A 192,019-nucleotide genomic window follows, 5' to 3' on the forward strand; every position below is an offset into this window, starting at 1 on the left:
TGCCCCACCTGCCACCGCGACATACCCACACCGATACGGACCTGACCAAGCCCTACTAGCCTTGGGCTCGGAAATTCCGTGTCCGCAGCGCCGACGACGAGTCCCCGGGGAGGACGGATCGCCTCAGTCCGGACGGCAGGTCCACGGGGGGTCGCACCGCGCCGGCGGCCGCCGGCGCCCGGGGCGGGACAGCGGATCCGGGTCCCCTTCGCTCAACGGAGAGGCTTCACCATGAGTCCAACAGCCATGCGTCCAAGAGTGCTCGTCGTCGGGGCGGGCCTGGCCGGCACCGCCACCGCGATCCGGTTGCTCCGCTTCGCCCGCGCCCCGCTGGAGGTGGTGCTGCTGGAGCAGCGCTCCGACTACCGGTCGGCCGGCGTCGCCTACCACCGGGACGGCAATCCCTGGGACCACGTGTTCAACATCCAGGCGGGCCGGATGTCGGCCTTCCGCGAGGACGTGCACGACTTCGTCCGCTGGGCCAACCGTGAGGCGGACCGCCAGGACTGGCCGGCGCCGTGGGACCGGTTCGAGTTCGTCGAGCAGGGCCCGGCGCCCCGCCGGCTCTTCCAGGACTACCTGACCGACCGGCTGGCCGAGGCCCGGCGGGAGGCCTGTCCGGGGGTCGTCCTGGTCGAGGCGGACGGAGAGGCGGTCGACCTGGAAGTACGCGCCGACGGTGTGGATGTGACGGTGCATCAGTTATCGGGGGAAGCCCCGGCCCCGGTGGCGGACGTGCTCTTCGCCGATCACGTGGTGCTCGCGACCGGTCTGGAGCTGCGCGATCCGCCCTTCGCCGCCGAAGTGGCCGGGCACGCGTCCTTCGTGCGGAACCCGTACTCCGCGGCCGGTGTCCGCAAGCTGGCGGGCCTCCCGCCGGAGGCGAGCGTCGCGATCGTCGGGTCCGTGCTGAGCGCGTACGACTCGGCGGGCCTGCTGCTGCGCCAGGGGCACACCGGGCGGATCAGCCTGATCTCCAGGACCGGGACGATCTTCCGGACCTATCCCGGCGGTCACGAGCACGGGGTGGTGCGGCTGCCCTGCCCGGTGTCGCTGCTGGAGCCCTACCGCGGCCGTGAGGAGTTCCTGGCCCGGGTCCGCGGGGAGTGGGAGGCCGCCTGTGCGGCGGTCGTCCGGGATCACCCGGGAATCGATCCGGGGGTGGTCCCCGAGCGGGTGGCCAAGGCCTGGGAGCCGCATCTCCCCAAGGCGCTCGAGCAGATCCCCTCCCCGGACCTGCGGCGCCTGCTGGACGAGTTCGGCACCGCGATCGCCGCGATACGGGTCGGCGCGGTGGAGTACACGATGGCGGTCATCGAGCGCGCGCTGCACTCGGCGGACGGGTCGGTGGAGGTGGTCGTCGGCAACGTGGAGCGGATCACGCCGGCGGAGTCCGGACGGCTGGTCGTCCAGGTCGCGGCCCCGGACGAGAAGCACACCGTGGAGGTGGACCTGGTGGTGTCCAACTTCGGCCGGGAGTCGGACTACAGCCGGGTCGGCGGGCGGCTCTGGCGGAACCTCCTCGGGCGGGGGATCGCGGTGCCCCACGCGCGGACCGGGCGCGGGCTGGAGGTCGACGAGCGGGGCGTCCTGCTGGGCCGTGACGGGGGCCCGGCCGGCCCGATCTCGGCGCTCGGCGTGCTGCGCGAGGGCGACGAGATCGTGCGGAACGGCCGGACCGGCGCATTCACCTTCAATCTCGCCGCCATCAAGAACCAGTCGATCGCCGTCGCGGCGAGTGCGATCGAGCAACTGGAACTGCGGGAAGGCGGTTCAAACCATCGCCTGGCCCAATTCCGTGGTCATGTCAGCAATATGGAGGAAGCGGCCCGCGGTGGATTCGAGGAGGCTGTAGGCCTGGAGGTGAGAAGGTTGGCCACACGTACTCGAAGTGAACGGGAAGTGCTCGATTCCCGATTGGACGAGCGCATCAGGTTCGTTGGCGAACTTTCCTCATCGTCAATGGATGCTTCCCTGCGTGACCGCTTGACGAGGGTGCTTGTCAACCGGGCCGCCGTCGAACGGCTCACCGACGTCTCCGTGACCCCACGGCAGTTGCGTCGGCAGTTGGGGATAGCGAACGCCGAGGATCTGGAGGATTAGTTGAACGGGCGACGAGTTCAGGGATTCCTGCTGACTGGTGGTACGGAGAGTGTCTTGCGAGGCACTTGTAACCGCACGAGAAGTCCACTTGAGGGGTCCATCCTCGTCGCCCCCTCGCTGGAGGCGGGTTTGTACGAAGCGATCGTGGCGGCGCGGGCCGTGGTCTGCGGTGCGGGCGGGCTGACCGGCCACATGCAGTCCATCTGCCGGGGCCGGGGCATACCCGTGCTCCGCGTCGACCAGGCCGATCTCGACGACCTGGTCGGCGAGGTGACCCTGTACCTGGAGAGCCAGTCGATCGTGATCGGCTCCGAAAGCGGTGCCGGGGCGCCCGACCCCGGCACCGGCGGCCAGCTGCTGGACAGGCTCGGCGCGGCCTGCGCCGTCATCGCGGACCTCCAGGACATCGAGACGATCAACGCCTGCGGGCCCGACGCGCAGCGGGTCGACACCTTCTTCATCCGGGAGGAGTTCCTCTGCCTGGCCGCGGGCCTGCGCCCGCTCGACGCGCTGGACGGCGGCCACGCCGCCATCGAGCTCTACGGCCGGGCCGTCGCCGGCCGGCTCTGCACCTTCGTGGAAGCACTGCTGCCCGGCCAGCGGCTGGTCCTGAGGCTGCTCGACCTCCGCTCGGACCATGCCGCCGGAGTGACCGAACTGGCCCCCGTCGCGGTCGAACCCAACCCCGAACTGGGCCTGCACGGCGCACGCTGGCTGCTCGGGTCGGCCGCCTACCGGGAGGCCCTGCACGCCGTGCTGCGGTCGCTGCGGGAGCGGCTCGGCGAGGAGGCCGGCCGGGTGCACCTCTCCGTCCCGTTCGTCAACGACGCGGAGGAGTTCGCCCAGCTCCGGGAGCACCTGCGGCTGCCGGCCGACGTGCCGCTGTCCGCCTTCGTCGAGACGCCCGCGGCGGTGCACGCCACCGCGGCGATCTGCGCCGCCGGGGCCAGCGAGCTGTTCGTCGGCACCAAGGACCTGGTGCAGTTCTACCTGGCCGCCGACCGGAGCAACCACCTGGTGGCCGAGTCCTACCAGACCCGGCACCCGGCCGTGATGGACGGGCTGCGCAGGGTGGTGGAGTCCGCGCGCGGGGCGGGCACCCCGGTGCGGGTGTTCTCGCTGGGGTCGGACCTCGACCACTACCTGGAGCGGCTGCCGACCCCGAACGGCTACATGATGTGCACCGCCGAACTCCAGCAGGTGCTGCTCCAGGCGTAGTTCCGACCCGGGCCGGCCGGCGCGGGACCGCCGGGCGGGCCGCGCCGGCCGATGGCGCGGCCCGCCCGGTCAGCGGACGGTGTCGCCGAGCCGCCGGTGGCGCAGCCGGCGCCCGGCCGCCCGGTCCGCCGCGGGGACGCCGGCCAGCTCGGCCAGCGCGGCCCCGACCGCCAGGCCGACCCGGGCGCAGAACGCCTCCGGTTCGGCCGCCGCGTCCGGGAGTTCGGGAATCACCTGGTCGACAAGGCCGACCGCCGCCAGGTCGTACGCGCCGATGCCCTGGGCGCGGGCCAGCTCGGCGGCGTGCTCGCCGTCCCGGTGCACGATCGCCGAGGCGCCCTCCGGCGGGAGCGGGGCCAGCCAGGCGTGCCGGGCCGCGATCACCCGGTCGGCGGGCAGCAGGGCCAGCGCCCCGCCGCCCGACCCCTGGCCGAGCAGCACCGCGAGCACCGGGGTGCGCAGGGCGAGCAGGGTGGTCAGGCAGTGCGCGATCTCCACCGCCACACCGTCGAGTTCGGCCTGCGCGGAGAGCTCCGCCCCGGCCGTGTCCACCACCGTCACCAGCGGCAGGCCGAGTTGCTCCGCCTGCTGGGCCGTCCGTCGTACGGCCCGCAGGTCGGCCGCGGTGAAGGGCACCTCCTGCGGGCCGGTCCGGCGCTGCTGTCCGACCACCATGGCCGGCCGTCCGCCGAACTCGGCCAGGGCCCGGACCAGCGCGCGCTCCGGGCCGTGCGGCCCGGCCGGCGACTCCAGCAGCACCGGCCGCCCGGCCGCGAACCGCAGCACCTCGCGGGCGCCCGGCCGGAGCGGGTCCCGGCTGCGCCGCACGGCGTCCCAGGCGTCGGGCGCGGGGGCGTCATGTGCGGGGGCGTCGGCTGCCGGCGCGTCCGGCGAGGTGCCGTTGGGTGCGGTGCCGTCGGGTGCGGGCGTGTCCGGTGCGGGCGTTCCCGGTACGGAGCCCGGGCGGACCCGGGCGGCCCGAGGGCCCTGCGCGGGCGGGCCGGCGGGCCGGTCGCAGAGCAGGGACAGCAGCCGGCGCAGCACGTCCCGCAGCTCGCTCGGCGCGACCACGGCGTCCACCAGTCCGCGGCCGGCCAGGGTCTCCGCGGACTGCACGCCGTCCGGCAGCGGGACGCCGCGCAGTTCCTCGTACACGCGCGGGCCGAGGAACCCCAGCCGGGCGCCCGGCTCGGCCAGCACCAGGTGGCCCAGGGTGCCCCAGGAGGCGAAGACGCCGCCCATCGTGGGGTTCCGCAGGTAGGTGAGGTACGGGAGGCCGGCGGCCTGGTGGGCCTGGACGGCGGCGGTGACCCGGAGCATGCAGAGGAACGCCGCCGAGCCCTCCTGCATCCGGGTGCCGCCCGACACCGGCAGCGCGATCAGGGGCAGGCCCTCGGCGGTGGCCCGCTCCACGGCCCGGGTGATCCGTTCGGCCGTGGTCACCCCGATCGAGCCGCCCAGGAAGCCGAACTCGGAGGCCACCAGCGCCACCGGCCGCCCGGCCAGCAGGACCCGGCCGGTGGTCACGGCCTCGTCCAGGCCGGTCCGCTCCCGCGCCCGGGCCAGCGACTCCCGGTAGGCCGGGTCGGCCGCCGGGTGGGCGACCGGCTCGTCCCAGCCGTCGAAGCTGCCCGGATCGGCCAGCAGGCCGACGAACTGACGTGCCGTCAGGCCGGATCGGCCGGTCATCGGCGCGCTCCCCGGAGGGCTGCGGCGACGGCGTCGCGGACGGCACCCCGCAGGGGACCGCGAGCGGTCCCGCGGCCGGCGGCGACGCCACCGCGTACGGCCGCCGGGGCGGCAGGTGCCCGCTGTGCCGTAGGGGCCGCCGGGGGGCGTCCGGTGAGGGGTCGGGTCGGTCGGTCCAGCTCCCAGGAATCCACCCGATCACCCTACGCACCGGCCCGTGGACGGAGGGGAGTGTCGGGCGGACTGTGAGCAGTCCCACCGCCGGGGCCCGCCGGGTCCGTCCGGCCTGCCCGGCGCCCGCCGGGTCCGTCCGGCGCCTTGTCCCGTTCTGCCCGGCGCCCGTCCCGTTCTGCCGGGCGCCCGGCCGGGGCGAGCGGCGTCGGCACCCGGCCCCGCCGGCACCCTACGGTCTGTCGCGCGGGCGGCCCCGGAGCTGGCAGCCTGACGGTTGCCCGGGCGTAGGGTCGTGATTAGCGTGCCTGGCATGTCCGGCGTCCCCCCGCCGGCCCGTCCGGAAAGCAGGCTCCCGTGGGCACCTCCGCCACACCCGCCACCGCCGCCGAGTCCGCCCCCGCGAACGGGTCGGTCTCCTTCTGGTACGCCGAGACCGGACTCCCCGAACCGCGGCCACGGCTGGACGGCCCGGCCGAGGCGGACGTCTGCGTCGTCGGCGGCGGCTTCACCGGCCTCTGGACCGCCTACTACCTGAAGAAGGCCGACCCGTCCCTGCGGGTCACCGTGCTGGAGCGCCGGTTCTGCGGCTACGGCGCCTCCGGGCGCAACGGCGGCTGGCTCTACAGCGGGTTCGCCGGCCGCGGGGTCTTCGCCCGCCGGTACGGCCGGGAGGCGGCGACCGGCATGCAGCGGGCGATGAACGAGGCGGTCGACGAGGTGATCCGGGTCGCCGCCGCCGAGGGCATCGAGGCCGACATCGTCAAGGGCGGCGTCCTGGAGGTGGCCCGCAACCCCGCCCAGCTGGCGCGGCTGAAGGCCTTCGTCGCGGAGGAGCACGCCTACGGCCAGCAGGAGCAGGTGCTGCTGGGGGCGGCGGAGTCGGCGGCCAGGATCGGTGTGGCGGGCACCCTGGGCGGCAGCTGGGGGCCGCACGGCGCGCGGATCCAGCCGGTGAAGCTGCTGCGCGGACTGGCCAGGGTCTGCGAGGAGCTGGGCGTGACCGTCCACGAGGCCACGCCGGTCACCGAGATCCGGCCCGGCGGCGGCAGCGCCCCGGCGCGCGCGCTCACCCCGTACGGCACCGTCTCGGCCCGGTTCGTGCTGCGGGCCACCGAGGGCTTCACGGCCGGGCTCCGCGGGGAGCGGCGGACCTGGCTGCCGATGAACTCCTCGATGATCGTCACCGACCCGCTGCCGTCCGAGTTCTGGGCCTGCGCGGGCTGGGAGGGCCGCGAGACCCTCGGCGACATGGCGCACGCGTACATGTACGCGCAGCGCACCGCCGACGACCGGATCGCGCTCGGCGGCCGCGGGGTGCCCTACCGCTTCGGCTCACGGGTCGACCACGACGGCGCCACCCAGCGGCGGACCGTCGAGCAGCTGCGGGACATCCTGCTGCGCTTCTTCCCCTCGGCCGGCGCGTACGTCGGCCCGCACACCGGCGTGGCGCACGCCTGGTCCGGCGTGCTCGGCGTGCCGCGCGACTGGTGCTCCACCGTGGAGCTGGACCCCGCCTCCGGCCTCGGCTGGGCCGGCGGGTACGTCGGCAGCGGCGTCACCACCACCAACCTGGCCGCCCGTACCCTGCGCGACCTGGTGCTGCGCGAGTACGCGGGCCCCGGCGCCGCGGCGGACACCGCCCTCACCGCGCTGCCCTGGGTCGGGCACGCGGTGCGCCGCTGGGAGCCCGAGCCGCTTCGCTGGCTCGGGGTGCACGGCATGTACGCCGCCTACCACGCCGCCGACCGGCAGGAGAGCGGCGGCCGGGCCGGCACCTCACCGATCGCCCGGATCGCGGACGTGGTCTCCGGGCGCCACTGACCGCCCGGGTCTCCCGGCCGCCAAGGGCCGGTGCGCCGGGCGGCCCGGGAGCCCGGCCGACCGGGCCGTCGGGGTCGGGTGCCCCGATCGTCGGGCCCGACCGGGCCCGGCGAGCGAGAATCGGAGCGACACCGAGTCCCCCGCGCGGTGGTGGCTCCCGGACGCTTCCGGGCGGCCCCCGCCCGCCCGGAAGCGAAGGACCAGACATGGCAGAGGCACTCGCCGGCAAGGTCGCCCTGGTGGCGGGCGCGACCCGGGGCGCCGGGCGGGCGATCGCCGTCCAGCTCGGCGCCGCCGGCGCGACCGTCTACGTCACCGGCCGCAGCACCGCGGGCCGGCCCTCGGAGTACCACCGGCCGGAGACCGTGGAGGAGACCGCCGCCCTGGTCACGGCCGCGGGCGGGCAGGGCGTCGCGGTGGTCACCGACCACCTGGTGCCGGCCCAGGTCGAGGCCCTGGTCCGGCGGATCGAGGCGGAGCAGGGCCGGCTGGACGTCCTGGTGAACGACATCTGGGGCGGCGAACTGCTCTTCGAGTGGGACAGCACGGTCTGGGAGCACGACCTCGACAACGGACTGCGGCTGCTGCGGCTCGCCGTCGAGACGCACGCCATCACCAGCCACTACGCACTGCCGCTGCTGCTGCGCAACCCCGGCGGACTGGTGGTCGAGATGACCGACGGCACCGCCGAGTACAACCGGACCAGGTACCGGGTGTCCTTCTTCTACGACATCGCCAAGTCCGCCGTGCTGCGGATGGCGTTCGCGCTCGGCCATGAACTCGGCCCGCGCGGCGCGACCGCCGTCGCGCTCACGCCCGGCTGGCTGCGCTCGGAGATGATGCTCGACCACTTCGGCGTCACCGAGGACAACTGGCGCGACGCACTGGAGAAGGTCCCGCACTTCTGCATCTCCGAGACCCCCTCGTACGTCGGCCGTGCGGTGGTCGCGCTGGCCGCCGATCCGCAGCGGGCCCGCTGGAACGGCGGGTCGCTCTCCAGCGGGCAGCTCGCCCGCGAGTACGGCTTCACCGATCTGGACGGCAGCCGCCCGGACGCCTGGCGCTACATGGTCGAGGTCCAGGACCCGGACCGGCCGGCCGACGCCACCGGCTACCGATGACCGGCTCCGCCGGTCGGTCCGGCGGCGCGGACGGAGGTCATGGTCCGCGCCGCCCGGGTGCCCGCTGCCCGTCGGCGGGCGGCGGCGAAGGTCCGGGTCCGTGCTGTTTCGCGGGAGTGCGTCCGCTCCGCGCCCGAGGTGTGGTTTCGTGGGCCCATGAGGGATGGGACGACGGTTCCGGCCGTCGGGGACAGGTTCCGGATGGAACGCCCGCTGGGAGCCGGCGGGCAGGGGGTGGCGTGGCTGGCCTACGACGAACGCCTCCAGCGCCGTGTGGTGGTGAAGCGGATCGGCGTTGCTGAGGCGTCGTCGGCCGGTGCCGGCGATGTCCGGGTGGCGCGGGCGGAGCGGGAGGCCCGGGCGGCCGCGGCGCTCCGGCATCCGGGGATCGTCACCGTGTTCGACCAGTTCCCCGGCGACGACGGCCTGCCCTGGACCGTGATGGAGTACGTGGAGGGGCCCTCCCTCCTTGAGGCGCTCGAATCGGGGCCGCTCCCGGTGGAGCAGGTGGCGCGGATCGGTGCGCAGATCGCGTCGGCCCTGGTCGCCGCGCACGCGGCGGAGGTGATCCACCGGGACATCAAGCCGGCGAACATCCTGCTGGCGGGAGAGCGGACGGTCGTCGTGGACTTCGGGATCGCCTCGATGCCCGGCGAGGTCACGCTCACGGCGACGGGCGCACCGATCGGCACGCCGCAGTTCATGGCCCCGGAGCGGCTCGACGCCGGGCAGGCCTCCACGGCCTCGGACATGTGGTCGCTCGGCGCGACCCTGTACCGCGCGGTGGAGGGGCGTTCCCCGTTCCCCGGCAGCACCCTCCAGGAGGTGTACCTGGCCGTCGCCCGCGGGATCCCGGAGCCGATGCGCACGGCCGGCGTCCTGCAGCCGGTGATCGGCCAGTTGATGCGGCTGCTGCCGGAGGAACGCCCCTCGGCGGCGGTGACGGCCGCCTCGCTGCGGGAGATCGTGGAGGGCCTGGAGGTCAAGGAGCAGGGGGCGGCCGCGATCGACCGGTTGCTCGGCCAGGCGACGGAGGAGCGCGAGAACGGCGCGTTGGACCGGGCCGAGGACACCTACTGGACCGCCCTCGACCTGGCGATCCAGCGCAACGCCCCACGGCAGCAGGGGTGGGCCTGGGACGGTCTCGGGTCGTGCCGCTGGCGGGCCGGCGACCCGGAGACGGCCATGCGGTTCTTCACCCGGGCCGCCCGGACGGCCGAGCTGACGGACGACGCGCTCATGGGGGCCTGGAGCCTGCACAACTTCGGCACCTACTGGCGCGGACGCGGTGAACCTGCCAGGGCCACGGACTTCTTCCGGCAGGCCCTGACCCTGGCGAACGCTCATCAGTGCGCCGCGGCGGCGGGCTGGACCCACCACCAGCTGGCCGAACTCGCGGCCGAGGACGGGGACACCCGCCAGGAGAGGAATAACTACGCGGCTGCCGCGCGGATCGGGTCGGACGCGGGCGACGACGTCCTGGCGGGCTGGAGCCTGTTCAACACGGCCCGGTGCGAGGAGCGCACCAAGGATCTTCAGCAGGCCCGCGAGCACTACGCGCAGGCCAGGGAGATCGGCCTGCGGATCTCCAACCGTTGGATGGCGGAGCAGTCCGAGGAGCGGCTCCAGCGGCTCGCGCCTCCCGGCTGAGACGCCGGCGGTGGCCGCCGGCGTACCGGCCACAAGCCCTGCTCCGCCGGGCCCCGGTCGTCGGCACGGTGCCACTCCCCGGACACCGGTGCCCGCGAGCCGCCGAAATCGGATGGCCGGCAGGGCCCGGCCCCGGTCATCCTGGCCCGATGGGAGACAGAGCCAACGTCGTCGTGGTCCGCGGGAACGGCACGCACGAGCTGTACCGGACCGGCTGGGCGGTCGGGATCGACCTCGACCTGGTGGACGGGCCGGCCGCGCTGCTCGCCATGCTCCCGGAACTCCGCCAGGACGGCTGGTGGCTGGACGACAGGACGGCCCAGGGCGGGTTGCTGCTGGACCTCGGCCGGAAGGTGCTGCTGTTCTTCGCCTGGGAGGGGCCGAGCGCCGAACTCCGCCACCGGGCCGCCATGTTCGAGCTGATCCGGGCGGCCTGGCCGGGCTGGGAGACGCGCTGGCTGTACGACGGCGCGGCCGAACTGCGCGCGTACGTCGGACTGGACCCGGCGGACGCCCGCTGCCCGGACTCGGACCTCTACCCGGCCCCCTTCCTCGCCCCGGGCGAGGAGGAGCTGGCCGGGCCCGACCCGGGCGGTGTGGTGGTCACGGTCGGCACCGACCGCTGCCATGTCGCCTCCGACGCCTTCGACCACCCCGTCCGCGAGGGCCTCCCCCTGCTCGGCCGCCTGGCCGGCGCCCCCGGGCACGGCGTCTGCCGCCTGCATGCCGGCTCCGGCATCCACCTCGACCCGGAGCACCGCCGCCTGGGCTGGTGGTCGCTCTCCTCCGTCCCGCAGGCCCACCAGGTGGCGGAGTCGTGGCCGGGCTGGACGGTGGAGTTCTGGCAGGACGACTGGGAACGGCACACCCGGGCCTGCTCCCGCTTCGCGCCGGAGCCGTTCGACGCCGGGACGGAGGCCAGGGCCGCGGTGCTCGCCGAGGCCGCGGAGCGCCGGGCCGCGCGGGCCGCCCACCGCGCCCTGGTCGCCCGCCTCAAGGACGCACCGGCTCGCCCCCGCGCGGGCCGGCCGGCAACGGGCTGACGGCCGACGCCGCGCCCGCCGGGCCGGCAGCACGGTCGGACCGAGGGGCGTCGGTGTGTCGGTGGGGGCTGGGAGACTGCGGTCCGTGCTGATCAAGGGATATGACCTGGGACCGCTGGTCGCGGGGGAGTGGCTGCTTGAGCGCGCCGGGTTCTGGGCCGGCCACCTTCTGGCCGTGTGCCGGTTCACCCCGGGGGAGGCCCGGCCGGTGCCCGAGTGGTTCGGTGACGACGGCGCCGACACCGACGCCCTGTCCGAAGTCCGGCTGGACGACCAGGCCTGGCCGGCGATTCGCCTTCCCTGCGAGGGCGGTCACAGCGCCGTCGTCGTCCACCGGAACCTGATCGGTGACCACGGGATCGACTACCTGCTGACCCGGCCGGACCGGTCCCGGCCGCAGGACCTGTCCAGCTTCGACGGCGACTGGTCCGGTCCGGGCCTGTCCTGGCGCGACCTCGTGCACATCGCCGGGACGCCCGACCCCAGCGCCCCTGGTGTGCACGACGTCGCGGCCCGGCTGCTGCTCCTGCTGCCCGTGCTCGCCGACGACGCGCTGCCGCCGGAGGCGCCGGCACGGGTGCACGCCGCACTCACGGCCGTCGGAGCGCCCGGCGAGTCCGCTCGGCAGACGGCTGACCATCTCCTCCGGAACAGGCGGCCGGCCGGCGGCGGCCACGGTTGCGCGGACTCCCCGCTGAGCGGCGGCCTGTGCCGGCACACCGAGGCGGACCCGGACGAACCGCCGCTGTCGTCGGTGCTCACCCTCACCCGGGTCCGGAGCGACGAGCCCGCCGCTGCCCTGGGAGGCGGGCCTTCGCCGGGGGTGTGAGACCCGGCCGCACCGCACGCCGGCTGCCTGTCACCGGGTGACGCACCTTCAGGATCGGCGGTCCGGTCCGCACCCGGTCCTGCGGCCTTTCGGTTGGCCGAATCGTAATCTGACGATACTTCCGAAATATTCATTTCTGTGGTATTATGTCGAAAATGAGCGAGTAGTGTCTCGCGCCATGGTGAACAACGAACAGCCGAGCCGGACGGCTCTCATGTCGGCCGCCGCGCGCGCGGCCCATCTCCTCGTCGACGCCGCCCCTCCGATCTTCGCCGACACGCTGGCGCGGCGCTTGCTGGGCGAGCAGGCCGATGAACTCCTCGGCTACCACCAGGCCTACGGTGACCACCCCGTCCTGAGCGGTGCGCGGACGGCGGCCGTCACCCGCAGTCGCTACACCGAGGACCGGCTGGCCGAGCTGGCCGGGCAGGGCGTCGACCAGTACGTGATCCTCGGCGCGGGGCTGGACTCCTTCGCCTTCCGGTCCGAACCGACCGGGAGCGTCCGGGTGTTCGAGGTCGACCGGCCGGCGACGCAGCACTGGAAGCAGGCCGTGCTGGCCCGGGCCGGGGTGGCGGTGCCGCCGTCCGTGGGCTTCGTCGCGGTGGACTTCGAGCAGTTGTCCGCCCGGACCTTGGCGGACGGGCTCGCGCGGGCGGGGTTCGAGCCGGGCCGGCCCGCGCTGGTCAGCTGGCTGGGGGTCACCATGTACCTGAGCCGGGAGGCGATCGGGCGGACCCTGGCCGCCGTCGGCGGCCTCGCGCCCGGCACCGAACTCGTCGTGGAGCACCTCCTCCCGGCCGGGCAGCGGGACGAGGCGGGCCAGGCGTACGCGGACGTGGTGATGGCGGCGGCGGCCGAGCAGGGCGAGCCCTGGCGGACCTTCCTCACCGCCGAGGAGATGGCCGGCCTGCTGCGCGAGTCCGGGCTCCGGCCGGCCGGGAGCGTCGGGCAGCGGGAGGCCCTCCCGGCCGCGGAATGGGAGCGGGCGGACTCGCTCCGGCCGTTCGAGCTGTCCGTGCTGACCCGGGCGAGCGTCCCCGCGCGCTGATCGTCGCGCGCTGACCAACCGCGCGCGCTGATCGTCCTGCGGGCGCTGCAGGCTGCCCGGCGGCGGTCGCCGGCACCCCTCCGTGTCGGCACCCCGCTCCGGCACCGGGGGTGCCGGCGCCGGGGGTGTGCGGTTCGGGCACCCGTGCTGACCTGGTACTGTTCTTCCTGTCGAGAGAGTGATCTTTCGTCAGGCGTCGGTGGTGCTGGTGGAGCACGTCCTACTTTCAGTAGGAAGAGTCCGTTCGAATCGGGCCCGGCGCTCCATTCTTTTCCGGCGGCCTTCTGCCGGTCCCTTCCCGGCCTACGGCCCGGCCTGCGGACCGCGGCCTCCCCGTCGCCGTTGCGGCGGCGTCCTGTGAGTCGTCCGTCCCGTGGTCCGGTCCGGCGGGCATCCCGTCCGGCGCGCCGGCGGCAGGGACGGACCTCGCCGTCGACCTGACCCGCGGGTCTCCCCGTGGGACTGTCCGGCAGCACCTCGGCCGGGTGGCCCGCCTCGTGCGCCTCGACGCCGCGGAGCAGCGCGTCGTGGGTGGCGTCGTCCAAGGCGTACGCCCCGCCCGCGCGGTGGGCCGCCCTGGCGGCCGCGGCCGTCCGCACGGCGCGGGTGCAGGCCGCGGAGCCGGCGAGCACGGCGATGGGCGCGGTGGAGGTCTTGCCTCTCGGCATGACGGTGACCTCTGACAACGCCGCCCGGCCAGCCCGTCGGCCCAGCGTGCCCGTCGGCCCGTCCGGCCCGGCCGTCCGGCGCGTCCGGCCCGGCCGGGTGGCCGGTGACGTCGTGGCGCGGTGTCCGGTCGGTGGACAGGGCGGCGGGCGAGCTGGGCGGGCTTCGGGCGGTTTGCTCCCCTTTGCGACGGTCGGAGGGCCGTGGGACTGTGCTGATCGTGTGGGTTCGGACGCGTAGTTGACCCAACATCGGCATAATCGCGGCCATGACGATCGCGCGTGCGAACATGAGCACGATTGCTGAAGACCTGTACGTATGGCTTCCGCCGAAGCGGGGCTGGGGCCTGGCCAACTGCGGCCTGCTGACCTCGTCGCGCACCGCGGCCTGGATCGACACCCCCTACGACCCCACCCTGGCGGGGGAGTTCCTGGCCGAGAGCCGCAAGCGGCTGGCCGCCGGGGTGTCGGTGGACCGCGTGATCGTCACCCACGCGAACGGGGACCACCTCTGGGGCGCGGGCGTGCTGCCGGACGCCGAGGTGATCGCCACCAAGGAAGCCCTGGAACACATCCACTACGAGCCCACCCCGCAGCAGCAGCACGCGCTGGTCAAGGGCGCCGACCCGGCCTCGCCGCTGGGCTGGTACCTGGGCGAGCACTTCGGGCAGTTCGACTGGTCGAGCACCGAGCCGGTGCACCCGACCCTGATGTTCCAGGGCGAACTCGAACTGCGCGTCGGTGACCACCCCGTGCACGTGATCGGGCTGCCGCCGGCGCACACCGACGGTGACCTGATCGTGCACCTGCCCCGGCAGCGGGCGGTCTTCTCCGGCGACATCATCTTCGCCTCGACCGAGGAGTTCCCCGGCGACCACCCGGTGCACTGGGCCGGGCCGCTGCAGAACGTGATCGACGCCTGCGGGCGGGTGCTGGACACCGGGGCCGAGATCGTCATACCCGGCCACGGCCCGGTGCTCGACCGGGCCGGCGTCCGGCGGCACATCGCCCACCTGGAGTACGTCCAGGAGCGTGCGCACGCCCTGCACGCGGCCGGCATCCCGGCGCTGGACGCCGCCCGGCGGGTGATCGCCGAGGGGCGTCACCCCGAACTCGGCCTGCCCGAACGCCTGGTGGTCACCATCGGCTCCGAGTACCGGCACCTGGACGGCTCCGAGCAGCCGGCCATCCTGGACGTGATGAGCCAGGTCGCCACCGTGGCCCGGGAGCTGGAGCCGGCCAGGATCCCCGGCCGGCGGTCCGCCGACGGCCGCCCGGTGCTGCCCGCCTGATCCCGGCCGCGGGCCGCCACCCAGGCCCGGACCGCAAGCCCCGGCCCCGGACGGACGAGCCCGGCCCGGACCCCACCCCGGACGGTGCGGCCCGCTGCCGGCACCGCCGACAGCACCTGCCGTACCGGCCCGCCCGTCCCGCCGCCCGCGTCCCCACCCGTGGTGGACCGGCCGGATCCCGCCGGATCCCCCCATTCGACCGAGGACTTCGATGACGCAGATCGCGCTGCTCGCCCTGGCGGCCCTCAGTACCGCCGCCCTGGTGGCAACCGGCGTGCTGGCCCGCGCCCGCAGGCGCGTCACGGCCCGGGCCCGGGCCGCCGAGGGACAGCTGTCCCGTACCGAGGACCGTGCCCGGGAGGCCGAGGCCAGGCTCGCCCGCAGCGAGGAGCAGGCCCGTACCGCCGAGGCCAGGCTGGCCCAGAGCGAGCAGCGCGGCCGGACCGCCGAGGACCGGCTGGCGAGGAGCGAGGAGCGGCTGCGGGCCGCCGAGGACGGCACCCGCGCCCTGCTCGCCGAGATCGTCCACCTGGCCGAGGAACGGCTGCCGGCCACCGCGCTCGCCCTGGCCCACCCCATCGCGCCCGTCCCCGGCCCGAAGGCCCCCGGGGTCTCCGGCGAGCAGGCCGAGCGCGCCCTGCAGGCCGTCCTGGACGCCTGCGCCGCCGCCGTCACCGGCGAGCGCGACCGGGTCGACGGCGCGGCCCGGGCCACCATGCGCGGAGCCACCTCCAAGATCCAGACCCTGCTGTACCAGATCCAGAGCCTGGTCCAGCAGTTGCAGCACGACAACGACGACCCCCGCCTGCTCGAAGTGGACTTCCGCAACGAGGTCGCGCTGCGCCGGATCCAGACCGTGGCCGTCCTCTGCGAGGCCTGGCCCGGGCTGGCCCGGACCGACTCCCCGCTGGCCGAGGTGGTGCTGGGCGCGCTGTCCCGGGTGCCCGGCTACGCCCGGATCAAGGTCGCCAACCACCTGCGGGAGGAGCGGCTGGCCGTGGTCGCCCGCGCCGCCGAACCGCTCGCCGTCGCGATCGCCGAGCTGCTCGCCAACGCCACCGCCTACTCGCACCCGGAGACCGAGGTCCCGGTGACGGTCCAGCAGGGCGGGCGCGGGGCGCTGGTGGTCATCGACGACAGCGGGATCGGCATGGAGGACGACCAGCTGGGACGCGCCAAGCGGCTGCTCACCGGCCCGTCCGAGGTGCTGCTCACCGAGCTGGGCAACCCGCCGAAGGCCGGCTTCGCGGTCGTCGGCAAGCTGGCCCGCCAGTACGGCTTCAGCTGCCACATCGAGCCGTCGCCCTACGGCGGGATGCGGACCATCGTGCGGATCCCCGGCGCGCTGCTGACCGTCGTCGACGCCGGGCAGCCGCTCTCCGTGCTGACGCCGCTGCCGGTGGCCGCACCGCTGCCGTCCGTGAGCCGGCCGGCGCCCGCCGGGCCGGCGCCCGCCGGGCCGGCGCCCACCCCGGCGGCGCCGGCCGTCGAGCCCGGGCCCGCCGGCACGTCCGACCTCGAAACGGCACCCGCCGCACCCGCCGCACCCGCCCTGCCCGCCGCCCTGCCCCCACTCCCGGCCGGCGACGGCAGCGAGCTGCCCAGCCGTCGCCGGCGGGCACCGCTGCCGCAAGCCACCGCCGCGGACCGGGCCACCCCCGAACGGGCCCCCGAACCAGCCCCCGAACGCACCCCCGAGCAGGCCGCCGCCCGCTGGCAGGCCTTGCAGGACGGCACCGGCTCCGGGCGGGCCGCCGTCGCCTCGTCCGAACCCAGCCCCACGTCCGAGACCCCCCAAGGAGCCGACCAGTGAGCACGTCCCGACCTCCCGTCACCGACGAGATCTCCTGGGTACTGACCCCGCTGCTGGAGCTGCCCGGGGTGCTGCACGCCGTCATCGCCACCGGTGACGGACTCGTGGAGGGCGCCTCGAAGGACCTCAGCCGGGCCTCCGCCGAGCGGGTCGCCGCCATGACGGCCACCGTGCACGCCGCCGCCCGCGCGTTCACCACCGCGTTCACCGACGTGGAGCAGCCGAAGCTGGCCCAGACCGTGGTGGAGTCCGACCTCGGGTTCGCCGTGGTCGTCCCGGCCGGGGAGAACACCTCGCTGGCGGTCTTCGCCGCGCCGGACGCCCAGCTCGGCAACGTCGCCTACCAGATGCAGGTCCAGGTCGCGGCCCTCTCCCGGGCGATGGCCAGCCCGGCCCGGCAACAGGATGCCGTCGCGCGAACATGACCGCCGTCCCCCCGCGCCGCCGCATGGTGCCCGCCTACCTGGCCACCGGCGGCCGCAGCCGGCCCAGCCGGACCGCCTTCGACCGGCTGACCCTCCTGCACTCCGCCAGTCCGGACCCGCCGCAGGGCCTGGAGGCCGAACACCGGCGCCTGTGGGAGTTGTTGCGCCCCGGCGCGCTGACCCTGGTGGAGGCGGCGGCGCACCTGCGCCTGCCGGTCAGCGCCACCAACTTCCTCGCGGCCGATCTGGTCGACGCGGGTGGCCTGCAGGCCCGCAGCCCGATCCCGCGCGCCCAGCAGATCGACCGCACCCTCGTCGAGAGGCTCCTCGATGGACTCCGCAGTCTCAGGTAGCCGGATCGGCTACCTGCCCGACCGGGACCAGGTCCTGATGAAGATGCTGGTCGCCGGCCCGTTCGGGGTCGGCAAGACCACCCTCATCCGGACCTTGTCCGAGATCCCCACCCTGCACACCGAGGAGGTGATGACCGAGACCGGCGCCCCGGTGGACGACGTGGCCGGCCTGCCCGACAAGACCACCACCACCGTCGCGGTCGACTTCGGGCGCCTCACCCTGCCCGGCGAAGTGGTGCTGTACCTCTTCGGCACCCCCGGCCAGCGCCGGTTCTTCCCGCTCTGGCAGGACATCGCCCGCGGTGCCCTCGGCGCGCTCGTGCTGGCCGACACCCGCCGGCTGGCCGAGTCCTTCGAGATCATGGACATGGTCGAGGAGCAGGGCCTGCCCTACGCGGTCGCCGTCAACTGCTTCCCCGACGCCCCCGCGCACTCCGCCGAGGTGCTGCGCGGGCACCTCGACCTGCATCCCGACACCCCGTTGGTGCTCTGCGACGCCCGCGACCGCGCCACCAGCGTCGAGGCGCTGATCGCCTTGGCCGAACACGTCCTGCACAGCCTGCCCAGCCTGCCCCAGGAGCAGCGGTGACCCAGCCCGGCCCCCGACCCACCGCCCTCTACGGCCCGGCCTTCGCCGCGGACCCGCACGGCCACTACGACCGGCTGCGCGCCCACGGCGCCACCGCGCCGGTCGAGATCGCGCCCGGCGTGGAGGCGCTGCTGGTCACCGACTACCAGGCCGCGCTCGACGTGCTGCGCGACACCGACACCTTCTCCAAGGACCCGCGCGCCTGGCAGCGCGAGCAGCCGCCGCAGTCGCCGGTCCTGCCGGTGCTCGGCTGGCGGCCCACCGCGCTGTTCAGCGACGGGGAGGTGCACGCGCGCTACCGCCAGGTGATCACCGACGGCCTGGCGCTGATCGAACCGCACGTGCTGCAGGCCCGGGTGGCCCAGGTCGCCCACGAGCTCGTCCGGCGCTTCGACGGCTCCGGCACCGCCGACCTGATCGCCCAGTACGCCCGGCAGCTCCCGCTGTTCGTCTTCAACACCTGGTTCGGTGTGCCCGAGGAGCACAGCAACCGGCTGGTGGCCGGCATGTCCGGCATGATGGAGTCCACCGAGAAGGCGGCCGCGGCCTACGCCGACTTCGTCGAGGTGGTCGCCGGGATGGTCGCGGACCGGCGGGTCCGCGGCCGGCAGGACCTGACCTCCTGGTTCCTCAACCACCCGGCGGGGCTGGAGAACGACGAGGTGGTCCGGCAGATCACCCTGACCATGAGCGCCGGGCACGAGCCCACCACCAACCTGATCGGCAACGCCCTGCTGCGGATCCTCACCGACGACCGCTACGCGGGCTCGCTGTTCGGCGGTGCGATGACCGCCCACCAGGCGATCGACGAAGTGCTCTGGCACGAGCCGCCGTTGGCCAACCTCTCGGCGCACTACCCGCGCTACGACCTGACCTTCCACGGCCGCCGGATCACCGCCGGCCAACTGTTGCTGGTCTCCTACGCGGCGGCCAACTCGCAGGCGGCGCCCACCCCGGAGAGCCTGCACGTGCGCAGCGGCGAGAGCGCGCACCTGGCCTGGGCGGCCGGCCCGCACTCCTGCCCGGCCCGCGAGCCGGCGCTGCTGATCGCGATCACCGCGATCGAGCAGCTCACCAGCCGGCTGGGGGACTTGGAACTGTCCGTCCCGCAGTCCGAACTCCTCTGGCGCCCGGGCCCGTTCCACCGCGCGCTGGTCCACCTGCCGGTCCGCTTCACGCCGGTGGCGGGCGAGCCGGACCGGTCCGCGCGGCAGGTGGCGGCGCACTACTGACCGACGTGCTCGCAGGCGGCCCCGGCACCCCCGGCCGGCGTCCGGTAGGTGCCGCGGTAGTGCCCGGCCCGTAGGACGGCGTCGATCCGGGCGTTGGCCGAGGCCGCGCACCGCCCGGCCGCCAGCAGGTCGCGCAGGGCGTTCAGCAGGCCGGCGCTGTCGTGCGCGTCAAGGGCCTGCGCGCAGCCCCGGCTGCCCCGGTCCGCCCGGACGATCATGGCGTGCCAGTCGGCCTGGACGATCTGGTCGGGCACCCGGAACCAGGCCAGTTCGAAGGTGCCGGCGTCCCGCCAGCGGGTGCAGGCCGCCCGGAACCGTCCGTCCAGCGCGTCCCAGGACTCGGGGCCGGACGAGCCCTTCCCGGCGGCGGTCAGCCCGTCGGAGTACGAGGCGGCCAGCTCGATGAACCGGTACCCGCCCAGGTGGTACCAGGCGTGCACCTGGTTCTGCCGGGTCGGCTCGGACACCGGTGCGTAGGGCAGGCCGAACCGCTGGACGTAGTCGCGCTGGTTGGCGGTCACGTCGGTCACGAGGCCGGCCTGGTACATCTGGTGGCCGGCGGTGGCCGACGCCCCGCCGACGGCCACCACGCAGAGCAGGGCGACGGCGAGGCGCCCGCGGCGGCCGGTCCGGCCGTCGTCGCTGTCGCTGTCGCTGCTGGTGCCGGTGCCGGTGCCGGTGCCGGTGTCGGTGCCGGACCCGCCCGCGGGCCGGCGCCGCACCCGGCGCGTTGCCCGGACGGCCCGTGCGGCGGCGGCGGTGCTCACGGCCAGGGCGGCCAGGACGGCGGCCGCCGCGGCCAGTGTCAGCGTGTTGTTCAGCACGAACAGGTACGGGAACAGCGGCCGCCGCCAGACCGGACGCCAGGCGCAGTCGTCCGACAGGACGTTCAGCGGGGCCACGCAACCGTCCGCCGAGACCAGCACGGCCGCCGCGACCAGCCCCAGCAGGGCCGCCACCTGTGCCGCGACCAGGCTGCCCAGCAGCCGCAGCCGCCCGGCGCGGGCACCCGCCGCGGCGCCGGCCAGCGCCGCGGGCACGACCACCACGGCCGGCAGCAGGAGCGCGTACCGCAGGGCGTACAGGCCCCCGCGGGCGTCCGGCCCCGGCTGCCCGGTGTGGAGGCAGGCCTGGAGGCCGGCGACCGCGAGGCAGGCCAGCACCCCGCCGAGCAGTCCCGGCAGCAGCACGGCCCGCAACGGCGCCACCCGTGGCGGCGGCGGTCCGCCGGGTCCGCCGCTTTCCTCCGCCGGGGCCGGGAACGCGGCCGAGAACCAGCGCGGGGCGCCCCCGGCCGGGCCGGCCGCCCAGCCGAGCAGTGGGACCACCCACAGCGCGGTGACCGTCAGGGCGATCAGCGGCGTGCCGGTCACGGTCTCCAGCAGCGGCAGCACGGTCGTCAGGCCCGGCAGCCGGCCCAGGTCCCCGCTCGGCGCCGCCGAGGGGAACCACCGCTGCACGGTGCGGACCATCGCGTCGGCCCGCACCGTGAACCCGCCGGCGTAGGCCACCCCCATCAGCAGCCACCAGGTCAGCCAGGACACCATGGCCAGGCAGCCGGCGGACAGCGAGACCAGCAGTGCGGGGCGCAGCGTCCTGCCCCGCCAGGTGCCCGCCCACAGCAGGGCGCACTGCGTGATCCACCATCCGAAGGCGGCCCCCGCCAGTACCGGTACGAGCAGCACGGCCGGCCGCTGCGGCAGCCAGGCCCAGCCCACGCCGTCACCGTTCAGGATGCTGCCCGCGGCCATGCCGGCGCCCAGCCACGCTCCGGCCCACCAGCCCGAGGGCACCCGGCCGCCGGTCAGCACGGCGTACGCCACCGCCCGCCACAGCGCGACCCCGGCGACGCCGGTCACCAGGACGGCGGGCACCAGCACGATGGCCACCAGGACGTTGGTGCTGGAGTCGACGCGGTACGGCGCAAGCTGCCGGAGCAGGTGGGTGGGCGTCACGACGGGGACGGTTCCGAGGAGCAGGAGCGGCAGGACCGAGACCCGGAACAGCGGGGCGGGATCGGTCAGCGCCCCCTGGCGCAGGCCCGAGCGGGGGTGGGTGCGCCACAGTTCCAGGAAGGGCCCGAGCGCCCGGCGGAGCGGCCCGCCGGGCGGCGCCGCAGGAGCGGCCCAGCCGCGCGGGTCGGCGCCCCAGCGCAGCGCCGTCACGTCGGCCCAGACCTCGCGGCTGCGCAGGGTGTCCGCCCTGGCCAGGTGCACCAGGAGGACCAGGACGGCGGCGAGCAGCATAGCCCGGTCCGGCCGGGGTACGGCGCCGTCCGCCAGTACGCCCTGCACCACGTGGCCCTCCCAGAGCAGGTAGGGCAGCAGGATCAGGACGAGGAACACCCGCCACAGGGCGACGGTGAGGTAGGTCAGGGTGACGTCGCGGTTGGCGATGTGGGCGAACTCGTGCAGCAGTACCGCCCGGAAGCGCTCGGGGTCGGTGCGCCGGGTGGCCAGCAGGCCGCCGTCCAGGCAGACCACCGGGCGACCGGTGCGGCCGAACACCACGGCGTTCACGGAGGCGGTGGCGGGGTCGACGACGATCCGCGGCATCGGTGCGAGGCCGGTCACGGCGGCCAACTCGTCGATCAGGGAGCGAAGTTCGCCCTCCGGGTCGGCCGACTCCAGCGGGACGACCCGGCCGCGCCGGGCCTTCCGGAGCGGCAGCAGCAGGAAGAGCAGGGCCGCCGCGACGGTCAGCAGGACGGGCCAGCCGACCACCTGCCACCAGGGCGGGGCGGGTGCCCAGATGGAGGTGCAGAGGCGGTAGGCGAAGGTCTGGCCGCTGACGGCGACGATCGGCGCCCAGTAGCCGCCGTCGTCCGGGTCCACTCCCGCGGCGAGGTTGCAGCCCTCCTGGTCGCCGTGGGCGAGGCCGCGGAGCACGGTCAGCATCATCGACCCGCAGGCCGTCAGCAGCAGGAACAGCAGGGTGACGAACCGGACGCTCGTCCCCGCGCCCAGCACCCGCTCGTCGATCCGCCGCGGCGGACCTGGCGGAGGCACCGGCACCCGCCTGGGCCCTGCCTGACTAGTTCGCACCACTGTTCGGGCCCGGGGCGTCGGGGCCGGGCGGGTCGGCCGGTGCGGGCGCGGCCTGGGGATCGGCGGGAGAGCCGGGGCCGACGGGGCCCGCCGGGTCGGCAGGGGCGGACGGGCCGGGCGCGCCCCGCGGCGCCGACGGGTCCGGGGCGGGGGACAGCGCCAGCCGGCCCACCACGGCGTCCGCGATCTCCGCGGCCCGCTCCGGCGGGAAGTCGCGCTGCCCGGCCGCGGCGAGGACGAGCGCCCGTACCTCGGCCAGCTGCTCACGCGTCAGCGGCGGGACCTGCGCCGCGGGGGCCGGGCGCCGGAGGAGCCGCCGCAGCGCGCCCGCCGCCCCCTGGGCGGCTCGGTCCACCGTCGCGCTCACCATCCGCTGGGCCACGCCGTCGAGCACCAGCCACACCACCGGCGTGACCAGGGCCGCCACCTCGCCGATCCCGAACCCCAGCGGCTCGCGGCGCCGGCTCCGGCCGTTCAGGCGCCGGACGACGGTCGCGTCGTCGAAGCGCCGCAGCCCGTCCACCAGCGGCAGTTCCTCCGGCGCCAGCGCGGCGATCACGGACCGCACCACGTCCCGTACCGGTTCGCCCGCCCGTGCCTCCTCGGGCAGGACAGTCCCAGAAGCCATGCGTCCCCCTAACGCCGTAGCCGCTCCCGCGTCGAGCGGCTCGGCGCGGGAATCTCCACTCTGGCACGGAAGCTGACGGTCCGGCAGGGGAACCCCGCGGTTGCCGGAGGCCGGCCCCGGGGGCCATGGAGGGGTGGCCGGGAGGGGCGGCCGGGCCGGGCGGGCCGGGCGAGCAGGGACGGGCCGGAGGGGCGGGACAGCATGGACGGGACGGCACGGACGGGCGAGCGGTGGCGGACGGTGCGCCCGCCCGCACCCGTTCACGCCTTGGGCGGGCGCCCGGTGCTCTCGGCGGGCTGGCGGTCCGAGCCGAGTTCGCGGGAGATCCGCAGCCCGACCTGGGCGACCACCGGGCCGAGGTTGCGCACCCGGGCGGCGGTCATCCGGGAGATCAGGCCGGAGACCGACAGGGCCGCCGTGACCTCGCCGGTGTGGTCGAAGATGGGCGCCGCCACGCAGCGGACCTCCGGCTCGTTCTCCCGGTCGTCTATCGAGTAGCCGCGGGCGCGGATCCGGCCGAGGTCGGCGCGCAGCCGCTCGGCGTCGGAGATGGTCCACGCGGTGACCGGCCGCAGCCCGGCGTCGACCACCGCCTCGACCTCGGTGTCGGGCAGCCAGGCCAGGATCGCCTTGCCGGTCGCCGTGCAGTAGGCGGGGGCCCGGCTGCCGACCCGGGAGGCCATCCGGACGTTGGTCTCGTCCTCGACCTTGTCGACGTACACGATGCCGGGGCTCTCCCAGACCGTCAGGTGGACGGTCTCGCCGGCCTCGCGCTGCAGCCGGCGCAGGTGTTCGGCGGCGACGCTGCGCAGGTCGAGGGTGGAGAGGTAGGCCTGGCCGAGCCGCAGGGCGCCGTGGCCGAGCCGGAACCAGCCGGTCTCCCGGTCGCGGTCGAGCAGGTGCTCGTCGAGCAGCGGGCCGGTGAGCCGCAGCACCGTGCTCTTGTTGAGGCCGAGTTCCTCCGCGAGCTGGCCGAGCGGTACGCCGCGCCCGCCGTTGGCGTGGTCCCGGACGTGGCCGAGGACGGCGAGCGCGCGGCGCAGCGAGGAGGACTGGTTCCGGTCGCCCGGCACCGCCGGCGCGGCCTTGCGCCCGGCCGGTGCCGCCGGGGCCGGCCCGTCGTCGGTGGCTTTCTCCGTCATCGCTGCGTTCCTCTCTGGTGCGCGCGCCACGGGCGCGGGCCGCGTCGGCCGCCGGCGGGCGGGCCGTCCGCCGGGTGGTGCCTGTCCTGCGGCGCGCGGGCGGGACGCCCGTGCTGTCGCGCGCGGGCCGGTGGCGGGGGAGCCGGGTGCTGACCTGCGCCGAGTCGTCCGGGCGTGCCGGGGACGCGCCCCGCGTCCGGTTCAGACGGTACCGTCCCGGGCCGCGGTTGCCGATTCTTCGGCATGGTGTTGTGCAATGCAAAACTTCGGCAAGGGTCTCTTGTTGGCCGCGCGAGCCCCCGCTTAACGTCACGGCATCGAGCGGAACCCCGGCACGGTATGCCGGGCGGCTCCGCCCCTACCCCCGCTTCTCTTCACCATTGGCCCCGGTCAGGGCCTGCTCCGGCGTGTCCGCCCCCCACGGAACCGCGCCGCCGCAGCCGCTGTCGGGCGGGAGGTCTCCACCCATGCGACTCATCAGATGGACCGCCACGGCCGCCGCGCTGACGGTGGGCTGCATCGCACTGTCGGCCTGTTCGCCCGGCACCGCCCTGCCCGCCGGCGACAAGGCCGCGGACGACCGGACCGGCACCCTCCAGGTCTGGCTGTACAACGAGGCCGGCAACGCGCCCAAGGAGGCGGTGGTCGCCAAGGCGGTCACCGAGTTCCAGGCGTCCCACCAGGGCGTCACCGTCAACGTGAGTTACATCGACACCGACGCGGCGGCCCGCGCGGCCAAGATGAAGGGCGCCTTCAACGACCCGTCCAGCGCCCCCGACCTGGTCGAGTTCGGCAACACCGACCTCCCGGGCTACGTGGCGGCCGGCGGCCTGGCCGAGATCGGCGCGGAGCTGGACGGCTGGTCCTCGAAGGGCGACCTCGACCCGGCCATCGCCAAGACCGCCGTGCTGGACGGCAAGACCTACGGCCTGCCCTGGTGGGTCGGCGTCCGGGCGCTGTACTACCGCACCGACCTGTTCACCGAGGCCGGGCTGGCCGCCCCCGCCTCGTACGACGAGCTGGTCGCCGCGACCAAGGCCGTGCACGCCCAGCACCCCGACACCTTCGGCATCGCGGTCGGCGGCAAGTACACCTTCGGCGCCCTGCCCTTCGTCTGGGACGCGGGCGGCGACATCGCCACCAAGTCGGGCGACAAGTACACCGCGGCCATCGCCTCGGCCGAGTCGCAGGCCGGCGTGAAGCGCTACACCGACCTGTTCGGCGCCGACGGCTGCCCGGCCCAGCAGTGCGCCGACCTCACCGGCGGCAAGACCGTCGACCTGTTCGCGGCCGGCAAGGCCGCGATGGCGATCCTGCCCAACTCCAGCCGCAGCAAGGTCGACGCGGGCCCGGCCAAGGGCAAGTACGCGGTCGTCCCGCTGCCCGGCAGCAAGGCCGGCTCGATCGCCCCCGCCTTCGCCGGCGGCAACAACCTCGGCGTGATGAAGGCGGCCAAGCACCGCACCCTGGCCGTCGAGTTCGCCGAGCTGCTCGCCGGCCCCGCGAACCAGCAGGCCATGTACGACGCGATGGGCAACCTGCCGACCCTGAAGTCGGTCAACACCGCGGTCGCCGCCAAGGACGCGTTCCTCAAGCCCTTCACCGACACCATCGCGGCCGGCACCCGGTTCGTCCCGATGGACCAGGGCTGGGCGCAGATCGACGCGCAGGCGGTCGTCCCGACCCTGCTCCAGCAGGTCGTCACCGGCAAGGCCGACGTGGCCAAGGCGTCCGGCGACGCGGCGCAGCAGATCAACACCGCCTTCGCGGCGCACTGAGAGCAGGTCCCGCCCGTGTCCGCACCCACCACGACCGCCCCGGCGGCGTCCGCTCCCCCCGCGGGGCGCCGCCGGGGCGCCGGCCCGGCCGCGCCCCCGCGCGGCCGGCGCCGCACCCCGCTGCTGCTGCTCCTGCCGGCCGCCGTCGTCCTGATCCCGCTGGTCGCGTACCCGATCTACCAGCTCGGCCTGCTCTCGGTGCTCGACTTCGGCCAGGCCCAGGCGTCCGGCGGCGTGCCCACCCGCTTCGTCGGCTTCGACAACTACCGCGGCATCCTGACGGACCAGCAGTTCTGGACGGTGCTGGCCCAGACCGTCGGCTTCGCGGCGTTCTGCGTGGTCGCGACGCTGGTGGTGGGCGCGGCCCTGGCCGTCCTGCTGACCAGGATCGGCCGGACCGCCCGGCTGGTGCTGACCACCGCCTCGATGGCGGCCTGGGCGGCGCCGGCGATGACCGGCTCCACGGTGTGGAGCTTCCTGTTCGACACCAACCTGGGCCTGGTCAACGACGTCCTGGTGAAGCTGGGCCTGTCGGGCTTCCACGAGTACAACTGGTTCTACGACAAGTGGACGGCGTTCCTGATCGTCGGCGCGGTGGTGGTCTGGCACTCCTACCCGTTCGTGATGGTCACGCTGTACGCGGGCATCAACGCGATCCCGGCCGAGATCCTGGAGGCCGCGTCGCTGGACGGCGCCAACACCTGGACGACGTTCCGCCGGGTCACCGCCCCGATGCTGCGCCCGATCCTGACCATCGTGGTGATCCAGTCGGTGATCTGGGACTTCAAGGTCTTCACCCAGATCTACGTGATGACCACCGGCGGCGGCATCGCCGGGCAGAACCTGGTGCTGAACGTGTACGCGTACCAGAAGGCCTTCGCCTCCTCGCAGTACGGGCTCGGCGCCGCCATCGGCGTGATCATGCTGCTGATCCTGGTCATCCCGACGGCCCTCTACATCCGCACCCTGCGACGTACGGGGAACGAACTGTGAACACCCGCAGCCGTCGGCGCCTGGCCGCCGACACCACCGCCTACCTGGTGGCCGTGGTCGCCGCCTTCCCGATCTTCTGGATGGTGCTGTCCGCGTTCAAGCCCAAGGGCGAGGTGCAGTCGCTGCACCCGAAGCCCTGGACGACGCACCCCACCCTGGAGAGCTTCCGGCAGGTCCTCAGCGTGGACGGCTTCGGCCGGTACTTCCTCAACAGCGTGGTGATCGCGCTGGCGGTGGTGGTGCTGTCCGGGGTGGTGGTCTTCCTGGCGGCGGTGGCGGTGACCCGGTTCAGGTTCCGGTTCCGGACCACCGTGATGGTGATGTTCCTGATCGCCCAGATGATCCCGGTCGAGGCGCTGACCATCCCGCTGTTCTTCATGTTCCGTGACGCCGGCCGGTTCGCCCCCGGCATCGGGCTGAACACGCTGGCCTCGCTGATCCTGGTGCAGCTGGCCTTCTCGCTGCCGTTCGGGATCTGGATGATGCGGGGCTTCGTCGCGGCCGTGCCGGTCTCCATCGAGGAGGCCGCCCAGATCGACGGCGCGAGCCGCACCCGCATCCTGTGGCGGATCCTGCTGCCGCTGGTGGCGCCGGGCCTCGCCGCGACCAGCGTGTTCTCCTTCATCGCGGCCTGGAACGACTTCGTGTTCGCCAAGACCTTCATCATCAGCGCCACCCAGAACCAGACCCTCCCGTCCGCCCTGCTGGTCTTCTTCAAGCCGGACGAGAACGACTGGGGCGGGATCATGGCCGCGTCGACCCTGATGACCCTGCCGGTGCTGGTCTTCTTCGTGGCCGTCCAGCGCAAGCTGGTCTCCGGGCTGGCGGGCGCGGTCAAGGACTGACCGCCCGGGAGCTGACCGCCGACGAGGGCGCGCGGTCGAGGACCGACCGGTGTGGGCCGGTCGGGAGAACGACGGCGGGTGGCCGGGACGCTGTGGGGCGGCCGGGCCACCCGCCGTCGGCGTGCCGGGACGGCGCGGCCCCGGCGAAGGGCGGGGACCGGTGCCCGCGGCGTGGGGCGCGGCGCCGGTGGTGGCCGGCCGCCGCTCCCCACGTTCCGGCTGCGGACGGTCAGTGGCCGAAGGCGAACCAGTTGAGGTTGACGAAGTCGGCCGGCTGACCGCTGGTGAACGTCAGGTAGACGTCGTGGGTGCCGGTGACGGCGGCGATGTTGGCGGGCACGGACCGCCAGCTCTGCGAGCCGCCGGTGTTGGCGACGGCGAACGAGCCGACCGGTGCGTTGGTCCGGCTGTCGAGACGGACCTCGACCAAGCCGCTGACTCCGCCGGCGGCGCCGCTCGCCACCCGGGCGTTGAACTGGCGAGCCGTACCGGTACCGAAGTTGACGCCCTTGTAGAGCGCCCAGTCACCGTTGGCGAGCGTGCCCAGGTCCTGGCCGCCCTCGCTGCAGGCCTCCAGGACGGTGCCGGCCTGTCCGTCGTAGGACTCGGCCTCGATCGTGGTGTAGGCGTCCCGGTTGCCGGGCACCGGCGTGCCGGTGGGCGTGGCGGTCGGGGTTCCCGTCGGGGTGGCCGTGGGCGTGCCGGTGGGCGTGGCGGTCGGGGTGGGTGTCGCGGTGGGTGTCGGGGTCCCGCCGCCGGGGCCCGCCTGCCAGACGCCGACGTAGTCGACGGTCAGCGGCACCCCCGAGGCGGTGCCCGCGTCGGGGCCGCCGCCGAAGGCGGCCGGGAACTCGCCGCCCATGGCCACGTTGAGGATCAGGAAGTAGCCGTGGTTGGTCGCGGCCGCCCAGGTCCCGGCGTCCATCTGGTTGGCGCTCACCGAGTGGAACTGCACTCCGTCGAGGTAGAACCGCACCTGCTCGGGGCTGGTGCTGCGGTCCCACTCCATGCCGTAGGTGTGGAAGCCGCTCTGGCAGGTGCCGGGGCTGCACACCTTCTGGCCGCCGATGCCGCTCTTCTCGTTGCAGGGGCCGCCGGGGCTGGTGCCGCAGTGCATCGTGGCCCACTCGTTGTTGATGCCCTGGACGTTCTCCATGATGTCGATCTCGCCGACGCCCGGCCAGTTCCACCAGTTGCCCCGGTAGGGCGTGCCGAGCATCCAGAACGCGGGCCAGTAGCCCTTGGCCGCCGCGCCGGTGATGTTCGGGAGCTGCATCCGGGCCTCGACCCGGAGCTTGCCGCCGACCGGTGGCTGGAAGTCCTCGCGGTTGGTCTCGATCCGTCCGGAGGTCCAGTTGCCGGCACCGTCGCGGACCGGGGTGATCCGCAGGTTCCCGGCGCCGTCGAGGGACACGTTGCCGGTGCTGGAGGTCATCGTCTCGACCTCGCCGGTGCCGAAGCCGCCGGGGCCGCCGGGGTAGCCGGTGCCGGTGGTGTAGCGCCAGTTGGTGGTGTTGACGCCGGTGCCGGCCGGTCCGGTGAAGTCGTCGGAGAAGATCTGCGTCCATCCGGCCGGCGCCGGGACGACCGCGTTGGCGTCGTTCATCGCGCCGGCCAGTCCGACGGCCAGCAGGGCGGCCGCGGAGAAGGTGGCGAGCAGGGCTCTGACGCGGCGCGGCCGGAGCCGTGCGCCCGTTGGTGCGGTCATGACTGCCTCTCGGGTGGGGGACTGTCGATGAGAGCGCTCTCGGGGTTGTTGGTACCGAGCGGGCGACGGAGTGTCAATGCATCGAGCGAAAGAGGCGCGCCTTTCCTTGAAGAATTGAAGACCAATGAGCGATTTGCCCTGCTTCGCGGCTGAGCTTCCGTCAGAACTCTTGACAGTCAACGGGCTCCTCGCCACTCTCCTGCTGAGAGCGCTCTCAGATGGCGGGGTTCCGAGACGGGCGTTCCCCGTTCCCCCGTTCCCCCGCCGCCCTGCTCGCCGGGCTCCGGACCCCTGGCACGAGCCCCATGTCCCCGAGCCCCATGTCCCGAGCCCCACGTCCCCGTAGTCCCCACCCCACGAGGGAAGCCATGACCCCGTCCCTTCGTTCCACCCCGGGCCTGCTCCTGGCCGCGTTGCTGCTGCTCTGCGCGGCCTTCGCGGGAGCCACGCCCGCCGGCGCCGCCGTCGACTACACCCAGGGCGTCACCGCGGCCGGCACCGGCCAGGCCCAGTTCTGGTTCAAACCCACCACCCCCGCCGCCCTGGTCGACGTCCACTACCTGGTCAACGGATCGGGCCAGCAGAACTTCCGGATGGACAACGCCGCCGGCACCTGGACCAGGACGGTCACGGGCCTGCCGTCCGGCGCCGCCGTCGACTACTGGTTCACCTACGAGAAGGGCGGGCCGCTCTTCGACACCCCGCACTTCGCCTGGACGGCCGGCACCGGCGGCAGCACCCCGCCGCCCGGTGGCGGCACGCCCCCGCCCGGCGGCACCGGCACCTTCCCCGTGGTGTTCCAGAACAACACCCGCGGCACCTGGCCGGACAGTCAGGTCTACGTGCTCGTCCTCGGCATGGCCACCCCGGGCCAGTGGTCCTACCTGCGGCCGAACGGCACCCTGGCGCACATCGACCACCTGGAGGAGAACGCCCCGGGCCACCTCACCAAGAACGGCCGCAACTACGCCGCGATGTCCTTCTCCCTCGCCCAGGCCGCCACCGTCACCATGCCCAGCGGGCTGGAGGGTGCCCGGATGTACCTCTCGGTCGGCTCGCCGATGTACATCCCGATCTCGCCGGACGACGCCGGCTGGGGCGGCCCCGACCTGCTGAACCCCGCCGACCCCAACGCCGACGTGTACTTCGACTGGTACGAGTTCACCTACCGGTACGGTGTGATCCCGTTCGGCGGCAACACCACCCAGGTCGACATGTTCGGGTTCCCGGTCACCGCCCGGCTGGAGCAGGCCGCCACCGGCTACGACCAGACCGTCGGCATCACGCTCACCCGGGACCAGGTCCGGGCGCAGTACACCGCCGCGGTCGGCCCGGCCTTCCGGCCGCTCGCCTCGCCCTACCGGATCACCGCGCCGCGCAGCGCCGCGTCCTTCCGTCCCGGCGGCGCCCAGGCCGGCTACCTGCAGCCGGTGATCGACCAGGCCTGGTCGTACTACACCGCGAACCAGTTCACCCTGACCCGGCTCAACCAGACCTTCACCGGCCGGGTGGTCAACGGGCGCCTGCAGTTCACCAAGGACGGCGCCGGGCCGTACTTCCTGGGCAAGCCGACCACCGCCGACGTGACGGCCTGCGCCGGAGCGCTCGCCTCGGCCGGGATGAACACCACCGAACTGGAGCTCGGCGCCGAGTTCTGCGCCGCCTTCAACCGGGGCGTCGCGCTCGACACCACCAAGTGGTACGTCCCGGGCGCCTACTACCCGGCCGCCACCGCCAAGAACGACTACGCCGGGTTCTTCCACTCCGTCGGCCTCGGCCACCGGGCCTACGGGTTCGCCTACGACGACATCAACGACCAGAGCTCGGTGCGGATCCTGCCGGACGCCGACCCGCCGAGCCGGCTCACCATCGGGATCGGCTGGTGACCGGGCCCGCCGGGGGCGGTACGTGGTGCTGCGCCCGGCGGGCCGTCCGGGATCAGCCGCGGGCGGCCGAGGCGACCCGGAACCCGATGTTCCCGATGGAGCTGTCGGGGGTGTTGGAGCTGCGGGCGGCCACCCGGTAGCGGTTGCAGTAGGAGTCGTGGCACATGTGCGAGCCGCCGCGCATCACCCGCGCGGTGCCGGTCGGCGGCCCGGCCGGGTCGGTCCGCGGCCCGGTGCGGTGGAAGTCGGGGCTGAACAGGTCGGCGCACCACTCCCAGACGTTGCCGACCGTGTTGTAGAGGCCGAAGGCGTTCGGGCGGTAGGAGCGGACGGGGGCGGTGCCGCGGTGCCTTCCGGTGTTCGAGGTCGGGAAGACGCCCTGCCAGATGTTCAGCATCTCCCGCCCGCCCGGGGCCAGTTCGTCACCCCACGGGTAGCGGCGCTGGGCCAGGCCGCCGCGCGCGGCGTACTCCCACTCGGCCTCGGTGGGCAGCCGGGTGCCGGACCACGCGCAGTAGGCCTGGGCGTCGTTCCAGGAGACGTGCACCACCGGGTGGTTCTGCCGGGCGGCGAAGCCGGACCCGGGCCCCTCGGGGTGCCGCCAGTCCGCGCCCTCCACCGCGTGCCACCAGGGGGTGCCGGCCACCGTGCTGGAGGCGGACCGCAGTTGCTCGGACAGGAAGCCGCCGAAGACGAAGGAGAAGCCGAAGCGTTCGGCGTCGGTGGTGTGGCCGGTCTCCTTGACGAAGGACGCGAACTCGGCGTTGGTGACCGTGGCCGGGGCGATCCGGAACGCGCCGACCTCGACCTCGCGGACCGGCCCCTCGCCGTCGGCGGGGAAGCCGGCCGGGTCGTCCGTGCCCATCAGGAAGTGCCCGCCGGGCAGGTCGAGCAGGCCCCGGGCGGCCCGCAGCGCGGCGGGGGACGGCGGCGCGGCGGGGGCCGGTGGGCCGGCCGGCGGCCGGGCGGCCGGGAGCGCGAGGGTGAGCAGCGCCGGGCCGGCGGATTCCTCGCCGGGGGAGGGGTTCTGGCCGGAGGAGGGGTTCTGCGGGGCGCAGCAGGCGGGCATCGGTACGTCCAGGGGTGGTCGGGGTGGCGGGGACGGCCGTCGGGCGGGCCGGAGCGCGCTGCTCCGGCCCGCCCGGCCGGGGTCCGGTGGGGGACGGACCCGGCGGCACGGATCCGGCGGGTCAGGCCGAGCGGTCGGCGGCCAGGGCGGCGGCCAGTGCCGGGATCCCGAGCTGCTGCTCGTCCTGCGGTGTGGCCTGGTAGAGCTTGTTGGTCAGCTGGTGCGGGTCGTTGACGAGATCGTAGTACTCGCGGAACAGCACCGATCCGGTGCCGGCGGGCTTGCCGGCCGCGTCGGTGTGGATCTGGTAGTACTCCGTGTACTGCTCGGTGCCGCTCACGTAGGAGGACCAGGTGTGCGGGCCGCCCGCCGCCGTGCCGTGCTTCCACCACTCGACGAGCAGGTGGTCACGGCTGTAGCCGGTCAGCAGGGAGTGGCCGTCCTGCGGGGTGTCGGGCGTGATGCCGGCCGCGTCCAGGATGGTCGGGGCGATGTCGATGTTGGCCACGATCCGGTTGTCGACGGTGCCGGAGCCGAGTCCGCCGGCCGGCCAGGAGACGTAGAACGGCACCTCGATGGAGGGCCGGTAGGGCACCGACTTCTTCAGCCAGCCGTGGTCGGCCCAGGTGTAGCCGTTGTCGCCGAGGTAGAAGACCAGGGTGTTCTCCAGCTGGCCGAGCGCGGCGAGCTTGTCGTGGAAGGCCTGCACGGCGTCGTCGACCGAGAGCAAGGTGCGGAGCTGGCGCCGGCGCAGTGCCTGCGCGTCCGCCAGTGTGCCGGTGGCGTTCTGGATGAAGTCCGGCTTGTCGCTGCGGTCCGGCTCGGTGACGCCGGGCCGGCCGTTCCAGGCCGGGACGGGCGTGTCGGCGTACTTCGCCTCGGGGGTGTTGGGCTCGTGCGAGGCCTTGGGCGCGACGAACGCGAACCACGGCCGCGGGTCGGTGGCGGCCTTGTCGAGGAAGGCGAGCGTACGGTTCTTGATCACCGTGGTGCTGTAGCCGGGGATGGCGTGCACGGTGCCGTTGTCGTTCCACGTCCCGTCGTTGTAGACGACCGGGCTCTCCAGCAGCCACTCCTCGAAGTGCGGCGGGTTGTCGGCGGCGTGCCACGCGTTCAGGTACTTGCCGAACAGCCCGGTGCGGTAGCCGGCCTGCTTCAGGTAGCGCTGCACGGTGGTGTGCTGGTCGAGGTTGTACGGCGAGGAGTTGTCGAGGACGCCGTGGTTGTGGGCCTGGCGGCCGGAGAAGATCGACGAGCGGGACGGCGCGCAGAGCGGGGTGGCGACGTGGCCGGCGGTGAAGCGGACGCCCTGGTCGGCGAGCCAGGCGACGGTCTTGGGGGTGGCCCATTCGGTCTGCTTGGGCTGGTCGTCGGTGAGGATGACCAGGATGTTGGGGCGCGCGGCGGAAGCGGCGGGGGTGGCCGCCGCCGGGGCGGCGGCGGCCAGGGCGCCCAGGGAGGGTGCGGCGGCGACGGCGGCTGCTCCGGCGAGGAATCCCCGCCGTCCGACGAGGTTCCGGTCGTTCCGGCTCATCAGGCTGTCCCTTTCGTGGACGGGTGGGCGGCCGTCCGCTCCCGCCGGGCACGGCCGGGCCCGCCCGGTGGCGTGCTGCCCCGGGCCGGTCGGTCGTGCCGGTGCGTGACGGTGCGGCCGCCGGTGGGCGGGTGGGACGGTGGGCGAGGGGACGGTGACCGGGTACGGCCCGGCCCACGCCGGGCCGGGGAGCGGTCTCCGGTGACCCCGGGAGCGACCGTAGGGTCCGCCGGAAGCCGCCCGCAATGCGGTCCGGACGTTCAACATGTGCATTTCACATCGCTGTTGCAGGGCGTCATGCCGCGTCCGCCGACGTACCGTCAGCGGACGCGGAACTCCGCCCGCCGGTGCCCCCGGTGCCGGCCGGGCAGGCCGGACCGGGCGTCCGGGCCGGTGCCGACCTGCCCCCGCCGCCGCCGGCGGGGGCAGGTCCGGACGCGGGCCGGCCCGGCGGAAGCGGAACCGGCCCCGTGCACGCGGAACCGGTCCGGTCACGACCGGCGCCGGGCCGCCACCGCTCGGCTAGGGTCGGTGGGTCCGGCGTCCGCCGGCGGGTGCGGCGCGGACACACACCTGGACGGAGCCATGCCATGCCCCTGCCCGTCGCGGCGCTCTCCTTCGACGGGGACGACACCCTCTGGGACTTCGGATCCGGCTTCGCGCCGGCGATCGAGCACGCCGCCCGGCTGCTGTCCGAGGCCTGCGGCGGCCGCGCCGTCACCGTCGGTCAGCTGCACGAGGTCCGCGAGGAGGTCGCGCGGCGGATGCCCGGGGCCGGTTTCGGCGCGATCCGCCGGGCCGCCCTCGCGGAGTCCGCCCGGCGGCTCGGCTGCGAGCGCCCCGGTCTCGCCGAGGAGGTGTACCGGTCCTTCGTCGCCGTGCGGGCCGAGCGCACCCTGCTCCACCCGGAGGCCGGGGAGGTGCTGCGCCGGCTGGCCGCCGTGCTGCCGCTCGCGCTCACCACCAACGGCACCACCGACCTCGGCCCGCTGGGCCTGGACGGCGTCTTCACCGTGGTCGTCAGGGCGGCCGAGTGCGGCGTCCACAAGCCGGACCCCGGCATCTACCGGGTGACCGCCGAGCGGCTGGGCGTCCCGCCCGGGCAGGTCCTGCACGTCGGCGACCATCCGGTGGAGGACGTGGCGGCCGCCCGGGCGGCCGGCATGGCGGCCGTCCTGCTGGACCGGAGCGGCCGCACCCCCGGCGCGCTCCGCTCGCTGGACGGGCTGCCGGCCCTGCTCACCGGTCCCGGCCCCGGCTCGGAGCTTAGGGCGGGTCAGGCGGGTCAGGCGGGTCCGGCCGGACCGACGGCCAGGTAACCCAGGGGCCGGAGGCGAGGCCCGGGGGTGGTGGCGCGCCCCGGCGCGCGCGTGCGCTGCCGCTCCTGGCCGGGGCCCGCCCGGGGCCCGGCCCCGGGCTCCGGTCCGCCGGCGCCCGACCGGCAGAATGAGCCGATGGACGGCGAACCCCTGCAGATTCCGCTCGGTCAGCTTCGGCACGCCTTCGAGCTGGCGCTGCGACACGTCGAAGCGTCAGCCGGCGGCGCGGTGGCGCTCGAACACGACTACTTCTGGTCCGTTCCCGCGGACGCGCTCCACGACGTCACCACCGAACCCGGAACGCTGACGATCGGGCAGCTCTCCGAGTCCTGGCAGCACCTTCAGGACCTCACCGCCGACCCGGACCGGGCCGTGGCCCACCAACTCGTCTGGCTCGCCGACATCCTCCGGGCGATCGGGCGGCAGACCGCTTGCTGAGCGCCCCGCGCGGGGCCTGACGTGGAACGACGAAGGCGCACCGGAGGACTAGGAACGGTTCGCGTGGCGCAGCAGTGCCTCGACGGTCTCCGGCCAGTCGATCCGCAGGTGCTCCTCGCCGGCCGGCAGCGACTCCTCGGCCTCGGCCAGGAAGGCGGCCAGTCCGGCGGTGTCGGTGTGCACGAGGGCGACGCCGCCGTCCCCGTAGAACTCCAGCCGGGTCAGGCCCGCGCCGGCCGGGCGCAGCCGCAGGTCGCCCAGGCCGGCGGGCTCGTGCACGCCCTCGGCGAGCAGTTCCCGGGCGACGGTCCAGACGATGCCGTCCTCGGCCCGGCCGCCGTCCTCGACCTCCAGGCCGTCCGCCAGCACGGCGGGCGCCGGAAAGCTCAGCGAGACCTCGTAGGGCGCCCCGGGGTCGTACCGGAGCACCATCCGCAGGGTCCGGGGGACGGGGCCGGCCAGGTGCGCCGGGAGCGACCGCTCGACCGGGGCACCCCGCCGGGGGTGGCCGGCGGCGGGTCCGGTGCCGGGGCCGGCGGCCGCGGGGGTGGCCGGGCCCGGTACCGGTGTCGCGCCCGGCCCGGTGGAACGGCCGGTGAACGCGGTGCCGGCCGGGTCGGCGGGCGGTTCGGCGGGCGGGTTCGTGTGGGGGTTCATATGCGCGGCAGCCTCCGGCGGAGTCGTCAGGTGTCCATCGCCTGCCCCTCTTCGCGCCCAGCACTCCTTCGCCGACGGAGAAACTGCCGGCGGGTCAGGAATTGCCGCCGGGACGGCCGCCGGCCCCGCGGCCCGGGCGGGGCGGCGGGGCCGGGCGGCAGGGGTCCGGTCAGCTTCGGCGACGGCCCCAGGCCGGGCTGATGACGGTGATCAGCGCGGCGGCCACGCCGATCTGGAGCAGATGCCGGATCCAGTCGATCCCGCCGGTGTCGCGCACCCCCAGGCCACTGGCGAGGGCGTTCCCGGCCACGGCGCCGATCACGCCGAGCAGGATGGTCAGCCAGATCGGAATCGGTTGCCGGCCCGGCAGCAGCAGCCTCGCGAGCAGGCCGATGATCAGACCGGCGATGATCGCCCACAGAAACGACATGAGGTCTCCCTCGTCTCGGAGCTCCCCGGAGCGTCCAGGGCCACGGCACCCGTCTGCCCCGGCCGGGCCGCCTCATGTCATCGATCTGCCGCCCGGTGCGGCCCGGCCCCGGAGGCCCCCGGGGGGAGGCGCGCCGGCCGGCCGCGCACCCGGCCGGCCGGCGGTCCCCGCGGCCGGTCCACCCGGCTGGACGAGCCGGGTTCGGCCGTTCGGCCGACACTGGACGGGCGGCGCACGCGCGTTCGGGCTGCGCCGCCTCCTGCGCCGGACGGAGGAACCATGGCCAACCGGGATCGCCGAGCGCCGGGACCTGCCCACCGCGAGCCGCGGGCGGCAGCGGGCCGGCCGGCATGAGCGCCGGGCTCCACGGCGGGGCCGGTCAGGCCGGCCGGGCCGGGGGACGGGACCACCGCTGGCAGGCTCTGGCGGTCTGCCTGGTCGCGGGGTTCATGACGCTGCTCGACGTCAGCATCGTCAACGTCGCGCTGCCCTCGGTCCGGGCCGGGCTCGGCCTGTCGGAGAGCGGCCTGCAATGGGTGCTCTCGGGGTACGCGCTGACCTTCGGCCTCGCCCTCGTCCCGGCGGGCCGGCTCGGCGACGCGCGCAGCCGGCGGGCCGTCTTCATCAGCGGCCTGGCACTCTTCACCCTCACCAGCGCGCTGGCCGGCGCCGCCCAGAACGAGGGCTGGCTGATCGCGGCCCGGCTCGTCCAGGGCGTCGCCGGCGGCATCCTCGTCCCCCAGGTCTCCGGATTCATCCAGGAGCTGTTCCAGGGCGCCGAGCGGGGCCGGGCCTTCGGTCTGCTGGGTGCCACCATCGGCGTCTCCACCGCCGTCGGCCCGCTGCTCGGCGGGCTGCTGATCCAGGTCTTCGGCACGGCGGACGGCTGGCGCTGGGTGTTCTACGTCAACCTGCCGATCGGGCTGGTGGCGCTGCCGCTGGCCTACCGGCTGCTCCCGCCGCCGTCGGCCCGCCCGGCCCGGGCCGGCAGGGCCACGGGCCGCGACTTCGACCCGGTGGGCGTCCTGCTGCTGGGCGCGGGGACGGTCCTGCTCCTGCTGCCCCTGGTCGAGCAGCAGCAGTGGCCGGGCCCGGCCAAGTGGCTGCTGCTGCCGGTGGCCCTCCTGCTGCTGGCCGGCTTCGCCGGCTGGGAGCGCCGGTACGGGCGCCGGCACGAGCCGCTGGTCAGCATGAACCTCTTCCGGGCGCGGTCGTACGCCCTGGGCACGGTGCTGTCGCTGGCGTACTTCGCCGGGTTCACGGCGATCTTCTTCATCTTCACGCTGTACCTGCAGAACGGGCTGGGCTACAGCGCGCTGGCGGCGGGGCTGTCGATCACGCCGTTCGCCCTCGGCTCCGGTGCCGGGGCCGCCGTCGGGGGCCGGGTGGTGCACCGCTTCGGCCGGCCGCTGGTGACGGCCGGCCTGCTCCTGGTGGCGGTCGGGCTGGCGGTGTCCGGCGGGGTGGTGCACCTGTGGTCGGGCCCGCAGGTCGGCTGGCTGACCGCGCCGCCGCTGCTGCTGGCCGGGATCGGCAGCGGGCTGGTGATCTCGCCCAACCAGGTGCTCACCCTGGCCGAGGTGCCGGTGGCCCGGGCCGGCAGCGCGGGCGGCGTGCTGCAGACCGCCCAGCGGATCGGGTCCGCCGCCGGCATCGCCGCCGTCGGCGCGGTCTTCTTCACCCGGCTCGACGGCCACCCGCAGGACTGGGCCGGCGCCTTCCAGCTGGGGCTGGTCGTCGCGATCGGCTTCGTTCTGCTGGCCCTGGCCACCGCGCTCGCGGACGTGCTGGCGGGCGGCACGGGCCGGCCCGCCCCGGCCCGCCCGCCGGGGCCGGGCCCGCGGCTGCCCGGACCGCAGGCGCCCCAGCACGGGCCGCCGGGACCGCAGGCACCCGCCCCGAAACCGTGAACGGGTCGCCGCGGAAGCGGGCCGCGCGGGGCGGCCATGCCCCGGCCGAATCCGGGTAGGCGCGCCCTCGGCGGGCGGCCGGCCGGGCGGCCGGCCCGGCCGGACGCCCGCTGCCACCGGCACCCCGGCCGGGCCGCCCGCGTGCCGTCCCCGGACCCCAGCCACCGCGCACGATCACCGGAACCGACCTGACTGCGGAGGAGCCGCCGATGACCCGCCCGCCCGACCCCGTGCCCCCCAACCCCACGCCCGCCCCCGGCCCCGGCGGGCCCGGGCCCGGGCCGCTCCCCGGCCCGCTGCCGGTGCCCGGCGGTCCCGATCCGGTGCCCCCCGCACCGCCCGCGCCGGGCCCGGGGCCGTGGCCGGACGGGCCTGGTCCCGCCCCGGAGCCCGCCCCCGGTCCCTTCCCGGTGCCCGGGCCGGGCCCCGCCCCGGAGCCGGTGACGTGAACCGGTGACGTCAACCGCTGACATGGGCCGGTGACGAAAACCCGTGACATGAGGGCGGGCGGGCCGGATTGACCGGGGCCCGGCGGGGTAGCCGGGCGCCATGCTGACCTTCGGAATCGAGGAAGAGTACCTGCTCATCGACGAGGTGAGCGGTGTACCGGTGCCCCGGGCGGCCGAGGTCCTGGCCGCCGCGGACCTGCTGCCGGCCCTCGGGCCGGAGGAGGCCCAGCACGAGCTGCTGCAGGTGCAGGTCGAGGTGGCGACGCCCGTCTGCGAGGACCTCGCGGAGGCCGCGGAGCACCTGGTGCGCCTGCGCGAGGCGGTCGGCACCGCGGCGCAGAAGGCGGGCTGCCGGATCGGCCCGGTCGGCGCGGCGCCGTTCCAGGGGCTCACCCCCGTCCCGGTCACCGACCGCGCCCGGTACCTGTCCGCGCGGGCCGACGCCCCGCAGCTGGTGGACGACCTCATGCTCAACGGCATGCACGTGCACGTCGGCGTCCCCGGCCGGGAGAGCGGGGTCGCCGTCCTCAACCGGATCCGGCCCTGGCTCCCGGTCCTGGTCGCGATGGCGGCGAACTCCCCCTTCTGGCAGGGGAAGGAGACCGGCTTCGCGAGTTGGCGGACGATCCACTTCGACCGCTGGCCGGCCAGCGGCCAGCCCCCGGCGTTCCGCGACGCGGCCGACTACGAACGGCGGGTGCAGGCCTTGCAGGACACCGGACTGATCCGGGACCGCGGCGCCCTGTACTGGCACGCGCGGCTGTCCGAGCGGTTCCCCACCATCGAGGTCCGCGCCGCCGACGTCCAGCTGCTGCCGCAGGACGCCGAACTGTTCGCCGCCCTGGTCCGGGCCCTGGTGGCGGCGGCCCTGGCGGAGGAGCGCGCCGGTGTGCCGCCGCTGCGGCCTGAGGAGGAGATGCTGCGGGCCGCCACCTGGCAGGCCGCCCACAACGGGCTCGACAGCCGGCTGGCCTCGCCCGGTCTCCCGTTCGCCCGCCCGGCGGCCGCCGTCGTCGAGGAGCTGATGGCGTACGCGGCGCCCGGGCTCGCCGAGACGGGGGACACCGGACGGGCCGAGGCCCTGCTGGGCGACTTCCTGGCGGCCGGGACGGGCGCGCAGCGCCAGCGCCGGGCCTGGCGCGAGGGCGGCCGCGCCGGGCTGCTGGACCTCATCGTCCGGTAGCCCGGCGCTCCGCCGTCCGCCGGCCGCCGTCCGCCGTCCGCCGGCCGCCGTCCGCCGTCCGCCGTCCGCCGTCCGCCGTCCGCCGGCCCGGCGGTCCGTCCGGCCCGGTGCCTGCCCGCCCCGCTGCTCGTCCGGTGCCTGCTCGTCCGGTGCCGGCCCGCCGGGGGCCGCCCGGCCGCGGCCGGGTCAGCGCAGGTCGAAGACCAGGCGGGCGGTCACCCGGCCGGAGAGGATGTCGGCGAAGGAGCTGTTGACCTCGTCCAGGCGGCGCGACTCGCGGATCACCCTGGTCCGGCCCAGCGCGTGCAGCCGGAACACCTCCGCCAGGTCCTCGCGGGTGCCGACGATGGAGCCGATCACGCTGGTGCCGTTCAGCACCGTGTCGAAGACGGGCAGCTCAAGCCGGCCCTCCGCGGGCAGCGCGACCAGCACCAGGGTGCCGCTCCGCCGGAGCGCGCCGTAGGCGGCCTGGAAGGAGGCGTTGTTGACCGCCAGGGCGATCGCCGCGTGCGCGCCGCCGAGCTTCTGGACCTCGGCGGCGACGTCCGCCGTCCGGGCGTCGATCACGTGGTCGGCGCCCAGGTCACGGGCCAGCCGCAGCTTGTCGTCGGTGATGTCCACCGCGATGGTCTCGGCGCCGCTGATCCGGGCGTACTGCAGCGCCAGGTGGCCGAGCCCGCCGATGCCCGAGACCAGCACCCGGGTGCCCGGCCGGGCCCCCGAGTCCTTGACCGCCTTGTACGTGGTGACGCCGGCGCAGGACAGCGGCGCCGCGTCCAGCGGGTCCAGCCCCTCGGGCACCGGCACGACGTAGTCGCCGTGCGCCACCGCGTACTCGGCGTAGGCGCCGTCCACCGAGTAGCCGCTGTTGTGCTGCTGGAGGCAGAGCGTCTCCCAGCCGGAGACGCACTGGTCGCAGCGGCCGCAGGCGTCCGCGAGCCAGGCGATGGCGACCCGTTCGCCGACCGCCACGTGCCGGACCAGCTCCCCGGCGGCCTCGACGATGCCGACCCCCTCGTGGCCCGGGACGAAGGGCGGTGACGGCTTCACCGGCCAGTCGCCGTGCGCGGCGTGGATGTCGGTGTGGCACAGCCCGGAGGCCTCGATCCGGACCAGGACCTGGTGCGGGGCCGGCTCCGGCACCGGACGGTCCTCGATCTCCAGCGGGGCGGTGAAGTCGTTGACGACGGCGGCCTTCATGAATGCGACTCCGTTCGGCAGGGGTGTCCGGGCCGGCGGGTCCGTCCGGGCCGGGTCCTCGCGCCCGGCGGCCGGGCGCCGTCCGGGCGCGGCGGCGGGCGTGGCTCCCCTGCAGCCTCACCCGTGCGGCGTAGCGGCGCAGGGCGGGCGGGCCGAACGGGTGAGCGCGCGTGGCGGGCGGCGGGCCGGGGCCCGCGCCCGGCCCGCCGCCCGCCCGGGGTTCCCCGGCCGGCCCGGCGGCCTCAGGCCGGCCGGTCGGCGGCGTCGGCCCCGGTGGTCCCCAGCCGGGCGTACACCTCCGGGCGGCGCGCCCGCAGCCGCAGGGCGAGGAACACCCCGGTCAGGAAGACCACCGGGACGATCGCGATCAGCGGCCGGTTGACCTCGGGCCCGGCGCCGGTGAACAGGTCGAGCTTCCAGCAGACCAGCACCGTCGCGCCGCACAGCAGCACGGTCGAGGCCAGCGGGGCCACCACCGTCCGCAGCCGGCCGGCCGAGGCCGGCCCGGGGTTCTTGCGGAAGAACGCGAACACCGCGAGCCCGGCGACCGCCTGGAGCAGGAGTATGCCGACCACGCCGGGCGAGTTCACCCGGAGGAAGAACTGGTTGTAGGGGTCGGCGCCGACCGCCCGGGCCACCAGGACGGCGGCGGCCGCCAGGACGGACTGCGCGATGCCGCCGATCCACGGCGAGCCGTGCCGGGGGTGCACCCGCCCGAGCGCGGCCGGGGCGGCGCCCTCGGAGGCGAGCGCGTAGCCGTAGCGGGTGATGGTGTTGTGGAAGGCCAGCAGCGCCGCCAGCAGGCTGGTGACGATCAGCACCCGCTGGAGGTCGGTGGCCCAGCCGCCCACGTAGTGGGTCATCGCGGTGAAGAACATCCCCGAGGGGTCCGCGGTGGCGGCCTGCACGGCCTCGCCGTCGCCGAAGGCCTGGATGATCATCCAGGTGATGAAGGTGTAGAAGAGGCCCAGGAAGGCGATCGCCAGGTACGTCGCCCTGGGCACCGTGCGCTGCGGGTCACGGGCCTCCTCGCGGTAGATCGCGGTGGCCTCGAAGCCGACGAAGGCGGCGAAGGACAGGCCGAGCACACCGCCCATCCCGCCCTGGAGGACGTTGCCCGGCGCCAGCCCGGCCAGGCTCAGCCCGTGCGCCCCGCCCCGGGCCAGCACCGCGCAGGCCAGCACCAGCAGGATCCCGGTCTCCGCGATCAGCAGCGCGCCGAGCACCTTGGCGCCCAGGTTGATGCTGCGGTAGCCGAGCAGCCAGACCACCGCGACGCCCACCAGTGCCCAGACCGGCCAGGGCAGGTCCACCCCGAGCAGGTCGTTCGCGGTGGTCCGGGCGAAGTACCCGAAGGCGCCGAACATGCCGATCTGGATGGCGTTGTAGGAGAAGACCGCGAGCAGGGCCGCACCGAGGCCGGCCGGGCGGCCGAGGCCGAGGGTGACGTAGGCGTAGAAGGCGCCGGCGTTCTTGACGTGCGCGGTCATCGCGGTGAAGCCGACCGCGAAGAGCGCCAGCACCAGGCCGGTGGCCAGGTAGGCGACCGGGGCGCCGATGCCGCCGAAGGCGATGGCGAACGGGGCCACGCCGGCCATCACGGTCAGCGGGGCGGCGGCGGCCACGACGAAGAAGACGATGTCGCCCACGCCGAGGATGCCGCCGTCCAGCTTCCGGCCGCCGGTGGCACCGGAGCCGTGCGGGCGGTCAGAGCCGTGCGGGTGGGCGGAGCCCTGCGGGCGGTCAGAGCTGTGCGGGCCGTCGGGGCGTCCGGTCGGTGCGGCGGGGGCCGCTGCGTCGGAGGGCAGATGCATGGGGGAGCTCTCCTTGTCGTACGAACGAAGGGTGGGCGAGCCGCCGGCCGGACGCGGGGAGGTCGGGCCGGGGGCGGGTGCCGGGTGGTGCCGGGTGGTGCCGGGTGGTGGGGGTGGTGCGGGGTGCCGGGGGAGGGGGAACGCCGGAGCGGCGGGGGAGGCCCGGGCGGGCCGGCCGTCAACCGACGGCCGTCAACCGCCGGCCGGCGCGAGCGCCGTCCGGTGGGTGGGGCGCCCGCCGAGCCAGGTGCCGAGCACGGGTACGCCGGGCAGCTCGCCGGGCGGGACGGTGTGGGGGTCGGCGGCCAGCTGCACCAGGTCGGCCCGCAGGCCCGGGCGCAGGACGCCCCAGAGCTCGTCCTCGAAGGCCTGGTGGGCGACGCCGGCCGAGTAGGCGGTCAGCGCCTGCGTCAGGGAGATCCGCTCCTCGGGCAGCCAGCCGCCGGCGGGCACGCCCTGCGGGGTCTGCCGGGTGACGGCGGTGGCGATGCCGGCCAGCGGCTCGTACCGGGTGACCGGCCAGTCGCTGCCGAAGGAGACCCGGGCGCCGCTGGCGAGCAGCGCGGCGATCCGGTACTGCCGGGCGCCGCGCGCGGGGCCGAGCCGGGGGAGGGTCAGCTCGGTCATCAGCGGGTCGGTCTGGGCCCAGAGCGGCTCGAAGTTGGCGATCACCCCGAGTTCGGCGAAGCGCGGCAGGTCGGCCGGGTCGACCAGCTGGACGTGCGCGATCACCGGGCGGCGGTCGCGCGGGCCGTTGCGGCGGGCGGCGGCCTCGATCGCGTCCAGCGCGAGCTTGACGCCGCGGTCGCCGATGGCGTGGATGTGCGGCTGGAAGCCGAGCGCGTCGACGGCGGTGACCGCGTCGGCCAGGTCGGCGGGCCGCCAGTTGGCGCTGCCGTGCGAGTGCGGGCAGTCGGCGTAGGGCTCCAGCAGGGCGGCCGTACCGGACTCGACGACGCCGTCGGCGAAGAACTTCACGCTGTGCGCGGTCAGCTGCCCGGCCCCTTCGGCCGCCACCCGGGCCCGGTCGGCGGCCAGCCCGGGCAGCCGCTCGCGCCAGCCGTCCGGCTGCAGCAGCAGGCCGAGGCCGGCCCGGACGGAGAGGGCGCCGGCCCGGGCGGCGGCGATCCAGACGCCGACCTGGGCCGGCTCGACCCAGGCGTCCTGCACCCAGGTGATCCCGGCGGCGGCCAGCGCGGCGGTGGTGTCCCGCAGGGCGGCGAGCTGCTCCTCGGGGCCCGGTTCGGGGACGAGCCGCAGCAGCGGGTCGAGGGCGCCGAACTCGCGCAGGGTGCCGAGCGGCTCGCCGTCCGGGCGGCGGACCACCTCGCCGTTCTCCGGCTGCGGGGAGCCGGCGGTGAAGCCGCCCCGGCGCAGCGCCTCGGTGTTGGCCCAGCCGGTGTGGTGGTCCATGGTGCGCAGCAGGACGGGCCGGTCGGGGACGACGGCGTCGAGCAGGCGGGCGTCGAAGAGGCCGCCCTCGGCGAGCCACGGGTCGAAGGCGTCGCCGCGGATCCATTCGGCGTCGGGGTTCTCCCCGGCCCAGCGGCGGACGGCCTCGACCACCTCGTCCAGGCTGGTGCAGTCGCGGACGGGGACGCCGCGCAGGCCGATGCCGCCGAGCAGCGGGTGCACGTGCCCGTCGCCCCAGGAGGGCAGCAGCGACCCGCCGGCCAGGTCGACGACCTCGGTGCCGGGCCCGCGCAGGGCGAGGGCCGCGTCGCCCAGGGCACTGACCCGGCCGGAGCTGACGGCCAGGGCGTGGGTGACGGGGTCGCCGGGGTCGCCGGTGTGGATCCGGCCGCCGGTGAAGAGCGTGTCTGCACGCATGGGCGCTGCGTCCTCCCTGTGGAACTGAATGAGGTTCGGTTAACGTAGGCGGAGCATCCGAGGGTGCGGAAGAGTTTTATTGAAAGTCATTCAGTAACATTTGGGTGACGGAGATCGTCGGCCACGGTCGACCGGACGAAGGGAAACCGGCATGGGCAGGCCGCGCACACCACTGCTGGACCGCGCCCGGATCGTGGACGCCGCGTTCCGGCTGGTGGACCGGTCCGGCGACCTCACCATCCCGGCGCTCGCCAAGGAACTGCAGGTCAGCCCCTCGGCGCTGTACCACCACGTCGCCGGCCGGGCCGAGATCGTGGCGATGATGCGCGCCGAACTGGTCCGCACCATCGGCGGCCGCACGGTCTGGGACCTGCCCTGGGACGAGGCGCTCGCCGTCTGGGCCCGCTCCTACCGGGACGCCTTCGCCGAGCACCCCGGCATCGTCCGGGTGCTGGCCACCGCCCCGCTCTCCGAGCCCTTCATGCACGCCATGTACGAACTCGCCGTGGTCGCCCTGGAGGACGCCGGCTTCGCCGCCGCCGACGTGATGGGCGTGATCACCGCCCTGGAGAGCTTCGTCCTCGGCTCGGCCCTCGACCTGGTCGCCCCGCCGGTGATGGTCGACGCGGTGGCCCGCGACGCGGCCCCCCGGCTGGCCGCCGCCCTGGACGCCGTCCCGGCCGGCCGCGAGCGCGCGGACCAGGCCTTCGAGACCGGCCTGCGCGCCATCCTGGCCGGCTACCGGGCGATGCGCACCGCGCCGGCGTCGGCCGGCGGCGCCTGAGCCGGCCGGCTTCCCGGCCGACGGGCCGTCAGCAGGCCTCCGCCGCACCGCCCCCGCACCGCCCCCGCACCGCCCCCGCACCGCCCCCGCACCGCCCCCGTGGCGGCCGGGGGGCGCGTCGCGGCGGACGGGCCGCGCGCTCCGGCGATCGGCTGACCTCGCGCTCCCGTCGGCCTGTCGCACCCGGCAGCCGGACGGCCCGGGGCCAGGATGCGGCCATGATCCGCACACGCCGAGCCGCCGCCGCGGCCCTCGCGACCGGCACCGCCCTGCTCCTCTCCCTGGTCCCCGCCTCCGCCTCCGCCGACGCCCGGCCGGGCGGGGCCCCGGAGGACCGCGTCACCCGGTACCTGCACAGCATCCGGGACCGGCCCGCCGAGCTCCGCGCCTTCTTCGAAGCCCTGCCCAAGGGCGGCGACCTGCACAACCACCTGGCCGGCGCCGCCTCCACCGAACTGCTGCTGCAGATCGCCGTCGACGAGGGCCTGTGCATCGACCGGGCCACCTCCACGGCCGCCTTCGCGCCCTGCGCCGAGGGCAGCCGGCCGGCCGCCGACACCCTGACCGACGAGGACTTCCGGCTGCAGGTGATCAGGGCCTGGTCGATGCAGGACTTCGTCCCCGGCGCCGAGTCCGGCCACGACCACTTCTTCGCCACCTTCGGCAAGTTCGGGCCGGCCTCCTGGACCCACCCGGGCCGGCTGCTGGCCGAGGTCGCCGACTCGGCCGCCGGCCAGCACCAGTCCTACCTGGAGACCATGCTCACCCCGGCCTCGGACGCGGCCGCCGCGCTCGCCGCCAAGGTCGGCTTCGACAGCGACTTCGAGGCCCTGCGGCAGAAGCTGCTCGCCGACGACGGGCTCGGCCAGGTGGTCAGGACGGCGATCGCCGAGGCGGACGCCACCGAGGCGGAGTACCGGGCGACCTCGCACTGCGACGGGCCGGGCGCCGCGCCGGGCTGCGCGCTGACCGTCCGGTTCATCTCCCAGGCCTCCCGGGCCTCCACCCCGGCACGGGTGTTCACCCAGCTGCTGGTCGGCATGGAACTGGCCCGGCAGGACCCGCGGTTCGTGGCGGTCAACCTGGTCCAGCCCGAGGACGCGCCCGCCGCGCTGGAGAACTACCGGCTCCAGATGCAGATGCTGGACTACCTGCACGGCGTCTACCCCGAGGCGCACATCACCCTGCACGCGGGGGAGCTGGTGCCCGGCCTGGTCAAGCCCGAGGACCTGCGCTTCCACATCCGGGAGGCGGTCGTCACCGGCCACGCGGAGCGGATCGGCCACGGCGTCGACCTGGCGTACGAGGACGACCCGCAGGAGCTGCTGCGGCTGCTGGCCGACCGTCACGTGGCCATCGAGGTCCCGCTCACCAGCAACGCGCAGATCCTCGGCGTCAGCGGGCCCGAGCACCCCTTCCCCCGCTACCGGGCGGCGCACGTCCCGGTGGCCCTGGCCACCGACGACCCCGGGGTCTCCCGCGGCGACATCACCATGGAGTACCAGCGGGCCGCGCTGACGTACGACCTCGACTACCCGGCGCTGCGCGACCTGGCCAGGGCGTCCCTGGAGTACGCCTTCCTGCCCGGGCGCAGCCTGTGGGCCGACCGGGACGGCTACCGCCCGGCCGCCGAGTGCGCGGGCGACGAGCCGGGCACCGACCACCCGGGCGCCGCCTGCGCGGCGCTGCTGGCCGGCAGCCCGAAGGCCGAGCTGGAGTGGCAGCAGGAGTGCGGCTTCCGCACCTTCGAGGCCGGGATCCCGCGCCGCCGGCCGTGACCGGGCGCCGGAGCCCCGGGCGGCTGCGAAGGCCCGCCCGGGGCTCCGGCCTGCCGGGGGTGCCGGGCCCGTTCCGGGGGCCGGCCTTGACGGCTCGCCCCCCGGGCGCCCGGCGGGAATTGTCAGACACGACCTAGAGCGGCGTGGCGGCCTTGAGCACCAGCAGCAGGGCCACCGCCGCGTTCACCGCGGACAGCGCCGAGGCCGCCGTGCCCGCCGCCGCGACCATCGCCGCCAGACCGGCCGGACTGTGCGCGGGCGGCCAGCCGCCGGCCGCCGGGACGGGCCCCAGCAGGGCGGCGACCCGGCGCGGCACGGGGCCGGGCGCGGCAAAGGCGGCCAGGCCGGGCGGGGTGTGCGGGCCGCCGGCCCGGTGCGTCAGCAGGGCGGCGTTGGCCACCGCGCGCGCGGTCAGCCGCCGGTCGCCGACCGCCTCGGCGGCCTCCTCGTCGGCCCAGCGCTCGGCGCCGAAGGCGACGGCGGCCTGCAGCGGGCGCAGGAACGGGTTGACCCGGCTCGCCAGCCGGGTGGCCAGCAGGATCCGGTGGTGGCGGTGGGTCAGGTGGGCCCGCTCGTGCGCGAGCAGGGCCCGGTACTCGTCCGGCGCCAGGCCGGCGGCCATCGCGGTGGAGGCCACCACCCGCCCGGGCCGGCCGGGCAGCGCGTAGGCGTACGGCGTGCGGTCCGGCAGGACGGCGACGTCCCGCTCGTGCGGGACGGCGGCCAGCGCGTGCCGCAGCCGGCGCCGGACCCGCAGGTGGCGTACCAGGGTGGCGCCGCAGGCCACCGCGACGGCGCAGAGCAGCGCGATGCTGCCGAACCCGACCGCCTCGTGGAACGGCACCACGTCCCGGACCTCCGGGGCCGACCAGCTGTCCGGCAGCGGGTTGCCCGGGATCTGGGCGGTGCCGATCACGCCGAGCAGGCCCAGGCAGAGCGTGCTGCAGACGCCCATCACCACGCTGAGCGCGGTCAGCAGCCGGGCGGCCGTCCGGGGGTGCAGGTGCAGTCCGGCCAGCCTGGCGATCGGCAGCGCGGTCAGCGGCAGCACGAGCGGGAGGAAGACGAAGACGCCCACGGGGGTCAGCTTCCGTCGTCGACGGCACTGTCCAGCAGGGCCCGCAGCAGGTTCTCGTCGTCGGGGAGCAGGGTGCTCACGAAGCTGGCCAGCACGGCGTCCCGGTCGGCCTCGTTGTCCAGCACCCGGCGCATCCGCAGGGCGGCCAGCCCGGCGGTGTCGGAGGCGGCCCGCCAGACGTACGAGCGGCCCGAACGGCTGCGGGAGACGGCCTTCTTGGCGTGCAGCCGGGACAGGATGGTCATCACCGTGGTGTAGGCCAGCCCGTCGCCGAGGTGCTGCTGCACCCAGACCGCGGTGGCCGGGCCGGGCGCCGCCTGGAGGGCCGCCAGGACCTGCGCCTCCAGTTCACCCTGCCCGCGCCTGCGCACCCGCGGGTGCTCGGCGGGCGCTTGCTGTTCGGTGCCCATGCCGGGCTCTCCCTCCGGTCTCGCCGCCCGGTCCTGCTCGGGCGCGCTGTCCATCCTACTGACCGGTCCGGCCTGGATCTTTGCCGGGCCTTTGCCCGGCTTTTGCCGGTGTCGCGCCGGGCGCCGCCATCGCCGGTACCGGTCGGGCCCGATGACGGCCGGACAGATTCTCCTGTTCTCTACAGTGTTGTAGATTTATGATCCCCGAACCACAGAGAGCCGGGCGTTCCGGGCCCGGCACGGGGAATCCCCAGGAGGGCAACATGGGAGTCTCGCTGGCCAAGGGCGGCAACGTCTCGCTGACCAAGGAGGCCCCGGGGCTGACCGCGGTCATCGTGGGCCTCGGCTGGGACGTCCGCTCCACCACCGGGGCCGACTTCGACCTCGACGCCAGCGCCCTGCTGTGCAACGACGCCGGACGGGTCGTCTCCGACCAGCACTTCGTCTTCTTCAACAACCTGCGCAGCCCGGAGGGTTCGGTCGAGCACAGCGGCGACAACCTCACCGGCGGCGGGGACGGCGACGACGAGCAGATCAAGGTCGACCTGGCGAGCGTCCCGGCCAACGTCACCAAGGTGGTCTTCCCGGTGTCGATCTACGACGCCGACGCCCGGCTGCAGAACTTCGGCCAGGTCCGCAACGCCTTCATCCGGATCGTCAACCAGGCCAACGGCAGCGAGGTGGCCCGCTACGACCTCAGCGAGGACGCCTCCTCCGAGACCGCGATGGTCTTCGGCGAGCTCTACCGCTACGGCGCCGAGTGGAAGTTCCGGGCGATCGGCCAGGGTTACGCCTCCGGTCTGCGGGGCATCGCCTCCGACTACGGGGTCAACGTCTGACCGGTACCGCGGGCCCCGGCCAGGGCCCGCCGCCGGCCGCCCGGCGCACCGGTGGCCCGAGCCGGTGCACAAGCGCATCGTCCGACCGTCGGCCGACAAAAGGAGAGCAGGACTCATGACCGTCAACCTCGGCAAGGGACAGCGGATCAGCCTGGAGAAGGCCGGCGGAGGGGCGCTCAGCGTGGTGCGGATGGGCCTCGGCTGGAAGGCCTCGCCGCGCAAGGGGTTCCTGGCCAAGCTGCTCCCGAGGGAGATCGACCTGGACGCCTCGGCCGTGCTGTTCGCGGGCAGCAAGCCGGTCGAGGTGGTCTACTTCCAGAAGCTGACCAGCTCGGACGGCTCGGTGCGGCACAGCGGCGACAACCTGACCGGCGGGGCCGGCCAGGGCGCCGACGACGAGTCCATCGTGGTGGACCTGCAGAAGGTGCCCGCGCAGGTCGAGCAGATCGTCTTCACCGTCAACTCGTTCACCGGGCAGACCTTCCAGGAGGTGCAGAACGCCTTCTGCCGTCTGGTGGACGAGAGCAACGGCACGGAGCTGGCCCGCTACACCCTCACCGGCGGCGGCCCGTACACCGCCCAGATCATGGCCAAGGTCCACCGGGCGGGCACCGGCTGGCAGCTGACCGCGATCGGGGAACCGGCCGCCGGCCGCACCTTCAAGGAGCTGCTGCCCGAGATCGCCAAGCACCTGTGACGGCGGGCGGCGGGCCCGCCCGGTGAAGGGCGGCTGAACTCCGTCCGGCCGCCGGGCCGCTGACGCCCGGCCGGCCGGGGCCGGGCCGCCGCCCCGCCGGTACGGGAGGACCGCCACGACCTGGTAATGTTCTCGGTGTCGGAAGAGAGATCTTCCTGGCAGGCGTCGGAGGTGCTGGTGGAGCACGCCCTACTTTCAGTAGGGAGAGTCCGTTCAAATCGGGCCCGGCGCTCCAGTTCTTCCGGGCCCGGCCCGGACCACCGCAGGGTGGTCCGGGCCGGGCCCTTCTCATGTCCCCCCGCGGCCCGGCCGTCGCCCGGACCCTCCCCGCCCCCGGACCCGCCCCTCCCGGCCGCCCGCGTACGGGCCCCGGCGTCCCGGCACCGCACGCGGCCGGGCCCCGGCCGGGAGGATCCGGCCGGGGCCCGTACGTCCGGGAGGCCCGGTCAGTCCAGGTAGTCGCGCAGCACCTGGGAGCGCGACGGGTGGCGCAGCTTCGACATGGTCTTGGACTCGATCTGGCGGATCCGCTCACGGGTGACCCCGTAGACCTTGCCGATCTCGTCCAGCGTCTTCGGCTGGCCGTCGGTGAGGCCGAAGCGCATCGAGACCACGCCGGCCTCGCGCTCGGCCAGCGTCTCCAGCACCGCCCGGAGCTGCTCCTGGAGCAGGGTGAAGCTGACCGCGTCGGCGGGCTTGACGGCCTCGGTGTCCTCGATCAGGTCACCGAACTCGCTGTCGCCCTCGTCGCCGAGCGGGGTGTGCAGGGAGATCGGCTCACGCCCGTACCGCTGCACCTCGATCACCCGCTCCGGGGTGAGGTCGAGCTCCTTGCCCAGCTCCTCCGGGGTGGGTTCGCGGCCGAGCGACTGGAGCATCTGGCGCTGCAGGCGGGCCAGCTTGTTGATGACCTCGACCATGTGCACCGGGATGCGGATGGTGCGGGACTGGTCGGCCATCGCGCGGGTGATCGCCTGGCGGATCCACCACGTGGCGTAGGTGGAGAACTTGAAACCCTTGGTGTAGTCGAACTTCTCGACCGCGCGGACCAGGCCGAGGTTGCCCTCCTGGATCAGGTCCAGGAAGAGCATGCCGCGCCCGGTGTAGCGCTTGGCCACCGAGACCACCAGGCGGAGGTTGGCCTCCAGCAGGTGGTCCTTGGCGCGCCGGCCGTCCTCGGCGATCAGCTCCAGCTCGCGCCGGAACACCGGGGTGAGCTCCTCGCCGGAGGCGAGCTTCTCCATCGCGAACAGGCCGGCCTCGATGCGCTTGGCCAGCGACACCTCCTGCTCGGCGTTGAGCAGCGAGACCTTGCCGATCTGCTTCAGGTAGTCCTTCACCGCGTCGGCGCTGGCGCCGGGCGTGGTGACCTGCACCTTGGGGGCGTCGTCCTCGTCGTCGTCCGACAGGACGAAGCTGCCGATGCCGGGGGTCTCCGGCTCCTGGCCGGCTTCGCCGGCCGTGGCCTCGTCGAAGAGGTCGTCCTCGGCGGCGGGCTCGGCCGCGGAGGTGTCCTCCGGGCCGGCCTTCGCCGCGGTCTTCTTGGCGGCGGCCGGGGTGGTCTTCTTCGCGGCCGTCTTCTTCACCGCGGCGGCCTTCTTCGCGGGGGCCGCCTTCTTGGCCGCGGCCGCCTTTTTCACCGGCGAGGCGGCCTCGGCGGGCGCCCCGGAGGCCTCGTCGGAGGCCTCCACGGGGGCCGCTGTGATCTTCTTGACAGGGGTAGCGCGCGTGGCTACGGTTTTCTTGACAGAGCGCCGGTTCGGGTCTCCAGCAGCTGGTTTGGGCTCCTGTGCAGGTCGGACCGCCAGGACTACCCCGTCCTCGTCGAGCACCTGGTTCAGGCTCCGGAGGACGACCTTCCACTGCGTGGTCGGAATGTTGTCGGCCTCGAAAGCCTGGCGCACCTCATCGCCGGTGATGTGTCCTGTGGTCCTGCCGCGCTCGATGAGTGCCATCAAGGACGCGGATTCAGCGATCCGATGCGGAAGCGTGCGGGACGGGCTGGGCGACACGAGTGGCCTCTCGGTGCAGTGGGCATGAAACGGCTCCGCCGCGCACGGAGTGTGTGACGGATCAGGGATCCTCCACGCGGCAAGCACCGTTCGACTAATCGTTCCCGGAGTCCGAGGCGTTACGCATCGATGGAGTGACCCGGGTCACTCCGCTGCCGTAGTGGCCCCGGCGGCCCGCCGGGCGCCGCCCCGCCGGGCCCGGATCCCGGTCCACCCGGTCAGCCCAGGAACCCGCGCAGCAGGGCCGCGGTGGCCTCCAGGTGCTCCTCGGTGCAGCGCCTGGCGCCCTCGGCGTCGCCGGCCAGGATGGTGTCCACCATCGTGCGGTGCTGCTCCGAGGCGTGGTCGATGTTGCGCTCCAGCATCGGTATCGCGTTGAGCAGGTCGTTCAGCCGCATCCGGCTCTCGGCGATGCCGGCCGCCAGCGAGTGCGAGCCGGTGAGCTCGGCGATCGCGAGGTGGAAGCGGGAGTCCAGCTGGCGGTACTCCTCGGGGGCGGCGTTCTCCAGGTCGGCGAGACGTTCCCGCAGGTAGGCGCGCTGCTCCTCGGTGAGCGGGCGTCTCGCGGCCTGCTCGGCGGCGCCGGTCTCCAGCACCATCCGGTAGGTGAGCGCGTCCTCCAGCCCGGCGCCCATGTCCTGCACGGCCCGGCGCAGGTCGCCGGGGTCGGGCGGCGGCAGCCGGTAGGTGACGAAGGTGCCGCCGTAGCGGCCGCGCCGGGACTCGACGCAGCCGGCGAGCTGCAGCGAGCGGATCGCCTCGCGCAGGGTCTCCCGGCTCACGTTCAGCCGGCCGGCCAGCTCACGCTCCGGCGGCAGCCGGTCACCGTACGCGAGGACGCCCAGCTTGATCGCCTCCAGGAGCCGCTCGACCGTCTCCTCGAAGGTGTTGCCGGTCCGGACGGGGCGGAAGATCGCGCCGCCCCGCCAGTCCATCCGCGCGTCGCGCGCGCCCGCCAGGTCCACTCCGGAATCCTACCGAGGGAGGGCCGGCGAGCCAGGTCGGCAGGTCCCCTTGACGGGGTGGAGCCGCAGGGTGAAGCATGCGCATACGTCAATGGTCCGGTTTCAGTCCATTGACCACCACAGTGCTGTGGCGCACGTTTCGGATCCCCCACCGAACCCCCAAGAAGGGGTGCGCATGTCTCCCGAACCCTCCCCCGCCGACCACCCTGGCATGCCGGTGTTTCCGGCCGACGCCGCCGGGATCACCACCGGCACCGCACCCGCCCTCTCCCCGGACGAGCAACGGCTGCGCGAACTCGGCTACACCCAGGAGCTGGCCCGCTCGATGTCGGGCTTCTCCAACTTCGCCGTCTCCTTCTCGATCGTCTCGATCCTCTCCGGCTGCCTCACCCTCTACGGCTTCGGCCTGAACACCGGCGGCCCGGCGATGATCACCTGGGGCTGGCCGGTGGTCGGCCTGATGACCCTCTGCGTCGCCCTCGCCATGGCCGAGATCTGCTCCTCGTACCCCACCGCCGGCGGCCTCTACTACTGGGCGGCCAAACTCGCCCCCTCCCGCGGCCCCGCCTGGGCCTGGTTCACCGGCTGGTTCAACTTCCTCGGCCAGGTCGCGGTCACCGCCGGCGTCGACTACGGCGCGGCCACCTTCGCCAACGCCCTGCTGGAGATGCAGTTCGGCTTCGCGGCCACCCCGGGGCACACCGTCACGGTCTTCGCGGTGATCCTGCTCGTCCACGGCCTGCTCAACACCCGCGGCGTCCGGCTGGTCGCCCTGTTCAACAACGTCAGCGTCTGGTGGCACCTGGCCGGTGTCACGGTCATCGTCGGCGCCCTCGTCCTGGTGCCCTCCCACCACGCCTCCGCGTCCTTCGCCCTCACGAAGTTCGTCAACAACACCGGCTTCCACAGCTCCTTCTACGTCGCCATGCTCGGCCTGCTGCTCGCGCAGTACACCCTCACCGGCTACGACGCCTCCGCCCACATGACCGAGGAGACCCAGGACGCCGCCCGCTCCGGCCCGCGCGGCATCGTGAACTCCGTCCTCGTCTCGCTGGTCGCCGGCTGGATCCTGCTGCTCGGCCTCACCTTCGCCATCCAGGACTACGACGGCGCGCTCACCAGCTCCACCGGCGTACCGCCCGCCCAGATCTTCATCGACGCCATCGGGGACACCGGCGCCAAGCTCCTGCTGCTGATCGTCATCGGCGCCCAGTTCTTCTGCGGCATGGCCTCGGTCACCGCCAACTCCCGGATGATCTACGCCTTCTCGCGGGACGGCGCACTGCCCGGCTCCCGGCTATGGCACCGGATCAACCCCCGCACCCAGACCCCCACCAGCGCGGTCTGGCTCGCCGCCGGCGGCGCCTTCCTGCTCGGCCTGCCGGCCCTGTGGAACAGCACCGCCTACGCCGCCGTCACCTCCGTCTCGGTGATCGGCCTCTACATCGCCTACGTCATCCCGGTGTTCCTGCGGCTGCGGCAGGGCGACGCCTTCGCCCGCGGCCCCTGGCACCTCGGCCGGTGGAGCCGGCCGGTCGGCCTGGTGGCCGTCGGCTGGACGGCGCTGATCGCGGTGCTCTTCATGCTCCCCACCGTCAGCCCGGTCACCGCCGTCAGCTTCAACTACACGCCCGTCGCGGTGGCGGTCGTCCTCGGCTTCGCCGGCGTCTGGTGGCTGGTCTCGGCCAGGCACTGGTTCACCGGCCCCAAGGTGCACGGCACACCCGAGGAACTCGCCGCCGCCGAAGCCGAACTGGAGATCCGATGAGTCCCCGCCTGACCCTGGAGCACCTGCGCGCCGGCGTCGCCCGGGGGGCGATCGACACCGTCGTCCTCGCCATGACCGACATGCAGGGCCGGCTGCAGGGAAAACGGATCGCGGCCGAGTACTTCCTCTCCGACGTCGTCCCCAACTCCGCCGAGGGCTGCGGCTACCTGCTCGCCGTCGACATCGACATGAACACCGTGGACGGCTACGAGATCTCCTCCTGGGAGAGCGGCTACGGCGACCTCGTCCTCACCCCCGACCTCGACACCCTGCGCGCGGTGCCCTGGCACCCCGCCACCGCCATGGTCCAGTGCGACGTCGCCCACCACGACGGGCGGCCGGTCACCGTGTCGCCCCGGCAGATCCTGCGCCGGCAGCTGGAGCGCCTCGCCGGCCACGGCTGGCACGCCTACGCCGGCACCGAGCTGGAGTTCATCGTCTTCAAGGACACCTACGAACAGGCCTGGGAGAAGGACTACCACCGGCTCACCCCGGTCAACCAGTACAACGTCGACTACTCCATCCTCGGCACCTCCCGGGTGGAGCCGCTGCTGCGCCGGCTGCGCAACGAGATGGCCGGCGCCGGGCTCACCGTCGAGTCGGCCAAGGGCGAGTGCAACCTCGGCCAGCACGAGATCGCCTTCAAGTACGGCGAGGCGCTGCGGACCTGCGACGACCACGCGGTCTACAAGACCGGCGCCAAGGAGATCGCCGCCCAGGAAGGCGTCAGCCTCACCTTCATGGCCAAGTACGACCAGCGCGAGGGCAATTCCTGTCACATCCACCTCAGCCTGCGCGACGAGCAGGGCCGGCCCGTGATGGCGGGGGACGGCCCGCACGGCTTCTCCCCGGTGATGGAGCACTTCCTGGCCGGGCAGCTCGCCTGCCTGGCGGACTTCGCGCTGCTGCTCGCCCCCACCGTCAACTCCTACAAGCGGTACGTGCCGGGCAGCTTCGCGCCGACCGCGATCGCCTGGGGCCGGGACAACCGCACCTGCGCGCTGCGGGTGGTCGGCCACGGCGCCTCGCTGCGCTTCGAGAACCGGGTGCCCGGCGGGGACGTCAACCCGTACCTCGCGGTGGCCGCCCTGATCGCCGCCGGACTGCACGGCATCGAGCAGCAGCTGCCGCTGGAGCCCGAGTTCAGCGGCAACGCCTACGGCTCCGACGCCCCCAGGGTGCCCGCCACCCTGCGCGACGCCGTCGACGCCTTCGAGCACAGCGAAGCGGCCGCGCTGGCCTTCGGGAAGGACGTGGTACGGCACTACAGCCATGCCGGCCGGGTCGAACTCGCCGCCTACGACGCGGCGGTGACCGACTGGGAGCGCCGGCGCGGATTCGAGCGGCTGTGACGGGCGGACCGCTGGTGGGGATCACCAGCTATCTCGACCGGGCGGCCTGGGGCGTCTGGGAGCAGAGCGCGGCCCTGCTGCCGCAGAGCTACGTCGAGGCCCTCGCCCGGGCCGGCGCCACACCCGTCCTGCTGCCCCCGCAGGCCGGCGCCACCGGCCGGCTGCTGGACCGGCTGGACGGCCTGCTGCTCTCCGGAGGGCCCGACATCGACCCCGCCAGGTACGGCGAGGCGCCGCACCCGCGCACGGGAGAGCCCCACCCGCTGCGCGACAGCTGGGAGTTCGGGCTGCTGGACGCCGCCCTGGAGCGGGACCTCCCGGTGCTCGGCATCTGCCGGGGCATGCAACTGATGAACGTCGCCTTCGGCGGCAGCCTGGTGCAGCACCTGCCCGACCGGGTCGGCGACCAGGTCCACCAGCCCGCCCCCGCCACCTTCGGCACCCAGGCCGTGATGGTCCGCCCCGCCACCCGGCTCGCCGGGATTCTCGGCCGCACCGCCAAGGTGGCCTGCTACCACCACCAGGCGGTCGACCGCCTCGGCGACGGGCTGCTGCCCTCGGCCTGGAGCGCCGACGAGACCGTCGAGGCCGTCGAACTGCCCGGCCACCGCTTCGCCCTCGGCGTCCAGTGGCACCCCGAGACCGACCCCTCCGACCCCCGCCTCTTCGAGGCGTTCGTCACCGCTGCCACGGCCACCACCCCCTAGGAGACAGCACCGTGAGTTCGGACCAGGACCTCTTCGAGGTGGTCAACCCCGCCACCGAGGAGGTGATCCAGACGGTGGCCATGGCGGGCCTCGCCGAGACCGACGCCGCCGTCGCCCGGGCCAAGGCCGCCTTCGCGAGCTGGCGCAAGGTCGCGCCGGCCGACCGCGCCCGGCTGCTGCGGGCCTTCGCCGCCGCGGTCGACGCGGACCGCGAGCACCTCGCCGCACTGGAAGTCGCGGGCGCCGGCCACACGGTGGGCAACGCCCGCTGGGAGGCCGGCAACGCCCGCGACGTGATCGAGTACTACGCCGCCGCGCCGGAACGCCTGTTCGGGCGGCAGATCCCGGTGGCCGGCGGCCTGGACGTGACCTTCCAGGAACCGCTCGGCGTGGTCGGCGTCATCGTGCCCTGGAACTTCCCGATGCCGATCGCCGCCTGGGGCCTGGCGCCGGCCCTCGCGGCCGGCAACACGGTGGTGCTCAAGCCCGCCGAACTCACCCCGCTGACCGCCCTGCGGCTGGCCGAACTCGCCCTGCGGGCCGGGATTCCCGAGGGGGTCCTCCAGGTGCTGCCGGGCCGCGGCCCGGTCGTCGGCCACCGCTTCGTCACCCACCCGGACGTGGCCAAGGTCGTCTTCACCGGCTCCACCGCCGTCGGCCGGGCGATCGCCGCCGGCTGCGCGGAGCAGGTCAAGCCGGTCACCCTCGAACTCGGCGGCAAGAGCGCCAACATCGTCTTCGCCGACGCCGACCTCGCCAAGGCCGCCGCCACCGCGCCGTACGCCGTCTTCGACAACGCCGGCCAGGACTGCTGCGCGCGCTCCCGGATCCTCGTCGAGGCGGGCGTGTTCGAGGAGTTCATGGCCCTGCTGGAGCCGGCCGTCCGAGGGGTGCGGGTGGGTGACCCCAACGACGAGAAGACCGAGATGGGGCCGTTGATCTCGGCCGCCCACCGGGCCCGGGTCGCCTCGTACGTCACCGCGGACACCCCGGTCGCCTTCACCGGCACCGCCCCGGACGGGCCCGGCTTCTGGTACCCGCCGACCGTGCTCTCGCCGCTCCGGCAGGACTCCCCGGCCTTCACCGAGGAGATCTTCGGCCCGGTGGTCGCCGTCGTCCCGTTCCGCGACGAGGCGGACGCGGTGCGGATCGCCAACAGCACCGACTACGGCCTGTCCGGCTCGATCTGGACCCGCGACGTGGGCCGGGCGCTGCGGGTGGCCCGCGGGGTGGAGGCGGGCAACCTGTCGGTCAACTCGCACTCCTCGGTGCGGTACTCGACCCCCTTCGGCGGGTTCAAGCAGTCCGGCCTCGGCCGGGAACTGGGCCCCGACGCCCTCCACGCCTTCACCGAAACCAAGAACGTCTTCATCTCCACGGAGGAATAACGCCATGACCGAGCGACTCGACGGCCGGGTGGCCGTCATCACCGGCGCGGGCAGCGGGATCGGCCTCGCGACCGCCCGGCGGTTCGCCGCCGAAGGGGCCAGGGTGGTCTGCGTGGACATCGACGCGGCGGCCGGCAAGGCCGCCGCGGAGGAGGTCGGCGGCCTGTTCGTGCAGGCCGACGTGACCGACGAGGACGCCGTGCGCGAGATGTACGAGCGGGCCGTCGCCGAGTACGGCCGCCTCGACATCGCCTTCAACAACGCCGGCATCTCGCCGCCCGACGACGACTCCATCCTCACCACCGGCCTGGAGGCCTGGAAGCGGGTCCAGGACGTCAACCTGACCAGCGTCTACCTCTGCTGCAAGTACGCGATCCCGCACATGCAGCGGCAGGGCAAGGGCTCGATCATCAACACCGCCTCCTTCGTCGCGGTGATGGGCGCGGCCACCTCGCAGATCTCCTACAGCGCCTCCAAGGGCGGGGTGCTGGCGATGTCCCGCGAGCTGGGCGTGCAGTTCGCCCGGGAGGGGATCCGGGTCAACGCGCTCTGCCCCGGCCCGGTCAACACCCCGCTGCTGCAGGAGCTGTTCGCCAAGGACCCGGAGCGGGCCGCCCGCCGGCTGGTGCACATCCCGCTCGGCCGGTTCGCCGAGCCGGACGAGATCGCCGCCGCCGTCGCCTTCCTGGCCAGCGACGACTCCTCCTTCATGACCGCCAACACCTTCCTGGTGGACGGCGGCATCTCCGGGGCGTACGTGACGCCGCAGTAGCCCCGGCCGCCCGGCGCCCGGACCCGACGGACGGGTCCGGGCGCCGTGCTGTCCCGGGCGCGTCCGTGCTCATCCGGCGGTGCTGCCGCCGTCCCGTGCCCGTCCGCGCTCACCCGGCGGTGCCCCGGGGCCGCTCCAGGCGTGCCGCGGCCGCCTCCAGCAGCAGCTCCAGCGCCGCCGGGTACCCGGAGACGCGCATCTCGGCCACCAGCAGCGGCGCGGTGGCGGCGATGTGCGGGTGGCTCTCCGCGGGCAGCCGGGCGTACGTCCGGTGCCACACGTCCTCGTCGGCCTGCCGGGCCGCGGACGGGAGGGCGCTCGCCGCCGCGTCGAGGGCCGCGAAGGCCAGCGCCTGGTCGACGAAGGCGTGGTAGATCCGCACCGCCTCGGCGTCGGGGAAGCCGCCGCGTCGCAGCACGCCGAGGATCACCTCGACGGCCCGGATCTCGTGCGCCCGCCCGGTGGTGCGGTAGGCGGCGAGTATGGCCGTCCGGGGATGCCGCTGGTAGGCGTGGTGGATCCGCCGTCCGATCTCCCGCAGGTCGGCCTGCCAGTCCCCGGTCGCCCGCCAGCCCTGCTGGGCACGGGAGATCAGCTCGTCGGCGATGGCGAGCAGCAGGTCGTCGGTGTTGCGGAAGTAGCGGTAGATCGAGCTCGGGTCGGACCCGAGGGCGGCGCCCAGCCGGCGGACGGTCAGGGCCTCGGAGCCGTGCTGCCCGATCAGCCGCAGCGCCGTCGCGACGATCGCCTCGGCGGAGAGCACGGTGCCCTGTTTGGTGGGGCGCCTGCGCCGGCGGTCCGGCTCCGGGACCACGCGTTCACCCATCGGCTCTCCTTCCAACGCCTCGGCCCGGCCGACCGGCCCGCGGGCCGTCGCCCGTTCCGCCCCGCTCATGGTGCCGACACCTTATGACAACGCCATTGACGTGTGAAGTGCGCAGGACGTTTCATTCCTGTCCACGGAGCCGACGGCGGCTTCGGCCGATCAAGGTGGTGGTCCGTTGGCATCCATGGCGAACGACGGGGCGAGAGCCCCGCAGGACGACGGAAGGTCCGCGCAGCCGGGTCTGCGCAAGTCGCTCGGGGTCGTGGACGGCGTGGTGATCGCCGCCTCCAGCATCGCGGCCACCTCCAGCGTCGGGATCGGCCTCGGGCTGACCGCCGGCGTCGTCGGCCTGCACCTGCCGGCCGTCGCCCTGCTGGCCTTCCTGCCGGTGCTCGGCATCGCGAGCGGCTACGCCCGGCTGAACCGGGTGGAGCCCAACGCCGGCAACGCCTACACCTGGGTCGGCGGCATCCTGAACCCCTGGCTCGGGTTCCTCACCGGCTGGGTGAACCTGGTCGGCGGCATCGTCTTCATGGCCTACACCACCACGGTCACCGGCTCGGCGCTGCTCCAACTCCTCGGCGAGGCGGGCCTGCACGGCCTGGCAGGCCTCACCCTGGACCCCGACTCCACCGCGCAGACCACCCTGGTCGGCCTGCTGGTCCTGCTGGCCGCCACCCTGGTCGCCGTCCGGGGCGTGGGCCTGGCCGCCCGGCTGCAGAAGTACCTGCTCGTCTTCGAGTACCTGGTGCTGCTCGGCTTCTGCGGGTACGGGCTGTTCGCCGGCGACCAGCCGTTCTCGCTGTCCTGGTACGACCCGTTCGCCATCCCCTCGCTCTCCGCGCTCGCCCAGGGCATGGTGCTGATGGTGTTCTGCTACTGGGGGTTCGAGACGGTCTTCAGCGTGGGGGAGGAGGTCCGCCACCCGCGGGACGCGTCCCGGGCCGGCACCCTCGCGCTGGTCAGCGTGCTGGCGGTGTTCCTGCTGGCCGGTACCGCGTTCCAACGCGTGCTGCCGATGGACGAGTTGGTGGACAACGGGGCCCAGGGGCTGACCTGGTTCGGCCACCGGCTGGCCCAGCAGCCGCTGGCCGCACTGCCGTTGATCGCGCTGACCTTCTCGGCCGTGGCCTCGCTGCAGGCCGCCGTCATCCCCGCCGCGCGCGGCAACTTCGCGATGGGCCGCGACCGCACGCTCGGCCCGGTCTGGACCAGACTGCACCCCCGGTACGGGACGCCGGCGGCCGGGACCGTGCTGGTCGCCGGCATCGCCGCCGCGGTGGCCCTGCTGTGCCTGGCCATCCCCACCGTGACGGACCTGATCGGCGCCGCGGTCAACTCGATCGGCATCGTCGTCGCCCTCTACTACGCCCTCACCGGCGTCGCGGCGGCCGTGCGCTTCCGCCACCTGCTGCGCGAGGCCCCGGCGCAGGCCCTACGGGCGGTGGTGGCGCCCCTGGCCGGCGCGGTCGTCCTGCTCACGCTCGGCGGCTACCTCGCCTGGACCTTCTGGTCCTCGGCCGACCACTTCGAACTCAGCGCCGACAACGGCTGGTTCCAGCTGCTCGGGCCGGTGCTGATGATCGGCACCGGGCTCCTCGCGGCCGGCTGGGCGCGCTGGGTCCGCAAGTCCCCCTACTTCACCACCGGCCGCGGCACGGACGCCGACGCCGCCGACCTGACCCCCGCCCCCGCGGCGTGACCCCGCGGTACGGGCCGGCCGAACGCCGGCCCGTACCTCCGCACCGAGAGACGGACCGACACCCATGAGCACTGCCGACCACGCCGACCTGGTCCTCACCGGCGGCCCCGTCCACACCGGCGACCCGGCCCGCACCCGGGCGACCGGCCTGGCCGTCACCGGCGAGCGGATCACCGCCGTCGGGCACGACGAGGTGAAGGAGCTGATCGGCCCCAGGACCGAGGTCGTCGACCTGCGGGGGAGGATGCTGATCCCGGGATTCCAGGACGCGCATGTCCACGCCGTCTACGGCGGGGTGGAGTTGGGGCAGTGCGACCTCACCGGCACCACCGGCCCGGAGGAGTACCGGAGCCGGATCGCCGAGTACGCCCGCACCCACCCGGGAGCGGCCTGGATCACCGGCGGCGGCTGGTCCCTGGAGAGCTTCGCGGGCGGCCTGCCCACCCGTCAGCAACTGGACGAGGTGGTCGCCGACCGGCCCGTCTACCTGCTCAACCGGGACCACCACGGGGCCTGGGCCAACACCCGCGCCCTGGAACTGGCCGGGGTCACCCGCGACACCCCCGACCCCGCCGACGGCCGGATCGAGCGCGAACCGGACGGCACCCCCAGCGGCGTGCTCCAGGAGGGCGCCACCGCCCTGGTCGCCCGGATCGTCCCGCCGACCGGGGCCGCCGAGCGGCTGGCCGGCCTGCTGCGGGCCCAGCGCCTGCTGCACTCGCTGGGTGTCACCGGGTGGCAGGACGCCCTGCTCGGCGTGTTCAACGGCCAGCCGGACCCGTCGGACGCCTACCTGGCGGCCGCCCGTGACGGCAGCCTGACCGCCCGGGTGACCGGCGCGCTCTGGTGGGACCGCGGCCGCGGCGCCGAGCAGATCCCCGAACTGGTCCAGCGACGGGCGGAGTTGGAGCAGGGGCGGTTCCGGGCCCGGTCGGTGAAGATCATGCAGGACGGGATCGCCGAGAACTTCACCGCCGCGATGACCAGCCCCTACCTGGACGGCTGCGGCTGCGCGACCGCCAACAGCGGCCTGAGCTTCGTCGACCCGGCCGCCCTGTGCGAGCACGTGGTCGCACTGGACGCGCTCGGCTTCCAGGTGCACTTCCACGCGCTGGGCGACCGCGCCGTCCGCGAGGCCCTCGACGCCGTCGAGGCCGCCCGCCGGGCCAACGGCCACCGCGGCACCCGCCACCACCTGGCCCACCTCCAGGTCGTCCACCCGGCCGACGTCCCGCGCTTCGCCCGGCTCGGCGCCATCGCCAACATCCAGCCGCTCTGGGCGGCCCACGAACCGCAGATGGACGAGCTGACCATTCCCTTCCTGGGCCCGGAGCGCGCCGCCCGGCAGTACCCGTTCGGGGACCTGCTGCGCTCGGGCGCGACCCTGGCGGCCGGCAGCGACTGGCCGGTCAGCAGCCCCGACCCGCTCGCCGGGATCCACGTGGCCGTCAACCGCACCCTGCCGGGCGGCGACGACGATCGGGTGTTCCTGCCCGAACAGCGGCTCGACCTCGCGACCGCCCTCGCCGCCTACACCGCCGGGTCCGCCCATGTGAACGGCCTGGACGACGCCGGCAGCCTGCGGCCGGGCAACCTCGCCGACCTGGTGGTGCTGGACCGGGACGTCTTCCTGGCCCCGCAGGCCGTCGCCGAGGCGCGGGTCGAACGCACATATGTCGGCGGCCGGTTGGTGCACGAGGCCTCCTGACACCCGCGCCGGCCGGCCCGGTGGGCCGGGCGACGGTTCCCCGTCGCCCGGCCCCGCCCGGCCCCGACCGGATCAGGCCGAGGCGCCGCCGTCGATCACCAGGTCGGCGCCGACCACGGAGCCGGCGTCCGCCGAGGCCAGGTACAGCACGGCTGCGGCGACCTCGCCGGTGGCGGCGACCCGGCCGAGCGGCGACTCGCCGCGCATCCGGACGGCCCGCCGGTCCGGCGTCTCGCCGGGCAGCAGCGACATCGTGGTGTCCGAGGCGCCGGGGCTGACCGCGTTGATCCGGATGCCGTCCCGGACGTGGTCCAGGGCCGCGCCACGGGTGAGCGCGCTGACGGCCGCCTTGGAGGCGAGGTATCCGCCCAGGCCCGGACGCCGCTGGTGGGCACCGAGGTTGGACGAGATGTTGACGATCGTCCCGCCGCCGTTGGCCCGCATGTGGGCGATCTCGGCCTGCATCGACAGCAGCACGCCCGTCACGTTCACGTCGAGCAGCGTCTGCCAGTCCGCCTCGGGCAGGTCGGCGATCGGCTGCCCGCCACGGAAGACGCCGGCGTTGTTGACGGCCACCTCCAGGCCGCCGAACAGTTCCACGGTCCGCCGGACCAGCGCGCGCACCTCGGCCGAGCGGCTGACGTCGGCGGTGAAGGCCGCGGCCGTGCCGCCCTCCTTCTCGATCAGGGCGACGGTCTCGGCCAGCGGGGCGGCGCCCCGGCCGGCGACGGCCACCCGGGCGCCCTCGGCCGCGAAGGCGAGGGCGATGGCGCGGCCGAGCCCGGAACCGGCCCCGGTGACCAGGACGGTGCGGTCTTCGAATCGAGCGGTCATGGCAGGAACTCCCTTTGCTTGGTGGGTCATCGCTGAGTCATGGCTGAGGCATGGGCGGGTCGTCGGTGCGTCTTCGGCGCGTTGTCGGTGAGTGGTCGGGGAGCGGTCGGGGACTGTCCGGGACCGCCGGGTGGTCAGGGCCCGGCGTGGTGGCGGAGGCCGGTGCGGGCGGGGGGCTCGGTGCCCGGCCGGCGCCCCGGGCGGGTCGTCGCGGCGGCCGCCGTCGCGGTGGCGGCGAGCGCCGCCGCGGCCAGGGCCAGCGAGCCGCTGTCGCTGCCGATGGTGAGCAGGACGGCCAGGACGATGGTCGGCCCCAGCTCCATGGCGGTGTTCAGCACACCGCCGGCCAGCCCGGCCAGGTGCCGGGGGACGTCCTCCACGGCGAGGACCACGGCCCCGGCGAACGAGGCCGCGGCCCCGGCGGGCAGGACGACCAGCCCGGGCAGCAGGGCCACGGGGTAGGGGAGCCGGGGGTCGAAGCCGGTGGCGGCGAGCAGCAGCAGCCCGGCGGCGGCCGCGGCGAGCCCGGCCGCGGTGACCCGCCGGGGCCCGAACCGCCCGATCAGCGGCCCGGTCGCCCGGCTCGATCCGAGCAGGGCGGCGGCGAAGGGCAGGAAGGCACCGGAGGTCGCGGGCGGTGACCACCCGCGCTGCTGCTGCAGGTGGAGCGAGAGGAGCACGAAGGTCGTCGAGGTGGCGGCCGCGGTGAGCCCGACCGCGGTGAGTGCCAGGGCCCGTCGCCGGTGGAGCAGGAAGCCGGGCGGGAGCAGAGGGTCCCGGACGCGGCGTTCCACCAGCAGCAGCGCACCGAGCAGGGCGGCGGCGCCGACCAGGGCGCCGAGCACGGCGGGGGAGGACCAGGGCCGTGCCTCGCCGAGGACGAGGCCGCAGCCGGCGAGGGTGATCCCGGTGGTGGCGAGGACGGCTCCGGGAAGGTCGAGCGCGGGGCGGCCGGCCGGGGGAGGTCGGTGCCGGCCGCCGTCCCGGGCGGGGCCGGCCGGCCGCAGCAGCCGGGGCGCGAGGGCGAGGGCGGCGGCGGTGACCGCGAGCGGCACGGCGAAGGTCCAGCGCCAGGAGGCCGCCGCCGCGATCACGCCGGACAGCAGGTTGCCGGCCGTCGCCCCCAGCACGGACAGGCCTCCCCAGCCGGCCAGGGCCCGGGCGTGGGCGGCGGGGTCGGTGTGGAGCGTCCGCAGCACGGCCATCGCGGCGGGGGCGACCAGGGCCGCGCCGGCGCCCTGCGCGAAGCGGGCGGCGAGCAGCGCCGGGTAGCCGGGGGCGAGTGCGGAGGCCAGCGAGGCGGCGCCGAACAGCAGCAGGCCGGTGGTGAACGTGCGCCGGCCGCCCGAGCGGTCCGCCAGCCGGCCGCCGAGCAGCAGCAGCCCGGCGAAGGAGAGCCCGTACGCGGCGTTGAGCAGGACGAGGCCGGACCGCCCGAGCCCGAACTCGCGGCCGATCTGCGGCAGCGGGACGGCGATGGCCGTGAGGGTGAAGATCAGGGCGGCCTGGACGGTGCCGAGCAGGGCGAAGCCTTGGGCTCCGCGGCGCGCGGTGGGATTCATGGGTCCTCAATAATGGATCGGACGTTCCAGTATGTGGCCGTGCGAGGGCGCGGCTCCGCGCGCCGGGCCGCCGGGGTGCGGCGGGCGGTCCGTGCGGGGAGCCGGGGGCGGGTGTGCGGAGCGGTGGGCGGAGCAGGGTCGGGCCCACGTGCGGAGGGGCGCGGGCCAGGGGGAGGGGTGCGGGACGGGTGCGGGGGAGCGGCGGGCGGCGCTCAGTCGAGCAGGGTCAGCGCCTGCTCGGCCGCGTCGTGCACCCGGAGCGGGTCCGAGGCGGCCTTGCCGACCACCCGGACCCCTTGCAGCAGGACGACCAGCATCCGGGCCAGCGCCCGGGGGTCGCGCCCGGGCGACAGCTCCCCCCGGGCTGCCGCCCGGACCAGCGCCGAGTGCAGCAGGGTCTCGAGGTGGTCCCAGCTGGCCTCGACCCGGCGGGCCGCGTCCCGGTCGTGGGGGGCCAGTTCGGCCGCCGTGTTGGTGACGAAGCAGCCGGCGGCCCGCTGTTCCGAGGCGGCCTCGGCGGCGAACCGGCGGACCAGTGCCCGGACGGCCGGCAGGACCGGGCCGGGCTGGGACAGCTCGTCGAGCAGCCGGGGGTCGGTCAGCTCGGCGTACCGGTCGAGGGCTTTCAGGTACAGCTCGTGCTTGCTGCCGAAGGTGGCGTAGAGGCTGGCGCGGCCGATCCCGAGGTGCTCCACCAGGTCGTTCATCGAGGTCGCCTCGTAGCCGCGCCGCCAGAACAGCTCCAGGGCTGCCTGCAGTGCTGCGTCCGGGTCGAATTCCTTGGTTCTGGCCACGAGAAGGACCCTAGCCCTATCTGGAACGTATGGTCAAGAAAGATCTGAGAGGGAGTGAGTCGGGGCTCGGTACGATCGCCCTGTTCCCGCGCGACCGGGCGGGGCGGGTCAGGGGAGTGCCGATGAAGCTGGACGCGTTCGACGCCGCGCTGGTCCGTGAACTGCAGCAGGACGGCCGGGTCAGCTACCAGCGGCTGGCCGAGTCGTTGGGCGTCTCCCGGGAGGCGGCCCGGGCCCGGGTGCACCGGCTGCTGGAGTCCGGCACCGTGCGGGTGGTCGGGATCGTCCGGCCCTGGGTGGTCGGCATCGGCGCCGTGGCCCACGTCTCGCTGGACGTCGAGGGGCCGGGCCGCCCGGCCGCCGAGGTGGCCGCGGCCAGGCCGGCCAGCAGCTTCGTCTCCTGCACCGCGGGCGCCCGGGCCGTGGTGGCCGAGCTGCGGGTGGCGGACGAGGCCGCCCTGGAGCGCGAGTTCGCCGTGCTGCGGTCGGCGCCCGGGGTGCGGGGGATCGAGGTCTTCCGCTGCACCCGGCTGGTCCGCGACGCCTACTCGCCCGCCACCGATCCGGCCGGCGCCCGGGAGGCCGGCGCCGAGGCCGCCCCCGCCGCCCCCGATGCCGCTGCCGTCCCCGCTGTCACCGGCGTCACCGGCGTCCCCGCCGCCGCGCCGCCCGTCGAGCGGCCGCCGGCCGTGGACGAGGTGGACCGTACGCTGCTGGGCCTGCTCCAGGCCGACGGCCGGGCCTCCTTCGCGGCGCTCGCGGAGCGGGTCGGGCTCTCCCAGCCCGCCACCCGGGCGAGGGTGCTGCGGCTGCTGCAGTCCGGTGCCGTCCATGTGACCGGGCTGGTCGACTCCCGGGCCGTCGGCGTCCGCGAGGCGGTCGGGGTGGGCCTGACCGTGCGGGGCGGCGCCTCGGCGGCCGCCGCCGCGGCCGCCCGGCTGCCCGGGATCAACTACGTGGCGGCGGGCTACGGCCGGTTCGACGTGGTGTGCGGGGTGGACGCGAGCGACCGGCCGACGCTGCTCGCCACCCTGGACGCGCTGCGCGCCTCGGCGGGCGTGGTCCGGCTGGAGTCCTGGTACCACCTGGAGATCGTCAAGGAGTCCTACACCTACGATCTGCCGCTGTGATCGGCAATTCATTCGCATGACGGGGCTTCGGCCTATGAAAGAGAGAAATAGGCCCCCTCTGAGGGTGAAACGTTAACCAGGAAGCCTTGACGCGATCTTTTTGCCACGCGTTGAATGACGGGCACCCCCACCGTCTTCTACCGAGTCCGGGTGCCTGATGAACGAATCCCCCAAGCCGGATCTCACCGCGCTGCCGCGCTCCCTGGGCGTCTTCGGCGGCGTGCTGCTCACCCTCTCCTGCGTGACACCCGCCTCCTCGCTGTTCATCGTCGTGCCGCCACTGCTGCAGAGCCAGGGCAGCGGCGCCGTGCTCACCCTGCTGATCGCCGCGGCGCTCTCGCTCGGCGTCGGCTTCTGCTACGCCGAACTCGGCACGCTCGTCCCCAGCGCCGGCGGCGAGTACTCGATCGTCGGGCAGTTGCTCGGACGGCTCGCGGGCTGGCTGGTCTTCGTGATCTCGGTGGTGTCGCTGCTGGTGATCCCGCCGATCATCGCCCTCGGCGCGGCCGGCTACCTCTCCTCCGTCGTCTCGCTGGACCCGGCCGTGGCCGGCGCGCTGGTGATGGCCCTCGCCGTCGCCGTCGGCGTGCTCGACATCAAGTCCAACGCCCTGATCACCGGCATCTTCCTCGGCATCGAGGTGCTCGCCGCGGCCCTGGTCAGCGTGCTCGGCTTCCTGCACGTCCGCCAGCCGGTCTCCACCCTGCTGCACGCCGTGGTGCCCGACGGCCAGGGCGGCACCAGCCCGTTCACCACCGGTCTGCTGATCTCCGGCCTCGCCGTCGCGCTGTTCACCTACAACGGGTTCGGCACCGCCGTGTACCTCTCCGAGGACCTACGCGACCCGCGCCGCACCGTCGCCCGCACCGTGCTCTGGTCGCTGCTGGCCGGCGTGGTGCTGATCACCGTCCCGGTGGCGGCGATCTGCCTGGGCGTCGACTCGGCCGACCAGCTGGCCGCCGGCGACCTGGTCGCGGTGGTGGACTCCTGGGCCGGCAGCACCGTCGGCACCTTCGTCTCCCTCTGCATCGCCGCGGCCATCCTCAACGCCGTCATCGTGATGGTGCTGCAGAACGGCCGGGTGCTCTACGCCTCCGCCCGCGACCGGACCTGGCCCGACCCGGTCAACCGGGTGCTCGGCAGCCTGCACCCGCGCTGGGGCTCGCCCTGGGCCGCCACCCTGGCCATCGGGGTGCCCGGCGTGGTGCTCGCGCTCGCCGTCCCGATCGACGCCCTGCTCGGCTTCACGGGTGTCGTGGTCGCGGTGATCTACCTGCTGCTCGGCTGCGCCGCGCTCACCGCCCGGCGGGCCCGTCACCGCGCCACCCCGGCCTGGCGGATGCCGCTCTGGCCGGTCGTCCCGCTGGTCACCATCGGCGTCCTGGCGTACTCGCTCACCCGGCAGAGCCCCCGTGACCTGCTGATCACCGGCGCGGTGCTGCTGGTCGGCATCGCCTACTGGTTCGGCTACCTGCGTCCGCGCAGCGCCACCCACTGGGTCCTGACCCTGCCCGCCGACCTGGCCGCCGCCCCCGCCGCCCCTGGTACCGCCCCCGCAACGCTCCCGGAGAACGTGTGAACCGCCCCGCCGACCTCGTCCTGCACAACGCCCACGTCCACACGGTTGACGACGCCCGGCCGCGCGCCGAGGCGATCGCCGTCCGGGACGGCCGGATCGCCTGGGTGGGCGACGGGGACGGCTGGCGCGTGCTGGCCGGCCCCGGCACCGAGGTGGTGGACGCCCGCGGCCGGCTGGTGCTGCCCGGCTTCGTGGACAGCCACAACCACGTCCGGCTCGGCTCCGACGCCGACTGCGTCCAGCTCGCCGGCGCCGCGAGCCTGGCCGAGATCGGCGCCCGGATCGCCGAGCGGCTGCGCAGCCACCCCGACGCCGAGTGGATCGAGGGCGAGGCCTTCGACTACTCCGCGATCCCCGGCGGCCGGATGCCCACCGCCGCCGACCTGGACCCGTACACCGTCGGCCGGCCCGCCTTCGTGCTCAGCTACGACGTGCACACCGCCTGGCTGAACACCGCCGCCCTGCGGCGCCTCGGCATCACCCGGGACACCACCGAACTGCCCTACGGCACCGTCCGCAAGGACCCGGCCACCGGCGAGCCCACCGGCTTCCTCACCGACTTCGCGGTCAAGGGCCTTTCCCGGGCGGGCCACCGGGCGCTGCGCGCCGCGGGCGTGCCGTGGGCGGCCCCGGACCGCCAGTACGGGCGACTGCTCAGCAGCCTGGACATGGCCGCCCGGTACGGCATCACCACCGTGGTCGAGCCGCAGAACTCGCTGGACGACCTGGCCCTGTTCGAACGCGCCATGGCCGAGGGCAGGCTCCGCTCGCGCCTGGTCGCGGCCCTCTTCCACCCGCGCGGCACCACCGCGGCCGAACTCGCCGAGTTCGCCGAGGTGAGCCGCCGGTACACCTCCGACCGGCTGCGGGTCGGCCCGCTGAAGCTCTACATCGACGACGTGGTGGAGCCGCACACCGCCGCCCTGCTGGAGCCCTACGCCGGGCACCACAGCCACCGCGGCGAGACCTTCTACCCGCCGGAGGAGTTCGCCGAGGTGCTGGCCGGCCTGGACGCGGCCGGCTTCCAGGCCTTCGTGCACGCCACCGGGGACCGCGGCATCCGCACCGTCCTGGACGCCGTGGAGCACGCCCGCCGGGTGAACGGCCCGCGCGACGCCCGGCACCAGGTGGTGCACGTGGAGTGCCTGGACCCGGCGGACGTCCCGCGGTTCGCCGAACTCGGCGTGGTGGCCTGCATGCAGCCCCGGCACTGCTCGCCCGACATCGCCGGCCCCGGCCGGGACTGGGCGGAGGCCGTCGGCGAGCAGCGCTGGACCAAGGCCTGGCCGATGCGCAGCCTCCAGCGGGCGGGTGCCACCCTGGCCCTCTCCAGCGACTGGAACGTGGCCGAGATGGACCCGCTGATCGGCCTGTACACCGCCGTCACCCGGCGCGGCCTGGCCGGCGGTGACGCCTGGATGCCGCAGGAGACGCTGGACCTCGCCACCGCCGTCCGCGGCTACACGCTGGGCAGTGCGTACGCAAACTTCCTGGACGCCGAACTCGGTTCGCTCGCCCCCGGGAAGCTGGCCGACCTGGTGCTGCTCTCGGACGACCTGTTCGCGCTGGAGCCGAAGGCCATCCTGGACGCCCGGGTGGAGCTGTCCGTGGTGGGCGGCGAGGTCGTCCACCGGGCGGGCTGAAGCCCGGCGGGCCGGCCGGGCCCGGTCTCCCCGCCACTTCCCGGGCGGGGGCCGGGCCCGGCGCTCCGGACCGTCAGCCGGCCGGCCCGGCACGATGATCGGAAGACCTCGATGAGCTGCTAGTATTCATGTCGCCGAGGGATTGATCTTCGGCCATGCGTCGGTGGTGCTGGTGGAGCACGTCCTACTTTCAGTAGGAAGAGTCCGTTCGAATCGGGCCCGGCGCTCCAATCTTTTCCGGGCCCGGGCCCGGCCCGAGGGTGCTTCAGTTCACCCCGCTCGGGCGGAACTGGATGCTGATCCGCGGCCCGACCGGCCGGACCGTCTTCGGGACGGCGTGCTCCCAGGTCCGCTGGCAGGATCCGCCCATGACCAGCAGGTCCCCGTGGCCCAGCAGGTGCCGGACGCTCGCGCCCCCGCCGAACCGCGGCCGCAGCAGCAGTGCGCGCGGCTCGCCGACCGACATGATCGCGACCATGGTGTCCTCCCGGTCGCCGCGTCCGATCCGGTCCCCGTGCCAGGCGACACTGTCCCGGCCGTCCCGGTAGTAGCAGAGCCCGGCGCTGACGAACGGCTCCCCGAGCTCGCCGGCGTAGTGCGCGCTCAGCGCCGACCGGGCCTGCGCCAGCACCGGGTGCGGCAGCTCGCGCCCCTCCCGGTAGTAGGCCAGCAGGCGCGGGACCGAGACCACCCGCTCGTACATCTGCCGCTGCTCGGCCTGCCAGGGCACCTCCGCGACCAGCCGTTCGAACAGCTCGTCGGCGCCGGTCAGCCAGCCCGGCAGCACGTCGACCCAGGCCCCGGCGCCGAGCACGGTGCGGCGGACGGCCGTCAGCGGGCGGAGCCCGATCTCGTCCGTCCCGTCCAGGAGGCTGCCCTGCAGCTGGATGGTCATGGCTCCACCCTACGCCCGTAATCGAACATATGCACGAAAGAGAGGGCGTGCCGCCCGCGATGTCCGACCGGGGGAGTAGCTTCCCGTACCGACCGCCCCTCGGGCGGCAGCGACGGACGGAGGTACGGCGATGGCCCGGCGGGACTTGGTCACCGGCGCCACCACCGAGGTGACGGTGACGGTGGACCTGCCGCCGGAGCGGGTCTGGGACCTCGCCGTCGACGTCACCCGGATCGGCGAGTGGAGCCCGGAGTGCGTCCGCGCCGGATGGACCTCGCGGGCGGGCGCGGTGCCCCGCGCGGGTGATCGGTTCCGGGCCCGCAACCGGTACCCGGACGGGTTCGTCGCGACGGTCGAGTGCGTGGTGACCGAAGCGGTCCGCCCGGCCGTGTTCGCCTGGGTGGTGCTCGACGACGCGAGGGACGCGGCCCGGCCCGGTTCGCTGTGGCGCTACGACCTGCGGGCGGCGGGCAAGGGCACCGTGGTCACGCAGACCTTCACCCACGGGCCGGGGCTGACCGGACTGCGGGAGGGCGCGGAGAGCGGCCTCGGCCCGGAGGTGGTCGCGGGGCGGCTCGCCCAGCTGCGCCGGAACATGACGGTCACCCTGCGCGCGATGGCCGGGGCCGCCGGGCGCTGACGCCTGCCCGCGCCGCCCGGGTCACCCGGGTGCCGGGGGCGGCGGACACCCGCCCCCGGCCGGGGCGGGGTGGGTGCAGCACAATGGCGTCCCATGAACGAGACCGATCCGCCGGCCGCCGGCGCGGCCCTGGTCGGCCGGGCCGGCGCGGTACGCCGCGCCACCGCCGCCGACGCACCCGCGCTGGTCCGCCTGCGCGGGCTGATGCTGGAGGCGATGGACGTCCCGACCGGCCCGGAGCAGGCGCCGTGGCGGGCGGACGCCCTCGCCTGGTTCACCGAACGCCTCGGCCGGCCCGAGGAGTTCGCGGCCTTCCTGGTGGAGGACCGCGAACTCGGCGTGGTCAGCTGCGCGGTGGGCAGCTGCGAGCGGCACGCCCCCGGGCCGGCCAACCGCAGCGGCCTGCAGGGGCACGTCTTCAACGTCAGCACCGACCCGCGCCGGCAGGGCCGCGGCCACGCCCGCGCCTGCCTGGACGCCCTGCTGGCCTGGTTCGCCGCGGACACCGGGGCCAGGGTGGTCAATCTCAACGCCACCGCGGACGGCGCGGGGCTGTACCGCTCGCTCGGCTTCGCGGCCCCGCGCTTCCCCGCCCTCCAGCTGAGGATCGGCACCGGGGCCTGAGCGGTACCTCGGCCCGGCCCCGGGCCGACCGCAACCACGGACGGCAGCGCCGCGGTGGGACAGCCGTGCCCCACCCGCGCGCCCTCCGCGCGGGCCCCGGCAACCCGGGCGGGCGGCTGCCGTTCCCCGCAGGGGCCTCAGGCGGGCATCATGCCCATCTGGCGCATCATCGCCACGGCGTCCCAGCTCCACCAGCCTTCCTTCACCTTGCCGTCCTCGAACCGGAAGATCGTCATTCCGGCGCACTCGATGGTCTTGTTGGTGGGAGCCATGCCCATGTACTCGCCGATGTGCGTGCCGCGCCACATCCAACGGGTGGCCACCTGGTCGCGGTCGGCGATCTGGCTCTGGATGTCGAAGGTGAAGTCGAAGGCCGTGCGGTAGCCCTCGATCATCCGCTTGACGGCGGCCGGGCCGACCGTGTCGCCGTCCATCGTCGGGTCGTGGTCGCAGTAGTCCTGCGCGAGGAGTTCGTCCAGGACGGACATGTCACCCGTCGACGGGTCCATCAGGAGGCGGCGGGCCGCTTCCTTGTGGAACTGGTCGTCCCGGACCAGGTCGAGGTTGGTGAAGGTGGGCGGCTCCTGGCAGAGCGCCACCATCTCGCGGAAGATCCGGTCCGTCTCCGGCAGACCGGAGTTGCGCATCGCCGCCTCGTACGAGGGGAATTCGATGATCTCCACGACGTGCTGGGCGTCGTCCCGGTCCTTACCCACCATGCTGTGGGTGGCGGTGCGCCTGCCCTGGGTCTGCTCGATCCAGGTGTCCATCAGCCGGTTCAGTTCATCCGGCTGCTCCGTACGACACTCGACGATCTGTACAAAGGTCATCGCGGGCCTCCCGATCCGACCCCCCGGCTGCCTCCGTCCGCCGACCGCGCTCCTTCCACTCTCCTCCTCCCGCCCGCCGGGCACCACACGGCACCCGCTCCCGGGGACGGGAGCCCCCGGCGGGGGAGCGGGCGCCGTTCCGCCGTCAGGCCGGGTGGCCGCCGGCGGGCCTGGGCGGCCACCCGCCGGGGCCCCGGTTCGCCGTGCCGATCCAGCGGGTCAGGGCGTCGAGCACGGGCTGCTCCAGTTTGGCCAGGTGGCGCAGCGCGTCGACGTCGCCGACGGCGAGCGGGACCAGCGCCTCGTCCAGGGCGTTGGTGAGCTGCGCCCAACGGTCGGCGTTGGCGATCACCTGGAGGGTGTCCTGGGCGCTGCTGAGACGGACGGTGTCGTCGGCCCCCACGAGCGGGTGCCGGCCCGGCGCGGGGCCGGCAGTCGTCCGTCCGGGGCCGAAGCGGTCAGCGGGGTGGCCGACGGGGTGGCCGACGGGGTGGCCGGCGGGCGGGCCGTCCGGCGGACGGGCGCCGAGGGGGAGCATGGGCGACCAGGCCTGGCGTCGTCCGGGCTGGACCTGGTGCTCTCCGGGGCTGCTGCTCACGCCCGCCTCAACGCGGAACCCCGGGCCGGGGCTACGCCCCTGGCGTGAGGTTCACCCGCTTGCGCCGTCCGCCGCCGGTCCGCCGTCCGTCCGTCCGCCGTCCGTCCGTCAGCCGTCCGGGGCCTGCGGGCCGGGCCGCCCGGTCAGTGCGGGGTGGTGCAGGTGGTCGACTGCAACGCCGGTCGCAGGGCCGGGCCGCCGGTCGCGCAGACGACGACCGGGCCGAGGGCGTCGATCTGCGGGGTGCTGACCCGGACGGTTCCGTACTGCAGCCGGGTCGAGGAGGCGACGGTCTCCCACGGACTGCCCCAGGCCCGCTGGACCTTGACGTCGACGCGGACCAGCGTCAGCTGCCCGGGGTGCTCGGCGGTGACCAGGGCGCTGCCGAGGACGCCCGACCCGTTCCGCTCCTGCCAGGCGCAGGGCCGGTTCACCAGGGCCGGACAGCCGGCGCCGGGTGCCGCCGCGGCCGTGGCCGAGGTCGAGGGGCCCGCCGCCGAGACGGCCGACGGGGTCGGGGCGGCCCAGGAGGGGCCGGCCATGGCCAGGGTCAGTCCTGCCGAAACGACCGTCAGAGCTGCGATCCGAGCGCGCATTTCATCAACTCCCTTGTAAATGAAGGCACTGGATGTGCTTCGGCGAGTATTGCACACCGTGTACATGTCATAACTGTGTGCTGCGTCACACGTGAAGTGATGAACCGACTACCGTGCGTGCCCACTGGTGCCGACCGCGACGGGAGGGGGCTCCGGGTGCATCGGGGCCGGATGACGCCAAAGGGTTCCAGGTTCGGATAAACCGGGCATATCGGGCGTACGGTGGCGATGTCCGGCGAGACCCCTGCGAGGAGGTCTGCGATGCCCGACCCGAAGGGCTTTCTCACCACCGGGCGCCAGACCCGCAGACGACGCCCGGTCTCCGAGCGGGCCCAGGACTGGGGAGAGGTCTACGAGGGGCACCCGCTGCTGCCCGTCGTCTCCCTGCAGGCCGGACGCTGCATGGACTGCGGGCTCCCGTTCTGCCACAACGCCTGCCCGCTCGGGAACCTCATACCCGAATGGAACGACCTGGTCTTCCACCAGGACTGGGAGGCGGCCGCCGAACGGCTGCACGCCACCAACAACTTCCCCGAGTTCACCGGACGGCTCTGCCCCGCGCCCTGCGAGAGCTCCTGCGTCCTGGCCATCAACGCGGACCCGGTCACCATCAAGGAGGTGGAGGTCGCGATCGCCGACCGGGCGTGGTCCCGGGGGGAGGTCCGCCCGGAGCCGGCGCCGAGGGCGACCGGGCGTTCCGTCGCGGTGGTCGGCTCGGGCCCGGCCGGCCTGGCCGGTGCCCAGCAGCTCACCCGGGCCGGGCATACGGTGACCGTCTACGAGCGGGCCGACCGGGTCGGCGGCCTGCTCCGCTACGGGATCCCCGACTTCCGGATGGCCAAGCGGTATCTCGACCGCCGGATCGCCCAGATGCGGGCCGAGGGCACCCGGTTCGTCACCGGCACGGCCGTGGGCACCGCCGTCGACGCCGCCGATCTGCGGGCCCGGCACGACGCCCTGCTGCTCGCCGTCGGCGCCACCGCCTGGCGCGAACTGGCCCTGCCGGGACGTGAGCTGGCGGGGATCCACCAGGCCATGGAGTACCTGCCGATCGCCAACCGGGTCTGCGCGGGCGACCTCGACGCCCCGACCATCAGCGCCGAGGGCAAGGACGTGGTCATCGTCGGCGGCGGCGACACGGCGGCCGACTGCCTGGGTACGGCCCTGCGCCAGCACGCCCGGAGGGTCACCCAGTTGGACATCCACCCGCAGCCGCCGGACACCCGCTCGCCGGACCAGCCCTGGCCGATCCATCCGAAGGTCCACCGGCTGACCGCTTCGCACGAGGAGGCCGGCCACCTCTACCGGGAGCAGTACGGCTACCCGGCAGGGAGGCCGGGCGTGGGCCCGGGCGGGGACGAGGCCGGGGACGGGACCGGGGGTGCGGACCGGGGCGGAGTCCCGGGCGGGGGCGGGAGCGCGGGTCGCGACCTCCGCGTGGCCGCGGGCGGCTGCTCCCAGGGCCCGGACGGCCCGGACATCCGGACCTACGCGGCCCGGACGGTTCGTTTCGACGGTACGGACGGCCGGGTCAGCGGGGTCACCTTCGTGGCCTCGGCCGGGCCCGCCGCCGGCCCGCCGGCAGCGGCGGCCGAACAGGCCGTCCCGGCCCAACTGGTGCTGCTCGCCCTGGGGTTCGCCGGCCCCGAGCGGGACAGTCCGCTGGCCGGCCAGCTCGGGCTGGAGCTCGCCCCGCAGGGCACCTTCGCGCGCGACGCGGACTTCGCCACCGGCCGTGACGGCGTTTTCGTCGCCGGTGACGCGGGACGTGGCCAGTCGCTGATCGTCTGGGCGATCGCCGAGGGCCGCTCGGCCGCGGCGGCCGTCGACCGCTACCTCGCCGGGTCGACCGCACTGCCCGCCCCGATCCGGGCCACCCACCGGCCGCTCGTCCTCTGACCGCTCGTCCGCCGGTCCGCTCGTCCGTCGGCCGGCCGTCCTCCGGCCGCGCCGGGCGCACCGCGCCGGGCGGGCTATCCGGCCTGGGCGGCCAGGGCGCCGCGGTACCAGGCGAGGGTGGCGTCGAGCGCCTCCGTGAGCGGGGTGGGCCGGAGGCCGAACTCGCGCTCGAAGGCGGAGGAGTCGAGGATCTGCGGCTCGGTGTGCTGGTAGAACATCTCGGCGTACTCGGCCATGAAGGTCTCGTCGAAGGGGCCGACGGGCCGGGGCTCGTCCAGGACGAGGGTCCGCAGCGGCCGGCCGACTCGCTCCGCGATCATCCGGTGGATCTGCCGGGTGGTGACGGCCGGCGCGGTCGGCAGGTGCCAGATCCGGCCGTCGGCCTCGGGGTGGGCGGCCAGCGTGGCCAGGCCGGCGGCGACGTCGCCGATGTAGGTGTAGCTGTGCGGCAGGTCGATGTCGCCCAGGCCGAGCACCTCCCCGCCGGTCAGCGCGGCGGGGAAGACCGCGCCGCCCAGGCTGGAGTTGATCACCGCGGGGCCGAGGAAGTCGGCCGACCGGCCGAGCGTCACCCGGGCCCGGCCCGAGCGGTGGGCGTCGAGGTAGACCTCGTCGAGCCGGGCCCGCATCCGGCCCTTGCGGCTGGTCGCGCGCCAGGGGGTGGACTCGGTCATGACCTCGCCGCCGGTCTCGCCGTAGGGGTACAGCGTGTCCAGGACGACCAGTCGCGCGCCGGTGGCCCCGACCGCGCCGAGCAACGCCTGCTGGACCCGCGGCAGCACCTCGGTCTGCAGGTGGTAGGCGACATTGACGCAGTGGTGGACGACCGCGGCGCCCTCGACGGCGCGCCGGACGTCCTCGGGCCTGGTCACGTCGGCCGCGTACCGCTCGACCGGGGCGGCGACGGCTCCGGCCGGGCCGGCCGGGGTGGAGGCGGCGACGGCGGGGCCGGCGCCCGAGCGGTTGACCAGCCGGACGCGGTGGCCCCGGCCGGCCAGTTCGGCGGCGAGGGTGCTGCCGGCCGGGCCGGAACCGAGGACGACGTGCAGCTGGGGCTGGGTGGAGGTCATGACATTTCCCGTTCTGTTGGCGGTGCTTGCAACAGTTAGAGACTATAACGCTTGCTAGAGGTGCACGCAACGCCCGGCCGCGGAGCTGCCCCGGCGCGCGGCGGTCGGGCGTCGCTGCCGGGCGTCGCGGTCGGATGTCGCGGCCGGGTGGCCGGTGTCGTTGTCGCCGTCAGGGCCGCCGCCCATGAAGCAGCCGGGCGTGCCGGCCGGGGCCCCGGCGGCGGCCGCGCGCGTCCTCGCCGGCGCCTTCGGCCTGCTCCGCGCGGTGCCCGGGTGTCCCGGGGCGCGGCCGGCGTGGCGCGGGCCCGGGGCGCCCGGCGGGCGGCGGTGAAACAGGATGGACCGGAATGCGGACGTCTGCGATGCTGCGGCGGTGGACCGCCCGGCCGGCAGGGTGGCGGACGCGGCGGTGCGGGCGTGGCGGACGGCGGGTGCGCGCCGCCGGGCGCCGGGCGCCCGGTGCCCGGCCGGCTCCCCGACCGTCTGAGGACCCATGCCCTCCCTGTATCCGCTGCTCTCCGCCTTCGTCCCGATCTGGGTGCTCACCGCCGTCGGCTACCTGCTCGCCCGGACGGGGCTGCTGGGGGAGCACGCCGAGGACGTCCTCGGCCGGTTCGTCTTCCACGTGGCCATGCCCGCGGCCCTGTTCGGCATGCTGGCGCGGACGCCGCTCGGCTCCTTCGTCAACGCCTCGATGCTGGCCTTCGCGGCCGGCACGGTGCTGGCCTCGCTGCTGGGTGTCGCGGTCAGCCGCTGGGTCTTCGGCCGCCGGCCGGCCGACCAGGCGATCAGCGCGATGGCCGCCGGATACGTGAACTCCGCCAACCTGGGCATCCCGGTGGCGGTCCAGGTGCTGGGCGACGCCACCTTCATCGCCCCGGTGCTGCTCTTCCAGGTCCTGCTGGTCACGCCGGTCGTCCTGGCCACCCTGGAGGCGGGCGGCGCCGGACCGGAGCGTCCCGGCGGGCCGGGCGCGGAGGCCGCCTCCGGCGGGCACGGACCGGCGTCCCGCCCCGCGGCGGACCGGCTCCGCCGGGTGCTGCTGCTCCCGTTGCGCAATCCGGTGATCCTGGCCTCGGGGCTCGGCTGCGCCGTCTCGGCGTCCGGCCGGCACCTGCCGCAGGCCCTGGCGCACTCCTGCGAGCTGCTCGGCGGCGCGGGCGTGCCGACCGCCCTGGTCGTCCTCGGCATGTCGCTGCACGGCCGCCCGGCCGTGTCCGGGGCCGGCCTGCCGGCCGAGGTCGGCGCGTCCGTGCTGATCAAGACGCTGGTGCAGCCGCTGGTGGCCTTCGCGGTGGGCAGTCTCGTCCTGCGGCTGCCCCCGCACCAGCTGCTCGCCGTGGTGGTCTGCTCCGCGCTGCCGACCGCGCAGAACGTGTTCGTCTACGCCCGCCAGTACGAGTTGAGCACCGTGCTGGCCCGCGACTCCGTGCTGTACTCCACCCTGCTCTCGATGGTCACCCTGTCGGGCGCCGCCTGGGTCCTGGGCTCGGCCCCGCACTGACGCGGGCCGGCGAAGGCCGGACGGTGACCCCGGGCAGGTCGCCGCGCCGGCGTCCGGTCCCGTGCGGGAGCCCGTGCTGGAGCCCGCGGCGCAGTCCGCGCCCCTGCCTGCGCCTGCGCCCACGCCCGTGCCGAGCGCCGGCCGGGTGCCGCGCCGGTGGTCGAACCCACGTCCGGGAGAAGGTCTTTCCTACCCCATCCGACCGATGGGGACTCGCCAAAACCTCGACGCGGGTGGCGGAATCGGCCAAGGTCCCCACCTGGGACGGAAGGTGACGGTACGTCTACCGAGGGTAGGCCTACCTGCCGGTTCCGGATCCTGGTGGGGCGGACGGCTCGCGCCAAGGTGGCCGAAAAGATTCGTCCCACAATCGAATATGCCAATGGAATGTTCGTCATACGGAAACCCTGAGTAGCCTTCCGTGTCGGAACAGCGACTCGACATGGCCGTCCAGGTTGCGCCTGCTCAGCGGCGACCTGCTGCCGAAAAACCCTCAGAAGGAGCCCGTGTGCCGGGTATCGACGAATGCCTGTCCCAGGCGATGGAGATAGCGGGAGCGCGCGGCGCGAGCCTGATCGACTGGAGCAGCGGGCTTGCCCTCGGCGCCGCGGGGGACAGTCCCAACGGGGACCACGAGGCGGTGGCGGCGGAGGCAACTGACCTGCTGCGCGCGGCTGCTGACAGTCCGACATTCGCCGACGAGAACGACGTCAGGATCCCCCTTCAGGACATCATCGTCACGGGTGGCCGAAGCTATCACCTGTTCTGCTTCGTGAGCACCGTGTTCGACAGCAGGCTCGCCCTGCACCTCTGGCTGGACCGCGCCGACGGCAACCTGGCCGGCGCGCGCTACCGCCTGCAGGCGCTCGCCGAGGAGCTGGTGCTGGCATGACTCCCGCCGAAGAACCGGCCGGACGCGAGGCCGCCGGCCCGTCCCGTACCGCTCCGGGCGCAGCCCGCCCGGCCGAATCCGACACCTTTCGGCCACCGCCCCCGGCCCGGGCCGCCCACCCCATGACGGCCCGGCCGGTCGCCGCCCGGCGCGGTTCCGTCCGTCGTACCGCCCTCCGTCACCCCCTCGCCCGCCGGCGGCCGGCATGAGCAGGCCACCGGTGCGCTACTGGCAGCCGCCCGGTGAGACGGTCGAGCGGCTGGCCGAGAGCCGGGCGACCGGTGCGCTGCACGGGGAGGCCGGCACCGTCCACCTGGCCGACGGCTGGGTGGTGCACGTCGAGAGTGACAAGGCCCTCGGGCTGGCCGGTCTGCTGACGGCCAGCGGGAGGGTCCCGGCCGAGGTCTGGCAGGAGACGGTCCGCACCTCGGGCCCGGACTGCCGGGTCGGCCGGGCACTGCTCGAACAGGGCCGGCTGACCCGCGGCGAGCTGGAGATCTGCCACCTGGGCGCGCTGTACGACGCCGCGTTCTTCGTCCTCTGCGCGCGCTCCACGATGACCTGGTTCGAGCCCGGGGCGCGGCACTGGCTCGGGCCGGTGCGCCGGGTGAGCGCCCGTACCCTGCGCCGGGAGAGCGTGCGGCGGCGGGATGTGCTGGAGCGGATCTGGCCCTGGCCGCAGCTCGACAGCTCGCCGGTGGTGCCGGTGCCGGCCGGACATCGCCTCAGCGGTCCGCGCACCCGGGTTCCGGCCCCGAACCGGCGCCAGCGCGAGCTGCTGGCGCACGCCGACGGCCGGCGCACCCCGGGGGACCTCGCCCGGCTGCTGGGCCGCTCGGCCTTCAGTACCACCGTCGACGTCCGGCGGCTCGCCGCGGCCGGCCTGGTGGCGACCCCGTTCGGGACGGCCCCGGCGCCCGGCCTGGCCGCCGCGCCCCACGGGCCCGGGCCGGGGCCGGGGCCGGATGGCGCGGCCGAACCGGCCGGTCCGCCGCCGGCGTCCCCGCTGGACGCCGACACGGTGGAGATCACCCTGGCCGGCCTGGAGCGCCGGGTCCCGGGGGCGGCCCTGGCGGCCGTCCCCGGCGGACTGGCCGCCGCCCGCCGCCGGGCCGAGCCCCGGCCGTCCCGCCGCCCCACGCACGCAGCGGCCCAGCCGCTGTCCGTCAACGACCCGGACATCGCCCTGCTGCACCGGGTCCGAACCGCCCTGGAGGCCCGACTGTGACCCCCGCTCAGCCCGTCACCCGCCACCCGTGTCCATGAGGCGAGCGCTCAAGCAGCGCGCCGGAAGGAGACAACTGATCGCCTTGGAGACGGACCTGTTGGCCGAGCTCCGTGCCCTGAGACACCGGGTGCCGCACCTGGCGGGCGGCCTGGTGGCCAGCGTGGACGGTCTGCTGATCGCCCACGACACGCACGGGACCGAGCCGACCGGCCTGGCCGCCCTCACCGCGGCCGCGCTCGGCCTGGCCCAGCGCCTGGCCGACAACACCGGGCAGGGCGACTTCCGGGAGTCGCTGGTCCGCGGCGAGCACGGCTACGTGGCGACGTACGCGGCGGGTTCCGCCTGCGTGCTCACCGTGCTGGCCCACCCGGACGTCAACGTGGGGCGCCTGCACCTGGAGGCACGGCGCTCCGCGGAACGCATCGGCGTCCTCCTGGAGGACTCCCTCGGCCCGAAAGAGGTGGGGTGACGACGACCGGCCCGACCCTCCCGACCGCGAACTTCCCCTGTACCGCAAGACGCACGAGCACTGACATCACGAATCGGAGTACGACATGACTGACGTAGACGGCACCCTCAAGGCGGCCATGACCACGATCGAAGGGGCCATCGGGGCCGCACTGGTCGACTACAACAGCGGTATGGCCCTCGGCATCCTGGACGGCGCCGGCGGGCTCGACCTGAACGTGGCCGCGGCCGGCAACACCGACGTGGTGCGGGCCAAGATGCGCACGATGGACATGCTGGGCCTCAAGGACGGCATCGAGGACATCCTCATCACGCTGTCCACCCAGTACCACATGATCCGGCCGCTGGGCGGGCGGACCGGCAAGGGCCTCTTCCTCTACCTGGCGCTGGACCGCGGCCGTGCCAACCTGGCGATGGCCCGCCACCAGCTCACCAAGATCGAGGCCGATCTGGAGATCTGACCCAGGCGGTGCCAGCGGCCGCACCGCCCCCCCCCGGGGGCGGGCGGCGGCACGGCGGGGAGTGGTCCTGGCGCGCGGCCGGAGCCACCGTACGGGCTTCCGCCCGCCCGCCGGCCTGCCCGACCGCGACTCCCAGGACGTGTGCGACGAGCCGTCCGGGAGGGGCGGTCCCGCACGCACCGGCCTCGACCGCACCCGGGAAGGGGCGGTGGAGCAGCCACCGGGGGCGGGCCTTCGCGGCCCGCCCCCGGGCGTTCCAGCCGTCGGCCGGGCGTTCCAGTCGGCGTTGCACCGATCCGGCACTGCTCCCTTCCGGCACTGCTCCCGCCCCGCACGGCTCCCGTCCGGCACCGCACCCGACGCGGGTCCGCCCGTCGGCCGGCCCGCCCGAAGGCCGCTCTGCGGCCCGCCTCGCGGACCGGGGCAGGCGCGGACGTTGTGCCCGGCCGCCCCCCGCTACGCTTCGGCGCCCCCGCCCGGTGAGACCGGCGCCAGGTCCCTCCCGTCCGCTGTACGCCCGCTGTACGTCCGCTCCACACCCGCGGCGCGTCCCGGCGTCCCGGCCCGGCGGGGCCAAACCGGCCTGCGGGCGGGTTCGCTCGTTCGTGTGGAGCACGTGGTGGTGCCGCCCGGATCCGGGGATCGGTCGGGCACGATGTGTCGCGTCCGCCCGATCCGGCTCACCCCTCACGGGAGGGTCCCGACATGCCCGTCACCAGCGCACCCGCCGCGACCGTCGGTACCGGCACCGGCACCGACGCGGCCCGGCCCGCCCGCCCCCGGTACGGGGAGCCGAGGAGCGGCCGCCCGCCGAGGCCGGCCGGCGGGGCCGCCCCATGCAGCTGACGATCGGTCGCGACGACCCCGACCTCGGCCGGGTGGAGGAGGAGATCGGCGCCCTGCTGGCCACCCTGCCGCTCGCCGCCGACGCCCACCACCAGGTCATCACGGCCGTCCTGGAGGCGGTGTCCAACGCCGTCCGGCACGGCCGGCGGTCCGGCGGGCTCGGATCGGTGCTGCTGGAGGCCGGGGTGGCGGACGGCCACGTGGTGGTGACGGTGACCGACGACGGCCCCGGCTTCGACCCCGCCGCCTGCCCGGACCCGCGCACCCCCGAGCGCCTCCTGCTGCCCGGCGGCCGGGGCGTGTTCCTGATGCACCACCTCATGGACGGCGTCGACTTCGCCTTCCCGCCCGGCGGCGGGACCCGGGTCACGCTGCGCAAGTCCATCATCGCCACCCCCGGCAGCGATGGCGGGCCCCCGGAAGGAGAACCACGGATGAACGTCTCGACCCGGACGTCCGGTGACGTCACCGTTCTCGGCTTCAAGGGCAGGATCACCATCGGGGTCGGTGACGTGGCGCTGCGCAGGGCCGTCCACGAGGCCCTCGACAGCGGCGCCACCAAGATCCTGTTCAACCTCGCCGACGTGACCGCGATCGACTCCTCGGGGGTCGGCGAGCTGGTCGGCAGCTACACCACCGCGAGCGACCGGGGCGCGAAGCTCGCGCTGTCCGACCTTCCCCCCAAGGTCCAGGACATCCTGCAGATCACCCAGCTCGTCTCGGTCTTCAACGTCTACGACACCGAGGCGGAGGCGCTGGCGGGCCTCTGAGCCGCTCCGGCGGGCCGTCAGGTCAGCAGGCGCAGCCGTTCGGCCGCGACGCCCACCCGGACGGTCTGGCCCCAGCTCAGCTGGAGCGCGTCCGACTCCACACCGTCGCCGAAGGCGACCAGCCGGTCGGACTCGACCGTCAGGGCGAGGTGCTGGCCGCCGGTCAGCAGCCCCTGCCCGAGCCGGGTGCCGGTGGTGGGCGAAGGCCAGGCCTCCCGGACGAACCAGGCGAGGGCCGGCGCGGTCGGGCCGGGCAGCGGGAGGCTGCTCCGCCGCTCCAGCCAGGCGGACCGGCACCAGCCGGTGGCACCGGTGCCGGTGCCGATCAGCACCCCCGAGGACGCCTGTGTCTCGGCCTCCGGCGCTCCCGGGCCCCGGCCGGCACCGGCGCCTGTGCCCGCCACGGCACCGGCGCCTGTGCCCGCCCCGGCACCCCCGCCTGCCCCTGCACCCGCGTCGGCCTCGTAGCCCGCCCCGGCCGCGGAGCCCGCGCCGAGGGCCGGTCCGGGCTCGCTGCCGGGCGGTGCCGAGATCCGGTAGCGGGCCGTCTGGTGGGTGCTCCGGCCGAGGTAGATCTCGTTCAGGGCGAGCAGCCGCTGGGTGTCGTCGGCGACCGCCTCGACCATGGTGCGTCCCTCCAGCCGGGCGTCCGCCCCCGGTCCGACGGCGGCCCGCAGCAGCCGGGCGGCGTCCGCGGCCTGATGGCGCACCAGCACACCGGGGTTGCGCCCGGGGTCGGTGTCGATGCCGATGACGGGCTGGCCGCCGAGGTACTTCGCGGCGTTGGCCACCAGGCCGTCCTGCCCGACCACCACCACGACGTCGTCCGGTGCGAACAGGAAGCGGTCCAGATCCGCCCGCTCGACCCGGGTGCGCCGCCAGTCCAGCGGGACGGCGGCGGCGACCTCGGCCAGCGCGGCGAGCGTGCGCCGGTGCGGCCGCTCGGTGTCGTCGAGCGAGCGGCCGCGGGTGGAGAGGAAGAACGCGGCCTGCCCGGCCGATCCGTGCCGGGCGAGCAGCTCCTCGTACTCGGAGCGGCGGTGCACGATCACCACCCGCGGGGCGAGCGTCACCGGGCACCGCCCGCGCCATCGGTGCCGGCCGTGCCCCCGGCGCCCCCGGTGCCGCCGTCCGCCCCGCCGCCGGCCGGCGACAGGCCGAGCCGGGCCAGCAGGCCGGTGAGGACGTCGGGCGTCAGGGTGAGGCTGCCGATGCTGGGCAGGTGCTCGGCGAGCCGCATCAGCGCCAGGGCGTGCAGGACGTCCGGGCCGGCCTGCTGGTGGGCCGCCAGCCAGGCCTGTTCGGCGGCGGCCTTCGCCTCGCCGAGCGCCCGCTGGGCATCCGCCTGGGCCCCGGCGAGGACCCTGGCGGCCCCGGCCTCCGCCTCGGCGAGCCTGGTCCGGCGGGCGGCCTCCGCCTCGGCCCGGACGCCGTCGGCCGCGGCGGCCTGCTCGGCCTCGCGGTGCGCGTTGGCGCCCTGCTGCTCGACCAGTTCCTTCTCCCGGCGGGCGAGTTCGATCCGGCTGGCGAGTTCGTTCTCGGAGATGGCCCGCTCCCGCTCGACCGCCACCGCGCGCCGCTCGTAGGTGGCCCGGTCGGCCTCCTGCTGGACCAGTTCGCGGGCGGGCGTGCGCAGGGCCCGCTCCAGCTCGGCCTCGGGCCGCAGCGCGATGACCCGTACCGCGATCACGGCGAGTCCGGTCTCGGTCAGCCGGCTCTCGTCGGCGAGGCCCTCGGTGACGCGCCGGCGGACGGCGCCGACGCCGTCCGCCAGCGCCTCGGCCAGCGGGGTGCGGGCGATCAGGTCGAGCGCGTGCTGCTGGGCGGTCTCGGTGAGCAGGGCGCCGAGCTGGTCCAGCGGCGCGCTGCGCCAGGTGCCGGTGCCGGCGTCGATGCCGAAGTCGATCCGGGTCGCGGCCAGCGCCGGGTCGGTGATCCGGTAGGTGACCGTGGCCTGCACGGTGAGGTCCTGGTAGTCGGCGGTGCGGGCGTGGAAGAGCATGCCCAGTTCGCGGTCGTCGACCGGCACTTCGGAGAGGGCCGCGGTGAGCGGCCGGAACCAGAAGGCGAGGCCGGTGCCGTCGTGGGCGAGGGTGCCGCTGCGCAGGTGGCGGATGTGCGAGGTCGGTGCCGCGCGGAGGTGGCGCAGCCCGAACCGCCTGGTGATGTCGGCCATCGGAGGCCCCCCTTTCTCGTCTCTCTGACGATAACGGGCGGCGCCTCTTATCGTCAAGGCGACGAAAAAGAGGGGGTCGGCTGTTACAGATCCGCCCGGAGGCTGTTACACATCCGGCGGAGGTCCGTGCGGAGCGCTTCCTAGCGTGAGCGGTGTCAGCCCCCGGCCAATAGGGCCGGGGGCGGCCGAACCTGGAGGTATTCCCATGTCAGGACGCCTGACCGGCCGCGCCCTCGGCCGTCCCGCCGGTCTGTCCCGCCGCGCGGTCCGGCTTGCCCTGGTCACCGCCGGAGCAGCCGTCGCCCTGGCCGGCCCCGCCACCGCGGCGTTCGCCGACGGCACCCCGACCCCCTCGGTGTCCGTCCCCGCGAGCCCCTCCGCCGGTGCCGGATCGGGCGCGGCCCCGGCGCCCGCCGCCCCGGCGTCGCCGCGGGTGGCCGGCGGCACGGGCGCCACCGCGTCCCCCGCCCCCGTTCCCGCCCCGGCCACCGGGGACCGCGGCGCCGGTGCGCCGCAGGTCACCACCGTCCCCAAGGGCGGTGCCCAGACCGGTGAGGCCGAGACCGGCCGCTCGACCGTCACCGTGCTGGCCGGCTCCGGCCTGGCCGTCGCGGGTGTGGCGGGGATCGGCTTCGCCGTCGCCCGCCGCCGTGCCGGCGCACAGGGCTGACCGCAGCCGTCGTGGCCGGCGCCCCTCGTGGGCGCCGGCCGCGGCGGGCGGCAGCCTCTCCCTGGTGCTCGCCGCGCTGGTGCTCGTCCCGGCGCCGCGGCACGACCCGGTGCGGATCGAGTTCGCCGGCGGCGCCCCGGGGGCGTCCGCGACCGCCGGTCCGGCGCCCGGCACCGCCCCGCCGCCGGGCGCGCCCGTCCCGTCCGGCACCCCGGGGGCGGACCTCGCGCCCGCCGCCCCGGCCGGCGGGGCGGTGTCCCCGCCCGCCCGCCTGCTGATTCCCCGGATCGGCGTGGACGCCCCGGTCGAGAGCGGCGGCCTCAACCCGGACGGCACCGTGGAGGTGCCGCCGGCCGACCGGCCGGGGCAGGTCGACTGGTACCGCGAGGGGCCCGTCCCCGGCCGGCCCGGGCCGGCCGTCATCCTCGGCCACTACGACACCCGCAAGGGGCCGGCGGTCTTCCACCGCCTCCCGCAGCTGCGGCCGGGCGACCGGATCGACGTCCGCGGCCGGAACGGCGGCACCGTCAACTTCAAGGTCCGGGAACTGCAGCAGTTCCCCAAGAGCGGGTTCCCGACCGCGACGGTCTACGGCGACACCGCCGGCCCCGAGCTGCGCTTGATCACCTGCGGCGGCCGGGTCGGGGCCGACGGCCACTACTCCGACAACATCATCGTGCTGGCGGACTACGTCGGCACGACCCCGCCGACCGGCTGACCGGCCCGGCCGGCCCGTACCTCCCACGGGCCGGCGCCGCCCCGACCCGGCCTTCCCCCCAGGGCTCGCCCTCCGCCCGCCCTCCGCCCTCCGCCTGTCCACCGTCCGCCGGCGAAAGGCGCTGCTCAGGACGGCTGCCGGAGCCGGGCCGCCGGGCCCCCGCGCCCGCCCCGGTGCAACCGGCGCACGCCGTCGCGCGTAATGCAGGGTGGACGATCCGACCGGCGCTCCACCCGCCGGCCCCGACCCGAAAGGCACCCCCACGTGAGGACTGTGCGGACATGGCTCGGCCGCCTGGCACCCGGGGCGGGCGTGCTCCTCGCGGCCCTCGCCGTCGCGGCCTCGGCCGGCTGCAGCTCGGCGGGGCAGCTCCACGACGCGGGAAGGACCCGCCCGGTCACCGTCCGGCCGAGCCCCCAGCAGCTCTGGCCCGCCGCGGACGTCTCGCCGCTGCCCTCCGCGTCGCCCACCGGCCAGCCGTCGCCCGTGCCGGTGCCGGGAGTCGTCGCGGACGGGGAGGACATCCGGACCGTGGACGTCCGGGTGCTGCTGGACAAGGACCCGGGCGTCCTGGCCGAGGAGCGGACCGCGGCGGCCGGCTGCCCGGGCTGCGCCGTCCGGCCGGCCCAGTACCGGGACCTCACCGGCGACGGCCGCGAGGAGCTCCTCACCGCCGTGGTCACCGGCGCGCAGCGGGCCTACCTGCACGTCTACGCCCTGCACGAGCGGCAGGTGCTGCCGGTGCTCGCCCTCCAGGTGCTGACCGGCTTCAGCGCGGACACCGTGGGCCCGGACCTCCTGGTGCACGAGCCGACCAGCGAGGTCACCGAGACCAACAGCACGTACCGCTGGAACGGCGTCCGGCTGGCCTTCGACAACCGGCAGATCCGGGCGACCGGGCCGGCCGCCGACGTCCCGGGCTGCCTGCCCACCGGCCTGTCCGCCGACCCCAGGGACCCGGGGCGCAGCGCGCAGCCCGCCGTCCCGCCCAGTGGCGGCAGCGGGTCCGGCGCCGGTGACTCCGGCCCGGCCGCCTCCCGGCCGTCGGTCGCTCCCGGCGCCCGGCCCGCCGCCTCGCCCAGCCCCGTGCCGCAGGCCCCGACGCCCGCCCCGACGAGGCGCTCATGACCGGCCTGCTGCCGACGACCGCCCCCGGCGCGCCCGCCGCGCCGCGGATCCTGCTGGTCGAGGACGACGAGGTGATCCGCGAGGCGACCCGGATGGCGCTGGAGCGCTACGGGTTCCCCGTCGACACGGCCGGCGACGGCCTGGAGGGCCTGGAACGCTTCCGCGCCCAGCCGCCGGACCTGCTGCTGCTCGACGTCATGCTGCCGCTGCTCGACGGCGTGGGCCTGTGCCGGCGGATCCGCGAGGAGAGCCTGCTGCCGATCCTGATGATGTCGGCCCGCACCGAGCCGATCGACGTCATCTCCGGCCTGGAGGCGGGCGCCGACGACTACATCGTGAAGCCCTTCGAGACGGCCGTCCTGGTCGCCCGGATCCGCACCGTGCTGCGCCGCACCGGCCTGGGCACCCGGCCGCTGGCGCCGCCCGGCCCGGCCCAGGCGTTCCACCCGGCCCAGGCGTTCCACCCCGCCGCCGGGCCGCACCCCGGCCCGCCGGCGTCCGGGCCGGCCGGCTCCCTGCGGGAGATCGACGGCCTGGAGGTCGACACCGGCGCGATGGAGGTACGGGTGGGCGGACGCCCGGTGCCGCTCACCCCGACCGAACTGCGGCTGCTGCTGGAGTTCACCGCCGCCCCCGGCGTGGTGCTGGAGCGCCAGACCCTGCTCGAACGCGTCTGGGACTACTCCTGGGGCGCCGACACCCGCGTGGTGGACGTCCACGTCCAGCGCCTGCGGGCGAAGATCGGCGCCGAGCGGATCGAGACCATCCGCGGCTTCGGCTACAAGCTGCGGCGCCTGCGGTGAACCTCCGCCGGCAGATCGCCGTCACCGTCGCCGTGGTGTCCTTCCTGGTCGCGCTCACCCTCGGGCTGCTGGTCCATCAGGCCTCCGTGCGCCAGCACACCGAGCAGGCCCGCAGGTCCGCCGAGGCGGCCCTGGAGTCGCTGCTCGCCGCCTACTCCGGCACGGGGATGGTGGTGGGGCAGACCGCCGCCGTCGAGGAGGCCGCGGCCGGGGCCCCGGCCGCGGCTGGCCTGCCCGAGGAGCTGCGCCGGCTGGCCGTGCAGGGCCACGAGGGTTCGATGTTCGGTCCCGGGCCGCACGGCACCGCGATGTGGGCGGCCGCCGGCAGCGGCGGCAAGGTGTTCTCCGTCCGCGTGGACTACCGGGAGGACGAACGGGCCGTCGCCGAACTGGACCGGACGATCCTGCTCTCCGCCACTCTGGCGGTCGCCGTCACGGTGCTCGCCGGCGTGTTCGCCGCGGACCGGATCAGCAGCCGGCTGCGTACGGCGGCCCGGACCGCCAGGACGATCGCCCGGGGCGACCTGGCGGCCCGGATCGGCCCGCTCGGCGGCCCCCGCGACGAGGTCGCCGACCTGGCGGCCGCCGTCGACTCGATGTCGGCGGTGCTCCGCAGCCGGCTGGCCGGCGAGCAGCGCTTCACCGCCGACGTGGCGCACGAGCTGCGCACCCCGCTGACCGGACTGCTGACCGCCGCCGAACTGCTGCCCCCGGGCCGTCCCACCGAACTGGTCCGGGACCGGGTCCGCTTCCTGTGCGGGCTCACCGAGGACCTGCTGGAGGTCTCCCGGCTGGACGCCAGGGCCGAACCGGCCGACCTGTCCGTCCTGCCGCTCGGGCCGCTGCTCACCGGGATCACCTCGGCCGGCCCCCCGGTGCGGCTGCGGATCGACGCCGACGGCCTGGTCACCACCGACCCCCGGCGGCTCGACCGGATCGTCTCCAACCTGCTGGCCAACGCGCACCGGCACGGCCTCCCGCCGGTCGACGTCCGGGTGGAGGGCACGACCGTCAGCATCCGCGACCACGGCCCCGGCTACCCCGACGACGTCCTGCGGGACGGCCCGCAGCGCTTCCGTACGGGCGCGAGGGAGCGCGGCAACGGCCACGGCCTGGGCCTCACCATCGCGCAGGGCCACGCCGAGGCGATCGGCGTGGAGCTGCTGCTGGACAACCACCCGGACGGCGGGGCGGTGGCCGAACTGCGGCTGCCGGCCGGGGTGCGCCCGGGCGTCGAGCCCCCGGCGGGGCAGCGGGTGACGGGGGAGCAGCCGACGCGGGTGCCGCCGGCGGCGCACCGCTGAGGGCCCGCCCCCGCGCATCCGGGGGCATCCGGCGGCCGGCCCGCGCCCCGGCGGTGCGCCCCGGCGGTGCGCGGTCCGCGGTCTGCTATCTCTGGTGGACCCGGCACGCACCGAGAGGACCCAGATGAGCGTCACGGGCCCGGCCGGTCCCGCCCTCCTCGGGCGCTCCCGGCCCGTCCCGGCCGTGCCGGCGTGGCGCCACCCGGTGACCGCCGCCACCGCACTCGCCCTCGTGCTGCACGCGGTCTGGGCGCTCTTCCTGGCGAACGACGCCGGTGACCTGGCGGCCCAGTACGCCTGGACGGACTTCGCCCGGCAGCATCCCGCCGCGGCGTACAACCTCTCCTGGTACGGCGGGATGCACACCGCCTCGTACAGCATGCTCTCGCCGTACCTGATGGGCTGGCTGGGCGTCCGCACGGCGGGCGTGCTCGCCGGCACGGCGTCGGCGGCGATCACCGCCCGGCTGCTGATCCGTCCGCAGGTGGCCAGGCCGCTGCTCCCGGCGCTCTGGGCGGCGGTGGCGCTCTGGTGCAACATCGCGTCCGGCCGGGTCACCTTCGCGATCGGGCTGGCCTTCGCGCTGGCGGCCCTGGCGCTGCTCTTCCCCGTCCAGGACCGTGCGGCTCCGCCGGCGGCGCGCTCCGGGCCGGTCGCCGGGCCGGTCACCGGCCGTCCGGCGCTCCGGGCCGGGGCCGTCCTCACGCTCGCGACGGCCGCCACCGCAGGGAGCCCGCTGGCCGGCCTGTTCCTCGGAGTGGTCGCCGCCGCGCTGCTGCTCACCGGCCGCCGCGGGGACGCCTGCCTGCTCGCCGTCGGCCCGGCCGCGGTGCTCGCGGCGAGCGCCCTGCTCTTCCCCTTCGAGGGTGAGCAGCCCTTCGACTGGTACGTCGCGGTGGTGCTGGTCGCCTCGGCGGCGGCGGTGCGGCTGTGCGCGCCGCCGCAGTGGCGGACCGTCCGTGCGGGCGCGCTGGTCTACGCGGCGGGGGTGGTGCTCACCTGGGTGGTGCCCTCGCCGGTCGGCAGCAACGTGGAGCGGCTGACACTGCTCTTCGCCGGGACCTTGCTGCTGGCCGCCGCGCTGGGGAGCCCGCCGGTGCGCGGCGCCGGGCCGGTCCCGGCCGGTGCCGCCCGCCGGTCCCTCGCCGCGGGGGCCGCCTTCCTCGCGGTGGCGGCCTGGCAGCTGGCCAAGCCGGCCGGTGACCTCGTGACCTCGGTGCCGGTGTCGGCGACGGCCCAGGACACCGCGCCGCTGATCGCCGAACTGCGGCGAATCGGGGCCGACCGCGGCAGGGTGGAGGTGGTCCCGCTCCGCACCCACCTGGAGGCCTCGGGCTTCGCGCCGTACGTCAACCTCGCCCGGGGCTGGAACCGGCAGGCGGACGTCGCCCGCAACCCGCTCTTCTACACCGGCACGCTGACCGCGGACGCCTATCGCGACTGGCTCCGGCACTGGGGCGTCGGCTACGTGGTGCTGCCGGTCGACCCGCCGGACGACGCGGCGGTGGACGAGGCCCGGATCGTGGCGGCCGGGCACCCGTGGCTCAGCCCGGTCTGGCAGGACGACCGGTGGCGGCTGTTCCGGGTGGCGGGCAGCCTGCCGCTGGCCGATCCGCCGGGGACGGTCCGGGAGGCCGGGCCCGCCGCCCTCACGGTGGACGTCGCCGTCGCCGGCCCGGTGCTGCTGCGCGTCCCCTGGTCGCCCTGGCTGGGCGTGGTGGGCCCGGACGGCGCCGGCCGCGGCTGCCTGGCCCAGGCCGGCGAGTGGACGGTGCTGCACGCGCCGGGCCCGGGCACCTACCGGGTGGCCGGCCGGTACGGGCTGCCGCGCGGCAACCGTTGCCCGGCCGTCTGAGCGCCCGCCTGCCCCGCCCCCTCCTGCCCCGCCCGCCCGAGGCCCGCCCGCCCGAGGCCCTCCCGGCGTGCCCTAGAGGTAGTCCTCCAGCCGGCCCAGCGCGTAGCCCTGGGCGGTCACCGTGTTGAGCACCTGGCGGAGCATGTCGGGCATGGTGCCCTTCCAGAGGGTGGGGCCGCGGAAGTGGGTCAGGATGATGTCGCCCGGGTGCAGCCGCTGGTCGGCGTAGCGCCACTCCATGTGGTCGGCGAACGCCTCCTCGTTCCACAGCGCGGCGGCCTCGATGCCGCAGGAGGCGGCGGCCTTGAGGGTGTCCTCGTTGTACTCGCCGTACGGCGGCCGGAAGAGCCTGGGGCGGGCGCCGATCTCGCGCTCGATCTCGTCCTGCTGCCCGCAGATCTCCTGGCGCTGCTGGTCGTACGTCAGTTTCCGCAGGTCACGGTGGTTGTTCGTGTGGTTCTGGATGGTGTCGCCCTGCTCCGCCAGGCCGCGGAAGTAGCCGTAGTCCGGCCTGGCCAGGTACCCGCTGACGAAGGCGGTGAAGGGGATGCCGAGCTCGCGCGTCATCCGGGCGAACTCCGGGTCCTTCTCGGCGCCGTCGTCCACCGTCAGGAAGACGACCTTCTCGTCGGTCGGGACGCGGGCCACCACCGGGGGCAGTCCGGGGCGGAGGGTCACGCCCTGGACGGCCCGCAGTTCGGGGGCGTGCGCGGGTGGTTCCGGGGCGGGGATCGGTAGGGCGTCGAGCCCCCAGGCGCGGACGGTCGCCAGGGCCTGCCGGGCGGTGGCCTCGCGCAGGGCCGCCGCGTCGGCGCTGTTGCGCTCCTGGTCGCGGGCGGAACCGGGGATCGCGGCCGGTGCGGCGGGCGGCAGGGCGACCCGGTCGGCGGTGCCGGGCGAGTGCGGCCCGGCGGGGGAGCGCGGGGCGGCCGCCCGCGGGGGAGTGAGCTGGCCCGTGCACCCCGCTATGACGGTCGAGAGGCAGAGCAGCACGGCCGTGCGGGACGAGGATCTGACGCTCTGACGGGACCGATAATATGAAGAATGCCGCATGGGTCCACTGATCCCCCACGCAGCGGTACGGCGAATCCGGCCGTCACCCGGCCGGCCGTCGGCCGAACAGGGCACCCCGTTCCGAACAGGGCACCCCGTTCGGGCGCCCCGGCCCCGGCCCCGCCGTCAGGCCGTCGGACCGGCCGCCGCCCAGACCACCTCGCCGCCCTCCAGCGCGGTGCACACCGCACCGTGCGGCGTGAACACGCTCCAGGGCGCCCGCCGGGCGTCCGGCGGGACGGACAGCGTGTGCCCCGAGTCGAAGGCCAGCTCCAGGCCCCCCGCCATGGTCACCCGCGCCGCTCCGACGCTGCGCCCGACCAGCTCCAGCAGGGCCTCGGAGGGCTCGAAGGTCAGGTCCGGGTAGAAGTGCTCCACCTCGGAGGGCCCGGCGAGGCGGAATTCGTTCTCCACCCGTACGGTCACCGGCCCGTCGAGCGTGATGTCCAGTTGGAACCCGCCCTTGACCGATTCCACCCGGTGGCCGGCCAGGACGTCCGTGATCAAGTTCTGCATGACCCCAGTGTGGACCAGCCGCGCCCCCGCGCCCCGCCCGGCGGGCGCAGACCGGCCAACCCCGAACCCCGCGCCCGGCGGCCCGGGCCGGCACCGCCGGCCGCGGCCCGCCGGCCGCCCCGCGCCGGAGCTCCGCGACCGGCCCACCCGCCCGTCCGTCACGGCAGCCCCGCCAGGGCCGCCGAGGCCGCCCCGGCCATCTGTTCGTCCAGCCGCGTCGTCGCGCCGCGCAGCCGCCCCCGGGCCTCGGCCACGGCCAGCGCGACCAGTCCGGGGAGCAGGTCGGTGCTGCGCTCGGCGACCCAGCTGGTGCCCCGGGTGGCCATCCACCAGAGGTCCGCCGCCCGGCCCGGCCCCGCCCCGGCGGGCGCGGCGGCCGGTGCCGGGCCCAGCCGGTGGCCCGCCTCGGCGAGCCGGGCGTGGAAACCGACGGCGATCAGGTGGTGGCCGGTCGCGCTCGGATGCAGGCGGTCCACGCTCAGCAGGCCGCGTTCGGCCGTCCAGGGCAGTTCGGCGAGGTGCAGGTGGACGGTCCGGTGGCGGGCCGACAGCGCGTGCACCACGGTGTTCACCGCCCGCATCCGCCGGGCCAGCGGGCGGGCCAGCGGGCCCGGCAGCCGCAGCAGCGACCCCGGATCGGGCAGGCAGGCGGTCAGCAGCAGGGTGCCCTCCGCGGCCAGCGCGCTCAGCGCGGTGTCCAGCTCCCGGGCGGTGCGCCGGATGTCGAAGCCCGTCCGCAGGGTGTCGTTCCCGCCGACCACGACGGCGGCCAGCTGCGGGCGCAGCGCCAGCGCGGCCGGCAGCTGCGCCCCCGTCAGGTCGTGGCTCAGCGCGCCGCTGCGGGCCAGGTTGTGGAACTCGACCCCGGCCGGGTGCTCGGCGAGCCCGCCCGCCAGCAGCGCGGCCCAGCCCCGCCAGCCGCCCGGGGCCGGGTCCCCCACGCCCTCGGTGAGCGAGTCCCCGAGGGCCGCGAACCGCAGCGGCGCCGACCCGGGCGCCGCGGCCGGACCCGTGCCGCGCGGCACCGCCACCGGGCCCGGACGGTGCGGTGCCGGCTCCCGGACGGCGGCCCTCCGGCCGGGGTTCATCGCGGCCCCCCGGCCGCCCCGAGCGCGGTCCCGGCCGCCGTCCCGGTGCCGGGACGCCCGGTCCCGCCGCCGTCGCCGGCCGCCGTCCCGGCCGCTTCCCCGACCGCGCCGGTCCCGTGCGCCGCGAGGAACCCGGCGACGGCGGCCGGCCAGCCGTACTCCTCGGCCCGGGCCCGGGCGACGGCCCGCCGCTCGTGCACCGGCCGGTCGAGCAACTCCCGGACGGCCTCCGCGAAGGCCGCGCCGGTGTCGTCGGCGACGGCGCCCGCCGGGCCGACGATCGAGGGCAGCGCCGAGTGCCGGCTCACCGCGACCGGCGTCCCGCAGGCCAGCGCCTCCAGCGCGGCCAGCCCGAAGGTCTCCACCGGGCCCGGGGCGAGCACCACGTCGGCGCAGGCCAGCAGCTCCGCGACGGCCTCCCGCCCGCTCAGGTGCCCGAGGAAGCGGACCGGCAGCCGCTGCCTGCGGGCCCGCGCGGCCAGCCGCGGCAGCAGCGGCCCGGTGCCGGCCACCGTCAGCACGGCGGGCGTGCCGCGCCGCCGCAGCTCCGCGAGCGCGTCCAGCGCGCGCTCCGGCCGCTTCTCCGCCGACAGCCGGGAGCAGAGCACCAGCAGCACCTGCCCACGACCGGCGTACCGGGCCCTGGTCTGCTCCCGGGAGTGGGCGAAGCGGTCCGGGTCGAGCCGGGCCAGGTCCACCCCGAGCGGGGCCCGCACCACCCGGGCGGCGCCGATCCGGCGGAACTCGCCGGCCGCCCAGTCGGTGGTGCAGATCACCGTGTCGTAGGCCTGCGCCGTACGGGAGTTGAGCCGGTCGGCGAGAGTCCGCGCGACCGGCGCCGGGAGGCCCCAGGCCCCCAGCAGGCCGGTCGCGCTCTCGTGCGAGACCATCGCCGCCCGGACTCCGGTGCGCCGGGCCCAGGCGCCGGTCCAGCGCAGCGTGGTGCGGTCCGACACCTCCAGCCGGTCCGGTGCCAGCGAGGCCAGGGCCCGGGTGACGGCCCGCCGGTCGGTCAGCACCCGGTACCCGCCGCTGCCCGGGACCACCGGGCCCGGCAGGGTGATCACCAGGCCCTGCTCCGTGTGCTCCTCCCGCCGCCGCGGGCCGGGAACGATCAGCACCGGCTCGTGGCCCGCGGCCAGGTAGCCGGCGCCGAGGTGGCGCAGCGCGGTGCGCAGGCCGCCGGAGACCGGCGTGACGAAGTTGGCCAGCCGGACGATCCGCAGAGGGGTGTTCATGCCGGCTGCCCCTCGACGATCACGGGCGCCGGTGCGGCCGTGCCCCCGCCCACCGTCGCGGCGGGCAGGCCGGCGGGTCCGGCCGGGTCCGGCGACCCGGTGGGCGGGGCCGGCACGTCCTCGACGCCGGCCGGGCCCGGGCCCGTACCGGGGCCGTCGCACGGGCCCGCCAGGCCGACGGCCGGGCCCGTGCCCGCCCGGCTGCCCACGCCCACGCCCAGGCCCCCGTCCACGCCCTCGCCGCGGTGCTCGGCGAGCACCTCCGCGTAGTGCTGGAGCAGCAGGTCCCCGACCGACTCCCAGCTGCGCGCCGTCACGTCGGCCCGCCCGGCCCGCCCGTACGCGGCCCGCAGTTCCGGGTCGGCGGCCAGCGCGGCGACCGCCGCCGTCACCGCCCGGCCGTCCCGCGGCGGGACGAGCAGCCCGGTGCGGTGGTGTCCGACCAGGTCCAGCGGGCCGCCGGCCGCCGGGCCGACCACCGGGAGGCCGCTGGCCATCGCCTCCTGGATGGTCTGGCAGAAGGTCTCCAGCGGCCCGGTGTGCACGAACAGGTCCAGGCTGGCGAAGCAACGGGCCAGCTCGGCCCCGGTCTTGCGGCCCAGGAACACCGCGCCGGGCATGGCGGCGCGCAGCGCCGGGCCGGACGGGCCGTCGCCGATGACGACCACCCGGACGCCGGGCAGCGCGGACGCCCCGGCGAGCAGGTCCACCCGCTTCTCGGGCGCGAGCCGCCCGACGTACCCGACCAGCACCTCCCCGCCGGGGGCCAGCGCCCGGTGCAGGGCCTCGTCCCGGTGCCCGGGGTGGAAGCGCGCCGAGTCGACGCCGCGCGGCCAGAGCCGCACCCGGGGCACGCCGTGCGCGGTGAGGTCCTGGGCGGCGGGGGTGGACGGCGCCAGGGTGCGGGCGGCGGCGCGGTGCACCGTCCTGATCCGGTGCCAGGCGGCCGCCTCGCCGAGCCCCCGGCCGGCCCGGTAGGCGTGCGCGTACCCGGCGAGGTCGGTCTGGTAGACGGCGACGGCCGGCACGCCGAGCGAGCGGGCCACCTCCATGCCGCGCGCCCCGAGGACGAAGGGGCCGGCCAGGTGGACGAGGTCGGGCCGATGCCCGGAGATCGCGGCGGCGAGCTGCCGGCTGGGCAGCGCGATCCGCACCTGCGGGTATCCGGGCAGCGGGAGGGAGGGGATCCGGACGACGGGCACGGTGCCGGCGTCCGGGCCGAAGGAGTGCGGCGGGCAGTGCGCGCCGCGGGCCGGGGCGGGAGTGACGACCAGGGGTTGGTGGCCGCGCCGGACGAGGTGTTCGGCCGTCCGCAGCACGCTGTGGGCAACGCCGTTGACCTCGGGCGGGAAGGATTCGGTGACGATGGCGACACGCATGCCATCGTTCTCTCCGCGCCCGGCGTGCGGGCGGCCAAAGGGATATGTCGAACAGACGAACGCATGTCGGCGAACGTGAAACACCCGGGCCGGCCACCGCGTGCGGTGGCCGGCCCGGGTGCGCGCGGGGTCAGGCCGGGGTGGCGGCGCCTTCCTTGAGCTCCGCGTACGGCGCGAGCTTCCGGATCGACTCGATGCTCTTGATGCAGTCGTCCCGCGTCTCGTACGCCTCACCCGTCACGACGACCGATCCGTTGCTCGCCTTGAGCCGGAACCGGTGCATGCCGCTCTCGTCGGTGTAGACCTCGAACTTTCCTGCCATGGGAGTGCTCACCTCTCGTCGTTGGCCCCCCAGCGCAACCTAGGCCGGGCACCGGCGCGCCGCATCCCGGGTTCGGTCGGACGGGTGCCCGGGCGCGGGCGCCGCCGGCGAGGGTGCCCCGCCGCTCAGCCGGCGCTGAGCGGGTAGTGGTCGGAGAGGTCGGTGTAGGTGTAGCTGGTGCCCCAGCTGCTGACCGTCCAGGGCGAGCTGTGGGTGTGCAGGACTTCGTTGTGCCAGACGGTGGGCCGGGCGTGGTCGGCGCGGTAGAGGACGTAGTCCAGGTCCTCCTTCGGCTCGCCGGGGTAGCGGTAGGCGGCGATCGAGTTGTCGACGGTGTCGAAGGAGTTGGCCCAGCCGGTCCGGCTGTCGGCGGGCGCCACACCGGCGTTGCCGAGCAGCGAGGGGTACTCGCTGCCGTGGGAGTCGATGTTGAGGTCGCCGGCGATCAGCACCGGCTCGGCCGCCGGGATGTTCTTCCCGTCGACGAAGGAGCGCATCGCGCGCAGCTGGGCGGCCCGGACGGCGGCCGGCTGGCCGTTGGAGCAGCCGGTGTCGGTGGACTGCAGGTGGGTGCCGATCACGTGGGTGCGCAGGCCGTTGACGTCGAGCACGGCGTAGACGAAGCCCTTGTTCGACCACCAGTCCGCCCCGCAGGCGTCCTTGAACACGTACTGCTCCTTGTGCAGGATCGGCCACTTGCTGAGCAGGGTGACCCCGCCGTCCTCGGGGGTGGTGGAGCTGTAGCTGCCGCCGGTGGCGTCCCAGCCGGAGGTCGAACGGCCGACCACGGGCGTGTGGTACGGGTAGGCGGCCGAGGCCTGGGCGGTCAGCGCGTCGGAGGCGGCGTTGTCGAAGGCCTCCTGCAGCACCACCACGTCGTGGCCCTGGAAGAAGTCGGCCGAGGCGATGGCCTTGGCCCGGTGGTCCTGGCCCCAGTTCGGGTAGAGGCTCTTGCTCATCAGGAAGACGTTGTACGTCAGCACCTTGAGCGCCGGCACCGGCGCGGGCGCCGCGGCCTGCGCCGGGGCGGCGGTCAGCGGGGCGATCAGGGCGGCGGCCACCGCACAGGCGGCGGCGAGGCGCGGGGTACGACGGAGGGTGGGGAACGGCATCAGTGCTCCGCGAAGAAGTGTCCTGAACCCGTCAATCGGCGGGCTGTCGGGCAGTCTTCGCCCCGAGGGTCACGCGCGGCAAGACATCGGACGATCACTGCGTGAACTCGTCCGAAACTTGTCTGGCCAACCTGCCGGCGGTAGGCGGCCGGCGGTCACCCTCAGACCACCTTCGACCGCTGATGGTCCGTCAGTTCCCGGCGCGGCCGGGCGAGCAGGCTGGGCCACCACATGTGCCGGTCGATGTCCATGGTGAGCGCCGTGACCAGCACCGACCGGACCACCAGGGTGTCCAGCAGCACGCCGAGCGCCACCGCGAAGCCGATCTCGGCGAACCCCACCACCGGCAGGGTGCCCAGCACGGCGAAGGTGCTGGCCAGGATCAGGCCGGCCGAGGTGATCACGCCACCGGTCGCGGCCAGCCCGGCGACCGCCCCCGCCCGGGTGCCGCGATGGACGGCCTCCTCCCGGACCCGGGTCATCAGGAAGATGTTGTAGTCGATGCCGAGCGCCACCAGGAAGACGAACACGAACAGCGGGAAGGCGTTGTCCTGGCCCTCGAAGTGGAAGACGTGCGTGAAGAAGAACGCACTGATCCCCATCGCCGCCGCGTAGCTCAGCACCACCGTGGCGATCAGCACCAGCGGCGCCGTCACCGCCCGGAGCAGCAGGGCGAGGATCACCAGCACCACGCCGAGCACCAGCGGGATGATCGTCCGGTTGTCGGCGGTGGCGGCCCGCCCGGCGTCCAGGATCACGGCGGTGCTGCCGCCCACCTTGGCGTCGGCGCCCGGCACCGCGTGGACGGAGTCCCGGACCCGGTCCACGGTGTCCTTGGCGGCCTGGCTGTCCGGCGGGTCGGTCAGGGTGGCCTGGAACACCGCCACGTCCCCGTGCGTCACCGGCGGCGTGGTCGAGGCGACGCCGGGGGTGGCCGCGGCCGCCGCCTGGACGGTGCCGGCCTCCCCGGCCGAGCTGATCACGGTGAGCGGCGCGCCGGTGCCGCCGGGGAAGTGCTCCACCAGCACCTGCTGGCCCACCACCGAGTCGGGTGTGCCGGTGAACGTCCCGGCGGTGCTCAGGCCGTTGGCGTTCAGCGACACCAGGCCCACGCAGCAGGCCGCCAGCGCCAGCGCGGTGCCCACCCAGACCTTCCGCGGCCGCTGCCCGATCCAGCCGCCGACGTGCGCCCAGTTGCCGGTCCTCGTCGGCTCCGCCGTCCCGTAGGCCGGGCGCACCGGCCAGAACACCCAGCGGCCGCAGATCACCAGCAGCGCCGGCAGCAGCGTCAGCATCGCCAGCAGCGCGACCGCCACGCCGATCGCGCAGACCGGGCCGAGTCCCCGGGTGGAGTTCATCTCGGCGACCAGCAGGCACAGCATCGAGGCGATCACGGTGGCCGAGCTGGCCAGGATCGCCGGCCCGGCCCGGTGCAGGGCGAACGCCATCGCCTCGTGCCGGTCCTCGTGACGCCGCAGCTCCTCCCGGTAACGGGCGGTGATCAGCAGGGCGTAGTCCGTTCCCGCGCCCAGGACCAGGACGATCAGGATGCCCGCGCTCTGCGCGTTGACGGTCAGCCCGGCGTGCTCGGCGAGCAGGTAGATCAGGGCCTGCGAGGCGATCAGCGACACGCCCGCCGAGAGCAGCGGCAGCAGCCACAGCACCGGACTGCGGTAGGTCAGCAGCAGCAGGATGATCACCACGGACACGGTGGCGTACAGCAGGGTGCCGTCGATCCCGGCGAAGGCCTCCGCCTGGTCGGCCCCGATCCCGGCCGGGCCGGTGACGTGGGTGGCCATCCCGTCGGCGCCGGCGGCCGCGGTGGCCCGCATGCTGTCGACGGCCGGTTTGAGGTCGTTCCAGCCGTTGGTGCCGATGTCGACCGGCACCACGGTCTGCATCGCCTGCCCGTCCTTGGACAGCTGCGGCCCGGTCACTGGGCCGAGCACGTGCGGCGCGGTGGCGAAGGCCTGGGCGTCCTGGGCGGCCTTGGCCCGGTCGGCCTCGGTGATGCCGCTCGGCCGCTCGTAGACCACCACGGCCTGGGCGGTGTCCACCGGCTGGAAGGCCCGCTGCTCCACCAGGACCTGGGTCGACTCGGCGTTGCCCGGCAGCCAGCTGGACGCCTCGTTGTCCTCGGCGCCCATCAGCTTCCCGGCGAGCGGCCCCGCGGCCGCGACCAGGACGATCCAGAGCACCAGGACGACCCATTTGCTGCGTCGTCCACAGGGCAGCGCGGCCAGTCTGCGGGTCGGACTCATCGGTGCCCCCTCGCGGGTGCGGCAGTCGCGGGCAGAAAATCCCCCGTACCACCCTGCCACCGCACGTCGGGGGCGGCAGCTCGGGCCGCGGGGGAGGGGCCGCGGGCCGGACGCCCCCGAGTCAGCCGGCGGCCGCCGCCGTCCGCAGCTCCTTCAGCCGGGCGATGTCCGCCGCGTGCCCGGTGCCGTCGCCGCCGTGCTTGCGGTCCGGCGTCTCGATCACCAGCGGCACGCCCAGCGTCGCGGGGTGCTCGAACAACGCCCGGAACGGCGCCGCGCCGATCCGGCCGGCCCCGATGTTGGCGTGCCGGTCCTTGCGGGCGCCGACCTCGTCCTCGGAGTCGTTGGCGTGGATCAGCCGCAGCCGGCCGGGCCCGGCCGCGGCGACCAGCGCGTCCAGCGTCGCGCCGACCCCGCCCTCGGCGGCCAGGTCGTGCCCGGCGGCGAAGGCGTGGCAGGTGTCCAGGCAGACGCCGACCCGCGGGTGCCCGTCCAGCGCGTCCAGGTACTCCGCGAGGTCCTCCATCCGGGAGCAGAGCGAGCGGCCCTGGCCGGCGGTCGGCTCCAGCAGCAGCCAGGGGGCGTCCTCGCCGAGCCCGTCCAGCTCGTCGAGCAGCGGCCGCAGGTCCGCGCGGACCTGGGCCATCGCCTCGGCCCGCCGCGAGCCGCCGTCCGGCGCGGTGCCGACCGCCGAACCGGTGTGCAGGACGACGCCGAGCGCCCCGATCGCGTGCCCGCGCAGCAGCGAGTGCCGCAGCGACTCGGCCGAGTGCTCCCGGGTCGCCGCGGTGTCCGAGCCGAAGTTGATCAGGTAGGGCGCGTGCACGTAGGCGGCGATGCCCTCCTCCGCGCAGGCCGTCCGGAAGGCCTCGTCCTGCGCCGGGTTGCCCGGGGGAGTGGCCCACCCGCGCGGGTTGGCCACGAACACCTGGACGGCCTCGGCGCCCACCCGCCGGGCGAACGCCAGTCCCGTCCCGGCCAGGCCCTTCGCGGCGACCGGTACGTGGGCCCCGATCGGGTTGCGGGCGGCGGGCGGCAGTGGTGCGGCGTTCATGCCGAGAGCCTGTCACGCGGCCCGTCGCCGCCGGTCACCGGCCCCGGAACGGACCTCGGCCCCGGCCCCGGAACGGACCCCGGCCGCCCGGCGCCCGGGGCAGGCCGTCCGGCACCCGCCCGGGCCGTCCGGCACCCGGCCCCGGAGCGAGGGCCCCTTCCCGGCGGGCCCGCCCCCGGCGCGTCGGCCGGGCGCGTCCGCCGGGCACCGCGGACCGGCCCGGGCCCGTCGCCGCCCGGCCGCGTCCCGCTCGTCTGACGCCCCGTTACGACAACCGGCCGACGCCCCGTCAGCCCGGCGGACGCACCCGGTGGCGGGCCCGCCGCATCGCCCATAGCGTCGAACCGGCGGACACGCATGCCGCCCGCGCGCCCCGGCGGAGCAGCGCCCGCGGACGTCGGTCCGACCGGCTGTCACCACCGCACCGCGCCTCAGAGACCGTGCAAGGAAAGCAGGTTCCGAATCATGCCCACGCGACGGGTCCCCCAGCTCGCGGCGGCCACCGCCACCGCCTCGGCCCTGATCACCCTGGGCGCCGCACCCCCGGCGCACGCCTCCGCCCTCCACCTCGTCCAGCCCGGCGAGTCGATCCAGCAGGCGGTGGACGCGGCCGCCCCCGGCGACACCGTCCAGCTGCTGCCCGGCACCTACCGGGGGAGCGTGCGGATCACCAGCTCCGGCCTCACCCTGCGCGGGGCGGGCCCGAACACCGTGATCACGCAGGACCCGGCCGACACCGGCGCCTGCGCCACCGCCGGCCACGGCATCTGCGTCGCCGGGGCCGAGGGCGCCCGGCTGACCGGCGTGCGGGTCGAGCTGCTCACCGTCTCCGGCTTCCGCAAGAACGGCCTCAACGCCAGCGAGACCGACGGGATGACCGTCCGGGGCGTCCGCGCGCTGGGCAACGGCCAGCAGGGCATCAGCCAGGAGAAGTCCGTCCGGGGCAGCTTCACCGGCAATGAGGCGGCCGACAACGGCCAGTCCGGCATCTTCCTCGCCAACACCGTGGACAACGAGGGCGGCGCCATCGACACCGAGGGCGCGGTGATCAGCCGGAACATGCTGAGCGGCAACCGGATCGGCGTGACCATCCGGCGCGCCCGCAACCTCAGCATCGACCGCAACATCGTGCACGGGAACTGCGGCGGGGTGTTCGTGGTCGGCGACGAGGGCGTGCCGCGGGCCGGCGCGCTGACCGTCAGCCGCAACACCGTCACCGAGAACAACAAGTACTGCCCGCCGAACCCCCGGCTGGACGCGATCCAGGGCACCGGCATCCTCCTCACCGGCGCCGAGGACACCCTGGTGACCGGCAACACCGTCCGGGACAACGTCGGCGCCTCGTCGATGTCCGGCGGCATCGTGCTGTTCCGCAGCGTCGTCGGCGTCCCCAACACGCGGATCACCGTCAGCGACAACCACGTGGACGGCAACAGCCCCGCCGACCTCGCCGACCGCGACACCGGCACGGCCAACGTCTTCTCCCGCAACCACTGCGCGGTCTCCGAACCGGCCGGCCACTGCTGATCCGCCCCCCGGCCCCCCGCCCGACGCCGTTGCTCCCCTCCGACCATCAGAAGGACGGCCCCATGACCACCGCACCGACCACCGACCCGCAGGCCGCCATGCGCCTGCGCGAACTCGTCTTCGGCGCCGCCTGCGCCGCCGCCGTCCGGGCGGCCGCCCGGCTGGGCGTCGCCGACGCGCTGGGCGAGCAGCCGACCACCGTGGACGACCTCGCGTCGGCCCTGGACACCGAGCCCAAGCCGCTGCGCCGGCTGCTCCGCGCGCTCTCCTGCTACGGCATCTTCGCCGAGACGGACGGGGACCGCTTCGTCCACACCGAGATGTCCCGCCTGCTGCGCGAGGACGCCCCGAACAGCCTGCGCTACATCTCGCTGTGGTGCACCGAGCCGTGGACCTGGGAGGCCTGGCCGCGGCTGGACGAGGCCGTCCGCTCCGGCAAGAACGTCTTCCCCGAGGTGTTCGGCAAGGAGTTCTTCGACTACCTGCACAGCGACGGGCGCGAGTCGGCCAAGGTCTTCGACAAGGCCATGACGACCTCCAGCCGCCAGTCCGCCGCGGACTTCGCCGAGTACCTGGACCTCACCGGCGTCAACTCGGTCGTCGACATCGGCGGCGGGCAGGGCCACGTGCTGGCCAGCCTGCTGGAGAAGCACCCGGGCCTGCACGGCACCCTGCTGGACCTCCCCAAGGTGGTCGCCAACGCCGACCCCCGGCTGCGCGACGGCGGCGCGCTGGCCTCCCGGGCCCGGCTGGTGCCCGGGGACTGCCGGGAGGACATCCCGGTCAAGGCCGACCTCTACATCATCAAGAACATCCTGGAGTGGGACGACGAGAGCACCCGCCGCACGCTGGCGAACGTGGTCGCGGCGGCCGCCCCCGGCGCCCGGGTCGTGGTGGTGGAGAACCTGGTCGACGACAGCCCCTCGATGCGGTTCACCACGGCGATGGACCTGCTGCTGCTGCTCAACGTCGGCGGCGCCAAGCACTCCAAGCAGAGCATGGTCACCCTGATGTCCGCGGCCGGCCTGGCGGTGGGCGAGGTCCACCCGGTCAACCCGTACCTGCACGCCTTCGAGAGCACCGTCCCGGCCTGACCCCCAGGACGTACGGGAGAGCCGGCACCCGGTGGGTGCCGGCTCTCCCGTACGTCCTGCCCCGGTGTGCGGGCGGGCCCGCCCCGGTGCCGCCGCGGGCCCGGTCAGGCCTTGTGCCAGGACTCCAGGTGCGCGAAGACCACCACGTTGTCCAGGTAGTCCTTGCGCTTCTTGTCGTAGGTGCCGCCGCAGGTGATCAGGCGGAGCTCGGCGTTGCCGGTGCTGCCGTACACCTTGGCGTCGGGGAAGGAGTCCTTGGGGAAGGTCTGGACGGAGTCGACCGAGAAGACCGCCACCTGGCCGTCCGCGCGGGTCACCTCGACCTTGTTGCCGGGCAGCAGCATCCGCAGCAGCAGGAAGACCGCCGGGCCGGTCCTGGTGTCCACGTGGCCCGCCACGACCGCGCTGCCGCGCTCGCCGGGGGAGGGGCCGCCGTTGTACCAGCCGGCCAGGTTCTTGTTGTCCGGGGCCGGCGCGTTGAGCATGCCGGAGGCGTCCAGGGTCAGCTCGGTGAACGGCGCGTTCACGGCGATCTGAGGGATCTTCAGCCTGGTGGGCGCCGAGCGTGCCATCGCGGGGGAGGGCTTGGCCTCCTCCTCGGGGGCGGCGGGCTGCGCCGGTGCCGGCGCCGCGGCCGCGGCGGTGACCACCGGGGGTGCGGGCGGCGCCGGGGCCTGGACGGGCGACGCGTCCACCGAGTTGTAGATGAGCAGCGCGCCGATGGCGGCGGCCGCCATGCCCACGCGCAGCAGGGTGGGGACGCCGCTCTTTCCCGCGGCCTGATCACTCATCGGAGGGACCTCGCATTCCGAGCCGGTCGTGCAGTCGGTGCCATGGGAGCGTCCGGGGCCTGCCGAGCCCTCAGGAGCCGTAGCCGTAGCGGTGGCTTCGGCCGGACGGTCCCGGGTGGGGCGGGCGCTCCTGGCGCCCGCGCCCGCGGGCGGTGCCGCCCCGGCCGTCCGCCGGCGGGCGGGGGCGGTGCGGCCGCTCCCCGTGCCCGTTCCGGCCGGGCCGGGGGCCCTCGTACGCCCTGCCGTGGCCGACGCTGGGCGCGGCCACGGCAGGGAGACGTACGGGTCGGTGCTACGGGTCAGATCGCCGCACCGGAGGGCTTGCGGCGGCGCAGCGCGTACGCGCCGATGCCGAGCCCGCCGAGCAGCAGGGCCGCGCCCGAGGCCACGCCGTTGCCGGAGACGGCCATGCCGCCACCGCCGGTGTGCACGCCGCCGTGCGGGGCCTTCTCCTCGGAGGAGGCCTCGGGCTTGCCCGTGGCCTGCTTCTCCTCCCAGGTCTTCTGGCCCTCCGGGCTCGCTGCCTTGGCCTGCTTCTCCTCCCAGGTCAGCGTCGTGCCCGCGTCGGGAGAGTCGGCGGCGAAGGCGGCAGCGACGGGGCCGCCGAGGGTGAGGGTGGCGGCGATGGCCGCTCCGGTCAGCAGGGTGCGTGCAGAACGCATGGGGGTGGTCCTTCCGGCGCGAGGTGCGACCGCCGACGGGTCGTCGGGCGAGGGAATCGCACGGGGCGTCGTTTTCACGGTCAGTCAGATCCGGGCCGGCTGCCAGCGCTGAATGTCACGACACGGTTACGGCCTGGGCCCTTCGGGTGGAGTATCGCGATTCTTCACCCGCCTGCCACGCCGTACGGTCTGAATAAGCGTCAGCTCTTCGGCCTAACGCCGGGGCCCGCCCGGTGGACGGCCGCCGGCGGCCCTCGGACCGCCCCGGCCGGCCGTCCCGAACCGTGCTGCCCGTCCGAGCCGCGCTGCCCGCCCGCGCCGGCCGCCCGGGCCCGTGACGGCCGGCCCGGGAGCGGACATGCCGAGGGCGCCGGCCGGGTCTCGGGTGAGACCGGACGGCGCCCTCGGCGGTTCGGACGGGTGGTTCGGACGGGCGGTTCGGACGGGTGGGGCTGGCCGGACGGCAGGGCGGTCCGGGCGGCGCGGCAGGGGCCCGCGGGCTCAGTTCGCCGAGCCGCGCTCCCAGCGGTAGAACTCCCGCGCCATGGCGTCCTGGGGCCCGCGCCAGGTCTGCGGGTCGTACGCCTGGACGTACGGCAGCAGCTTCTCGCTGACGTCCCGGAAGGCCGGGTGCTTGGTGTACTGGGCGACCGCCGGGCCGGGCGGCCGGTCCGCCTCCACCAGGTGGATGTAGACGTCGCCGAACTGGAACAGGCTGCGGCCGGTCACCCCGATCAGGTCGGGCAGCTCACCGGCGTCGGACCGGGCGAAGACGTCGGCGATGCCGTCGGCGCCGTCGGGCTTCATCCGGGCCACGATCAGGGTGCGGTAGGTCTGGTTCACAGGTCGGCCGCCTGCTTCTCGACCTTCTCGCGGATCAGCTGCATCTGGACGCGCGAGTTGCGGTTGATGTGGTTGGTCATCCCGTTGTCGTCGACCGGCGCGGTCGGCTTCATCGCGAAGTCCTGGATCCAGCGCATCCGGGTGCCGCCCGGTGCCTCGGCGTACTCCCAGCGGATGTCCATGAACTCGAACGGCCCGGGCTCGACCCGGCGGGCCTTCACCGCGAGCGAGGGCCGGTCGGTGGTGCGCTCGGAGACCCAGCTCCAGATCTGGCCGTTCTCGTCGGGGTGCATGGTGAGGCGGAAGGTCGTGCTGTCGCCCTCGCGGTTCAGCACCTCGACCGAGGCGTACTCGCTGAACAGCTGCGGCCAGTTCTCCAGGTCGTTGGTGATCTCCCAGACCAGGTCGACGGGGGCGGCGATGACGATCTCGTTGTCCGTGTGTCCGGGCATCTCAGGCACCAGCCTTCGCGGCGAGGGAGGAGTTGACGACGTCGATGAACTCGGCGGGTGTGCGGGACATCTCGGCCCCCGCGGTGATCCGGGTGGCGTGGCGGTTCTCCAGCTCACCGACGATGCCGAGCAGGCCGAGGGAGTCGATGCCGAACTCCTCGAAAGTCGCTTCGGGGCGGCTCTCCATCTCCTGCGGGTCGACGGTGATGCCGGCCCGGTTCTTGATCAGTGAGGCGAGTTCGGTGTGGGTGAGGGCATTGCTCATGAGTCGGTTCTCCTGCTCACAATCGGTGTAGGGCAGTTGGTGCCGGGCCGGCGCCGCCGGGCTGCGGGCGGGGCCGGCCGGTCGGGCGGCCGGGTCAGCGCAGCTCGCCGCTGCCGCGGCGCAGCACCAGGGCGGCGTTGGAGCCCATCAGCCCGCGGCTCAGCACGAGCGCGGTGCGCAACTCGGCCGGGCGGGCGTGGCCGGTCACCAGGGCGAGGTCGTGGCAGACGTCGGTGACGTTGGGCGTGGGCGGCAGGATGCCGTCCTCCATGGCGAGCACGGCGGCCGCCACGTCCAGCGGCGGCGCGCCGCAGTAGGCGCGGCCGATGCCGGCCTTGGGGGCCGTCACGGGGACCCGTTCGGCGTAGGTGCCGAGGGCGTCGGCCAGGGCGAGGGCCTCGGCGCGGTCGGCCGCCGGGACGCCCAGGGCGTCGGCGAAGACCACGTCGATCTCCTCGGGCGAGCAGCGCGCCTCGTCGAGGGCGGTGCGGATCGCCCGCACCAGCCCCTCGCGGGACTCCTCCCAGCGGGAGGCGCCGGTGAAGGTGGCGCCGTGGCCGGCCAGCACGGCCCGGACCTTGGCCCCGCGGCGCAGGGCCGCGGACTCGTCCTCCACCATCAGCATCGCCCCGCCCTCGGCGGGGACGAAGCCGCCGGCCCGGGCCGAGAACGGCAGATAGGCCCGCTCCGGGTCCTCGCCGAGGCTCAGCTCGGGGTAGCCGAGCTGGCAGACCATCGAGTAGGGGGCGAGCGGTGCCTCGGCGGCGCCGACCACCACCGCCTCCGTGCCCCGCCGTACGGCGCGGGCCGCGTGGGCGAGCGCGTCGAGCCCGCCGGCCTCGTCGCTGGCGACGACGCCGCAGGGCCCGCGGAACCCGCCGCGGATCGAGATCTGGCCGGTGCTGGCGGCGTAGAACCAGGCGATCGACTGGTAGGGGCCGACGAACCTCGGCCCCTCGCCCCAGAGTTGCTGCAGTTCGCGCTGGCCGAACTCGCCGCCGCCGGAGCCGGCCGCGGTGACCACGCCCACGCCGAACGGCGCGTTCTCGTCGGGGACGAACCCGGCGTCGGCCACCGCGAGGTCGGCCGCGGCCATCGCGTAGTGGGTGAAGCGGTCGGTCTGGACGAGGAAGCGGCCGTCGATCGCGATGTTCGCGTCGAAGTCGCGGACCTCGCCGGCGACCCGGAGCGGAAGGTGCCCGCAGCCCTCGCGGGAGATCCGGTCCAGGACGCTGACGCCCTGCCGGGTGGCCTTCCAGAAGGCGTCCGCGCCGACGCCGTTGGGGGCCACCACGCCGAGGCCGGTGACCACGGCCCGGCGCTCCTGCTGACGTGTCGTCATGTTCTCACCCCGTTCTGCTGAGCACTACGGCGGACTGGAAGCCGCCGAACCCGCTGCCGACCGACAGGATGTTGCGCAGCGGCAGCTCCCGCGCGGTGCGCGGGACGTAGTCGAGGTCGCACTCCGGGTCCGGCGTCTCGTAGTTGGCGGTCGGCGGCACCACGCCGTGGGCCAGCGCGAGGGTGCAGGCGACGACCTCGATCGCCCCGATCGCGCCGAGCGAGTGCCCGACCATCGACTTGATCGAACTCATCGGCGTGCGGTAGGCGTGGTCGCCGAGCGAGCGCTTCACCGCCGCCGTCTCGTGCCGGTCGTTCTGCTTGGTGCCCGAGCCGTGCGCGTTGACGTAGTCGACGTCGGTGCGCTCGACCCTCGCGTGGGCCAGTGCCTCGTCGATCGCGTGCGACATCTCCAGGCCCTCCTGGGTGAGCCCGGTCATGTGGTACGCGTTGCCGAAGGTCGCGAAGCCGCCAAGCTCGCCGTAGATGCGGGCGCCGCGCCGGCGGGCGTGCTCCAGCTCCTCCAGCACCAGGACGGCGCCGCCCTCGCCGAGCACGAAGCCGTCCCGGTGCGCGTCGAACGGACGGGAGGCGTGCGCCGGGTCGTCGTTGCGCTCCGAGGTGGCCTTGATGGCGTCGAAGCAGGCGACGGTGATCGGTGAGATGGGCGAGTCGGAGGCGCCGGCGATGCAGATGTCGGCGCGGCCGTCCTCGACCGCGTGGAAGGCGTAGCCGATCGCGTCCAGGCCGGAGGTGCACCCGGTGGAGACCGTCTGCACGGGCCCCATGGCGCCGGTCTGCTCGGCCACCGCGGAGGCCAGGGTGCTCGGCGCGAAGGCCCGGTGGAGGTGCCGCTCGGCCTTGCGGTGGTCCACGTCCCAGCGGGCGCCGGAGGCGCTCACCAGGGCGTAGTCGTGCTCCAGCCGGGTGGTGCCGCCGACCGCGGTGCCGAGCGAGACGCCGACCCGCCACGGGTCCTCGGCCTGGAGGTCGAGGCCCGAGTCGCGGACCGCCTCGGCGGTCGCGACCAGCGCGAACTGCACGTACCGGTCGGCCCGTTCGACCTGCTCCGGCTCCAGGCCGTGCTCGGCGGGGTCGAAGTCGCACTCGGCGGCGATCCGGGAGCGGAAGCCCTCCGGGTTGAAGAGGGTGATGCCCCTGGTGGCCGTGCGCCCGGAGGTCAGGAGGTCCCAGAAGGCCGGTACGCCGACGCCGCCGGGGGCGACCACACCGATACCGGTGATCGCCACCCGCCGGGTCATGAGGCCACCTTGGCGTGTTCCGGCGGGCCGGCCTCCAGGGTTTCCTCGGTGTCGACGTGGCCGAGCTCCGGGCGCGGGGCCAGCGGGCCGCAGTGGAAGACCATCCGGGCCTCGGTGTCGCCGACGTTGCGGAACCGGTGGCGCATGTTGACCGGGATCATCAGCCCCTGGTCGGGCTTCAGCGGGTGCGTCACGCCGTCCAGGTCGACCTCCAGGTCACCCGAAACAACGTATACGAACTCCTCCGAGTACGGGTGGTAGTGCTCGCTGATCCGGTCCCCCGGCTGGATGATCGCCAGGCCCATGAACCCGCTGGTGGCACCCGAGACGGTCGGGGTGAGCATGGCGCGGATGTCCCCGCCCCGCCGGCGGTTGGGCGCGGCATCGTCGACGTGCACGATACGTGGGTAATGCGTGGTCATGGCTGTTCCTCCAAGTGGGTTCTACGGTGGGGCCCCGGAAAGGGGGGTCAGACGTCCTGCGAGCGGCGGTCGGTCACCAGGCCCATGTCGCAGGCGGCGAGGAAGCGGGCCACGCCCGCGGCGCTCCGCAGGTCGCCCTCCGCGCCGAGGTCGAGCAGGCTGCCGAGCACGGTCGCCTCGCGCTCGCCGCCGACCCCGAGCGCCGCGGCCGGCTGCGCCCCGGCGTCGGCCCGCAGGTCCACCACGCGGACGACGATGTCCTCGCGCTGGAACACCGTGCTGCCGATCACCGGGTTGCCCGGGTCGACCGCCGCCAGGCCGTCCTGCTCCGCCAGCAGCTTGGCGACCGCCGGGCCGTTGCCCTTCTTGACCGGGTAGACGACCGCCTGGCGCTCCACCTCGCCGCGGACCGGCGCGGCCGGCGCGGTGTGATGCACGGCCGGCAGCGCGGCGCGGGCGAAGAAGGCGCGGGCGGCCTCCGGGTTGCCCAGCTCGCGGTCCTCCTCCAGGTAGGGGTTGATGGCCTCCTCGACGGCGCGGATCTCCGGCTGCATCGCCACGTGGCGCAGCGCCGCACCGAGGTCGCCGACCACCTCGACGGCCCGCACCACCCGGTTGCCGTGCATGAAGAGCGAGGTGCGGCGGAGCCGGGTGGTGTCGTCCACGACGGCCTGCGGGGAGGTGTAGCCGGAGAGGATCTGCGCCACCTTCTGCTCGCTGCCCGGCTTGACCGTGAAGGTCAGCGCGTGCCGGGTCACCCCGTCCGGTCCGGGGGTGACCTGCGGCATGCCGGGGGCGCCGGCCGCGCGCGGGGAGCCCTCCCGCACCTCCTGCGGCTTGCGGGTGCCGGTGGCCCCCTTCGCCGAGGTCTCGCGCAGGATGTTGTAGCGCAGCGAGCGGAACCGGTCGCTGACGCAGCCGTGCATCGGCTTGACCATCTCGCGGTGCGCCGGGCTGTCCACCCAGGCCAGGAACGAGTCGGGGTCGTTCCACTCGCTGGTGATCAGCCACTGGCGCGGGTCGTCGATCGACTGGCAGAGCTGGTCGCTGACGTGCCCGGGCACCGAGGCGACCTTGTGGCGGAGCTTCTCGTACACGTCCAGGAAGCGCTGCTGGGCGCCGTCCTGGATCTCCAGCATCAGCACCACCCGGAGGCGGGATTCGTCGAGCTCGGCGTGCTGCTGCACCTGCGGTTCGGACAGAGTCGTCATGATCCACTTTCTGCGTCGGGCCGCGGCTGCGGCGGGCGGCCGAGCGGCTCGGCCGAGGGAGGGGGAGGAGCGAACGGCCGGGAGGTCCGGGCGGCGGGGGCGGCCCGGTCCGGCGGGAGGGACGGTCTCCCCCTCGGCGGTCCCCTCCGGCGGGGGCTTCCGACGGGGGCAGGGGTCCAGGCCTGATCTCGATCGTGGGGCGCGGCAACGGGCGGCGCGAGATATGCGGTCCATCCGAGCGACGAGCGCGGACATCCCGTCGTCGAGGGGGGACGGTAGAGCGGGGCGCCCGCGTCCGGGGCCCTGCCGACGGCCGTCGGCGATCTCTCGCCGGCCGCTGAACTCCCGTACAGGCTGGAGCAATTGATGAATCCAAAGGTGGACGACCGGGTGCCGGTCCTGATCGTGGGCGGGTCACTGGTGGGGCTGTCGGCCTCGCTCTTCCTGGGCCGACTGGGTGTCAGACACCTCCTGGTCGAGAAGCACTCGGGCACCTCGCATCACCCGCGTGGACGCGGCAACAACGTCCGGACGATGGAACTGCTGCGGGTCGCCGGCGCCGAGGCGGGCATCCGCGAGGCGGCCTCCGTGCTGGCCGAGAACCACGGCATCCTGCAGGCCGACACCCTCACCGGCACCGAGCAGGAGTGGCTCTTCCGGGAGATCGACCCGGGTGGCGCGCTCGCCCGGTTCAGCCCGTCCTCCTGGTGCCTGTGCAGCCAGAACGACCTGGAACCCGTCCTGCTGCGGCAGGCCCGCGAGCTCGGCGGCGACCTGCGGTTCAGCACCGAACTGGTCTCCTTCGAGCAGGACGCCGACGGGGTCAGCGCGCTGCTGCGCAGCCGGGAGACCGGCGAGGAGCGCACCGTCCGGGCCGAGTACCTGATCGCCGCCGACGGGCCGCGCAGCCCGGTCCGGGAGCGGCTGGGGATCGGCCAGTCCGGCAAGGGCGAGCTGTTCCACAACGTCAGCATCACCTTCCGGGCGAAGCGGCTCGCCGAGGCGGTGGGCGACCGGCACTTCATCGCCTGCTACCTGACCAACCCTCAGGGGCCCGGCGCGCTGCTGCCGGTGGACAACCAGGAGCAGTGGGTCTTCCACGCGCCCTGGCACCCCGAGCACGGCGAGCCGCTGGAGGCGTTCACCGACGAGCGCTGCGTGGCGCACATCCGGACCGCGACCGGCGTTCCCGGCCTGGAGGTCGAGATCACCGGGAAGGCCCCCTGGCACGCGGCCGAACGGGTCGCCGACCAGTACTCCGCCGGACGGGTGTTCCTCGCCGGGGACTCGGCCCACGAGATGTCCCCGACCGGTGCCTTCGGCTCCAACACCGGCATCCAGGACGCGCACAACCTGGCCTGGAAGCTCGCCGCCGTGCTCGGCGGCTGGGCCGGGCCCGGCCTGCTGGACACCTACACCACCGAGCGCCGCCCGGTCGCCCGGGTCACCGCCGAACGGGCCTCCGCCCGCTCGGCCGAGCACAGCCACCCCGGGTACGACGCGGTGCCCGGCACCGGGCGGCAGGCCGGCGTGCTGGCGGTGGCGCTCGGTTACCGCTACCCCGAGGGCGCGGTGGCCGGCGGCGACCCGGACCAGCCGGTGGTGCCGGAGAGCTTCCGGCCGACCGGCGAGCCGGGCAGCCGGGCGCCGCACCTGTGGCTGCTGCGGGCCGGCGTCCGGCTCTCCTCGCTGGACCTCTACGAGCAGGCGCTGGTGCTGCTCACCGGCTCGCGGGGCGCCTCCTGGCAGGCCGCCGCGCAGCGGGCCGCCGACCGGCTGGCGGTACCGCTGGACACCTACCGGATCGGCACCGGCGCCGAGGACGACCTGGCCCCCGAGCCCGGCACCGACTGGGCCGAGCTGCACGGGGTCGGCCCGGAGGGCGCCGTGCTGGTCCGCCCCGACGGGTTCGTGGCCTGGCGCTCGGCCTCGGCCCCGGCCGACCAGGAGGCCGCCGTCGGCGAGGCCCTGCGGACGGTGCTCGGACTGGGCTGACCGGCCCCGGGCCCGGCGGATGCCGAAGCGCACCCGCCGGGCCCCGGCCCGCCGCCCGGCGTCCGCCCTCCGCGCGTCTCTCCGTCCGGCGTCCGCCCTCCGCGCGTCCGTCCGCCATCTGCGCGCCCGTCCGGCCGCCGTCCGGACGTCCGGGTGCGCGGCGGCGGCTTCCCGGGCAGAGTCGGACCAGCTAGGCCGTTCCCGTACGTCCTGTCCCGGCCGGCCGATCTCCCGCCCCTTCCAGGACCGCTTGGAGTACCCGTCATGGCAGTGCAGTCCCAGGCTCAGGTCGGCGTCACCGGACTGGCCGTCATGGGCCGCAACCTGGCCCGGAACTTTGCCCGGCACGGCTACCGCGTCGCCGTGCACAACCGCACCGCGGCCCGCACCACCGCGCTGGTCGAGGAGTTCGGCCACGAGGGTGAATTCCGCCCGGCCCGGACGCCGGAGGAGTTCGTCACCTCGCTGGAGCGCCCGCGCCGGATCGTGATCATGGTCAAGGCGGGCGGCCCGACCGACGCCGTCATCGACGAACTGGTGCCACTGCTGGACGCCGGCGACGTGGTGGTGGACGGCGGCAACGCGCACTTCCTGGACACCCGCCGGCGCGAGCAGGCCCTGCGCGCCCACGGGCTGCACTTCGTCGGCAGCGGCATCTCCGGCGGGGAGCAGGGCGCCCTCGAAGGCCCCAGCATCATGCCGGGCGGCACCGCGGAGTCCTACCGGGTGCTCGGACCGCTGCTGGAGGACATCGCCGCCAAGGTGGACGGCGCGCCCTGCTGCACCCACATCGGCCCCGACGGGGCCGGCCACTTCGTCAAGATGGTGCACAACGGCATCGAGTACGCCGACATGCAGCTGATCGCCGAAGCCTACGACCTGCTGCGGCACGGCGCCGGGCGCCAGCCCGGCGAGATCGCCGAGATCTTCCGCGGCTGGAACGACGGCCGGCTGGAGTCCTACCTGATCGGCATCACCGCCGAGGTCCTCGCGCACACCGACGCGGCGACCGGCAAGCCCTTCGTCGACGTCGTCCTCGACCAGGCCGAGCAGAAGGGCACCGGCCGCTGGACGGTGCAGACCGCCCTCGAACTCGGCATCCCGGTGAGCGGCATCGCCGAGGCCGTCTTCGCCCGCTCGCTGTCCGGCAGCGCCGAACTGCGCGCCGCGGCCCACGGACTGCCCGGACCGACCGAGACCTGGCTCGACAGCGCGGCCTCCGACCGCTTCGCCGAGGACGTCGAACAGGCCCTGTACGCCTCGAAGATGGTCGCCTACGCGCAGGGCTTCAACCAGATCCAGGCCGGCAGCGCCGAGTACGCCTGGGACATCGACCTCGGCGCGACCGCCGCCATCTGGCGCGGCGGCTGCATCATCCGGGCCCGCTTCCTGGACCGGATCACCGCCGCCTACCGCGCCGACGGCCGGCTGCCCACCCTGCTCACCGACGAGCACTTCCGCGAGGCGCTGGCCGGTGCCCAGTCCAGCTGGCGCCGGGTCGTCACCACCGCGGCCCAACTGGGCGTACCCGCGCCCGGCTTCGCCACCGCGCTGGCCTACTACGACAGCCTGCGCGCCGAGCGGCTGCCGGCCTCCCTGGTGCAGGGGCAGCGTGACTACTTCGGCGCGCACACCTACCGGCGGACCGACCGGGTCGGGACCTTCCACACCCTCTGGGGCGGGGACCGCAGCGAGGAGGAGCGCTGAGCCGGACCTGTCCGGCCGCTGCCACCCGCGCGGGTTTGCCTTCGCGCCGAGCGGCAAGGCGACAGGTACCGACAGCTCCCGAACACCCGGAAGGCTGGAGACCATGAACGCCAGAGAAGGCCGCAAGCACAGCACCCGGTCCCTCGCTGAACCCCCGCACGACACGGACGCGCACCTCACCCTCGGCACGCCCGTGCCGGACGACCCGGAACTGCTCCTCGGCGACGTCGAGGCCGCCCGGAGCGCGCTGGGCCTGCCCGACGGGCCGGAGGAGCCGGACGGGGCGGACGGGGCGCACGCGCGGGCGAGCCGCTGGGGCCGGGCCACCCGCGCCGCGGGCCGGGTCCGGACCGCCGGCCTGGCGAAGCTCGGCCGGGCCGCGGGACGGCCCGGCGGCATCCGCCCGTACCACCCGGAGACGGCCGCGGAGCCCTTCCCGGAGGACGACGGGGCCTGGGCACCGGCCCGGGTGCCCTACCTGCTGGTGGCCGGCCTCGCCGCGGGCGGCCTGGTCGCGGTGGTGGTGCTGCGCCGCCGGCGCGGCTGACCGTACGTCCGCCGCCCCCCGCCGCCCGCCCCCGCGGGCCGGTACCGCCCGACGCGACCTCAGTGAGGAGCCCGGCATGACGACCGAACCGGCGGACCCGGAGCAGGTCAGCGAGTACGACCTGCTCCGCGAGATCGACCCCGAGGTGCCCACGGCCGACGCGGCCGAGCAGGCGCGCGAGCTCCTGCCGCACGGCGACGACGACCCGGCCCGCGCGCCCGGCCCGGACGTTCCCGAGGCCGACGCGGCCGAACAGGCGCGGCTGGTGGAGACCCCGGAGGAGGACGACCCCCGCTAGGTTCTGTCCGGCGGATCGTGTGACCGTCGGACGGTCGGGATCGTTGTGCTGCTCACGGGGCGGGGAGAGCTGTCGAACGACGAGTGGGGGCGGCTGGAGCCGCACCTGCCGAAGTACGTCGCTCGGGGTGGCCGTCGGTGCGACCACCGCCAGGTGGTCAACGGGGTCCTGTTCCGGGTCCGCCCCGGCGTGCCCCGGCGGGACCTCCCGGAGGGCGCCACGGCAGTTGGAAGACCGTCCACGAGCGGCACCGGCGGTGGTGAGCCGACGGCACCTGGGACGGATCCTCCAGGCGGCCCAAACGGACGCCGACGCCCAGGGCCGGTGGACCGGAGCCCGGTGGGCGTGGACTCGACCTCGTGCCGTGCCCACCAGCACGCCGCCGGGGCGCCCCGGCGGAAGCCGTGGATTTCGACACGGACACCTACCGGCGCGGCAACGAAGTCGAGCGCACCACCAACCGCCTCAGGACCTTCCGCGCCGTCTCCACCCGCTACGACAAACGGGCCTACGTCTTGCACGGCACCGTCACCCTCGCCTCGATCCGCCTATGGATCAGACCCGATCCGCCGGACAGAACCTATCCGTCGGCGCGGAGTACCGGGTACAGACACCGGACGGTGCCGGGCGGGATCCCCGTCGACGGACCGTCACATCGGGAACGCCGTTGAGGAGAACCACAGTGCCGCACATCAGTATCGGCAACGACCTCCCGGGCATCAGCGGTCTGCTGGCCGACCGCCCGACAGCGCCGCGCCGCTGAACCAGCTCGTCAACGTCCTGCTGCGCGGCCCCTCCCCGCTGCCCCGGGGAGAGCGCGAGCTGACCGCCGCCTACGTCTCCGAACTCAACCGGACCCGGTTCTGCTCCGACGCGCACGGTGCGTTCGCCGCCGCGCAGCTCGACGGCGGCGAGGAGTTGGTGACGGCCGTCCTGAACGACCTGGAGACCGCGCCGGTCTCCGAGCAGCTGCGGGCCCTGCTGCGGGTTGCCGCCGAGGTCCAGGCGTTCGCCCGCCCGGTCGCGGAGAAGGCCGTGGCCGCCGCCAGGGCGGAGGGTGCGGGGACGACGAGATCCACGACACGGTGCTGATCGCCGCCGCGTTCTGCATGGACAACCGCTACGTCAGCTGCCTCGACACCGGGCTGCCGGCCGACCGGGGCTACTGCACCGAGGGCGCCCGGCGGATCGTGGCGCACGGGTACGGCAGCCCGCGCTGACGACGCCCCCGGGCCCCGGTCGGTGGACCGGGGCCCGGGGTGCGCGGCGACGGGGAAAGAGGGCAATCGAGAAGTAGGCAGCGGACGCGAGGCCCGGAACCATGAGCCCTCACATCGTCCGCGTCGGGAGTAGCCCACCCATGCCGCACACCGAGACCAGCCCGCTCCACCCGCTGCCCGCCCCGTCGCCCGAGGCCGTGCGGTTACGTCGCCGCGCCGTCACCGCGACCGTGGTCGGGAACTTCGTGGAATCCTTCGACTGGCTGGCGTACGGTCTGTTCGCCCCGCTCTTCGCGGAGCGGTTCTTCCCCTCCGCCGATCCGACCACCTCGCTGCTGGGTGCCTTCGCGGTGCTCGGGGTGGGCGTGCTGGCCAGGCCGCTCGGCGGCGTGCTGCTGGGCCGGCTGGCGGACCGCCGGGGCCGCAAGCCGGCGCTGCTGCTGGCGATCCTCCTGATGACGGCCGGTTCGGTCCTGATCGGGAGCGCCCCGACGTACCAGCAGGCCGGGATCCTCGCCCCGGTGCTGCTGCTCTGCGCCCGGCTCGCCCAGGGCATCTCCTCCGGCGGTGAGTGGCCCGCCGCGGCGGCGTACCTGATGGAACTGGCCCCGCCTCGCCGCAGAGGCCTCTACGGCAGCCTGTTCTCGCTCACCACCGCCGCGGGCGCTTTCACCGCCGCGATGCTCGGCGGCATGCTGACCGGCCTGGTGGGTCCCGGGGCGATGGAGACCTGGGGCTGGCGGGTGCCGTTCCTGATCGGCGGCGTGCTCGGGCTGGTCCTGCTGGCGCTGCGGAGCCGGATCACCGAGAGCGAGGTCTTCCGGCGCGAGGTGAGCTCCCGTCAGGACCGCAGCCCGCTGCGCGAGGTCCTGCGCACCCACCGGCGGCAGGTCCTGCGCTCCGTCCTCCTGGTGGCCGGGATGGCGACCGTCGGCAGCACCTGGACCTCGGTCATACCGGCGATGGGGCAGCGGCTGGCTCCGGACGGGACGATGTTCTGGGTCGTGGTCTGTGCCACCGCCGTGATGATCCTGCTCCAGGTGCCGATCGGCCTGCTCGCCGACCAGGTCGGGCCACGGCGGCTGCTGGTCGTGGCGAGCCTGCTCTTCGCCACCGGGGGCTCCTGGGCCTACCTCGCCATGACCGGCCGGTTCACCAGTCTGCTACTCGCCTACGGCAGCGGCGTGGTCTACCTGGTCTGCGTCACCACGGTCCTGCCCGCCCTGCTCGCCGAGATCTTCCCGCCCCGCGTACGCGCCCTGGGCATCGGCCTCCCCTACGCACTGACCAGCGCCGTCCTGGGCGGCACCACCCCACTCCTGGCCACCCACCTCGGCAAGAACGGCCCGTCCGGCTGGTTCATCGCCGGCGTGGTGGTCGCCGTCCTCCTCGGCCTCGCAGCCACGGCGACCTCCGGCGCTTCCGACACCGGACGATCCCGACCGGCACGCCCGGAGCCGGTGCCGATGGGTTAGGGCCTGTCCGGCAAGATCCGCCGGACCGGGCTCCCGGCTCCAGGCCTCCGCGGACCTGTCCCGGCGAACGCCCGTCCCGGCGAACGCCCGTCCCCACGAACCCCGGTGGCCCGCACACCCCAGGTGTGCGGGCCACCCGCGGGTGCGGCCGGCGTCCGGCGTCCGGCTCAGGCGGGGTCGGGCCGGGGCGTGTCCGGGGCGCTGCCGGGCCGGCCGGCGTCCGGCCCGGCCGGCCGCGCCCCGACGCGCTCGAAGTCCTGGAGGGTCGCCGGACGTCCCTCCTGGAACCCCGTCCGGACGAAGTCGTCCCCGGTGGTGGCGTTCAGCGCCCAGTTGGTCAGCACCCGGGCCCGGGCGGTGAGGGTGGGCAGCGCCATCACGTGGTACCCGCGGGCCACCAGCTGGGCGGGCACGCCGGAGAGTTCCACGCCGAGCGGCTTGGAGACGGCGTCGGTGCCGCCGAGATCCACCACCAGCCCGAGATCGCGGTGGTGGTAGGGCCGCAGCGGGGCGCCGCGCAGGCGAGCGACCAGGTTGCGGGCCACCGCCTTGCCCTGGCGCTGCGCATGCTGGGCGGTCGGCGGGGTGATCGCGTCGCCGCCGACCGCGAGGTCCGGCACCGCGGCCGCGTCGCCGACCGCGAAGACGCCGGGCGAGCCGGGCACGGTCAGCTCGGCCGTGGTCCGCAGCCGCCCCCGCACGGTCGGGCCGTCCAGGGTGCCCACCAGCGGACCGGCCGCCACCCCGGCCGTCCAGACCAGGGTCCGGGTCGGCAGCACCCGGCCGTCCGTCAGCGTCACCGACTCCGGGGTCACCGCCCGGACCGAGGTGTTGAGGGAGAACCGGACACCGCGCCGGCGCAGGGTCTCCATCGCCTTGGCGCCGAGCCGGTCGCCGAGCTCCGGCAGCAGCTTCGGGGCCAGGTCGACCAGGTGCCACTCCAGCAGCCCGGGATCGAGCCGGGGGAACCGGGCGGTGGCCGCCGCCGTGAGCCGTTGCAGGCAGGCGGCGGTCTCCACGCCCGCGTAGCCGCCGCCGACCACCACGAAGCGCATCCGGGCCGCGCGCTCGGCCTCGTCGGTGGCGACGGCCGCCAGGTCCAGCTGGGAGATCACGTGGTCACGCAGGTAGGCGGCCTGGGCCAGGGTCTTCATGCCGAGCGCGTGCTCGGCCAGGCCCGGGATGTCGAACGTCCGGGTGGTGCTGCCGGCGGCGAGCACCAGGTGGTCGTACGGGAGATGGACGGTGGTGCCCGCCGTGGTGTGCACTTCGACGCTGCGGGCCGCCGTGTCGACGCCGTTCGCCCCGCCCGGGACGATCCTGGTGCGGCGCAGCCGGCGACGCAGCGAGACCGCCACCGACTGGGGGGTGAGCACCCCGGCCGCCACGTGCGGCAGCAGGGGCAGGTAGAGCTGGTAGTCCGTCGGGGTGACGAGGGTCAGCTCGGCCTCGGCGGGCCGCAGGGCCCGTTCGAGCCGGTGCAGGCACTCCACTCCGGCGAATCCGCCACCGACGACGAGGATCTTGGGACGGGTCACGGGCATCCTTTCGGTGCGTCGGGCCCGCCGCCCGGGCGGGCTCCGTGCGGTTGTGCGACTGCGGTGACGCACCCCCCGGGGCCGGCCGGGGGCCTGTCCGGCCCGTCCGGCCCTGTCTGGCCCGTCCGGCCCTGTCCGGCCTGTCGCACGGGCGGTCGCCTGCCCGCGCCGCCGGTGCCGAAACCGCGCCGGGCGCCCGGCCGCCGGACGTTCCCGTCGCCGCCGCTGCCCCTGCCCCGGGGGCGGCCGCGCCCGTGAGGGCCGTCCGTGATCGGCCGTCCGGCCCAGGCGTTCACTGCATCGGGTGAACCGGGCCCCCTCGGAGCAGTCCAGGGCCTCCGGGTGGCCGAAGAACTGGTGTCGGCGGGCCGCGGCGTCGCGGCCCGGGACGCTTCGATCCGTATCACCCAGCATCAGCATCACTATCAGGAGAAGCTCATGACCGCTCTTCGTAGGACTCTCGCCCTGACCGCCGCCGCCGGCGCCCTCGTGCTCGCCGGAGCCGGCGTGGCCGGTGCCAGCGCCGGTGCGCAGGGTGTCGCCGCCGGCTCGCCCGGCGTGCTGTCCGGGAACCTCATCCAGGTGCCGGTGCACGTGCCGGTCAACCTGTGCGGCAACAGCATCGGCGTCGTCAGCATCCTGAACCCGGCCTTCGGCAACGGCTGCGTCAACGCCGGCTGACCTGCCCCCGGCAGTACCCGGCCGGCCCCGCTGTCCCGAGCGGGGCCGGCCCCTGCGGACCCTCCGGTCCGGCCCGCCCGGCGCGCCCCGCGCGGCCGGTCCGGCCCCGCCGGCCCGCAAACTCCGGGCCCGATCAGGCATGGTCCGGCCGGGGGCGGCAAGGCGGGAGGGGAGGGCCGGGTACCCGGCGCCCCGCGGGCAGGCCCCGCGAGGCCCGCCGGCCCGAAGGAATCCACCTCCGGAAGGGAGCGTTTCGATGGACTGGCGAGACCGTGCGCGGTGCCGTGACCTGGACCCCGAGCTGTTCTTCCCGCTGGGCAACACCGGCCCGGCGCTGCGTCAGGCCGAGGAGGCCAAGGCGGTCTGCCACCGGTGCCCGGTCCGGGAGCGCTGTCTGGCCTGGGCCGTGGAGACCGGCCAGGAGGCCGGTGTCTGGGGCGGCACCAGCGAGGACGAACGGCGCGCCCTGAAGCGGCGCGCGGCCCGGCGCCGCTTGGCCGCCGGCTGAACCCGCCCGACCCGGGCAGCGTCCTGAACCTGCCCGCGCCGGGCCGCGACCTGCGCGTGCCCGGGCTGGGCCGCGACCTGCGCGCGCCTGCGCCCGGTAGCGACCTGAACCCGCCGGTGCCGGGCCGCCACGGCCCGGGAACGGCGCGGGCCCACCGGAGTGATCCGGCAGGCCCGGCCGTCGGCGTGACCGGGCGTCAGTGCCCGCCCGCGTCCACCACCTCGATGTCCTCGACGTTCCGCTCGATCTCCTCGGCCGGCAGCGCGACGCGGATCGCCCAGAAGTAGACCGCGAGGGCGAAGGCGCTGACCACGGCCATGTCCCACCACATCGGCAGGTTGCCCCGGCCGTCGCCGAAGCCGCCCTGCCAGGAGATCACGCCCAGGCCGACCAGGTAGACCGGCAGCCACTGCGCGGCCCGCCAGTCCAGCCGCGGGGCGTTCGGCAGGCCCTTGCGGATCGCGTACGCGGCGTAGCTGCCGAGCAGTGCGTAGCCGAGCACGATCGCGATGCCGAGCCGCGACAGGGTGTGCCAGCCGGCCCAGTAGATGATCAGGCTGGCCACCACGAAGGCGAGCGGGGAGACCACCCCGCCGGCGGGCAGCCGGTAGGAGCGCTCACGGGCGGGCAGCCGGCGGCGCAGGGCGCCGAAGGCCAGCGGGGCACCGGCGTACATCAGCACGCTGGCGGAGGTGATGAAGCCGACCAGCTCCTGCCAGCTGGGGAAGGGCAGGAAGCAGACCACGCCGGTGACGAACGACAGGATCAGCCCGAACCACGGCACGCCGCGCCGGTCGAGGCGCTCGAAGGCCTGCGGCGCGTAGCCGTTCTTGCTCAGGCCGTAGGAGATCCGCGAGGTGGAGGTGGTGTAGATCAGGCCGGTGCCGCCGGGGGAGACGATGGCGTCGAAGTAGAGCACCCAGGCGAGCCAGCCGAGGCCGACCAGGGTGGCGAGTCCGGCGAACGGCCCCTCGATGCCGGGGAAGTCCAGCTTGTCCCAGCCGGCGGCGAAGGAGCTGACCGGCAGCGACCCGATGAAGACGACCTGCAGCAGGACGTAGATCAGGGTGCCGATGGCGACCGAGCCGAGCACGGCCCGCGGGATGTCGCGCTTGGGGTTGCGGCTCTCGCCGGAGATCTGGATGGCCTGCTCGAACCCGAGCAGCGCGAAGATGATGCCGCTGGAGCTGATCGCGCCGAGCACGCCCTTCATGCCGAACGGGGCGAAGCCGTGCGAGGTGAAGTTGCTGCCGTGGAAGTTGGTGACGGCGAGCACGAAGATCGTCAGCAGCGGTACGAAGATCTTCAGCCAGGTGGCGACGCTGTTGGTGTGGGCCAGCACCCGCACACCGAGGAAGTTGACCGCGACGAAGACGCCCATCAGCAGCACCGCGACGACGAAACCGCTGGTGGTGAGGGTGCCGTTGTCGTTCAGGAAGCTCTTGGCGAATTCCCAGTGGCCGGCGTAGCCGATCATGGCCTCGACCTCGATCGGCGCCACGGTGGCCGCCTGCAGCCAGGAGAACCAGCCGAAGGACATGCCCGCCAGGCCGCCGAAGGCGTAGTGCGGGTAGCGCGCGGTGCCGCCGGCCACCGGGAAGAGCCCGCCGAGCTCGGCGTGCACCAGGGCGAGGAGCACGATCGCGACCGCCCCGATGCCCCAGGAGATGAGCGCCGCCGGGCCGGCGACCACCACCGCGTTCTTGGCGCCGAACAACCAGCCGGAGCCGATGATCGAGCCGACCGAGGCCCACAGGAGGCCGATCAGGCCCACCTCGCGGCGGAGGGAGGACCCGGTGGGGGTGGGCGTGCCGGTACTCGGCGGGGAGAGCTGATCGAGGGATGCCATGCGTCGTCTCTCTGTTGGGTGGGAAGTCGGAGAGTGGCCACACCCTAGGTGTATTCATAGGACTATGCACAGATTCCATTACTGAATATTTACCTTTCACGAGGCACATTTCCGCAGGTAGGTGGCTGTGGCCGAGAGGGCTCATTACGTGACTCGTGAGTAGTTCCACGATTTGAGCGGGAATTGAGCTTTCATTTGGAGCCGTGGCATTGTGGATGTCCGGACGAGTTATAGAAATTGCGCCGCGCGCATACCGATGCCAGACGTGTACGGCCAGCCCCCTGACCCGGGGGCCGTTCGTCCGCTACGGTGTCCGACACAGATCAACCTCCCGCGTGCGGGCCGGAGGGCGGTCGCGCCGGGCACCGCTGCCCGCGCATCCCCACCCACCCTCCGCATCCCGCCCGCGCGCCCGAGGCCGCCGCGGCACAGCGCTGTGTCCGCGCCCTCTGAACTCCCCCCGAGGTGCGCGCAGATGAGACTCACCCCGCACGAGCAGGAGCGCCTGCTCATCCACGTCGCTGCCGATGTGGCCCGCTCCCGGCGCGCCCGCGGCCTGCGGCTCAACCACCCCGAGGCGGTCGCGCTGATCACCTCGCACGTGCTGGAGGGCGCCCGGGACGGCCGGACCGTCGCCGAGCTGATGGAGTCCGGCCGGCAGGTGCTGGCCCGCGCCGACGTGATGGACGGCATCCCCGAGATGATCCCGGACGTCCAGGTCGAGGCGACCTTCCCCGACGGCACCAAGCTGGTCACCGTCCACGGGCCGATCCGGTGACGGCCGGCTCAGGTCCCGTCCCCGGCTCAGGTCCGGTGCCCGGTGAAGTGCTGTACGGCGAGGGCGAGATCGGCCTCAACGCCGGCCTGCCCGTCACCCGGCTGGTCGCCGTGAACACCGCCGACCGGCCGGTCCAGGTCGGCTCGCACTACCACTTCGCCGAGGCCAACCCCGGGCTGGAGTTCGACCGGCCGGCCGCGCACGGCCGGCGGCTGAACATCCCGGCCGGCACCGCCGTCCGCTTCGAGCCGGGCATCCCGGTCGAGATCGAACTCGTCCCGATCGGCGGCCGGCGCGAGGTCGCCGGGCTGCGCGGCGAGACCGGAGGGCCGCTCGATGCCTGAACCGTACGCGCTGCACGTCGGCCGGGCCCGCTACGCCGACCTCTACGGGCCGACCGCCGGGGACCGGATCCGGCTCGGCGACACCAACCTGCTGATCGAGGTCGAGGAGGACCGCGCCGGCGGCGGCGACGAGGCGGTCTTCGGCGGCGGCAAGGTGATCCGCGAGTCGATGGGCCAGGCCCGCACCAGCCGGGCCGAGGGCGCCCCCGACACCGTGATCACCGGCGCCGTGGTGCTCGACCACTGGGGCGTCGTCAAGGCCGACATCGGCATCCGGGACGGCCGGATCACCGCCCTCGGCAAGGCCGGCAACCCGGAGACCATGGACGGTGTCCATCCGGACCTGGTGATCGGCCCGGAGACCGAGGTGATCTCCGGCAACGGCCGGATCCTGACGGCCGGTGCCATCGACGCCCACGTCCACTTCATCTGCCCCCAACTCGCCGACGAGGCGCTCTCCTCGGGCATCACCACGCTGATCGGCGGCGGCACCGGCCCGGCCGAGGGCACCAAGGCGACCACCATCACCCCCGGCGGCTGGCACCTGGCCCGGATGTTCGCCTCGATGGACGACCTGCCGCTCAACATCGGGCTGCTCGGCAAGGGCAACACCGTCAACACCGTCTCGATGCACGACCAACTGCGGGCCGGCGCCCTCGGGTTCAAGATCCACGAGGACTGGGGCGCCACCCCCGCCGCGATCGACGCCTGCCTGCGGGTCTGCGAGCAGAGCGGTGCCCAACTCGCGATCCACACCGACACCTTGAACGAGGCCGGGTTCGTCGCCGACACCCTCGCCGCGATCGCCGGCCGGGGCATCCACGCGTACCACACCGAAGGTGCCGGCGGCGGCCACGCACCCGACATCATCACCGTGGTCTCCGAGCTCAACGTCCTGCCGAGCTCCACCAACCCGACCCGGCCGCACACCGTCAACACCGTCGACGAGCACCTCGACATGCTGATGGTCTGCCACCACCTCAACCCGCACGTCCCCGAGGACCTCGCCTTCGCCGAGTCCCGGATCCGCCCCTCCACCATCGCCGCCGAGGACGTGCTGCACGACCTCGGCGCGATCTCCATCATCAGCTCCGACTCGCAGGCGATGGGCCGGATCGGCGAGGTGGTGATGCGCACCTGGCAGACCGCGCACGTGATGAAGGCCCGACGCGGCGCCCTGCCCGGCGACGGGCGGGCCGACAACCTGCGGGCCCGGCGCTACGTCGCCAAGTACACCATCAACCCGGCGGTGGCCCAGGGGCTGGACCACCTGATCGGCTCGGTGGAGCCCGGCAAGCTCGCCGACCTGGTGCTCTGGACGCCGGCCTTCTTCGGGGTCAAGCCCGACCTGGTGGTGAAGGGCGGACAGATCGCCTGGGCCCAGATGGGGGACGCCAACGCCTCCATCCCCACCCCCCAACCGGTGCTGCCCCGGCCGATGTTCGGCGCCAAGGGGCGGGCGCCCGCGCTCAACTCCGTCAACTTCACCGCCCAGGCCGCCCTCGACGACGGCCTCCCCGAACGCCTCGGCCTCGGCAAGGAGTTCACCGCGATCCGGAACACCCGAGGGGTCACCAAGGACCACATGGTCAACAACACAACCCGCCCGGAGGTCAGAGTCGACCCCGACACCTTCACGGTCACCGTGGACGGCGAGGTCATCACCCCCGCACCCGCCACCGAACTACCGCTCGCCCAGCGGTACTTCCTGTTCTGAAGGGCCCCCTCCGATGAGCCTCGCAGCACTGCTGCTGCTGTCGGACGGCCGCTTCCCGGCCGGCGGCCACGCGCACTCCGGCGGAGCCGAGGCGGCCGTCAAGGCCGGCCGGGTCCACGACAGCGCCAGCATGGCGGCCTTCCTCACCGGCCGCCTGCACACCAGCGGCCTCACCGCGGCCGGCCTGGCCGCGGCGGCCGCCGCCGGGCAGGGCCACGCCGAACTCGACGAGGCCGCCGACGCCCGCACCCCGGCACCCGCCCTGCGGGCCACCAGCCGTCGCCTGGGCCGCCAGCTCCTGCGGGCCGCCCGGGCGGCCTGGCCGCACCCCGACCTCGACCGGCTGGCCGCCGGGCACCCGCGCGGCGCCCACCAGCCGGTCGTCCTCGGCGTCGCCGCCCGTGCCGCGGGCCTCACCCCCGGCGGCGCGGCGGCCGTCGCCGCCTACGAGAGCGTCAACGGCCCCGCCACCGCCTGCGTCCGGCTGCTCGGTCTCGACCCGTACGAGGTCGCCGCCGCCCTCGCCCGGCTCGGCCCGCAGCTCGACGCCGTCGCGGCGGCGGCCGTCGAGGCCGCGAGCCATCACGACGTCGACCGGCTGCCCGCCGCCTCCGCCCCCCTGCTCGACCTGTACGCCGAGCAGCACCACTCCTGGAAGGTCCGGCTCTTTGCATCGTGACCACGTCGACCACGTCGACGCCCCCACCCGGCACACCTTCACCGAACCCGGCGGCGGCAGCGTCGTGCACGCGCCCCGCGGCCCGGCCGCCCCGCGCCCGGGCGCCCGGCGCGCGCTGCGGATCGGCCTCGGCGGCCCGGTCGGCTCCGGCAAGACCGCCACCGTCGCCGCGCTCTGCCGGGCCCTGCGCGAGGAGTTCTCGCTGGCGGTCGTCACCAACGACATCTACACCACCGAGGACGCCGAGTTCCTGCTCCGGAACGCCGTCCTGCCGCCCGAGCGGATCACCGCGGTCGAGACCGGCTGCTGCCCGCACACCGCCATCCGGGACGACATCTCCGCCAACCTGGAGGCCGTCGAGGAGCTGGAGGACGCCCTCGGCCCGCTCGACCTGGTGCTGGTCGAATCCGGCGGCGACAACCTCACCGCCACCTTCAGCCGGGGCCTGGTCGACCACCAGATCTTCGTCATCGACGTCTCCGGCGGCGACAAGATCCCGCGCAAGGGCGGGCCGGGCGTCATCAGCTCGGACCTGCTCGTGATCAACAAGACCGACCTCGCACCGCTGGTCGGCGCCGACCTCGGGGTGATGGCCCGGGACGCCAAGGCCCAGCGCGGCGAACTGCCCACCGTGTTCTGCGCGCTCACCGCGCCCGACGGGGTCGCCCCCGTTGCCGGGTGGGTCCGGGCCCGGCTGGCCGAGTGGGCCGCCTCCAGGTGACCGCCACCGCCGCACCTGCACCGGCCGCCGCCACCCCTGCACCGGCTGTCAGTCCTGCACCGGCCACGGCCGGACCCGCCGCCGCCACCCCTGCACCGGCCACGGCCGCGCCCGCCGCCGTCACCGCGCGGGCCCGGATCACCGCCGGACCGGACGGCCGGGGCGGCACCGACCTGCCCGTGCTGGCCGGGGCCGGGCCCCTCGCCCCGCGCCGCAGCCGGGACACCGGCCCGGCCGCGCACGTGGTGCTGGTCGGCTCGATGGCAGCCCCGCTCGGCGGCGACCGGCTCGCGGTGACGGTCGACGTGCAGGCCGGCGCCGCCCTGCTGGTCACCAGCGCGGCGGCCACCATCAGCCTGCCGGGGCCAGGACCCGCCCACTACGAGGTCGACCTGACGGTGGGGGAGGGGGCCCGGTTGGACTGGCTGCCCGAACAGGTCGTGGCCGCCACCGGGAGCCACCTCGTCCTGCACACCCGGATCACCCTGGCGCCGGGCGCCCGGCTGCGCTACCGCGAGGAGCAGGTCCTCGGCCGGCACCACGACTGGGCCCGCGGCCGGCCGCCCGGACGCCTCACCTCCCGCCTGACCGTCCGCCGGGGCGGCCGGCTGCTGCTCGACCAGCAGACCGACCTGGGCCCCGGCGCCCCCGGGTGGGACGGCCCCGCCGTCCTCGCCGGGCACCGGACGGCCGGGCAACTGCTGCTGGTCGGGCCCGGGAGCGCGTCGGGCCCGGCCCCCGCCCCGACGGACGGCGCCGCCCTGCTCGCCCTCCCGGGGGCGGACGCGACGCTGCTCACCGCCGTGGCCCCGGACGCGCTGGCGCTGCGCCGGGCGCTGGGCGGGTAGCCCGGTAGCCCGGTAGCGGGGTAGTCGGGCAGTCGGGTGGGTGGCCGGCCGATCGGGCGGGCGGAGCGGTTCAGGTCCGCCCGATGTGGGCGATGGCCGGGGGACTATCCCGCGTACAGGCCGTCCAGCCAGGACTGCCAGGCCTGCCCGGCCTTCGCCCGGTCGGCGCCCTCGCCGAACAGGTGCAGGGCGACGCCGACCGGGGCGCCGAAGGCGTTCCGGCCGAAGAAGCGGTAGAGCCCGTCGTGCGAGCGCAGCCCCAGGAACTGCGGGGTGCGGTAGTCCACCTCGGCGTCCAGCACGCCGATCTCCGGCAGGTCCACACTCAGCCGGTCGCCCACCCGGACCTCCTGGTCGAGGTGCAGCTCGTCCAGCAGCAGCGCGAACCCGTCGGCGCCGGCCGAGGCCGGCGGCCCCTGGACGTCGGCGAACACCGCCGGGCGTCCGGCGAAGTGACGCAGGTACTGCCCCAGGGTGTGCAGGTAGAAGTCGGTGTGCTGGGCGCAGCTGTCGTACTCGGTGTCGTAGTCCTCGGCGAAGACACCGCCGTGGGTGTACCGCAGCCGGGCGCTGCCCTCGCCGCGCGGCTCGATCCGGTACTCCAGGGCGTTGAACCAGCCGCCCTCGCCCTCGGTGCGGACCGCGAAGCGGCCCGGCGGCTCCCAGGCCGTCACCCCGGGGGCCTGCGGCCCGGGGAGTGCGCCCGCCTCGTCCGCCACGGGGAAGAGCCAGCCGTCGGTGCCGGTCGTGACCGCTTCGAAGACCTGCTCCGGCGTCGCCGGCAGCACGACCTCGCGCCGGATCTCGAATTCCCTGGCCATGCCCACTCCTCGCTCCCCGCGGGGCCCGTGCGGCCCGGCGGGTGGTGACCGGCGGCTGCCTGCCGCCGGTCTCCATTCTCCCGGGAGCGGGGGCGGCCGCCGCCCGGCGGCGTCCGGCGACGCCCTCGGCCGCGGTGCCGGTGCCGGTGCCGGTGCCGGCAGCCGGGACCCGCCCTCCCGCGTCGTCCTGCGCCCGCCCGCGTCGTCCTCCCGCCACCTCCCGAGCCGTCCCGCATCGTCCCGAGCCGTCCCGAGCCGTCCCCTGCCGTCCCCTGCCGTCCGCGTGCCGTCCGCGTGCCGTGCCGGGCGAACGTCGTCCGGGCTCCTAACCTGGGCCGATGAGCGACCGCAGGCCCAGCGACCGTGATCCGAGCCCAGGCGCCCCGGGCGGGCACCGGCCCGGCCGGCTCAGGCTGCGCCGGGGCGGGCCGCGCTACCGGCCGCTGTCACCGCTGCGCGACCACCTGCGCGAGTCCTTCTGGTTCGCCCCGCTGCTCACCTGTGCCGGCGCCGTCCTGCTGGCCGGGCTGACCGCCTGGGCGGACGAGGCCGTCGTCGCCGCCACGATCGCCGAGAGCGGCTCGGCGAGCGAGCTGATGCGTTTCGACACCGCCGCCAAGAGCGTGGTGTCCAGCGTCAGTTCGGCCATGCTCACGTTCATCGGCGTGGTCTTCTCGATCTCGCTGGTCGCGCTCCAGATGGCCGCCAGCCAGTTCAGCCCGCGGGTGCTGCGGCTCTACGTCCGCAGCCGGCTGACCAAGGCGACCTTCTCGGTCTGCCTGGCCACCTTCCTGTACGCGCTGCTGGTGCAGCTGAGCTACGACGACGAGACCGATCCGCTCCAGGTCACCTCGGTGCCGGTGTTCTCCGGGCTGATGGCGACGCTGCTGGTCGTCCTCAGCCTGGCACTGTTCGTGCTCTACGTGCAGTCGATGATGCGGCTGCTGAGGGTGCCGCACGTGATCGACCGGGTGGCGACGGAGTCGGTGGCCGTCATCGGGCACTACCGGCTGGTGCCGCCGGACGGCGAGCCGCCGGCCGAGGCGGCGGACGCGCTGACGCTGCTCCACGACGGCCGTTCGGGTGCGCTGCGCGACATCAACATCCGCCGGCTGGTCCGCCTCGCGCGCAGGCACGACCTGGTGTTCCACATGGTGCCGAGGATCGGGGACTTCATCACCCCGGGCACCCCGATCGTCCGGGTCTCCGGCGGCTCCCCGCCCCGCCCGTGGCGGATCGCCTCGGCGCTGAACGTCGGCGTCGAGCGGACGATGCACCAGGACCTCGCCTTCGGGTTCCGGCAGCTGGTGGACATCGCGATCCGGGCGCTGTCGCCGGCCGTCAACGACCCGACCACCGCCGTGCAGGCCGTCGACCGGATCCACCAGCTGCTCGGCATGCTCGTCCGGGAGAGCTTCGGTGACCTCCAGTTCCGCGACCGGCACGGGGTGGTGCGGCTGGTCCTGCCGGTGCCCGACTGGGAGTGCGTGGTGGACCTCGCGTTCACCGAGATCCGGATCTGCGGGGCCGGTCAGCCCCAGGTGACGCGCCGGCTGACGGCCGCGCTGGACGATCTGCTGCGGATCACCCCGGTCGGCCGCCGAGCGCAACTGCAGTCCCAGCGAAGCCTGTTGGAGCGGGCGGTGGAGGAACACGTGGTCGATCCGGCGAACCGGGCCTTCGCCCTCGCCCCGGACCGGCAGGGCATCGGCTGACCGCGCCGACGCCCTGCCCGCGCCGATGCGCTGACCGCGTAGAGGTCCTGCCCGTGCCGATGCCCTGCCGGTCCGGGCTGGTCGGTCCTGGCCCACCGGCCGGCCCGGTGCCGGGCAATGGTGCGTTGCACCGGTGCCCGGCCCCGGGCCCGGGCGGGTCAGCCCCGGGCGCCGGCCGGGGTCCTGTCCGCCCCGACGACCGCGGGCTGACCCAGGTCCGGCCGGTCGTCCGCCGACGGGGCGGCCGGGGCCGTCCGGGCGAAGCCGAGCAGGGCGGTGACGGCCCCGGCCAGCGTGATCGCCGCGCAGATCCAGGTACCGCTGTGCATCGCGGTGGTGAACGCCTGGTCGGCGGCGGAGAGCAGTCGCCCGGCCGCCTCGGCGGGCAGGTGGGCGGCGACGAGGTGCGCGGAGGTCAGGTCGTCCGTGGCCGGCGCCGGCGCGCCCGGCAGGGCTGCCTCCAGGTGGTCCCGGTAGGAGGCCGAGACGACCGTGCCGACGACCGCGATGCCCAGCACGCCGCCGAGTTCGCGCACCACGCTGTTGATCGAGCCGGCCGTCGGCGCCTTCTCCCGGGGCAGCGAGCTGACCGTCGCGGCGCTGGCCGGTGCCATGATCAGGCCCATCCCGGCGCCCACCACGGCCATCGCGGCGGCGATCACGAGGTACGGCGTGCCGGTGCTCACCAGGGACACCCCGGCCAGGCCGAGCGACATCAGGGCGAGACCGCCGGCGATGGTGTGGCGGGTGCCCAGCCGGGCGGCCGTCCGGGCGCTGGTCGCCGCGGTGGCCGCCATCGCCAGGGCGAACGGCACCGCGCCGAGACCCGCCTTCAACGGGCTGTAACCGTGGACCAGTTGCAGGTACTGGGTGAAGACGAAGAGCAGTCCGAACAGGGCGAAGAAGGTGACCGCGAGCAGGACCCCGGCCAGGCTGAAGGTCCGGATCGCGAAGACCCTGATGTCGACCATCGGCTCGGCGGTCCGCAGCTCCCAGCCGGCGAAGGCGGCCAGCAGGACGACGGCGGCCCCGGCCTCGGCCAGCGACCAGGTGGAGAGCCAGCCGCGTTCGGGCCCCTGGACGATCACGTCGACCAGTGCGGCCAGCCCGCTCGCCGAGAGCAGCAGGCCGGGGAGGTCCAGCCGGCCCCCCGGCCGGCCGGGCATCGGGGGGAGCAGGACCAGGACGGCGCCCAGGGCGACCGCGACCAGGGGGACGTTGATCCAGAAGACGCTGCTCCAGGAGAAGTGCTCCAGCAGCAGGCCGCCCGCGATCGGGCCGATCACGATGCCCAGCCCCGCGGTGGCGGACCAGAGGGCGATCGCCTTGGGGCGCTCCCGGGGGCCGAACAGCGTCACGATGGTGGACAGGGTGGCCGGCATGACGAAGGCCGCCCCCAGGCCCATCACCGCGCGCAGGCCGATGAGCTGGCCCGGCGAGCCGGCCGTCGCGGCGACCGCGGATCCGACCGCGAAGACGGTCAGTCCGCCCGCCAGGGCGAGGCGTTGGCCCATCCGCGCGCCGAGGCTGCCGGCGGTGATCAGCATCGCGGCGAACACCAGGGTGTAGGCGTTGTTGATCCACTGCAGGTCGGCGGTGGAGGCCGGGAGCGCGGTGGCGAGCGCGGGCAGTGCGGTGTTGAGCACCGTGTTGTCGATGGTGACCACCACGAGCGAGGTGCAGAGGGCCGCCAGGGCGGCCCAGCGTCGTGGATGGCCCTGGTCCGGGTCGGTGGTGCCGGCAGAACCCATGCTTTCCTCACCCCTGTAACCTTACGTGCGTAAGCTTGCGGAGGGAAAGCTACTCCATTCGGCTAACAGGTGTAAAGTTGCCGCCATGCCCAAGCAGCCCGCGGTTCCCGCACCCGCCCCCGGCCTGGGCGAACAGGCGCCGACGCGGCACCGCAACCGGCGCGGCGAAGGGCCCCGGCTCCGCGAGGAGATCGTCCGGGCGGCGACCGCGATCATCGTCCGCAGTGGCTCCGACCAGGCCGTCACCCTGCGCTCGGTGGCCCGCGAGGTCGGCATCGCGGCCCCCTCGATCTACGCCCACTTCGCCGACCGGGACGCCATCGTCGACGCCGTCGTCGTCGAGTCGCTCACCCAGCTGCGCGAGAGCGTCCTCAGCGCCTCCGACGGCTACCAGGACCCGGTCGAGGCCCTGCTCGCCGGCTGCGCCGCCTACGTCGAGTTCGGCACCCGCGAACCCGCCCGCTACCGCCTGCTGTTCGGCTCCCCGCGGCCCAAGCAGGAGGAGACCCCCTGCGACCCGGAGGGCTTCGCCGGCATCGGCGGCCCCGAGGCGGACGGCGCGGACGGGGCGAGCCCGGGGGCCTCGCACGGACTGCTCGCGTTCCAGACCCTGGTCGACAGCCTGGAGGCCTGCGCCCGCGCGGGGCGGTCGGCCGGCGACGACCCCTTCGGTGACGCCGTCGCGCTCTGGACGGCCCTGCACGGCCAGGTCACCCTGCGGGCCGGCCTGCCGAACTTCCCCTGGCCGCCCACCGACACCGTGGAGCAACTGGTGCTCCGCCTCGGGCGGATCACGCCGGAGCCCTGATCCGGCCGACGGGACGGACACCGGGACGGATGCCGGGTCGGGAGCCGCGCCCGGAGGCCCGGCCGACCGCCGGCGCCGCCGGACGGGCGGTCAGCCGGCCTGCGCGGCACCCCCGGCCGGGGCCGGCGGGCAGAGGGACTTCACCAGCAGGCCGAGCACCGCGCGCTGCTGCTCGGCGCCCTTGGCACGGTCGAACGGGTTGTAGGACAGGGCGATCTGCCGTCCGCCGTCCTGGCTGCCGACCAGCGCCGCCTGGAACCCCTCGACGCTGCCGGTGTGGCCGAACAGGGGCCCGCAGGGGGAGTCCATCCGCTGCAGGCCCAAGCCGTAGCCGACGCCCGGGCGGACCTCCACCGTCCGCTGCATCTCCGCGAGTTCGGCCGGGCGGAGCAGCCGGCCGCCGAGCAGCGCGGCGAGGAAGCGGTCCAGGTCGGCGGTGGTGGAGATGCCCGAGCCGGCGGCCGAGCCGCCCGACGCGTTCTGCAGGGTGACGTCCACCGGGCCGGTGGACAGGCTGAAGTAGCCGTGCGCGTGCGGCTCGGGGACGAAGGGCGAGCTGCGCGGGAACGAGGTGCGGGTGAGGCCCAGCGGGAGCAGGATCCGCCGCCGCACCTCCTCCTCCCAGCTGCGGCCGGTCAGCCGCTCGACGACCATCCCGGCCAGCACGTAGTTGGTGTTGGAGTAGCTCCAGCCCGAGCCCGGCGGGAACAGCACCGGGTGCGCCGTCGCGATGTCGACCAGCTGCCGGGGCCGGTACGTCGCCCAGCGGCCGGTGCCGACCCAGCGCAGGATGTCCGCCTCGTCCTCCAGCTCGAACTGCGGGTCGTCGGTGTAGTCCGGTATCCCGCTGGTGTGGTTGAGGAGTTGGCGGAGCGTGATGCCGGACCCGCCGGGGACGGTGCCCGGCAGCAGGTGCTCCACGGTGTCGTCCAGCCGTAGGCGGCCCTCGCCGGCCAGTTGCAGGACGACGGTCGCGACGAAGGTCTTGGTGATGCTGCCGATCCGGAAGTAGCCGTCCGCGCGCACCGGGGCGCGGGTGGCCAGGTCCGCGGTGCCGGCCGTGCCGCGCCAGGTCGTCCGGGCCCCTTCGCGGACCTCGGCCAGGGCCGCGGTGGAGCCGCCGGCCGCCACGACGTCCGCCAGCGCCTGCTGCAGGGCCGCCCCGTCGGCGCGCGCCGCCGTCGGCCCGGGGGCCGTACCGGGCGCCGTCGCCGCGCCGGCCGTCGGTGCGGTGGCGGCCAGCAGGGCCCCCGCCAGCACGCCGGTGGCCAGCCGGAGCCCGGTCCGGCCCGTGGGCGACAGGAACTGATGAACCGTCATGACACAACCTCCCGCTGGTCCCGGGCGCCCTGCCCGGCAGAGGAGACTCTTCCAGCCGGCCCGGCCGGGCACCTCCCGCCCGCGATGGGTCCCCGCTCCCTCCCGGGAGGGAACGCGAGCGCCCCGGAGCGTGCGGCGCCGAAGCGTGGGCGGGTGCCGGAGCGCGGCCCGGGCCGCACCCTCGGGCCGGGCCGCGCTCCGGGCCGGGCCGCCACCCCGGCGGGGGCGGCGCCCCGGCCCGGGCGCCCGGGAGGATGCCGCGGGTCAGCGCGGGTGGACCTCCAGGAAGGTGCGGACGGCGGACTCCAGCGCCCCCTCGATCCAGGCCGGCTTCAGGCTGGTGTGCTCACCCGCGAAGTGCACCCGGCCCTCCACCGTCCGGCTGGCGGGGTGCAGTTCGTGCAGCTGGCCGGGCGTGAAGATGACCGCCTCGCCGAGCGCGTAACGGGCCCGCGCCCAGGACTGGGTGGCGCCGACCCCGGTGAACTCGCTCCGGACGACCGGGCCGAACATCCGCTCCATGTCGTCGAGCGCGAAGGCGTACCGCTCGCCGGGGGTGAGCGAGTCCCAGCGCATCGCGTCGTCCGACCAGCTGTAGGAGGCCAGCACCACGCCGCCCGCCGACCCCTCGGGGGAGTGCGAGGGGAAGTAGGTGAACCGGCTCGCGCTGTCCGAGACGCAGCCGCCGCCGGTGAAGCCGTTCGGCCCCTGCTCCCAGAACCGGGTCTTGAACTCCAGCAGCACCTTCGTCGCCGAGTCGTAGTGCAACTCGTTGACGGCCCGGCGCTTCGGGTACGACATCAGCGGCTCGACCGAGCAGAAGCGCAGCGCGCTGAACGGGATGGTGACGATCGCGTAGTCGCCCTCGAAGGACTCGGTGGGGGCGACCGGCGCGCCGTCGAAGGACTCCTCGGCGCCGCTCTCCGCGGTGGTGTCGATCCGCACGCCGGTGTCGGTCTGGACGAGCCGGGTCATCCGGCGGCCCATCCGGATGTCGTTGCGCAGCGGCGCGGCCATCGCCTCGGTCAGCTGGTCGGTGCCGCCCTCCAGCTCCCAGTAGCGGTTGGTGGGCTTGATCGCCGCGTGGTCGATGAGGGTCGGGATGAGCGAGTAGTGCAGCCGGGAGGTGAGGTTCTCCAGGGTGCCGGCCGCCTGGATCTGCGCCAGGTCCCAGCCCGCCTCCTCCACCAGGTAGCGGTGGGTGGAGTGGTCGTCGTACTTCTGGAAGATCGTGGCCCAGGCGTCGATCTGCTCGTTGATGTCGGCCTCGGGGGACACCGTGACGGGCTTCAGCGCCTCGGTGACGGCGTCCGACATCGTCCGGCCGCCCGAGTTCACGCCGAAGGTCTTGTGCAGCTTGTCCGGCGCGTCGGCGTAGGCGTTCCGGCTGGTGGTCATCCCGTTCACCCGGATCAGCCGCTTGCCGTCCAGCTTCGGCGCCTTGAAGGTGAAGTCGTCCGGGCGGTTCGACCAGGTCTCCCCGGTGAAGGAGCGGTACACCACCGGTGGCACCGTGCCGGTGGGCTCGGCGCCGGGCGCGACGTCGGCGTTGTAGAACAGCCGGCGCTTGAGCCCGAGCTTGTCGGCCAGCGCGCGGACCAGCGGGTGGAAGTCGGGCAGCCGCATCGCGCCGGCCTCCGCGTACAGCGCCTTGTCCTGGAAGGTGCGGAAGGTCTTCACCCGGCCGCCGACCCGGCTGGCGTTGGCCTCGATGATCACCACCTCGTGCCCGGCCTGCTTGAGCAGGCTCGCGGCGGCCAGCCCGGCCACGCCGGCCCCGACGATCAGGACCTTCTTCTGCCGGGCGCGCGCCGGGAGCCGGCCGTCGATCAGGATCCGCAGGTACTGCAGCGTGAGGTCCTCGCCGTTCTCCCCGACCAGCAGCATCTTGCGGGCGAGGTCGCGGCTCAGGTCCGGGTCGATGCCGCGGCCCTTGGGCGCCGTGCGGGGCGCTCCCACGGCCGGGCCGCCGGTCAGGGCGACGCCGCCGGCGACGGCGGCCGCCGCCGCGGCGGACCCGAGGAAGGTACGACGGAAGAGTCCTGGGGACCCGGTCCGTGCGGAAGCGGTCGAATTGGCACGCGGGTTGGGCATCGATGCTCCTGAAACAGAATTCGCATACGTCGGACCCAACGCCAACTGGAGCGAGTTGATCAGGGGCACGCGCCGACCTGCGGGTTCACCCGGCCGAGTGAGCGCCGGGGTCACCGTGGACGGACAGGTGAACGGTCAGGACCGCAGGGGGGACGAGCCGGACGAGAACCCGCCGGACGAACCCGCCGGGCAGTTCGCCGGCCGGGTGTCCCACCGTCCGGGGGCCCTGTCCGTCCGGACGGCTCAGCCGAGTGCGGGCAGGGCGATCCAGTCCGCCCAGGAGATGTCCCGGCCGATGTACCGCGGGCTCTTCAGCGGCCAGCGGGCGGCGATCCAGGCCGGGACGAACGCGTCCAGGGCCGCCTCCACCTCACCGCCGGCCAGCTCGTCCACCACCCACCAGCAGATCTCGCCGTCGGCGCCGGGCTTCTCCGGCGGGTCGATGTACACGCAGCCCAGCAGCGCGGACTCGGCGGTGTCGAACAGCGCGTAGTTGAAGGACTGGTGGGCCGCGATCTCGACCGCGTGCCGGGCGAGGTCCGCGCGGTCGGCCTCGAAGCTCATGGTGGCCGCCGGCCACCCCCAGGCCTCGCCGTACAGCGCCCACAGCCGCTCGCGCGAGCCCATGACGGCGGGGTAGTCGAGGTCGACGTCCGACTCCCTGATCGGACGCAGGTGGTGTCCGGGGAGGACCTCGGCGTGGACGGGATGGACGAAATCTTCAGGCAGCCAGCTCATCCCCCGGACGCTACACACCCGCGGCGGCGGTACCCAGCGAATATTCGGGCGGCCCCGGACGCGCGAGAGCCCCCGCCGCGGGGGCGGGGGCTCTCGGCCGGTCCGGTGCTCCGGTTCGCTCCGGCTACTCGGCCGTTCCGTCCCCGGTCATTCGGTGACCGGTGCCGGGGTGACCGGCCCGGCCGGGGAGGCCGCCTGGGCACCGGCGGCCTCGGGCCGGCGGCCGCGCCGGTCCAGCGAGGCGAGGTAGTCGTTGTAGGCGTTCAGCTCGGCGTCGCCGTTGCGCTCCTCGGCCCGGTCGCGCCGGCGGGCCTGGCGCTCCTCGGACTTCATCCACTGGAAGACCAGCGCGATCAGCACGATCGCGGTCGGGATCTCACCGAACGCCCAGGTGATCCCGCCGGCGAGCTTCTGGTCCTCCAGCAGGTCGGTGCCGGGCGGGGCACCGGCCGCGGTGAAGGTGGTCACCAGCGGGTGGCTCGCCATCATCACCGCCACGCCGAAGAAGGCGTGGAACGGCATGCCCATGAACAGCTCGATGATCCGCAGCACGTGGCCCGGCCGGTGCGGCCCCGGGTCCGCGCCCATGATCGGCCAGAAGAAGAGCAGCCCGGCCGCCAGGAAGTGCGCCATCATCGCGATGTGCCCGAGGCGGTACTGCATCAGGAAGTCGAACAGCGGGGTGAAGTAGAGGCCGTAGAGGCTGGCGATGAACAGCGGGATGGTGAAGGCGGGGTGCGAGACCACCTTGACGTACCGGCTGTGCAGCAGTGCGACCAGCAGCTCGCGCGGCCCGCGCGGGCGGCCCTTCCCGGCCGGGCGCAGGGCGCGCAGGGCGAGCGTGATCGGGGCGCCGAGCAGCAGCAGGATCGGGACCAGCATGGAGAGCACCATGTGCTGGATCATGTGCGCGCTGAACAGCACCATGCCGTAGTCGTTCAGGCCGGTGCAGGTCACCAGGACGACCCCGCCGACCCCGGCCAGCCAGCCGACGCTGCGGCCGACCGGCCAGCGGTCCCCGCGCCGGAGCAGCCGGACCACGCCCGCGGCGTACAGGGCGACGCCGGTCAGCGCGGCGATCAGGAACACCCGGTCGGGGGACCAGGTGAGCGCCGAGGAGAGCGAGAAGGGATCCAGCACCCCCATGCCCCCGTGGTGCATCCCTGCCATTCCGTCGTCGCCCATCGGCGGGTCCTGCTTTCCTTCGACGCGGCCCGCACGGGTCCGGTTCGTCCGTTTTGCTTCGGCATACAGCCTAGGCGTGGCTTACACCCGGCCCGCACCCGCCCCCGGTACGGCGTGCCGGGTGGCGCACGGAGCGGCGGACGGACCGGGCGGGCGGCCGGTGGAGCGCGGGCCGTCCCGCCCCGCGGACCGCGCGCCGCCGGCTCAGCCGATCTCGTAGTCGAACCAGATCCGGTGGGTGCCGTCGGCGTCGACCGTCAGCCCGCCGCCGCCGGTGATCCCGGCCAGCTCGCCGGTGCCGCTGGAGGGCACGAGGACGAAGAACTCGTTGCTGCGGTCGGTGCCGCCGGTGGTGGCCGAATGGGCGAAGTTGAAGGCGCCGTGCCGGCCGTTCAGCGAGCCCTCGAAGGACTCCATGGCCAGGTAGGTGCCCACTCCGGTCGCCTGGTCGAAGGCGGCGGTGAACAGCGTCGCCGACCGGCCGTCGACCTCGCCCTCGAACTGCTTCTCCATCGTCGCCACCCCCACCGGCACACCGGTGGGCAGGGCGGGGGAGGGCACCAGCTCGGTCGGGACGAAGCTCTTCACGCTGAACGTTCCTGAGGCTCTCATGGCGCCGATCGTACGGTCGGGGTCCGACAGCCGGGGCGGTCGCCGGACGCCGGGCGTGCCGCTGCACCGGTGCCGCTCCACCGGTGCGTTCGATCCGGGCCGCTCGGCAGGAGACGGCGCTGCCGGGCCGGCGCGTCCGGCCCCGGGCCCGGCCGTCCGGATGCGGGCACCGGCGGTGGGGTGCGAGGCTCGGTCGGGGCGGCCGGTGCCGGCCGGGGCCGACGGCTCCCATCCACGCCGGGGAGCCGCTCCGAACAGACGGTGGCCGGTCCGCGGCCGACCAGCCGGAGCCCGGGAGGCCCCATGAACCGTTCGCTGCTGCGACTCACCGGCGCCGCCACCGCCGTCTACGGCCTCGCCGTGACGCGCCGGCCCGCTCTGCTGGCGAGGCCGTCCGGACTGACCGGCCCGGACGGCGAGGTGCCTGCGGCGGTGGCCGCCTGCGTCCGGCCGCTGGCGTTCCGGGACGCGGCCTGCGGCCTCGCGATGCTGCTGGCCCCCGACGACCGCAGCCTGCGCACCGCGACCCTGATCCGGATCGCCTCCGACTTCGGCGACGCGGCCCTGCTCGCCACCGCCCTGCCCCGCCGCCGGCACCGGGCGATGGCCGTCGTGGTGTCGGTCGGCTGGGGCGCACTGTCCGTCGCCGGCCTGCTGCGGCCGGACGACCCCGCCGACCCGTCGTAGCGGCCCGGGCCCACGGCGCCGGGCCGGGACGACGCCCGGGCCGGGCCTCCGGCCCGACCGGGTGCGGCCCCGGCGGGCCTCTCCGGCCGGCTCTTCGGTCCCCGTCGGGCTCAGGCCGCCCCGGGCGCCGGTACGAGGACGTTGTCGCCGGCGCCGGCCTCCCCGGGGCCTGCCGAGGGTGCGGTCAGCGGTGGCCCAGTACGTTGATCACCAGCCCGTTGGGGTCCCGGACGAAGAAGCGGCGCACTCCCCATTCCTCGTCCTGCAAGGGGTGGACGATCTCCGCGCCGCTCTCCCGGACGGCCGCGTAGGCCGCGTCCACGTCGTCCACCTCGACGCTCATGTCGGGCGTGACCGGTGCGGTCCGGTCGCCGGCCATGAAGCTGATCTGCGCCGTCGGACTGGACGGGGAGGCCAGCGTCATGATCCAGCCGTGATTCATGACCTCCTCGAATCCGAGCAGGCCGTAGAACTCCCGGCTCTCCTGCACAGCCTCCGACTGGACATTGGGTACCACGCGACGAACGGTCATCGATCAATTCGACCACCGTTCCCGGCCGGGTGTACAGGTCTGCATGTCCCGTCCGGGGGTCGAGTCGCCCGGCCAACCGGCCACCCGGCCACCCGGCCTCTTCGGTCGGCACCTCGACCGCGATGTCCTGGACCTCCCCGCCCCGGGTGAGGCGCTGCGCGGGCTGTCCGGCCGGGGTGGGACCTCGTGGCAGGCCGCCCTGCCAGGCTCTTCGGTCAGGTGTCCGTCCTGGGGACGAGGGTGTTCTCGTTGGTGCGGCCGGCTTCGAAGTCGTGGATGTTGCGGGCGGTGGCGTCGATGATCTGGCCGACGGCGGTGCGGGTGAAGTACGCCTGGTGGGAGGTGACCAGGACCTGGGGGAAGGTCATCAGCCGGGCCAGGACGTCGTCGTCGATGCCCTCCACCGAGCGGTCGAAGAAGAAGACGCCGGTCTCCTCCTCGTAGACGTCCAGGCCGACCCCGGACAGGCGCCCGGAGCGCAGGGTCTCGACCAGGGCGGCGGTGTCGACGAGGCCGCCGCGGCTGGAGTTGACCAGGATGGCGTCGTCCTTCATGACGGCGAGGGCGTCGGCGTCGATCAGGTGGTGGGTGGCGGGGAGCAGCGGTACGTGCAGGCTGATCAGGTCGCTGCGGGAGAGCAGTTCCTCGCGCTCGACGTACTGCATGCCGAGTTCCAGGCAGTGCGGATTGGGGGCGATGTCCCAGCCGAGCAGGGTGGTGCCGAAGCCGTGGGCGATCCGGGCGAAGCATTCGCCGATCTTGCCGGTGCCGACCACACCGACGGTCATGCCGTGGATGTCACGGCCCATCAGCCCGTCGAGGCGGAAGTCGAACTCGCGGGAGCGGTTGGCGGCGCGGGTGAGGCGGCGGTTCACGGCCAGCGCGAGGGCCCACGCGTGTTCGGCGACGGCGATCGGTGCGGTGTTGACGTTGGCGGCCAGGACCTGGACCTGGAGCGCCAGATCGTCGAGCACCACGAACCAATCGATCGAGTCCTTCGTGTTCTGTCCGTCCTTGCACTCGAACTCTGGGTGGACGGTCGTTCCCTCGATGTTCACTGCCGGCCTCCGACCAGACAGGCCTGCGGTGCCGGTCACACTCAGAGATCGCTTGGAGGATAGGGTTGCGGCGAGCCTGCCCACAAGCGTCCTCTGCGCCTTCTTCTCCTGGCTCAGCAAGCATGACGGATCCGCCGGTGAGACCGGGGGGAACCTGTGGCTGTTCCTTTCAATTGCGGACCGTTGTGCCCTAGTGAGACAGCGGTTCCTGCGGAGGCCTGGGATTGGGCGTGGTGGCCCAGGGGCGGGCTTTAACGGCAGGGGGGCGGCGACGATGTCGCCGGCCCCCCTGGGTCAGGTGTCAGTGGGTGTTTCGGTGGGGGTCAGTTGCCTGCCATGACGGATGCCACTTGCTGGCTGGTGAGGGTGTAGGGGTAGAGGCGTACGTCGCTGATGGACCCGTTGGTCTGGTTGCTGAGGGGGTAGCCGGTGGCGGCCGAGGCTCCGATGATGACGGGCCCGGTGGTCTTCCATGGGCTCTGGTTGGTGGTGGTGCCCACTGCTGTGCCGTTGACGTAGAGCGTCATGGCTTTGGTGTCGGCGTTGTAGGTGCCCACCAGGTGGGCCCAGGTGCCGGTTGCGGCCGGTGTGGGGGCGTAGGCGGCGTAGTAGGTGCCGGTGTTGGCGTCGTCGCTGCCGGCGGCGAGGAAGGCCCAGGTGCCGTAGGACATGGAGTACTGCAGGTAGAACGGACTGCGCTGGTTGCCCGCGAGGCAGACGGCCGTCTGCCAGTCGGTGGTCTTGTTGACCTTCATCCAGGCAGCGACCGAGTAGCTCTTGGTGGTGTCCAGACCCGGGTTCACACCCTGGAGGTAGTTGGTGGCGTTGAAGACGGCTGCGCCGTTGGCGGTGCCGTTGTGGTCGGTGCCCCAGCTGTAGGCGTTGTAGTTGGTGAGGTTGTTGGTGTTGGTTGTGTCGTTGACGGTGCCCTTGAGCTTCCAGCGCAGCGGGTTGATCGCTGTGCTGCTGATGGAGTCGGGGCCGGTGGCCCAGGTGTAGCCAGGGTCGGTACTGGTGCCGGTGGGCTGACCGGTCCAGATCTGCACATCGCCGGCGAGAGTGACGCCCCACAAGGTCGCGTGGCCGCTGCCGGTAAGGTCACCGTCGGAGCCCACGTAGCGCCAGCGTGCGTAGGTGACCCCGAATTCGACGATCACGGTGTTGGTGGCAATGCCAGTGATGTTGGTGGTGGTACCGACGACGTGTCCGAAACTGTCAGTGACCTCTGTCGTCCCGAGGTTGAAGGTGTAGCCGCGCACCTCGCCGCTGCCGCGGCTGCGAGCCCAGAGGCCGGGGTGGCCCTGCCCCGCCCAGTCGCCCGGGGAGAGGAGGTCACGATCCTTCCAGCCTGTGGCTTCCAGCTTGATGGGAGTTCCGAAGGTGGAGTTGCTGATAGTCGGGTAGTACCACAGCGCGGCGTCACTGCCGGAGGCGGTGGTTTCGATGGTGAACAGGCCGGTGCGGTTCTGGAACTGCTTCGCAGTGTTGAGGTTGCTCGTGACGGGGTCGCCCACGGCGGCGATCTGCGTAGTGGTTGACCAGTCGGAAGCGTAGCCAGCGCAGTTGGGGGTACCGGTATCGCATTGCGGCCGGTCAAGCTCGACGGCTGCGTCGAAGGCGCCGGGGATGCCGGTGTTACCGGGGTTTTGGTAGAGATACAGGTACAGGTCACCGTCCTTGTGCGCGATCAGGTCGTCGACGTTCATGCCGCCGCGCAGGCTGCCACGGTGGGTGGTCTTGACATCGACCCACGACGCGCCGTCTGGGGCGTTGGCATTCGGGGCGGCCAGGAGGGTTGCGGGGGCCAGGGCAAGGGGGTTTCCGGGGACGGTGTAGGCGCGCAGGTTGCCGCTCGCGTCTGGGGTGACGATGTCGGGTGCGCTGTCACCGGTCACGTCGCCGAAGACCGGCGCCGGGCCGTCGGGGTTCCACGGCGCGTAGAACGCGTACGGGGCGATGGGCGAGACGTTGCTGGCATTGTCCGCGGCCTGGACGTAGAGGATGTTGGTGCCCCAGTGACTGGCGATGATGTTGGGGATCTGCCCGCTGGGCATCGCTGCGCCGCACTGCCATTGCGCGCCCGCGAGTTGCGGGTCCCATCCCCAGCGCAGGCAGGCCAGGCCGGAGGTGGCGAGGCCGCTGGGGTTCGGGTCGGTCGTGATGATGGGGACGGCACCGCTGTGGCCGGCGTAGATCTTGGGGATCTGTCCGTTGCCGGAAGGCGGGAACTGCGTGTTCGTGTCGCTGACGGTGGCGGGGAAGGCCACGGTGGGCGGGGTCAGGTCGACGGCGAAGTGGCAGGTCGGCGTGGCAGCCGACCAGGGGGCGAGCTGGTCGGTGGCCATGATGCCGTAGCCGTAGCCGTGCCCGTCCTTGATCACGCCTGGGGGCAGGGTGTAAGAGGCAGTGCTCCCGCTGGCAACGAGGGCCGAAAAGTCGGAAGCCACGTCGGGGGCGCCGGGAAGGTTGTAGTCCCAGATGTGGGACCACGACCAGAGCTGGGCCTGGGAAGGGCTCGACACGGTGGCGTTCAGGCTCACGGCGCCGGCCTGCTGGGTACCCGCACCCAGCCAGGACCAGGGACTCGAGTCGTTGCAGGCCTGGTTGACCTGCCAGGGGCTCAGCGTGGTCGGCGCCGGGGAGGTCCCGGGGTTGGCCGGTACGTTGGGCGTACGGTCGTACTCGACGTAGAGCGAAGGCTGGTAGGTGAAACGCTTGAAGGCGTTCGCATTGCTCTCGTCACCCTCCAGGCTGAAGGTGAGGGTGTCGTGATCACCACCGTACTGCTGGAGGGTACTCGTCACCGTGTAGCTGAAGGGGACGTTGTTGTAGCAACCGTTGCGCCCTGAGCCGCCCACCGTCTGGCGCCCGAGGGAGCCGCCGACGTGCCCCGGCTGGTTGCTCCAGGTCGTGGCGTTGCTGATGGCCCCGGAGAGGTAGAGGTCGAGGGGGTAGGGAGTGGAGCAGTTCCAGTCCGCCGAGAGGTACTCCTCCATGTTGATCGTGGCGTAGCTGAAGACCGCCCCGTGCAGCGGGCTCGTGTCGAACTGGTAGTAGGTGCGCTGTTTGTCGGCCGGTGAGCAGCTGCCGCCGTTGGCGTAGTAGCCGCAGACGCCGACGCCGGGGTGGGCGGTGTCGCCGCCGGTGCGTCCCCAGTTGGAGGTACCCGGGTAGGCGGACTGGACCCAGGTCCAGGCGTTGGCGGAGGTGCTCCAGGGAATCCAGGCTGGGTCGATGAAGTACGGGGCTGTGCCGTGGGCCAGGAGGTCCTGGTCGGGGGTGAGGCTGATGCCGTGGGCGTCCGTTGCGACGGGCATGGTCGCGGTCTTGGAGGCAGCACCGGGACCGTTGGTGGTCCCGGCCGTCGGTGCCTTGTCGGTGGCCGGATCGGCCGGGGTGCCGGATGCGGCGGCCGCGGCCGCCGCCGTGCCCTTGGCCTGGGCGGGGGCGGCGGGGGTCGTGCTGTCCCACATCCGGGGGGTGGGGGCGATCCAGCGGGGCTTGCCGTCGGATGCGGTGGCAGTGATGTTGCCCGAGCTGTCGCTGGTGACCTGGACACCGTCGGTCGTGGTGTCGAAGTGCAGGTTCTTCAGCAGGGGGTTCGCGGCTGCCGCTTGGGTGTTGACGACCAGCACGGTGGTCAGGCCGCCGAGCTTGGTGGAGGTGACCTTCAGGTCGATGTCGGGTGCGACGGACGGGTAGAGGAGGCTGTCGCCGCTCGCTGTGGGGGTGGGCAGCTTGAAGGGTGCCTTGAGGGCGAGCTTCTTGCCGTCCGAGCTGGTCATCGTCGCCAGCGGACCGTCGCCCCCGGTGGAGAGCACGAGGTTGGTGGCCGAGGACTTGGGCGAGAAGGTCCCGTCGGGATTGGCGACGAGGGTGGCGTCCAGTGGCGACCAGGATCCGGCGCGCTTGACGCGTTGCTGGTCGGGGTGGCCGGTCAGGCCGAGGTGGCCCGCGGGGGTGGCTACCGTCTCGCTGAACTCCGTGGTCAGGGAGTTGATCGTGACCGGCTTGCCGCTGGCTTTCGCCTGCGCGATGGCCTGGCCCACCTCGTCGGTCGGTGGCCGTTCCTGCTGGCGTTGGGCGTCGGCGGCGGCGACGGTGCTCGGTGACAAGCCGCTGGGCTGGGTGTCGGCAGCGGCTGCCGGGCCGGCGAGCGACACGGTGGCCGCAAGGGCCGTGGCTGCTGTGAGTGTGCGGTAGCGCGCACCGGGATGGCGACGGCTTCTGGTCAAGTGGATTTCCCTAAGAGACGTGGAGATTCCTCCGTGCACTGGTCACAGAGGTCGGCAACACGCTCTCGGACTCATTCGTCGATTTGCAAATGTTTATCCCCGGAAAAGTCCGAATTGGAATGCGCCACCCCAAATGCACGGACTGTGACGTGCATCACGACCAGCAGTTGGTACTGGCTGTTGACCTGCAACAATGTGGGAGGACTAGGCTCTGACCCGTTTGTTTGCGGATCTTTGGGCTGGGCCTATGCCCGCCCATGAGGGGGTTGTTAAGTGCTATTGCTGAGAAATGCCGGTTCTGTCCGAGGGGCTCTCGGGCATCTAAAGGGACGATTGGCAGTCGTTATCGCCGCCGCCGTGATCGGGTCTTTGCTGGCACCGGTGTCCGTCGCCGTCGCCGCCGGCCCGGACTACTCGCGCAAGTGGGCACCGCCGAATACCGCGCTACCGCGCACCCCGTCAGTGAAGGGCTCCAACACCGCAGGCGTTCCGGCTGTGAAGCCGACCTACCCGGTGCCGCCGACCTGGCAGCCGCCGAAAGACATCAAGCCCACTGCCACCCCCACCGGCCACGCCTCCGTGAAGCTCGGCTCCGCCCCGGCAGCCGCGGCCAAGGCACCGGTCGCGGGGGAAGCCACCGAGGCAGGATCCGAGGTGGGCGCCGCAGGACTGCCCGTCTCCCTCGCCCCACTCGCCGGATCCTCGGCCGCCGGCCAGAGCGTCCAGGTCGACATGGCCGACGCCAAAGCGGCGGGCGCCGCGGGTCTTCCCGGTCCGGTAGTGCTGCTGTCCCGTGACGGGACGGCAGACACCGCGAGCGTCCGGGTCAGCATCGACACCGCCAAACTCGGCACCGGCTACGGCGCCGACTGGGCCGCCCGTGCGCGGCTCGTCACCCTGCCGGCCTGCTCCCTGACGACGCCCCAGGTGCCGGGCTGCCTGGAGCAGACCCCCGTCGCCTCGCACTTCGACGTGGCGTCGAAGAAGCTGGTCGCGGACGTGGCGCTGCCCGCGAGCGGTAGACCGGCGAAGACGCAGATCCAGTCGCTGTCGGCTGCCGGCGCGACATCCTCCGCGACGGTCCTCGCCGCGGTGTCGGGTTCCTCCAGCGGTGGGGGCACCTACGCGGCGACGTCGCTGAATCCGTCCCAGGCGTGGACCGCCGGTAGCTCCTCCGGCGCCTTTTCCTACTCCTACCCCATCCAGGCTCCGCCGGCCCTGGCAGGCTCCGCACCGCAGGTGAGCTTGTCCTATGACTCGGCGTCGGTGGACGGCAAGACGTCGTCCACCAATTCCCAGGCGTCGTGGATCGGAGACGGCTGGGACTACTCGACGGGCTTCATCGAGCGCTCCTACCAGCCATGCTCCAGGGATGGTATTGCCAACTCCGGCGACCAGTGCTGGGCGGGCGCGAACCTGAGCCTGTCGCTGGCCGGGCACTCCGGCGAACTGGTGCAGGACGACTCCTCCTGCCAGGCAAGTCCCCCGGGTGCCACCGAGCAGTCCAACTGCACCTGGCGCCTGAAGGACGACGACGCGACCAAGGTGCAGTTCCTGACCGGCGCCACCAACGGCACCTGGAACGGCTCGTACATCAAGGTCACCGACACCGGCGGCACGGTCTTCTACTTCGGCCTCAACCACCTGCCCGACGCCTCCGGCAACCCCACCACCAAGGGCCCCGACAGCGGCTCCGCCTTGACTGTCCCCGTCTACTCGCCCAATGCCGGAGACCCGTGCTACGACGGGGCCAAGGGGAAGGCTTCCTGGTGCCAGACGGCGTGGCGCTGGAACCTCGACTACGTCGTCGACCCGCACGGCAATCTCACCACCTACGCCTACACCCCCGAGGCGAACTTCTACTCCCGTGGCGGTGGCCAGAACAACGGCACCGGCAGCTCCTCCTCCTACACCCGCGCCAGCGTCCTGCAGTCCATCGGCTACGGCCAGCTGCTCTCCGACCAGCTGAACGCCAACGGCGCCTACAACCCCGCCGCGAAGATCGACTTCGCCGTCTCCGAGCGCTGCGTCACCTCCCCCGCCGCCTGCGACCCCGCACAGCGCACCAGCGCCAACGCGGGCAACTGGCCCGACGTCCCACTCGACCAGCAGTGCAACGCCGGCGCCGCGTGCACCAACTACGGGCCTTCCTTCTGGACCACCAAGTGGCTGACGTCCGTGACCACCAAGGTTCGGGTCAACGGCGCCTACCAGAACGTCGACTCCTATGCCCTGAACCACACCTTCATCAACGTCCAGAACTCCAGTGAGAACACTCAGGTCCCCTGGCTCTCCTCTGTCCAGCGCACGGGCAGCGACACGCAGGCATCCCCCAACGCGGTCCCGCTCCCGGCGGTGTCCTTCACCGCGATGCTGCTGCGCAACCGGGTCGACGGCACCAATCTGGTGCCCTCACGTCCCGAGTACAACCGCCCCCGCATCCAGCTGATCACCACGGAGACGGGCGGCACCATCGGGGTCGACTACAAGCCGGCCGACTGCTCCCGCGTCAACGGCGTCATGCCAGCCTCCGCCGACACCGACACCCGCTCCTGCTTCAACGTCAAATGGCACCAGCCCAACGAGCAGGCGGGCGCCCAGCCGGTCGACGACTGGTTCCTGCGCTACCCGGTCAGCACCGTCACCAGCAACCCGAACACCCCGGGCGCGGTACCGATGACAACCGCCTACAGCTACGGAAGCGCCGCCTGGCACCGCGACGACTCCTCGCTCACCCAGGACATGGACCGCACCTGGGCCCAATTCCGCGGCTACGCCAGCGTCACCAGCGTCGTCGGCAGCGGCCAGGATGGCAGCCCCAAGTCGCAGAAGAGCACCACGTTCCACCAAGGCATGAACGGCGACATCACCTCGACCGGCACCCGCAACGCCACCGTCGCAGGCCCCATGAGCGGGGCGGTCACCGACTCCGACTGGCTCGCCGGACAAACCCTGGAGAGCGACACCTACACCCAGGCCGGCGGCACCATCACGGCCTACGTCGTCAACACTTCCAGCACGCCGGTCACCACCGCCACCCACAACCGGGGTACCTACCCCGCCCTCATCGCCCGCTACGCGGCCACCAGCTCGACGGCCACATCAAAGTCGTTGAAGACCGACGGCACCTGGCGTGCTGCCAGCAAGACCACAACCACCGACCCGGCCCACGGAAATCGCGTCAGCACCTCACTGGACAGGGCCGACGGCCTGCCCGACCTCTGCACCCGGACCGGCTACGCGGCCGGCTCGGACCCCCAGGTCCTCGGGATCGCCTCCGAGCAGGTCGTCGTCAACGGCGCGAACGCGTGCACGGCCACGCCTACCGCCACCAACACCAGCGCCTGGTCCCGCACGTACTTCGACGGTCAGGTCTTCGGCCAGCTCGGTACGGCGCACAACCCCACCTCCGTGCTGGTGCTCGACCGCTTTGACACAGGCGGCACACCGCAGTTCTCCACCATGACCGCAGGCTTCGACACCTACGGTCGGCCCACCAGCGCCACCGACCCGACCACTACCGACAGCGCCCACCCGAGCGGCGCCACCATCACCACCAGCTACACGGCGGTACAGGCGGGTGAACTGCCGAGCAGCACCACCGTCACCACCCCGGCCCCGGCTGGAGCCGCCGACGTCCTGACCGGGCGCACCACGGTCACGACCTTCGACACCGCGCGTTCGCTGCCCATTTCGGTGACCGACGCCAACAACCGGGTGACCACCACGGCCTACGACGCCGCAGGCCGACTCACCGGCGTCTGGCTTCCTGGCCGCGCCAAGCCGCAGAGCGCGAACCAGACGTTCGCCTACGCCCTCCCCGGCACGGTCAACGGCACTGTCGTACCGCCGAGTGTCACCTCCTCCTCACTGCGGGCCAACGGCTCGTACGCGGTCAGCATCCAGATCATGGACGGTACGGGGCGGGCGATCCAGACGCAGGCGAGCCCGGCGCTCTCTGCCTACACCGGCCGCATGATCTCCGACGTCGGGTACGACTCGCACGGGCGCGCGATGCGCTCCAACGCCAGCTGGTACAACAACGACGCGCCGCCCAGCAGCACGCTCTACCAGACCACCACACAGCAGGTCCCGGCCCAGTCACACACCGTCTACGACGGCCTCGGACGCACAACAACCACTGAGTTCCTCGCCTACGGCGTCGTGCAGAGCAGCAGCACCGTCGCCTACCCCGGCGCGGACCGCACCGACTCCAACCCGCCGGCCGGCAGCACCGCGTCCTCGACCGTCGTCGACGCGCGCGGCCGCACCACCCAGCTGTGGCAGTACAAGACACCCACCGCCACCGGCAACCCGGCCGACGCGGACGTGACCACCTACACCTACACCGCGGACGGCCAGGTCGCCACGCAGAAGGACGCGGCCGGCAACACCTGGACCCACGGCTACGACCTGCGCGGACGCGAGATCACCTCAACCGACCCCGACACCGGAACCAGTATCCGGACGTACGACACGGCAGGGCGCCTGACCTCCAGCACCGACGCCCGCAACCAGAGCATCGCCTTCACCTACGACCTGCTCGGCCGGCCCACCGGCACCTACACCGGCTCCGTTGCCGCCGCCAACCAGCTGACCGGCTTCACCTACGACACGGTTCTCAAGGGTCAGCCTGCCACCACCACCCGCTACGTCGGGGGCATGGGCGGATCCGCCTACACCAGCGCGGTCCTCACCTACGACACTGCCTATCGGCCCACCACGAGCACCGTCACGATCCCGGGCTCCGAGATCGGCTCCAGCACACCCTTCACCTACACCTATCAGGCCACCTACAACGCCATCACCGGCGCTCTCACCTCCGACTACCGCTCAGCGGTCGGTGACATCGCCGCCGAGAGCATCGACTACAAGTACGACAAGTACGGTCCGCTGAGCTCGTTCGGCACCGCCGCGACGACCTACGACACCTCCTCCAACTGGGACGCCTACGGCCGCAACATCCGCTCCACGATGAACCCGTGGGGCACCCAGATCGTCGTCACCAACACCTACGACGAGTCCACCGGCCGCCCCTTGTCGCAGTACGTCGACAAGCAGACCGCCGCCACGGGAGCGGTCCAGCAGAACACCTACGCCTACAACGCCTCCGGGCAGATCACCGCGATCCGAAGCATCCCGGACAACACGCCCGGTGTCACCGACCTGCAGTGCTTCGGCTACGACTACCTCGGACGCCTCACCACCGCCTGGTCCGACACCGGCACCCTCACCCTGGCCCCGCAGCCGACCGTCGGCAACCAGGGCTCCTGCACCAACACCACCCCCACCAGCGGCGCCCAGATCCCGGCGCGGACCACCGTCGGCGGCCCGGCCCCCTACTGGCAGAGCTACACCTACGATCTGACCGGCAACCGCAAGCAGCTCGTCGAGCACGACCCCTCCGGTGACCCCACCAAGGACACCACCGTCAACCAGACGTTCCCGCCCGCCGGCACCGTCAACACCGCACTGCCCAACCCGCAGACCGGCGGCACCGGCGGCCCGCACGCCCTGACCGCCTCTACCACCACCACCCCCACCGCCACGCTCGGCTCCACCTCCCAGTACGACACCGCGGGCAACACCACCGCCGTCACCGACACCTCCGGCACCGCAACCCTCACCTGGAACCCCGAAGGCAAACTCGCCACCTACACCAAGACCGGCAGCGCCGGACCCACCACCTACCTCTACGACGCCACCGGCAACCAACTCATCCGCCGCGACCCCGGCAAAACCACCATCACCCTCGGCGGCGACGAACTCGTCTACGACACGGCGGCACAGACGGTCACCGGCACCCGCTACTACCAGATCCCCGGCGGCATCACCCTCGTCCGCCAAGGCGGCAAAGCCACCTACCAGATCAACGACCACCACGGCACCGGCACCCTCGCCCTGGACGCCACCACCCTCACCGAAAGCCGCCGCACCAACGACCCCTTCGGCAACCCCCGCGGCACCCAGCCCACCACCTGGGCCGGCGACCACGGCTACGTCGGCGGCACCAAGGACGACGCCACCGGCCTCACCAACCTCGGCGCCCGTGAATACCAACCCACCACCGGACGCTTCCTCAACCCCGACCCACTACTCGACCCGGCCAGCCCCCAGCAGTGGAACGGCTACGCCTACAGCAACAACAACCCCGTCAACCTCAGCGACCCCAGCGGCCTCATAGCCTACGACCCGGAAACGGGCGTCACCGCAGGAAACACTCAGCAACTCCAGCAAACCGTGAACAAGGTCCGCTCGAATCCCGAATACGAGGACCCGCTCGAGGCTGACAGCAGCATCGAAACGCGCACCATGATCTCCTTTCTGGCGACCGCAGAAAAGGCCCAGCATCAAGACGTAGACCGTGTCGCCTCTGATAAAGAATTCACTCGTGTGATCCGGAAGTACAACTTGGGGTCAAGTACCATCGACTGGGCCGCCCTGCAGATGTGGGAATTCGGCGCTACTGAGGAGGAAGCCGACTTCTTCCGCGCCAACTACTGCCTCTTCATCGACTGCGGCCTCATAGGCCAGATGCTCGGGACCAATGCCGTTGGTGACCCCCTCAGCACGCCCTTCGGAAACTCCCCGATGGAGAAGACCGCCAATTCAGTCGCCGGCTCAATGGCCGGTGTGGCAGCCCGGGGAGGCCGCCCCGGAGAGCTCATGGGCCTCTCTGAAGGGGCTCTCTCACGCTTGTGCGACAGCTTCGTCGCCAACACTCCCGTAGTGATGACAAACGGTGACTCGAAGCCGATTGATCAAGTCCAGGTAGGCGACAACGTCCTAGCTACTGACCCCCAGACAGGCGTCTCGGCTGCGAAGACCGTGACAGCCGTCATTACAACACCTGATGACGAAGACTTCACCGACCTGTCCTTCGGTGACAGTCAAGACCCCACGGCCACAGGGCCGGCTCCAGGGGCGACTCTCACGACCACCTGGCACCACCCCTTCTGGAGCCTCACTGCTGAGCGATGGACAGAGGCCAGCTCACTCCAGATTGGTGAAGAGCTGCGACAGCCTGACGGAGGGGCAGTCGCCATCAGGGGAGTTCACAATTACCATCGACAGGTCCTTACCTACAACCTCACGGTCACCGACTTCCACGCGTACTATGTGTTGGCAGGCGAGACTCCGGTTCTCGTTCACAACAGCAGCAACTGCGGTATGCGAACGCATGATAAGGCCCGGGGTGCTGCCGGTGTCGATGAAATGACGGAGACGTTTGAGAAGTTCTACAACAAGTCTGATATCTATAGTGAAAGCTACGGGAACGGACTCGAATTCTGGACCCCCTACGGCGTGCGTCAAGTGGATATCGCGGTCAGGAATCCAGACGGCAACCTTCACCTTTATGAGGTGAAGGTGAATAAATCGAACTACACGAAGGGTCAGCGGAGGAAGGATGAGTGGCTAGCGAAGACGTACGGATTTGAAACCTCAGTCGTCCGTCGCGGTACAGAGTGTCCAATCTGCAACCCTTAACCTGAGAGGATGGCCAGTGAGTAGCGACTTTGGATTCTGGAAGCGCTGTATCGGGGACCCGGAGGAAGTTTTCGACAACCTTGCCGACGGTGACACCAGCGACCTCGTCGTGAGCCCTGACGTATTGCGCTTCAGGGAGGAATTGCTGACTAGATGGCCTGATGTGGACGGCGTTATGGAGCCGTCCCAGTTCGACCTGGAAGAGGAGCCGGATGATGCAGCCAAGTACGTCCTTCTGACCCTTTCGGTTCGCCAATTGGACTATCTCCCGGATATTCTTGATATGGCGAAGAAGAATGGCCTCGTTGGATTTAGCGGAGTAGCAGGCGAGCCGATTTAGGTTTCCAGCCTGCCACGCATCCGAAGATTTGCGGTCCTGTAGGTGTCACCTACAGGGGCCCGTTTCGGCTTAACGGCAGTCGCTGACGGCAACGTCGGCGGACACCAGGTGGTGTCCGCCGACGCTGGCGCGTGTGTCAGGGGCGATCGAGGGCGATGCCGAGTGTGGTCATAGCTTCGCATTGGAGGCGGAGTCGGACGTGTAATGGTGAAGTCGGGTATGGAGGACCATCCCCGCGGGCGCGGGGAGCAGTCGACGCTGCTTCCCAGATCCTCTTCCCCAGGGACCCGACCCGGCGGGCGCAGGGAGTAGCAGACGATCGAGAAGTCCTTGTCGCCTGTTTCGGGAACATCCGACGAGGTGCGCCAGGGTGCGACCGTCCAGCTGCGATTCCGTAGTGCTGGTCGGGGGAGGCGGAGCGCCCAGGCGCGGGCCAGACCGCCGCCCTGATCCCGACGGCCGTACCGTTCACCGGGTGAGCGGGGCAGGTTACCCCGCGACCTTGTCCGGGCGGGACTTGCCGTAGCGCTCCCATGCGGCCTGCTACCGTCACCATCCTGCTCGCCATCCTCACCACTGCCGGATGCGGGTCCGCCAGCGGCGGGTCCACCGCGAACCCCGCGAGCAGCGGCAGCGTGTCCCTGACCTACCTGCAGAAGGCCGGTACGGAGTGCACTAGCGGCGACTACACCGCGATGTCCGCAGATCTGAAGATCGGCATCCACCATGTCGCGGGGGTCACCGACCAGGTCACCGGCTGACCCTGTCCAGCCGGTGGCAGGGCTCTGTGCGCGGTGAAGGTGTCCTCCACTGCGAGCCGGTGTGGCGCGGCCCAGGATCCCAGCAACAGTGACGAGTCGGTGGGCGAGTTGCGGACCTGTGGTCCCAGGCGAGAACCGAGCAGCGTACGGGAAATGCGTCTGAAGTCGCCATTCTTTGTCCTCGCGGGCTCTGGTGACACCCCTGATCTGCGAGTCCATCAGCTGCTGATCAGCTGGTGGGAGCGCTGCCTTCCGGGGCTTGGGTCGGGCCGGGGTGCATGCCGGCTTTGAGCTCGCTCATGGCCGCCCGGGCGACCTGGTCGACGGGGTCCTTCTCGCCGTACCCGTAGTCGATGGCGCTCTCCCGGTGGCCGGCTGCGGCGAACAGCCATCGCAGCCCGTACTTCGTCGCCCCCAGCCACACTTCGAACTGTTGGCCGGCGTAGGTGAAGCGGACCGATTCGGCACCGTCCACCGTGACGATCTGTCCGTCCAGCCGGTAGGCGAGCTCTTGCAGCGGCGTCCGCTCCTGGTCCATCCCGGCCTCGCATCGTACGGCGAGGACCGAAGACAGCGGCCCCATGATGACCGAGCCCTCCTGAGTGGTGAGCCGGAAGCCCGGCTGTCCCGCGATGTCGGCCGAACTGCCGTCCGTCGCGCCGGCGAAGGCGAACGCGCCCACCGTGAAGGTGCCCGCCTTGGCTTCGTACCAGCCGTCGGCCAGCAGTACCGCCACGACCTCGTTGGCGTTGACGTGCAGGCTCATGACTGCTTCCCCTTCTCGGTGGCGCGAGCCGCCGAGGCGGCCCGCGCCTTCTGCTCCGCCAGGCGCTGCACCTCGCGGTCATGCTCAAAGCGCCGTGCCCACTCGATCAGCTCCGCGGGCGAATAGTCCGGTTCGGTTTCCCGCATCACCGGCGGGGCCGGCTCGTAGGGGCGCCGACCCCTGGCGAGAGGGATGCTGCGGGCGCTGCGCGGCATCCCATGGGTCCGTCGGCGCTGTGCCTGCATGGCCGCCACCACGTCCGTGACGTATCCGGGCGAGGACCGCGGTCCAGCGGACGGCTCGACCAGTGTGGTGTCGACGACGGTCCGTCGGGTCCGGCACCGATGGCAGCCACCGGAGTCGTCCAGGAGCCAGCCGTCCTCGCACTGGGCCATCTCGCACCCGGAAGGGGCGAGCAGGTCGTAGGCGAGGTGGTCGGCCCGTTGCGCGATCTCGGGGCCCGTCGGGTGCGAGTACCGCTGGAACCAGCGACGCTCCACCCGCAACCGCAGATCCTCCGGTCCCCGGTGGGCGAACTGGTCGATCACCAGGACGCGGACAGTCTGCGGGATACCCCCGTGACGGACCAGAGCGGCCAGCGCCAGGAGCGGGTCCAGCATGACCGGCGTCGATCCAGCGGGGTCGGACTCGATCGCCGTGGACGGCAAGGCCGCCCGCGGCTCCCGGCACGGCACCTCGCCCGCCGCCCACCTGCTGTCCGTGATGACCAGCGACGGCCGGACCATCACCCAACTGCGGGTGCCCGACAAGACCAACGAGATCATCTGCTTCACCGCTCTGCTGGCGTCTTACGACCTGACGGAGTCACGGTCACGGCCGATGCCCTGCATACCCAGCATGGCCAGGTGCGCTTCCTGGTCGAGGAGAAGGAGGCCCGCTACCTGTTGGTGGTCAAGGCTAACCAGCCCGAACTGCATCGCCGGCTGCGGTCGCTGCCCCGGAAGGACGTCACCGCACGCCGCTACGACCGCGAGGCTGGCCACGGCCGTCGGGAGACCCGCGTGACCAGAGCCCTCACCGTCACCGACCTTGGGCTCGACTTCCCCCACGCCGTCCAGGCCGCACGGATCCCTGCGCTCCCACACCGACCTCCAGACCGGCACCGTCAGCCGCCAGACCGTCTACGCGATCACTGACCTGACCTCGCAACAGGCCTCACCGCAACGGCTCGGCCAGGTCGCCAGATCGCAGTGGACTATTGAGAACCGGTTCCACTTCGTCCGTGGCACCACCTTCGCTGAAGACGCCCCGAAGATCCACACCGGCCACGGCCCCGAGAACATGGCGACCCTGCGCAACCTGGCGGTCAGCACGCTGCGGCAGCACGGGGACCGCAACATCGCCGCCGACCTCCGGCACACCTCGCCTGACCAGCACACTCACAAGATCACGGGAATTTGCGACGACCCTGGTTCGTGCAGGCCCGGTCCGGGTGGTCGGCGGCTGGTCAGGTGTCCGTGTTTTTGGGGACGAGGGTGTTCTCGTTGGTGTGGCCGGCTTCGAAGTCGTGGATGTTGCGGACGGTGGCGTCGATGATCTGGCCGACGGCGGTGCGGGTGAAGTACGCCTGGTGGGAGGTGACCAGTACCTGCGGGAAGGTCATCAGCCGGGCGAGGACGTCGTCGTCGATGCCCTCCACGGAGCGGTCGAAGAAGAAGAGGCCGGTCTCCTCCTCGTAGACGTCCAGGCCGACTCCGGAGAGCCGGCCGGAGCGTAGGGTCTCGACCAGGGCGGCGGTGTCGATGAGGCCGCCGCGGCTGGAGTTCACCAGGATGGCGTCGTTCTTCATGGTGGCGAGGGCTTCGGCGTCGATCAGGTGGTGGGTGGCGGGCAGCAGGGGCACGTGGAGGCTGATGAGGTCGCTGCGGGCGAGCAGGTCCTCGCGTTCGACGTAGGTCATGCCGAGTTCCAGGCAGTTGGGGTTGGGGGCGATGTCCCAGCCGAGCAGGGTGGTGCCGAAGCCGTGGGCGATCCGGGCGAAGCACTCGCCGATCTTGCCGGTGCCGACCACACCGACGGTCATGCCGTGGATGTCGCGCCCCATCAGCCCGTCGAGGCGGAAGTCGAACTCGCGCGAGCGGTTGGCGGCGCGGGTGAGCCGCCGGTTCACGGCCAGCGCCAGGGCCCACGCGTGTTCAGCAACCGCGTAAGGGCTGTAATAGGAGACCCGAGCCACCGTGAGACCGAGCTCGGCAGCGGCGTCCAGGTCGATGTTGTTGAAGCCGGTGGAGCGCTGGGCGATCAGCTTGGTGCCGCCCGCGGCGAGGACAGCCAGCGTCTCGGCATCCAGGACGTCGTTGACGCTACTGCTGACCACCGGATGACCGGCGGCGAGCGGCGCGGTGTCACGGTTGAGGAAGACCGCCAGGCTGCGCAGTGCGTGCCGTTGGGCGAAGGCCTGCTCCAGTAGGGGCCGCTCGTCTTGTTGGACGCCGTACGCGAGGATCTCCATCCCCTCACGCTACCGAGATGCCCACGGATGATGGGGTGTGGCTTGCCGGGCGAGTCGTACTTACACTACGTATTGACGATCTACGCGACTGCGTAGGGGCTGTAGTAGGAGACCCGGGCCACCGTGAGGCCGAGTTCGGCGGCGGCGTCCAGGTCGATGTTGTTGAAGCCGGTGGAGCGCTGGGCGATCAGCTTGGTGCCGCCCGTGGCGAGGACGCCGAGGGTCTCGGCGTCCAGGACGTCGTTGACGCTGCTGCTGACCACCGGGTGGCCGACGGCGAGCGGGGCGGTGTCGTGGTTGAGGAACACGTCGAGGGCGCGCAGGGCGTGGCGGCCCTCGAAGGCGGCGGCCAGCAGCGGCCGCTCGTCGGCCTGTACGCCGTAGGCGAGGATCTCCATGGGGTCGCTACCTTCCGGTCGTGGTCTGGTGCCACCGGTCACGCTAACGGCCCGCGGTGGCGGGGCGGCCGTGCGGCGCGCGGGCCCGGGACGCGGCATCGCGCCATCCGTGGCGGGTGAGGGCCGTCACTGCTTCGCGCCCCCGCCGGAAGATCTTCACGGGATGATCCTTTCAGCGCAAGATCATCACATTCTCCGGCCGATGTCCGGGAAAATCCGAAGAATTTCCCTGGATCGGCATTCGGCCCTTCGGTGCCGATTGTCCGGAAACCAGGGCAACCCCCGGTACCCCGCCGATCGGCCGTTCCCCGGCCGCCGGACGGCCTGTGAGGATGTGGACAGGCGGAGCGATCATGAACTCCGCCGGGCGCGGCCCGTCAACCGGGCCGCCGTCGACGGGACCTGACGTTCCGTCGGCCTGTGATCAAGCACGTTCATCGCGCGTGTCCCGCCATCCCTGGGAGCGCGCAAGAGGGGGTCCATCCATGTCCCAGGTCACCCATGCCTCGGAACTGACGCGACGACGCATGCTGCAGGGCGCGGCCGTCGCCCTGACGGCGGCGGCCGGCACGGTCGTGCTCGGCGTCACCGGGCCTGCCGGGGGGCAGGCCACCGCGGCCGGCCCGGAGGCGTCCGACGAGTTCGACGAGGTCTTCAAGGGGCGGCGGATCCAGGGCCGGCCGGTGCAGGGCGGCGGTCACCACCACACCGCCGGCTACACCGTGCTGGTCGACGGCGAGGAGCTGCACATGATGCGCAACGCCGACGGCACCTGGATCAGCGTCGTCAACCACTACCAGACGTTTCCCACGCCGCGTGCGCTCGCCCGCGCCGCCGTGCAGGAGCTCCAGGGCGCCACGCTCGTCCCGCTCGCCTGACGTCCGCCGCTCCGCATGTCAACGCATCGATTCGTACCGAGGGGGACTCATGGCATTCCGTAAGAACCAGGCGAGCCTGACGGCCAAGGAGAAGCGGGACTTCGTCAACGCCGTGCTCGCGCTCAAGCGGGCCGGGCGCTACGACGCCTTCGTCAGCACGCACAACTCGTTCATCATCAGCGACACCGACAACGGCGAGCGGGTCGGCCACCGGTCGCCGTCCTTCCTGCCCTGGCACCGCAGGTTCCTGCTGCAGTTCGAGCAGGCCCTGCAGAGCGTGGACCCGAACGTCACCCTGCCGTACTGGGACTGGACGGCCGACCGGACGGCCTCCGCCTCGCTCTGGGACGCCGGGTTCCTGGGCGGCAACGGCCGCAGCAGCGACGGCCAGGTGACCACCGGCCCGTTCGCCTTCGCGGCCGGCGGGTGGACCCTGAACGTGCGCCCGGACAGCCGCAGCTACCTGCGCCGTTCGCTCGGCAGCGCGGTCGCCGCGCTGCCGACCCGGGCCGAGACCGAGTCCGTGCTGGCGATCCAGGCCTACGACGCCGCGCCCTGGAACAGCTCCTCGGAGGGCTTCCGCAACAACCTGGAGGGGTGGCGCGGGGTCAACCTGCACAACCGGGTGCACGTGTGGGTGGGCGGTCACATGACCACCGGGATGTCGCCCAACGACCCGGTGTTCTGGCTGCACCACTGCTTCATCGACAAGCTGTGGGCCGAGTGGCAGCGCCGCCACCCCGGGCAGGGCTACCTGCCGGCGGCGGGCACCGCGAACGTGGTGGACCTCGGCGAGACCATGAAGCCGTGGAACGACACCACCCCGGCGGACATGCTCGACCACACCCGCCACTACACCTACGACACCGGCTTCTGACCGGCCCGCCGGGGCTCCGTGCCCCGGCACGGCCGCGGGCCCCCGGGGGTCACCCGGGGGCCGCGGCGGCAGGGCGGCGGGGGCTTCCGTCAGATGACGGTCTCGGCCTCCAGGTAGCGCTCCGCCGGCACGGTCTTCAGCTCGGCGACCGCCTCGGCCAGCGGCACCAGGTTGATGTCGGTGCCCTGGAGGGCGGTGATGTGGCCGAAGGCGCCCTTGTGGACGGCCTCGACGGCGTGCCAGCCGAAGCGGGTGGCGAGCACCCGGTCGTAGGCGGTGGGAGTGCCACCGCGCTGGGTGTGGCCGAGGATGACCGGCTTGGCCTCCTTGCCCAGGCGGTGCTCCAACTCGCGGGAGAGCTGGTTGGCGACACCGGTGAAGCGCTCGTGGCCGTAGATGTCCTTGACGCCCTCCTCCCAGTGCATGGTGCCGGGCTCGGGCTTGGCGCCCTCGGCGCAGACCACGATCGCGAACTTCTTGTTGCGGTCGAAGCGCTCGCGGACGACCTCGGTCAGCCGGTCGATGTGGAAGGGGCGCTCGGGAACCACGATGGCGTGGGCGCCGGCGGCCATGCCCGCGTGCAGGGCGATCCAGCCGGTGTGCCGGCCCATGAGCTCGACCACCATGACGCGCTGGTGCGACTCGGCGGTGGTCTTCAGCCGGTCGAGGGCGTCGGTGGCCACCGAGACGGCCGTGTCGAAGCCGAAGGTGACGTCGGTGCAGGCGATGTCGTTGTCGATGGTCTTCGGCACGCCGACCACCGGGAGCCCGCCGTCGCTCATCAGCTTGGCGGCCTTGAGGGTGCCCTCGCCGCCGATCGGGATGACCGCGTCGATCCCGAGGTCCTCGCAGTACTTCTTGGCGCGCTCGACGCCGTCGCGCAGGTGGCTGGGCTGGACCCGCGAAGAACCGAGGATCGTCCCGCCCTGGGCGAGGATTCCGCTCACCGAGTCGAGCGTCAGGGGGCGGTGGACACCCTCCAGAAGGCCGCGCCAGCCGTCCTGGAAACCGATGATCTCGTCGCCGTGGTCGACCACCCCCCGGTGGACCACTGAGCGGATCACAGCGTTCAGGCCGGGGCAGTCACCGCCGCTGGTCAGCACACCAATACGCATTGCTTTGCAACTCCCGAGCAGAACCGAGGAACGGCCGGACTACCAGGCTGGGACCACGCCGACACCGTAGCGGTCCGATCCCGCGCCGGGGTGGCGCGGAGGTAGCCGTCGGGTGAAGCGCTGATCGGGTCGAACATTTCTGCTCGGATCCGACCATGAGGTCGAGCATATAGCGGGCCCCTGTGTCCGGCCGGACAGGAACCGACACGGCAGCGGCGCCGTCGGCGCTGCCGTGGAATGCAGCCGGCTGCCGAGGAGGGTGTGCGGCCAGCGTTCCTATTGTCGTACGTATTCGATTATCTGTGGACCGGGTGCCCGCGATGCGGGCACCCGGTGCGTGACGGCGGTCTCAGGCCGGCTGGCGGGAGGCCGCGATCCGCTCGGCGCGCAGTGCGTCGTACCAGGTGGTGTCGGCCGGCGGCAGGGCGTTCACGTCCAGCGCCAGCTTGATCAGCATGTCCGCGACGGCGGGGTTGCGGGCCATCACCGGGCCGTGCAGGTAGGTGCCGAAGACGGTGTCCCGCCAGGCGCCCTCGGTGCCGTCGCCGGTCCCGTTGCCGCCGCCGACGGTCACCGTCGCCAGCGGCGAGACGCCCTGGCCGAGGTGGGTGATGCCCTGGTGGTTCTCGAAGCCGGTCAGCTGGGGCAGGCCGAGGCGCGGGTCCACGTCGGCGAGCACGTCGCCGACGTTGCGGGCGCCCTCGCCGCGGGTGCTCCAGACGTCGAGCAGGCCGAGGCCCGGCTCGCGCTCGCCGAGGTCGTTGATGAACTCGTGGCCGAGGATCTGGTACCCGGCGCAGACCGAGAAGATGATCGCACCGTTCTCGGAGGCCCGGACCAGCCCGGTGTCCTGGCGCAGCCGCTCGGCGGCCAGCCGCTGCGGGCGGTCCTCACCGCCGCCGATGAGATAGATGTCACCACTGGTGGGCACCGACTGGTCGGACCGGACGTCGATCCGGGTCACGTTGAGGCCGCGCTGGCGGGCCCGGCGCTCCACGACCAGGGCGTTGCCCCGGTCGCCGTAGGTGCTGAGGAGGTCCGGGTAGACCCAGACCAGCCGCAGGCTGCTCTCACTCATCCTCGAAGACCTTCCGTTGGGCGTTCCTGGAGTCGTCATCAGCCCGCCACGACCTTCCTGAGCTGCTGGAAAGCGGTGTAGTTGGCGATCGCCTCGATCCGCCCGGGGGGTGCCATCCGGACGGCCTGCTCCAGCGAGTCCACCACGTGGAACTGCAGCCCGGCCACCTCCAGGCGCACCGCGAGGTCCAGCTTGCGCTGGCCCATCACGAACACCGGGTGCCCGGAGAGCCGCTCGTAGTCGACGTCCCAGAGCCACGAGGTGTCGGTGCCGTCGGCGTCCATCGCGTTGACCGAGAGGATCACCGGCGTGGGCGGCCCGTCGATCAGCGAGAAGGTCTCCAGCCAGCCGGCCGGGTTCTTCGCCAGCAGCAGCCGGATGTCCCGGCCCTGGTACTGGACCACGTCGTAGCGGCCGGCCACGGCCGTCACCGCCTGCATCCGCTCCAGGGCGACCTGCGGGGCCACCCCGAAGACGGCCGCCACCGCGGCCGAGCTGGTGGCGTTGGCGAGGTTGGCCCGGCCGGGCAGCTGCAGCTGGATCGGCCAGGCGCCGCGCTGCGGGTCCACCACGTGGGTGCCCTGCAGCGCCCAGTGCGGGTTGGGCCGGCGGAAGCCGCAGTCCTGGCAGAACCAGTCGTCCCCGGGGCGCTGCATCACGCCGCCGCAGGCGGGGCAGGACCAGGCGTCCTCCTTCCAGGCCTGTCCGGCGGCCACCCAGACCACCTTCTTGCAGGAGGACGCGGCCCAGGTCACCAGCGGGTCGTCCGCGTTGGCGATGATCACGGCCTCGGAGTCCTTGAGGCCCTCGCGCCACTTCTCGGCCATCATCCGGGTCTCGGCCGCGCGGTCCAGCTGGTCGCGGGAGAGGTTGAGCAGTGCGATCGCCTTCGGGCGGGTGTCGCGGGCGACGCCGGCCAGGTACTTCTCGTCGACCTCGATCACGCCGAACCTGGCGTCCGAGCCGCCCGCCAGCGCGGAGGTGATGCCGGCGGGCATGTTGGCGCCGAGGGCGTTGGACACCACCGGGCCGGCGGCGCGCAGCGCCTCGGCGATCAGGCGGGTGGTGGTGGTCTTGCCGTTGGTCGCGCTGACCAGGATGACGTCGAGGTGGTCGGCGAGAGTGGCGAGCAGATCGGGGTCGAGCCTGAGGGCGATCTTGCCGCCGATCACCGAACCGCTGCCGCGGCCGGCCTTGCGCGAGACGGCGGCGGCCACTCGGCCGGCGGTGACGGCGATCTTGGCGCGGGCGGGCAGCGAGCCGTCGCGCGCGCCTGTGGCCTCCGTTTCGGTGCCTGCCATGCTCAGTGGTTCCTCCTTGCTGCGGCACCACCCGGGGGCCGGTTAACGGTCCGTCGGGCGGCGGGGACGGGGCCAGCCTACCGACTCCGCGCCCCGGCACCGAGTCCCGCACCCCGCGCTGCCTGCCGGGATTGCCGGGACGGAGCTCTGACGGGCCCTCGGCGGGCCCCGTGGAGCGGCCTTCCGGACGGGCCGTGCACGGACGGCACGCGGAGTTCTTGTCGTACCGCAGGACGGCCGGGGCCGGGCGGCCGGTTCCCCGGCGGGCCTCGCGGGCGTCGGGCGGCCGGTCGCCCCGGGCGGTGATCTGCGTCACCGGTCGGCGGCCGCCGGCGGGGCCGGACGCGGCACCGCCGCCCCGCTCCCCCGGCGGGGGCGGGGCGGCGGAGGGGCCGTCCGGGTACGGAGCGGTGCTGCGGGGTCGGGACGGGACCGGGTGGGACCGGATCGGGCCTGACGGGACGGGCTCGGCGCGGGGCGTGCCCGGTGTCAGCGGCCGGGGCGGCCGGGCCAGGGGACGGGCAGCTCGGCGGTGGCCTCGGCCAGGTGGGCGGTGATCACCAGGGTGCCCTCCTCGACCTGGTAGTCGAGCGGCGCCGCCAGCTTGCGCATGGTGGCGACCAGCCCGGTGTTGGAGGCCTGGGTGATCGCGTAGACGGTGTCGACGCCGGCCTCCAGGGCCAGTGCGGACATCCGCCGCAGCAGGTCGAGCCCGAGCCCGCGGCGCTGCCAGCCGTCCTCGACCAGGACGGCGACCTCGGCGCTGTCGTCGTCCCACATCAGGTGGCCGAGGGCGACGATCCGGCCGTCGGCGGCCTCCACCGCGAGGGTCTGGCCGTGCCGGGCGTCCAGCAGGTGGTCCAGGTAGCGCTCGGCGTCCCGCACCGGGCCGTGGTAGCGCTTGCGCAGGGTGTCCGTGGAGCAGCGCCCGTGCATGGCCAGCGCGGCCTCCTTGTCGCCGGCGTCGGCCCGGCGCACGGTCAGGTCGGCCCCGGCGGGCAGGGTGAGGTGGGCCTTGACCCGCGGCACCCGCGGCCCGAGCAGGGTGTCCAGCTTCACCAGGGCCTGGGCCCGGGCGAACTCGGTCGGGGTGAACGGCAGGTGCGGGCGGGTCAGCTCGATCAGGTCCCCCGAGGGCGCGGGCAGGCGCATCACGTGCCCCTCCACCCCGGCGGTGGCGCGCTTGCCGGCGCCGGGGAACTGCCGGATCGTGCACTGGCCGAACAGCTGCCGCAGGGCGACCGGCAGCTCGGCGGCGTCCAGCGCGGTGCGGGTCGCCAGGGCCAGCACGTGGGTGGGGACGTCGACCAGGTCGTGCGCGTCGGCCGGGTCGGTCCAGATGTCGTGGCCGCCGGCCGAGGCGACCGTCCGGGTCAGTTCGGCGCGGGTGAGCGAGAGCGGGGCGCGGACGAAGAACTCGTCGACCGTCCCGGCGGGCAGCGGGTGGGACTGCATGGAGATGATGTTGATCCGCTGCCCGGCGAAGGCCGTGCACACCCGGGCCAGGCTGCCGGGGGAGTCCTCGACCGTGGTGCGCACCCGCCAGAGCGTGGTCGGCTCGAACTCGTCCATCGGGCCGGTCGCGCCGTCCGCCTCGGCGCCGGGCGGCGCGGGGGTGTCCGGCGACGGAGGTCCGTGCAGGTGGCGGTGGGCCCACCAGGTGTGGAACAGCGCCGTGGCGAGCAGGGCGCTCGCCGAGGCGGCGAGCACCAGCGGGCCGTCCGGGCCGTGCACGACGATCTTGGCCACCAGGTCGGCGGCGGTGACCGAGAGGAAGATCGCCGCCAGCTCGACGGTGTCGCGGCGCCAGCGATGGATTCTGGCGCCGCGACGCTGCGCGCGGGAGGTCGTCGGGGTGAGGGAGCGGCCGTTCGTCAGGTTGTCCATGCCATGATGCTGCCGCGCCGGTGTTTCACGATCACGAATCCCCCGTGACCTGTGGGTTAATGTCTCGTCGAACCATTCGTACGGGCTTTCCCCCGCCGCCGGCCGGATTCAGGCCCCGGCCGGACGCTCCGTCAGCCCGGCCGCGGCGGCGCGGACTTCGGCCAGCAGCAGTTCGAGGTCGTCCTCGGTGGTGGCCGCGTTCAGCAGGCAGGCCCGCAGCATCTCGCGGCCGCCGAGCAGCGCTCCGGTGACGAAGACCCGCCCGCGCAGCTGCACCGCCACCGGCAGCTCCCGGTTGACGGCGTTCACCGCGGCCTCGTCCAGGCCCGCCGCGCGGTGCCGGAAGGCCACGATCGAGGTCTGCACCGGCGCGAGCAGCTCCAGCTCGGGGTCGGCCTCGACCAGCTCGCCGAGTCGGCGGGCCAGCGCGGTGCAGCGGGCGATGTCGTCCGAGATGCCCTGCCGGCCGCGGTGCGCGATGGTCGCCCAGACCTTGAGCGAGCGGAACGGCCGGGTCTGCTCCATGCCGTACTCGGAGAACCAGCCCAGCGAGCCCGCGGCCTCGTCCCGCAGGTAGGAGGGGACCAGGCTGAAGGTGCCGCGCAGCTCGTCGGTGTCGCGGACCAGGGCGCAGCCGCAGTCCACCGGGACGCCCAGCCACTTGTGCGGGTCCAGCGCCAGCGAGTCCGCGCGCTCCAGGCCGGCGTAGCGGTGGGCGATCGCGGGGTCGAGCACGCCGAAGGCGCCGTAGGCGCCGTCCACGTGCAGCCAGAGCTCCTGCTCGGCGCAGAGGTCGGCGATCGGGTCGAAGGCGTCCACCGCGCCGGTGCCGACGGTGCCGGCGGAGGCGACCACCAGGAAGGGCAGCAGGCCGTCGGCGCGGTCGCGGGCCACCGCGGCGCGCAGCGCGTCGGTGTCGAGCTGCCCCTCGGGGCCGCTGGGGACGGTCCGCAGGTGCTTGCTGCCCAGGCCCAGCAGCTCGGCGGCCTTGCGGACGCAGGAGTGGGTCTCCCCGGTGGCGTACGCGACCAGCGGGGGCATGCCCGCCAGGCCGTCCTCGCGGACGTCCCAGCCGGCCCGGCGGGCGGCGCGGTTCCGGGCGGCGGCCAGGCAGACGATGGTCGCCATCGAGGTGCCGGAGGTCAGCAGGCCGCCGCCGGCCGGGTGCGGGAACCCGACCAGTTCGGCGATCCAGCGCACCACGGCCCGCTCCAGGTGGACGTCGGCGTGGTCGCCGCCGGCCGAGCTGGGGTTCATCGCGGAGGCGGCCAGGGTGGCGAGCACCCCGGCGGGGGCCGGGGCGGAGTTCACCCAGCCGAAGAAGCGCGGGTTGCCGTTGCCCATCGGCGCGGGCATCACCCGGGTGCCGACGAAGTCGAGCAGCCCGGCGAGGGGGACGCCGTCCTCCGGCAGCGGGGCCTCCAGCAGCGAGGTCCGGTCGGCGGGGCCCATCGGCTGCCAGACCGGGCGGCCGGGCAGCCCGGCGAGGTAGTCGGCGACCAGGTCGGCGGCGGCGTGGGCGGCGGTGCGGAAGTCGTCCGGAGGGGTGGGGGACGAGTCCGGCACGGCGGGGGAGGCGGGGCTCATGGTGCGGCTCCAGCAGGTGGGGGGCCTGACGGCGCGGCGTCCTCGGCGCACCTGGATGACCAGATCCTACGGTGCGTGTGCCGAGGGACCCGCGTCGCCCGGGTGCGGACGGCGCGGGCCCCTCGGCGGACGGGCGGGGCCGTCAGTCCAGCGTGCTGGAGAGCCCGGCGGCGGAGCGGCAGTAGCCCTGGATCTCCTTGTTGGTGATCTTGGCGCAGAGCCGGCCGGCGGCCCCGCCGTCGGTGTAGTTCACCGTGTAGTAGCTGACCAGGCCCTCCGCGCAGGCCTTGCGCTGGGAGGCGTCGGCGGCCGTCGCGCACTGCTGGGCGGCCCAGTCCTCGCGGTCCAGGTTGTACTTCATGGTGCGCGAGCCGACCCCGCGGCTGCAGTCCGTCACCCCGCCGCCGGCCTTGCCGTTGAGGCACCACTTGAGGGCGTCGGCGAAGGCCTCGGGGTGGTTGGCGTAGTCGTGCGAGGAGAGGTAGAAGGTGGGCGCGTAGAAGAAGCACGCGGACTGGAAGAGCGCCGGCTGCTCGGGGCAGGGGTAGAGCGGATCGGCGGCGATCTTGTCGGCGGGCAGGTTCGCCTTGGCCTTCTCGTCCTCCTCGTCCGGGCCGAAGAGCTGCATGAAGAGGCCCTCGGAGCAGCGGATCTTGTTGGTGTCGCCGGGGAACTTGTTGCACAGCGCGCGGGCCGCCGCGACGTCCTGCTTGGCGACGAACATGGTGCCGTGGCCGACGCCGTGGATGCAGGCGCCCTTGTTGGCCGGCGCGCACAGCTTGAGCAGGTCCACCTCGGGCTGCTTGGAGGCGTTCAGCATCTCCTCGACCGCGCCGTGCAGGTAGCCGGCCGCGCAGGTCTCGTGCGGGAAGGAGATGACCTTCTGGAAGTCCTCGTTGTAGCGCTTGACCGCCGCGTGGCCCAGCTCGTGCGCGATCGGGTGGCAGAACCGCACGGTGTACGGCTTCTCCTTGGTGATCTTGTCGAGGTCCGCCAGGGCGACGCCGGGGTCGCTCTGCTCCATCTCCGCCATCACCTTGTTCCGCAGCGTGCTGCGGGTCCACACCGCCGGGTCGCCGGTCGGCGTCGCCGCGGCCGGGGTGCCGGCGGGCGGCGCCGCGCTGCCGGGCGCGGGCGCCCCGGGTGCGCCGGTCGCGGCGGTGGCCGGGGCGGGCGTCCAGTCGGTGACGGCCACCGACCCCAGGCCCAGCACCCCCAGCAGGAAGGCGGTGAGAATCGCGAAGACCCGCGGTTGCATGACGAAGATCCCCCGGTGGATCGAGACGGACGGTTTTCGCTCTCCATCCTGAGGGCACCAGGCCGCTGATCGTGGTTTCTGACCATCATTCGGGAGATGTCGGCGACGCTACCGCACATCGCACCGGGTCAACGACGCGGCCGGGGCCCGGTCACCGCACGGCTTGCGGCCCCGTGCGGGGCCCGGGCCGGACGGGTGGCGGGCACTGCTCCGAACGGCCGCATCCCGGCGTTGCGCGGGGACCGCATCCCGGCGTTGCGCGGGGACCGCATCCCGGCGTTGCGCAGGGACCGCGGCCCGGTGGTCCGCGGGCCGGACGGGTGGCCCGGGCGGCCCGTGGGGCCCCCGGACCGGCTCTCTGGGCTGAATGTCTGAAGATCTGCCCGAATTCGGGCAGGATCTTTGGTTCCGGCGCAGAGGCCGCCTAGGCTCCTCACTCGTGCCCAGCTCGCCACACCCTCACGAGGACCTGCTCGCCCACCTCACCCGCACCAGCCCCCTGGGGCCGCGGGAGGCCGCGCGGGTCGTCGCGGAAGTGCTGGCGTACTTCTCGGAGAGCACCGAGGAGTACGTCCGCCGCCGCCACGGCGAACTGCAGGCACGCGGACTCACCAACGAGAAGATCTTCGCCCGGCTGGCCGACGAACTGCCCGCGCGCCGGGTCGCAGCCCCGCAGCTGTCGGCCCGCCAGCTGCGCCGGATCGTCTACGGCTGAACCGGGCCGCCCGACCCCGTCTGCCCTCGCGCAGACCTCCCGCCACGCAATCACACTGAAGGAGCCGGCGACCCATGTGCGGAATCGTTGCCTACATCGGACCCAAGGACGCGACCCCCTTCCTGCTGGAGGGCCTGCAGCGGTTGGAGTACCGCGGGTACGACTCGGCCGGCGTCGCCGTCAGCGGCCGCACCGGCGGCCTGAAGACCCGCAAGGTCAAGGGCCGGGTCGCCGACCTCGCGGCCGCCGTGCCGGCCCGCTTCAAGGGCACCACCGGCATCGGCCACACCCGCTGGGCCACCCACGGCGTCCCCAGCGACGCCAACGCGCACCCCCACCTGGACAACGCCGAGCGGATCGCCGTCGTCCACAACGGGATCATCGAGAACGCCGACGAGCTGCGCGCCAAGCTGGCCGCCGACGGCGCCGTCTTCCTCTCCGAGACCGACACCGAGGTGCTCGCGCACCTGATCGCCGCGCACGCCACCGAGGGCACCGACCTGGAGGACGCCGTCCGCGCCGCCCTCGGCAAGGTCGTCGGCACCTACGGCATCGCCGTCCTGGACGCCGAGCAGCCCGACCGGATCGTGGTCGCCCGCAACGGCAGCCCGATCGTGCTGGGCATCGGCGAGAAGGAGATGTTCGTCGCCTCGGACGTCTCCGCGCTGGTCCGCTACACCCGCCAGGTGGTCCACCTGGAGGACGGCGAGCTCGCCACCGTCCGCGCCGACGGGTTCCGCACCTTCACCGAGGACGCCCGCACCACGCACCGCCAGCCGTCCACCGTCGACTGGGAGATCGACTCCTACGACACGGCCGGCTACGAGCACTTCCTGCTCAAGGAGATCCACGAGCAGCCCGGCTCGGTCGAGCGCACCCTCAGCGGCCGGCTCGACGAGCGCTTCGCCACCGCGCACCTGGGCGGGCTCAACCTGGACGCCCGCGAGCTGCGGGAGATCCGCCGGGTGAAGATCCTCGGCTGCGGCTCCGCCTACTACGCCGGCGAGATGGGGGCCCAGCTGATCGAGGAGCTGTCCCGGATCCCCGCGCACAGCGAGCCGGCCTCCGAGTTCCGCTACCGCAACCCGGTGATCGAGGCCGACACCCTGTACGTCGCGGTCAGCCAGTCCGGCGAGACCTACGACACGCTGGCCGCCGTCCAGGAGATCAAGCGCAAGGGCGGCCGGGTGCTCGGCGTCGTCAACACCGTCGGCAGCGCGATCGCGCGGGAGTGCGACGGCGGCATCTACCTGCACGCCGGGCCGGAGATCTCGGTCGCCTCCACCAAGGCCTTCACCTCCACCGTGGTCGCCTTCGCCCTGCTCGCCCTGCACTTCGGGCGGATCCACGACCTCTCGCCCGCCGACGGCCGCCGGATCGTGGCCGGCCTCAAGGCGCTGCCCGGCCAGATCCGGGAGATCCTGGAGAACGACCAGCAGATCGCCGAGCTGGCCGCCGAGTACGCCCGGTGCGAGGGGATGATGTTCATCGGCCGGGTCCGCGGCTTCCCGGTGGCCCGGGAGGGCGCCCAGAAGCTCAAGGAGATCAGCTACGTCCACGCCGAGGCGTACCCCGCCAGCGAGCTCAAGCACGGCCCGCTCGCGCTGATCAACCCGGAGCTGCCGACCGTCGCCCTCGTGCCCGACGACGAGCTGCTGGACAAGAACCTCACCACCCTCGGCGAGATCAAGGCCCGCTCCGGCCGGGTCCTCGCGATCGCCCACCGCACGCCCGAGACCAAGCTGGCCGACCACTGCGTGCTCGTCCCCAAGAGCGAGCCGGAGCTGGACCCGCTGCTCCTGAACATCCCGCTGCAGCTGTTCGCCTACCACGCGGCGGTCGCCCTCGGACGGGACGTGGACAAGCCGCGCAACCTGGCCAAGAGCGTCACGGTGGAGTAGCCGGCGGACCGGTCGCCGAGCGGGCCGCGGTCCCCGGAGTTGTCCGGGGGCCGCGGCCGGCCGCCGTCCTGCCACCTGTCGTCCCGCCGCGTGCCGTCCCGCCGGGACTCGCGGCCGCCCCGCCGGTTCTGACGGCCCGGCGGCCGTCCCTGACGTATCGTCAGCCACGCGGTGGGGGCGCTCTACGAACAGGAGAAGCACGGTGAGGATCGGGATCATCGGTACGGGCACGGTCGGGCGCACCCTGGCGGGCAAGCTGGTCTCGCTCGGCCACGAGGTGACCATCGGCTCGCGGACCAAGGACAACACGGCCGCCACCACCTGGGCCGAGCAGGCCGGGCCGCGCGGCCACGGCGGCACCTTCGCCGACGCCGCCGCCTTCGGCGAGCTGATCGTCAACGCCACCGCCGGCACGGTCTCCCTCAAGGCGTTGCAGGCGGCCGGCGCCGGCGCGCTGGCCGGCAAGATCCTGATCGACGTCTCCAACCCGCTGGTCTTCTCGCCCGAGGGCGAGGTCGGGCTGGACCCGGTGGGCACGGACAGTGTCGGCGAGCGGATCCAGCGCGAGTTCCCGCAGGCCAGGGTGGTCAAGGCGCTGAACACGATGAGCGCCCCGGTGATGGTCGAGCCGGGACGCGTCCCCGGCGAGCACAACGCCTTCGTCGCGGGCGACGACCCGGACGCCAAGGCCGAGGTCGTCGCCCTGCTGGAGCAGTTCGGCTGGCCGGCCGGCTCGGTGCTGGACCTCGGCGACATCAAGGGCGCCCGGGGCATGGAGATGCTGATGCCGTTCTGGCTCCGCCTGATGGGCCACTTCGGCAGTACCGACTTCAACTACTCCCTCCGGTCGGCCGGCTGAACCCGGCGTAGCCTGGCCGGGAGGGCCGGCGCCCCCGGGCGCGGGCGGCCGGGACGGCGAACCGGCCCCGCCTTGGCCCCGGCCCGGCCCCCGGGAGGCCCGCAGCCCGTAGCCCCGAGACCCGCAGCCTGAAGACCCGGAGCCTCCGAGACCCGGAGCCCCTCGTTCCGGGTGACCGGGACGGACCTCCGGGAGAAGATCGGACCGAGCCGCCCCGCAGGGGACCCGACAGAGGAGCCGTGCCGATGAACGACCAGCAGCCCGAACCCTTCGAACCGCTCCGCGAGGACTGGCAGACCGCCCTCGCGGTCGTCGCGCACCCCGACGACATGGAGTACGGCGCGGCCTCCGCCGTCGCCCGCTGGACCGGCCAGGGCAAGCGCGTCGTCTACGTGATGGTCACCAGCGGCGAGGCCGGCATCGACTCCATGAGCCCCGAGGAGTGCCGCCCCGTGCGGGAGGCCGAACAGGTGGCCTCGGCCGCGCTGGTCGGCGTCGACGTGGTCGAGTTCCTCGGGCACGCCGACGGCGTCCTGGAGTACGGCCTGACGCTGCGCCGCGACATCGCCCGGACGATCCGGCGGCACCGCCCCGACATCGTCATCACCACCAACTTCCGGGAGACCTACGGCGGCGTCATGCCCAACCAGGCCGACCACATCGCGACCGGACGCTCCGTCCTGGACGCGGTGCGCGACGCCGCCAACCGCTGGGTGTTCCCCGACCTGCTGGACGAGGGCCACCAGCCGTGGGGCGGCGTCAAGGAGCTCTGGGCGGCCGGCTCGCCCGACGCGCGGCACGCCGTGGACACCACCGACTCCTTCGAGGCGGGCGTCGCCTCGCTGAAGGCCCACCGGGCGTACCTGGCCGGGCTCGGCGGCGACATGGCCAACGCCGCCGACTTCCTGGAGGGCTTCGCCCGGTCCTCCGGCAGCCGGCTGGGCGTCCGGTACGCCTCCTCCTTCGAGGTGCTGCGGCTGTCCTTCGGCTGACCCCGTGGCGTGCCGGGGCGCGGCGGCCGCCGCTCAGCGCCGCGCCCGGCGGCGCAGCAGCTGGTGGACGAGGGCGGCGAGGAGCGCCGCGCCGAGGCCGATCAGCAGCCACAGCTGGTAGCGGACCACCTGCTCGTACACCGTGCCGATGTTGGCGCCGGCCAGGTAGCCGGCGACCGACCAGACGCCGACCCAGAGCACCGCGCCGAGGATGTTGAAGACGGTGAAGCGCCGCGCGTCCATCCCGGTGGTGCCCGCGATGATGCCGCTGGTCTGCCGCAGCCCGTCCACGAACCGGGCCACCGTCACGACCTTGCCGCCGTGCCGCTCGAAGAAGCCGTCCGCGCGTTCCATCCGGGCGGGGGTCAGCATGACGTAGCGGCCCCAGCGGTGCACGAAGGCGCGTCCGCCGGTCCGGCCGATCAGGTAGCCGAGGGTGTTGCCGAGGACGGCGGCGGCCGTCGCGACGGCGATCACGGCGGCGAGGCTGAGGTGTCCGGTGCCCGCGTACACGGCGGCCAGCACCAGGACGGTCTGGCCCGGCGCGGGGATGCCGCAGTTGTCGAGCAGCACCAGGACGGCCACCGCGAGGTAGCCGTAGTCGTCCAGCAGGGGGGCCAGCGCGGCCAGCGGACCGGGCAGGGGCGCGGCGGACACCTCAGAGGCCCGCCCCGCGCCGGGCGGGCACGGGACGGACGGTTCGCGTCAGCTGTTCTTCTTGCTGTGCTCGACGATGCTGTCCGGGCCGGGGTAGACCAGCCCTTCGTGGCCGTCCTCGAAGCGCACCAGGTACGGCGGCTCGCCGTTCGCGCCGTGTACCTCGGTGATCTCCCCCGTGCGGTCCGCCATCCCCACGGACCTGCTGTGGATGTGGAGCTGGTCACCTACCGCTGCATGCACGATCTGCTCCTTAGCTAGTGACGGCTGTCGTGGTGCCGACAGGCCGGCTGCCGTGCTCCGGGCAGCTGTCCTGTCTCCACTGTGCTGCCGTGCGGGTGGGGCCGCAACGCTTCAGCGGGGCGTGTCGGCGGCGGCCCGGGGCGGGGCGGGCGGGCCGCCGGCGAGATAGCTGCCGAGCAGGCGCTTGCACTCGGCGATCAGGACGGGGTCGCCGTCGGGGTCGGTGCGGAAGGCCAGCTTGAGGACGGCGTCGGCGGCCTCCAGGGCCACCCGCAGGGCCAGCGTGCTGCCGGGGCGGGCGGCGTCCGGCGGCCCGGCGGCGTCCGCGTCGGCGCCGAGGAGGGCGCCGCCTAGGGCCTGCAGGCGCAGGGCGACGGCGCTGTTGTTGTCCAGGGTGCGGTCCAGCAGGTGCTCGCCGTCCCGGACGCCGGGCGAGTTCCGGTCGACCAGGCCGAAGTCGACCTGCCCGAAGCCGGGGACCGTCCGCCGCATGGCGACGAACTCCTCCACCGCGAGGTCGACGAAGCCCGGCACGCCCGGGGGCGCCGCGTCCTCCAGCCGGCGGGCCAGGCGGTCGAGGTAGCGCTCCAGGTTCCGGGCCGCGAGGGCGCCCAGCAGGCTCTCCTTGCCGGCGAAGAACTGGTAGAGCGTGCCGATCGGCACCCCGGCGCGCCGGGCGACGGCCTTGGTGGTCAGGGCGCCGGCGCCGGCTTCGTCCAGCAGCGCCGCGCAGGCGTCCACCAGGCGTTCGTACCGCTCCTGGCTGCGCTGCTGGACCGGGCGTCGCCGGGCCCCGTCCGCCGGTCCGGCCTCGTTCCGCTGGTCAGCCTGCGCCTTCATGGGGCCCCACTGTGCCGCATCCGGTGGTGCTGGGCGAATCACCGACACGACGCCGTCCGGCGGACGCCCCGACGCCGCCCGGCTGCGGCCCGCCGGGTGCGGGCGGTCAGGATGCGCGGCGGTCGGGGCCCGGCACGGTCAGGACGCGGCCGGACGGGACGCCAGGTCGTGGCCGGTGGTGGCGCGGGCGTAGGCCTGGAGCGCGGTGATCACCTCGGTACGGCTGCGCCGGCCGGCCAGGACCTCCATCTGGTAGCCGTCCTCCATGGCGACGATGCTGGCGGCGAGCAGGCGCGGCGGGTCGGTCAGGGTGAAGCTGCCCTGGGCCTGGCCGAGGACCAGGATGCCCTGGTAGAGGGCAATCTGACGCTCGGTCAGCGCGCTGTCCAGGGCGGCCGCCCTCGGGTCGCGCAGGCAGCGCGGCCAGTACTCGAACAGCAGTCGGGTCAGGGCGTCGTCCGGTCCGTCGGCCACGCCCCGCTCGATGCAGGCGCGGAGCTTGCCGGGGGCGTCGGCGAAGGCCTCGGTGGCGGCCTCCCGCTGCGCGCTGTAGCGCTCGATGGCCGCCTGGTACGTCTCGTGGACCAGTGCGTCGAGGTCGCCGTAGTAGAGCACCGCGGCGGGGGTCACGCCGGCCTCGTCGGCGATGTCGCGAAGGCGCAGGCCTTCGAGTCCGCGGGTCATCAGTGCGCGCTGCACCGCGGCGCCGAGCTCGGCCCTGCGGGCCTGCTGGCCCTTCTTGGCTGCCATGTCGTCCTGTCGGTCCGTTCCTGTTTCTTCGTTTAACAGTATCAGCCCAGCTCTTGACTGCATCGTCGGGCTGAGTTTTAAATCTGCGTTTAACAAGCTGTGCTCGCCGAGCCGGCCCCTCCCTGTCCCTCACCAGGAGCACCCGTGATCACCGAACCACCCGACGCCGAGGCGAGAGCCGAGGCGGGACCGGACGCGCCGCCCACCTCCAAGGGGCTGCGCGGGGGATCCGTCGGACTGCTCGCCGCCGTCGCCCTCGGCCTGTCCTCCGTCGCCCCCGCCTACAGCATCGCCGTCACCCTCGGCTTCGTGACCCTGGTGGCCGGCCACCTGGCCCCCGCCGCGCTGCTGCTCGGCTTCGTGCCGATCCTGCTCACCGCCTTCGCCTTCCGCGAGCTCAACCGGGAGATGCCCGACTGCGGCACCACCTTCGTCTGGACCACCCGCGCCTTCGGCCCCCTCGCGGGCTGGCTCTCCGGCGGCTGGGTCGTCCAGATCGCCACCCTCCTCGCCATGACCGCCCTCGCCCGGGTCGGCGCGGGCTACCTGCTGGCCTTCGCCGGCCTGGAGACGCCGGCCGGCAACAGCGTGGCCGTGACCGGCACGGCCGTCCTGCTGCTCGCCGCCGTCACCGCCGTCGCCCGCCGCGGCCTCCAGCTGGCCGCCTCCGTCCAGTACGTCCTGCTGGGCCTGCAACTGCTCGCCCTGCTCGGCTTCGGCCTCGCCGCCTTCGCCCGTGAGGGCGCCGCCACCCCCTCCCTGGCCTGGCTCGACCCGCTGGGCTTCGACGGGTTCGGCCCGTTCTCGGAGGCGGTGCTGCTCTGCCTGTACATCTACTGGGGTTGGGACGCCCTGATCACGGTCAACGAGGAGACCCGCGACAGCGGGCGGATCCCCGGCCAGGCGGCCGTCATCTCGACCCTCGTCCTGCTCGCCACCTACCTCTTCACCGCCTTCGCCACGATCGGCTTCGCGGGCACCGGCGACAGCGGCCTCGGCCTCGGCAACCCCGCCAACGCCGCCGACGTGCTGGCCACCCTCGCGCCCTCGGTGCTGGGCACCGCCCTGGCCAAGGTCGTCCAGCTCGCCGTCTGCGTCTCGGCCGTCTCGGCACTGCTGACCTGCGTCGTCGGCAGCTCCCGGGCCACCCTGTCGATGGGCGCCCACGGCGCCCTGCCGGCCGCGTTCGCCCGCATCCACCCCCGGCACCGCACACCGTCCTTCGCCACGGTGTTCTTCGGCGCGGCCGCCGCCGTCCTGCTGGTGCTCCTGAGCCTGGTGTCCGGGGACTTCCTCGGCGACGCCATCCTCTCCGTCGGCCTGCTGATCGCCTGCTACTACGGGGTGACCGCGCTCGCCTGCGTCTGGTACTTCCGGCGCCGGCTGCTCGGCAGCCCGCGGGACCTGCTGCTGCGCGGCGTGCTGCCGCTGCTCGGCGGGCTGATGATGCTGGCCGCCTTCGGCCGCAGCGCCCACGACATGCTCAGCCCGGCCTACGGCAGCACGTCCTTCCACGGCGTCGGCGGGGTGTTCCTGCTCGGCGTCGGCTCGATCGCGGCCGGCGTGCCGGCCATGCTGATGGTCCGTGCCCGCTTCCGCCGCTTCTTCCGCGAGGGCCGCACGGCCGTCGTCCGGCTCACCGTCACCGAGGACTGATCGCCATGCGCACCCTCTCCGTCGCCGCCCTCCAGACCAAGCCGCTCGCCCACGACCTCGAAGGCAGCTGGCAGCTCTTCGCCGAGCAGGTCCGGGCCGCCGCCCAGCTGGTCCCGGGGCTCCAGCTCGTCGTCGTGCCGGAACTGCTGCTCGCCGCCGAGGCGCCGCTGCTCCGGGGCCGCCCCGGCTGGACGGCCGAGGCCGCCGTGCCGGTCCCCGGCCCGCTGACCGACCGGATCTGCGCCCTCGCCGTCGAGACCGGGCTCTGGCTGGTGCCCGGCAGCCTCTTCGAACGCACCGGGGACGGGACCGTCCACAACACCGCGATCGCGGTCTCGCCGGCGGGGGAGATCGTCGCCAGGTACCGCAAGATCTTCCCCTGGCAGCCGTACGAGGACACCGCCCCGGGCGACGAGTTCGTGGTCTTCGACATCCCCGGCGTCGCCCGCGTCGGGCTGGCGATCTGCTACGACGGATCCTTCCCCGAGACCGTGCGCCAGCTGGCCTGGCTGGGCGCCGAGGTGATCCTGCAGCCGACCCTGACCACCACCCGGGACCGGGAGATGGAACTCGTCTGCGCCCGCGCCAACGCCTGGACCAACCAGGTGTACGTCGTCAACGTGAACGCCGCCGACCCGGCCGGCGTCGGCGGCAGCGTGATCGTCGACCCGGAGGGCATCGTCCGCCAGCAGGCCGGGACGGGCGAGGAGATCCTGGTCGACGTGCTGGACCTGGACACCGTCGACCGGGTCCGCCGGTTCGGCAGCTCCGGCCTGAACCGCCCGTGGGCCCAGCTCGCGCGCTACGGGGAGCGGATCGAACTGCCCATGTACGGGGGCACGTTCCGCACCCCGGACTGGGTGACGAAGGAATGAGCGGCGCCCGGGTGCCCAGGTGCCGGCTGCCGGGCGCCGGGCACCCCGGCGCCGGCTGACCGGCGCGGCCGGCGCACCGCCGACACACCCGCTCGGCGGTAAGTCCCCGAGGTCGGCGGCGCCGGACCCTACTGTCGCGGTGACACCGTCGAGGAAGGGAACACCCTCATGAACCGCACCTCCAAGCTGCTGCTGGTCCTGGCCGCCGCGGCGGGCCTGGCAGGTCTGCCCGGCGTCGCCGTCGCCGACGTCAACTTCGATGCCTCGCCCGGCCCTTGGGCGATCGTCCTCGGCGACGGCAACCAGCTGGCCGGGGACGACATCTTCAACGTCGGCGGCGACAACACGGTCGGTTCGTTCAACGGCGAGGGCAGCGGAGTCCTGGCGGGCTGAGCCGGCCGCCGGGAGTGGGCCGTGCCGCCGGAACGCACTCGTTCCGGCGGCCCGGCCGGTTCCGCCACCGGCCGGACAGGCCCCGCGACGGCTCAGGATCAGGCCGGACCGGTCAGGATCGCCCGGATCCGTCCCGACAGGGCCCCGTCACGTCACGTCGTCACGGGTACGCGACCACGTTGACCGGGGTGGTGCCGGTGGGCGTCACCGCCCCCGTGTCGTTGATGACATGGGTGATGGTGCCCTGGTAGTTCAGCGAGACGGTCAGCAGCGAATGGAACTTGACGCCACTGGTGTCGGGCACCTCGAAGGCGTGGTAGTTGGCCACCGCGGGGTTCACGTTGAAGTAGCAGTAACTGCCCAGCCCCCAGGCCTCGTGGCTGGTGACGTTGGCACCGACCTTGTAGGCGGCGTAGCCGTTGACCGAGGCCGAACTCTTCCAGGCGGCCTGGTTCGGCACGTCGTACGGGTTCTCGTTCTGGAAGAAGATGGTGCGGCCGCCCTGGCCGTTCCAGATCACCTCGTACTTCTGGTAGTGCTCGACGAACAGGCCGGTGGCCAGCACGTTGTTGCCGTTGACGATCAGGCCCGTGTCGGCGGTGTTGGTGGTCCAGCCGATCGTCCCGGCGTTGCCGTGGTCGGCCCGCCAGGCCCAGATGTGGTCGATGACGGTGTTGCTGCTGTTGACGACCAGGCTGTTGGTGGCCTTGCCGGCGAGCTGGCCGCCGATCCGGAAGAACACGTCCTGGACGGTGGTCGGGTTGGCGGCGTGGCCCGCGGCGGAGCCCGTCGGCCCGACGGTCAGCAGTGCCTGCGAGTTGACGGTGCCGGCGTCGAAGAGCAGGCCCTTGATCCGGACCCCGTCCACGTCGGCGACCTGCATGGCGTTGACGCCGTTGTCCGGCACGAAGGTCGGGTACCCGATGCCGAGGACGACCGTGCCGGCGCGGCTGACGTTCAGCGTCTGGTTGAGGTGGTAGATGCCCGGGGTGACGAACAGGTTGCAGCCCTGGGCCAGGGCGTTGTTGATGGTGGCGGCGGTGTCGCCGGCCTTGACGACGTAGAACTGGCTCATCGGCAGGGAACTGCCGGGGGTGCTGCCGCTCGCCCAGCTCGGGCCCGAGGCGTTGGTGCGCAGGCTCGGCAGGAAGACCCGGTAGCGGTTGGAGCCGTCCACGTACAGGTACGGGACGTCGCGGGAGACCGGGGTGGTGGCGAGCACCGTCTCGGGCGGGGTGGGGAAGGTGTTGGCCGGGGCGCCCTGGACGCCGGAGAAGACCATGTTCCACACGCCGCCGTCCCAGCTGCCGAGGCCGCTGTCCCGGGTGTACCACTGCTGCTGGGAGATCGACGCCATCTGCCCGGTGACCCGGCTGTCGGCCACGTAGCCGCCGCTCGCCCAGCCGTAACTGGCCGGGTAGAGGGCCAGGTTGCCGTGCACGTCGATCCGCCGGAACGGCGCGGCCTGCGCCACCGCCCAGCGGTTGGTGCCGCCGCCGGGGTTGATGGTGAGGTTCTCGGCGCTGCGCCAGAAGTTCTGGGTGGCGTTGCCCGCGTCCGAGGCGTTGAAGGCGTCCACCGTGATGTTGCCGTTGATGGTCACCTGGCCGGGCTCCTGGCCCAGGCCCGCCACGGAGGTGTAGAAGCCCACGTTGTCATTGACGTTGTAGGTGCCCGGCTTGAACAGGTCGGCCACCCGGTTGGAGCTGAACTGCGCCGACAGGGTGTCCTTCATCTGCTCGAAGTGGGAGTCCAGCTGCGCCTGGATGGTGGCGGCGGACATGCTGGGGTCGTAGATGTGCACGTTGGGGCCGAAGTCGGGTGTCTCCGACTGCGCCGGGCAACTGGTCTGGGTACCGCCGATGGTGTAGGTCGCGGTGGCCACCGGGGAGTCGGTGAGGCCCGACGCCTGGGCGAAGGCCTTCACGGTGCCGCTCGCGGTGACGCTGATCGGCCCGCTGTACACCGGGGAGCTGCCGTTCGGCGTGGAGCCGTCGCGGGTGTAGCGGATGGTCGCCCCGGCGGTCGCGTCGGTGATCGTCACCGTCTGGGCCGTGGCGTACTGCCCGCCGGCCGGGCTGAAGGCCGGCTGCGCCACCTGGCCGCCGGTGCTGCCGCCCTGGGTGTAACTGAAGTGCGGGGTGTCGTACTGCGGGCCGCTCTTCTCGTAGGTGAACCAGTAGTCCAGGACGTTGCCGGTGGCGAGGCCGCCGACGGTGTGCGTCCAGGTGCCGGAGCCGTTGACCATCCGGACGTTCTGCTGGTTGGCGGCGTTGACCAGGTAGTGCACGTCGACGTAGAGCGCCGCGGTGGTCGGGGTGAAGGAGATCTTCGCCTGGGTCGCGCTGGTGGCGCTGACGCTCTGGGTGTAGTCGGGGGACGCGGCGACGGCCGTGCCCGCCGCCGGCGCCAGGCCGAGCAGCAGGGCCAGGACGGCGAGCAGCAGCGGCAGGCCGCGGGTGCCTTGCCGTGGCCGCGGAGCGCGCGGGGGAGTGCTGAGCGGTGTCATGCGGGGTGGTCCTTCCCTCTTCATCGCGGTGCGGTGGGTGCGACGGCACGGGACGGCGCCGGCCGGCCCCCGGCTGGGGTCGGCCGGCGTCCGGGACACACGGGCGAGCGCTGCTCCATGGGTGCGGTCGCGGGGCGGTGGCACGGGCGCGGAGGGAGGGTGCCTCCGCGGGTGCCGGATTCGGGGCGCGCCGGACCGGGCCCGGTCGAGGCCGGGCGGGCGCGGCGGCGGCCCCCGTCGGTGGGACGCCTGGGTCGTGACGGCCTCAGGGCCGGACACGGCCTAGGGCGTCGGCGGGCCTTCCGGCGGTCGCCGGTCGCGGCGGACGGGAGGTGGTCCGGTCCTGGCCGAGGTCGCGGTGAAAGAAGGCACGGCCTTCTCCTTACGGGCGGGCATCGCTGCTCCGGACCTGGCGGGGACCCGTGCGGACCGCTGGGGGTGGGAGCGGTCCGGCCGGGTGCGCCGCGGCGACTCCGCGGTCCGGGGCAACGATGGGTGGGGGAGTGGGGGGATCGCGCTCAGCGGTACGGGGTGGGGGTGCCGGTGTGCGCGGTACGGGACCGCGCAGTGCTGTGAGAGCGCTCTCAATTCCAGGAAGGTACCAGTCGACGCCGGGGCCGCCAAGGGGGAGCACCAGAATGGACTGGACCGGTGACGCGCTCAACTCACCCTTCTGTCACGGAGTCTGACGGCCGGGCCGGTGCGCCGGCGGCCCGGCCGCTGGGAGCCGTCCTGGTGACGGACGGTCGGTCAGGTCAGGTTGCCCGCCGGCCCGGCCGGCAGCCGGGCGGGGGTACGGAGGTAGGCGGCGGTGCCGGTGCGCCGGGCGGCGAGGGAGACGCGCAGGGTGTGCAGCCGGCCCGGGCCGACGATGCGGGACCACTCCTCGACGGTGCGTACGGCGTGCCCGCTGTGTTCGTCCGGGTCCAGGGTGATCCGCTCGATCTCCTGGTCGGTGAGCCGGCCGCCGTCGAAGGTCACGCCCATCGTCCACGGCCAGGGAGGCTCGGGCGGGGTGAAGGAGAGGAGCAGGAGGCGGGGTGCGTCGTCGAGCGAGGCCGGGACGAAGCCGATCTCCTCGGCGGTCTCCCGCAGCGCGCACATCCACGGGTCCTCACCGGCGTCGAGCAGACCCCCGGGGTACTGGTACTCGCCCGGGTGGTGGACGGAGGTGAGCAGCAGCGGCCGGTCGTGACGGTCGGTGCAGAAGACGCCGGCGTAGGAGACGCCGTGCGGCAGGGTCGGGACGAACAGGTCGGGCGGGACGAAGGCCACGGTCAGGCTCCTCGCTGGTCGGGGTGGTCGAGCCGGGCGCGGAGCGCGGCGGCGAGCTGGTCCGCCTGTTCCGGGTCCTCCGGCAGGACGCCGGCGCCTTCGGCCATCAGGGCGTGGAACTGCTGCTGTTCGTAGGGGACACCGGGCGGCAGGGCCGCGACGTGCCAGTGGACGTGGGCGTGGCCCTGCCGGCTGCCGAGGCTGAGGACGTAGAGGCGTTCGGTGGGGACGGTGGCGGCCAGCGCGCCGGCGACCCGGTGCACGACCCGGTGCAGGGCGAGGTACCGGGCCTCGGTCAGGCCGCCGATGGTGTCCTCGACGTGGGCCCGCGGGGCGACCAGCAGCTTGCCGGGCAGGGTGGGGTAGCGGTCGAGGAACGCGACGTGGGCTCCGTCGTCGTAGACGATCCGGTGCTCGAAGCCGGGGGTGCCGGCCAGCATCGCGCAGATGAAGCACGGGCCGTTCCGGGCCCGCTCGTTGTAGGCGTCGAGATCGAAGGAGGCGGTCATCGCACCCACCCGCCGGGCCCGGGCCGCGTCGCCGTGGAGCCGTCCGCCGGTTCGGTCGGCCCGGCGCCCTCCCGGGTGGTGGGCGGGGTCAGCGTCCTGAAGCCGATCACAGGCTGCTCCCGTTGCTCTCCGGGCTCTCCGGGCTCTCCTGGTTCCGCTGGTGCCCCTGGGTCCGCCGGCTCCCGTGGGCTCCGTCGGTTCCCCGGTGCTCCCGGCCCTTCGCGGCCGACGGGCTCCGCTGGGCGGGGACACCGGTGCGCTCGTTCTGCAGGTCCCACAGCTCCCTGAACCGGCCGCCCTCGTCGGCGACCAGCTCGGCGAACGTGCCCTCCTGGAGGACCTTGCCGTTTTCGAGGACGACGATGCGGTCGGCGACCGCCACGTTCGTCAGCCGGTGGGTGACCAGCACCACCGCCCGCTCCCGCGCGACGGTCCGCAGGTTCTGGAAGATCCGGTGCTCGGCCCGCGGATCGAGGGCCGCGGTCGGTTCGTCCAGGACGAGCAGTCCGGCCTCGCGGTGGAACGCCCGGGCGATGGCCAGGCGCTGCCACTGCCCGCCGGACAGTTCCTCGCCGCCCATCCACTCCACCGCCAGCAGGGTCGAGAGACCCCGGCGGAGTTTGGCGACGACCTCGCCAGCGCCGGAGGCGTCGGCGGCGCGCAGCACGGCGCTGTCGCCCTCGGCGGTCGGCTGGCCCAGCGTGATGTTCTCCCGGCAGGTCATCGGCCAGCGCGCGTAGTCCTGCGGCACGACGGCGACCTGACGCCACAGCGCCTGCGGGTCCAGGTCCCGGGTGTCGCGTCCGTCCCACCGCACCGAGCCGCCGTCCGGCAGGTAGAGCCCGGCGAGCAGCTTCGCGAGGGTGGTCTTGCCGGACCCGTTCTCGCCCACCAGGGCCAGGATCTCGCCCCGCCCGACGTGCAGGCTCACCCCGTCCAGCGCGGTGCGGTCGGAGGCGGGGTAGGCGTAGCTGAGGTTCTCCACCGCGATCCGGGACGGCGCCTGCGGCACCTCGGTGCCGCGCCGCGGCCGGTGGCCGCCGGCGGTGTCCAGGAAGCTCGACCAGTCGTCCAGGTACATCCCGGTGCGGAACAGGTCCGCGCCGTAGCCGACGATGCCGTGCAGGCTGGTGCCGACCGCGGCGAGCGCGAACACCGCGGCGCCGCCCCGCGGCAGGCTCATCCGGCCCGTGCTGACCAGCCACAGCATCGCCGCCCACACCAGGGCCGTGCCGAGGCCGGACGCGGCCGCGCCGACCACGGACACCCGGGCGCTCTGCATCGCCGCCCGCCGCGAGGAGGCGTCCAGCCGCCGGCCGACCTGCTCGTACTTGTCGAGCAGGAAGTCCCCCATGGTGTCGGAACGGACCTGGTCGGCGTTGCGCTTCAGGTGGATGTACCAGCGCAGGTTCGCCAGGATCCGGCGGTCGCCGATCGCGGCCCGGTTCGCCAGGAACTGCACCCGGGCGGCCCGCACCGACGCGACCCCCTGCGGCAACGCCGCCAGCACCAGCAGCGGCAGGAGGGCCGGGTGGAGCACGGTCAGCACGCCGGCCGCGCCGATCAGGGAGGCGAGCGAGGCGAGCAGGTTCTGCGCCTCCCCGACGATGTCCACGCACACTTCGGCGCCCCGGTCGGCGGCCTCCAGCTCGTCGTTGTAGCCGGCGTGGTCGTAGGCGGTCAGCTCGGCGGCCACGGTGGCGCGCAGCACCGCGGCCTCGGCCTCGCGGGAGATGCGCGGGGACAGGTGGATGGTGATGGTCCGGATCGTGATGCCGAGCAGGGAGCGGGCGCCGGCCGCCGCGGCGATCACGATGACCGACGGCGCGGCGTGGGCGAGCTTCTCGGCGACCTGGCCCGGGCCGAACAGGGCCGAGATCGTGCCGGTGGTGGCGAACAGGCCGGCCGCGCCGAGCACGGCGGACACGGCCTGGCAGGCCAGCAGCAGGGCGACGGAGGCGCGGTCGATGTGCCAGCCGAGGCGGAAGGCGCGGACGACGAGGGCGGGCAGGCGGCGGGCCATCGCGCTGACACTGATCGCCTCGATCGCCTCGATGCGGCGCCCGTCGGCGAGCCACCGGAGTTCCTCGTCGGTGGCCTCGGCCGGAGTGGTTGTCGTGGCGCTCAAGCCTTCGCCTCCTTGCGGACGACCTGGACCACGAGGCCCTCTTGGGCGGGCCGGACTCCGGCCGACGGGGTCGGGGGATTCACCACAGCTCCTCCAGACACAGACAGTGCGTGGGCACGGGGGCGCCGGTGAGGCCTATGGGCAGGCCCAAATAGGCTTTCAGGAAACCGAGTTGAGGTCGGTTCACCGGCGGGGAGGGTCTGATGATGGTGCTGTTCGAGCGCGCCGTTCAAGCGGATTACCCTCCGGGCGAGCCCGGGTCGAACAGGGACATTTCGATTTCCGCGCGGGTGCGGTCCAGGGCGCTCGGCGACGGGCCGGCGGCCGGTGGAGGAGGGTGGGCAGGGGGTCGGATCCCAGTGCGCAGGCGCCGAGAGCCCGTTCGAAGATCTCGGCGCGGTCAGGTCCGGCGGGCCCCGGGCGCCGCCGCGGCCGAGGAGGTCGCGCAGGGCGCGGCCGTCACCGAATTCACTCGTTCGACTGGTCGGCCCCGCGGCAGGTTTCGGGCGGCCGGTTGGTGCCGGCCGGGGTCGGGCGGCCCGCCGCCTACCCGGGTGACCCGGTGGTCCCGCCGTCGGTCAGTGCCACTGCCAGCACCGCGGCGGCGGCGGCGACCAGGGGTTCGTCCGCGGGCGCGGTGGAGCCGTCCTTGGTGGACAGGACGGCGATCACGACCGGCCCGCGGCCGGGCGGCCGGGCGATGCCCACGTCGTTGGTGGTGCCGTAGGCGCCGGTTCCGGTCTTGTCCGCGACCGTCCAGTCCTCGGGCAGCCCCGCCCGGAGGCGGCCGGCGCCGGTGGTGTTGCCCAGCAGCCAGCCGGTGAGCCGCTTCGCGTCCCGCGGCCGGAGGGCGCCCCCCAGGGTGAGGCGGGCGTACGTCCGGCCGAGTGCGCGGGGGCTCGACGTGTCGGTCACCCGCCCGGGCTCCGCCGAGTTCAGCTCGGGCTCCCACCGGTCCAGCCGGGTGACGTCGTCCCCGACGGAACGGCAGAAGCGGGTGACCGCAACGGGGCCGCCGAGCTCGCGCAGCAGGAGGTTGGCGGCGGCGTTGTCGCTGTGGTCGACGGCGGCCGCGCACAGGCCGGCGACGGTCATGCCGCCGGCCAGGTTCCCGGGCAGGCCGGTGACCGGCGCGTAGCCGGACGCCGCGACGTCCTGCTCGGTGTACCGGATGCGGTGGGCCAGGAACTCGCCGTCCCGGTCGAGGTCCCGCAGGACGGCGGCGACGGCGATCGTCTTGAAGGTCGAGCACACGGGGAACAGGTCGTCGGCGCGGTGGAGCACCGTCCGGCCGGTGACGGTGTCCAGGGCGAAGACCCCCAGCCGCGCGGAGTGCGCCTGCTCCAGGGCGCGCAGCCGGCCGGTGGTCCGCCCGTCGTCGGGGCTCTGTGCGAAGGCCGGGCCCGCGGTGGGGAGAGCGACGGTGAGGGCCGTCGCGGCGGCGCCGGTCACGACCCGGCGCCGACTCGGGCGCATGTCCATCTGCTGTCCTCCGCTCGTGCGGCCGGCGGTGGCCGGCCGGCCCCCTTGCGTCCCTTGTCAGGACGCGGCTGGGCACCCGCGCGTTCCCGGCGGCGGCCGCCGGTGGGCCGAACCGGTGACGGCGGGCCGCTGCGGCCGGTACCGGAACGACCCGCCGTCACCGGCCCGGGGTCAGGCGCGGCAGCGCAGCATCGTCAGCGGGGGGTTGGCGGCGTAGTCGTCCCAGAACTCCTTGCCGTGCTCGCGCACGCCGGCGTCGGAGATCTCCAGGGGCACCCAGGTGATCTCGCTGAACCCGGCGGCCCGCAGGCTCTGCTCCAGGACCTCGCGGCTCGGCGGGTTGGCGACGAACGAGATCGGCGGGTCGAGGAGCGCGGTGATCCGCACGCGCGGCCCGATCTCGGTCTCCTCGCCGAGCGATTCGCACAGGAAGCCGTACTTGGCCAGCGAGGGCCCGTCGAACCGGAGGTCCGGGTTCTGGGTGAAGACGAAGAACTCGGCCCCCTGCGCGACGCTGCGGTGGATGACGCGACACATCCGCTCGATGGTGGCGACGTCGTCGGCGTAGTTGAACAGCTGGACCGCGACCGCGATGTCGAAGGGCTGCTCGAAGGCACGCAGCCCGGCGACGTCGCCGACCTCGTAGTGCACGCCCAGCGGGTTGCTCTCCTCCAGGGCCACGGCCGCGTCCACCATCGCGGAGGAGATGTCGACGCCGAGGACGTGCGAAGCACCGCGGCGCTTGAACTCCCGGCTGTAGAAGCCGGTTCCGGAGGCCAGGTCGAGGACCGACCGGCCCTTCACGTCGCCGACGAGGGAGAGGAAGCCGGGCACCTCCCCGTAGCGTGCGAGCGGGAGGGTCTTGAAGCCCTCGAACGCCTCACCGATCTCGTCGTACAGCTGACCGCTCATCGTACGGTTCCCCCTCTGCCTCGGCTTCGGCCCTCGGATCGGGCCGCAGCTCCTGGCCGGAAGTCTCCCTCCCGCCGACGGGGGCGTCGTACTGGCGGATGCTCCAAATATGCCGTGCCGAAAGGGCGGTCCGGTCTTCGTGATCGCATCGGACGGCAGATGGGGGCGCCGGCCGGTGAACCGAGGAGCTGACCATTGGTCAAGATGACTCTGCGGAGCCGGTATCCCTCCTGGGGGGCCGCGTTCCGACGTCGACAGGCCGGCAAGTGCCGGTCGGTGAAGCAGACTTGGCGGTACGTGCAGCCGCCCGGCGGCTTGGGTGGTCCGGGCCCGGCGTCGCGGACGGTCAGCGCGGGCCGGGTCCGGCGGTCAGCCAGCTGCCGATCCCCGGCAGTGCCTCCGGGCCGCTGTCGTTCTCCACCGAGGCGACCAGGTCGGCGATGGTGATGCCGGCCAGCGCGGCCCGCCAGGCGGCGTCCGCGGTTCCCATCGCCCGGGCGACGGGGCACGGCTTGGTGCACTGCTCCGGCGGCGTGGCGAACGGGCCTCGCCGGCGTATCTCGGTGCACACGAACGCCGGGCTCGCCCCGTCGACGGCCTGCACCACGTCCAGGAGCGTGATCTCGCCGGCGTCCCGGGTGATCACGTAACCGCCGGTCTTGCCCTGGGTCGAGCGCACCAGCCCGGCCCGGGAGAGCGCCTGGAGCTGCTTGGCCATGTAGCTGGGCGAGACGTCGTGCAGTTCGGCCAGCCGGGCGGCCGGCACCGGCTCGCTGGCCGCGGTCAGCACCACGCAGCAGTGCAGGGCCCATTCGACGCCGCCGGACAGTTTCATGCCACCTCCCAAGTGACTCGGACATATACTATCCGAGTAGTATCCCGGACATTCGATGTCCGAGTTGGTGCCCGGGGGAACGCCCGGCTCACGAAGGAAGGCACACCATGAAGATCACCGTCATCGGCACCGGTCTGATCGGCTCCCGGCTCGCCGCCGTACTTGAGAAGCGGGGCCACGACGTGACCACGGCGTCCCTGTCGTCCGGAGTCGACCTGCTCACCGGCGCCGGCCTCGACGCGGCCCTGGCCGGTGCTCACACGGTCGTCAACGTGACCAACTCCCCGACCTTCGACGACCAGTCCCTCGCCTTCTTCCGCACCACCGTGGGCAACCTGCTCGCCGCGGGCGAGAAGGCCGGCGTGCGGCACCAGGTCGTCCTGTCGATCGTCGGGGTCGACCAGGTCCCGCAGCTGGACTACTACCGCGCCAAGCTGCTCCAGGAGGAGCTGCTGCGCGGCGGCCCGACCCCGTACTCGATCGTCCGGGCCACCCAGTTCTTCGAGTTCATGGAGCCCACCATGTCCTGGACCTCGGACGACAGCGCCGTCCGGCTGCCGGCCACTCCCGTCCAGCCCATCGCCGCCGACGACGTGGTCGACGCCCTCGCGGACGTGGCCACCGGCGCCCCGCTCGACGGCATCCTCGACGTCGCGGGCCCTGACAGGTTCACCCTGGACGAGGTCGGCCGCATCACCCTGGCCGCCCGGGAGGACGGGCGGCCGGTCGTCACCGACGACCGGGCCGGCCTGTTCGCGGCCGTCCGGGGCGACGTCCTCACCGCCGGCCCGGCCGCCCGGCTGGCCCCCACCCACTACCGGGACTGGCTGCGGAGCACCCGCAAGGGTTGACCGTCCCCGGCTGCTCCGCTCCCTCCCTCGTCCGGCCCCGCCCCTCGGACCGGCTCCGCCCCTCGGACCGGCTCCGCCTGCGCCGCGTCGCCCGTGCGGGTCGGTCGGTGTATTCGTCGCGCGGCCCGGCCGGCCCGGGGCGGCCGTGGATCACCGGGTCAGCCGTGGGCGAGTTCCAGGACGGCGATGCCGGTGAGCACGGTGACGCTGGCGGCCAGCCGGACATGACCGAGGCGTTCGCGCAGGAAGAGGACGCCGATGATCGCGGCGAGCACGATGCTGGTCTCGCGCAGGGCCGCGATGGTGGCCAGGTCGCCGGCGGTCTGTGCCCAGACGACCAGGCCGTACGCCGTCAGCGAGATGAGCCCGCCGGTCAGCCCGGTCCACCACCCCTGCCGGAGCCCGCCGGCCAGGGCGCGGCCGCGCAGCAGCGCGGCCACCGTGAGCATGGCGGCGCCCTGGGTGAGGAACATCCACGCGATGTAGCCGCCCGCGCCGCCGGCCCGGCGGACCCCGATGCCGTCCACCACGGTGTACGCCGCGATCAGCGCACCCGTGGTGAGCGCCGCGCCCAGCGCGGGCAGCTGCTCGCGGCCCGGCAGTCCGCCGGCGAACGCGAGGCCGGCCAGCCCGAGCGAGATCACGAGGATGCCGAGCAGCCGGGGGCCGTGCAGCGGGTCCCCCAGGACGGTCGCCGCGACCAGGGCCACGACCATCGGCGAGGTGCCCCGGGCGAGCGGGTACATCTGCCCGAAGTCGCCGAGCCGGTAGGCCCGCAGGAGCTGGGGCTGGTAGCAGACCTGGAGCCCTGCCGAGGCGGCGAGGCACGGCCAGGCCGAGCGGTCCGGCAGCGGCGCCGGCCAGGCCATCGCCGCGCCGACGGCGAGGAAGACCGTGTTCATCAGGGCGAACCCCGCCAGCTTGTCCGCCATTCCGTGGGCGAGTGCGTTCCACACGGCGTGCAGCAGGGCTGCGACCAGGACCACGAACGGTACGGCTTCCGGACTCACCGGCGTCCCCTCGAACGGAAAAGTTGTACATACAACATCTATCGTTCTGGGGCGGTGCCGTCAACCGGCGAGCCCTGCGCCCGGGCGAGCGGTGCGCCGGAGGTCCTGGCCGGCGCCGGCCAGGCGCGGGCTGACGGGTCGCGGACCGGGTGGGGGCGGACCGGGCGGGCGGGGCGGGCGCCGGTTGGTGGTGTGTTGGCGATCCGTTGGCACGGTGCGGCACCGTCACCGGAAGAACGGGTGATCCCCGGGCGGTACGGGCGGGCGCCGCGACAGGGTCGTCGACGTCCCGCGGACCGGGACGCGTACGGCACGGTTCGTGGTGCCCGGGTGTGAGGTGCTCCGGCGCCGTCCGCGGGTCACCGACGTACAGAAAGGATCTGAGCATGAGGCAGAAGGCGAAGTCCGCGCTGCGCGGTGCGACGGTGGCGTTCGGCGCGGCCCTGCTGGTCGCGGCGGGCACCGCATCGGCGAGCGCGAAGGTCGGCGCGCCGTACATCCGCTACGGGAACTCCGGCTTCAACGTCCAGTGCGTGCAGTACGCGCTGAACCACTGGAACTCGGTGCAGGGCGGCGGCAGCAGCCACCTCATCAGCGTGGACGGGCAGTTCGGCAACAACACGCTCACCGAGGTCAAGCGCTACCAGAGCGCCTTCGGCCTGGACCCGGACGGCGTGGTGGGCCCCGCGACCGGCGGGCGGATGTACTGGGCCTGGATCGCCGGGGACACCGACGGCCCGGCCTGCTACCAGGTCATGCCGACGCAGTCCTGACGGACGGCCACGGGTTCGCGCCGGCTCCGGCCGGGCCACTCCGGGCGGCCCGGCCCGGAGCC

At 74.0% G+C, this 192,019-nt stretch carries 162 protein-coding genes and 3 pseudogenes; 86 read left to right on the forward strand and 79 right to left on the reverse strand.

Annotated elements, in window-relative coordinates:
- The first annotated feature begins 231 nt into the window (after nucleotides 1–231).
- The gene (locus tag IE329_RS10905) at nucleotides 232–2,103 is read left to right on the forward strand and encodes an FAD/NAD(P)-binding protein (RefSeq protein ID WP_190210663.1); all 1,872 of its coding nucleotides are present in this window, start codon (nucleotides 232–234) and stop codon (nucleotides 2,101–2,103) included.
- The gene (locus tag IE329_RS10910) at nucleotides 2,104–3,321 is read left to right on the forward strand and encodes a putative PEP-binding protein (RefSeq protein ID WP_190210664.1); all 1,218 of its coding nucleotides are present in this window, start codon (nucleotides 2,104–2,106) and stop codon (nucleotides 3,319–3,321) included.
- Nucleotides 3,322–3,390: 69 nt separating this feature from the next.
- Here IE329_RS10910 and IE329_RS10915 read toward each other — a convergent pair whose 3' ends face one another.
- Nucleotides 3,391–5,010, reverse strand: coding sequence for a carboxyl transferase domain-containing protein (locus tag IE329_RS10915; RefSeq protein ID WP_190210665.1), 1,620 nt, complete (start codon nucleotides 5,008–5,010; stop codon nucleotides 3,391–3,393).
- Between the two features lie 528 nt (nucleotides 5,011–5,538).
- On the opposite strand from IE329_RS10915, the gene IE329_RS10925 reads away from it, so the two are divergent.
- The 12 genes from IE329_RS10925 to IE329_RS10980 all read left to right on the forward strand — a co-directional run bounded on the left by IE329_RS10925 (nucleotide 5,539) and on the right by IE329_RS10980 (nucleotide 19,068).
- Nucleotides 5,539–7,005, forward strand: coding sequence for an NAD(P)/FAD-dependent oxidoreductase (locus IE329_RS10925; RefSeq protein ID WP_190210666.1), 1,467 nt, complete (start codon nucleotides 5,539–5,541; stop codon nucleotides 7,003–7,005).
- 206 nt (nucleotides 7,006–7,211) lie between these two features.
- Nucleotides 7,212–8,126: an SDR family oxidoreductase gene (locus tag IE329_RS10930; protein WP_190210667.1), complete on the forward strand. Its 915-nt coding sequence runs from the start codon at nucleotides 7,212–7,214 to the stop codon at nucleotides 8,124–8,126.
- A gap of 201 nt (nucleotides 8,127–8,327) precedes the next feature.
- Entirely contained in the window at nucleotides 8,328–9,776 is a 1,449-nt protein-coding gene (locus IE329_RS10935) for a protein kinase domain-containing protein (protein WP_190210668.1), read from the forward strand.
- Between the two features lie 149 nt (nucleotides 9,777–9,925).
- Nucleotides 9,926–10,819 carry a hypothetical protein gene (locus IE329_RS10940; RefSeq protein ID WP_190210669.1) on the forward strand — a complete coding sequence of 298 codons (894 nt, stop codon included), beginning with the start codon at nucleotides 9,926–9,928 and terminating at the stop codon, nucleotides 10,817–10,819.
- A gap of 85 nt (nucleotides 10,820–10,904) precedes the next feature.
- Nucleotides 10,905–11,648, forward strand: coding sequence for a hypothetical protein (locus IE329_RS10945; protein ID WP_190210670.1), 744 nt, complete (start codon nucleotides 10,905–10,907; stop codon nucleotides 11,646–11,648).
- Between the two features lie 178 nt (nucleotides 11,649–11,826).
- The gene (locus tag IE329_RS10950) at nucleotides 11,827–12,699 is read left to right on the forward strand and encodes a class I SAM-dependent methyltransferase (RefSeq protein ID WP_229927352.1); all 873 of its coding nucleotides are present in this window, start codon (nucleotides 11,827–11,829) and stop codon (nucleotides 12,697–12,699) included.
- A gap of 934 nt (nucleotides 12,700–13,633) precedes the next feature.
- Entirely contained in the window at nucleotides 13,634–14,656 is a 1,023-nt protein-coding gene (locus IE329_RS10955; protein WP_190210671.1) for an MBL fold metallo-hydrolase, read from the forward strand.
- 211 nt (nucleotides 14,657–14,867) lie between these two features.
- Nucleotides 14,868–16,469 carry an ATP-binding protein gene (locus IE329_RS41460; RefSeq protein ID WP_190210672.1) on the forward strand — a complete coding sequence of 534 codons (1,602 nt, stop codon included), beginning with the start codon at nucleotides 14,868–14,870 and terminating at the stop codon, nucleotides 16,467–16,469.
- The gene (locus IE329_RS10965; protein WP_190210673.1) at nucleotides 16,466–16,894 is read left to right on the forward strand and encodes a roadblock/LC7 domain-containing protein; all 429 of its coding nucleotides are present in this window, start codon (nucleotides 16,466–16,468) and stop codon (nucleotides 16,892–16,894) included. The genes IE329_RS41460 and IE329_RS10965 overlap by 4 nt, the downstream gene beginning before the upstream one ends.
- Nucleotides 16,891–17,247: a DUF742 domain-containing protein gene (locus IE329_RS10970; RefSeq protein WP_190210674.1), complete on the forward strand. Its 357-nt coding sequence runs from the start codon at nucleotides 16,891–16,893 to the stop codon at nucleotides 17,245–17,247. The genes IE329_RS10965 and IE329_RS10970 overlap by 4 nt, the downstream gene beginning before the upstream one ends.
- The gene (locus tag IE329_RS10975; protein WP_190210675.1) at nucleotides 17,225–17,836 is read left to right on the forward strand and encodes a GTP-binding protein; all 612 of its coding nucleotides are present in this window, start codon (nucleotides 17,225–17,227) and stop codon (nucleotides 17,834–17,836) included. Before IE329_RS10970 ends, IE329_RS10975 begins: the two co-directional genes overlap by 23 nt.
- Nucleotides 17,833–19,068, forward strand: a complete 1,236-nt coding sequence (locus tag IE329_RS10980; protein WP_190210676.1) for a cytochrome P450 — start codon at nucleotides 17,833–17,835, stop codon at nucleotides 19,066–19,068. The genes IE329_RS10975 and IE329_RS10980 overlap by 4 nt, the downstream gene beginning before the upstream one ends.
- Here the strand turns inward: IE329_RS10980 and IE329_RS10985 are convergent.
- The 3 genes from IE329_RS10985 to IE329_RS10995 all read right to left on the reverse strand — a co-directional run bounded on the left by IE329_RS10985 (nucleotide 19,062) and on the right by IE329_RS10995 (nucleotide 23,885).
- Nucleotides 19,062–22,076: a M48 family metallopeptidase gene (locus tag IE329_RS10985; protein ID WP_190210677.1), complete on the reverse strand. Its 3,015-nt coding sequence runs from the start codon at nucleotides 22,074–22,076 to the stop codon at nucleotides 19,062–19,064. The two genes, IE329_RS10980 and IE329_RS10985, sit on opposite strands and share 7 nt — an antisense overlap.
- Before the next feature lie 25 nt (nucleotides 22,077–22,101).
- Complete coding sequence (locus IE329_RS41465) at nucleotides 22,102–22,743, reverse strand: hypothetical protein (RefSeq protein ID WP_268257274.1); 642 nt, start codon at nucleotides 22,741–22,743, stop codon at nucleotides 22,102–22,104.
- A gap of 260 nt (nucleotides 22,744–23,003) precedes the next feature.
- Nucleotides 23,004–23,885, reverse strand: coding sequence for an IclR family transcriptional regulator (locus tag IE329_RS10995; protein ID WP_190210678.1), 882 nt, complete (start codon nucleotides 23,883–23,885; stop codon nucleotides 23,004–23,006).
- A 467-nt stretch (nucleotides 23,886–24,352) separates the two neighbouring features.
- Here IE329_RS10995 and IE329_RS11000 point away from each other — a divergent pair, with 467 nt between their 5' ends.
- Genes IE329_RS11000 through IE329_RS11010 form a run of 3 tightly spaced genes read left to right on the forward strand, consistent with a single transcriptional unit; the run spans nucleotide 24,353 to nucleotide 27,501 of the window.
- The gene (locus IE329_RS11000) at nucleotides 24,353–25,663 is read left to right on the forward strand and encodes an extracellular solute-binding protein (protein WP_190210679.1); all 1,311 of its coding nucleotides are present in this window, start codon (nucleotides 24,353–24,355) and stop codon (nucleotides 25,661–25,663) included.
- A 15-nt stretch (nucleotides 25,664–25,678) separates the two neighbouring features.
- The gene (locus IE329_RS11005) at nucleotides 25,679–26,656 is read left to right on the forward strand and encodes a carbohydrate ABC transporter permease (RefSeq protein WP_190210680.1); all 978 of its coding nucleotides are present in this window, start codon (nucleotides 25,679–25,681) and stop codon (nucleotides 26,654–26,656) included.
- A complete protein-coding gene (locus tag IE329_RS11010) occupies nucleotides 26,653–27,501 on the forward strand; it encodes a carbohydrate ABC transporter permease (protein ID WP_229927353.1) in 849 nt (282 codons plus the stop codon). Before IE329_RS11005 ends, IE329_RS11010 begins: the two co-directional genes overlap by 4 nt.
- A 229-nt stretch (nucleotides 27,502–27,730) precedes the next feature.
- Here IE329_RS11010 and IE329_RS11015 read toward each other — a convergent pair whose 3' ends face one another.
- Nucleotides 27,731–29,209: a carbohydrate-binding protein gene (locus IE329_RS11015; RefSeq protein WP_190210681.1), complete on the reverse strand. Its 1,479-nt coding sequence runs from the start codon at nucleotides 29,207–29,209 to the stop codon at nucleotides 27,731–27,733.
- Nucleotides 29,210–29,577: 368 nt separating this feature from the next.
- Between IE329_RS11015 and IE329_RS11020 the strand changes: the two genes are divergently transcribed.
- Entirely contained in the window at nucleotides 29,578–31,095 is a 1,518-nt protein-coding gene (locus tag IE329_RS11020; RefSeq protein WP_190210682.1) for a beta-1,3-glucanase family protein, read from the forward strand.
- 52 nt (nucleotides 31,096–31,147) lie between these two features.
- Here IE329_RS11020 and IE329_RS11025 read toward each other — a convergent pair whose 3' ends face one another.
- Together IE329_RS11025 and IE329_RS11030 are read right to left on the reverse strand one after the other, a co-directional pair.
- The gene (locus tag IE329_RS11025) at nucleotides 31,148–32,164 is read right to left on the reverse strand and encodes a formylglycine-generating enzyme family protein (RefSeq protein ID WP_190210683.1); all 1,017 of its coding nucleotides are present in this window, start codon (nucleotides 32,162–32,164) and stop codon (nucleotides 31,148–31,150) included.
- 121 nt (nucleotides 32,165–32,285) lie between these two features.
- Entirely contained in the window at nucleotides 32,286–33,698 is a 1,413-nt protein-coding gene (locus tag IE329_RS11030; protein ID WP_190210684.1) for a sulfatase family protein, read from the reverse strand.
- A 590-nt stretch (nucleotides 33,699–34,288) separates the two neighbouring features.
- Here IE329_RS11030 and IE329_RS11035 point away from each other — a divergent pair.
- Together IE329_RS11035 and IE329_RS11040 are read left to right on the forward strand one after the other, a co-directional pair.
- Complete coding sequence (locus tag IE329_RS11035; RefSeq protein WP_190210685.1) at nucleotides 34,289–35,017, forward strand: HAD family hydrolase; 729 nt, start codon at nucleotides 34,289–34,291, stop codon at nucleotides 35,015–35,017.
- 135 nt (nucleotides 35,018–35,152) lie between these two features.
- A complete protein-coding gene (locus IE329_RS11040; protein ID WP_190210686.1) occupies nucleotides 35,153–35,455 on the forward strand; it encodes a hypothetical protein in 303 nt (100 codons plus the stop codon).
- A 48-nt stretch (nucleotides 35,456–35,503) separates the two neighbouring features.
- Here IE329_RS11040 and IE329_RS40500 read toward each other — a convergent pair whose 3' ends face one another.
- Together IE329_RS40500 and IE329_RS11050 are read right to left on the reverse strand one after the other, a co-directional pair.
- Nucleotides 35,504–36,112, reverse strand: a complete 609-nt coding sequence (locus tag IE329_RS40500; RefSeq protein ID WP_229927354.1) for an SsgA family sporulation/cell division regulator — start codon at nucleotides 36,110–36,112, stop codon at nucleotides 35,504–35,506.
- A gap of 169 nt (nucleotides 36,113–36,281) precedes the next feature.
- The gene (locus IE329_RS11050; RefSeq protein ID WP_190210687.1) at nucleotides 36,282–36,542 is read right to left on the reverse strand and encodes a GlsB/YeaQ/YmgE family stress response membrane protein; all 261 of its coding nucleotides are present in this window, start codon (nucleotides 36,540–36,542) and stop codon (nucleotides 36,282–36,284) included.
- 350 nt (nucleotides 36,543–36,892) lie between these two features.
- On the opposite strand from IE329_RS11050, the gene IE329_RS11055 reads away from it, so the two are divergent.
- Nucleotides 36,893–38,452, forward strand: a complete 1,560-nt coding sequence (locus tag IE329_RS11055) for an MFS transporter (RefSeq protein ID WP_190210688.1) — start codon at nucleotides 36,893–36,895, stop codon at nucleotides 38,450–38,452.
- A 549-nt stretch (nucleotides 38,453–39,001) separates the two neighbouring features.
- On the forward strand, nucleotides 39,002–40,084 hold the full coding sequence (locus tag IE329_RS11060; RefSeq protein WP_190210689.1) for a carboxylate-amine ligase: 1,083 nt from the start codon (nucleotides 39,002–39,004) through the stop codon (nucleotides 40,082–40,084).
- A 186-nt stretch (nucleotides 40,085–40,270) separates the two neighbouring features.
- On the opposite strand, the gene adhP is transcribed toward IE329_RS11060, so the two are convergent.
- The 3 genes from adhP to IE329_RS11075 form a co-directional block, all read right to left on the reverse strand.
- On the reverse strand, nucleotides 40,271–41,284 hold the full coding sequence (gene adhP, locus IE329_RS11065; protein WP_190210690.1) for an alcohol dehydrogenase AdhP: 1,014 nt from the start codon (nucleotides 41,282–41,284) through the stop codon (nucleotides 40,271–40,273).
- Between the two features lie 242 nt (nucleotides 41,285–41,526).
- Complete coding sequence (locus IE329_RS11070) at nucleotides 41,527–43,098, reverse strand: APC family permease (protein ID WP_190210691.1); 1,572 nt, start codon at nucleotides 43,096–43,098, stop codon at nucleotides 41,527–41,529.
- Nucleotides 43,099–43,290: 192 nt separating this feature from the next.
- Complete coding sequence (locus tag IE329_RS11075) at nucleotides 43,291–44,928, reverse strand: amidohydrolase (protein ID WP_190210692.1); 1,638 nt, start codon at nucleotides 44,926–44,928, stop codon at nucleotides 43,291–43,293.
- 151 nt (nucleotides 44,929–45,079) lie between these two features.
- Here IE329_RS11075 and IE329_RS11080 point away from each other — a divergent pair, with 151 nt between their 5' ends.
- Both IE329_RS11080 and IE329_RS11085 read left to right on the forward strand, forming a co-directional pair.
- Nucleotides 45,080–45,712, forward strand: a complete 633-nt coding sequence (locus IE329_RS11080; RefSeq protein WP_190210693.1) for a TetR/AcrR family transcriptional regulator C-terminal domain-containing protein — start codon at nucleotides 45,080–45,082, stop codon at nucleotides 45,710–45,712.
- A 218-nt stretch (nucleotides 45,713–45,930) separates the two neighbouring features.
- Complete coding sequence (locus IE329_RS11085; protein WP_190210694.1) at nucleotides 45,931–47,490, forward strand: adenosine deaminase family protein; 1,560 nt, start codon at nucleotides 45,931–45,933, stop codon at nucleotides 47,488–47,490.
- A 133-nt stretch (nucleotides 47,491–47,623) separates the two neighbouring features.
- On the opposite strand, the gene IE329_RS11090 is transcribed toward IE329_RS11085, so the two are convergent.
- Together IE329_RS11090 and IE329_RS11095 are read right to left on the reverse strand one after the other, a co-directional pair.
- Nucleotides 47,624–48,568 (reverse strand): M56 family metallopeptidase, encoded by a 945-nt coding sequence (locus tag IE329_RS11090; RefSeq protein WP_190210695.1) that lies wholly within the window; start codon nucleotides 48,566–48,568, stop codon nucleotides 47,624–47,626.
- Between the two features lie 5 nt (nucleotides 48,569–48,573).
- Complete coding sequence (locus tag IE329_RS11095) at nucleotides 48,574–48,978, reverse strand: BlaI/MecI/CopY family transcriptional regulator (RefSeq protein WP_073927218.1); 405 nt, start codon at nucleotides 48,976–48,978, stop codon at nucleotides 48,574–48,576.
- A 263-nt stretch (nucleotides 48,979–49,241) separates the two neighbouring features.
- On the opposite strand from IE329_RS11095, the gene IE329_RS11100 reads away from it, so the two are divergent.
- Both IE329_RS11100 and IE329_RS11105 read left to right on the forward strand, forming a co-directional pair.
- On the forward strand, nucleotides 49,242–49,817 hold the full coding sequence (locus tag IE329_RS11100; protein ID WP_190210696.1) for a TerD family protein: 576 nt from the start codon (nucleotides 49,242–49,244) through the stop codon (nucleotides 49,815–49,817).
- A gap of 115 nt (nucleotides 49,818–49,932) precedes the next feature.
- Nucleotides 49,933–50,514: a TerD family protein gene (locus IE329_RS11105; protein WP_190210697.1), complete on the forward strand. Its 582-nt coding sequence runs from the start codon at nucleotides 49,933–49,935 to the stop codon at nucleotides 50,512–50,514.
- A 446-nt stretch (nucleotides 50,515–50,960) separates the two neighbouring features.
- On the opposite strand, the gene IE329_RS11110 is transcribed toward IE329_RS11105, so the two are convergent.
- Both IE329_RS11110 and IE329_RS11115 read right to left on the reverse strand, forming a co-directional pair.
- Nucleotides 50,961–52,526 (reverse strand): RNA polymerase sigma factor, encoded by a 1,566-nt coding sequence (locus IE329_RS11110; protein WP_229927355.1) that lies wholly within the window; start codon nucleotides 52,524–52,526, stop codon nucleotides 50,961–50,963.
- A gap of 218 nt (nucleotides 52,527–52,744) precedes the next feature.
- Nucleotides 52,745–53,491, reverse strand: a complete 747-nt coding sequence (locus tag IE329_RS11115) for a FadR/GntR family transcriptional regulator (RefSeq protein WP_229927356.1) — start codon at nucleotides 53,489–53,491, stop codon at nucleotides 52,745–52,747.
- Between the two features lie 175 nt (nucleotides 53,492–53,666).
- Here IE329_RS11115 and IE329_RS11120 point away from each other — a divergent pair, with 175 nt between their 5' ends.
- From IE329_RS11120 to IE329_RS11140, 5 genes are read left to right on the forward strand one after another with little or no spacing between them, the layout of a single operon-like run.
- On the forward strand, nucleotides 53,667–55,259 hold the full coding sequence (locus IE329_RS11120; protein ID WP_373311152.1) for an amino acid permease: 1,593 nt from the start codon (nucleotides 53,667–53,669) through the stop codon (nucleotides 55,257–55,259).
- Entirely contained in the window at nucleotides 55,256–56,611 is a 1,356-nt protein-coding gene (locus IE329_RS11125) for a glutamine synthetase family protein (protein WP_190210699.1), read from the forward strand. Before IE329_RS11120 ends, IE329_RS11125 begins: the two co-directional genes overlap by 4 nt.
- Complete coding sequence (locus tag IE329_RS11130) at nucleotides 56,608–57,318, forward strand: gamma-glutamyl-gamma-aminobutyrate hydrolase family protein (RefSeq protein ID WP_229927357.1); 711 nt, start codon at nucleotides 56,608–56,610, stop codon at nucleotides 57,316–57,318. Before IE329_RS11125 ends, IE329_RS11130 begins: the two co-directional genes overlap by 4 nt.
- Nucleotides 57,319–57,329: 11 nt before the next feature.
- Complete coding sequence (locus tag IE329_RS11135; RefSeq protein WP_190210700.1) at nucleotides 57,330–58,706, forward strand: aldehyde dehydrogenase family protein; 1,377 nt, start codon at nucleotides 57,330–57,332, stop codon at nucleotides 58,704–58,706.
- A gap of 4 nt (nucleotides 58,707–58,710) precedes the next feature.
- A complete protein-coding gene (locus IE329_RS11140; protein ID WP_190210701.1) occupies nucleotides 58,711–59,478 on the forward strand; it encodes a 3-oxoacyl-ACP reductase in 768 nt (255 codons plus the stop codon).
- A 109-nt stretch (nucleotides 59,479–59,587) separates the two neighbouring features.
- Here the strand turns inward: IE329_RS11140 and IE329_RS11145 are convergent, their stop codons facing one another.
- Complete coding sequence (locus IE329_RS11145; protein ID WP_190210702.1) at nucleotides 59,588–60,304, reverse strand: TetR/AcrR family transcriptional regulator; 717 nt, start codon at nucleotides 60,302–60,304, stop codon at nucleotides 59,588–59,590.
- A 184-nt stretch (nucleotides 60,305–60,488) separates the two neighbouring features.
- On the opposite strand from IE329_RS11145, the gene IE329_RS11150 reads away from it, so the two are divergent.
- Together IE329_RS11150 and IE329_RS11155 are read left to right on the forward strand one after the other, a co-directional pair.
- The gene (locus tag IE329_RS11150; protein ID WP_190210801.1) at nucleotides 60,489–62,006 is read left to right on the forward strand and encodes an APC family permease; all 1,518 of its coding nucleotides are present in this window, start codon (nucleotides 60,489–60,491) and stop codon (nucleotides 62,004–62,006) included.
- Nucleotides 62,007–62,070: 64 nt separating this feature from the next.
- Nucleotides 62,071–63,714 carry an amidohydrolase gene (locus IE329_RS11155; protein WP_190210703.1) on the forward strand — a complete coding sequence of 548 codons (1,644 nt, stop codon included), beginning with the start codon at nucleotides 62,071–62,073 and terminating at the stop codon, nucleotides 63,712–63,714.
- A 72-nt stretch (nucleotides 63,715–63,786) separates the two neighbouring features.
- On the opposite strand, the gene IE329_RS11160 is transcribed toward IE329_RS11155, so the two are convergent.
- The 3 genes from IE329_RS11160 to IE329_RS11170 form a co-directional block, all read right to left on the reverse strand.
- A complete protein-coding gene (locus tag IE329_RS11160; protein ID WP_190210704.1) occupies nucleotides 63,787–64,548 on the reverse strand; it encodes an SDR family NAD(P)-dependent oxidoreductase in 762 nt (253 codons plus the stop codon).
- A 134-nt stretch (nucleotides 64,549–64,682) separates the two neighbouring features.
- The gene (locus IE329_RS11165) at nucleotides 64,683–66,110 is read right to left on the reverse strand and encodes an MFS transporter (RefSeq protein WP_190210705.1); all 1,428 of its coding nucleotides are present in this window, start codon (nucleotides 66,108–66,110) and stop codon (nucleotides 64,683–64,685) included.
- Nucleotides 66,111–66,322: 212 nt separating this feature from the next.
- Complete coding sequence (locus tag IE329_RS11170; RefSeq protein ID WP_190210706.1) at nucleotides 66,323–66,904, reverse strand: TetR/AcrR family transcriptional regulator; 582 nt, start codon at nucleotides 66,902–66,904, stop codon at nucleotides 66,323–66,325.
- A 122-nt stretch (nucleotides 66,905–67,026) separates the two neighbouring features.
- Here IE329_RS11170 and IE329_RS11175 point away from each other — a divergent pair, with 122 nt between their 5' ends.
- The 3 genes from IE329_RS11175 (at nucleotide 67,027) to IE329_RS11185 (ending at nucleotide 71,256) form a co-directional block, all read left to right on the forward strand.
- Complete coding sequence (locus tag IE329_RS11175) at nucleotides 67,027–68,034, forward strand: Lrp/AsnC family transcriptional regulator (protein ID WP_190210707.1); 1,008 nt, start codon at nucleotides 67,027–67,029, stop codon at nucleotides 68,032–68,034.
- A 157-nt stretch (nucleotides 68,035–68,191) separates the two neighbouring features.
- A complete protein-coding gene (locus IE329_RS11180) occupies nucleotides 68,192–69,613 on the forward strand; it encodes an APC family permease (protein ID WP_190210708.1) in 1,422 nt (473 codons plus the stop codon).
- A complete protein-coding gene (locus IE329_RS11185; RefSeq protein WP_190210709.1) occupies nucleotides 69,610–71,256 on the forward strand; it encodes an amidohydrolase in 1,647 nt (548 codons plus the stop codon). Before IE329_RS11180 ends, IE329_RS11185 begins: the two co-directional genes overlap by 4 nt.
- A 265-nt stretch (nucleotides 71,257–71,521) precedes the next feature.
- Here IE329_RS11185 and IE329_RS11190 read toward each other — a convergent pair whose 3' ends face one another.
- Nucleotides 71,522–72,151 carry an alpha-ketoglutarate-dependent dioxygenase AlkB gene (locus IE329_RS11190; RefSeq protein WP_190210710.1) on the reverse strand — a complete coding sequence of 210 codons (630 nt, stop codon included), beginning with the start codon at nucleotides 72,149–72,151 and terminating at the stop codon, nucleotides 71,522–71,524.
- A gap of 130 nt (nucleotides 72,152–72,281) precedes the next feature.
- Between IE329_RS11190 and IE329_RS11195 the strand changes: the two genes are divergently transcribed.
- A complete protein-coding gene (locus tag IE329_RS11195; RefSeq protein ID WP_190210711.1) occupies nucleotides 72,282–72,791 on the forward strand; it encodes an SRPBCC family protein in 510 nt (169 codons plus the stop codon).
- A 93-nt stretch (nucleotides 72,792–72,884) separates the two neighbouring features.
- Entirely contained in the window at nucleotides 72,885–73,415 is a 531-nt protein-coding gene (locus tag IE329_RS11200; RefSeq protein WP_190210712.1) for a GNAT family N-acetyltransferase, read from the forward strand.
- Nucleotides 73,416–73,552: 137 nt separating this feature from the next.
- Here IE329_RS11200 and IE329_RS11205 read toward each other — a convergent pair whose 3' ends face one another.
- The 3 genes from IE329_RS11205 to IE329_RS11215 all read right to left on the reverse strand — a co-directional run bounded on the left by IE329_RS11205 (nucleotide 73,553) and on the right by IE329_RS11215 (nucleotide 75,439).
- Nucleotides 73,553–74,245, reverse strand: a complete 693-nt coding sequence (locus tag IE329_RS11205) for an ester cyclase (RefSeq protein ID WP_190210713.1) — start codon at nucleotides 74,243–74,245, stop codon at nucleotides 73,553–73,555.
- A 145-nt stretch (nucleotides 74,246–74,390) separates the two neighbouring features.
- Nucleotides 74,391–74,843: a hypothetical protein gene (locus IE329_RS11210; RefSeq protein WP_190210714.1), complete on the reverse strand. Its 453-nt coding sequence runs from the start codon at nucleotides 74,841–74,843 to the stop codon at nucleotides 74,391–74,393.
- Between the two features lie 143 nt (nucleotides 74,844–74,986).
- On the reverse strand, nucleotides 74,987–75,439 hold the full coding sequence (locus IE329_RS11215; protein ID WP_190210715.1) for a hypothetical protein: 453 nt from the start codon (nucleotides 75,437–75,439) through the stop codon (nucleotides 74,987–74,989).
- 261 nt (nucleotides 75,440–75,700) lie between these two features.
- On the opposite strand from IE329_RS11215, the gene IE329_RS11220 reads away from it, so the two are divergent.
- On the forward strand, nucleotides 75,701–77,338 hold the full coding sequence (locus IE329_RS11220; protein ID WP_190210716.1) for a glutamate synthase subunit beta: 1,638 nt from the start codon (nucleotides 75,701–75,703) through the stop codon (nucleotides 77,336–77,338).
- A gap of 74 nt (nucleotides 77,339–77,412) precedes the next feature.
- Here the strand turns inward: IE329_RS11220 and IE329_RS11225 are convergent, their stop codons facing one another.
- Entirely contained in the window at nucleotides 77,413–78,408 is a 996-nt protein-coding gene (locus IE329_RS11225) for an NAD-dependent epimerase/dehydratase family protein (protein WP_190210717.1), read from the reverse strand.
- Nucleotides 78,409–78,901: 493 nt separating this feature from the next.
- On the opposite strand from IE329_RS11225, the gene IE329_RS11230 reads away from it, so the two are divergent.
- The 6 genes from IE329_RS11230 to IE329_RS11255 all read left to right on the forward strand — a co-directional run bounded on the left by IE329_RS11230 (nucleotide 78,902) and on the right by IE329_RS11255 (nucleotide 84,577).
- A complete protein-coding gene (locus IE329_RS11230) occupies nucleotides 78,902–79,912 on the forward strand; it encodes an AEC family transporter (RefSeq protein WP_190210718.1) in 1,011 nt (336 codons plus the stop codon).
- 508 nt (nucleotides 79,913–80,420) lie between these two features.
- The gene (locus tag IE329_RS11235; protein WP_073927059.1) at nucleotides 80,421–80,804 is read left to right on the forward strand and encodes a roadblock/LC7 domain-containing protein; all 384 of its coding nucleotides are present in this window, start codon (nucleotides 80,421–80,423) and stop codon (nucleotides 80,802–80,804) included.
- Nucleotides 80,805–81,009: 205 nt separating this feature from the next.
- The gene (locus tag IE329_RS11240) at nucleotides 81,010–82,032 is read left to right on the forward strand and encodes a hypothetical protein (protein WP_190210719.1); all 1,023 of its coding nucleotides are present in this window, start codon (nucleotides 81,010–81,012) and stop codon (nucleotides 82,030–82,032) included.
- 82 nt (nucleotides 82,033–82,114) lie between these two features.
- The gene (locus IE329_RS11245; protein WP_373311153.1) at nucleotides 82,115–82,501 is read left to right on the forward strand and encodes a roadblock/LC7 domain-containing protein; all 387 of its coding nucleotides are present in this window, start codon (nucleotides 82,115–82,117) and stop codon (nucleotides 82,499–82,501) included.
- A gap of 85 nt (nucleotides 82,502–82,586) precedes the next feature.
- Nucleotides 82,587–82,961 carry a hypothetical protein gene (locus IE329_RS11250; protein WP_190210720.1) on the forward strand — a complete coding sequence of 125 codons (375 nt, stop codon included), beginning with the start codon at nucleotides 82,587–82,589 and terminating at the stop codon, nucleotides 82,959–82,961.
- An 836-nt stretch (nucleotides 82,962–83,797) separates the two neighbouring features.
- Entirely contained in the window at nucleotides 83,798–84,577 is a 780-nt protein-coding gene (locus IE329_RS11255; RefSeq protein ID WP_190210721.1) for an anti-sigma factor antagonist, read from the forward strand.
- 17 nt (nucleotides 84,578–84,594) lie between these two features.
- Here the strand turns inward: IE329_RS11255 and IE329_RS11260 are convergent, their stop codons facing one another.
- Both IE329_RS11260 and IE329_RS11265 read right to left on the reverse strand, forming a co-directional pair.
- Nucleotides 84,595–85,650: a hypothetical protein gene (locus IE329_RS11260; protein ID WP_190210722.1), complete on the reverse strand. Its 1,056-nt coding sequence runs from the start codon at nucleotides 85,648–85,650 to the stop codon at nucleotides 84,595–84,597.
- Nucleotides 85,647–86,753, reverse strand: a complete 1,107-nt coding sequence (locus IE329_RS11265; protein WP_190210723.1) for an SPFH domain-containing protein — start codon at nucleotides 86,751–86,753, stop codon at nucleotides 85,647–85,649. Before IE329_RS11265 ends, IE329_RS11260 begins: the two co-directional genes overlap by 4 nt.
- A gap of 205 nt (nucleotides 86,754–86,958) precedes the next feature.
- Between IE329_RS11265 and IE329_RS11270 the strand changes: the two genes are divergently transcribed.
- From IE329_RS11270 to IE329_RS11295, 6 genes are all read left to right on the forward strand, one after another.
- Nucleotides 86,959–87,423, forward strand: coding sequence for a hypothetical protein (locus tag IE329_RS11270; RefSeq protein WP_190210724.1), 465 nt, complete (start codon nucleotides 86,959–86,961; stop codon nucleotides 87,421–87,423).
- 64 nt (nucleotides 87,424–87,487) lie between these two features.
- Nucleotides 87,488–88,141, forward strand: coding sequence for a class F sortase (locus IE329_RS11275; protein ID WP_229927358.1), 654 nt, complete (start codon nucleotides 87,488–87,490; stop codon nucleotides 88,139–88,141).
- 264 nt (nucleotides 88,142–88,405) lie between these two features.
- Nucleotides 88,406–89,269, forward strand: coding sequence for a hypothetical protein (locus tag IE329_RS11280; RefSeq protein WP_190210725.1), 864 nt, complete (start codon nucleotides 88,406–88,408; stop codon nucleotides 89,267–89,269).
- The gene (gene cseB, locus IE329_RS11285; RefSeq protein WP_190210726.1) at nucleotides 89,266–90,072 is read left to right on the forward strand and encodes a two-component system response regulator CseB; all 807 of its coding nucleotides are present in this window, start codon (nucleotides 89,266–89,268) and stop codon (nucleotides 90,070–90,072) included. The genes IE329_RS11280 and cseB overlap by 4 nt, the downstream gene beginning before the upstream one ends.
- Nucleotides 90,069–91,376, forward strand: coding sequence for a sensor histidine kinase (locus IE329_RS11290; RefSeq protein WP_190210727.1), 1,308 nt, complete (start codon nucleotides 90,069–90,071; stop codon nucleotides 91,374–91,376). The genes cseB and IE329_RS11290 overlap by 4 nt, the downstream gene beginning before the upstream one ends.
- 124 nt (nucleotides 91,377–91,500) lie before the next feature.
- On the forward strand, nucleotides 91,501–93,231 hold the full coding sequence (locus IE329_RS11295; RefSeq protein WP_190210728.1) for an MFS transporter: 1,731 nt from the start codon (nucleotides 91,501–91,503) through the stop codon (nucleotides 93,229–93,231).
- Between the two features lie 72 nt (nucleotides 93,232–93,303).
- Here IE329_RS11295 and IE329_RS11300 read toward each other — a convergent pair whose 3' ends face one another.
- The 9 genes from IE329_RS11300 to IE329_RS11340 all read right to left on the reverse strand — a co-directional run bounded on the left by IE329_RS11300 (nucleotide 93,304) and on the right by IE329_RS11340 (nucleotide 103,254).
- Nucleotides 93,304–94,224, reverse strand: coding sequence for a polysaccharide deacetylase family protein (locus IE329_RS11300; RefSeq protein WP_229927359.1), 921 nt, complete (start codon nucleotides 94,222–94,224; stop codon nucleotides 93,304–93,306).
- Nucleotides 94,225–94,410: 186 nt separating this feature from the next.
- On the reverse strand, nucleotides 94,411–94,800 hold the full coding sequence (locus IE329_RS11305; protein ID WP_190210730.1) for a DUF6188 family protein: 390 nt from the start codon (nucleotides 94,798–94,800) through the stop codon (nucleotides 94,411–94,413).
- Between the two features lie 158 nt (nucleotides 94,801–94,958).
- Entirely contained in the window at nucleotides 94,959–95,831 is an 873-nt protein-coding gene (locus IE329_RS11310; protein WP_229927360.1) for an SGNH/GDSL hydrolase family protein, read from the reverse strand.
- Between the two features lie 53 nt (nucleotides 95,832–95,884).
- Nucleotides 95,885–97,126 carry a glycosyltransferase gene (locus IE329_RS11315; protein ID WP_190210732.1) on the reverse strand — a complete coding sequence of 414 codons (1,242 nt, stop codon included), beginning with the start codon at nucleotides 97,124–97,126 and terminating at the stop codon, nucleotides 95,885–95,887.
- Complete coding sequence (locus IE329_RS11320; protein ID WP_190210733.1) at nucleotides 97,123–98,505, reverse strand: glycosyltransferase family 4 protein; 1,383 nt, start codon at nucleotides 98,503–98,505, stop codon at nucleotides 97,123–97,125. The genes IE329_RS11315 and IE329_RS11320 overlap by 4 nt, the downstream gene beginning before the upstream one ends.
- A 130-nt stretch (nucleotides 98,506–98,635) precedes the next feature.
- Complete coding sequence (locus IE329_RS11325) at nucleotides 98,636–98,827, reverse strand: YegP family protein (RefSeq protein WP_073927045.1); 192 nt, start codon at nucleotides 98,825–98,827, stop codon at nucleotides 98,636–98,638.
- A gap of 125 nt (nucleotides 98,828–98,952) precedes the next feature.
- Nucleotides 98,953–99,939 carry a sphingomyelin phosphodiesterase gene (sph, locus tag IE329_RS11330; protein ID WP_190210734.1) on the reverse strand — a complete coding sequence of 329 codons (987 nt, stop codon included), beginning with the start codon at nucleotides 99,937–99,939 and terminating at the stop codon, nucleotides 98,953–98,955.
- Between the two features lie 161 nt (nucleotides 99,940–100,100).
- Nucleotides 100,101–102,200, reverse strand: a complete 2,100-nt coding sequence (locus IE329_RS11335) for an MMPL family transporter (RefSeq protein ID WP_190210735.1) — start codon at nucleotides 102,198–102,200, stop codon at nucleotides 100,101–100,103.
- 121 nt (nucleotides 102,201–102,321) lie between these two features.
- A complete protein-coding gene (locus IE329_RS11340) occupies nucleotides 102,322–103,254 on the reverse strand; it encodes a deoxyribonuclease IV (RefSeq protein ID WP_190210736.1) in 933 nt (310 codons plus the stop codon).
- A gap of 465 nt (nucleotides 103,255–103,719) precedes the next feature.
- Here IE329_RS11340 and IE329_RS11345 point away from each other — a divergent pair, with 465 nt between their 5' ends.
- Both IE329_RS11345 and IE329_RS11350 read left to right on the forward strand, forming a co-directional pair.
- Entirely contained in the window at nucleotides 103,720–104,781 is a 1,062-nt protein-coding gene (locus IE329_RS11345; RefSeq protein WP_190210737.1) for a right-handed parallel beta-helix repeat-containing protein, read from the forward strand.
- Nucleotides 104,782–104,843: 62 nt separating this feature from the next.
- Complete coding sequence (locus tag IE329_RS11350; RefSeq protein WP_190210738.1) at nucleotides 104,844–105,875, forward strand: methyltransferase; 1,032 nt, start codon at nucleotides 104,844–104,846, stop codon at nucleotides 105,873–105,875.
- A gap of 104 nt (nucleotides 105,876–105,979) precedes the next feature.
- On the opposite strand, the gene IE329_RS11355 is transcribed toward IE329_RS11350, so the two are convergent.
- The 9 genes from IE329_RS11355 to IE329_RS11395 all read right to left on the reverse strand — a co-directional run bounded on the left by IE329_RS11355 (nucleotide 105,980) and on the right by IE329_RS11395 (nucleotide 113,124).
- Nucleotides 105,980–106,666, reverse strand: coding sequence for a class F sortase (locus tag IE329_RS11355; protein WP_190210739.1), 687 nt, complete (start codon nucleotides 106,664–106,666; stop codon nucleotides 105,980–105,982).
- A gap of 299 nt (nucleotides 106,667–106,965) precedes the next feature.
- The gene (locus IE329_RS11360) at nucleotides 106,966–107,328 is read right to left on the reverse strand and encodes a hypothetical protein (protein ID WP_190210740.1); all 363 of its coding nucleotides are present in this window, start codon (nucleotides 107,326–107,328) and stop codon (nucleotides 106,966–106,968) included.
- Nucleotides 107,329–107,829: 501 nt separating this feature from the next.
- Complete coding sequence (locus IE329_RS11365; protein ID WP_266324776.1) at nucleotides 107,830–108,171, reverse strand: TcmI family type II polyketide cyclase; 342 nt, start codon at nucleotides 108,169–108,171, stop codon at nucleotides 107,830–107,832.
- Nucleotides 108,168–108,623 (reverse strand): SRPBCC family protein, encoded by a 456-nt coding sequence (locus tag IE329_RS11370; RefSeq protein ID WP_190210741.1) that lies wholly within the window; start codon nucleotides 108,621–108,623, stop codon nucleotides 108,168–108,170. The genes IE329_RS11365 and IE329_RS11370 overlap by 4 nt, the downstream gene beginning before the upstream one ends.
- Before the next feature lies 1 nt (nucleotide 108,624).
- Entirely contained in the window at nucleotides 108,625–108,888 is a 264-nt protein-coding gene (locus IE329_RS11375; RefSeq protein WP_073927036.1) for an acyl carrier protein, read from the reverse strand.
- A gap of 94 nt (nucleotides 108,889–108,982) precedes the next feature.
- Entirely contained in the window at nucleotides 108,983–110,230 is a 1,248-nt protein-coding gene (locus IE329_RS11380) for a ketosynthase chain-length factor (RefSeq protein WP_190210742.1), read from the reverse strand.
- Between the two features lie 4 nt (nucleotides 110,231–110,234).
- A complete protein-coding gene (locus tag IE329_RS11385; RefSeq protein ID WP_190210743.1) occupies nucleotides 110,235–111,491 on the reverse strand; it encodes a beta-ketoacyl-[acyl-carrier-protein] synthase family protein in 1,257 nt (418 codons plus the stop codon).
- On the reverse strand, nucleotides 111,488–111,913 hold the full coding sequence (locus IE329_RS11390) for a cupin domain-containing protein (RefSeq protein ID WP_190210744.1): 426 nt from the start codon (nucleotides 111,911–111,913) through the stop codon (nucleotides 111,488–111,490). The genes IE329_RS11385 and IE329_RS11390 overlap by 4 nt, the downstream gene beginning before the upstream one ends.
- Before the next feature lie 47 nt (nucleotides 111,914–111,960).
- Nucleotides 111,961–113,124, reverse strand: a complete 1,164-nt coding sequence (locus IE329_RS11395; protein ID WP_190210745.1) for a SchA/CurD-like domain-containing protein — start codon at nucleotides 113,122–113,124, stop codon at nucleotides 111,961–111,963.
- A gap of 366 nt (nucleotides 113,125–113,490) precedes the next feature.
- On the opposite strand from IE329_RS11395, the gene IE329_RS11400 reads away from it, so the two are divergent.
- The 7 genes and pseudogenes from IE329_RS11400 to IE329_RS11430 all read left to right on the forward strand — a co-directional run bounded on the left by IE329_RS11400 (nucleotide 113,491) and on the right by IE329_RS11430 (nucleotide 120,366).
- Entirely contained in the window at nucleotides 113,491–115,119 is a 1,629-nt protein-coding gene (locus IE329_RS11400; protein ID WP_190210746.1) for an FAD-dependent oxidoreductase, read from the forward strand.
- 270 nt (nucleotides 115,120–115,389) lie between these two features.
- Complete coding sequence (gene gndA / locus IE329_RS11405; protein ID WP_190210805.1) at nucleotides 115,390–116,826, forward strand: NADP-dependent phosphogluconate dehydrogenase; 1,437 nt, start codon at nucleotides 115,390–115,392, stop codon at nucleotides 116,824–116,826.
- A gap of 103 nt (nucleotides 116,827–116,929) precedes the next feature.
- The gene (locus tag IE329_RS11410; protein ID WP_190210747.1) at nucleotides 116,930–117,373 is read left to right on the forward strand and encodes a hypothetical protein; all 444 of its coding nucleotides are present in this window, start codon (nucleotides 116,930–116,932) and stop codon (nucleotides 117,371–117,373) included.
- Between the two features lie 76 nt (nucleotides 117,374–117,449).
- The gene (locus tag IE329_RS11415; RefSeq protein ID WP_190210748.1) at nucleotides 117,450–117,671 is read left to right on the forward strand and encodes a hypothetical protein; all 222 of its coding nucleotides are present in this window, start codon (nucleotides 117,450–117,452) and stop codon (nucleotides 117,669–117,671) included.
- A 48-nt stretch (nucleotides 117,672–117,719) separates the two neighbouring features.
- Nucleotides 117,720–118,152 (forward strand): annotated as a pseudogene (locus tag IE329_RS11420) (transposase); the annotation flags it as partial.
- A gap of 201 nt (nucleotides 118,153–118,353) precedes the next feature.
- Nucleotides 118,354–118,891: pseudogene (locus tag IE329_RS11425) on the forward strand (carboxymuconolactone decarboxylase family protein).
- A gap of 140 nt (nucleotides 118,892–119,031) precedes the next feature.
- Complete coding sequence (locus IE329_RS11430; RefSeq protein ID WP_190210749.1) at nucleotides 119,032–120,366, forward strand: MFS transporter; 1,335 nt, start codon at nucleotides 119,032–119,034, stop codon at nucleotides 120,364–120,366.
- Nucleotides 120,367–120,533: 167 nt separating this feature from the next.
- On the opposite strand, the gene IE329_RS11435 is transcribed toward IE329_RS11430, so the two are convergent.
- Complete coding sequence (locus IE329_RS11435; protein WP_190210750.1) at nucleotides 120,534–121,910, reverse strand: NAD(P)/FAD-dependent oxidoreductase; 1,377 nt, start codon at nucleotides 121,908–121,910, stop codon at nucleotides 120,534–120,536.
- Nucleotides 121,911–122,342: 432 nt separating this feature from the next.
- Here IE329_RS11435 and IE329_RS11440 point away from each other — a divergent pair, with 432 nt between their 5' ends.
- Nucleotides 122,343–122,585, forward strand: a complete 243-nt coding sequence (locus IE329_RS11440; protein ID WP_190210806.1) for a chaplin — start codon at nucleotides 122,343–122,345, stop codon at nucleotides 122,583–122,585.
- A gap of 256 nt (nucleotides 122,586–122,841) precedes the next feature.
- A complete protein-coding gene (locus IE329_RS11445) occupies nucleotides 122,842–123,093 on the forward strand; it encodes a WhiB family transcriptional regulator (protein WP_190210751.1) in 252 nt (83 codons plus the stop codon).
- A 196-nt stretch (nucleotides 123,094–123,289) separates the two neighbouring features.
- Here IE329_RS11445 and IE329_RS11450 read toward each other — a convergent pair whose 3' ends face one another.
- On the reverse strand, nucleotides 123,290–124,942 hold the full coding sequence (locus IE329_RS11450) for an APC family permease (RefSeq protein ID WP_190210752.1): 1,653 nt from the start codon (nucleotides 124,940–124,942) through the stop codon (nucleotides 123,290–123,292).
- Nucleotides 124,943–125,417: 475 nt separating this feature from the next.
- Here IE329_RS11450 and IE329_RS11455 point away from each other — a divergent pair, with 475 nt between their 5' ends.
- From IE329_RS11455 to IE329_RS11480, 6 genes are read left to right on the forward strand one after another with little or no spacing between them, the layout of a single operon-like run.
- Nucleotides 125,418–125,720 (forward strand): urease subunit gamma, encoded by a 303-nt coding sequence (locus tag IE329_RS11455; protein ID WP_073927023.1) that lies wholly within the window; start codon nucleotides 125,418–125,420, stop codon nucleotides 125,718–125,720.
- A 35-nt stretch (nucleotides 125,721–125,755) separates the two neighbouring features.
- On the forward strand, nucleotides 125,756–126,064 hold the full coding sequence (locus IE329_RS11460; protein ID WP_190210753.1) for an urease subunit beta: 309 nt from the start codon (nucleotides 125,756–125,758) through the stop codon (nucleotides 126,062–126,064).
- On the forward strand, nucleotides 126,057–127,781 hold the full coding sequence (locus IE329_RS11465; protein ID WP_190210754.1) for an urease subunit alpha: 1,725 nt from the start codon (nucleotides 126,057–126,059) through the stop codon (nucleotides 127,779–127,781). The genes IE329_RS11460 and IE329_RS11465 overlap by 8 nt, the downstream gene beginning before the upstream one ends.
- 13 nt (nucleotides 127,782–127,794) lie before the next feature.
- On the forward strand, nucleotides 127,795–128,460 hold the full coding sequence (locus IE329_RS11470) for an urease accessory protein UreF (RefSeq protein WP_190210755.1): 666 nt from the start codon (nucleotides 127,795–127,797) through the stop codon (nucleotides 128,458–128,460).
- Nucleotides 128,450–129,181, forward strand: a complete 732-nt coding sequence (gene ureG, locus IE329_RS11475) for an urease accessory protein UreG (protein WP_190210756.1) — start codon at nucleotides 128,450–128,452, stop codon at nucleotides 129,179–129,181. The genes IE329_RS11470 and ureG overlap by 11 nt, the downstream gene beginning before the upstream one ends.
- Nucleotides 129,163–130,029: an urease accessory protein UreD gene (locus IE329_RS11480; RefSeq protein ID WP_373311155.1), complete on the forward strand. Its 867-nt coding sequence runs from the start codon at nucleotides 129,163–129,165 to the stop codon at nucleotides 130,027–130,029. Before ureG ends, IE329_RS11480 begins: the two co-directional genes overlap by 19 nt.
- A gap of 104 nt (nucleotides 130,030–130,133) precedes the next feature.
- Here the strand turns inward: IE329_RS11480 and IE329_RS11485 are convergent, their stop codons facing one another.
- Nucleotides 130,134–130,850 carry an SRPBCC family protein gene (locus IE329_RS11485; RefSeq protein WP_190210757.1) on the reverse strand — a complete coding sequence of 239 codons (717 nt, stop codon included), beginning with the start codon at nucleotides 130,848–130,850 and terminating at the stop codon, nucleotides 130,134–130,136.
- 338 nt (nucleotides 130,851–131,188) lie between these two features.
- On the opposite strand from IE329_RS11485, the gene IE329_RS11490 reads away from it, so the two are divergent.
- Nucleotides 131,189–132,565: a DUF2254 domain-containing protein gene (locus tag IE329_RS11490; protein ID WP_190210758.1), complete on the forward strand. Its 1,377-nt coding sequence runs from the start codon at nucleotides 131,189–131,191 to the stop codon at nucleotides 132,563–132,565.
- Between the two features lie 158 nt (nucleotides 132,566–132,723).
- Here IE329_RS11490 and IE329_RS11495 read toward each other — a convergent pair whose 3' ends face one another.
- Entirely contained in the window at nucleotides 132,724–134,316 is a 1,593-nt protein-coding gene (locus tag IE329_RS11495) for an MFS transporter (RefSeq protein ID WP_190210759.1), read from the reverse strand.
- 85 nt (nucleotides 134,317–134,401) lie between these two features.
- Between IE329_RS11495 and IE329_RS11500 the strand changes: the two genes are divergently transcribed.
- A complete protein-coding gene (locus IE329_RS11500) occupies nucleotides 134,402–135,124 on the forward strand; it encodes a TetR/AcrR family transcriptional regulator (protein ID WP_190210760.1) in 723 nt (240 codons plus the stop codon).
- A gap of 90 nt (nucleotides 135,125–135,214) precedes the next feature.
- On the opposite strand, the gene IE329_RS11505 is transcribed toward IE329_RS11500, so the two are convergent.
- The 5 genes from IE329_RS11505 to IE329_RS11525 all read right to left on the reverse strand — a co-directional run bounded on the left by IE329_RS11505 (nucleotide 135,215) and on the right by IE329_RS11525 (nucleotide 141,073).
- A complete protein-coding gene (locus IE329_RS11505; RefSeq protein WP_190210761.1) occupies nucleotides 135,215–136,444 on the reverse strand; it encodes a serine hydrolase domain-containing protein in 1,230 nt (409 codons plus the stop codon).
- Nucleotides 136,445–136,708: 264 nt separating this feature from the next.
- Entirely contained in the window at nucleotides 136,709–138,538 is a 1,830-nt protein-coding gene (locus IE329_RS11510; RefSeq protein ID WP_190210762.1) for a flavin monoamine oxidase family protein, read from the reverse strand.
- 243 nt (nucleotides 138,539–138,781) lie between these two features.
- The gene (locus IE329_RS11515) at nucleotides 138,782–139,276 is read right to left on the reverse strand and encodes a GNAT family N-acetyltransferase (protein WP_190210763.1); all 495 of its coding nucleotides are present in this window, start codon (nucleotides 139,274–139,276) and stop codon (nucleotides 138,782–138,784) included.
- Between the two features lie 147 nt (nucleotides 139,277–139,423).
- Nucleotides 139,424–140,437 carry a cytochrome c oxidase assembly protein gene (locus IE329_RS11520; RefSeq protein ID WP_190210808.1) on the reverse strand — a complete coding sequence of 338 codons (1,014 nt, stop codon included), beginning with the start codon at nucleotides 140,435–140,437 and terminating at the stop codon, nucleotides 139,424–139,426.
- A 228-nt stretch (nucleotides 140,438–140,665) separates the two neighbouring features.
- The gene (locus IE329_RS11525; RefSeq protein ID WP_190210764.1) at nucleotides 140,666–141,073 is read right to left on the reverse strand and encodes a DUF3224 domain-containing protein; all 408 of its coding nucleotides are present in this window, start codon (nucleotides 141,071–141,073) and stop codon (nucleotides 140,666–140,668) included.
- Between the two features lie 303 nt (nucleotides 141,074–141,376).
- Between IE329_RS11525 and IE329_RS11530 the strand changes: the two genes are divergently transcribed.
- Complete coding sequence (locus IE329_RS11530; protein ID WP_190210765.1) at nucleotides 141,377–141,760, forward strand: hypothetical protein; 384 nt, start codon at nucleotides 141,377–141,379, stop codon at nucleotides 141,758–141,760.
- 184 nt (nucleotides 141,761–141,944) lie between these two features.
- On the opposite strand, the gene IE329_RS11535 is transcribed toward IE329_RS11530, so the two are convergent.
- From IE329_RS11535 to IE329_RS11545, 3 genes are all read right to left on the reverse strand, one after another.
- On the reverse strand, nucleotides 141,945–142,292 hold the full coding sequence (locus tag IE329_RS11535) for a VOC family protein (RefSeq protein ID WP_190210766.1): 348 nt from the start codon (nucleotides 142,290–142,292) through the stop codon (nucleotides 141,945–141,947).
- A 215-nt stretch (nucleotides 142,293–142,507) separates the two neighbouring features.
- Nucleotides 142,508–143,350 carry an NAD(P)-dependent oxidoreductase gene (locus IE329_RS11540; RefSeq protein WP_229927361.1) on the reverse strand — a complete coding sequence of 281 codons (843 nt, stop codon included), beginning with the start codon at nucleotides 143,348–143,350 and terminating at the stop codon, nucleotides 142,508–142,510.
- A 323-nt stretch (nucleotides 143,351–143,673) separates the two neighbouring features.
- The gene (locus IE329_RS11545; RefSeq protein ID WP_190210767.1) at nucleotides 143,674–147,465 is read right to left on the reverse strand and encodes a LamG-like jellyroll fold domain-containing protein; all 3,792 of its coding nucleotides are present in this window, start codon (nucleotides 147,463–147,465) and stop codon (nucleotides 143,674–143,676) included.
- Between the two features lie 453 nt (nucleotides 147,466–147,918).
- Here IE329_RS11545 and IE329_RS41470 point away from each other — a divergent pair, with 453 nt between their 5' ends.
- From IE329_RS41470 to IE329_RS11560, 3 genes are all read left to right on the forward strand, one after another.
- A complete protein-coding gene (locus tag IE329_RS41470; RefSeq protein WP_190210768.1) occupies nucleotides 147,919–155,073 on the forward strand; it encodes an RHS repeat-associated core domain-containing protein in 7,155 nt (2,384 codons plus the stop codon).
- A gap of 16 nt (nucleotides 155,074–155,089) precedes the next feature.
- The gene (locus IE329_RS11555) at nucleotides 155,090–155,413 is read left to right on the forward strand and encodes a hypothetical protein (protein ID WP_190210769.1); all 324 of its coding nucleotides are present in this window, start codon (nucleotides 155,090–155,092) and stop codon (nucleotides 155,411–155,413) included.
- A gap of 533 nt (nucleotides 155,414–155,946) precedes the next feature.
- Entirely contained in the window at nucleotides 155,947–156,174 is a 228-nt protein-coding gene (locus tag IE329_RS11560) for a hypothetical protein (protein ID WP_190210770.1), read from the forward strand.
- 229 nt (nucleotides 156,175–156,403) lie between these two features.
- On the opposite strand, the gene IE329_RS11565 is transcribed toward IE329_RS11560, so the two are convergent.
- Nucleotides 156,404–156,940: a hypothetical protein gene (locus IE329_RS11565; RefSeq protein ID WP_190210771.1), complete on the reverse strand. Its 537-nt coding sequence runs from the start codon at nucleotides 156,938–156,940 to the stop codon at nucleotides 156,404–156,406.
- Nucleotides 156,937–157,734 (reverse strand): hypothetical protein, encoded by a 798-nt coding sequence (locus IE329_RS11570; protein WP_190210772.1) that lies wholly within the window; start codon nucleotides 157,732–157,734, stop codon nucleotides 156,937–156,939. The genes IE329_RS11565 and IE329_RS11570 overlap by 4 nt, the downstream gene beginning before the upstream one ends.
- A 72-nt stretch (nucleotides 157,735–157,806) precedes the next feature.
- On the opposite strand from IE329_RS11570, the gene IE329_RS11575 reads away from it, so the two are divergent.
- Complete coding sequence (locus IE329_RS11575; RefSeq protein WP_190210812.1) at nucleotides 157,807–158,097, forward strand: hypothetical protein; 291 nt, start codon at nucleotides 157,807–157,809, stop codon at nucleotides 158,095–158,097.
- Between the two features lie 311 nt (nucleotides 158,098–158,408).
- On the opposite strand, the gene IE329_RS11585 is transcribed toward IE329_RS11575, so the two are convergent.
- Both IE329_RS11585 and IE329_RS11590 read right to left on the reverse strand, forming a co-directional pair.
- Complete coding sequence (locus IE329_RS11585) at nucleotides 158,409–159,413, reverse strand: 2-hydroxyacid dehydrogenase (RefSeq protein WP_190210774.1); 1,005 nt, start codon at nucleotides 159,411–159,413, stop codon at nucleotides 158,409–158,411.
- An 83-nt stretch (nucleotides 159,414–159,496) separates the two neighbouring features.
- Nucleotides 159,497–159,811: pseudogene (locus tag IE329_RS11590) on the reverse strand (2-hydroxyacid dehydrogenase); the annotation flags it as partial.
- Between the two features lie 485 nt (nucleotides 159,812–160,296).
- Here IE329_RS11590 and melC1 point away from each other — a divergent pair.
- Nucleotides 160,297–160,689, forward strand: a complete 393-nt coding sequence (gene melC1 / locus IE329_RS11595) for an apotyrosinase chaperone MelC1 (protein ID WP_190210775.1) — start codon at nucleotides 160,297–160,299, stop codon at nucleotides 160,687–160,689.
- Nucleotides 160,690–160,738: 49 nt separating this feature from the next.
- Nucleotides 160,739–161,566, forward strand: coding sequence for a tyrosinase MelC2 (gene melC2, locus IE329_RS11600; RefSeq protein WP_190210776.1), 828 nt, complete (start codon nucleotides 160,739–160,741; stop codon nucleotides 161,564–161,566).
- Nucleotides 161,567–161,655: 89 nt separating this feature from the next.
- Here the strand turns inward: melC2 and IE329_RS11605 are convergent, their stop codons facing one another.
- From IE329_RS11605 to IE329_RS11630, 6 genes are all read right to left on the reverse strand, one after another.
- On the reverse strand, nucleotides 161,656–162,681 hold the full coding sequence (locus tag IE329_RS11605) for a 6-phosphofructokinase (RefSeq protein WP_073927007.1): 1,026 nt from the start codon (nucleotides 162,679–162,681) through the stop codon (nucleotides 161,656–161,658).
- Between the two features lie 349 nt (nucleotides 162,682–163,030).
- Nucleotides 163,031–163,759, reverse strand: a complete 729-nt coding sequence (locus IE329_RS11610) for a type 1 glutamine amidotransferase (RefSeq protein ID WP_073927006.1) — start codon at nucleotides 163,757–163,759, stop codon at nucleotides 163,031–163,033.
- Between the two features lie 38 nt (nucleotides 163,760–163,797).
- Nucleotides 163,798–165,060, reverse strand: a complete 1,263-nt coding sequence (locus IE329_RS11615; RefSeq protein ID WP_073927005.1) for a MurT ligase domain-containing protein — start codon at nucleotides 165,058–165,060, stop codon at nucleotides 163,798–163,800.
- Nucleotides 165,061–165,549: 489 nt separating this feature from the next.
- Nucleotides 165,550–166,947 carry a GNAT family N-acetyltransferase gene (locus IE329_RS11620; protein ID WP_190210777.1) on the reverse strand — a complete coding sequence of 466 codons (1,398 nt, stop codon included), beginning with the start codon at nucleotides 166,945–166,947 and terminating at the stop codon, nucleotides 165,550–165,552.
- Nucleotides 166,948–167,055: 108 nt separating this feature from the next.
- The gene (locus tag IE329_RS11625; RefSeq protein WP_190210778.1) at nucleotides 167,056–168,534 is read right to left on the reverse strand and encodes a pyridoxal phosphate-dependent decarboxylase family protein; all 1,479 of its coding nucleotides are present in this window, start codon (nucleotides 168,532–168,534) and stop codon (nucleotides 167,056–167,058) included.
- A gap of 142 nt (nucleotides 168,535–168,676) precedes the next feature.
- Complete coding sequence (locus tag IE329_RS11630) at nucleotides 168,677–169,792, reverse strand: hypothetical protein (RefSeq protein ID WP_190210779.1); 1,116 nt, start codon at nucleotides 169,790–169,792, stop codon at nucleotides 168,677–168,679.
- A 439-nt stretch (nucleotides 169,793–170,231) separates the two neighbouring features.
- Here IE329_RS11630 and IE329_RS11635 point away from each other — a divergent pair, with 439 nt between their 5' ends.
- The 4 genes from IE329_RS11635 (at nucleotide 170,232) to IE329_RS11650 (ending at nucleotide 174,259) form a co-directional block, all read left to right on the forward strand.
- Nucleotides 170,232–170,507, forward strand: a complete 276-nt coding sequence (locus tag IE329_RS11635) for a hypothetical protein (RefSeq protein ID WP_073927001.1) — start codon at nucleotides 170,232–170,234, stop codon at nucleotides 170,505–170,507.
- A 74-nt stretch (nucleotides 170,508–170,581) separates the two neighbouring features.
- Entirely contained in the window at nucleotides 170,582–172,408 is a 1,827-nt protein-coding gene (gene glmS, locus IE329_RS11640; RefSeq protein ID WP_190210780.1) for a glutamine--fructose-6-phosphate transaminase (isomerizing), read from the forward strand.
- Between the two features lie 202 nt (nucleotides 172,409–172,610).
- A complete protein-coding gene (locus IE329_RS11645; protein ID WP_190210781.1) occupies nucleotides 172,611–173,267 on the forward strand; it encodes an NADPH-dependent F420 reductase in 657 nt (218 codons plus the stop codon).
- Nucleotides 173,268–173,512: 245 nt separating this feature from the next.
- Nucleotides 173,513–174,259 carry a PIG-L deacetylase family protein gene (locus IE329_RS11650; protein WP_190210782.1) on the forward strand — a complete coding sequence of 249 codons (747 nt, stop codon included), beginning with the start codon at nucleotides 173,513–173,515 and terminating at the stop codon, nucleotides 174,257–174,259.
- A gap of 33 nt (nucleotides 174,260–174,292) precedes the next feature.
- Here IE329_RS11650 and IE329_RS11655 read toward each other — a convergent pair whose 3' ends face one another.
- The 4 genes from IE329_RS11655 to IE329_RS11670 form a co-directional block, all read right to left on the reverse strand.
- Complete coding sequence (locus tag IE329_RS11655; RefSeq protein WP_190210783.1) at nucleotides 174,293–174,916, reverse strand: DedA family protein; 624 nt, start codon at nucleotides 174,914–174,916, stop codon at nucleotides 174,293–174,295.
- Nucleotides 174,917–174,964: 48 nt separating this feature from the next.
- The gene (locus IE329_RS11660) at nucleotides 174,965–175,159 is read right to left on the reverse strand and encodes a DUF1918 domain-containing protein (RefSeq protein WP_073926996.1); all 195 of its coding nucleotides are present in this window, start codon (nucleotides 175,157–175,159) and stop codon (nucleotides 174,965–174,967) included.
- 111 nt (nucleotides 175,160–175,270) lie between these two features.
- The gene (locus IE329_RS11665; RefSeq protein ID WP_190210784.1) at nucleotides 175,271–175,999 is read right to left on the reverse strand and encodes a TetR family transcriptional regulator; all 729 of its coding nucleotides are present in this window, start codon (nucleotides 175,997–175,999) and stop codon (nucleotides 175,271–175,273) included.
- Nucleotides 176,000–176,137: 138 nt separating this feature from the next.
- Nucleotides 176,138–176,749, reverse strand: coding sequence for a TetR/AcrR family transcriptional regulator (locus IE329_RS11670; RefSeq protein WP_190210785.1), 612 nt, complete (start codon nucleotides 176,747–176,749; stop codon nucleotides 176,138–176,140).
- A gap of 144 nt (nucleotides 176,750–176,893) precedes the next feature.
- Between IE329_RS11670 and IE329_RS11675 the strand changes: the two genes are divergently transcribed.
- From IE329_RS11675 to IE329_RS11685, 3 genes are all read left to right on the forward strand, one after another.
- Nucleotides 176,894–178,405 (forward strand): APC family permease, encoded by a 1,512-nt coding sequence (locus IE329_RS11675; RefSeq protein ID WP_229927362.1) that lies wholly within the window; start codon nucleotides 176,894–176,896, stop codon nucleotides 178,403–178,405.
- Nucleotides 178,406–178,410: 5 nt separating this feature from the next.
- Nucleotides 178,411–179,280: a carbon-nitrogen hydrolase family protein gene (locus IE329_RS11680; protein WP_190210786.1), complete on the forward strand. Its 870-nt coding sequence runs from the start codon at nucleotides 178,411–178,413 to the stop codon at nucleotides 179,278–179,280.
- Between the two features lie 168 nt (nucleotides 179,281–179,448).
- The gene (locus IE329_RS11685) at nucleotides 179,449–179,673 is read left to right on the forward strand and encodes a hypothetical protein (RefSeq protein WP_073926994.1); all 225 of its coding nucleotides are present in this window, start codon (nucleotides 179,449–179,451) and stop codon (nucleotides 179,671–179,673) included.
- A 160-nt stretch (nucleotides 179,674–179,833) separates the two neighbouring features.
- Here IE329_RS11685 and IE329_RS11690 read toward each other — a convergent pair whose 3' ends face one another.
- From IE329_RS11690 to IE329_RS11720, 7 genes are all read right to left on the reverse strand, one after another.
- Complete coding sequence (locus IE329_RS11690; RefSeq protein WP_190210787.1) at nucleotides 179,834–182,182, reverse strand: chitobiase/beta-hexosaminidase C-terminal domain-containing protein; 2,349 nt, start codon at nucleotides 182,180–182,182, stop codon at nucleotides 179,834–179,836.
- Nucleotides 182,183–182,932: 750 nt separating this feature from the next.
- Nucleotides 182,933–183,457 (reverse strand): NUDIX domain-containing protein, encoded by a 525-nt coding sequence (locus IE329_RS11695; protein WP_190210788.1) that lies wholly within the window; start codon nucleotides 183,455–183,457, stop codon nucleotides 182,933–182,935.
- A 2-nt stretch (nucleotides 183,458–183,459) separates the two neighbouring features.
- Complete coding sequence (locus IE329_RS11700; RefSeq protein ID WP_190210789.1) at nucleotides 183,460–183,966, reverse strand: HIT family protein; 507 nt, start codon at nucleotides 183,964–183,966, stop codon at nucleotides 183,460–183,462.
- Nucleotides 183,967–184,072: 106 nt separating this feature from the next.
- Nucleotides 184,073–186,094: an ABC transporter ATP-binding protein gene (locus IE329_RS11705; protein WP_229927363.1), complete on the reverse strand. Its 2,022-nt coding sequence runs from the start codon at nucleotides 186,092–186,094 to the stop codon at nucleotides 184,073–184,075.
- 546 nt (nucleotides 186,095–186,640) lie between these two features.
- On the reverse strand, nucleotides 186,641–187,576 hold the full coding sequence (gene bla / locus IE329_RS11710) for a class A beta-lactamase (RefSeq protein WP_190210790.1): 936 nt from the start codon (nucleotides 187,574–187,576) through the stop codon (nucleotides 186,641–186,643).
- 171 nt (nucleotides 187,577–187,747) lie between these two features.
- Entirely contained in the window at nucleotides 187,748–188,488 is a 741-nt protein-coding gene (locus tag IE329_RS11715) for a class I SAM-dependent methyltransferase (protein WP_190210791.1), read from the reverse strand.
- 346 nt (nucleotides 188,489–188,834) lie between these two features.
- Complete coding sequence (locus IE329_RS11720) at nucleotides 188,835–189,323, reverse strand: RrF2 family transcriptional regulator (RefSeq protein ID WP_190210792.1); 489 nt, start codon at nucleotides 189,321–189,323, stop codon at nucleotides 188,835–188,837.
- Nucleotides 189,324–189,430: 107 nt separating this feature from the next.
- On the opposite strand from IE329_RS11720, the gene IE329_RS11725 reads away from it, so the two are divergent.
- Entirely contained in the window at nucleotides 189,431–190,174 is a 744-nt protein-coding gene (locus IE329_RS11725; RefSeq protein WP_190210793.1) for an SDR family oxidoreductase, read from the forward strand.
- 158 nt (nucleotides 190,175–190,332) lie between these two features.
- Here IE329_RS11725 and IE329_RS11730 read toward each other — a convergent pair whose 3' ends face one another.
- Nucleotides 190,333–191,184, reverse strand: a complete 852-nt coding sequence (locus IE329_RS11730; RefSeq protein ID WP_229927364.1) for a DMT family transporter — start codon at nucleotides 191,182–191,184, stop codon at nucleotides 190,333–190,335.
- Between the two features lie 386 nt (nucleotides 191,185–191,570).
- Here IE329_RS11730 and IE329_RS11735 point away from each other — a divergent pair, with 386 nt between their 5' ends.
- Complete coding sequence (locus tag IE329_RS11735) at nucleotides 191,571–191,957, forward strand: peptidoglycan-binding domain-containing protein (RefSeq protein WP_190210794.1); 387 nt, start codon at nucleotides 191,571–191,573, stop codon at nucleotides 191,955–191,957.
- Nucleotides 191,958–192,019: the final 62 nt, after the last annotated feature.

It is taken from the genome of Kitasatospora indigofera (genome assembly GCF_014655955.1).
GTDB classification, from domain to species: Bacteria; Actinomycetota; Actinomycetes; order Streptomycetales; family Streptomycetaceae; genus Kitasatospora; species Kitasatospora indigofera.

Excerpts from the sequence above, each read along its gene's own strand:
- IE329_RS10905 (WP_190210663.1), top strand. The coding sequence starts at position 232 with ATGAGTCCAACAGCCATGCGTCCAAGAGTGCTCGTCGTCGGGGCGGGC.
- IE329_RS10915 (WP_190210665.1), bottom strand. The coding sequence starts at position 5,010 with ATGACCGGCCGATCCGGCCTGACGGCACGTCAGTTCGTCGGCCTGCTG.
- IE329_RS10930 (WP_190210667.1), top strand. The coding sequence starts at position 7,212 with ATGGCAGAGGCACTCGCCGGCAAGGTCGCCCTGGTGGCGGGCGCGACC.
- IE329_RS10935 (WP_190210668.1), top strand. The coding sequence starts at position 8,328 with ATGGAACGCCCGCTGGGAGCCGGCGGGCAGGGGGTGGCGTGGCTGGCC.
- IE329_RS10940 (WP_190210669.1), top strand. The coding sequence starts at position 9,926 with ATGGGAGACAGAGCCAACGTCGTCGTGGTCCGCGGGAACGGCACGCAC.
- IE329_RS10950 (WP_229927352.1), top strand. The coding sequence starts at position 11,827 with ATGGTGAACAACGAACAGCCGAGCCGGACGGCTCTCATGTCGGCCGCC.
- IE329_RS10955 (WP_190210671.1), top strand. The coding sequence starts at position 13,634 with ATGACGATCGCGCGTGCGAACATGAGCACGATTGCTGAAGACCTGTAC.
- IE329_RS41460 (WP_190210672.1), top strand. The coding sequence starts at position 14,868 with ATGACGCAGATCGCGCTGCTCGCCCTGGCGGCCCTCAGTACCGCCGCC.
- IE329_RS10970 (WP_190210674.1), top strand. The coding sequence starts at position 16,891 with ATGACCGCCGTCCCCCCGCGCCGCCGCATGGTGCCCGCCTACCTGGCC.
- IE329_RS10975 (WP_190210675.1), top strand. The coding sequence starts at position 17,225 with ATGGACTCCGCAGTCTCAGGTAGCCGGATCGGCTACCTGCCCGACCGG.
- IE329_RS41465 (WP_268257274.1), bottom strand. The coding sequence starts at position 22,743 with ATGGCTTCTGGGACTGTCCTGCCCGAGGAGGCACGGGCGGGCGAACCG.
- IE329_RS10995 (WP_190210678.1), bottom strand. The coding sequence starts at position 23,885 with ATGACGGAGAAAGCCACCGACGACGGGCCGGCCCCGGCGGCACCGGCC.
- IE329_RS11000 (WP_190210679.1), top strand. The coding sequence starts at position 24,353 with ATGCGACTCATCAGATGGACCGCCACGGCCGCCGCGCTGACGGTGGGC.
- IE329_RS11015 (WP_190210681.1), bottom strand. The coding sequence starts at position 29,209 with ATGACCGCACCAACGGGCGCACGGCTCCGGCCGCGCCGCGTCAGAGCC.
- IE329_RS11020 (WP_190210682.1), top strand. The coding sequence starts at position 29,578 with ATGACCCCGTCCCTTCGTTCCACCCCGGGCCTGCTCCTGGCCGCGTTG.
- IE329_RS11025 (WP_190210683.1), bottom strand. The coding sequence starts at position 32,164 with ATGCCCGCCTGCTGCGCCCCGCAGAACCCCTCCTCCGGCCAGAACCCC.
- IE329_RS11030 (WP_190210684.1), bottom strand. The coding sequence starts at position 33,698 with ATGAGCCGGAACGACCGGAACCTCGTCGGACGGCGGGGATTCCTCGCC.
- IE329_RS11035 (WP_190210685.1), top strand. The coding sequence starts at position 34,289 with ATGCCCCTGCCCGTCGCGGCGCTCTCCTTCGACGGGGACGACACCCTC.
- IE329_RS11040 (WP_190210686.1), top strand. The coding sequence starts at position 35,153 with ATGGACGGCGAACCCCTGCAGATTCCGCTCGGTCAGCTTCGGCACGCC.
- IE329_RS40500 (WP_229927354.1), bottom strand. The coding sequence starts at position 36,112 with ATGAACCCCCACACGAACCCGCCCGCCGAACCGCCCGCCGACCCGGCC.
- IE329_RS11050 (WP_190210687.1), bottom strand. The coding sequence starts at position 36,542 with ATGTCGTTTCTGTGGGCGATCATCGCCGGTCTGATCATCGGCCTGCTC.
- IE329_RS11055 (WP_190210688.1), top strand. The coding sequence starts at position 36,893 with ATGAGCGCCGGGCTCCACGGCGGGGCCGGTCAGGCCGGCCGGGCCGGG.
- IE329_RS11060 (WP_190210689.1), top strand. The coding sequence starts at position 39,002 with ATGCTGACCTTCGGAATCGAGGAAGAGTACCTGCTCATCGACGAGGTG.
- adhP (WP_190210690.1), bottom strand. The coding sequence starts at position 41,284 with ATGAAGGCCGCCGTCGTCAACGACTTCACCGCCCCGCTGGAGATCGAG.
- IE329_RS11070 (WP_190210691.1), bottom strand. The coding sequence starts at position 43,098 with ATGCATCTGCCCTCCGACGCAGCGGCCCCCGCCGCACCGACCGGACGC.
- IE329_RS11075 (WP_190210692.1), bottom strand. The coding sequence starts at position 44,928 with ATGCGTGCAGACACGCTCTTCACCGGCGGCCGGATCCACACCGGCGAC.
- IE329_RS11080 (WP_190210693.1), top strand. The coding sequence starts at position 45,080 with ATGGGCAGGCCGCGCACACCACTGCTGGACCGCGCCCGGATCGTGGAC.
- IE329_RS11085 (WP_190210694.1), top strand. The coding sequence starts at position 45,931 with ATGATCCGCACACGCCGAGCCGCCGCCGCGGCCCTCGCGACCGGCACC.
- IE329_RS11095 (WP_073927218.1), bottom strand. The coding sequence starts at position 48,978 with ATGGGCACCGAACAGCAAGCGCCCGCCGAGCACCCGCGGGTGCGCAGG.
- IE329_RS11100 (WP_190210696.1), top strand. The coding sequence starts at position 49,242 with ATGGGAGTCTCGCTGGCCAAGGGCGGCAACGTCTCGCTGACCAAGGAG.
- IE329_RS11105 (WP_190210697.1), top strand. The coding sequence starts at position 49,933 with ATGACCGTCAACCTCGGCAAGGGACAGCGGATCAGCCTGGAGAAGGCC.
- IE329_RS11120 (WP_373311152.1), top strand. The coding sequence starts at position 53,667 with ATGTCTCCCGAACCCTCCCCCGCCGACCACCCTGGCATGCCGGTGTTT.
- IE329_RS11125 (WP_190210699.1), top strand. The coding sequence starts at position 55,256 with ATGAGTCCCCGCCTGACCCTGGAGCACCTGCGCGCCGGCGTCGCCCGG.
- IE329_RS11140 (WP_190210701.1), top strand. The coding sequence starts at position 58,711 with ATGACCGAGCGACTCGACGGCCGGGTGGCCGTCATCACCGGCGCGGGC.
- IE329_RS11145 (WP_190210702.1), bottom strand. The coding sequence starts at position 60,304 with ATGGGTGAACGCGTGGTCCCGGAGCCGGACCGCCGGCGCAGGCGCCCC.
- IE329_RS11150 (WP_190210801.1), top strand. The coding sequence starts at position 60,489 with ATGGCGAACGACGGGGCGAGAGCCCCGCAGGACGACGGAAGGTCCGCG.
- IE329_RS11155 (WP_190210703.1), top strand. The coding sequence starts at position 62,071 with ATGAGCACTGCCGACCACGCCGACCTGGTCCTCACCGGCGGCCCCGTC.
- IE329_RS11160 (WP_190210704.1), bottom strand. The coding sequence starts at position 64,548 with ATGACCGCTCGATTCGAAGACCGCACCGTCCTGGTCACCGGGGCCGGT.
- IE329_RS11165 (WP_190210705.1), bottom strand. The coding sequence starts at position 66,110 with ATGAATCCCACCGCGCGCCGCGGAGCCCAAGGCTTCGCCCTGCTCGGC.
- IE329_RS11175 (WP_190210707.1), top strand. The coding sequence starts at position 67,027 with ATGAAGCTGGACGCGTTCGACGCCGCGCTGGTCCGTGAACTGCAGCAG.
- IE329_RS11180 (WP_190210708.1), top strand. The coding sequence starts at position 68,192 with ATGAACGAATCCCCCAAGCCGGATCTCACCGCGCTGCCGCGCTCCCTG.
- IE329_RS11190 (WP_190210710.1), bottom strand. The coding sequence starts at position 72,151 with ATGACCATCCAGCTGCAGGGCAGCCTCCTGGACGGGACGGACGAGATC.
- IE329_RS11195 (WP_190210711.1), top strand. The coding sequence starts at position 72,282 with ATGGCCCGGCGGGACTTGGTCACCGGCGCCACCACCGAGGTGACGGTG.
- IE329_RS11200 (WP_190210712.1), top strand. The coding sequence starts at position 72,885 with ATGAACGAGACCGATCCGCCGGCCGCCGGCGCGGCCCTGGTCGGCCGG.
- IE329_RS11205 (WP_190210713.1), bottom strand. The coding sequence starts at position 74,245 with ATGACCTTTGTACAGATCGTCGAGTGTCGTACGGAGCAGCCGGATGAA.
- IE329_RS11215 (WP_190210715.1), bottom strand. The coding sequence starts at position 75,439 with ATGCGCGCTCGGATCGCAGCTCTGACGGTCGTTTCGGCAGGACTGACC.
- IE329_RS11220 (WP_190210716.1), top strand. The coding sequence starts at position 75,701 with ATGCCCGACCCGAAGGGCTTTCTCACCACCGGGCGCCAGACCCGCAGA.
- IE329_RS11225 (WP_190210717.1), bottom strand. The coding sequence starts at position 78,408 with ATGACCTCCACCCAGCCCCAGCTGCACGTCGTCCTCGGTTCCGGCCCG.
- IE329_RS11230 (WP_190210718.1), top strand. The coding sequence starts at position 78,902 with ATGCCCTCCCTGTATCCGCTGCTCTCCGCCTTCGTCCCGATCTGGGTG.
- IE329_RS11240 (WP_190210719.1), top strand. The coding sequence starts at position 81,010 with ATGAGCAGGCCACCGGTGCGCTACTGGCAGCCGCCCGGTGAGACGGTC.
- IE329_RS11250 (WP_190210720.1), top strand. The coding sequence starts at position 82,587 with ATGACTGACGTAGACGGCACCCTCAAGGCGGCCATGACCACGATCGAA.
- IE329_RS11255 (WP_190210721.1), top strand. The coding sequence starts at position 83,798 with ATGCAGCTGACGATCGGTCGCGACGACCCCGACCTCGGCCGGGTGGAG.
- IE329_RS11265 (WP_190210723.1), bottom strand. The coding sequence starts at position 86,753 with ATGGCCGACATCACCAGGCGGTTCGGGCTGCGCCACCTCCGCGCGGCA.
- IE329_RS11270 (WP_190210724.1), top strand. The coding sequence starts at position 86,959 with ATGTCAGGACGCCTGACCGGCCGCGCCCTCGGCCGTCCCGCCGGTCTG.
- cseB (WP_190210726.1), top strand. The coding sequence starts at position 89,266 with ATGACCGGCCTGCTGCCGACGACCGCCCCCGGCGCGCCCGCCGCGCCG.
- IE329_RS11295 (WP_190210728.1), top strand. The coding sequence starts at position 91,501 with ATGAGCGTCACGGGCCCGGCCGGTCCCGCCCTCCTCGGGCGCTCCCGG.
- IE329_RS11305 (WP_190210730.1), bottom strand. The coding sequence starts at position 94,800 with ATGCAGAACTTGATCACGGACGTCCTGGCCGGCCACCGGGTGGAATCG.
- IE329_RS11315 (WP_190210732.1), bottom strand. The coding sequence starts at position 97,126 with ATGAACACCCCTCTGCGGATCGTCCGGCTGGCCAACTTCGTCACGCCG.
- IE329_RS11320 (WP_190210733.1), bottom strand. The coding sequence starts at position 98,505 with ATGCGTGTCGCCATCGTCACCGAATCCTTCCCGCCCGAGGTCAACGGC.
- IE329_RS11325 (WP_073927045.1), bottom strand. The coding sequence starts at position 98,827 with ATGGCAGGAAAGTTCGAGGTCTACACCGACGAGAGCGGCATGCACCGG.
- sph (WP_190210734.1), bottom strand. The coding sequence starts at position 99,939 with ATGCCGTTCCCCACCCTCCGTCGTACCCCGCGCCTCGCCGCCGCCTGT.
- IE329_RS11335 (WP_190210735.1), bottom strand. The coding sequence starts at position 102,200 with ATGAGTCCGACCCGCAGACTGGCCGCGCTGCCCTGTGGACGACGCAGC.
- IE329_RS11340 (WP_190210736.1), bottom strand. The coding sequence starts at position 103,254 with ATGAACGCCGCACCACTGCCGCCCGCCGCCCGCAACCCGATCGGGGCC.
- IE329_RS11345 (WP_190210737.1), top strand. The coding sequence starts at position 103,720 with ATGCCCACGCGACGGGTCCCCCAGCTCGCGGCGGCCACCGCCACCGCC.
- IE329_RS11350 (WP_190210738.1), top strand. The coding sequence starts at position 104,844 with ATGACCACCGCACCGACCACCGACCCGCAGGCCGCCATGCGCCTGCGC.
- IE329_RS11355 (WP_190210739.1), bottom strand. The coding sequence starts at position 106,666 with ATGAGTGATCAGGCCGCGGGAAAGAGCGGCGTCCCCACCCTGCTGCGC.
- IE329_RS11360 (WP_190210740.1), bottom strand. The coding sequence starts at position 107,328 with ATGCGTTCTGCACGCACCCTGCTGACCGGAGCGGCCATCGCCGCCACC.
- IE329_RS11370 (WP_190210741.1), bottom strand. The coding sequence starts at position 108,623 with ATGCCCGGACACACGGACAACGAGATCGTCATCGCCGCCCCCGTCGAC.
- IE329_RS11375 (WP_073927036.1), bottom strand. The coding sequence starts at position 108,888 with ATGAGCAATGCCCTCACCCACACCGAACTCGCCTCACTGATCAAGAAC.
- IE329_RS11380 (WP_190210742.1), bottom strand. The coding sequence starts at position 110,230 with ATGACGACACGTCAGCAGGAGCGCCGGGCCGTGGTCACCGGCCTCGGC.
- IE329_RS11385 (WP_190210743.1), bottom strand. The coding sequence starts at position 111,491 with ATGACCCGGCGGGTGGCGATCACCGGTATCGGTGTGGTCGCCCCCGGC.
- IE329_RS11390 (WP_190210744.1), bottom strand. The coding sequence starts at position 111,913 with ATGACCACGCATTACCCACGTATCGTGCACGTCGACGATGCCGCGCCC.
- IE329_RS11395 (WP_190210745.1), bottom strand. The coding sequence starts at position 113,124 with ATGACGACTCTGTCCGAACCGCAGGTGCAGCAGCACGCCGAGCTCGAC.
- IE329_RS11400 (WP_190210746.1), top strand. The coding sequence starts at position 113,491 with ATGAATCCAAAGGTGGACGACCGGGTGCCGGTCCTGATCGTGGGCGGG.
- IE329_RS11410 (WP_190210747.1), top strand. The coding sequence starts at position 116,930 with ATGAACGCCAGAGAAGGCCGCAAGCACAGCACCCGGTCCCTCGCTGAA.
- IE329_RS11415 (WP_190210748.1), top strand. The coding sequence starts at position 117,450 with ATGACGACCGAACCGGCGGACCCGGAGCAGGTCAGCGAGTACGACCTG.
- IE329_RS11430 (WP_190210749.1), top strand. The coding sequence starts at position 119,032 with ATGCCGCACACCGAGACCAGCCCGCTCCACCCGCTGCCCGCCCCGTCG.
- IE329_RS11435 (WP_190210750.1), bottom strand. The coding sequence starts at position 121,910 with ATGCCCGTGACCCGTCCCAAGATCCTCGTCGTCGGTGGCGGATTCGCC.
- IE329_RS11440 (WP_190210806.1), top strand. The coding sequence starts at position 122,343 with ATGACCGCTCTTCGTAGGACTCTCGCCCTGACCGCCGCCGCCGGCGCC.
- IE329_RS11445 (WP_190210751.1), top strand. The coding sequence starts at position 122,842 with ATGGACTGGCGAGACCGTGCGCGGTGCCGTGACCTGGACCCCGAGCTG.
- IE329_RS11450 (WP_190210752.1), bottom strand. The coding sequence starts at position 124,942 with ATGGCATCCCTCGATCAGCTCTCCCCGCCGAGTACCGGCACGCCCACC.
- IE329_RS11455 (WP_073927023.1), top strand. The coding sequence starts at position 125,418 with ATGAGACTCACCCCGCACGAGCAGGAGCGCCTGCTCATCCACGTCGCT.
- IE329_RS11465 (WP_190210754.1), top strand. The coding sequence starts at position 126,057 with ATGCCTGAACCGTACGCGCTGCACGTCGGCCGGGCCCGCTACGCCGAC.
- IE329_RS11470 (WP_190210755.1), top strand. The coding sequence starts at position 127,795 with ATGAGCCTCGCAGCACTGCTGCTGCTGTCGGACGGCCGCTTCCCGGCC.
- IE329_RS11485 (WP_190210757.1), bottom strand. The coding sequence starts at position 130,850 with ATGGCCAGGGAATTCGAGATCCGGCGCGAGGTCGTGCTGCCGGCGACG.
- IE329_RS11490 (WP_190210758.1), top strand. The coding sequence starts at position 131,189 with ATGAGCGACCGCAGGCCCAGCGACCGTGATCCGAGCCCAGGCGCCCCG.
- IE329_RS11495 (WP_190210759.1), bottom strand. The coding sequence starts at position 134,316 with ATGGGTTCTGCCGGCACCACCGACCCGGACCAGGGCCATCCACGACGC.
- IE329_RS11500 (WP_190210760.1), top strand. The coding sequence starts at position 134,402 with ATGCCCAAGCAGCCCGCGGTTCCCGCACCCGCCCCCGGCCTGGGCGAA.
- IE329_RS11505 (WP_190210761.1), bottom strand. The coding sequence starts at position 136,444 with ATGACGGTTCATCAGTTCCTGTCGCCCACGGGCCGGACCGGGCTCCGG.
- IE329_RS11510 (WP_190210762.1), bottom strand. The coding sequence starts at position 138,538 with ATGCCCAACCCGCGTGCCAATTCGACCGCTTCCGCACGGACCGGGTCC.
- IE329_RS11515 (WP_190210763.1), bottom strand. The coding sequence starts at position 139,276 with ATGAGCTGGCTGCCTGAAGATTTCGTCCATCCCGTCCACGCCGAGGTC.
- IE329_RS11520 (WP_190210808.1), bottom strand. The coding sequence starts at position 140,437 with ATGCACCACGGGGGCATGGGGGTGCTGGATCCCTTCTCGCTCTCCTCG.
- IE329_RS11525 (WP_190210764.1), bottom strand. The coding sequence starts at position 141,073 with ATGAGAGCCTCAGGAACGTTCAGCGTGAAGAGCTTCGTCCCGACCGAG.
- IE329_RS11530 (WP_190210765.1), top strand. The coding sequence starts at position 141,377 with ATGAACCGTTCGCTGCTGCGACTCACCGGCGCCGCCACCGCCGTCTAC.
- IE329_RS11535 (WP_190210766.1), bottom strand. The coding sequence starts at position 142,292 with ATGACCGTTCGTCGCGTGGTACCCAATGTCCAGTCGGAGGCTGTGCAG.
- IE329_RS11560 (WP_190210770.1), top strand. The coding sequence starts at position 155,947 with ATGCGGCCTGCTACCGTCACCATCCTGCTCGCCATCCTCACCACTGCC.
- IE329_RS11565 (WP_190210771.1), bottom strand. The coding sequence starts at position 156,940 with ATGAGCCTGCACGTCAACGCCAACGAGGTCGTGGCGGTACTGCTGGCC.
- IE329_RS11585 (WP_190210774.1), bottom strand. The coding sequence starts at position 159,413 with ATGGAGATCCTCGCGTACGGCGTCCAACAAGACGAGCGGCCCCTACTG.
- melC1 (WP_190210775.1), top strand. The coding sequence starts at position 160,297 with ATGTCCCAGGTCACCCATGCCTCGGAACTGACGCGACGACGCATGCTG.
- melC2 (WP_190210776.1), top strand. The coding sequence starts at position 160,739 with ATGGCATTCCGTAAGAACCAGGCGAGCCTGACGGCCAAGGAGAAGCGG.
- IE329_RS11605 (WP_073927007.1), bottom strand. The coding sequence starts at position 162,681 with ATGCGTATTGGTGTGCTGACCAGCGGCGGTGACTGCCCCGGCCTGAAC.
- IE329_RS11610 (WP_073927006.1), bottom strand. The coding sequence starts at position 163,759 with ATGAGTGAGAGCAGCCTGCGGCTGGTCTGGGTCTACCCGGACCTCCTC.
- IE329_RS11615 (WP_073927005.1), bottom strand. The coding sequence starts at position 165,060 with ATGGCAGGCACCGAAACGGAGGCCACAGGCGCGCGCGACGGCTCGCTG.
- IE329_RS11620 (WP_190210777.1), bottom strand. The coding sequence starts at position 166,947 with ATGGACAACCTGACGAACGGCCGCTCCCTCACCCCGACGACCTCCCGC.
- IE329_RS11625 (WP_190210778.1), bottom strand. The coding sequence starts at position 168,534 with ATGAGCCCCGCCTCCCCCGCCGTGCCGGACTCGTCCCCCACCCCTCCG.
- IE329_RS11630 (WP_190210779.1), bottom strand. The coding sequence starts at position 169,792 with ATGCAACCGCGGGTCTTCGCGATTCTCACCGCCTTCCTGCTGGGGGTG.
- glmS (WP_190210780.1), top strand. The coding sequence starts at position 170,582 with ATGTGCGGAATCGTTGCCTACATCGGACCCAAGGACGCGACCCCCTTC.
- IE329_RS11650 (WP_190210782.1), top strand. The coding sequence starts at position 173,513 with ATGAACGACCAGCAGCCCGAACCCTTCGAACCGCTCCGCGAGGACTGG.
- IE329_RS11665 (WP_190210784.1), bottom strand. The coding sequence starts at position 175,999 with ATGAAGGCGCAGGCTGACCAGCGGAACGAGGCCGGACCGGCGGACGGG.
- IE329_RS11670 (WP_190210785.1), bottom strand. The coding sequence starts at position 176,749 with ATGGCAGCCAAGAAGGGCCAGCAGGCCCGCAGGGCCGAGCTCGGCGCC.
- IE329_RS11680 (WP_190210786.1), top strand. The coding sequence starts at position 178,411 with ATGCGCACCCTCTCCGTCGCCGCCCTCCAGACCAAGCCGCTCGCCCAC.
- IE329_RS11685 (WP_073926994.1), top strand. The coding sequence starts at position 179,449 with ATGAACCGCACCTCCAAGCTGCTGCTGGTCCTGGCCGCCGCGGCGGGC.
- IE329_RS11690 (WP_190210787.1), bottom strand. The coding sequence starts at position 182,182 with ATGACACCGCTCAGCACTCCCCCGCGCGCTCCGCGGCCACGGCAAGGC.
- IE329_RS11700 (WP_190210789.1), bottom strand. The coding sequence starts at position 183,966 with ATGACCGCCTCCTTCGATCTCGACGCCTACAACGAGCGGGCCCGGAAC.
- bla (WP_190210790.1), bottom strand. The coding sequence starts at position 187,576 with ATGGACATGCGCCCGAGTCGGCGCCGGGTCGTGACCGGCGCCGCCGCG.
- IE329_RS11715 (WP_190210791.1), bottom strand. The coding sequence starts at position 188,488 with ATGAGCGGTCAGCTGTACGACGAGATCGGTGAGGCGTTCGAGGGCTTC.
- IE329_RS11720 (WP_190210792.1), bottom strand. The coding sequence starts at position 189,323 with ATGAAACTGTCCGGCGGCGTCGAATGGGCCCTGCACTGCTGCGTGGTG.
- IE329_RS11725 (WP_190210793.1), top strand. The coding sequence starts at position 189,431 with ATGAAGATCACCGTCATCGGCACCGGTCTGATCGGCTCCCGGCTCGCC.
- IE329_RS11735 (WP_190210794.1), top strand. The coding sequence starts at position 191,571 with ATGAGGCAGAAGGCGAAGTCCGCGCTGCGCGGTGCGACGGTGGCGTTC.